We start from the raw sequence: 230,686 nt of genomic DNA, 5'->3' as shown, positions 1-230,686 counted from the left end.
GCCGCCGACGCCTGCAAGCCGAAGGAGCGCGACATGCCGATCTGCCCGTCGATGGTGGCGGCAGAGCGCGCCAGCGAGGCCGACACCCAGACCCTGCCGGTCGACGTGTGGTACTCGGTGCTGGTCCGCAACTTCAACCGCATGGCGATGGAGCCGCCCGACGAGCCGCGCGAGTGCAGCGGCCGGCCGATCGAGGTGACCTGGCCCGAGAACCTCAAGGAAGACCCGCGGGCCACCGCGCGCCCGCTCGACAAGCGCCGCCTCGGCGACGGCGACGTGACGTTCACGCAGGGCGAAGACGGGGCGCTGCTGGTGTGGGCGCGCATCCAGGACCTCGGCAACGGCGACGCGCTGGGGCCGGTGGCGCTGGTCCGGTGGGTCGAGCGCGGCCTCGAGGTCCGCGGGATCGGCAGCGTCCAGGCCCCCGCGCAGCGGGCCCGCCTGCGCCTGGAGCCGCTCGGCGAGGACTCGAAGGTGCTGGTGGTCGAGAGCGAGACCTGTCCCAAGGAGCAGGGCGCCGGCGCCAAGTGCTCGCGCGAGGCCCAGCTGCTGCCGCTGGTCGAGCAGCGCTTCGTCAGCGCGCCGATGATCGAGGACGGGGTCGACATCGGCCCGGCTCGCTTCGTCCTGTCCGACCACTTCGAGCTGACGCTCAAGGACGGGTGGATCCGCCGCTACGACCTGGTCCGCATGCTCAAGTTCGAGAAGGGCGTGCCGATCGTCGACGAGACGATCCGCAGCAAGGACTGCGACCCCAAGAACACCGCGACGCCCTGCGAGGAGCGCATCGACGCCGCCGAGAAGCGCCCGCTGGTGTTCAAAGACGGGGTGTTCATCGCGCCGCGCAGCGCCTGGACCCGCACGCGGCTCGAGAACACCACGCAGGTGCCCGCGGGCGATTAACGCGAGGCGGCGGCCCGACCGTCGGCGGGGATGTCCCGCGGGACAGGTCGGGCGCTCGATCGCCGGCAGTCTTCGCGTCCTTCTTGCCCGTCACGGGTGATGAGGGGCGCGACTTCTGGATCCGGAGGTCATGTCCTCTCGAACATGTCTCGAGGGACATGATTCGGTCTGTCACTCGGACCGACGGGCACGGGCGGGGACGACTGCGGCGCTGCGGGGACGTCGGTGTCCGGGGCGTGGTGCCGACGTCTCGATGCCCGTGATCGACAGCGACGGCAACGCGGCCGAGGAGATCGACGCTCGGACCGGGTGGAGACGACGCGCTCCGGCGAACTGGGGTTCGCCCTGCCGATCGAACGGGCGCTTCGGCGCGGGAGCAGATCTACCGCGAGAGGCCCGCGGCGGGCAGATGTCCGGGCGATCGCGGGCGCGCGACCACCTGACTCGATGGTCAGGCGATCGCGCGGGCCGGGTGCGAGCTGTCCTCGCGGACAGGTTCAGTCGGCGCCGCCGGCGCGCTCGACGGCGGAGCGGGTCGGGCGGTAGGTGTCCTTGCGGATCTGCAGGTCGATCGTGAGGACCTTGCCGGACTTGCGGACCACCGCGAACACCTCGTTGGCCTCGGCGAGCGAGCGCTGCTTGGTGTAGCGCAGCTGGTTGCGCTTGAAGGTGTTGCGGCGGTAGCTGACCGGCTCGTCGAACTTCTCGCGGTCGGGCACCTTGATGAGGGTGTAGCGATCGAGCTCCGTCTGGGCGAAGGCGTAGGCGCAGGCGGTGTCCTCGCACTCGTTGTCGAAGCTGACCCACAGCACCGGCATGCCGTTGTGCTCGGTGGTCGAGAGGACCTTGCCGGGGGTGTTCTTGCCGATGATGCGCTCGAGCGGGCGGTAGGCGCCGCGCTCGGTGATCTTGCGCTTGGTGACGTCGTAGCTCTGATTGACCGACGACTCGCGGTAGATCGAGATGAGCTTCTTGTTGGGGACCACGCGCAGGGTCTTGAGCTCGGAGTCCTTCTCTTTGATGCGTCCGAGCTCGCCGGGAGTGAGATCGAGCCGGCGAGCGCATGCGCTCACGGTCAGAGCCGTGAGGAGGAGCACCGCCAGGGGTCGACACCAGGCGAGCTTGCCTCGAAGGACGGAGTTCGAAGGCGCCCGCAGATTCATGTGCCGCTCCACCTGGCTCATGGGTACCATAGGCCTTACCTTCCCGCCCGACTCGAGTCAATCATGTCGAGCAGGCCGCCGCGCGCGCGGGAGCAACCACTGATGATCCGCGTCACGATCCGCCGCCAAGACTCCAGCCAGGACGAGGTTCACGAGTTCACGCTGCCGCAGATCACGGTCGGTCGCGTCGATCGCAACCACGTGGTGCTGCCGAACAACCGCGTGTCCAGCGTCCACGCCCGTGTGATCGAGAACGAAGAGGGCATCGTGCTGGTCGACAACAACTCGACCAACGGCACCTTCGTCAACGGCGAGATGGTGCGCGGCCCGGTGGTGCTCGCGCCGCACGACGCCGTCGACATCGGCGTGTTCACGCTCCACTTCGAGCGGGCCGAGGAGGGCCACGAGGTCCAGGAGTCGTACTCGGCGGGGCCCGACTTCGAGGACCCGCAGGCCTACGGCGAGGGCCAGGAGCCGGGCGAGTACGACGAGTTCCAGGGCGGGCCGGAGCCGATCGGCGAGCCGCCCGACCTGATGCTCGGCTCGGCCGAGCCGACCCCCGCCGACCCGATCGCGGCGCAGGACGTGCCCGTGCGCATGGTCGAGCAGGTCGGCCCGCCGGGCAGCGGATCGTTCCGGATCTCCCCCGACACCTCCGACGCGCCGGCCCGGCCCTACGGCGCGGATATGCGCCGCACCGCCGTCGCGCCGCGCCGCACCGAGCCCGATCCCGAACCGCCGCGCACGCTCGACGACGCGCTCGCGCTGGCGTTCCGCCAGACCTCGGAGGCGCTGCTCGGCGAGCCCCCGGGGCCGCAGGCGCGGGTCCGCGCGCTCGCGGCCGCGCGCGAGATCGTCGAGCGCACGCTGACGATGGCCGACCCCCGCCAGCGGCGGCAGTGGATCGACTGGTTGGCGCAGGAGGTCGCGGGCACCGGTCCGCTCGACGACATCCTCGCCGACGCCGCGGTGTCGGAGGTGCTGGTCTCCGGCGCGAGCCACATCGAGGTCCGGCGCGGCGAGCAGCGCTCGCGTCACCCGGCCCGCTTCTCGTGCGAGCAGGCGGTCGGCCTGGCGCTCGAGCGGCTGATCGGCACGCGCACGACCACGACGGCGCCGATCGTCGACGGCGTCACCGAGGCCGGCGTGGTCGTGCACGCCGTCGGGCGGCCGATCGCCGCCGCCGGGACGATCTTGGTGCTGAGCCGCGCGGCGGGCGACACGCTGTCGCTGACGCAGCTCGGCGAGCGCAAGACGCTGTCGCCCGCGGCCGCCGAGATGCTGGGCGCGGCGCTGCGGCAGCGCCTCAATTTCCTTGTGTGTTCATCGACCCGCGCCGACGCGGGCGCGCTGCTCGGGGCGATGGCGACGGAGCTGCCGGGCGACGTCCGGGTGGTCGTGGTCCACCGCGGCCCGGTGCCGGCGGCGCTGGCGAGCCGGGCGATCGTCCTCGACGCGGGGCGCGACGCCGCCGCGGCGGTGCGCAGCGCGGCGCGGATGCGACCCGACTTTCTGTTCGTACAGGACGTCGGCGGGGTCGAGGTCGCGGAGCTGTGCGCGACGGCGAGGCGCCCCGGCGGGGCGACGATCGCGGTGCTCGCGGCCGACAACGTCGAGGTCGGGCTCGAGCGGATGCAGGCGACGCTGGCGCTGACGTCGGCGGGCGCCGATCCGGCGCACCTGCGGGCCTACGTGGCGGGCTGCTTCGACGTGGTGGTGGCGCTGCGTCGCTCGCTGTCGGGGCGCGATATCGTCGCGCAGGTGGCGGAGTTGCGGCGCGGCGATCTCGTGGAGCTGTTCGCGCGCGGCGACGACGAGTCGCCGCTGCAGTCGACCGGTGTCACACCCACGCTGGTGTGACGCGCTCGCGCCCGTGCGGCGCGTGAGCGGCATCGAGCACGGCGAATCGTCGTGCTAGAGCTGCGGCGGTTTCTGCTAAGTTCGCCGCTGTGACAGGGCGCGAGGGAAGGGTGCCGTCGGCGGTCGTGTGGCCCGCGGCGCTGGTGTTGGCCGCGGCGGCGTTCGGCTGCCGGGCCGGTGACGAGTCGAAGCCGCCGTGCGAGGCCCAGCCGGGCGTACAGGCGCTGGTCCAGGTGTCCGACGTGGTCAACGTCGGCGAGGGCGGCGAGTCGTGGCCGACGACGCTGGTGGTCTACCAGCTGAAGGGCATCACCAGCCTCGATCAGCCGCTCGACCCCGACGCGATCGCGACCGAGGGCGAGAAGGTGTTCGGCGACGAGTACGTCGACAAGCGCGAGCTGGTCGCCTACCCGTCGACGGCCGACAAGCTGACGCGCGACAAGATGACCATCGCGCTCAAGCCGAACACCACGCACCTGGTGGTGGTGGCCCAGTTCCGCGAGAAGATCGGCTCGGCCTGGTACGCCTCGATGGCGGTGCCGCCGAACACCCGCGAGGACCAGTGCGCCGCGGTGGCCGAGGACGAGGAGCCGCGGCTGCCGTGCCTTTACGTCTCGCTCGAGCGCAGCGAGCTGACCGGCGGGGCGTTCGCGCCGTCGGGCTTCGAGCTGTCGACCTTCGAGACGGTGTGCGCGGCGCCGTCGACGGCCAAGAAGAAGCCGAAGAAGAAGAAAAAGAAGGCCGAGGTGCCGAAGGTGCCGAAGACGCCGCAGACGCCGAAGACCCCGACGACGCCGTCGACCCCGTCGACTCCGAGCGCCCCGTCGACCCCGAGCATGCCGTCGAAGCCGACGGCGCCGACCGCCCCGAAGCTGCCCGGACGCTAGGACTGGAGAGGATTTTGCGATGCTGAGCGGACGACCCGTGTGGAACGAGGGGATGCTGCTGTGCCCGCAGCACATGCAGCAGCAGGACCTGTATCACGAGCAGAACCTGGCGGCGCGGCTGGGGGTGATGACCGCGCTCTCCTGGGGCGTCGCGGCGATCTCGTTCGACGCCGGCGCGATCAAGGCGGGCCAGCTGGCGCTCACCGCCTTCCGCGGCGTCCTGCCCGACGGCACCGCCGTGATGTTCGAGGCGACCAGCCAGAGCCGCCCGGCGAGCCGCCCGATCGGCCCGGCCTTCCCGCCGAGCATGCGCTCGGTCGAGGTGTTCCTGGCGCTGCCGACCCTGCGCGAGGGCGTGGCCAACTACGCCGGCGCCGAGGTCACCGCGGGGCTGCAGCGCTACAAGACGGTCACGCGCAACGTGTTCGACCTGACGCTGGCCCGCAGCGAGCGCGAGCTGCAGTTCAGCGAGCCGAACCTGGTGCTGCTGTTCGGCAGCGAGCCGCGCGACGACTACGCCGCGATCAAGGTCGCGGAGATCGTGCGCGACGAGACCGGCGGCTTCCGCCTCAACGACGAGTACATCCCGCCGTGCCTGACGATCGGCGCCGCGCCGGCGCTGCTCGCCTCGCTGCAGGACCTGCTCAGCCTGTCGGTGACCAAGCGGCGCCGCCTCGCCGAGGAGCGGCGCACCCGCGACGGCGTGCGCATCGAGTTCAACGCCCAGGACATCACCCGCTACCTCTTCCTGCAGACCTTGAGCGGGGCGATCCCGGTGCTCAAGCACTTCAGCGAGGCGCCGGCGACGTCGCCGTGGCCGGTGTACGTCGAGCTGTCGCGGCTGTGCGGCGCGCTGATGACGTTCTCGTCGGAGGGCGACCCGGCCGAGCTGCCGGCGTTCCAGTACAACGACCTGCAGGGCGCGTTCGGCAAGCTGACGAACGAGATCAAGCGGCTCCTGGGCCTCGTGATCCAGGAGGCGTTCGTGACGGTGCCGCTGCGGGCCCGCCAGGACAACTCGTGGATCGGCGAGCTGCGCGACGATCGCCTGCAGCGCTGCACGCAGTGGGTGCTCGCGGTCGAGGCCGAGGGCGAGCAGCAGCAGGTCGCCAACGAGGTGCCCGAGCTGGCCAAGATCGCCAGCTGGAAGCGCATCCCGCTGGTCGTGAAGAACAACGTGCTCGGCGTGCCGCTGAAGACCGCCCACCGCCCGCCGCCGGAGATCCCGATCCGCCCGCGGCAGGTCTACTTCATGGTCACCACCGACGATCCCCACTGGCGCGAGATCCTCAACGAGCGGACCATCGCCATCTACATCAAGCCGCCCTACGACCCGCGGCGGGCCAAGGTCACGCTCATGGGGATCTTGGCGCGGGAGGACTAGCGCATGCACCGGATCTACGAGGTGACGCGGGTCTGCTTCGACCACGCGCTCCTGCTGAATCAGCCGGAGGGCGTCGCCGACGTGGCGACGCTCCACCGCAGCGCGGTCGACCAGGTCGAGAGCACCGAGGCCGCGGCGCGCAAGGCCGGGTTCGGGGCCGAGAACGCCCGGCTCATCAAGTACGCGCTGGTCGCCTTCATCGACGAGGTCGCCCAGGCCACCCCGGGTCCGGTCGCCGACTTCTGGGTCGACCACCTGCTGCAGCGCGACTACTTCAACGAGGTCCGGGCCGGCGAGAACTTCTTCGTCCACCTCGAGAAGCTGCTCGGCGCCCGCCGCGACGACGAGGACGCGCTCGACGTGCTGCAGGTGTACGCGACCTGCCTGTTCCTCGGCTTCCGCGGCAAGTACGTGGCGCGGTCGAACGAGCGCGGCTTCGACGAGTTGTGCCGCCGCGTCGGCGACAAGCTGAAGGACCGGCTCGCGCTCGAGGACGGGCTGCCGCCGCCGGCCGAGGCCGAGTGGAAGCGTCCGAGCCGCACCAGTAACCTCGCCGTCTGGATCGGCGCGATCGCGCTGCTGTTCTCGGTCGCGCTGCTGTGCGGCTACGAGAGCGAGCTGTCCGAGGACGCCGAGGCGCTGGCGGGTCGGCTGCAGGAGGGCGTGCCGTGAAGGGGATGATCTACGTCCTGACGTTCGCCGGCGCGGCGATCGCCGCCGTCGTCGCCGCGGTCCGCTACCTCCGGCTGCCGCAGGAGTACGTGTGGTGGACGGCGGCGCTGATGGCGGTCGTCGTCCTCATCGCCGGCATCGTCACCTTCATCAACTTCTTGCGGGCCAAGAAGGCGGCGGTCGACAAGGCCAACCCGAAGGCCAGCCAGGAGCAGCTCGACTTCGACAACCGGCTGCGCGACGTCGCGGCCACCATCAAGCACGTCGAGCGCCACCAGAAGTCGACGGCGCCGGCGCGGCCGCGCCTGGTCAGCGCCCGCGCCGACACGCCGTGGGTGGCGGTGCTCGGCCTGCAGGGCCAGGGCAAGACGCGCCTGCTCGGCGGGCCGCACCCGAAGCGCCTGCCGGAGTACGACCACAACGGCCCGGTCAAGGGCGCCGACGCCAGCGCGGCGCCGGAGGACCGTCCGCGGCTGTTCAGCGCCCCGGGCCAGGCGGTGTTCGTCGAGGTCCCGCACGCGCTCGCGCACCGCGAGGACCTGCGCAAGTCGTGGCTCGCGGAGCTCAAGCTGCTGAACAAGCGCAGCCAGCCGCTGCACGCGATCGTGCTGTGCGTCGCCGCCGACGACCTCGTCACCGCGGCCGACCCGATCGCCCGCGCCGGCGAGATCGGCGACCTGCTCGCCGCCGAGGTCTCGGACCTCGTGACGAACCTGCAGGTCCACGTGCCGGTGTTCCTGGTCGTCACCCGCCTCGACCGCCTGTCGGGCTTCGGCGACGTGCTCGCCGCGTTCGAGAACCTGAGCGCGCCGCTGGGCTTCGAGCTGCCCGACGGCCGCAGCGAGGAGCTCGCGGTCAAGGAGCTGCGCTCGCGCTTCGACGCGCTGGCCGGCTGGCTCGACCGCCGGGCCCTGCGCCTGCTCAGCCGCTTCCGCGAGCCCGACCCGCCGCGCCAGAGCCGGATCTACACCCTCGTGCAGCAGGTCGCCGGCATGCAGGAGCCGCTGGCCGCCGTCGCCCAGCGCGTGCTCGCGGCCCGCGGCGGCGACCCGGTGCGCCTGCGCGGCGTGTTCCTCACCAGCGCGATGCAGGACGGCGAGCCGGTCGTCGACGCGGTCCTCGAGAACCTGGCCAAAAAGACACGCGGCAACTTCACCCCGCCCGCGGCCGACCCGGCGCCGAGCAAGCGGATCTTCGCCGAGGAGCTGGTCGGCACCCACGTGCTGCGCGCCGGCGGCCTGGCCCGCCGGACCACCCGCGCGCTGCAGCGGTCGACGATCAAGCGGGTCGTCGTCGGCGCGTCGCTCGGCCTGGTCGGCCTCTACGTCGCGCTCGACTCGGCCGGCGCGGCCGGCCGCAACCGCGAGCTCAACCAGCAGACCGCCGACGCCAGCGCCGCGGCCGCGGCCGAGCTCGGCGGGCGTCGGCGCGTCCCGGTCGAGAGCGGCAAGATCGTGCCGCTGCGCGAGCTCCTGGCCCGCTGGGAGGACGAGAGCGGCGACGACCGCGACGACGTGCGCGAGTGGGGCCTGTTCCGCGACGAGGTCGTGCCGCCGCTGCGCACCTTCTACAAGAAGGCGATGTTCGCCGGCGTGACCTCGACCCTGCGCGACAAGGCCGAGGCCGAGCTGCGTGACTTCGCGGCCCGCTTCGAGTCGCCGGAGCTGATCCCCGACATCGAGGACCGGATCCGCAACCGGCTGTCGCTGCGGTTCTACCTGCTCGTCACCGGCGACAAGAAGAACTACGAGATGCAGCCGATCTCGCAGGAGTCGAAGTTCCTGCGCGAGACGCTGCGGATCCGCTGGTCCGGCAGCGCGCGCACGCAGACCGGCACCGCCGAGTACGCGGCGATCGAGCGCGCGGTCGACAAGTACATCGACCTCGCCCAGGACAGCGACTTCACCCTGCCGCGCGACGCGCCGCTCATCGAGCAGGTGCAGGAGATCCTCAAGCGCGAGGACTCGGTGCGCGCCGAGGTCGACAAGATCGTCGACGAGGTCAACGGCATCCAGGAGCTGTCGAAGATCAACCTGCGCACGCTGACCGGCCTGCCGGACCTCGAGAACGACGGCACCGAGGTGCGGGCGGCGTTCACGATCGAGGGCTGGGCCTACGTCAAGCGCGAGCTGGCGAGCGCGCTCGAGGCCGACTCGTGGGTGCTCGGGCTCGACCAGGCCCAGGCCAGCCAGCGCCAGCGCCGGCGCGGCGCCGAGATGCGGACCGAGTACTTCAAGATGTACACGGAGGAGTGGCGCCGCTTCATCCAGCGCACGCGGATCGCCCCGCCGACCAGCCTCGACGAGGGCAAGCGGCTGATGGGCGAGCTGGTCAAGGGCCCGCGCCTGCCGCTGTGGCGGGTGTTCGCGGAGCTCAAGCGCCACACCGAGATCACCGACGACTACGAGTACGGCGACAGCAAGTCGCTGCTGGCCCTGCTGAGCAAGGACAAGGACAAGAACACCGGCGGGCTCGTCAAGGCCGACGCGGTGCGCAAGGAGTTCGCGCGCCTGGTGCTCTTCGGCGTCGCCCCCGAGGGCAAGGAGGGCACCGCCGGGCTCGACCAGTACCACGGGCGGCTCAAGGAGCTGCGCGACGCGATCGGCAAGGCGCTCGAGAACAAGGAGGAGGAGAAGGCGCTGGTCGAGCAGCTGCGCGGCGCGATCGACTTCACCAAGTCGCTCGTGCAGGACGCCGAGCTCGACACCTGGACGGCGGGCACGACCAAGCTGCTGGTCACGCCGCTCGAGGAGCTGCTGCGCATGCTGGTCCGCGACCAGGGCACCGGCGCGGTGGCCGACTGGTGCGCGCGCATCGTCGACCCGATGTACGAGCGCTTCGACGGCCGCTACCCGTTCGCCGCCGACTCGCGCAGCGACGCGGCCGTGGCCGACTTCGAGGAGTTCTTCCACCCCGAGAACGGCTTCATCCGCAAGGCCCGCGAGGAGCTCCTGTCCGGCTACGTCGTGCTCGAGGGCAACACCGTCGAGCTGCGCGACCGCGGCCGCAACGACGGGCCCAAGCTCGACCCCGGCGTGATCCGCTTCCTCAACCGCGCCCAGGACATCGGCACGGTGTTCTTCCAAAATGAGGAGCTGCGCGTCGACTTCGAGCTCATCCTCGCCTGCAACCCGCAGGTCAGCAAGGTCGAGGTCACCGTCGAGGGCAAGAAGATCGAGTTCGCGTGCGGCAACGAGAAGCCGACGCTCATGCGCTGGCCCGGCAAGGAGGAGCACGGCGCGTCGCTCAAGGCCTACGGCCGCCAGACCAACAAGGTGCTCGCCATGTCCGGCGAGTGGGGCCTGTTCGAGCTGCTCGAGAAGCCGCCGTCGGCGGTGCCGGAGTTCAAGGGCGACGAGGTCGTCAACTTCCGCTTCGACATGACGTCGTACAACCTCGGCCAGCTCGACGTGCGCGTGCGGCCGCGCCGGGTCCGCGGCGGCACCGCGTTCTTCGGCCTGCCGAACGGCAGCAAGCAGTTCCTGTCGCTGGTCCGCGCCGCCGACGTGCTGCCGCCGAAGCGCCTGTTCACCAACATGACGCCCTGCGGAGGCAGCTGACCGTGGCGACGGTGCTCGAAGCGCTGCTCGAGGGCGTGCCCGAGAGCGACCGCCCCAGGGTCCGTCGCGGGCTCAAGACGGTGCTCGCCGGGCTGGCCCGCACGGCGGCCTGGCGCGCGCCGGAGCAGGTCGACGCGGTCCACGTCGACAGCATGATCGCCGAGCTCGACCGCCGACTGACCCGGCAGCTCGACCAGATCATCCACCACCCGAACGTGCAGGCGCTCGAGTCGGCGTGGCGCGGGCTGCGGTTCGTGGTCGACCACGTGCGCGAGGGCGACAACACGTTCATCGAGCTGGTGAGCGTGACGAAGCAGGAGCTGGCCGACGACTTCGCCGACGCGCCGGAGATCCCGCAGTCGGGCCTGTACCGCCTGGTGTACTCGAGCGCGTACGCGACGTTCGGCGGCAAGCCGTACGGGCTCATCTGCGCCGACTACGACTTCGGCCCGGGCGCCGAGGACCTCGGCCTGCTGCGCCAGTGCGCCGCGGTCGCGGCGATGTCCCACTCGCCGTTCATCGCCAACGCCGCGGCCGGCTTCTTCGGCCTCGAGTGTCTGGACCAGATGCCGCGCGTCCGCGACCTGCGGGCGATCCTCGGCGGCCCGCGCTACCGCCTGTGGCACGCCTTCCGCGACACCGAGGACGCGCGCTACGTCGGCCTGTGCCTGCCGCGGTTCCTGCTGCGCGTGCCGTACCGCGTCGACGGCGACCCGTTCATGCCGCTGCGCTACCGCGAGCGCGTCGAGGACGACCACGACCACTACTTGTGGGGCCGGGCCTCGTTCGCGTTCGCGGTGCGGGCGATCGACAGCTTCGCGCGCACGCGCTGGTGCGTGTACATCATCGGCTCGCGCGCCGGCGGGATGATCGAGGGGCTGACGCAGATCGGCTTCCCGTCGATGCCGGGCCTCGCGCCGCGCTGCCCGTTCGAGTGCCTGGTCACCAGCCGCATCGAGCACATGCTCAGCGAGGAGGGCTTCATCGCCCTCGTCTACGACCGCGCCTCCGGCGGGGCGATGATCCACTCGGCCTCGTCGACGCAGAAGCCGCGCAAGTACGCCGACACCGAGGAGGGCCGCGCGGCCCAGGCCTCGGAGCGGCTCGGCGCCCAGCTGCCGTACATGTTCCTGGTGTGCCGGCTGTCGCACTACATCAAGCGCGTGCAGAGCGAGCGCCTCGGCCAGTGGGACAGCCGTCAGACCCTGCAGAAGGAGCTGACCGACTGGCTGCGCGGCTTCGTGTCCGACGTCGAGAACCCGCACTGGGAGACGCGGGCGAGGAAGCCGCTGCGCAAGGCCTCGATCAAGGTCGAGTCGGTCGAGGGCCAGACCGGCTGGTACCGCTGTCAACTGCTGCTGCAGCCGCACCTCACGCACAACAGCGCCTCGTTCACGCTGTCGCTGCTCGGGCGGCTGGAGAAGAGCCAGGGTTCGCGCGAGTGAGCCGAGGGGAATAGGAGGGAGCCGTGGCGATCGCCGAGGTGTTCATCAAGGAGGCCGAGGCCCTGCTCGCGCCCATCTCCGCCGCCGAGCCCGGCGGCAAGAACCCCAGCACCGACGAGCGCTACCAGGAGCTGCGGGTCGAGGTCGACAAGGAGAACTCGCCGATCGGCGAGGCCGTCGTGTGGCCGCGCGTCGAGAGCCTGGGCCGCGAGATCCTCGGCAAGGTCGCCAAGGACCTCCTCGTCGCCGCCTACTTCGGCTTCGCCCTGCACAAGACCCGCGGGATCCACGGCCTCGCCGTCGCCGTCCTCGTCGTCGACGGCCTGTTCGACCGCTTCTGGGACACGATGTACCCGCCGGTCGCCCGCGCCAAGGGCCGCGGCACCGCGCTCAAGTGGCTGCTCGAGCACGCCGCCTCGGCGCTGCAGAGCTACACCCCGCAGGTGTCCGACCGCGCGGCGATCACCGCCCTCGTCACCGCCAGCAAGCAGCTCCGCGGCCGCGCCCGCGACAAGCTCGGCGACCACGTGCCCTCCTTCAAGGAGTGGAGCGACCTCCTCGACAGCATCCAGGCGACCCTGCCGCCCGAGCCCAAGGCCGAGCCGCAGCCCGAAGCGCCTTCGGGACAGGTCTCTCCGGACATGTCCTCGCAGACAGCCGCAGCGCCGCCCCCGGCCGCCGCTCCGGCTGCCGCAGCTGCGACGCCCGCCGCGCCGCCGCCGGTCGCCGCGCCCGAGCCGCCGCCGCCGCCCGCCAAGCCGACCCCGAAGGACATCGCCGGGCCGTGGCTCGCGCCGATCGCCGGCGCCAACCCGGCGGGCCGCGACCCGACCGAGTCGGGCGAGTACCAGGCGATCCTGGCCGAGATCGACAAGCTGCAGTCGCCGACCGGCGGGGCGATCGACTGGGCCGGGATCGTGCAGAACGCCGACACCGTGCTGAAGACGCAGGCGAAGGACCTGCGGGTGGCGTGCCACCAGGCGCTGGCGCGGTTCAAGACGCGGCGCATCGACGGCCTCGCGCTCGGCGTGGCGATCCTCGCCGAGGTCGCCGACGCGTTCTGGGACACCGCGTTCCCGCCGGCGGCCCGCCTGCGCGGCCGCGCGGGGGCGCTGCGCGGGGTGCTCGAGCAGATCGAGCCGGAGCTGGGGGCGTGGCAGCCGAAGCCGAACGAGCGCGCGGCGCTCGAGCAGCTCAAGGACAACACGACGCGCCTGCAGCAGGTGGTGCGGGCCCGCTACGCCGACCAGGCGCCCAACCTGCGCCCGCTGCTGCAGTCGATCGATCAGCTGCTGCTGACGATCCCCGCCCCCGAGCCGCCGAAGCCGGCCGCTCCGCCGCCGCCGCCGCCGCCGCCGAAGGTCGAGGCTCCGGCGCCGCCGCCCCAGGCGCCGCCGCCTCCGCCGCCGCCCCCGCAGGCGCCGCCACCTGTCTCTCAGGCCAGCCCGCCGAAGCCGGCCGTCACCATCGAGCCGCCCAAGGCCGTCGCCGCCGCGCCGACCGCCGACCTCGCCGCGGTCGACAAGTTCCTGCGCGGCACCGGCGAGGAGTTGGTCAAGCTGGGGCACGCGCTGCGCCGGGCCAAGACGAGCGACGCGCTGGCCTACCGCCTGCTGCGCTCGGGCCTGTGGATCTACATCGCCGCGCCGCCGCCGATCCGCCCCGACGGCAACACGGCGATCAACGGCCTGCCCGAGGGCGAACGCAACCGCCTCGAGGCGCTGATGAACGCGGGCAAGTGGCCCGAGCTGGTCGAGAACAGCGAGTCGCTGCTGCCGATGAATCGGTTCACGCTCGACCTGCACCGCTACAGCATCGAGGCGCTCAAGCACCTCGGCCCCGACCACGACGCGGCCCTGCGCGGCCTTCTGGCCGAGGTCGGCGCCCTGCTGACGCGCCTGCCGAAGATCTTCGAGCTCAAGGACAACTCGGGCGTGCCGATGTGCAGCGACGCGACCCGGGCGCTGCTCGAGCGCGAGGCGCTCGGCGGCGGCGGCGGTGGCGGCGGTGGCGGGGCTGCTCCGGCGGCCGGGGCCGGGGGTCCGGCGCAGATCGTGATCGCGGCGCCGGTGGCCAGCGGGATCGACGACGCCGCGATCGCGCAGATCAAGGGCCTGCTCCGCGGCAAGCGCGAGGAGGGCCTGCGCCTCGGCGCCGCGCGCGTGCAGTCGGCTGTGGGTGGTCGGTCTCGCTTCCTCCGCCGCGTCGAGCTGGCCGAGGCCTGCCTCGACGGCGGCGAGCTCGGCCTGGCTCGCTCGCTGTTCGCCGGGCTGGTCGGCGAGATCGACGGGCAACACCTCGAGGCGTGGGAGCCGGAGCTGGCGGCCCGCTGCCTCGAGGGCCACGTGCGCGCGGCGCCGAAGGCTCAGCCCGCCGAGAAGGCGCTCGTCGACGCGGCGCTGGCCCGCCTCGCCGGCCTCGACCCGGTCCGCGCGGCCGCGCTGGTGCCGAAGAGCTGAGTTGTTTCCGAGGGACATGTGAAATGTCCCTCGGGACAGCCGACGTGCCCCGGACCGGGGCGCCCCGCGGCCGACGGATCGCGGGGTCTGTCCTCGGGGACACGTAATCTGTCCATCGGGACAGACGTTGCCACGCGCCCGACAGGGACGCACAACTGACGGATCGCGGAGTCTGTCCTCGGGGACGCGTAAACCGTCCCGAGGGACAGCCGTTGTACTGACGCGGCCGAGGCAAGGACGCGCGGCTGACGGAGCGCGGAGTCTGTCCTCGGGGACACGTACACTCCCCCTGGGACACTCGTTGCACTGACGCGGCCGAGGCAGGGACGCGCGGCTGACGGAGCGTGAATCCTGTCCTCTGGGACATATTACATGGCCCCAGGGACAGCAGCAGCAGCTCGACCGCAGGCGGCGCCGCCGGTATTTCTCAACCGCCGGTCAGTCCGGCAGCGCGCGCTTGACCGCCTCGCCGAGGTGCGGCGACGCGGCCAGGGCGGCCCGACCCGCGGCGGTGAGGCGATTGTCGGCCAGCTCGAGCGTCGTCAATCGAGCCACGGCGCTGCTCTGCGCCAGCAGCTGGGCGGCCTTCGGCCCGAGCCCGCAGCCGGCCAGCGACAGCGTCGTCAGGCGCCCGATGTGCGGGCTCTGCAGCAGCGCGCGCAGGCCCGCGTCGCCCGGCTTGTTGTTGGCGAGGTCGAGCGCTTCGAGGCTGGCCAGGTGCGACGCCTTGGCCAGCGCCTTGGCCCCCGCGCTCGTGAGCCCGGAGCCGGCCAGCGACAGGCGCCGCAGCCCGGTCAGCTTCGGGTTGTCGGCGATGTTCTCGGCCGCGGCGTCGCCCAGCCCGGGCGCCTCGATCGTCAACACGCGCAGCCGCGGCGCGTCCAGCTCGGCGAGCGGCGCGACCCCGTTGCCGTCGTCCACCTCCTCGACCTCGAGCGACAGGCCGTGGGGCTGCAGCGCCTGCAGGCTGGCGACGAGCCCCGGCACCGCGCGCTCGCCCACGGCGCCCAGCCGCAGCTCCAGCCACCGCACCGGCTGGCCCGCCTGCGCCAGCTTCTTCAGCGCCGCGGGCCCCGTCACGCGCTGCACGGTCACCAGCGGCCCGGCGTCGGCCCACCGCTCGACCTCGTCCGGCCAGCGCTCCAGCTCCGCCTGCACGCGCGGCAGGGCGACCTGCGCCAGCGCCTTCGGGTCCCACCGCGCGAGCTCCTCACAGAGCGCGTCCCATAGCGCCTCGCTGGGGGTCTGCTGCAACAGGTCGGTCAGCGCGCCGAGGCGATCGTCCATGGCGCCGAGGATGGCACATCGGCCGGGACATGTCCCGGGGGACATGCCGGGTCGTCACAGGCGCAGCTCCCATGTCCGAGTTCGAGGGAAGCCGCCACGCCCTGTACCGCAACCCCGGCGCCTCGCCGCGCTCCTCGCGTGCGTCTGCTTGCGTGCGGCGAGCGCTCGCCCGCGGCGCGCGGCCGAACGCTCTCCGACATCCCGGGCAACCCTGACACGGACTGCCGGCGCTCCCCTGCGGTCTGCATTGCGGCACGGCGAGCACCCGCGAGCTGCTCGATCCCCGGTGCACGAAGAGCGCGCGCGGTACCTCGCCTCGAGCTGCCGTGAGCCCCGTTGCGGGTGCCTCGGAGACCGCCGAGGCCTCTGTCCCCCGGCGCCGGCGACGGAACTTCATCACCTGTCCCTCGGGCCAGGAAATCGCGTACGCGCGGCGCCGCGGCTTGACGCCGCACGCCCCGTTGTCGACGATGCGCCGATGCGAATGCGTTGGAGTCCGTGGGTCCTGGTGGGTGCGGTGACGTGGGCGGCCGGATGCGGCGATGACGGCAACGCCTCGGCGGGCTCGAGCACCGATGGCGGCCTCACGGACAACCCGACCGGGGTCCCCGGCAGCACGACCGCGCTGCCCCCGACCACCGGCACCTCCGAACCTGACACCGGCACGACCGACCCGGTCGACCCGCCGACCACCGGCACCTCGACCACGGCGACGGACCCGACCGCGACCACGGTCGACACCACGGGTGACCCCGCCTGCGGCGGTTGCCCCGACAACTTCATCTGCAAGTACGAGACCTGCATCCCCGACCTCGGTCCTTGCCTCACCCACGACGACTGCCCCGGCGACTCCTACTGCGACGCCGACGGCGTGTGCATCCCCTACGACGTCCCTCCCGCCGTCATCAACGACCCCGACTGCACCAAGCCCCCGATCCCCGAGGGCGTCACTCCCACCCTGCAATGCGAGTGGACGGGCACCGCCGCCGACGACCCGACCGTCGCCTCGAACCGCATCTACACCACCCCGTCGATCGCCGACCTCAACCTCGACAAGGACCCGGGCAAGCTCCAGCCCTCGATCATCGTCACCACCTTCCACAACGCCAACGACAGCCGCCTCGGCACCCTGCGCGTGTTCGACGGCCGCACATGCGAGGAGCAGATGCGCCTCGGCGGCGTCGACGAGCCCGACTTCACGAACCGCCCGGCCTACGCCGCCACCTGGGCGGTCGGCGACCTCGACGGCGATGTCCCGCAGGGCGGCCACCCCGAGCTCGTCAGCTACCACCTCAACTCCGACGACGACGGAGACGAGGTCCGGCTCTACGCCGTCCGCATCGACTCCACCGTCGATCCGCCGGTGCTCGAGCGCATGTGGTACGGCCGCGACTGCGACAACGACGACGCGGCGCTCTCCTTCAGCAGCGGCAGCACCCTCGCCAGCCCGCTGCTCATCGACCTCGACGACGACGACCGCCCGGAGATCCTCGTCGGCCGCCAGGTCTTCGACGCCGAGGGCTGCCTGCTCACCACCTGGCTGAAGAGCGAGGCCACCGGCATGGAGTACGCCGCCGACGTCGACCTCGACGGGCAGATGGATCTCGTGACCGCGCGTCGGGTCGCCGGCTGGGACGAGGTGACCACCGAGTGGGTCGACAAGCCGTGGTTTGTCGCCAACCCGCAGGTACAGCTCAACGGCTTCACCGGCGTCGCCGACGTGGGCCTCTACTCGAACATCCCCGGCGTCGATCCGGCGCAGCAGCCCGAGGTCGTCGTCCTGTCGGCGCCCGGCGACAAGGGCCAGATCCGCATCCAGTCGCTCGACGGCGCCGTCGTGTGGGGCCCGATCGAGACCTACAAGACCGGCCCCGTCGACGATCCCGACGAGGGCGGCCCGATCACGATCAGCGACTTCGACGGCGACGGCCAGGTCGAGTTCGCCTCCGCCGGCGCCGAGCAGTACGTCGTCTACGATCCCGACTGTCAGGCGTCGCTCATGGGCATGAGCCCGCCCGAGCGCCCCGGCGGCACCTGCGAACGCGCCCCCGAGCAGGCGGCCAAGGACCTGCCCGACGGCGTGCTGTGGGCCCAGCCCTCGGACGACCAGTCGTCCAGGACCACGGGTTCGTCGATCTTCGACTTCGACGGCGACGGCGACGCCGAGGCCGTCTACCGCGACGAGTGCTACCTCCGCGTCTACGACGGCAAGTCCGGCACCGTCCTCTTCAGCACCCCGGCCTCGAGCGCCACCGGCCTCGACTACCCGACGATCGCCGACGTCGACGGCGACTTCGCCACCGAGATCGTCGTCCCGCGCACCCCGGCCGGCGGCTGCCCGGCGACCGACCCGCTGTTCCCCGAGGGCGGCCCGTTCAAGGCCTCGACCGGCTTCGCCATCTACCGCGACCCGATGGACCGCTGGGCCAACTCTCGTCCGGTGTGGAACCAACACGTCTACTCCGTCACCCACGTCACCGACGACGCCCGCGTCCCCCCGTGCAGCGAATCAACAACAACTGGCAGACGCCGGGCCTCAACAACCTGCGTCAGAACAGCCAGGGCGACGTCGGCGCCCTGCAGATCGCCGACCTCACCGTCGAGCTCGCCGAGATCGGCGAGCTGTGCTCCTTCGGGGCCGGCGAGATCGAGCTGACCGCCGAGGTGTGCAACCGCGGCACCAACGCGGTCCAGGACGGCGTCACCGTCGCCTTCCTCGAGACCATGACCCTGGACCAGGACGTCAGCATGGCCACGGTCGTGTGCGAGGCCGCGACGACGATGCTGCTGCAGATCGGCCAGTGCGAGGTCGTGAAGTGCGTCGCCAACCTCGCCGGCACGGGCAACGTGTTCGTCGACGTCGACCCCGACGACAAGATCGCCGACTGCCACCCCGGCAACAACCTCGGCGCCGACGCCTTCCAGATCTGCCCGGGCTGACGCTCCGTCGCGGTCAGGACGGCCGAGCTCGACCCGGCGCGGAGACGGCGGGGCCGCGCGGGTCGGGCACGGTCACGCCGCGCGACGCGACGACGTGGCGCGGAGGGTGGGAGGGTGTTCGAGAGGGCATGCCCGATCTTCACCTGGCGGAAGAGACAGGCGCGGACGGCTTCACAGGCGCAGCGCCAGGGTGGCCTTCTGCGGCGACGCGAGCGCGGGGAAGCGGGCGCGCCCCGCCGCCTCCTCGACGCAGTTGCCCAGGTCCGAGCCGCGGGCCGGCTTGTGGGCGGTCGCGCTGGTGACCTTGCCGCTGGTGGCGACCTCGACGTCGACCTTGTAGGTGGTGCCGGGGATCCCCAGCTCCGAGCAGGCCTTCAGCGCCCCGGACAGCCCGGCCGCGGCGGCCTTGATCTCGGCGTCGCCGAGCGCGGCCAGCGGAGCCTTCGACGGGGTCGTCTTGGCGACCGCCGACTGCTTCGGCTCCTTCGGCTCCTTCGGCTCCTTCGATTTCTTGGCGACCTTGGCGGCCGGCTCGGGCTCGGGCGTCGTCGGGGGCGGGCTGTCTCCGGGGACAGGTCCCGCCGCCGGCGTCGGCTCGGGCGGGGTCTTCGGCGTCGCGGGCGGGGGCGGGGCCGGCTCGGCCGCGGGCGCGGCGGCCAGCGACGGGGCTGCCTGTTCGGGCATGTCCTGCGGGGCAGGTGGGCGCACGGCCAGGAACACCCCCAGGCCGACGATCGCGGCCAGGCCGACGGCCGCGAGCGCCGGGCCGAGGAGGCGGCGCGGCGGCGGGGCGGGGACCACCTCGAAGTGGATGTCGAACGCCCCGGCGGCGTCGATCGCCCGGATCGCCGCCGCCAGCTCGTCGGCCGTCTGGTAGCGGTCCTCGGGCTTCTTCTCGAGGCAGCGCAGGATCACCGCCTCCTGGCGCTCGCTGACCGGGTGATTCGGGTCGACCTCGCTCGGCCGCGGCGGCGGCTGCTGCATGTGCATGCCCAGCACCGCCATGAACGCCTTGGCGCGGAACGGCAGGCGGCCGGTGAACATGCGGAACATCAGCACGCCCATGGCGTAGATGTCGGAGCGGCCGTCGAGCGGCTGCTCCTGGGCCTGCTCGGGCGACATGTACTCGGGCGTGCCGAGCAGCACGCCGGTCTGGGTCATCTCGTCGCCGGCCTCGCTGATCACCTTGGCGATGCCGAAGTCGAGCACCTTGACCAGCTCCTGATCGCCCTGGCGGATGAGATAGATGTTGTCGGGCTTGAGGTCGCGGTGGACCACGCCGTGGGCGTGCGCGGCCGCCAGCGCGGCGCACACCTGCAGGATGATGTCGCGCGCGCGCTCCCACGGCAGCACGCGCTCGCGCTTGAGCACCGACTTGAGGTCCTCGCCCTCGAGGTACTCCATGACGAAGAACGGCGCGCCGTGGTCGGTCTTGCCGAAGTCGGTGATGTCGACGATGTTCGAGTGGCGGACCCGCGACGACGTCCGCGCCTCCTGCATGAAGCGGTCGGCGATCTCCGGCTTGTCCTGCAGGTGGGCGTTGAGGGTCTTGATGGCGACCTTGCGGCCGATGTCCATGTGCTCGGCGAGGTAGACCTCGCCCATGCCGCCCTTGCCGAGGCGGTGATGCACGCGGTAGCGGTCGGCGAGCACCTCGCCCTCGTGGATCGTCGCCGGCGCCGGCACGGGCGGGTGGCTGAAGCTCGAGGAGTTCGAGCCCGACATCCGCGTCGGCGTGTCGGTCGCCGGCGGCGGGGCTGCTTGCGGCGGCGGGGTCCGCTCGGCGACCTCGACGGGCATCGCGTCGGCGAGCTCGACGTCGGAGGGCGAGTCGACGGGCTCGACGGGGACCAGGGCCGCGAGGACGGAGGTCGGCGCGGGAGCGGGAGCGACGGAGGCCGGCGCGGCGATCGGAGCGTCGCTGGTCGGCGCGGGGGCGGGAGCGTCGGAGGCCGGCGCGGCGATCGAAGCGACGCTGGTCGGCGCGGGGATGGGAGCGACGGAGGCCGACGCGGCGAGCCGGCCGAGGCTCGTCGGCGCGGGCGCGTCAGCGACGGGCGGCGGCGCGGGGACGATGGGCTGCGTTGTCGGAGCAGCGAGGCCAGGAGTCGATCCAGGGATTGAACCGAGGGCCGGCGGCGCGGTCACCGTGCCGACGGGCTTCGCCGCGGGAGCGGCGGCGCCGGGAGGCGGTCCAATCATTGAACCGAGGGCTGGCGGCGCGGTCACCGGGCCGCCGGGCCTGGACACGGGCGGCGGCGCGGGCAGCTTGATCGCCGGTGGTGCGAAGGCTCCGACGGCGGGTGGCGGGGCCTTGGCGGCGGGCGTCTGGACGGCCGGCGGCGGCGCGGGGAACTTGAGGGCGGGCGGCGCGAAGGCCTGGGCGGTGGACGGCGGCGCGGGGACCCTGGCAGCAGGGCGCGGCGGGGCGACGGGCTCGGCCTGGCGCTCGACGTCGACGTCCGGCTGGGGCTGCTCCTCGGCACTCACGACCGCCACGATACCGCACGCCAGCCCGCGGTGGTCACGCTCCGCAGGCGGCGCGAATCTCGGCCCGGACTTCCTGCAGCAGCGCTCCGTACGCGTTGCCCCCCGGCACCACGTTGCACAGCGTGTCGATCGCGTAACGCTCCGGGGGCAGCGACTGGATGAAACCGCGCAGCTTGGGGGTCGTCTCGGTGCCGAACCCGTCGTCGTTCTCGGTCGGGTCCCAGGCGCAGGCCGGCTGGCCCATCTTGGGATCGCCGAGCAGGCCGACCATGTAGAGGTCGTCGATCCCGGTCGGCTTGATGTTGGTCAGCGAGCCGGTCCAGAAGCTCTCGAAGATCTCTTCGGAGCCGTCGTGGCCCTGGGCGTCGTTGTTGTCGTCGTCCTCGTCGGCCAGCATGATCACCGTGAGGAACGCGCTCGGGCGGTAAAAGCCCTGGTTGCAGCCGGTGTTGAGCGACGGGTCGAGCGCGCCCACCGTCGAGAACAGGGCGTCGATCGGCTTCTCGTCGGGGTGGCCGTCGGAGCCGATGTTGAACAGGCACTCGAGCGTCAGCGGCATGTCGAGGTCGGGCAGGGTCGCGTAGGGCAGGCCCTCGGTGAAGCTGCACGGGTCGCCGTTGTTGTCGGCGGTGACCAGCGCGCCCAGCTTCTGACACTCGACGGGGTTGTGCGGGTAGGCCTCGGTGGTGACCACGCCGAGGTGGACGCTGCAGGCCTGGCGCAGCTCGGGGACCATCTCGTTGCCGAACGTGGTGATGAAGTCGAGCAGGATCAGGGTCTTGAGCAGCATGCTCGGCGAGTTGTCGGCGACGAACAGGAGGTCGAGGTCCTTGCAGCGCCCGATCCCGCAGCCGCCGCCGGTGGTCTCCTCCTCGCCGGTCGACGTCGTGGTCGTCAGCGGCGACAGCGTCGTGTCGGAGGTCGTCGTGGTGGTCGTGGTCGACGTCGGCTCGACGGTGGTCGCGTCGCTCGCGGTGGTCGTCGTGGTCGGCGCCGTGGTGGTCGTCGTCGGGCTCGTCTGCGCCGAGGGACCGCCGCACACGCCGGCCTCGCAGCGCAGGCTCGGGCCGCAGTCGCTGTCGGCGGTGCAGGGCTGGCCGGACAGGAAACCGCCGGTGAAGCAGGCGCTGAGCGCGAGCGCCCAGGCGACGAATAGCGGGCGCGCCATCGCCTGGCAGTATCGACGAGGACGTGCCGGCGGTGCAACGTCCGCCGACCTGTCCCATAAGACACGAGCGTCACAAACTGCCATTTACGCGCGCGGAACTGCGCCTTGTGGCCGTGGGGGCCGGCGGCATATGATCGCGGCCCTTCATGGCGATGGCGACGCACGGGCGGCGATGGTTGTCCGCAGGGCTCGCGGCGGCGCTGGCCGTCCTTCCGGCGGTGCCCGAGGTCCGCGCTGCGGCGCCGGCCAAGGCCAGCGACGAGCTCAACGCGAAGATAAGCGCGCTCGCGCAGGAGGCGCAGACGCGCTTCGAGACGGCCGACTACGCCGGCGCGATCGAGCTGTGGACGCAGGCCTACGCGGCGCTGCCGAACGAGCCCGCGTACGACAAGCGGCGCAACGTGCTCGCCTACCAGATCGCCCAGGCCTGCGTCGAGGCGTACGAGCTCGACCCGCAGCTCGTGTACCTCCGCAAGGCCGAGCGGCTGTTCGACAACTACCTCCAGACGATCAGCGCCAAGGACAAGAACACCACCGCCAAGGTGCAGGGCACGCTCGGCGAGCTGCGCGAGAAGATCCGCGTCGCCGAGGCGCGCGAGGCGGCCGACAAGCAGGTCGCCGCCGAGACCGCGGAGGGGCGCGGCGAGGACGACGGCGACGCGCTCCTCGCCGCCCGGAAAGCCAGCGAGGCGCGCGAGGCCGAGGCCCGCGCGAACGCGGAGCGCGAGGCCCGGCGTGCGCGTCGCCTCACCATCGCCGGCGGCGCGCTCACCGGCGCCGGGGCGATCGCCCTCGGCGTGATGGCCTACGGCCTCGCCCGCGGAGCCCGCGTCGACCGCGACGGCGAGGCCGCCAAGGCCGACGGCGTCACCGACCCGGCCGTGTACAGCGACCTGCTCGACCAGGGCACCGCCGCCAACACCCTGGCGATCGCCACCGCGGTGGTCGGCGGCGTGCTGGTCGTCACCGGCATCGGCCTGATCGGCGCCGGCGCGGCCGGCCAGCAGCGGGCCCGCCGCGACCTCGGCCTGGCGCCGACCTGGCTGCGCGGCGGCGCCGGGCTCGTGCTTCAGGGCAGGTTCTGAAGGACATGTCGTAAAGAGCATGTCTTGAAGGACATGCCTTGGAGAGCAGGTCATCGGGGCCCGGTGGCCGAGACGCCTGCAGCGCGCCCCTCGCGGGCGGTCCGTGATGGGCGACCAGGCGCGCCCTGCACGTCCTCGCGGACGTGCGCGGCGCTCGGCGCGTCGGCAGCGGCGAGGCTCGCGTGGATCGGTGCGAGCGCCGGAGCCTGGCGGTGGAGCGCGGCGAGCACCCGTCGGTCCGCGGGGGCCGGCGCGGACGTCCTGCTCCGCCGCGGCGTATGACCCTAAAAACATGTCCCAATGGACATGTAGCGCCGTGGCGGAGCTGCCGGCTCACAGGCGACGGCGGGGGCGGCCGACGCGGCCGCTGGGCTGGGACACGCGGCGGGCCAGCTCTTCCATGAAGGAGTCGTCGGCGAGGTCGGGATCGCGCTCGCGCAGGTGGGCGAGGAAGGCCTCGATTTCGGGCTTGTCGCTGCCCTGCTGCAGCCCGCGCATCACCCCGAGCAGCATGCGTTCGCTGCGGAGGCGCTCCTCGTCGAGGCGGCGGCGCAGGAGGATCGCCCGGCCGAACAAGATCGACAGCACCAGCGCCACCGCGGCGAGCGCCCACGCCACGATCGCGCTGACCTGGAGGCCCTTGTGGAGCAGGGCGTCGAGGTGGGTCCAGAAGCCGACCTCGAACCGCCCGGCGCGCTCGCGGAAGCGCAGCTCCTGCAGGCCGTCGTGGCCGCCGATGATGATCTGGTGGGTCACCTCGCGCGCGACCAGGCCGAACGCCGGGGTCAGCTCGTCGGCGAGGACCCGGCGCAGGCTCGGCGCGACGTCGCGGGCGATGACCGTGCGCAGACCCGGCCCGAGCTCGTCCTCGAGGACCGCGCGCAGGGCCGGGCCGAGGTCGTGGCGCAGACCGCGACCGGCCGCCTGCATCAGGCCGTCGACCGTCGCCTGCGTGAGCGACTGCGCCAGCGCGCGCATGTCTTGACGTGTCTCCGGGGACAGGCCGACGTCCAGCACCCGCGCGACCGCGTGACGGGCGGCCTCGGCCGCGGCCGGACCGAGGTCGGACCGCAAGCTGCGCGCGGCGGCGGCCGAGACCGCCTCGACGTAGCGCGTCGAGGCGCGGCGCAGCTCGGCCTGGCGCGCGTCGTCGGTCACCGACTCGACGACGCCGTCGACCAGAGTCTTGCTGAGCTCGCGGGCCGCGTGCTGCACCTGCGGGTCGAGCATCAACCGCTCGATGCGGCGCTGCGACTCGGGGTCCTCGAAGAAGCCGACGCTCTCGTCGAGCGCGGCGGGGACGGTGCGGCGCGTGATGCTCTCGGCGCTGAGGCAGCCGCAGAGCACGAGGCCGAGGAGGAAGCCGAGGCGAGCGCGCATGCCCGGTTCATGCGCGAGGTGAACGACCGCGGTCCGTGAACCGCGACAGGACGGGCGCGCTGGCCGGGGGCGCGCGCGCTCGTCACGAGCGAGGGGGCGGGGCGAGGCCGCCGCTCACGGCTTGCCCTGCTTCTGCGGGTCTTTGCCGCGCCGGCGGACCTCCCGCGGATCGTCCGAGTCGTAGCCGAGATCGCGGTGGCCGTCCGGCTGGCTGTCGCGGTTGTGCTGCAGATGGCTCGGCCGAACCTCGTGCGGGTCGCCCCCCTGGTGGCCCTTCTCGCCGTCCTCGCGGGTGCGCGGCGTGTCGCTGGGGTTGACCTGGTTGAGGCCGGTGTTCGGGCCGCCCCGGTCGCGATCGGTGTCGTCATGGGAGGGTTTGAAGCGCTTGTTCGGGTCCATGCTCGAACCGTGACGTCGGCGGGTGGGGAGTCAAGGAGAGCGCCGGAGGCGAGCGGGCACCGACGAATCGCCGGTCTGGTGTTGCGCGCGCGCCGGGAGATCTGCCTGGCAGAGGCATGCATGGATGGCCTCGCCGTATAGAGGTTGTGATAGCGTTCGACCGATGGTTTCCACGCGTCGTTCGGTAGGGTGCATCTTCGCGGTCCTCGGGCTCTTCGGTTGCGGCGACGACGGCCGCGCCACGGCCTCGGCGACGGCCGGCCAGTCGGAGGGCACCGCGACGCCGGGCACCGCGACCGAGCCGACGAGCGGCACCGGCAGCGCGACGCAGGCGACGACCGAGGGCCCGGGCACCGCCTCGAACTCGGCCAGCGAGGCGACGACGACGAGCGCGCCGACGACCACGCAGGACGTGACGATCACCGGCACCACCGGCCCGACCACGAGCACCTCGACCGGCCCCGACCTCACCACTTCGACCGGCCCCGACACGACGACCACCGGCGACCCGTGCGGCGGCGGCAGCGGGCGCGGCGGCTTCGACTTCAGCTACCTGTGGGTCGCCAACACCTCGCAGGGAAGCATCTCGAAGGTCAACACGACCACGTCGATCGAGGAGGGCCGCTACTACGCCGACCCCAACCCGGCGGGGGCCGACTCGTCGCGCACGTCGGTCAACATCGACGGTCACTTCGTGGTGGTGTCGAACCGGGCCTCGTACAGCGTGACCAAGTTCGCGGCCGACAAGGGCGACTGCGTCGACAAGAACGGCGACGGCGTGATCACCACGTCGGCGAACAAGGACGACCTGCTGCCGTGGGGCAGCGACGAGTGCATGCTGTGGAACACGCCGGTGAGCCCGGCGCCGTTCGGCTACAACGGCGGCCCGCGCGGGACCGCGTGGGCCCCGGGCGAGTTCAACCCGGCGACGTGCAAGTACGACGACCAGAAGGTGTGGGTCGGCTGGCTCGACGCGCCGACGCACGCGATCATCGGCCGCTTCGACGGCGTCACCGGCGTGCAGGACGCGACCATCCCGCTCGACAATTGGACCAGCCAGATCTCCCCGTACGGCGCCGCTGCCGACGGCAACGGCTACGTGTGGTTCATCAACGTCTACCAGGAGCTGGTCCGCATCGACACCGAGACGCTCGAGGTCAAGCGCTACCCCGGCGAGGGCATCCAGTTCTACGGCATGACCGTCGACGGCAAGGGCAACGTGTGGTTCGGGCCGTACAACAACGGCAACGTGGCGATGTTCGACGCCCAGACCGAGACGTTCCACCAGGTCCCCAACTCCGCCGAGAACCACCGCGGCCTCGCGGTCGACGGCAACGGCATGGCGTGGGTCGCCGCCAACGCCGGCGGCACCCACGGCTGCGGCCTCAACCAGATCGACACGAACACGATGACGGCCGTCCAGTTCCACACCTTCGAGCAGTGCTCGACGCCGGTCGGGGTCAGCATCGACGTCGACGGCTTCGTGTGGATGGTCGACTACGGCGGCTGGGCCTATCGCATCGACCCCGAGACCTACGCCAAGCAGCAGGTGCTCATCGCCGGCGATCACTACACGTATTCCGACATGACCGGCGGCGGGCTGTTCAACGCCGTCATGCCGGGCTGAGCCACGCGACAGCGCGCGAGCCGGCCTGCGCGGCATGGCGCCTGAGCTCGCAAGCGCGTCCTGCCGCGGCCTCGGTCGATGACGCTCTTCGGGGTCTTCCGCCGACACCCTCGATTCCGTCGCGTCGGCGCTCTCGCAAGGGCGCCGCAATTTTTCCGGGGCCCGCGGTTACTCCGCCGGCATGAGCCTCTGCTTCACTCCTCGGCTGCGGTCGCTGGCGTTGACCGGCGCGTTCTTGCTGACAGCGTGTCCCACCGAGAGCCCCTTGTTCGAGGGGCCCGGGCCGACCACCGGCACCGCCGGCGAGGACTCGACGACCACCGGCATCGGCGGTGATTCGACCACGACCGCCGCCGACGACCCGACCGGGACCACGGACGAGCCGACGAGCACGGGTGACCCCACGACGGGCACGACGGGCACGACCGGGACCACCGGCGAGGACGAGGTCATCCCGGTGCCGCCGGTCTGCGACGATCCGGCAGTGACGACGTGCATGGACCCGGTCACGAAGTGCAAGCTCGACCCCGATCGCGACGGCTACGTCTGGGAGTGCGACAACGCGCCCGATCACTCCAACCCCGGGCAAGAGGACATCGACGGCGACGGCTTCGGCGACGTCGTCGACCTGTGCCCGGTGGTGGCGAGCGAGCAGAACACCGCCGACAGCGACCGCGACGGCGTGGGGGACGGCTGCGACGTGTGCTCGCGCTCCATCGGGATCTACAACAAGAACGTCGTGTCGGTGCCGTTCTACATGCGGGTGCGCGGCAACCCGTCGCAGCTGGACAGCGACCGCGACGGCGTCGGCGACAGCTGCGACAACTGCGTGCGCGTCGCCAACTGCCAGGGCTACGGCGACGGCCCGGGGCTGGCGCCGCACGTGGTCGGTCAGCCGACCGACGTGCAGGCGGCGGGCTGCCAGGACGACGCCGACGTCGACCTGGTCGGCGACGCCTGCGAGGGCATGCTCAGCGCCGGGGCTGCCGGTCCGGTCGGCTTCCTCGAGGGCGACGACTTCGATCAGGACGGCCTCGCCAACATCGTCGACGCCTGCCCGCGCCAGCCGGTCGAGCGGCGCGCCTGCGCGAGCGACGACGACTGCCCCGATGGCGCGAGCTGCACCGCGGCGCAGATCTGCAACCACGCTGATCACGACGGCGACGCCGTCGGCGACGCGTGCGACAACTGCCCCTGGACTGCGAACCCCGAGCAGCTCGACGAGGCCGCGAACGACGATCCCGACGGCGACTTCATCGGCGCGGCCTGCGAGCAGCACGAGGAGTGCGTCGAACGCGAAAATCCGCGGCCCCTCGCGTTCTACGACGTCAGCGCGGGCGGCTACTGCTGCGTGACCACGTACGATGGCCAGCCGCTGATCGATCCCGACGGGGAGCCGATCGACGTCGCCGACCTGCCGCCGCTGCCGCCCGGCGTGCTGGAGCTGCCGCCCGGCTGCGCGGAGGCGCTCGCCCACAGCGAGGACGGCAAGGCGCACAAGATGAAGGCCTGCCACGTCGAGGCGCCGACCGACCTCTGGCAGTACCTGTGCCTGATGCCGGCGTGGGACCAGGACCTCGACGCGGTGCCCGACGACTGCGACCTGTGCCAGCACGCGTACGACCCGAGCAACGCGATATACGTCGACGCCGACATGAAAGAGTGGCCCCAATACGGCAAGTACTGCAACGGCGATTACAGCTGGGAAAAACTCGACCCGGCGAACATGTGCCTGCCGTGAATCGAGCGCGTGGGCGATTGCTGGCAGTCGAGGACCGCGGGAGATGGCCCATCTTGTGTTCGAGACATGTCTTTGGCGACATGTCACATAAAACATATCCTTCGGGACATGCTCGAACCTCGAGGTGAAGCCACCCCAGGGCATGAGGTCGGGCGGGGCCGAGGCGAGCTCACGGTGTGTCGCCGGCGGTGCTGGAACCAACACGCTCGAGCTCGCCGTGGCGTGCCCTGCCGCATTTTTAAAAATAGCGTGCTCATCCGCGTTTCGCTCGCCTGTAGCGCGCAGGAGCCCCGTTTCGAGGGCCTCGCGCGCGGGGCGCAGGCGAGCCGCGGAGGGCGGGCTACCGGGGCAAATCGAGGGGCGAGTCGCGGCGTCCCTGCTGGGCCTTCGGAGGCGGTGGGTCATCGGCGAGGACAACCTGCGCTTCGTCCGTTCGCCTTGAACGCTGCAGGTCGGCGGATCGCAGCGGGCCCGCGGCGCGCCGGGGCCCCGCGGAGCCGCGTTCGGGTGCTGCGCGACCCAGTTGCCGACCCTGGGTTGGTGAATCAGGGTACGCGGACGGCCATCGGACGAGCGAAGCACACGTGAATCACGCGTGGCCGAACCCGGGTCCCAGACCGACGCGACCGCAGGGTTCGTGCAGCCGACAGTCCGTCTCGCCGTGGCATGAGGCCGAGGAGGAGCCCGCGGTAAGAGCGTGACGTACCGCGCGGGCAGGTTGCCTCGTCGGCGTGATCCGTTCTCTCCTTCAGATCACATACAGCTGGTTATTTGTCCGCCGACGACGAAAGGTCGCCATGAAGAACACGGTCCTGCTGTCCATCGCCGCCGCGCTCCCCGTCCTCGCCTCGTGTGACATCCCCCTGCCGGAGCAGTACTCCCTGGCGAGCTCGACCTCGCTGCCGGAGGGGATCGCCTACGACGAGCTGACCTACTCCTTCTTCGCCACCGCGATCAACGGCGGGGAGATCACCCGGATGTCCGGGCTCGGGCAGGAGGAAGTGTTCTACGCCTCGGCCGACCCGATGGTGTCGTTCAGCGGGGCCCACGTCGACGTGGCGCGGCGCCTGTTGTGGGTCTGTCAGGTCGACGTCAAGACCGATCCGATCCCGAACTCGAAGGTCGTCGCGTTCGACATCGACGAGGGGACGCTCGTGCGCACCATCGACCTCGGCGAACCGTCGTTCTGTAACGACCTGACGACGGACAAGGACGGGGTGGTCTACGCCACGGACTCGGTGCTGCCCAACATCTACCGGATCGCCGAGGACGACGAGTTCGAGGTGTTCGCCACCAGCCCGCAGTTCGCGCCCGGCGGCTCGATGGGGCTCAACGGGCTCGACATCGCGCCCGGCGGCGAGGACCTGCTGGTCGTCAAGACGATGCCGCCGGCGCTGTACCGGGTGTCCCTGAGCGACCCGTCGGACATTGCCGAGGTGACGTTCTCCGGCGACCCGTTCTCGATGCCCGGCGACCCGCGCTTCCCCGGCCCCGACGGGCTCGAGTTCCTCGGCGACGAGCTCTACGTGATCTACGACGGCGGCGTGCAGCAGCTGACGTTCTCCGGCGACGATCACACGCAAGCGGTGGTGCGCACGACGACCTCGGTGCCGACCGGCCTCACCAGCGCGACGGTGGCGGAGGGCCGCCTTTACATGATCGACAGCGAGGTCTTCCGGGTGCTCTACATGTTCCAGCCGCCGGAGCTGCCGTTCAAGATCCTCCACCTCGAGACGTCGCTGTTCGCCGCGATGTGAGGCCGGCGCCGCGACGCGCGAGCGCCTCGCGGCAGTCATTCAAAGGCCCCGGCTCTGGACGAGGCCTCGCTGATCGTCGCCTCTTCTTGGAGAGGCCGAAGGCGCGACGCTCGTGTGGACCGCGGCGCCGTCGCGCTCGACGCGGAACCCGTGGGCCGAGGCCGTGCTCGTCGATCTCGCGCAGGCCGTCGGCGCGCGAGGAGAAGTCGATGTCGAGGTTCGCTCGGATCGTCGATGTCGCGGCCCAGGCCATCTTGCCGAGGTCCGCCGCGTCGGTGGAGACCTGCACGATGTCGACGACCGGCGCTGCGTGCGACCCCGGGGCGCTCTCCGTCGCGGCGATCGCCGTGGGCGACGTAGCCGTCGCGGGTCCGCGTCTCCTGCGACGACGCGCCGGCGAGCCGACCGGAGCGCCGGGGTGCGCGTGAGCGGGCCGTCGGCCGTCGCGTCGTAGACGCTGGGCCCCACGTCCTCCGGCATGCGCCCACGCCCCTCGCAGGTGCGGGCGATGGCGCGCTCCGGGCCGCGCGGGGGCGCGCAGTCGCGGCCTGAAAAATTCTTTCATCCACCTCGTCCGCGGCGCGCCACTGGAGGCGTGAGGCGTCGCCCGGCCGACGCTCGCGGGGCGCGACATGAACTTATCGACATGAACTTACCGCCATGAACCTCGGGACATCCCGAGGATGCCCCCGCGACGCCGGTCGCGCGGCGCCCGGCGGTTCGTAGCAAGCCGCCCGGGCCACGATCTCCTGCTCCTGTCACTGTCGAACATCGCGCGCGGGCCGCCTGCGCGCGCGGAGGAACGCATGCACCGATCGCAGCACCGACTGATGCGCCGCACCTTTTTGAAGGCGCTGGGTCTCGGCATCGCCGCGCCGCTCGCGGCCCAGATGTCGCGCCTGGCGGTCGCCGCCCCCGGCGACCGGCCGAAGCGCCTCTTCATCTTCTACGTCCCGCACGGCATGCCGCCGGAGCACCTCCAGCCCTATGGCGAGGGCGACGCCTTCTTGCAGGGCTCGAACGTGCTGAGCCCGCTGCTCCCGTACCGCGACCGCGTCGCGGTCGTCCGCGGCCTGTCGATGAACGGCGGCATCTCGAACCACGTGGCGATCCGCGCGACCTTGACCGGCTTCGCCGAGGGCGAGGGCAGCGACTCGATCGACCGGCTGATCGCCGAAGGCATGGGCGTCACCCCGCACGTGCTCGGCGCGATCCCCTACGACAAGGGGGCCGGCTTCTACAGCGACTGTTACCTCGTCAAGCACGGCTCGTGGGTGCGGCCGATCGAGAGCCCGGTCGAGGCGGTGACGCAGCTGTTCCAGGGCGTCGGCCCGGCGCCGATGCCGATGCCCGGCGTCGACGAGAACAAGTTCCGCGCGGCCACGCTGGCGCTGACCGAGGGCGAGATCGAGGCGATGCAGGGCGTCGTGTCCGGGCTGACGCGCGAGGAGAGCAAGCTGGCGCTGCACCTCGACGCGGTCCGCAACCTCAAGGCCAAGGCCTCGGGCGAGGGGCCGCCGCCGCCGATGGTGAGCTGCGACGCCAAGCCGGCGTTGCCGGCCGTCGACGCGGTCGCCGGGCTCGACCCGCTCAACCAGAGCTTCTTCGGCAAGCTGCTCGACGCGCACCTCGAGGCCAGCGCGTACGCGTTCATGTGCGGCTCGGCGCGGGTGATCACGCTGCAGAACATGTGGGTCAACGCCGGCCTCAACTTCGGCTTCGAGGGCGGCCCGGGCATCGCCAAGGGCCACCACGACCCGGTGTCACACTCGTGGGACGCGGCCGGCCGGGCCGAGTTCGCGCAGTGCCAGAAGTGGTTCTTCGAGCGCCTGGCCGAGAAGTTCCTCAAGGTGCTCGACCAGCCCGACCCGCTCGACGTCGAGGACCCGACCCGCACCGTGCTCGACAACTCGCTGGTCTACGTGTGTAGCGAGGTGTCCGACGGCGCCAATCACAACTCCGATCATTCCGACGTGTGGATCGACGGCCAGCCGGTCAGCTCGAGCCTGCCGGCGATCCTGATCGGCGGCGGCGGCGGGTACCTGAAGACGCAGCAGGTGGTCCAGGTCGAGCGCAGCCACATCGACATGCTGGCGACCCTCGCCGACGCCATGGACGTCCCGCTCGGCTCGATCGGCGGTCAGTCGGTCTCTGCCATCCAGGAGCTCAAGGCATGACACGCATCCACCTCTCCTCCCGACACGCGTACCTCGCCTTCAGCCTGGCTCTCGGGACAGGTTGCACGAGCGGCAACGGCGGGTCCGGCACCGACACCGACGCCGCCGGCACCGACACCGGCGCCACCTCGGCCGGGGTCCCGACCACCACCGACGATCCGACCGGCGCCCCTGGCGACACCGACGCCGACCCGCCGCCGGTCAACCCGGCCGGGCGCTGCGAGCAGTCGCGGCTGGGCGCGCGGGTGCTGCGGCGCCTGACGCAGGTCGAGCTCGAGCATACGCTGCGCGACATCTTCCCCGGATCGAGGCCACCTGGTCCGGGGTGCAGCTGGGCATCGATCCGGCCTCGAAGCACGGGTTCACCAACGACGCGGCGACGCTCCTCATGGGCGATCAGACCGCGGCCGAGTGGCTGGCCACCGCCGAGGAGGTCGGCGACGCAGTCACCGCGCCCGCGGTGCTGCCGACGATCTTGCCGTGCGCGGCCCAGAGCCCCGACTCTGCCTGCGCCGCCGAGTTCATCGGCACCTACGGCCAGCGGCTGTTCCGCCGCCCGCTCACCGCCGACGAGCGGGCGCGCTACGAGGCGCACTTCGCCTCGATCGCCGCCGAGGTCGAGTTCCCGGTCGCGCTCAAGTGGACGCTGGTCGGCCTCATCCAGTCGCCGCACGCGGTGTACCGCAGCGAGCTCGGCGAGCCGGGCGACGGCGGCCACGCGCTGACGCAGCACGAGATCGCCACCGCCCTCGCGTACACCTACGGCGGCAGCACGCCGAGCCCGGAGCTGCTGGCGAAGGCCGAGCAGGGCGCGCTCGCCACCCCCGAGGCGCGCATGGCCGAGGCCAGCGCGCTGCTGTCGACCCCGCGCGGCAAGGACGTCCTGCACCTGTTCTTCCGCCAGTGGGCCAAGTACCCGCAGGTCGAGAGCAAGGTGAAGCTCGACGTCGCCGGCTTCGACGACATCCGCATGCGCATGATCGACGAGACGAAGCGCTTCGTCGACGAGGTGGTGTTCGCCCAGGACGGCGACGTCCGGGCCTTGCTGACCGCGCCGTACACGGTGCTCGACGCGACGCTGGCGCAGTTCTACGGCTTCGGTCAGGTCGCGGGCGACAGTGCGGTCGTCGAGCGTCCGGCCGACTGGGGCGTCGGCCTGCTGGCTCAGGGCTCGGTGCTCGCGGGGCAGGCCCACGCCGACAGCTCGTCGCCGACCAAGCGCGGCCTGCTCGTCTACGATCGGCTGCTGTGCGGCCCGCACATCCCGCCGCCGATGAACATCCCGGCGATCGATCCGCCGATGCCCGGCGCGCAGACCACCCGCGAGCGCTACGAGGTCGCGCACGCCGGCGATCCTGCGTGCCAGTCGTGCCATCAGTACTTCGATCCGATCGGCTTCGGCTTCGAGCACTTCGACGCCGCGGGCCGCTACCGCGCCGACGAGAACGGCCTGACGATCGACGCGACCGGCCAGGCCGTGGACAGCAAGCTCGTCCCGCTGATCACCTTCGACGGCCTCGGCGACATGTCGAGCAAGCTGGCCGAGCTGGCGCAGACCACCGACTGCGTCAGCGGTCTGCTGGCCAACTTCGCCTACGGCGTCGAGGAGAACTGCCTCGCCGAGGAGGCCCGCACCGCGCTGCAGGACGGCGAGCTCGGCCTGCGCGAGTTCTACGTCGAGCTCGCGGCGAGCGAGCACTTCGTCCGCCGCGCCGAGTGAGGCGGCGCGGTCCGGCAGCGGCGCGTCGGCCTGCGCGCGCCGTTGCCTGCCCGCGGTCCGCCGGATAGAAGAGGGCATGCGCGCCGCGCTTCGATCTCCGCTCGTCCTGCTCGCGGTCGCGCTGCTCGCCTGCCGCGGCGAGGGCGAGGTCCTGGCGCTGGACGGCGGCGAGCCGGCCGACGGCCGCTGCGGCCTCGTCGTCGTCGACGTCTCCGACGGGCTCACGGTCGCGCGCGCGCTCACCAGCGACTGGGAGACCGGCTCCTGCTACGAGCTCACCCTGACCCGCACCGGCGCCGCGCGGGCCGCCTGGTGGGTCCAGCTCGCCACCGACGCCGCCGTCGTCGACCGCTGGAATCACGCCGCGACCGACCTCGGCGGCGGCCTGTTCGAGTGGCGAGGGATCCGCGAGTCCAACAACATCGAGCTCGATCCGCAGGGCACCACCGTCGTGGGCACCTGCCTGGAGTGCTGACCCGCCGCGCCCTGGCTGGTCGGCGCTGCCGGGCCGGGATACAACTGGCGCCCTGTGGTCGCCATCCCTCTGGCCCTCGCGCTCGTCGTCGGTGAACCGGCGCCCGTGAGTCCGCCTGGCGGGGCCACCGAGGCCGCCACCTCGCCGCGGCGGATCGTCGTCGGCGTGATCGAGGGCGGCCGCATCGACGCCGTCGCCGTCGTCCAGGCCCTGCGCGGCCACCTCGCCGATCTCGACGTCGGCCCCGCGGTCGAGGCCCGGCCCGCCGCCGCGCTCGCGGAGCAGCTCGAGTGGGCCCGCGAGCGCCTCGCCGAGGGGGCCCAGGCGGTCGTGTGGGTCGAGGCCACGGGCGGGCAGGGCAGCGCCGTCTACCTCCTCCTCGGCGCGCCCGAGCGGCTCTACACGCGGCACCTCGACACACCCGACGAGCCGCGCGAGACGCGGGAGATCCTCGGCGTCGTCATCCGCGGTTTGGTCGCCTCGCTCGCGGCCAGCGAGGCGCCGGCCGACATGGAGGTGATCGCGGTGCCAGTGCCCGAGGCGGAGCCGCCGCCGCCGCCTCCGCCTCCGCCCGCCGCGCCGCCGAAGCCCCCGCCGGCGCCGCCCGTGCGCCTGCTGCTCGGCCTCGGCTACGTCGGCTCGAGCTACGCCGCCCAGCTCCCGTGGGCCAGCGGATTTGGCCTCGAGGTCGGCTTCCTCGGTCGCCGCGGCCTGATCGTCGCGGTGGGCGGCGCCGGCCTTTGCACCCCGTGCTCACCCCGGAGCTCGGCCAGCACAGCTTCGCCGACGCCCGCCTCCGCCTCGGCCGCGTCGGCTTCACCCTGCGCGTCGGCGTCCGCGTCCCGCTCGGGGCCCGCCGCCGCGTGTTCGTCGAGCCCGCGCTGGTCGGGCGCGGCGAGGCGGTCGTCTGGCGGCCGACCGAGGGCTCGCAGGCGCGCGGGGGCGGGGGCGTGCGCGTCGGCGTCGCGCCGACCGTCGGCTTCGGCGTGCAGCTCGGGCGCGGCTTCGCCCTCGTCCTCGCGGCCGGCCTCGACCTCTGGCTGCGCAACTTCGACCTCGTCGCCCGCACGCCCGTGGGCACGACCCCGCTGGTGCGCCCGCCGACCGTCGGCGCCACCGCCGGCCTGGGCTTCGTCTGGGTGCGCTAGGGCCGTCGTTCGCGCTTCACCTGTCGCGGTCGTCCGCGCGTGAGCGCGTGAGCGCCAGAGGCTCGGTTCGCCTGAGCGCGCCAGCCGGCCGCCGGCTTTTTTTCATCCGCCGGGCCGCCGCCGGGCCACCCTACCGGCGATTGCTCGCCAAGGCCCCCGCATCCGTGCTCGTGGCCGTCCCCGCCGACGCGCCGCCCGACGACCTCGCCGATCACGCCGAGGCTCGCGCGCTCGCGCGGGCGACCGCCGCCGGCGATCGCCAGGCCGCGACCCGTTTCGCCCGCCGGCTCTTGCCGGTCGCGCGTCGGGTCACGCGGGCGCTCCTCGGCGCCGGCACCGACGCCGACGATGTCTCGCAGTCCGCCCTCGTCGAGCTGCTCGAGTCGGCGCGCACCTACGCCGGCCAGGGCCCGCTCGAGGCGTGGGCGCGCCGGATCACCGTGCGCGTCACCATGCGCTGGCTCCGTCGCGGCCGCCGGCTCGCCGTCGTCGCCCACGACGAGGACGACCCCGGCAGCGAGCCCCCCGACCTCGGTGACGACCTCCGCGAGCACATCCCGCGCGCCGTCACCGACTACCTCGAGCTCCTCCCCGAGCCGCAGCGGATCGCCCTCGTCCTCCGCCACGCGCTCGACCACACCTTGCCCGAGATCGCCGAGCTGACCGGGGCGCCGGTGCCGACCGTCAAGTCGCGGGTCCTCAAGGCCGAAGAGACCCTCCGCAAGCTCATCCGCCGCGACCTCAACCTCGGCCGTCCGAACCCGTGACGGAGCCTCCGATGCACCACGACCCCGAAGCAATCGACGACACCCCCGAGGACCGACGCTGGCGCCGGCTGGTCGACGCGTCCCTCGGCGGCGACCCGCTCGCGGCCGACGACGCCGCCTTCCTCGCGGCCCACCGCGGCGACGGCCCTGCCACCCGGCGCGAGCGCGAGCTGCTCGACGCCCTCCGTCGCGGCGAGCCCGACGTGACCGACCCCGCCGCCGACGACGCGCTCGTCGCGGTCGCGGTCGACCGCTTCCTCGCCGGGAACACCGCCGCTCGCGGAGCGCCGCGCCCCGCGAGCGCCCGCCGCCCGGCCCTCGTCATCGGCATGGGCGTGGCCCTCGCCGCGGCCGCCGCCTGGCTGCTGCTGATTCGACCCTTCGGACATGTCTCTGAAGACACGTCGTCGCCGCTCGCCGCGGCTGACCCGCAGGACGGCCGCGCAGAATCCACACATGACCCCAAGGACAGCAGCGGCGATTCACCCGGCGTGAAGGACGGCCTGGCCGCGCGCCCGCCCGAGTCTGCGCCTGTCCCGAAGGACATCCCCGTCGAGCTCCGCCTGCTCCGCGGCGGCGCCGGCGACGAGGGCCCGCTCGCGCTCCAGCAGCCCCTGGGCGACGGCCCGCTGCGGCTCGCCGGGGCGGCCTGCGTCGGCGCGGCGGACCGCTTCACCGCCTGCGCCGAGGGCGAGGCCGAGCTGCGCGTGCGCGGGGCGGTCCTCGCCGTCGAGCGCGGCAGCGTGCAGGTCGAGGTCGCGCCGGCGGGTGTCGGCATCGTCTGGGTCGAGGTCGCCGGCGTGGCGATCGTCAGCGACGAGCCGGGCGCCCTGTTGATCGTCGCCGAGCCGCAGCGCTGGCGGGTGACCGCGGTCCGCGGCGCCCACCGCCTGCGCGAGGGTGACCGCGAGCGCTCGCTCGCCGCGGGCGAGACCGCCGACTCGCTCGCGCAGGTCGTCCCCGCCGACGCCGATCGCTCCGAGCGGGGCGCGCCCGTCAAGCCGCGCCCCGCCAGCGACCCCGGCGAGCTCATCGACGAGGCGCACGCCCTCCGCGGGGCCGGCAAGTACCGCGCGGCCGCCCGCATCTACCGCCGCCTGCTGCGCGAGCACGGCGACACCTCGCTCGCTCGCACCGCCCAGGTCGCGCTCGGCCAGCTCTCGCTCGGCCCGCTCGGCGATCCCCGCGGCGCCCTCTCGGCCTTCGACGGCTACCTCCGCGACGCGCCGCAGGGCGCCCTCGCCGAGGAGGCGCTCCACGGGCGCGTCGAGGCGCTCCACCGCCTCGGCCGCGACCCCGACGCCGCGCAGGCCGGCGCCGAGTTCCTGCGCCGCTTCCCCCGCAGCCGCTACGCCCAGGACGTCCGCCAGCGGCTCGACGGCGGCTGAGTCGACGGCGGAGCGCGACGCGACGGAGCCCCACCGCGACAGCCTGTCCTGAGGGACATGTTTTCACCCTTCGCGCTCGCAGTCCGCCAGCGAGCGCGACGGTCGCGCTCGCCTGTCCCGAAGGACATTGTATCGAGCATCGCGCGCGTCGCCCGCGGGCGAGCGCGATGGCGTCGGGTCGACGGCCGGGCGCGACGCGACGGCGGCAGAGTCGACGGCCCCGACAACCGTATCAGCAAGACCAGAGCGCCCGTCGACCTTCTGCGGCGCGACAGCGTCGATCGCCGACGCGGCGGCCCTGGGTCGGCCCGGGCTTTCGCGCTACCCTCGCCCGTCATGATGCCCCGCCGCGCCCGCGCGATCCTCTGGCTCGACGGCTCGGCCGCCTGCGCCGCCGGCGTCGTGGTGCTCGCGCTGCACGACGCGCTCGCGCGGCTCCATGCCTTCCCGCCCGCGCTCGTCCTCCTCATCGGCGCCGTGAACCTCGCCTATTCCTGCTACTCCGGCACGCTCGCCGTCCGCGCGTCCCGCGGGCGCACGCCCACCCGCCGCGCGATCGACATCCTCGTCGTCGCCAACCTCGCGTGGGTCGCCGCCTGCGCCGCGATCGTCGCCCTCACCGCGGACACTGCGAGCATCTTCGGCCTCGCGCACGTGGGGCTCGAGGGGCTGTTCGTCGGTATGCTCGCAGTGCTCGAATATCGCCGGGTGCGGCCATTCGCGCGCTCGCCCGAGCCCGCGTGACTCGTGGGAGTTCACGGACGAGCGTCGCGGTCCGCTCGGCCGCCGCGCCGTGGACGACGTCGAGGCAGCCGGGTGGATCCTCGCAGGTCGAGCAGGTGGATCGGAGCACCCTCGATCGTGCCCGAGTCGCGGTCGACGCAATCGTCGGCGTACACGTGCGAATGCGGCCGCGGCCGCGGCCGCGCGGAGACACGCCGTCAGCGTTCGACCACAGGAATCGCCCCGGTACCTCGCTCGTGGCCGCGGGGAGACACAGCGCATTGTCGCCCCGTGTCGACCGCAACCCCCGATTGCGCAGAGGGCGATGAATGCTCATTCTCGGCGTTTCGCCGGCTTGACTGGCCTGCGGCGGCTCCTCTAGCGTGCCCCGCCATGCAGCCTCGCTTTCGTTGCCATCGACCACTGCCGAGCGCCGCCTCGTCCTGCCCGTCCTGCCGCCAGGACGGTCGAGCCCTCGGCGGTGAGGACATTGCGGGCACCACGAATGGACATGTCCCGAAGACCAGCCGGGACACGCGCGACCACTCCGGCTCGCGGCGCTCCTTCCTCGTCGCGACCTGCCTGCTCGCCGGCGCGTGCGGCGGCAACGACGGCGACATCACCGCGAGCACCTCCGGCGACACCCACGCCTCCACCGAGACGGGGGCGGGGACCGAGCCCATCGACACCACCCCGACCACCGGCACCTCGACCGGCGACGAGCCGGCGCCGACCAGCACCACCGGGGACGAGCCGGTCCCCACCGACAAGCTCGTCCTCGACTGCAAGGAGAGCCCGGCTTCGCCGGCGCCGCTCGACATCCCGGCGAACACCCTGACGAAGCTCGACGCCGACACCACCGGCGTGCGCGGCGGCTCGCTCCTGTTCGTGCGCGACGGCCAGGTGGTCCTCGCCTCGCCGGGCGCCGAACCCGGCTCCGAGCCGATGGACACCCCCCGCAGCCCCGTCATGACCTTCGACCTCGCCACCCGCGCCTGGGCGACGACGCCGACCATGTTCACGCCGTCGATCGCCGGCGCGCTGCAGCCGGCGTTCGCGCCCGACGCCGCCTACCTGTTCACGAAGAAGTACGGGACGGTGACCACGCTCGAGAAGGTCGATCTGGCGACGCTCACGAGCGCCGCGATCGGCGACGAGGCGTGGAAGGCCGAGCAGACGCCGACGTGGACCGAGTACCGCGATTACGGCGATCCGTTCGCCTCGATCGCCGACACCAACCTCGTGTGGGACCCCGAGCACGCGCAGATGTTGATGCTCGGCGGCCAGGCGCCGGGCGCCCCCGACGGGAGCTTCGGCGACTGGACCTTCGATCCGCAGGCCAGCGTGTGGCAGGCCGCGCCGGGCGGCGCAGAGGTGGCTCGCACCCTCTTCGGCGATCTCACGGCGACCGCGAACGAGCTCCGGCTGGTCGTCGCGCGCGCGCGGGCGGCGTGGCACCGCGGCCTGTCGTCCAGCGATCTGGCCATGCGGATCGAGACCGAGGTGGTCCCGGCCTGGGAGGCGCTCGCGGGCGAGCTCGCGGAGCTGCAGTCGCGCGTGGCCGGGCTCGACGGCGAGTCGGGGCTCGACGACGAGACCCTCGCGATGGGCAAGGCCAGGATCGACGACGCAGTCGCGGCCTATGCGGCCGGCTCGACGCTCCTCGCCGACGCGCTCACCGGCGAGACGCTCACCGCGCTCGATCGCGTGGCGGTCAGCGTGCGCGAGGCCGCGTGGGCCGTCGCACCCGAGCCGCCGCCGCGCTCGGGCGCCGCGGTCGCGGTGCTGCCGGACTGCAGCGGCCTCGTCCTGTTCGGCGGGACCCACGGCGACTTCGGCACCGCCGATACCTGGATCTACGACTTCGCCTCGCGGCGCTACCGGCAGCTGTGGCCGGAGCACTCGCCGAGTCCGCGGCACGGCGCGCGCTTCGTCGGCCTCACGGGCGGCCGCGCCTTGCTGCTCGGCGGCGACACCTTCCGCGGCAACGTCTCGCCGCAGCAGCCGGACCAGAAGCTGCCGACCGAGGCGTGGCTGTTCGACGCGACGACGATGAAGTGGTCCTTCGTCGGCGGCGTGGTCGCCGAGGAGGAGGCGACCCTGATGCGCCTCGTCGGCGCGACGCACGTCGGCGGCGACACCGTGCTCGCGGTCGCCAACGGCAACTCGGAGTACCCGAGCCTGCAGCGCTCGAGCACGTGGGCCCTGCGCGTCGACCCGGCCACTCTCGACGCGGCCGCCACTGCCATGAAAGGCGTCGCTCCTGGCACCTCGCGCTCGCGCGCCGACGCGGCGCCCGGCTGGTCGCCCGCGTGGTACGACGAGGCCCCGCGCGATCCGGACGGCACCTTCGGCGCGTGGCTCGACGACCTGCCCGCGAACGAGTGGACCGCCCTGCCGACCGCCCTGCGCCCCAACACCGCGCGCTCATGGGGCAGCACGATCTTCGACGCGGCGAATCATCAGCTGCTGCACTGAACCGGCGGCCACCAGTCCGACCCGACCAACACGGTGCAGCACGTCCACCTCGAGACCGGCCGCTACAGCATCGGCCACGTCGCCGAGGCGCTGGCGATCGGCAACACCTTCAACGGGCGCCCCGACTGCAACAATCACACGTACAACGCGGTCGCCCTCGACCCGGTGTCGAAGCTCCTGATCGCGCCGCACCGGGCCGGCACGCACGTGTACGACCCCGCGCTGGGCGACTGGATCGACTTCGTGCCGACCCAGCCGTTCGGCTACGACCTCTACAACGTCAAGCTGACGTCGAGCCCGGTCGGCGTGGTGGCGTGGACGGGCGGCCAGACGGCCGGCACCTTCTTCGGCCGCTTCGTCGTCGACCAGCGCGCGTGGAGGCCCTGCCGCTCACCGGCGACCTGCCCGCAGTGACCGGCGCCGACGAGAGCTCGCTCGTCCACGACTCGAAGCGCGACCAGCTGCTCATGTTCGCCGCGACCGGCTACGAGGACGCCGGCGGGCAGGTGTGGTCGTACGACTTCGCGTCGCAGGCCGTCAGCGCGCTCGAGCCGACGAACCGCGCCTACATCGACGACAGCCCGTCGTCGCAGGCGCTGCACCGCGTGCGCGAGGCCGTCTACGTCGAGGCCCTGGACCTCGTGCTGTTCGTGCAGATGTGGGTCGACGGCCAGCAGGTCGGCTACGACGTGGCCAACAACGTGTGGGTCAAGACCAACATCGCCAGGCACCCGAGCGAGCAGTTCGGCAGCGTCGACTGCGGCATCACCATCGACCCCGAGCGCGAGCGGCTCTACGCGCTCTGCAACTACGCCGAGAACTTCGCCCTGCGAGCGACCTTCGCCGACATCACCACCACGCCGCTGTGATCGGCGCGCTCACCCGACTGATTTTTACTTTCGAAAGAGAAGCGACCATGACGATCGATCGACGAACCTTTCTCGAGTCCACGCTCGCGCTGTTCGGAGGCCTGGGCCTCGGCGCGTGCGGCGGCGGCGCGGGGGGCTCCGATGCCACCGACAGCGACGGCACGACCGGCAGCGGCGGCGCCTCCGACTCCACCGGCAGCACCCCGACCGACGGGACGGAGGGGACCACCGATTCCACCGGCGACGCGCCGACGACGACGGACACCGGCGGCATTGACGTGACGCCCGAGGACATCGTCACTGTGACCCTGACCGCGGGCACCTCCGGGGCGCTGTTGCCGTGGACGATCGGCCACTTCTTCGCCGAGGGCGACGTCCCGACCGGGACCCGCCTCTCCGCGGACGTCGACGAGTTCCAGGCGGTGGTGCGCAACCGCTGGCCTGACGGCTCGGTGAAGTTCGCGGTGCTCTCGGGCCGCTGCGAATTCACCGCAGGGACGCCGCGGGTCGTGCAGATCGGGCGCGTCCCGGAGGGCCCCGATCCGGCACCCGCGATCACCGAGGCGGAGCTGGTCGCGGCCGCGCCGGACCTCACCGTCGATCTGGGCGCGCTCGGCTCCGTCTCGTTGGCGTCCGCGCTGGGGAGCCCGGTCCAGCAGCTCCTGTCCGGACCGGTCGCGTCGGAGTGGCGCTATCGCCTCGACGTCGACGAGCAGCTGATCGTGTGGCTGTTCCTCCGCCTCTACGCGGGCGGCGCGGTCGAGGCGCTGGTCAGCGTCGAGAACGGCTGGCTCGACTACGCCGGGGCCATCAACAAGCTCGCCCGCGTCGTCGTGACCTCGAAGGGCCAGACTCTGTTCGACTCGAAGAGCGAGCTCGACATCAAACACCACACGCGGATCGTCTGCACCACGGGGCACAGCGGCAAGTTGTGGCAGGACGCCGATCCGCAGATCGTCGTCGCCCACGACACCGCGTACCTGCAACAGAGCGGGGCGGTCCCTGCTTTCCTGGCGGAGTCGACCAGCCAGGAGCTCCTCGACGGCCTCGCGGACAAGTACGTGCCGTACGCGCAGCACGACCTGCCGGGCAACGCGCTGGGCGGCGGCGGCGACAGCCCGTCGATCGGCTGGCTGCCGAAGTGGGACGCTGCCTACGCCGTCTCGGCCGCGCCGCGGGCGCTGCAAGCGGTGCTGGTCAATTCGTTCGCCGCAGGCGCGTGGAGCGTGCACATCCGCGACGCCGAGACGAACGCCCCGCCGACCTTCGCCGCGCACCCCGACCTCAAGCTGCCGCAGTCGTCGGGCGACATGTACGGCGGGCGCGCCTACTATTCGGGCCAGTACGGGACCGACTGGGACATCTCGCACGGCTGGCTGCCCGGGTATGTCGCGTATCTGGTCACGGGCGATTGGTGGCACCTCGAGGAGCTGCAATTCTTCGTCAAGTGGGTCCACTTCAGCTCCGATGTCCAGTCGCGCATGGGCGCCGCGGGCCTCATGGTGCGCAGCCTCCAGCCGCGCGGGACGGCCTGGCAGATCCGCAATCGTGGCATGGCCGCCGCGATCACCCCCGACGACGATCCGGAGCGCGCCGGGTATGCCGGTGCCGTGGGCGCCTCGTTCGTGTGGATGCGCGGCTACCACACGAACGCGCTCGGCCTCGTCATCGAGCCGGACCAGATGTACTGGGGCGACATCGGCGGCGAGCGGACGTGGATGAGCGACTACGTGGTCGGCTCGGTCGCGTGGGTGCTCGACCTGAAGGTCATCGACGCCAGCCAACAGGCGGACGCCGACGCGTTCATGCAGTGGATGGGCGAGGGCCTGGTCCAGCGCATGTCGGACGGCACGAACCTCGAGGGCTGGCACTGGGCCTATCAGGCCTATTCGCCGGTCTGCAGCGAGCTCCTCTGGCCCGAGAACCAGCAGCAAGACGCCTTCGACGCGAACTGGGGCGTCACGTTCGAGCGCTTCGCCGGCCGCCCCAACGGCCCCGACCTGGACGACGGAAACATCCACGCCACCAATTGGGACAGCCTCGGCTTCGAGGGCATGCCGGTGAAGGAGGCGTTCGGCGGCGACTACTTCGAATATGCGATGTGCGCGCTCGCCCAGTGCGTCAATCGCCAGGTCGAGGGCGCAGAGGCTGCGTTCGCGCGGATCGCCGGGGCCAACAACTTCGCCCAGTGCCGCGCGGCGCTGGCCGGAGACCCCCGCTGGGGGATCGCGCCGCGCTCGTTCGTCAAGCAGGCGTAGCTGCTTGAAGCGTGGCCCGTTCCCCGCGCGCGAGCGGGGAGCGCGAGCCATGGCTCTGCTGCGGCTCCATGCTCGCGTGCGCTCCTCCATGAAAGAGCTCCGTCTGCCGCGCCACCCCTCACGACGAACTCGCGGCCATGCTCCGGCTCTCGTGACGGCCCCCCGTCGCCGGTACGCTCGTGCAGTTCGCCACGCTCGCGCCGCCGAGGCTGCGCGGCTCGCCGGCCTGAGGACGGCCGTCCGCGCCGTGCCGTCCCACTTCTGGACGTGATGGTGTTCGCCAACTGAACCCGGTGCCGAGCGGTCCGGCTCTCGAGCGCGACCCAGCGGTTCGTCGCTCGTTCGGTACGCCGGCGTTCGAGCCCGTGCAAATTCCTGTCGCCGGCCTGTAGGGTCCTTCGCGGCCGCGGCACTGTAAGGACCGGAGCATGCGACCTATCCGGCACACCCTCGCTCGCGGCATGCCAGGCTGACGTTCGACACCGCTGTCGGCGTTCCGTGTGCTGCCCCGACACAGGAGTTCGGGCACGAGGTCACCCCCGCCCGCGCGGGGCGACGATCGCTCGCGCTCCGATTCGCCTCACCCGACCTTTTCGCCGTTTCTGCTCCCGGAAAATGGAGATGACGCGATGCCCAAAAAGAGAAAGAAGTTCGAAGAAGAGGAGATCGTCGCCGACCTCCTCCCCGTCATGAACGTCATGTTCCTGATGATCCCGCTCCTGCTCGCGGCGATGGAGTACGCGTCCTTTGCCTCCATCAACGTCTCGCCGCCCCGTTTCTCGGCCGCCAGCGCCGAGAAGAAGCCCGACGACGCGCCCAAGGAGAAGCCGCTGAACCTCAAGGTGTTGGTGTTGGAAGACGGTTTTTGATCTCCGCGGATGGCCAGCAGGAGGGCGCCGAGGCCGGCAAGGCGACGAACTCCAAAGAGCCGACGATCCCGCTGGCCAAACCGGGCACACCGCTCGACGACTACGCCCGCTTCGACTACGTCGCGCTCGAGCAGCGGGCGAAGAGCTACAAGGAGATGTTCCCGCACGAGGTCACGGTGACGGTCTCCGCGGAGGCGAATATCCCGATGCAGAGCCTCCTCTTCACGATGGACGCGCTCGCCGGCCGCGAGTGCAAGCTCGCCAGGGCGCTCAAGGGCGAGGCGGTGCCCGCGAACTGTTACTTCTGGCAACCGGTCGTGGAGGCCGGGGCCGGCTGAGGAGGCCGGATTTCTGCCAGTTCGACGAGGAGCGAGCAGGCCGGCGCGGACTGGCGGGCTACCGATAATGGGTGCCGTCATTCCAGTGAGCAGCGCCCGAGCACCGCGGCCGCGAGCCCGTCGAACGACGCGCCCAGCTGTGGGACGGTCAGCTCGGCGGTGAAGCTCTTCGCGCTCGCGGGCTCGCACGGGGCTCGCACGGAGCTCGCCGTCATCGCTGCTCCGACGGCGCGCGGGGTGCAGGGATCGCCGCCGCGGCCGACGCTCATGACCCACGGACCGGAGGCGAATTCGCACGCTGCACGGGTCGGCCGAGGGCCCTTCGAACCGGTCGGTGCTCGCCGAGGGTCGCGGCCTCCACGAGTTGTGCCGTGGCGTCGCGGTGAGGCGCGTGCGCCGGGCAGCCGGGCGGGAGAGACCGGAGCCCCGAGGCGGGTTCGGGGCTCGCACGAGCGACGTGTGCTTCGCGGGGACAAGGGAGGTTGCGCACCTGCGGCCGACGCATGAAATGGTCGCCGGTCGCCGATCCTGTGCGCATGCACTCCTCGACGACGCGCGCCCTCATCCTCGCTCTCCTCGTCCCGGTCGCGTGCGGCGACGACGCTGCCGACCCGACCGTCTCCGCGACGCAGGTGTCGACGGTGACCAATCAGCCGACCCTCGACACGACGACTTCGACGGGCGCGACGACCGACGCGACGACCGACCATCCGACGTCGGGGATGACCGGGACGTCGGCGTCGAGCAGCGGGCCGACGACCACGACCACGGACTCGACGACCACGACCGCGAGCACGGGCCCGCTGACCGACAGCGACAGCGACACCGCGGTCACCACCGACACCACCGGCGTGAACTGTGTGTGCCAGCCCGGCGAGACAGGGGCCTGCGACCCCGGCGGCCTCTTGACCTGCAAGGACGACTGCAGCGGCTTCGAGCCGGTACCCTGTCCCAACGGACAGTCGTGCGTCGGCGACCAGTGCACCTCGAAGCTGTGCAACCCCGGCCAGGTCGTGTGCGAGGGCCTCGACGCCGAGAAGACCTGCAACGCCCAGGGCGACGGCTTCGAGCCGCCGGTCGCGTGCGGCGCGACGCAGGAGTGCTCGCTCGGCGGCTGCACCGAGCTGTGCGAGCTCATCAAGAGCGACCCGAGCAGCGTCGGCTGCGTGTTCCGCGGCAACAAGATGCAGAACTTCGCCGAGGAGCCGACGGCGATCGCGGTCGGCAACGTGTCGAAGACCAAGACCGCGACGGTGTCGATGTACTTCTACTCCGGCGGCGCCGAGCAGATGGTCGCCGGCCCGGTCCAGGTCCCGCCCGGCCAGAGCGCGAAGTTCGACCTGACGATGCCGCCGCAGCCGGGCACCGGCAGCACCCTCCGCGTCGACTCGACCTTCAAGGTCGTCAGCGACGTGCCGGTGGTCGCCTACCAGCACTCGCCGATCGAGGCCGAGGCGCACAACGACTCGTCGATGCTGCTGCCCGACCACGCGCAGCAGAAGAACTACATCATCGCCGCGTTCACCCCGAGCCTCGGCGCCGGCGAGCCGGCCTACTTCAACGTGATCGGCGTCGAGGACGGCACCGTGGTGACGTGGACGCCGCCGGTGTCGACGCTGGCCGGCGGCGGGGTTCCTGCGGTCGCTGCCAACCAGACCGGGATGATCACCGTCGGCGACTACGACCTGCTGCAGGTCAGCGGCGGCGCGGGCGACGTGTCCGGCACGATCGTGACGCTGTCGAAGCCGGGCTGGGTGGTCGGCGCGGTCCAGTGCGTCAACATCCCGGCCAACGTGACCTACTGCGACCACATCGAGGAGCAGATGATCCCGATCGAGTACTGGGGCCTGAAGTACGTCGGCGCCCACGCGCCCCAGCGCGGCAGCGAAGACTTCTGGTGGCGCGTGTACGCCAGCGAGGACAACACGACGATCACCACCGAGCCGCTGCAGCCCGGCTTCCCGGTCACGCTCAACAAGGGCAAGTTCCATCAATTCAGCACGCAGTCGAGCTTCATCTTCACCGGCGACAAGCCGTTCATGCCGGTGCAATACCTCGAGGGCCAGGACGGCGGCGCCGGCACCGGCGATCCGGCGTCGTATCAAATGGTGCCGGTGGAGCAGTTCCTCGACCGCTACGTGTTCGTCACCGGCATCGGCTATAACCCCAATTTCGTGCAGGTCGTCCGCGACGTCGGCGCGCCCGACGTGCTCGTCGACGGGGTGGTGGTGTCCGGCTATTACACGGTCGGCGACTACGAGGTGGCCGACTGGAAGATCGGCGAGGGCACCCACCTGGCCGAGAGCGCGGCGCCGTTCGGTATCTACCAGGTCGGCTACACCGCGGTGACGTCCTACGCGTACCCCGGCGGGCTCCGCCTCAAGGTCATCAATCCGCAGTGAAGGGCCCCGCCGCGGCTCGTTGGACGGCGGCCCGCCCGCCGTCGAGCGAGTCGCTCGCGCTCAGGGCCGAATCGATGCGCATCCGCTATCCCGGCCCGAGGATCTCCACGAAGAGCGCGGTGATGTTGTCCCGCCCGCCGCGCCGCCGGGCGTGTCGCACTGCGGCGCGAGCGGCGGCCCGGATGTCGAGCCGGAACAGGTGGCGCAGGACCGTCGCGCGGTCGAAATACTCGTGGAGGCCATCGGAGCACAGCAGCAGCCGGTCTCCGCGCGCGAGGGGCACGGCGTAGATGTCGACCTCCAATTCGTCGGTCAGGCCGAGCGCCCGGGTGATGGGCGATCTGCGGCCGCGCGCGTGCTCCGGGATCGAGAGCCCTTGCTTGACCCGCAGATTGAGCAGCGTATGGTCTTCGGTCACCTGCCGGACCTCGGCGCCGCGCGCGTGATACACCCGCGAGTCTCCGACCTGTCCCACCACTGCGATTTCGCCGGCGACCAGGACGACCGAGGCGGTGGTGCACATCCCTGCATAGCGAGGCTCGGTCCTCGCCATTGTGCGCAGCGTACGCGACGCGTTCTGCATCGCCGAGCGGACGACGTCGCCGATCTGCAGGGCAGCCTCGTGACCCTCGGTCACGCCTCGCCCGATCATCGAGGCGCCGAGCGCCCGGGTCTCACGATAGATCCACTCCCACAGCACCGACACGGCCTCGCCGGCAGCAAGACCGCCGAAGGGCCTGCCGCCGACGCCGTCAGCGACGATGAACAGGCCGAGCCGACCGTCCGCCAGGAAGGCATCCTCGTTGAGGGCGCGTCGCCTTCCCGGGTCGGTCATGCCGCAATGCGCCGTGTGCGCGGGGGACCAGGTCGAACCGACCCACGCCGAAGCCTGCGGCCACCTGAGCGCCGGCTGCGCAGAGCCGGACACCGGCCCCGGCAGCGCCGGATCGTCGCCCTGGGGCAGCCCCTCGCCCGTGGGGAAGAGCGCGAGCTTTCGGCGGCGACGACTCATGAGGCTCCGGCCCGCGCATCCTCGCACAGCGCGTAGACGCTCACAAGGCTCGGGGTGACGGGTGCGCGCAGAATTGCACCGCTCGTTTTCGCGCACCGCATCGCCCTCGACGGCGTTGGAGCCCGCCCAGCCGAGGCGTCGCCCGAGCCCGATGGGCTGCGCGCGCCCTTCGAATCAGTCGAAGCGAGTGTCGAGGGTCAAGGCCAGCCGCGTGACGACGCCGCTCGCGGCGCCTCCGAGGTCCTCGACGGCGAGGTGCCAGGTGCCGCCGGCGCTCTCGTCGGTCGGCACGCCGACCTCGAACAGCTGCAGATCGATCACCGGCCCCTCGGAGACGGTGACGGGCGTGCTGGTGCCGAACGGATTGACGAGGTGAACGGCGACGCTGTTGGCCGCGTCCTGGACGATCTGCAGGTCGAGGTACGCGCCGGTCGGGACGGTAGCGATGCCGGAGGCGAGGATCGGGAGCAGCAACGTACCGCCGGCGACGAGCTGCGAATCGCCGGCAGGACCGGGAAAGCTGCGGCGCATCCAGCCCGGCCGGCAAGTCCCGTCGCCGTCGCCCTCGAGCTGGTCGAGGCAGAGCAGGCCGCTGCTCGGCACACAATCGGCGTGCGCGCTGCAAGCGTCGCCTTCGCCCGGGATCGCTACCTCCGACACGCAGGTGCCCGGCGCGAGCACGACGCCGCCCTCGCCCTCGAGCACGTCGAAGCACGTGTGCTCGTCGCCGCACTCGAGCGCGTCCACGCAGGGCCGACCCTCGATCGTCTGCTCCACTCCGCAGCGAGTGAATACGTCGGCCTCGACGGCGCCGGCGATCGTGAAGGTGTGCCAGAAGAACATGCGGCCGTGGCGGACGCCGGCGTAGTGCGCCGAATACAGCACGAGCACGCGATCGGTGCCGACATCGAGGACCGTGAGCTGCTCGACCCCGCCCTCGTCGGTGGCGCTCAGCGCCTCCTCGACGGTCGCGCTGGCGACCCCGATCTCCGCGCTCGCTCGCAACAGTTGCTCCTGCTCGGTCGCATCGAGCTCGGCGGCGCTGGTCACGAACTGTCGATCCATCAGCACGACCGCCGGCGCGAACAACAGCTCGTCGTACGACCCCGGCAACAGGCACACGTCGGCGAACAGGATCGTCTGCGCGCGAGCGATGCACGCCGGCAGCACGGTCTCGACGAACTGCGGATACTCGAGGCCGCAGATCGGGTCGTCCGGGGCGCTCGCGCAGTGCGCGTCATAGTCGTCGGCGACCGGCTCGGCGTCGCTGCACATGAACAGCAGGTCGAGGAGGAAGTTGCCCGCGGCGAGCTCGGGGTCGCTCTGCAGATCGGCGACGCAGGCCAAAATCGCCTGGTCGATGGCCTCGGGGCACTGCAGCGGCACGTCGGGATCGCCGGTGGTGCTCGTGGTGTCGGGAGTGTCGGTGGTGCTCGTGGGGGTGCCGGTCGTGGTGGTGATCGCTGGACCGGTGGTCGGCTCGCTCGTCGTGAGGTCGCCCGTCGTGAGGTCGCCCGTGCTGGTCGAGGTGCTCTCGGCCGGTTCGCCGCTGGTGTCGCTCGACGTCCCCGGCGTGTCGCCGGCGCTCGTCGTCGCCCCGGTACCGCCGGGCTCCGTGGGCCCGCAAGCCGCAGCGACGAGCAGAGTGAGCGGGACGAGACGGGACAGCGCAGCGAAGGTCGGCATGGCGGCCCCTTCTTACGCGATGCCGGCTGGCTCCGCACCTGCCGAATGTCGGCGGGCTGCAGCGAGCTCGACCTTCGCAGCCGACCCGCCCGGCGGGCGGCAGCAGGATCAAACATCGGCGCCGCCGTGGTCGACAGGTGGCTCCGCCGGCTGCGACGTCACGCCCACGTGCGACAGGGCCGCAAGCGGTCTCGCCTCTGGCGGACCGCTTGCCCAAAACCCTCAACCCCGCGCAGCCCTACTTCAGCTCGAACGTAGCGTGGACGATCGTGATGATGTCCTTCTCGAGCGACGACGTGTCGTTGTTGCCATCCCACGCGCCCTGCGTGGAGTTTGCCGGGTTGACGTTGATGACACCCATGTCGGCCGTGCGGAGAGCGCCGATCTCGGCGCCGCCGGCCGACGCGACGATGTTCTCGGCGCGGGTTCGGGCGTCGCGCGAGGCTTCGGCGAGCTGCTCGATCTTGACGTCGCCGAGCTTCGTGTAGAAGTACTCCGGCGCGTCGGAGCTGACCGTCACGCCCTGCTCGAGCAGCTCGGTGATCTCGCGCGACATCTTCTCCACCAGGGCGACGTCGTTGGAGCGGACCTTGATCTCCTGCAGCCCGTCGTAGCCCTTCAGCACCTGCTTCTCGACGCGGTTCTCGCCGGTGCCGTGGTACTCGGTCTCGTACGACGGATCGACGCTCGCCGAGGACAGCCAGATCTGGTCCTTCGGCACGCCGCCCTTGATCAGGAACTCCTCGGCGCGCTTGGCGTTGTCGTGCAGCGCGCGGTAGGCCTCGGTGCGGCTCGTGGCGCTGGCCTCGACGGTCGCGGTCCACTCGATGAAGTCCGAGACGATGCGCTTCTTGGCCGAGCCGGTGACCTGGATCGTGCGGATCTGCGGGCGCACGCGGACTCGTTCCCAGGTGCTGCTGGCGATGTACGTGGCGAGGACAAGCGCGACGCCGACGCCGAGGAGGCCGAAGGGTCGCAGATCGAGGGAGACGGAGTGCTTGCTCGGTTCCATGCTGACGGGGCCCTACGTGCGAGGTTCCGCGAAGATTCCACGCCGCCGATCTTTGAGGACATGTCCGAAGGATCCATCGCCGTGAGCTCGAACACGTCCCCTGCGGACCTCATGGCTGCGCGGGCGAGAGGGCGGCGAGGCGGCGCTCCAGGCGATCGAGCCGCGCCCGCAGCTCGTCGTTCTCGGCCTCGGCGGCGACGAGGCGGCGGTGCAGGCCCTGGATCGCGGCCAGCGACACGCCTGCGGCGTCGAGCGGGAAGATCATGCGATCGGTGTTCCACAGCCCGAACGCTGCCTTGAAGTCCTGCGCCATCGGGCCGAGGTGGCGGACCTCGTCGCCGTCGTGCTTGTAGCGCCAGGTGGTGATGTCGAGCGCGACCACGCGGCGCAGGACCTCGCCGGCATCGACGGGGCGCAGGTCGGTCTTGGCGTTGCGGTCGCTTATCGGGCAGTTGTCGCTGCAGAACTCCTCCCCGCGCGGGACCGGCACGCCGGCGCAACAGGTGAGGCCGTCGCAACATTGCTGGCCGGCGTTGCACGGCTCGGTCTGCTTCGAGCACGCGCCGCCGGTGCTGCTCGCGTCACCGCTGGTCGGGCCTGTCGTCGCGGTCGACGTCGCGGTCGCGCTGGTCGAGTCGGTGGTGGCCGTGGTCGCCGTCGCGGTGGCGCTGGTCGAGTCGGTGGTGGCCGCGGAGGATGTCGCGGCGGCGGTGGTCGAGATGCTCGCGCCCTGCGTGCCGGTGTCGCTGCCGCCGGTCATGCCGGTCGTCGAGCTCGTCGATGCGGAGGTGTTCTTGTCGCCCGGAGCGCAGCAAGCGACCAGGAGGACGACACAGATCGGGACACGTTGTTTGAACGACATCCCCCGAGGATGGAGCATCCTCGGGGGTGGAGCTACCTCGTCGCCCGCGGACATGCGCGGGCGAACGTCGTCACGCGGGCAGCGGATCGAAGGTGATGTCCCAGGCCTCGCCTTCCTCCTTGCCGAGGCCGATCTGGACCTTGCTCGGCTGCTGGCCGGCGGCGAAGGTCTCGAGCAGCTTGCGGCTGAGCACAGGCATGAGCGAGCCGCGGAGGATGTGATCGACGTTGCGGGCGCCGGTCTCGGCCTCGTTGCAGCGGGCGGCCATGGCGTCGTAGACCTCGGGCAGCACCACGGCCTCGATCTTGTGGCTGTCCCACAGGCGCTTGCGCAGGCCCTTGAGCTTGAGCTCGGTGATCTCGCGCAGCACCGGCGGCGGCAGCGGCTGGAACGGCACGATCGACATGCGGGCCAGCAGCGCCGGCTTGAAGTGCTTCGACAGGGTCGGCCGGATCGCCTCGACCAACTCCTCGGGCGAGCGCGCGGTCAGGCCGTTGTCGGTCAGCTTCATGATCGCGTCCGAGGCCAGGTTGCTGGTGAGGATCACGATCGTGTTCTTGAAGTCGATGAGGCGGCCCTCGCCGTCCGACAGCATGCCCTTGTCGAACACCTGGTAGAACAGGTTCATGACGTCGAGGTCGGCCTTCTCGCACTCGTCGAGGAGGACCACCGAGTAGGGCCGCTGACGGACCGCCTCGGTCAGCACGCCGCCCTCGCCGTAGCCGACGTAGCCCGGCGGCGAGCCGATCAGGCGCGACACCGTGTGCTTCTCCTGGAACTCCGACATGTTGATCGTCGTCATGAAGCGCTCGCCGCCGTAGAGCAGGTCGGCGAGGGCGGTGGCGGTCTCGGTCTTGCCGACGCCGCTGGTGCCGACGAACAGCAGCACGCCGATCGGGGTGCTCGGGTTGCGGATGCCGGCGTGGGCGATCCGCAGCGTCTCCGACACCACCTTGACCGCGTTGGGCTGGCCCTTGACGCGCTCGGTGAGGGTGTCCTCGAGGCGCAGCAGGCTCTCCATCGCGTCGCGCTTCATGTTGCCGACGGGGATGCCGGTCCAGTTGGAGACGACGCGGGCGATCGCGTCGCTGTCGACCTCGGCGTGGATGAGGCGCTCCTCGCCGCCGGCGGCGATGAGGACGGCATCGGCGGCGCGCTTGGCCTCGCGGAGCTCGTCGGTGGCGGCGTCGCCGGCGGCGCGCAGGGCCTCGCGGGCCTTCTCGACGGCGACGAGGGCCTCCTTCTCCTCTTTCCAGCGCCGGTCGAGCGCGGCCCGCTCGTCCTCGCCGGCGCGCAGCTTATCGCGCAGCTCGGCGAGGCGGGCCAGGTCGACGAGGTTGCCCTCGCGGTCCTCTCGCTCGAGCGCGCCGATCTCCCGCTTCAGCGCGGCGATCTCCTGATCCTGGCGCAGGATCGACTCGGGCTGCGAGGCTTGCTCGATCTTCACCCGCGTCGACGCGGTGTCGAGCAGGTCGACCGCCTTGTCGGGCAGCTGGCGGCCGGAGATGTAGCGGTGGCTGAGCTTGGCGGCGGCGATCAGCGCCTCGTCGCGGATCGTCACGGTGTGGGTGCGCTCGTAGGTGTCACGCAGGCCGCGGAGCATGACGAGGGCCTGCTCTTCGGACGGCTCGTCGACCTTGACCAGCTGGAAGCGGCGGGCGAACGCTGCGTCCTTTTCGAAGTACTTCTTGTACTCGGACCAGGTGGTGGCGGCGATCGTGCGCAGCTCGCCGCGGGCGAGCGCGGGCTTGAGGATGTTGGTGGCGTCGTTGTCCTTGTTGCCGACGATGGTGTGGGCCTCGTCGATGAACAGGACGATCGGCTTGGGCGAGGACTTGACCTCCTCGATGACGGCCTTGAGGCGCTTCTCGAACTCGCCGCGCACGCCGGCGCCGGCCTGCATGAGGCCCATGTCGAGCTCGAGCAGCTCGACGTCCTGCAGCGCGGTCGGGACGTCGCCCTCGACGATCGCGCGGGCGAGGCCCTCGACGAGCGCGGTCTTGCCGACGCCGGGCTCGCCGACGATGATCGGGTTGTTCTTGCGCCGGCGGATCAAGATCTCCACCAGCTGGCGGATCTCCTGGTGGCGACCGAAGACCGGGTCGATCTTGCCCTCGCGGGCCTTCTGCGTGTACGACGAGGTGAAGCGGCGCAGCGCCTGCTCGCCGGCGGCCACCGGGGTCGCAGCGGCTGCTCCGCCGCCGCCGGTGCCGCCCGCGGGCGCAGAGGCGGCGCGCACGGCCTCCTTCGAGCCGGCGGTGATGCCCTCGAGGTCCTTGCGCAGCGTCTCGAGGTCGACCGCGGCCAGCTCGGCCAGCGTCTCGGCGCTGTAGCGGTGGCCGCGGGCGCACCACTGCTGGATCAGGTGGCCGGTGCGGATCTCGGTGGCGCCGTACTGCAGCGAGGCGACGACCCACGCGTCCTCGAGCCACTGGAAGAGCGTCTCGGCGAACACGGGGCGGCCGGCGTTGCCGGTGCGCATGGTCTCGAGGACACGTTGCACGCGCGCGCAGCCGCGTCGCGTCCTGATTGAAGTGCGAGAGGATCTTCGCCGCGTCGGTGTCTTCGCCGTTCAAAATGGCGGCGAGCAGGTGCTCCGGGACGATCTCGTAGTAGCGGGAGCTGGCGGCGTGGGACACCGCGGCCTCGAGCATCGAGGTGCAGGTCGGGTTGAGCCTTCGAACGATCGCTTTCGGGTCGACGCGCATGCGGGGCTCTCGCGGGGAAAGGTGGGGATGGAGGGGGAGCGCTATAGTAGAAAGCCAGGCCGGCCAGGCGCGGAGACGAACTCACGCGCCAGGCCGTTTTATGTGCAACGAACGTGGATTACGCGCCGTCGCTGTTCGACCACGAGTCGACGAACTCGGCGCCCGTGGGGACGAAGATCCATGTGATGGTGTGGTAGACGATGCTCACCGTCTCGAGCGGCGGGGCCTTGGCCTCGGCCGGGTCGAGGGCGTTGGGCGAGAGGCGCTCGATCGAGTCGACGCGGCCGTTCTCCAGCTTGACGGTGAAGAACTGCTCGGTCGTGCCGTCGCCGTTCGGATTGGGGCGGAAGAACTTGAACTCGGCGTCGATTCTCTCGTTGCGGCACAGGGCCTTGGCGATCAGCGGCGAGCTCTTGTCGATGCGCTTCACGATCCGGATCGGGGCGTGCACGCGGCGACCGACGGCGGCGCGGCTGCCGTGCTCACGCGCGGTGCGGACGCTGTCTTGGAATTCGACGCACTCGATGGAGTTCTCGCGACCGAGCGAGGTCTGCGAGCTCTCGCCCTGGATGTCTTGGCCATTCGCTTTCAGGTACAGATGGACGGTCTCAGCCATGCGGGACACCATATCAAAGGCCCCGGGGCCGGCTACGGCGACAACCCCGGTATTTTCGCGCCTGCGCGGCCTTCAACGCGACTTTGGCTCGCAGAATCGCGCAGGTTCGAAATCGCGCCGGTGTCACTTTCGCGCGAGCTCGAGTCGACGTCCGGAGGCCCCTTATCTGCGCCCTTATCTGCGTTACGTCGGCGTCAGTGTGCGGTGATTTCGCGCGCGCGATCGCGGCGCTCGTCGCACGCTCTGGACGTCGGACGGCCGGCCGTTCTATGGTCCATGCCGCAGAGGTGCCGCTGTCTGGCGCACCGCGGGGACAGACGGGGCGAAGGAAACAGTAGTGTCCGCGAGGATGGTGCCTTCATGAGCAAGGGTAAAGAGGGATCGGTCGCGCCGAAGGAGCGCGTGAACATCACGTACAAGCCGGCCACGGACGGGGCAGCGGAGGACGTCGAGCTCCCGCTCAAGATCCTCATGCTGGGCGACTTCACCGGGCGGCAGGACGACAGGCCGGTCGAGGAGCGCGTGCCCATCAACGTCGACAAGGACAACTTCGACAAGGTGATGTCGGCGCAGAAGCTCCAGACCGAGATCAGCGTGAGCAACAAGCTGACCGACGGCGACCAGGGCGACCTCTCGCTGAACCTCAAGTTCGACACGCTGAAGGACTTCCGCCCCGAGGGGATCGTCGAGCAGGTGCCGGAGCTGAAGGAGCTGATGGAGCTGCGCAACGCGCTCACGGCCCTCAAGGGCCCGCTGGTCGGCGGCAACGTGCCGGAGTTCAAGAAGAAGCTGGTCGAGGCGCTGCGCGACCCGGACAAGCGCGCGCGGCTGATCAAGGAGCTGGGGATCGAGGACAAGCCGGGGTCGTGAGGCGCCCGCGCCGGAATCAGAAGGAGTTTTAGGACATGACGGACACGAATTCCCAGACAGCGTCGCAGCGGCAGACCGAGGTTCAGGACTCGCTACTCGACTCGCTGCTCTCCGAGACCAAGCTCGGCCCGACCGACGGCGAGGCCTACGAGCTGGTCCGCCGCGGCACCCGCAAGCTGATGGACGATCTCCTGCGCTCGACCGAGGTCGCGCCGAAGATCGACAAGGGGCTCATCGACGAGATGATCGCCGACATCGACCGCCGCCTCACCGCGCAGGTCAACCAGATCCTCCACCACCCGCAGGTCCGCCAGCTCGAGTCGTCCTGGCGCGGCCTCAAGTACCTGGTCGACCAGATCGACTTCCGCGAGAACGTCCGCCTCGAGATCGTCAACGCGACCAAGGAAGACCTCCGGGTCGACTTCGAGGACGCCCCCGACATCACCAAGTCGGGCCTCTACAACACGATCTACCGCAACAACTTCGGCGTGTTCGGCGGCAAGCCCTACGGGGTGATCTGCTCGACGTACGACTTCGGCACGGGCACCGAAGACATCCAGCTGCTCAAGCAGTTCGCGGCCGTCGGCGCCATGGCGCACGCGCCGTTCCTCGGCAACGCCTCGCCGAAGATGTTCGGCGTGCAGTCGTTCACCGACCTGCCCAAGCTCAAGGACCTGCAGGCGCTGTTCGAGGGCCCGCAGTACGCCAAGTGGAACAGCCTGCGCGAGACCGAGGACGCCCGCTACCTCGGCATGTGCGCGCCGCGCTTCATGCTGCGCGCGCCGTACGGCAAGCGCGAGAGCGAGCTGTCGGTCAAGCAGTTCGACTTCACCGAGGACGTGATCGACCAGCACGACGCGTACCTGTGGGGCCCGGCGTCGCTGGCGATGGCCGCCAAGATCGCCGACAGCTTCGCCAAGTACCGCTGGTGCCCGAACATCATCGGTCCCCAGGGCGGCGGCGCGGTCTACAACCTGCCGCTCCACCAGTACGAGCAGGGCGGCGAGCTGAAGAGCAAGATCCCGACCGAGACCTCGCTCGACGACCGCCGCGAGTACGAGCTCGCCGAGCAGGGCTTCATCGGCCTGGTGTTCCGCAAGGACTCCGACAACGCGGCGTTCTTCTCCGCCAACTCGATCCAGCGGCCCAAAGTGTTCGCCAAGACCGCCGAGGGGCTGGCCGCGCAGACCAACTACATGCTCGGGACGCGCCTCCCGTACATGTTCGTGATCACGCGCCTCGCCCACTACATGAAGGTCCTGCAGCGCGAGCAGATCGGCACGTGGAAGAGCCGCGCGGACCTCGATCGCGAGCTCAACAACTGGATCCGCCAGTACGTGTCGGACATGCCCGATCCGCCGGCCGCCACGCGCTCGCGCAAGCCGCTGCGCAAGGCCAAGGTGATCGTCGAGGAGGTCGAGGGGCAGGTCGGCTGGTTCCGCTGCAACCTGGCCATCGAGCCGCACCTCAAGTTCGAGGGCGCCGAGTTCACCCTGTCGCTCGTCGGCAAGCTGGACAAGTCCTAGCCAGGTGACAGTCACTTCGTCACATCGGGTCGGCACCGTCGTCGGCGGTCGCTACCAGCTGCGCGAGTCCCTCGGAGGCGGGGGAGTCGGGCAGGTGTTCCGCGCCTGGGACACCCAGGGTCAACGGGCCGTCGCGCTCAAGATCCTGGAACCCGGGCGCGCCGGCGACGACGCGCTCGACCGCTACGCCAAGTTGGTCGCGACAGCCGGTCGCGCCGGCCACTCCGGGCTCGTGCTGCCGCGCGGGCTCGGGTTGGCCTCGCGCAACCCGCCGATCGTGGTGATGGACTCTCTGACCGGCGACGACGTCGGCAAGCTGCGCGCGCCTCGGCCGGATGCCGTGGATGCGTGCGCTCGAGCTGTGCGGGCAGACGGCGGAGATCCTCCACGCGGTCTATTCGAGCACGCGGACGGCACACCGCGACATCAAGCCGAGCAACATCTTCGTCACGGACCGCGGCGAGGTCCGGATCCTCGACTACGCGACCGCCGAGCTGGAGATCGTCTCGAACGACAGCACGCGCGTCGACTCGGCGCTCGGCACCGTCGACTACCGCGCGCCCGAGCAGCTCGAGGGTCGGCCGACCGACGAGCGCACCGACGTGTTCGCGCTCGGAGTCGTGCTGTTCGAGCTGGTCAGCGGCCAGCTGCCGTTCCAGGGCCAGTCGTACTACGAGATCGCCCGCAAGATCATGGGCGAGCCGCCGCCGAAGTTCGCCGACGTGGCGCCCGACGCCGGCGTGCCGGTCGGCGTCGAGGGCCTCATCCGCCGCGCGCTCGGCAAGCAGCCCGAAGAGCGCTTCGCCGATCTCAAGGCGATGGCCGACGCGATCGCCCACGTGCGCCGCTTCCCGGGGATGACTCCCGGGGCGCCGGTGACCGCCGCGGGCACGATGATCGAGGTCCGCGGCCAGACGCCGCGGCCGTCGGGCACCGTCACCGAAGAAGAGGACGACGAGGACGACACGACCACGACGTTGATGTCGACCAAGCGTCCCGGCCGCAGCGGCGCCAACCTGCTGATGCAGCAGTCGCAGGTGCCGCAGCGGGCGACGCTGCCGCAGACGGACCGCACCGTGGTCGCGCCGAGCATGTCCCCGAGGACAGGCATCACCGGCCCCAACAACAACCTCTCGACGCTGCGGCCGGTGAGCGCGACGGTGGTCGACCCGCAGGCGCCGGGGCGCACGATCGTGGCGCCGACCACCGGGGCCGGGCGCACCGTCGTGGCGCCGACCACCGGAGCGGGCGGCGACGAGGCGCCGGTCGATCGCACGGTGGTGTTCCGCACCGACAGCCACCCGGCCGTCGGCGCCGGCGGCACCGTGGTGCTCGGGCAGGCCAAGCCGCCGCCGCCGAGCGAGTCGACGATGATCCTGCCCGACCCGTCGGGGCCGCGGGGCGAGTCGACGATGATCCTGCCCGACTCCAGCGGCATGCCGGCGCGGCAGGACACGACGATGATCCTGCCCGACCCGAACATCCCGCAGGGCGAGACGACCATGGCGCTGCCCGACGCGGCGTCGGCGGTGTCGTCGCGGGCGCGTCCGGCCGAGGCGACGATGGCCCTCGACGGCGCGACCGCGGCCGCCGTCGCCAAGAAGCCGGCCGAGTGGTCGCTGCAGAAGACGCTGATCATCGTCAACGTCGCCTGCGGCCTGCTGATCCTGGTCGGCCTGCTCGTGATGCTGCTGGCCAGCTGAGGAGGACTCCGTGGCCGACGGACCTGTCTTCAAGGTCATATCACCGGACGGCGACGAGCGCCGGGTCGCCTTCAAGGGCCCGGAGATGCAGCTCGGCAGCAGCGTCGACTCCAACCTCGTCCTCGGCGGCCACGGCGTGTCCGGCAAGCACTGCCGGATCTCCGCCAGGGCCGACAAGCTCATCGTCACCGACCGCGGCTCGCGCAACGGCACGTACATCAACTCGAAGCGCTGCGTCGAGCCGACCGAGTTCGGCCCCGGCGACCGCCTCAGCGTCGGCGCCTACGTGATCGAGATCGCCGACGACGACCGCGACCGGAAGATCGAGCAGAAGCTGAAGTTCGAGCCGGTCGCGCTGGCCCGCGGCGAGGACGAGCAGCGGGCGGCCGAGCAGCGCCGGCTGGCCCGCTACGCCCGCGAGTGGGTCGACCACGGGCGGGCGCGGCGGCTGCTGCTGCACGGCCGCGACCTGGCGCTGGCCGAGGGCTGGATGGCCGTGCCGGCGCAGCGGACCGAGGTCGAGGCGGAGCCGCTGCTGCGCGAGTTCGTCGGCGCGAGCATGCGGGCGCACATGATCCGCCGGGCGCTGCAGTTCACGACCGCGGGCGTGCTGCTCGGGGCGCTGGCGATCTTCCTGTTCCGCCGGCCCGAGGCGGCGCAGCCCGAGCCGCCGCCCGCGACCCCGACCGAGACCGACGATCAGGTGGTCGAGAGGACAGGTCCTTCGGGACAGACGGCGCGCGAGGAGTGGATCGAGCACCAGGTCAGCCCGGGCGAGTCGTTCGAAGACATCGCCCGCTACTACGAGGTGTCGCCGGTGCTGCTGCAGCAGTGGAACGGCGGGGTGACGACGCTGGTGCCGGACATGAAGCTCAAGGTGCGGACGACGCGTCCGCCGCGGCCGCCGCTGGTCCAGGAGTACTACACGGTCGGCGAGGGCGAGGACTGGCTGGCGGTGGCCAACCTGTACAGCACGAGCGTCGATAAGCTGCGCCAGTTCAACCCGAAGGCGCCCGACCGGCTGAAGGGCGGCGAGGAGCTGACGCTGTGGATCGACGCCGGTCAGTTCGGGGCCAAGACGCCGAACCCCGACGACCTGCCGATCTTCATCGTCCCCGAGGGCGCGAGCTCGGTCGGCGGTGTGACCAGCGGGACGCTGGTCAACCCGGTCCAGCTGCTGCCGTCGCCGCTCGCCGATGTCCGCTGCGCCTCGCACGCCTACGCGACCAACCACACGCTGTCGCAGCTGCTGCGCGGGATCGCCGAGTACCGCGCCCAGGGCTTCAACAACCAGGTCATGATCGCCGACCTCAGCCTCAAGGACGGCGGCGGCTACGGACGTCACAAGTCGCATCAGTCGGGCCGCGACGCCGACATCTGGCTGCAGGTGAAGCGCAAGCGCTACCTCGACGGTTGCAAGAACTGCAGCACGACGAGCTGCCGCCCCGAGCCCGAGGAGGTCGACTGGCGCACGACGTGGCGGTTCATCCGCGCGCTGCACTCGACCGGGGCGATCCAGGAGATCTTCCTGTCGCACTGGCTGCAGGAAGAGCTGCACAAGGCGGCGGTCGCCGAGGGCGAGTCGCCGGCCGAGCTGAAGAAGCTGATCCAGTGGCCGCGGCCGAAGGGCACGCCCGCGCTGGTGATGCACTCGGACGGGCACATCCATCACATCCACGTCCGCTTCAAGTGCGACCCGAACGACAACGCGTGTAGCAACGCGAAGTGAGCCGGCGCCCCGCCCGCGCAGCTCGGCCGCCGGGCGAGCCGCCGGAGTGGAAGCGACGATTCGCGCGCGCGTGGGCCCGCGCCCCGGTGCACGCGCGCGCGGGTGTTACGAGTCGCGCATGAGCGAGAGCAACGAGCGGACGGCGATCGTGACCGGGGCGTCGCGGGGGATCGGCGCGGTGGTGGCGGCGCGCCTGGCGGCCGACGGCTTCGCGGTGGTGGTCAACTACTCGCGCGACTCGACGCCGGCGGAGGCGCTGGCCCGCGAGCTCGAAGGGGCGGGCCGCCGCGCGCTGCCGCTGAAGGCCGACGTCGCCGACCCGGAGGCGGTGCGCTACCTGTTCGACGCGGCCGAGGCGACCTTCGGCGGGGTCGACGTGCTGGTCAACAACGCCGGGGTGATGACGATGACGAGCATCGCCGAGACCGACGACGCGACCTTCGAACGCCAGGTCGCGGTCAACCTGCGCGGCACCTTCAACACCCTGCGCGAGGCCAGCCGTCGCCTGCGCGCCGGCGGGCGCATCATCAACTTCTCGTCGAGCACCGTGGGCCTGCGTCAGCCGCTCTACGGCGTCTACGTCGCCACCAAGGCGGCCGTCGAGGCGCTCACCAGCGTGCTCGCCAAGGAGCTCCGCGACCGCTCGATCACGGTCAACGCGGTCGCCCCCGGGCCGACCGCCACCGACCTGTTTTTAAAGACAAGCCGCAGGCGATGATCGATCGCATGGTCGCCGCGACGCCGCTCGGGCGCCTCGGTCAGCCCGAGGACATCGCGGCGGTGGTGGCGTTCCTCGCCGGCCCCGACGGCGGGTGGGTCAACGGCCAGACGCTGCGCGCCAACGGCGGGCTGGTGTGACGAATGATGGCACCTGCGGGTGCCGTCATTCGTCGGGGAATGTGCGGGCCGGCTTACTTGCCGTCGCACAGCGGCTCGACCGGCTCGCCGGGGTAGAGCGTGCTCCACTCGTCGTCGCTGAAGTCGCGGCCGACGGTGCGGCAGGCGAGTGCGATCAGGAGGTCGTGCTTGAGCGGCCAGACGCGCAGCGCCCCGTCGGCGCCGCCGCTGACGAGCAGGCGGCCGCTGCCGTCGACGCGCATGGCGCTGACGGGCCCGGCGTGGCCGGTGAGGGGGATCGATCGGACCTCGCCGCCGCGGTCGAGGTCGTCGACGAGCCACAATCGCAAGGACTTGTCGGCGCTGGCGGACACCAGGAGCTCGCTGCCTGGCTCGAAGAACAGGGCGGTGATCGCGGTCTCGTGGCCCTTGAGCGGCTTGCTCCGCTCGGTGGTCTTCTTGAGGTCGGTCATGTTGATGACCCCGTCGTCGCTGCCGGTGGCCAGCCAGCGCTTGTCGGGGCTGAACGCGGCCGCGCGCACGCGCGAGTCGTGGGCGACCGCGGAGCGCTCGGGCAGCTCGGCGGTCTTGCCCTTGTCGACGGTGCGGAGGATCGCGCGGGCGTCGTCGCTGGTCGACACCAGGTAGTCGCCGCCGCCGCTGAAGGTCAGCGAGAGCACCGACTTCTCGTGCTGCACGACCTGCTGCTCGCCGCCGTTGCCGGTCATCGGCCACAGCGTGACGCGGTTGTCGGCCGCCGCGACCGCGAAGTACGGGCTGTTCGGGGCGACCGCCAGCGCGGTGACCGAGCGGCCGAGCGCGACGTTGCGGGCCGGGCTGTCCTCGGGGCCGTTGTCCTTCATCGACCAGGTGTTGATCGCGCCGGAGAAGTCGGCGCTGACCAGCCAGCGGTTGTCCGGGCTGAAGGCGACGTGGCTGATCAGGTCGTCGTGCTGGGCGCGCTCGATCGGCTTGGGCTCGCGCTCGCCGCCGCTGAGGCTGTAGACGAGCAGCTGGCGCTCGACGCCGACGGCCGCCCACAGGCCGTCGAGGCTGACGGCGAGGGCCTGCGGGGCCTGCTCGAAGGTCCGCTCGAGGATCCGCCGCGGGGTGCCGCGGTTGTCGAGGCGCCAGGCGCGGAGGGCCTTGTCCTGGCCGAGCGAGGCCATGCGGCCGCCGTCGCTGCTGAGGCCCAGGCCGGTGATCGGGCCGCGGTGATCGCTGAGCACCGCGAGCGCGCCGCCGGCGTCGGCGTTCTGCAGCGGCCACAGACGCAAGGTCCCGTCGGCCGAGGCGGAGAGGAGCGAGTTGCCGTCGTAGCTCGGCAGCACCGACTCGATGGTGTCGACGTGCTCGTCGAACACGACCACCGGCTGGGCCGAGGTGTGGCGCTGGGCGGCGTCCCACACGTAGATCTTGTGGTCCTGGGCGGCCACGGCGATCCGGCGCCCGGTGGGGTCGGCGGCCAGGGCCTTGGGCTCGGACTGCAGCCCGCGCAGGCCGACGCGCAGCGGCTCGCTGCCCTCGCGCATCATCTGATCGAGCTCGGTGACGATGAGCTGCTTGTCTGTCCCGAGGGACAGGACGGCGCGCGCGCCGGGGAGGAACGCCAGGTCGACGACGGCGCCGGTGTGGCTGGCGAGGGCGTCCTGCTGGGCGCGCGCGAGGGTGCGGACGCGCCAGCGCACGACCTGGCCGATGCTGTCGCCGACGACGACCTCGTCGCCCTCGCCGTTGACCGCGAACGCGGTGGCGTCGCCGCCGATGGCGAGGCTCAGCTGCTTGCCCTTCTTGCGCCCGTCCTGCAGGTCGGTGGCGACCGCAGTCTTGCCGCCGAACGAGTAGAGGCGGCTGCCGCCGTCGCGGAACACCAGCTGCTCGATGGCGCCGGTGTGCTGCCGCAGCTCGCCGAGCTTGGCGCCGGCGTCGGTGCCGCGCATGTCCCACACGGTGACGTTGCCGCGGCGGTCGCCGGTGGCGAAGAAGCGGCCGTCCTCGCTGAAGGTGATCGCGGTGACCGGGTCGCGGTGGCTCTCGAGCTGCTTGGTCAGCTTGGGCGCGGTGCGCTGCTGCAGGTCCCACAGATCGACGGTGCCCTTGCCTGTCCCTACGGCCAGCCAGCGACCCTCGGGCCCGAGCGCCGCGACCTTGCCGGCGCCGCTGCTCGAGGGCAGCGTCTTCGGCTGGGTGGCGCCGGTGCGGTCGTAGAGGATCACCGCGCCGGTGTCGTCGACGGTGACGACGTCGCGCTCGTCGCGGGCGACGTCGGCGTGGCGGATCGGCGCGTTGCCGCGGCCGATGACGCGGCTGCGCTGGCGCGAGAGGGCGATCCGCAGGGCCCGCTCGGCGTCCGACTGGCGCGCGCACGGGCCGTCGGCGGCGCTCACGGCCCGCGTGCCGGCGAGGATCGCCAGCTCGAGGTCGGTCTGCTCGGCTGCCTTTTGGGCCAGGAGGTTGGCGCGCTGCACCGCGGGGTTGTCGGGCGTGCACTGACCGGCGCCGGCCTCGCGCCCGGCGGCGGCGTCCTTGAGCACGAGGTCGTCGTGCAGCACGTGCGCCGCCACGTTGCCGCCGACCAGGGCGACGGTCAGCGCCCCGGCGCGCAGGCCGAGGTCGCGGATCCGGTGGCGACGATCGCCGCGGCTGGCGTAGATGAACTCGCGGTGCAGCTCGGACGGGCGCGGCCGCAGCTTGCGGTCGCTGGCGGCCCAGGTGAGGCCGCGCTTGAGCAGCGGGCCGTGCAGCAGCAGCCCCTCGGGCTTGCCGAGGTCGCGCCAGCGCCGGGCCAGCGGATCGATCTGGCTGCGGCAGGCCTCGTTCTCGTCGTTGACAGGGCCCGTCGGCTTGCCCTCGGGCTCGGGCGCGGCGGCCGCGGGCTCGGGCTCGGGCTGGCGCAGGTTGACGCGGATGCTGCTGTCCGGAAGGCCAGCTTCGGGCTCGGGCGCCGGCCGCGGGGCCTTGGGCGCGGGCCGGGCGGGCTCGGGGGCGGGCCTGGCCTTCGGGGCAGGTTCGGGCGCGGCCGCCTTGGCGGGCTTGGGCGCCTGCTTGACGGTGCGCTGGACGGTCGGGTCGTCGTCGGTCCGCGGCTGGACGCGCGCGGTGCCGCGGCTGCCGGCCGCACCTGCCTCTCCGACCAGGTAGATCTTGACCTTGCCGACCTCGACCTCGTCGCCGGCCTTGATCGGGGTCTTGGCGGCGATCCGCTTGCCGTTGACCTTGGTGCCGTTGCGCGAGCCGAGGTCCTCGACGAAGTGCTGGCCGCGCTCGTGGCTCAGGCGGGCGTGCTGCCGCGAGGCGCCGTCCTCGAAGTTGAGCTGGAGGTCGTGCTCGGGCTCGCGGCCGACGACGACCACGTCCTTGGCGAAGCGGAGCTCTTTGCGCGGCTGTCCCTCGCGTTCGACGGCGATATGAAGCATGAGCCGCCCGGAGGATATCACCGCGGGCCGGCCAGCCCGCGGGCGCGAATGCACGCACCTCGCGCGAGGCCGCCGTCCGCGCGATCGCGGGCCGCCCTGCGCGATGTTGCTCTGCTATGTTTCCGCGCGTGCGCCGGCCGGGCCCGAGGAGTTCGCGCGAGGTGGCGACGCTGCTGGCCGGGCGCTGTCGGGCGCTGCGCGAGGCGCTGCGGGTCGCCGTGGCCGCGCCGAACTCGCGGCTGCGCACGCTCGCGGACGAGTGGTCACTCGCGGCCTGCGGCGGCGAAGCGGAGTTCGCCGAGGCCATGGCGCAGACGATCGCGTACGGGCTGTGGACCGATCGCCTGGAGCACCCCGAGGCGGCGCCGGAGGTCGCGGGGGCGTGCGCGCGCCTGGGGGAGACGCCGGGTCCGCTGTTGCGCGCGCTGCGAGCGGCGGCGGAGCATCGCGCGGAGATCGGCGCGGCGCTGGGAGAGCTTGAGGCGACGATCGCGAGGCTCGACGCGGCGTCGCTCGCGGCGCTGCGCGAGGGCGAGGGGGCGTACTTCTACGAGGAGTTCCTGGCGGCTTACGACGGCCGGCTGCGCCGCGAGGCCGGGGCTTACTACACGCCGAAGGAAGTGGTGCACGCGCAAATCGTGGCAGTGCGCGAGCTGCTGACGCGCGAGCTCGGGGCGCCGCTCGGGTTCGCCGCGCCCGAGGTGGTGGTGATCGATCCGTCGTGCGGCACCGGCGTGTACCCGCTGGCGATCGTGGAAGATGCGCTGCGTCGCGTGCGAGGGACGGGCGGCGACGTGGCGGCGTGCGCGAGCCGGCTCGGGGAGAACCTCGTGGCCCACGAGGTGCTCGCGGGGCCGTTCGCGGCGGCGCACGCTCGCCTGTCGCGCGCGCTGCGGGCCGCAGGGGCGCGGCTGCCGGCTGCGGGAGTGCGGGTGATGCAGCGCGACACTCTGGCGCGCGCGGAGGGGGAGGACGTCGAGGCTGCACGCATTCGCGTGTGCATCGGCAACCCGCCGTACGACCGGCGCGAATTGACGGAGAGCGATCGCGGCGGGTGGATCCGCCACGGCGATCCAGAGCGCGGAGAGCGGCCGCTGCTGGCCGACTTCCTGCCCGACGCGGCGGTCGGCAAGCACGCCAAGAATCTTTATAACGCCTATGTCTATTTCTGGCGGTGGGCGCTGTGGTGGAGCTGCGAGCAGACAGGACCGGGGGTGGTCTGCCTGATCACGCCGTCGAGCTATCTGCGCGGGCCGGGCTTCGCGGCGATGCGACGACGCCTGCGCGCGGTGCTCGACGCGTTGTGGATCGTCGACCTCGGCGGCGATGCCCTCGGACCGCGCCGCTCCGCCAACGTCTTCAAAAATATTCGCACGCCGGTGTGTATCGCGGTGGGGGTGCGACGCGGGGAGGGTGATTTGTCGCGGCCGGCGGAGGTCTGGTACACGCGGCTGGCGGACGATGATAGTAGCGAGCAAGCTGCGCGCGCTGGGGGCGCTGCAATCATTGCAGGAGCTCGAGTGGGCGCGCGCGCCGAACGGGTGGGAGGCGCCGCTGGTGCCCGGGGTGTCGGGCGGCTACGGTGATTGGCCGCGGCTGGTGGACCTGTTCCCGTGGCAGCACGCGGGGGCGCAGTGGAAGCGGACGTGGCCGATCGGGGAGACGCCGAAGCTGCTGGAGCGCCGCTGGCGAGCGCTGCTGCAGGCGGACGATCGCGCGGCGGCGTTCCGCGAGACGGAGGCGTGGACGATCGCGCGGCCAGGGGCCGATCTGCTCGCGGGGACGCCGTTGCCCCCGCTGGCGTCGTTGACCGCGGATGCGCCGAGGCCTCCCATCGCGCGGATCGCCTGGCGCTCGCTCGACAGGCGGTGGTGCCTGGCGGACGGGCGCCTCGGCGACCGCCTGCGGCCGGCGCTATGGCGGGCGCACGGGCCGTCGCAAGTCTATTTGACGACGCTGCTGTCGAGCGGGCTGTCGCGCGGTCCGGCGGTGATGGCGTGCGCGGAGGTGCCCGACCTGCACCACTTCCGTGGATCGTTCGGCGACAAGGGGGTGATCCCGCTGTGGCGCGACCGTGCGGCGACGCAGGCCAACGTGACGCGTGGAATTACAAGTGTCCTGGAGGACATGTTCTCGCGGACAGTGACGGCGGAGGAGCTGTTCGCGTACGTGTACGGCTGCCTGGGGCATCCGGGGTACGTGGAGTCGCTGCGCGAGGAACTGGCAGAGCCGGGGCCGCGGGTGCCGCTCACGCGCGACGAGCGATTGTTCAGGCGCTGCGCGGCGGTCGGGGCGAAGCTGCTGGGGCTGCACACGTATCGCGTGCGTTCGAGAGAAGGGTCGGCGCGCTGCGTGGCGCCGGTGCGGGCGATGCCGGAGAAATTCTCGTACGTGGACGAGGTGCTCACGGTCGGCGACGGAATATTCGCGCCGGTGTCCGCGGAGGTGTGGGGCTACGAGGTGTCCGGACTGAAAGTGGTGCAGTCGTGGCTGGCCGGGAGGATGCTGCAGCGAAGCGGTCGCACGTCGTCGCCGCTCGACGCGCTGCGACCCGGGGCGTGGTCCGAGGTGCTGACGCAGGAGCTGCTCGAGCTGCTGTGGGTGCTCGAGCGCTCGCTGGTGCTGCACCGCGCGCAGGCGCTGCTGTTGGCGGAGATCGTCGGGGGAGAGCTAGTATCGGGGAACGCGCTGCCGGCACCGAGCGAAGAGGAACGACTCGAGCCGCGGGCGGCGAGCCGGTGACGAGCTCGCGCAGCAGCGCCCGGACGTGAGGGTCAGAGCGGGGCGGTCTGCTGAAAACAATAGAGGTGGAAGAGTTGTGAGCAGGCCGCGGGGTTGTTGGCCGGGGCGTCGCTCCACGTCATGTTCGTGGGTCCGGCGACGCCGAGGCGGCCCAGGGTCCCGTCGATCGAGGAGGTCCAACTGTCGCAGTGATCGGCGCCGATGCGGGTGCCGTTGCGGAAGGTGTTGGACCAGACCGGAGCGGGGATGTCCAGCATGTTACCGGCCTCGTCGACGCCGATCCCGGTGGTGAGCGGCAAGGTGGTCAATTCGCCCCACCCATGGGCGACGACGGCGCCGGTGGTCAGCTTGTAGTAGCCCGAATACAAGGTGTCGAAGCGACCGCCGGTGGCGGGGTCGGACCGGGCGTCGCTCAGCCATGCGGCCCACTGGACGTCCGGCGGGAGGTCGATGAACTGCGCGGCCTCGGCACACTTGGCGTCGGCACCGTCGAGGCCGCCGAGAGCGCCGGTGAAGGTCGTCGCGGTGGCGAAGACGATCCGTGGGGCGAGGCATTCGTTGGAGCAGTCGTCGTCGTCGAAGAGGTTGCCGTCGTCGCACTCCTCCGCGCCGTTGCGGATCATGTCGCCACAGCGGGGGCCAGGGCCGCTGCAATCGTCGCTGCAGTAACCATAGGCGCCGTTCAAAGCGCCGTCGTCGCACTGTTCGTTGCCGGCCCAGAGCTCGCCGTCGCCGCAGGTCGCAGGCACGCAGCCGGCGAGGCAGGCGTCGTCGTCGTCCGCGTTGCCGTCGTCGCATGATTCGCCGGGATCCTCGACGCCGTCGCCGCACACGGGCAGCTCGGTGCAGTCGGCCTGGCAGCCGTCGTCGTCGGCGGTGTTGCCGTCGTCGCACTGCTCGCCCGGATCGATCTGGCCGTTGCCGCACGGCGGCGAGGGGGTGACGGTGCAGTCGTCCTCGCAGCCGTCGTCAGGGGTGCGATTGCCGTCGTCGCACGCTTCGCCGGGATCGAGCTGGCCGTCGCCGCACTCGGGGGCGCTCGAGGTGCCGCCGGAGGTGGTGTCCTGCGGGGCCTCGCTGTCCGTCGCGGGGGTCGAGCCGGTCGGATGATAAAAACAGGCGCCGACGACGAGGAGCAGGGGAGGAGTCTGGACTCGCGGGAGCGCATGCTGGGGTGGAGCTTCAGTTCTGAATGCAGTAGAGGTGGTGCATGGTGGTGCAATCGGCGGCGGTCTGGGAGTCCGTCCAGGTCGAGTCGGTGGCGCTCGTGCTGCCGACCCTGCCCGTGCCGCCGAGGGCGTCCCAAACGCTGCAGTGCGCGTCCAGCGAGAGGATGGAGCCGTCGGGCGCGGTGTTGGTCCAGGCCAGCGCGTCGGGTGCCACGAGCGTGCCCGATTCGTCGCGGTTGATGGGGTTCAGCAGCGTCCCCGAAGCCAAGCCCGACCAATTGCGAGCGACCAGGACCGGCTTCGGCCCGGGGAGGATGTACCAACCGACAAACTTGGTGTCCAGGCGCGCGGCGACGCCCTGGCCGTCGTCGCTGAGCCAGGCAACCCAATCTCCCGCCGGGAAGTCGAGCGTCAGGACGCCGCACCGAGCGTCGGCTCCGTTGAGCTGATTCATGTCGCCCTTGTAGGTTTGCGAGGTGACGAAGATGTAGCGGAAAGAAACGTTCTTGCAGGCGTTGCACAGATCGTCGCCGCCGGGGGTGCCGTCGTCGCACTCTTCCTCCGGGGCCTGGACCTGGTTGTCGCCGCAGCGCGGGCCCGGTTCGCACTCGGTGGTACAGCCGTCGTAGGCGCTGTCGTCGTTGGCTCGGCCGTCGTCGCAGAGCTCGACGTCTGCGTGCACGAGGCCGTCACCGCAGGTCGCGGCCGCGCAGGAGGACAGGCAGTCGTCGGTGTCGGCGAGGTTGCCGTCGTCGCAGGTCTCGACGCCGAGATGCACGACCCCGTCGCCGCACACTGCATGCTTGCAGACATCGCGGCAGGCGTCGCTGTCGTCGGTATTGCCGTCGTCGCACTCCTCGCCGTCGTCCAGCGTGCCGTTGCCGCACAGTTCGACCGGCGTGAAGCCGCAGTCGGCCTCGCAGCCGTCACCGTCGACGAGGTTGCCGTCGTCACATTGCTCGCCCGGCTCGAGCACGCCGTTGCCGCAGGCCTGGGCACCGTCGCTGGTGGTCGGGATGGTGCTCGAGGCAGCGTCCGTGCCGGTCGAGGTGTCCGGCTGGCTTACGCTGCCGTGGGGGTTGTAAAAGCAGCCAGAAGCGGCGAAGAGAGCGAGGAGCGTGGCGGTGCGGTGCGTCATCGGTTCCCTGGGCTGCGAAGAGGCGCCGCTGTTCTCTCGAGGTCTGGGCCCCGTGGTCGCGGTCTCACGGGCATCCACGTGCTCCTGGCTCGGGAAGAGGTGAGGCGAACGACGGTACAGCATCGGTTCCGGTGCGAGCAAGGCGCGACCGCGCCCGGCTGCAGACGTGGGGAGATGGGCGCGAGAGAACCGCGGAGGTCAGTTCTGTACGCAGTAGAGGTGGTGCGCTGAATCGCAGTCGGACAACGCCCCTGCGTTCCGTCGCGCTCGGGTCGCCCACGCTGCCCGTCCCGGAACTCGAATCCCAGAGGTTGCAGTGTGAGGCCGTGTCGGCCGCGAGAGCCTCGCCATCGGCTCCGGTGTTGGTCCAGGCCATTTGTCGCGGCTCACGGCTGCTTCTATAACTCCCAGGGCACCCCGAGCCAGCCGGACACGACGACAAGCAGACAGCCAGGGCGCGAACGAGCATTGGACCACGAAGCTCGGGCGATTGTAGCTCTGGCTCGCCGAGAGCCGTCGCGGGGATCAGTTCTGGACGCAATAGAGGTGGTGCAAAGATTGCAGTCAGCCGAGGATTGGGTGTTCGTCCAGGTCGCGTCGCTGGCGTTCGCGTTGCCGATGTTGCCCGTGCCCAGGTTCGAGTCCCAATTGCTGCAATGGGCAGGCACGTCGACCGAGATCGACTTGCCGTCGATCTTGGTGTTGGTCCAGGCCGTCGCGTCCGCCGCGACCGGACCGCCCGCCTCGTCCCGATTAATAGGGCTCTGCAGGGCGCCCGACGTGAGGCCCGCCCAATCTCGGGCGACCAGGATCGGCTGCGGGCCGGGTAGAACGTACCACCCGACGAAGGTCGTATCCATGCGGAACGCTGGCGATTGCAGGTCATCGCTGAGCCACGCAACCCAATTCGCTGCTGGTAGGTCGGCCGCCGCGACGTCGCAACGAGAGTCCGCGCCCATGAGCTTGTTGACGTCGCCCTTATACGTCTGCGAGGTGACGAAGACGTAGCGGAAGGGGACGTTCTTACAAGCGTTGCACAGGTCGTCGCCGTCGGGGGTGCCGTCGTCGCACTCCTCCTCGGGGGCCTGAACCGTTTCGTCGCCGCAGCGGGGGCCGAACTGGCACTGGGTGGTGCAGCCGTCGTAGGCGGTATCGTCGTTGTCGCCACCGTTGTCGCAGACCTCGACGCCGTCGTGGAGTTGGCCGTCGCCGCAAGTCGCGTTCTTGCAGGAGGAGAGGCAGTCGTCGGTGTCGTCGTCGTTGCCGTCGTCGCACTCTTCGGTACCAGCGATGATGGCGCCGTCGCCGCAGACCGCGTTCTTGCAGGTGTTGGTGCAGGCGTCGGTGTCGTCGTCGTTGCCGTCGTCGCACTCCTCGCCGTCGTCGACCACGCCGTTGCCGCAATTCTCGCCGGGCGTGAGGGTGCAGTCGGGCTCGCAGTCGTCGCCTGGGTCGGCGTTGCCGTCGTCGCACTGCTCGCCGGGCTCGAGCACTCCGTTGCCGCAGGCGGGCTTCTCTCCGGTCGTCGCGGTCGTGGTCGAGATAGTGCTCGACGTCGTGCTTTCGGTCGTGCTTCCGGTCAAATAACCGGTGCTGCCCTTCGGATTTTAGAAGCAGCCGTGGGCGGCGATGACAGCGAGCAGGACCGGGAGGCGAGAATGCATGGCGGCCGGACTTGAGTCAGGTGCTGTCCTGGATTGGCGACCGGGACGACGCACTGGTGTGCGAATCTAGCCGCCGTGGGCGTTTTATCGGTCTCCACGGCCGCCTTGGCTCCGCAAGGCCGCCGTGCTTCGCGTAGTTCGAGGCTCAGGGCGGGGGGCATTTTGGAAGCAGTAGAGGTGGAAGGAGTTGGAGCAGGCGGTGGGATTGTCGGCAGCATCGTCGTCCGTCCATGTCGCATCGGTTGCAGACACGTCGCCAAAACGACCCTTTGTGCTGAACATGGGCGAAGTCCAATTGTTGCAGTTAGCGGTACCAGCGCTCTCGCCTGACGATGACGTGTTGGACCAGGCCAAGAGCGGCTCCTCCACAGGATTGCCGTTCTCGTCGATGTCGATCGGGAGTGCTAGCGGAGGAGCGACAAGGGCGCTCCATCCGTGGGCAAGGATTTGGGCGTTAGCAAGCTTGTAGTAGCCAGCATAGTCAGTTTCCATGCGCCCGGCCGAGGAGGGCGAATCAGTTCCGTCGCTGAGCCATGCGGTCCAGCTCAGATTCGTCGGCAAGGAGGAGTTGCTGGCAGTTTGCTTGCATTTCGCGTCAGCCCCTACGAGCCCGCCAAGGTTGCCCGTAAAGCCCGCTGCCGTGACAAAAACCAACCGCGGGGCGATGCAGGTGTTGGAGCACTCGTCGTCATCCATCTGGTTGGCGTCGTCGCACTCTTCCGGGCCGTTGCGCGTGCCGTCACCGCAGCGCTCGCCGGGACCGCTGCACTCGCTGTTGCACTGGCCATACATGCCGTTCATCGGCCCGTCGTCACACATCTCCTGGTCCGCCCAGAGGATGCCGTCGCCGCACTTGGCCATCACGCAGGTGGAGAGGCAGCCGTCGTCGTCCATTTCGTTGCCATCGTCACACTGCTCACCGGGGTCTTGCATGCCGTCGCCGCACACCGGCGTGTTGGTGCAGTTGCTCTCGCAGCCGTCGCCGCTCATCTTGTTGCCGTCGTCGCACTGCTCGCCAGGATCGAGCTTGCCGTCTCCGCACTCCACCGTGACCGGGAGCCGGCAGTTGCCCTCGCAGCCGTCGCCGTCGTCGTTGTTGCCGTCGTCGCAGTCCTCGCCCTCGTCCTTCGTGCCGTTGCCGCACAGTTCGCCGGGGGTGGTCGTGCAGTTGGGCTCGCAGCCGTCGCCGGGATCCTTGTTGCCGTCGTCGCACTGCTCGCCGGGCTCGAGCTTGCCGTTGCCGCACTCGGCCTCGACGTCGGTCGTGGCCGGCGACGTCGCGGTGGTCTCGGTCGGGTCGGTCGTGTCGGTGGTGGTCTCGGTGAGACTGCCTGTCCCGGTCTCGATCTGGGTGAGATCTTTCAGGCAGCCGGCAGGAAGCAGGACGAGGACGACGAGCGAGGAGCGGGCGAGCATGGCGGTGCGCTTGTGGACATGGTCGACGGTGACGCCTCGGAGCGCAAGGGTGCGGGGTGGGGCCGAGGTAGATCTCGCAGAACGCCGATCTCGACGACGCGAAATCCCCGGCGAGGTGGTGCGATCCGTGCCGCCAGCGCCCCGGCGCGCGCGCAGCGGAGGTCGAGCCGCAAAGCGATGCGACGGCGCCGCCCAAGGTCCGCTCGGCGCAACATTTTTGAGTCCATGGCGGCGGAGCTCGGTGCGCCGCGTACAGGGTCAGGGAGGCTCGTGTGTCGCGGCTGCAAGGCGGGCCCGTACCACCGTTGCGAGCTCGAAGGCCTGCGCGCTCGAGCGGCCGCGCCAGGGTCCGGGCGATGCCCGGTGGCGCTGTCGGGAGGCGGACGCTGCGCGAGAACCGGATGCGCGGGGGCGAGCCTGGCCGTTGAAGCAGGTGGGGCGATCGGGCGCGCAGCGCTTCGGCGCTTCGCTTGGCCCGCGGGCCGGTGGGGCTTATACTCGCGGCCCGGTCGGGGAACGAGGGCGCATGCTGATCGTGCAAGGTGTCGCGCTGGCGATGGCGATGGTGACGGCGGACGCGCCTGCGGCGTCGGCTTCGTCGAAGGAACAGCGGGTCGCAGCGGCGTACCAGCAGTTCGAGAAGCAGCGGCACGTCGAGGCGGCGCTCGAGTTCGAGGCGCTGTGGCGCGACTTCAAGGAGCCGCGGTTCCTGTTCAACGCGGCGGTCACCCGCTACACGGCCCGCCACTACGCGCACGCGGTGGCGTACCTCAACGAGTACCTGGCGCTGGCCGAGGTGAAGGGGGCGGACCGCGACGAGGCGAAGGCGCAGCTCGAGGTCGCGCGACGCGAGGTGTCGAGCGTGCAGGTCCGCGTGCAGCCAGGCGGGGTGGCGGGCGCACCGACGGTGACGGCGCGGTGGGTCAGCGAGCTGGCGTCGGACCTGCGGCCGCAGCTGCCGGTGCCGGTGGCGCCCAGCGGGGCGGCGCAGAGCGGGGTGATCCAGCTCGACCCGGGGACGTGGGTGGTCCGCGCCGAGGCGCTAGGGGCCGAACCCGCAGAGGTGCAGATCAAGGTGGCCGCCGGCGCGCCGGTGACGGCCGAGCTGGCGCTCAAACCCCTGCCCCCGAAGACAGGTCCCGAAGACCAGGCGAAGCCGCCGGCCGAGAAACCGTTCGACGGGCGCAAGATCGGCCTGGCGACGATCGGCGTCGGCGCCGGGGTGACGATCATCGGCGCGGTGGTGACGGGGGTGGCGCAGGGCAAGGAGTTCGGACCGGCGCTCAAGGCAGATCCGGCCACGTGCGCGACCTGGCCCGACCTGCAGAGCTGCTCGGCCGAGGTGCGCGCGGGCGCGACGCTGCGTGGCGCAGGCGCCGGAGTGCTCGGCGCGGGCGTGGGCCTCATCGGCAGCGGGGCGGTCTGGTACGCGCGCACCGAGCGGGCGCGGAAGATCGCGTGGTACGTCGAGACGGGCGTCGGCGCGGCCGCGGTGGTCGGCGGGATCGTCGGGCTGGTCCTCGGCGCGAACAGCTTCAACGAGGTCAACGCGACGGCGCCCGCGACCTGGACCGAGCTGCAAGGCGGCGTGAAAGGGCCGGCGACGACGTTCGCGGTGTCCTCGGCGGTGGCCGGGCTCGGCGCCGGGCTGGTGGCCGGCGCAGGCCTCGGGCTCGGGCTGTCGCGCGGGCGCTCGTCGCAGTACGCGAAGGCGCTGCAGATCGGCGGCGGGCCGGGCCGCGGAGCGCTCGGGCTGACGCTCAGCGGACGCTTCTAAAAGGCCGAGGAGGGCGCGGGGCGACGTGTCCTCCGGGACATGTCGTGGGGCGCTCGTCGCTGGAGGCGAATGCGACGGGGCGCGGGCGACGTGTCCTCGGGGACATGTCGTGAGTCGCTCGTCGCCGGAGGCGAAGGCGACGGGGGGCGGGGCGACGTCCTCGGAGACATGTCGTGGGGCGCTCGTCGCCGGAGGCGGAGGCGACGTGGGGCGGGGCGACGTCGCGGGGAGGCGCGGCGCTCGTGCCTTCGAGGACGTCGCGAATCCGGGCCGCCGGCCGCTCGCGGGAGCTGCCCGTATGGCCATGTGCCCATGGACATGCTCGAGGAGCCATGTCCCTTGGAGCATGCTCGATCGGGCAGGGCCTATTTAAGACCCTTGGCCTGGCAGGTGTGGCGGTCGCTGGCGTCGAGCTTGCAGACCAGCGGGGCGTCGCAGGGGCAGTCCTGGCAGCAGGTCTGGCTGCTCTCGCCGCGGGCGGGCTCGCACACGCCGTTGCCGCAGGTCTTGGGGCCCTGGGGCTTCTCGACCTTGGGGGTGACGGGGGCGCCCTTGAGGCGGGAGCAGCGGCCGTCGGCGGTGCGGAACTGGCCCGCAGGACAGGCGTCGGCGGGGGCCTCGACGGGCGGGAGGACCGGGGCCTCGACGGCGGGGCCGCGCTTCTTGAGCTCGCCGCAGTCCTCGGGGCTGTGGTGGGCCGCGGTGTTCTCCTTGCCCTCGCAGCGGCCGTTGCCGGGCCACGGCTTCTTGCACCACGCGTCGGGCGAGTCGTCGCTCAGCTCGGCGTGCAACTGGTCGAGGTGCTTCTCGAGGTCCTCGAAGTCGGCCTCGGTCAGCTGCTCGAACTTGGCCCAGCGCACGCGGCGGTTGCAGTCGAGGACGAAGGTGACGGGCAGGTTGCCGCGGAACAGCTGGCGCGCCTGCTCGCCCTCCAGCACCTTGACGAACTTCTCGTCGTAGCTGCGGTCGGCCAGCTTGACGGCGGCGGGCGGCATGACGTCGGCGAAGTCCTGGTAGGACTTGCGCGGGTCGGTGTTGTCCTTGAGCTGGACGGGGACGAACTTGACCGCGTCGCTCCACGTCTCGGCCTTGCGGGCGAACATGGCCTTGAAGTCAGGCATCTCCGCCTTGCACGGGCCGCACCAGGTCGCCCACAGGTTGACGACGTGGACCGCCTGCGACGGCAGCACCTCCTGCGCGCCGAAGCGGACCTCGACCGCGGGCTTGGTGGTGTCGCGGATGGCCTCGAGCTTGACCAGCATGGCCGGGGAGATCTGGGTCCCGAACTTGCCGACGTAGCCGCTGCGCGGCTGGTCCTGCGGCGGCGCGACCTCCTCGGGGTCGACGATCAGCGCGGTCTTGCTGTCGAGCACCCGCGTGGTGTCGACGCAGCCCTGCTTCTCGCGCTGCAGCACGCGCGCGAGCTGGCGCCGCACGTCGCTCTCCTTGAGCCAGATCAGCATGGCGAGGCCGCAGGCCAGCGTCGTCAGCATGACGTTGACCACCGCCCAGCGGACGTACAGCCGGGCCTTGGCCCGCGCGGGGTCCGTGTCCTTGAGGTCGAGGCGCGTCGGCTCGGACATGGTCTTTCGGTCAGGTCTTGGGCGCGTTGACCGGCTGGTTGACCGGCATGTTGACCGGCATGTTGACCGGCTGCGGGGCGGCCGGCGGCGGGCTCGCCAGGGCCTCCTGGCAGCACGGGCAGGCCTGCAGCTTGCTCTGCAGCACGTCGCGGGTCTTGCCGAGGCGGAGCACGAGCATGACGGCGACCAGCAGGCTGACGCCGGCGATGAAGGTCGTCAGGATGGCGACCAGCTTGTAGGCGAGCAGGGGCGGCGTCGGGGCGCTGGACATGGCGGGTCTCAGCCGGCGGACTCGTCGAGGATGGTCTTGGGCGGCTTGTACTCGGTGCCGTCGCAGGGGATCGGGACGACCAGGACGACGCGGTTGATGGCGTTGAACAGCTCGGTCCAGTCGCGCGAGCTCTGGTCCTTGAGGTCGATCGCGCCGTCGAGCAGGCTCTGCATGCGCTTCTGGTTGGTGTCGTCCCACGCGACCACCGGCGACGGGGTCTTCTCGCCCGGCTTGTCCTGGACGTCGAGGTAGCTCTTCTTGAACCGCTCGGGGTTCAGCGGCTTGGCGTCGCGCATGGCGAACGGCTGGATCGGGATCTGCTTGCGCTCGGTCTCGGCCAGGCCCTCGTTGACGACCTCGCCGATGATCTGCGTGACCATGTCCATGCGCCGCACGGCGAGGTCGTGGTTCTCCTGGCGGTCGCCGTCGGGCGAGGCGCGGCCGATCACGAACACCTGCTTGGCCCGCGTCAGCTGCTCCTTGAAGCGGCGGATCTGCTGCTTGTAGTGCTCGCGCACCGTCTTGGTCGGCCAGTTGGCGCCCTTCTTCGGCAGGCCGGTCGGGTAGTGGACCGAGAAGCGGCCGGGGAAGGCGGCGAGGATCAGGTCGAACTGCGGGTCGTCGATCGCCAGCTGCTCCCAGTCCGACGGGGTGCACGAGCGGGTCGAGACCAGGTCGCCGAGGCTCTTGTCGCGGCTGGCGCACTTGTTCTGCAGGTTGCGCACCGCCTTGGCCAGCTCCTCGTTGCGGGCGCACTCGAGGGGCGCGCGCTCGAGCTTGCCCGGGTCCTGGCAGCGCATCTGGTGGCACACGAGCGGCATCTCGCAGTCGCAGTCGCGGCAGCTGTCGCCCTCGCCGCAGATCGCCAGGTCGTCGATCGGGGCGCACTTGTCACCCATGCAGTACTGCCCCGGCGGGCACTTGGCGGAGCCCTCGGGCGTGCTGGCGTCGCAGTCGGCCGCGGGCGCGACCTGGGCGGTCTTGCCGGCCTCGCCGGCGGCCTGGGCGAGCAGCGGGTCCTCGGTGCGGAAGAGCGCCACGTAGGCGATCAGCAGCACCATGAGGGCCATGAAGCCGGTCAGCACCAGCAGGAGCTTGGTCGTCGTGTCGAACTCGGAGGCCATGAGTGCCGGCTCGGATCAGGGCGCCTTCACCATGCCGCGGACGATGTTGATGATCGCGCGGGCGGTGTAGTCGGACTGCAGGTGGTTGACGGTGTCGAGGCGCGGCGCGCCGTTCTCGATCGGGAAGACGTAGCCGGTCGGGACCTTGTAGTCCTGCTCGACGGCGAACTTCTGGTGCGCGGTGATCCGCGTCGGCCCGTCCTTGTCGTTGTTGATGCACTGAAACAGCTCGTTGTCGGCGTCGTCCGGGTCGATCTCGAGGCCGATGTCGACGGCCTTGCTGGCGACGCGCACGGGGCTGAACAGCGGGCCGCCGTTCGGGTCAGGGTCGGCCTGCAGCGCGAACAGGGCGGCGATCATGTCGAAGCCGGCGCCGGGGCGCAGCTTCTCGACGCACTCGGCGGCCTTGGCCGCGAGGCAGGCGCCGCCGTTGAAGGCGTCGGGGTGGTGCTTGGGGTAGCCGGCCGGGAAGGCGTCGGTGTCGCAGGCGGCGCGCGGGGTGTGGAACACGTAGACCCGCGTCGGCACGTCGAGCTCCTTGCTGCGGATCGCCCGGCCGACGTTGCGGAACTCGTTCGAGCAGTGCGGGCAGCTGAGGTCGAGGAACAGGGCGATGCCGACCTTGGGCTCGGCGGCGCCGGTGACGATCGCGGTGGTCGGCAGGGCGGTGGTCGGCGCGGCGCAGCCGGTGTTGGCGTCGACGAACCGGCGCGTGGTCTGGAAGCCGACCGACTGCACGCCGAGGCCGACGACGAACACGACGCCGGCGACGAACAGGGCGTCGAGGAGGTCGGCCTGGCGCCGGGTGGTCAGCCGCTTCCACAGGCCGCGCGGGGCGCCGTGGACGGCGAACAGGGAGCACATCAGCAGCAGGGCGCTGATGACGTAGAGCGAGAGGCAGTAGGGGCAGGGGGCCTTGAGGACGAGGAAGGCGTAGCTGCCGTAGACGGCGCTGACGGCGATGTCGAACAGCGCCAGGCCGAGCAGCAGCGGACGGGCCGCGCCGCGCAGGAAGTCGGAGCGCAGGAACAGGCCGCCGGCGATCACCGCGACGACGAGGTAGAAGGCCGAGCCCCACAGCGAGATCGGCAGGCCGAGCAGGGTCGACCAGCTGCTCTGCAGCGCGTCCTCGCACGACATGCCCCCGATCGCACACGCGCCCTTGGTCGAGGCGCACGGCGTGAAGGTCATGCGGAACTTCAGCACCGTGAGGTACGCGCCGACGCCGATGCCGAGCAGGCTGAGCAGCAGCGCCGCGCCGGCGCCGAAGCGGGCGATGCCCGGGGGCTTGTCTTGAGCTGTCGTGGAGGACATGTCCCGAAGACCTCTAGGGAGTGGGGGTCGACAGCGGCAGCTTCTCGAAGGTCGCCTTGCCGTTGTTGTAGGTGTACGCGAAGGCGCCGCCGCGCGGGCTGGAGTCGAACGGGAACTGCTCGAACAGGCTGCGCACGCACGACCGCACCGAGGCGTTGCTCGAGATGACCTTGATCTTGTGCGGCGGCATGCCCGACTTGCGGACCTCGATGGTGAACTTCAGCTTGGCGGTGCTCTGGCCGGCGCCGTCGAGGCAGTTCTGGAAGAACTTGTGCTGGTCGCGCAGCTCCTTCTCGGCGCTGCGGTAGGCGAAGTCGGGGTCGGGCACGCCGGTGCCCGCGGGCGGCGGAGCGGCGGGCTCGGGCGGCTTGGTGTCGGCGACGGGCGGGGGCTCGATCTTGGTCGGCTCGGGCGGGGCCTCGACCTTGGTGTCGGCGACCGGCGGCGGGGTCTCGACCTTGCTGTCCGGAAGGACAGGCGGTGCCTCGACCTTGGTGTCCTCGGGGACAGGCGGTGCCTCGACCTTGGTCGGCTCGACGGGCGGCGGGTTGCTGTCCGCAGGGACAGGTGGCGGCTCGACGGGCGGCGGGTTGACGACGGGCGGCGGCTCCTCGACCTTGGCGGGCTCGGGCTCGGGCAGGTCGTCGCCGGCGGCGGCGGCGGCGGCCGCGGCGACGGCGTCGTTGGGGCCGGGCGCCGGGGCGGCCAGCCACGAGGCGAGGCCGAACATCAGCGCGAGCGACAGCAAGGTGCCGCCGCGGGCGACGATGTCCTTGCCGGTGATCGGGCGCGGCGCGTCGGTGTCGAACTGCTGCGAGCGCGAGATCTCGTCGCGCACCACCGGATCGCTCGAGTGAGTGGCAGACTCGGCGTCGTCGAGCGTCGGCGTGCCGAGCGGCGTGGCGCCGGGCCGCGGGGTGCCGCCTTGCGGCGTGGGGTTCGGCGCGACGGTGCCGATCGGCGTGGTCCCGGGCCGCGAGCGCTCGGGGATCGCCATCAAGAACGGCTGGCTCATGTGCCGCACGATCGGCGCGCCGACCACGGCCTCGAACGACTCGAGCAGCGCCTGGCCGAACTCGTCGGCGCTCTGGTAGCGCTTGTCCGGGTCCTTCTCGAGGGTCTTGAGCAGGACGTCGTCGGCGATCTTCGGGATGTTGCGCTCGGGCGCGCGCTTGCTCGGGGCCTCGGGCGCGGTGTGCTTCTGGTGGTAGAGCAGGTCGAGGACGTTCTTGCTCGAGAACGGCGGGGTGCCGGTGATGAGCTTGTAGAGCGTCGCGCCCACCGCGTAGATGTCGGAGCGGGCGTCGGGCGTCGCGTTGGTGGCGATCAGCTCCGGCGCCATGTACTCCGGCGTGCCGAGCAAGACACCGTCCTGCGTCAGCTCCTGGCCGCTGTTGGTGTCCTTGGCGATGCCGAAGTCGATGAGCTTGATGTGATCGGGATTGCGGTCGAGGGTGACGCGGAAGCAGTTCTGCGGCTTGATGTCGCGGTGGTAGGTGCCCTTGGCGTGAGCCGAGCTGAGGCCGCTGCAGATCTGGATCGCCATGTTGGCGAGGCGCGGCCACGGCAGCGGGCCCTCGCGCTGGAGCATGTGATCGAGGTCCTCGCCCTCGAGGTACTCCATCACGATGTACACCTGCCCCGACGGGGTCTGGCCGACGTCGTAGGCGCGCACGACGTGGTTGCTCGAGATGTCCATCATGGCCCGCGCCTCGGCGAGGCAGCGCTGCTGCATGTCGGCCTTGCCCGACAGGCGCGGGTCGAGCAGCTTGATCGCCAGCTTGCCGCCGGTGCGGGCGTGTGTGCCGCGGTACACCGTCGACATGCCACCTGACCCAAGGGGCTGCTCGAGCTTGTAGCGGCTGTCGATCACCGAGCCGGGGCCGATCGGCGCCGGCGGTTGCTTGGCGGGGGCCGGCCTCGCCGCCGCTGCGCCGCTGCCGGTCGACGAGACGCCGGGCCGCGTGTTGCCGGTGGGCGCGGCGGTGCCGGGCCGCGTGTTGCCGGTGGGCGCGGCGGTGCCGGGCCGCGTCGGGGTGACGCCGGGCAGTGAACCGGTTCCAGGCCGGGTGGGCGTGCGCGCCGGGGGCGGCTTGCCGGGGGCGGGCTTGGCCGGGGCCGCGGCGGTGCCCGGTAGCGAGGCCGACTGCTTGCTGGGCGCCCTCATCTCGCCGGTGCTGGAAGGGGCGGCGGGACGTGGCCGCGGCGCCGGTTTCGCAGGCGGCCTGGGATCGTTGGGCGGCATATCAGGGGTCTCATCTTACAGGACACTGAGGCGCGACGGCGACAACGCGGCGATTACTTGTGTGCGCCGCGCCGGCAAGATGTCCGAAGGGCCATGCCGCGCGGCGCGATCACGCCCGCGTGGCGGCTCGCGAGGGCGGGCGCGATCGCGCGATACGATCTGTCTCTTCGGACATGTCAACGCTGGTCCCGGCGATCTGCCGCACAACGGGAGGGGACGCGCGGGAACTGGTGGGGGCCGGCCCGAGGGCCGGTCCGCGCGCGGGTCCAGGCGCGCGCCGACGGCTCGCGCGGGCCGAAGCGCTTGCGGCGAGATCCCGGCGGCGCCGCGAGGTCGGCGCGGCTGCGGGTGCGCGGGCGGCGTCCCGGGTGGATGTCCCGGAGGTCAGGTGCAGACGCTCGTCACGGCCGAGCGCCGGCGACGATCGCATCCAGCTGCGCTCGTTCGGCGACCTGCACCTGGCCCGCGAGCGGCCAGGTCTGGACGATCTTCGCCACGTCGAGGCCGAGAGCGTCGATCGCTCGCGCGAGCCCCAGCGCCGCCGGCCGCGCGCGCGGCACCTCGCCCGTGACAGGGAACCAGCCAGGTCGCCCTCGACCCGCAGGCGTTCGCGCGGGAAGTAATAGACGAGGTACGAGTCGGTGTGCTCGGTGTACGCGCCGATGTCGTGCAGCTCGAGCGCGCGGCCCGAGGCATCGCTGAAGACGTGCCTGCCGTCGACGACGAGGAACTTCGGCGCGCGCGGCTCGCGGGCCAGGGCGTCGGGCGCGAGCGCGTGGGGCCGGCGCGCGAGGTCCTCGATCAGAGGCACGTTGCCGGCGGTGGTGACGATGGTGGCGCCGGCGTGGATCAGCGGACGCAGGCCTCCGCTGTAGTGCGGGTGGTGATGTCCGAAGACGGCATAGCGGATTTCCTTGTCGGGCGCGTGGGCACGCACTGCCGCGAGGAGATCCTCTCCGGCGGCGCTGCGCAGCGGGGCGTCGAGCACGACGACGAAGTCGTCGAACACCGCGAAGGCGGCGCGCGTGTCCTCGAGCGGGAGCTCGACGAGGAAGAGGGCCGGCGAGAGGGCGACGATTTTGGCGGGCGGGCGCGGTGCGGGCGAGGGATCGGTGCCGGCGAGGGGCAACCAGTGCGTCTCGGCCTCGGCGGGCGCGAGGTCTTCGTGGCTGACGCGCTCGACGAGCTCGAGGGGGAGGTCGCGGGTGTCGGCGGCGTCGTCGTGCAGCCAGCGCTCGGTCCGCCGCGCGGGCAGCAGCACGCCGGCGAACTCGCGGTAGTCGGCGTAGCGCACCGACTCGGCGACGTCGCCGAGCTGCGGGTGAGCGACGAGCCGCTCCCAGCGCGCGAGCCGGTGGTCGTCGCGGCGCAGCCATCACGAGGCGCTACCGCTCGCGTCGGCGTAGGCTTAGGCGAGGACGTCGTGGGCGACGCCGGTCGCAGCGGAACATGTCTTTGGGGACATGTCGCCGATGAGCGGGGTGGTGGGGAGACCCTCGCGGCGAGGGCGAGGGTCTGTCTCGAAGGACATCCGAGATGTCCCGTAGGTCAGCCGGGGATCGGGTCCTCGTCGTCGGGGATCAGGCAGGCCGAGAGCTCGAAGAACATGAACACGAGCGCCTTCTCCTGCGGCGACAGGCCCTGGGTCTCGCAGCCGGTGGGGAACGGCTCGCCGATGTTGTCGCCGGACGAGACGTGGATGTCGCTGTCGACCACGCGGCCGCACTGCTGCTCGGCGGGCACGCCGACCGGGGCGTTGAAGGTGAAGTACTGGACCGTGTTCTCGGGCGAGTCGGTGTAGACCCACCGCGTCGAGGTCATGTCGTTGACCGAGTCGACGGTGTACTGGGCCTCCTTGATCTCCATCTCCCCGTGGACCTCGGAGCCGCCGACGTGCAGCATCCAGTCGGCCAGGGCCATGCCCTTGGGGAAGCTGGTGTCGATCTTGCCGGTGACGGGGTTGGGCAGGTCGGGCTCGCTGACGAAGTCGGCGGTGCTCGGCCACGGATCGGGGCCGTCCTCGATCCAGATGTTGTGCCAGTGAGACAGGAAGATGCGCCCGCCGAGGCCGGCGTAGTCGACCAGGTTCTGGCGCATGGCGTTCGACTTGGCGCCGCCGTTCTGCCCGCCCTCGCAGGCCATCAGGACCATGTCGTATTTCTTGTAGGTGTCGAGGCTGCCCCACAGGGTGCTGGCGCCGCTGAAGTCGGCGCCGCCGTTGAGGTCGTTGCTGTACTGGTCGGCCCCGCCGTCGCCCTCGAACAGGTTGACGCGGCCGCTGCCGTCCTCGGGGGTGAACTCGCCGTCCTCGATGCCGATCTTGCGCAGCAGGCACTCGAGCGGGTCGGCGCCGCCGGTGACCATGGCGATCTTCGGGATGTGACCCTCGCTCTGGTTCTTGGGCAGGCGGGTGAGGTCGTAGGGGGCGAGGTTGTCGGCGCAGGCGACGACCTCGGGCAGCACGACCTCGCGGCGCCACTTGCCCACGCTGACGACCAGCGGGATGTTCTGCCCCGAGGGCACGCCGGTGAGGGTGAACTCGCCCTTGGTGTCGGTGAGGGTGGCGACGATCGGGTCGCCCGGCAGCGCGCCGCCGCAGGTGTCGCAAGCGACGCCCTCGGCGACCGGATCGAGCGGCCCGGACGGCACGTAGACGGTGATGTTGTAGAGCGGCAAGGTGCCCTCGGGCGCGTACACGATGCCCGAGAGGGTGGTCTTGTCCTTGTTGCCGTCGCACGGATCGATCTGGCACTCGAGGCCGATGCACGGCGGCGCGGTCGTGCTGGTGTCGGTGTCGGTGGCCGTCGGGTCGGTGGTGGTCGTCGTCGAGGTCGGCGTGCCGGTGGTGCTCGTCGCGGTGGTGCCGGTCGGCTCGTCGGTGGTGCCGGTGTCGGTGGTGCCGGTCGTGGTGCCGGTGCCGGTGGTCGGGTCGACGGTGATGCCGGTCGGGGCGGTCGAGGTCGGGGTGGTGTCGGTGCCGCTGCTCTGAGACGAGTCGCCGCAGGCGACGGTCAAGAAGGTTGAAGCGAGGCAGGCGAAGGCGATGCGCTCGGCGCGTTGAGCCATGGGACTCTCCTATGCGGCGATGCTACGCGATCGCCGGTGGCCTTGGCCTCGGGCTTTCGTGTAGAACCTCGGAGGATGCGAGCGAGCGCGACGATCGTGGCGATGCTGTGCGGGTGCGCCCGCGCGCAGGGGACTGCGGTCGTCGTACCACCGCGTCAGCCCCACCTTCGCTGGCGCCGCTGAGCGAGCGCGGCGACGTCGAGATCGGGCTCGGCGCGGTGACGGCCGCGGTGTCGGGCGCGCTGGTCGGCGTGGGCACCTACGAGGCGCTGCGCGCGGTCCGGGTGCGATCGATCTGCACGGGGCAGACCGCCGACCCTCAGCTCGACCCGACGATCGTCTGCACCGGTCCGCTCGGCGGCGACCCGTTCGTCGCGGCGGTCGTGTCGAGCTCGCTGTCGTTCGCGTTCGCGGTGCCGATCGCGGTCGCCAGCGGGTTCCTGCTGCGCCGCGGGATCGTCACTCGCCGCGCGTGGAAGGCGGCGCAGCCGGCGGGCAAGATGTCTGTTCGGCCATGGTCGAACGGACAGACCCAGTTCGGGCTGACGTTCGGCCTGGCGTTCTGAGTCACGACGAGGTGGCGAGGTCGCGGCGCGGAGGCGACGAGTTCGGCCGGGCGTTCCGGGCCGCGTCACGGCGGCGCGCGACGGCGTGATGGCGACGACGAGCGACGTCGCGGTCGCGCGCTTCGTCGCGGGTGCGATGATGGACGTGGTCGCGGGCGCGAGGTCGTCAGGGCGCGGAGGCCGGGACGACGGCCAGGGGCGGGGCGTCGGGGGCCTCGGTCGCGGGCTTGGCGGGCTCGGCCGGGACTGCGTCGGCGGGCACCGTGGGGTCGGGCTGCGGGGCCTCGCGGGCGAGGAGCGGGTCGCCGCCGGGCTCGGGCGTGGGCGCGCCGCCGTCGAAGTCGAACATCAACGCGTCGGCGAGGGCCATGCCCATGCGGGTGTAGCCGCGGCGGTTGAGGTGGAGGTGGTCGGACATCGCCATGGCGGGCTGAGCCGCGGCCCAGTAGGCCATCGAGCCCTCGCCGCCCATGAACTGCACGGTGTCCCAGAAGGCGCAGCCGGCCTCGCTGGCGAGCTCGCGCTGGGCGGCGACGATGTCGGCGACGCGCGGGCGCGGGCCGAGCGAGTTGTCGGGGCGCTTGAGCGGGAAGTCGCCGGGGCCGACGAGCACGCAGCTGGTTTCGGGCGAGGCGCGGCGCAGGCGGGCGAGGACCTCGCGCAGGTTGTTCTTGTAGACGCCGATCGGCTGGTCGTCGTCGACCGACTCGTTGCTGCCGTAGGCGAGGATGACGAGGTCGGGGTCGCGCCGCTTGTAGTTGTCGGCCCACACGAACTCGTCCCACTTGAGGTGGTTCGAGGCCCGCGTGCCGCCGATGCCGAGAGTGTCGACGACCACGCCCTTGGCCTCGTTCTCGACGGTGACCCCGAACAGGCGCACCTCGCCGTCGCCGACCGGGCGGATCTCGATCGACTCGGGCGGGCCGGGGCGCTCGAAGCTGTGGTACCCGGGGCCCGGCTGCTTGGCCTTGGTGTCGACGGTGAACGCCTTCTTGCCGGCGAACAGCACCTGGAACTTGCCGCCGCCGGGCTGACGCAAGAAATAGAGGTCGTAGCGGCTGAGCGCGGGCGGCTCGGCCTTGCGATCGAGCGGCGGATTAAAGGAGATCCGCGTCACGTCGCGCTTCTTGCTGGCGGAGGCGCTGGCGCCCAGAAGGCCGAAGAAGCCGTCATCCCGCGCCTCCGAGCGCTGGGCGTGCTCGACCTTCCAGCCGCGCGAGCTGTCGAGGGTGCAGCCGAAAGGTCGGGTGTACTTGCTCGGCTTGGCCAGCGGATAGAAGCCGAGGCCGCCGTCGCCGAAGCGCTTCTGCAGGTAGGCGCGCAGGTAGGTCGGGTAGATGTCGGCGGCGGTGTGCGAGGCGCCGTACACCAGCACGCGGACCTTGCCGTCCTCGTCGAGGCCCTGGTCGAGGCGGCGCAGGGCCTCGTGGAAGTGCCGCAGCGGGTCGTCGGCGCCGCGCTGGAGCAGGATGAACTGGCCGAGGGCGTTGCCGTTGATCGCCGGAGCGACGCCCGTGCCGGCCGGCCCGGTGCCCTCGCTGCCCGGCAGCGCGTCGAGGTTGCCGGGGCCCGCGCCCGGCATCATCGCGGCCTGGAGCTCGGTGCCGGCTGCGACGGGGATCACGGGGAAGGGTTGACCGGCGCTGTCCTCGAGCAAGGCCGCTCGCTCGCCGAGGATCGCTCGCTGGGCCCACAACCGGGCGTCCCGCGCGGCGTCGGTGAGGACGGGGGTCGGCCCCGGCGGGGGTACTTGCACCTGCACCGGCTCGGGCGCGCCGCCGGAGGGAGGCGCGGAATCGGGGGGCGGGACGGCCTGTGCTTGTTGCGCAGGCCCGGGCGTGACGCATCCGGGGCCGCAGGCGAGGCCCAGAGATGCGACGACGGCTGCCGTTACGAGCCGCATGTTCACCGGCCTCACCCGGGAACATTGGCCGCTCGGGCGGAGGGAGTCAATTTGCCGGAAACGGGCGCCCCGGGGAGGCTAGGAGGGTTCTGCGCGAAACCGCGCGGGCCGTCCGGTCGCATTTTCCGCGGTCGGCGCCAGGCTCTTGGGCCAGGTCGAGGACAGGTCGAGGACAGGTCGAGGACAGGTCAAGGGGCAGGTCGAGGGCAGCGAGACCGCCTCAAGCGGTCGTGCACGCTGCTGCACAGCCGTCGGCGCCTGCCCGTCGTGTCGAGAATTTGTTGCGCTCGGACCTGGTCCACGGTTAAAGGCACGAGGGACCATGTCGGCGAAGCATCACAAACCGGGGAGGCGGCCGTGACGAACCGGTCGGTCCGCTGGTTTGAAGCGTGCGCCGCGTTCGTCGAGTTCCTCTGTGCTGTCTGTCGTTGTCTGGTGACGGGTCCGCGTTACCTGGTCGAAACGTTGCGCGTGATGGACCTGCTGATCCGGCGCTGCCTGATCCCGGTGGGTCTGGCGGTGGCGCCGGTGGGCGCCGTGATCTCGCTGCAGGGCGCGGGGCTGTTCCGCATGTTCGGCGCGGAGAGCCTGCTGTCGTCGCTGCTGGCGACCGCGATCTTCCGCGAGTACAGCCCGGCGCTGGCGTCGGTGATGGTGGCGGCGCAGGCGGGCTCGTCGATCGCGGCGCGCATCGGGACGATGAAGGTGCGCGGGCAGATCGACGCGCTGGCGGTGATGTCGGTCGACCCGATCCGCTACGTCGTGGTCCCGGGCCTCATCGCCTGCATCATCGTGACGCCGCTGCTCAGCGTGCTGACGACGCTGCTCGGGCTGGTCAGCGGGTGGTTCTTCGCGGTGCCGGTGATGGGCGTCGACCACGGGTCGTTCCTCGCCAACCTGTACGCGCAGGTGTCGCTCGTCGACCTGTGGGTGGGCATGGGCAAGTGCATGGCCTTCGGGACAGCCGTGGGCCTCATCGCCGGCTTCCTCGGGCTGCGCACCAGCGGCGGGGCGACGGGGGTGGGCAAGGCGGCCAACGACACCGTGACCCTGACGATCGTGCTGATCCTGGTCGCGGACTACTTCGTCAGCATGCTGCTGCTGAGGCTGGGGGTGTAGGCGTGGAGTTCCTGCACTTCGTCCGTCGCGCGCTCGTGGCCCAGTTCAGCGGCCTGCCGCCGCGCGACGAGTTCGTGCGCCACGCCCTCGACGCGGGGGTCGGCAGCTTGCCGCTGCTCACGCTGCTGACCGTGTTCGCCGGGATGAACCTGTCGGTGCAGGCCTACGGCACGTTCGTCCGCTTCGGCGGGCAGGACCTGCTCGGGCTGTTCTGCGGGGTCGGGGGATCCGCGAGCTGTACCCGGTGATGGCGGCGGTGATCTGCGGGGCCCGCATCGGCGCGACGCTGGCGGCCAGCCTGGCCAACATGCAGATCAGCGAGCAGGTCGAGGCGCTCGAGGTGATGGCGGTCGACCCGATGCGCCTGCTGGTCGCGCCGCGGCTGTGGGCGGTGACGCTGATGCTGCCGCTGCTGTGCGGCTACGCCGACGTGGTCGGCCTGGCGGCCAGCTACTACGCGGCGACCGAGCAGATGGGGGTCAACGGCGGGACCTTCATGGAACAGGTCCGCGACATCGTCCACCTCGGCGACCTGGCCGCGGGGGTGTTCAAGGGCATGGTGTTCGGCTGGCTGGTGGCGATCGTGTCCTGCTACCACGGCTACCGCGCGCTCAAGCGCGACGGCGCGGAGGGCGTCGGCGTGGCGACCAACCGCGCGATCGTCCACTCGGCGGTGCTGTGCATCGTCCTCAACATGTTCATGTCGGCGCTGCTGTACGTGAGGTGATCATGGCCGAGCAACAACCAGCGATCACGCTCGAGAGGGTCTGCAAGTCGTTCGGCCCCAACCACGTGCTGCGTGACGTGTCGCTGACGCTGCCGGCCGGCAAGATCCTGGTGATGCTCGGGCCGTCGGGCACGGGCAAGTCGGTGCTGCTGCGCTGCCTGGTCGGATTGATGAAGCCGGACTCGGGCCGGATCTTCATCGAGGGCCAGGACATCACGGCGCTCGACGAGCGCCGCTCGGCCGACCGCGAGCAGCTGTTCGCGCTGCGCCGCAAGTTCGGGATGCTGTTCCAGGACGGGGCGCTGTTCGACGACATGTGCGTCGGCGACAACGTGGCGTTCCCGCTGCGCCAGCACGAGAAGATGTCGGAGCGGGAGATCGCGGACCGGGTCGCCCAGTACCTCGAGGCGGTCGGCCTGAAGGGCGTGCAGCGCAAGATGCCGGCGGAGCTGAGCGGCGGGATGCGCAAGCGAGTGGCGTTCGCGCGGGCGATCGCGCTGCGGCCGAAGATCGTGCTGTGCGACGAGCCGTCCTCCGGCCTCGACCCGGTGATGTCGGCGACGCTCGACGAGCTCATCCTCGAGCTCCACCGCAAGTTCGCCATCACGTTCGTGGTCATCAGCCACGACACGGCCGAGGCGCGCAACATCGCCGACTACATCGGGCTGCTTTATAAGGGTGAGCTGCAAGAGTACGGGCCGAAGGAGCAGGTGCTCCGCTCGAGCCGGCGGCACATCAATCAGTTCTTCGACCGATCCACGGACGGGCCGATCAAGGTCCTGTGAGGTGAAGCCATGAACACGCGCTACCTAACCCTCGCCATCTTCGTCATGGGGACCCTGGCCGCGCTCGGCGGGCTCGCGTGGAAGCTCGGCGCGTTACCCAAGGCGGGTCACCACTACCGCCTCCACCTCGACGACGCCGGCGGCCTGGTCGAGGGCAACGCGGTCCGCATCGCGGGGGTGCAGATCGGGCAGATCCAGAAGATCGGGATCGACGGCAACCGAGCGCTGCTCGAGCTGCGTATCAACCCGGAGGTGCCGATCTTCGCGGAGACGTGCGCGTCACCGCAGATGAAGGGCCTGCTCGGCGAGAAGTTTCTGCAGCTGCGCCAGCCCGAGGCCGGGACGCCGCTGCCCGCGGGCTCGGAGATCCCGTGCGTCGACCCGAGCGTCGACATCGGCGAGGCGCTCAACGCGATGAACGGGGTGGTCGACGGCGACGAGGCGCTCTACGGGCACGTGGTCCGCATCGTCAAGCGCGTCGACACACTTACAAAGGCGCTGGACGAGGGCGGGCTGCCCAGCGAGCGGCTCGATCGCATGCTCGGTGATGTCGAGTCGATGCTGACGACCGGCAAGGAGATGCTGGCGGAGAATCGCGAGGACCTGCGCGCGATCGTGAAGGCGACCCGGGCTCACCTCGAGAACCCGAAGCTCGGGCGCATGATCGACAACGGCGACGCGGTGCTCGCGGACCTTCGGCGCGAAGTGCCGGGGCTCATCGCCAAGGGCGAGAAACTGTTCGTCGACGGCGATCGGGCCCTGGCCAAGGTCGAGAAGCTGATCGACGCGGTCGAACCCGGCAAGGTCGAGTCGATGATGGGCGACGGCAGCGCGGCGCTGAAGAACCTGCGCAAGCTCAGCGAGGAGTTCCAGGGCGTGGGCAAGGCGATGATGCCGATGCTCAAGGATCTGGCGACGATCGCCCACCGGGCGGCAGCCATCAACGAGTCGGTCATCCGCCAATTCTTCCAGGTCGATGGCTTCCGCGTGCGCCTGGCGGTGCCGTTCGGGGTGCGCAAGAAGCTGGAGCAGCTCGAGGAGTAGCGGGGCCGCGGCCGGCGTGCTCGCGCCGCGCGGGCCCGGGCACGCGTGGGGATGTCCCGAAGGACAGCTCGCTGGCAGCGGGTCTGTGGCCGTGCTGACCCGCGATGATGCGATTCAGTTCGCGGCAGATCTGCCCGGCGTTGTGATTCGACGAGGGGTCCTGTTCCCCGCATGGATCGCGCGCCGGTCTCGGAGATGCCCGATCGTACATGTCCTCGCGGACATGTACGATCGAGGGCGTCAGCGCGGGCGCAGGCCGGTGCAGGCGGGGCCGGGGCCGAGGCGGCCGAGGGCGCCTTCGACCTCGTCGGCGAGCTGCTCCTTGCCGGGGTAGCGCTCGAGGTAGAGGGCGTAGGCGCAGCGGGCCTCGTCGGTGCGGGAGGCGGCCTTGAGGAGGCGGGCGAGGTCGAGCAGGGCGGCGCGGGCCGGCGGGCTGTCGGGGTGGGCGGTGACGAGGAAGTCGAGGACGCGGATGGCGGCGTCGCGGCGGCCGGCGGCCAGCAGGGCGTCGGCCTGGCGGGCGAGGTCGGACGGGCTGGCCTTCGGGTCAGGTGCGTCGTCCTCGGCGGGGGCGACGGCCAGCGGGGTGCGGGCGCCGCCCTTGGCGATCCACGTGGCCACGCCGGTGCGCAGCTCGGCCTCGGTGCGGGTGCCGGCGACGATGATGACGACCCGGCCCTGGGCGATCTCGACGGTGCCGCCGGCCGTGTCGACGCGCAGCAGCTCGGGGCCCGCGTGCGCGGCGACGGTGACGTCGTAGCGGCCGTCGCCGAGCTCGATCTGCCACGCGTCGCGCACCCCGGCGGGCGGGCCCTCCTCGGCGACCACGCGCACGGCGGCGGCCAGGGCCGGAGCGGCGACGTGGGCGGCCTCACTGCTGTTCGTTGCGACAGGTTCCAAGCACCTGTCCTGGAGGACATGAACGAAGGGCGGGCCCAGACCAGCGCGACGGCGGCGGCGACGGCCAAGCCGACGCCCGCCCACAGGCGGCGACGGTCGCGGCGGCGGGCCTGGAAGCCGGCGAACACCGCGTCGGAGCTGACCTTGAGGACAGGCGCGGGCGCGGACCGGGCGGCCTGGACCAGGCGCAGCAGCTCGGGCGAACGGACGGCGGGCTCGCTGAGGTCGGGAGGGCGAATCTCGGGGGTCATTCGTCCCTCCAGGGGATCCCCAGCGCCGCGCAGAGCAGCTGCTCGGCGCGACGGGTGCGGTAAGAGACAGTGCTGATCGGGACGCCGAGAGCGGCCGACGCCTCGTGCAAATTCATGCCCTCGATCGCGCGGGCGACGAAGGACTCGCGCAGCTTGTCAGGCAACTCACCGAGCGCGCGATAGAGGCGCTCGCGCTGCTGGGTGGCCTCGAAGTCGGCCTCGGGGGTGGCCACGGGGTCTTCACCCGTGCCGGCCGAGGCGATGTCCTCGCGGCGACGGCGGCGGCGCTGCGAGTCCCACCAGTTGCGCACGCGGTTGGCGGCGATGGTGTAGAGCCAAGTGCCGAGCTGGGCGTCGCCGCGGAAGCGACCGATCGCGGAGAAGGCCGAGATGAAGACCTCCTGGACCAGGTCGTCGACCGACGACGCGTCGCCGGTCATGCGGAACACCTGGCGGGCGACGCGATCCTTGTAGGCCTCGAAGATGGCGGCCTGGGCGGCCCTGTCGCCGTCCTGCGCGGCCGCAAGGACGGCAGCGCTCTCCACGTCCCTGACTGCGGCCCGCGACGTCATGGCCGGCCAGAGTGTAGCGGAGGTGAGCACGCAGCTATAGACCGTGTCGGTCGCCGCGAATCCAAGGCCGCTCAGCCGAAGACGACGCCGATGACGAGGCCGAGCATCCACTGGGCCGGGCCGCGCCGGATCCGCGCCCCGTGACCGGGCACCGGCCGCGACGGCAGGACGAGATCGACCCCGGTGCGAGCGCCGAGGAACAGGCGCCGACCGCGGTATTGCACCGTCACGCCGATCTCCGTCGCCGACATCCAGTGAGCATCGATGCGCTCGCGCTCGCGGGCACGCGACCGCAGCGCGTGAGCGAGGACATGTCCTCCGAGCCAGATCCGCCGATCCAGGAGCGACGCGCCGGCGGCCAGTCCGCCGCCGAAGCGGAGGTGGAACAGAGACACGTCCTCGGGCGCCGCGCCCCCGAGGCCGAGGCTCGCGATCGGTTGCAGGTGTTCACGCAACAGCCAGGCGCCGCCCATCACGTCGACGCCGCCCTCGACCAGGCCGGGGCCGGCCTCGAGGCGCGGGCCGAGGCCGAGCCAACCTTGATAAGGAGGGCGCGGCGCGGGCGCGGGGGATGTCGCAGGTTTGCCCCCACGCGGGGGGGCGGGGCCTCATCCATGAGGAGCGCGAGGCTGGCGGCGAGTTCGCGGCTGCGGTCTTCGCGGGTGTCGCTCGAGAGGCTCAACCGGTGCGTGCGCGAGGCGCCGTCGGGGCCGCGGAGACGCACGTCGAGCTCGCGCTCGCCGGCGCCGGCGCGGACGTCGATCGTCCAGGCGTCGAGCTCGTCGCCGACGCGGGCGCGCAGGCCGGCCTCGGTGAGGCGCGGATCGACGGCGGTGGTGTGCAGCTCGAGCGGGGCCGCGGCGAGCGCGAGCCAGGCGACGACCGCGAGCTGAGGCGCGAGGGCCACGGGCCGCAGGAGTGCCAAAAATCGCGGCGTTTGACCAGCGACGCGGCAGTCGGCGGCCGCGTGCGACGGGGCTGCGAGAGGGCGAGGCGGGTGTCACCGATGCGGATGACAGGGGTCGCAGGACGCGAGGCGGCGATCACCGGCGCGGATGACAGGGTTCGCAGGAGCGTCGACGCGGCGATCGGTGTATGCGACGCCTCGATGACACGGCGGTCATCGGCGCGTGGGCGGCGGCGTTCGTCGCTGTCGCGGGCGCCGAAGACACGGGCCCACGAAGGCGGCGACGCGATGCCGGCGACACTTCGGACGACATGGACGCGGCTCTCGCCCGGCGAGCCGGAACGTGACGGTGCTGCGGCCGTGGACAGCGGCGAGCGCTCGCGGCACGCTCACGCCGTGCCCGTCGACCGCGACCGCTGGAACGCCTGCCGCTTCGATCCCGCTGCGAACGCGGGGCACTACGAGAGCTACTTTCAGCGGGCCAACCATCCGACGCGGCCGCTGGCGTGGTGGATCCGCTACACCGTGTTCTGTCCCAAAGGACAGCCAGAGCGAGCGGTCGGCGAGCTGTGGGCGATCTGGTTCGACGGCGAGCGCGGGGTCGTCGCCGCGGCCAAGCAGGTCGTGCCGTGGGAGCGCTGCGCGTTCGCCCGCGATCGCCTGGACGTGCGCGTCGGCGAGGCCACGCTCGATGACCGCGGGCTGCGTGGGGCGGCCGTCGGGGCCGCGCACGCGTTCGCGTGGGAGCTGACCTACGAGAGCCCCGAGCCGCCGCTGCTGTTGCTGCCGGCCAACCTCTACGCCGGCGGGTTCCCCAAGGCCAAGTCGCTGGTGGGTTCGCCGAACGCGGCGTTCACCGGCACGATCACGGTCGACGGCGAGGCGCACGCGATCGACGGGTGGGTCGGCAGCCAGTCGCACAACTGGGGCGCGCGCCACACCGACCGCTACGCGTGGGGCCAGGTCGCCGGCTTCGACGGCGCGCCGGACAGCTTCCTCGAGTGCGCGACGGCGCGGCTGAAGTTCGGGCCGCTGTGGACGCCGCCGATGACGCTGCTGGTGCTGCGCCACGAGGGCGAGCAGTTCGCCCTCAACTCGCTGTGGCAGGCGGTGCGGGCCCGCGGCGAGGTGGCGATCGGCGGGCCCGAGTTCGAGTGGCGGCTGGCGTCGCAGACGCGCGAGGTCGCCGTGGAGGCGCGGATCTGGGCCCCGCGCGCGGCCTTCGTCGGGCTCGCGTACGGCAACCCGCCCGGCGGGGTCAAGACCTGCCTCAACAGCAAGATCGCCCGCTGCGAGCTGCGGCTGCGCCGGCCGGGGCAGCAGGCGATCGAGCTGCGCAGCGATCGCGCCGCCTTCGAGGTGCTGACCGACGAGGCCGGCCACGGCGTGCCCGTCGTGGCCTGAGGGCCATGTCCCGAAGGGCATGTCCTTCAGAGCATGCGCGAACGGGCATGCTCGGAGAGCATGCCCGAGAGGTCAGCCGCTCACTGCGCGCGGGCGGCGGCGCGGCGGGCCAGGACCTCGTCCATCTTGGCCGGGTTGAAGATGTTGGCCCGCTTGTGGTGGTTGGCGTGCATGTAGAGGCCGAACCAGATGCGGTTGCCGAGCCAGTAGAGGCCGTGGTCGAGGTTGACGGGCTTGTAGTCGCCGGTCGGCGAGTGGGCGTTGTGGGTGGCCCAGTTGAAGTGGGCGACGTGGACCCAGCCGACGGCCTGGGCCGGCAGGAACAGGAACACGAACGCCTCGGGGCCGAGCAGCAGCCAGAACGCGAGGTTGAGCGGGATCATCACCGAGAAGCTGAGCACGCTGCGCAGCTGCTCGCGGCGGCGCATCTCGGGGGTGTCGCCGAACTGGTCGTAGGCCTGGTTCTGCAGCTGCTTCTCGACGTTGACGAGCATCGTCCGGGCGAGGAAGCGCCAGAAGTTCGGCATCACGTGGTGCGGGTCACGCTCCGGGTCGTCGGAGTAGCGGTGATGACGCTGGTGGATGATCTCCCACGAGGCGTAGCGGGTGATCACCAGGACGCCGGCGATCTCGCCGATCAGGCGGTTGATCGCCCGCGGGAAGTTGCCGTGGCAGCAGTTGTGGATGAAGACGTTGAGCAGGATGTGGACGTAGATGACGACCGGCAGCAGGGCCAGGTACCACCACTGCCACTGGACCAGCGGCCCCTGCCCGGTGGCGAGGATCCAGGCGTCGAGGGCGAGGAAGGCCAGCAGGTACGCGCCGTCGTACAGAAAGTAAAACCACGGGTTCCTGCGGTACTGGACCGAGGGCTGCGCGGTGAGCCACGTGGACAGGTTGGTGGCGATGCCGGTGTGAGCGGTCACGGTGCGGACGGGCGCGGACGGGCGCGGGGGCAGGGATATCACGCGCGCCGGGGCGCGTCGAGATTGTCCCCACGCGCGCGGAGATTGAGGCCGTCCGGCGCGCGCAGTATGGTGCCGCGGCGATGGTCTCTCAGGGCGAAGCCGCCGGTGCGAAGCCGGCTGCGCACGAGCGCGAGCGCGAGCGCGAGACCTGGCTCGTGCGCCATCCGGCCGAGTGGCGGCAGGTCGGGATCGTCGGCGCGTACCTGGGCCTGATGGGCCTGATGTACTTCGTGCCGGCCTGGCGCCACCCGCTGCCGTTCGCGCTGACGTGCCTGCTGAGCTTCCTCAACGCGGTCGTGATCCACAATCACATGCACCGCGGGATCTTCCACTCGCAGCGGCTCAACCTGATCTGGCGCGGTGTGCTCAGCTTCGGCGCGCTCTACCCGGCCTCGGCCAACGTGCCGGCGCACAACCTGGTGCACCACCACTTCGCCGACGACGGCCAGCCCGACTGGGCCGACCCGTCGCACGTGGCGTTCCGCTGGCACCTGCTCAACCTGATCCACTTCCCCAACATCGCCGGGCCCAACACGTTCGCCGGGGTCGGCCGCTGGGCCCAGGTGACGAAGCAGCAGGGGTTTACGCGCCAGTACATGACCGAGCTCGTGGTCGCCTTCGGGCTGACCGGGGCGGCGCTGCTGTACGACTTCTGGGGGGCGCTGCTGTTCATCGCCCTGCCGCAGCTGTACGGCGCGCGCTGCATCCTGCGCATCAACCTGATCCAGCACGACGCGACCGACCCGTCGAGCGAGTACAACCACTCGCGCAACTTCGTCGGCCGGTGGTTCAACTGGATCATGTGCAACAACGGCTACCACACGATCCACCACAACCGCGCCGGGCTGCACTGGACCGAGCTGGCCGAGGCCCACCGCCGTGAAGTGGCGCCGCGCATCGAGCCGCGGCTCGACGAGCCGAGCATGGTGCTGTACCTGCTGCGCACGTTCGTGCTGCCGCGGCGGCGGCCCGTGATGCGCGCGCGCGACGGCGGCGATGCGGAGCGAGCGGCGCGGGCCGAGCGGCGCGCGGCGGCCGAGCAGCAGGCGGCGCGCGAGCAGTCGGGGCCGGAAGGGGCGGCGGCGTGACCGGCTTCCCGGCCCTGCTGGCGTACGCGGCGCTGGCGATCTTCTGGCTCAACACGCTGCTGATCGCGGCGGCGGCCTGGGGCGAGTGCGCCCGGCTGGTGCGGCGCTGGGGGGCGCGGGCGCGGGCCGGCGTGGTGGTCGAAGGGACAGGTCCCGAGGGACAGGCGGCGATCCACCGGGTGCGCCAGGTCGGGCGCTCGAAGGGAGACGCGGCGATCTGGTTCCACGACCGCGCGTACGAGGCCGAGGTGCTCGGCGGGGTGGTGGCGGTCGGGTCCGAGCGGGTCGGGCTGGCCGGCGGGACGGTGTGGGTCGGGCGGGCGCGTCAGCGGGCGGCGGCGGCCTGCGCCGGCGCGGAGGCGTTCGCGGCCGCGCGGGCCCCGGCGATCCGCGCGGCCGGGTGGGCGCGCGCGGTCGAGGTGTCCATCGGGACAGGTGATCGGGTGTGGCTGTCCCAAGGGCCAGGTGGTCCGCTGATCGCCGAATTCGACCCGCGAGAATGGCGACGCAAGGTGATCGCGCTGACGGCCGGGCTGGTGGTCGGGCTGCCGGCGATCGCGGCGGCCTGCACCGCGCTGTGCCTGTGGCCGCCGGTGTTCGGGACGGTGAGCAAGCTGGGCGCGTTCGCGACGCTGGTGGTGTTCAACTTGTTCCAGCTGTTCGGCAAGCTGCACCATGAGGCCGTGCAGCCGCCGGCGACGCTGGCGTTGCGCGGGGTCTGGCGCGCGCCTGCCTGAGGCCCGGGCGCGGGTCCGCCACGAGCGTGGCTCGGCGGTCACGGCCCTGGTGCAGGGCGACGGGCGTCGAGTAGAGTGCGGCCGATGTCCTTCGCGCGGTCGCAGGTCCTGATGGTCGTCCTCGCCTCCTCGGGGTGCTTCTCGCCGTCCGGGATCGACGGCAGCGCGACGAGCAGCGAGACGAGCGCCGCGACGACAGGGACGACGCAGTCGGAGACGACGACGAGCGCGACGAGCACCAGCGACGCGCCGACGACCGAGCCGGCCAGCACGGTGACGTCGATCGGCGCGACGGAGACGACGACCACGTCGACGACCGAGCCGGTGACGTCGACCGAGCCGGTGACGACGACGATCGACCCGACCCCTGGCACGACGACGACCGACGATACCGGCGTGGCAGTGTGCGGAGACGGGACGATCGATCCGCCGGTGGAGGAGTGCGACGACGGCAACCTGAGCGACGGCGACGGCTGCAGCGCCCTGTGCACCGCGGAGATGCCCGACAAGAAGAAGCGGTTCGTGTTCCTCACCAGCGCGTCGTACTCGGGCATGGAGGTCGGCTCGCTCGACCTCGCCGACGACGCCTGCAACACGCTGGCGAAGGCGTCGCAGGTCGCGACGGTCAAGGATCGCACGTACAGGGCGTGGCTGTCGGACGGTCGGACGAACGCGATCGATCGCATCGGCAGCTACACCGGCGAGTACGTGATGGTCGGCGGCACGCCGGTGGCGACCAATTCGACGGCCTTCGAGACCGGCGCGCTGAAGGGCATGATCAACGTGACCGAGCAGGGCATACCGATCGCGTGGCTCATGGAGCCGTGCGCCACCAGCAACGACGGCGTGTGGACCGGCACCCAGGTCGACGGCATGACCGGCGCAGAGACCTGCGGCGACTGGCAGACCGACGTGGTGCAGGGGTTGATGGGCTCGTTCGGGGCGAACGACGGCAACTGGACGGCCTGCACGCCGCGGATCTGCACGAGCAAGTTCCGGCTGTACTGCATCGAAGTCGAGTGACCGCGCGGGTGTCGTTGCGCGAGCGCGGAGAGGACGGCGGCGTGCTCGTCGAGCGAGCCGCTGCCCGACGCGAGCACGGTGTGATCCGCGGCGCGCGAGGGGCGAAATCGCACTGAACACTTGCCGATCTTGGCGCGCGTTCGCGCGCGGCTAGCCTGTGCGGCAATGCGCATCGGCCGAGCCGTGGGCTCCGGACAGGATTTCTGGGCGGTTCTGCCGGGCTACGGGCTGGTGCTGTGGGTGCTGGCGGCGGTCGTGTGCGCGCTGTTGCCGCTGCCGCGCTGGCTGGTCGACCTGCTGCTGACGCTGAGCTTCGCGGGCTCGGTGACCGCGCTGGTGGCCGGTGTGACGGCGCGGCGCAGCGCGAGCTGCTGGGGTTCCCGCGGCTCGTCCTGCTGATGACGCTGACGCGGATGGCGCTCAACGTGACGACGACGCGCCTGATCCTGGCCGACGCCGACGCGGGCGAGGTGATCGCGGCGTTCTCGACGCTGGTGATCCAGGGCGACCTGCTGGTCGGGGCGGTGGTGTTCGCGATCGTGACGGTGGTGCAGTTCGTGGTGGTGGCCCGCGGCGGCGAGCGCATCGCCGAGGTCGCGGCCCGCTTCGCGCTCGACGGCCTGCCCGGGCACCAGGCGGCGATCGAGGCCGACCTGCGGGCAGGGGCGATCTCGGCGGCCGAGGCGTCGCGGCTGCGGGCCCGCCTGCGTGAGCGCTCGAACTTCTACGGGGCGATGGACGGCGCGGCGAAGTTCATCCGCGGCGACGCGATCCTCGGCCTCGTGCTCACGAGCATCAACATCGTCGGCGGGGTGGCGGTGGGGCTGCGCGACGGGCTCGGCCTGTCGACGGCGCTCGAGCTGTACGGGCGGCTGGCGATCGGCGACGGGCTGCTGGCGCAGGTGCCTGCGCTGCTGGTCGGGCTGGCGGGGGCGCTGCTGGTGGCGCGGGTCGACCGCGAGGAGCCGGCGCCGCGCCGCGCGGCGTGGTGGTCCCCGGGGCTGCTGGCGGCCCCGGCGGGGCTTCTGGCCGGGCTGGCGCTGGCGCCGGGGATGCCGACGGCCGCGTTCGGGCTCACTGCGGCCGGGCTGGGGGCGCTGGCGTGGTGGACGCGGCGACGGCGAGGGCCGGTCCGGCGGATCGTGGTCTGTCTCCCGGGACATGACGAAAAGGACATGCAGGCGCTGCGCCGGCCGCTGGCCGAGCTGCGGCGGCGCTGCAGCGGGGCGCTCGGCGTGGAGGTGCCGCCGATCGTGGTGACGGCGGGACCGAGCTTCACGGTGCGGCTCGGCGAGCGAGTGCTGAGCGCGCCGGAGGATTTAGGTGGGGCGGCGGGGAGCGACGTGACTGTTCGAGCAGGTCAGCGGTCGGGAGAGGGCGCGGGCGAGGCGGAGCGGGGGAGTGACCTGACTGTTCGGGCAGGTCAGCGATCGGGGAGGGAGAGGCGGGGAGCCTGGCGGAGCAGGGGATTGACCTGACTGTTCGGGCAGGCCAGAGGTCGGGAGAAGCAGCGGCGGGCGAGGCAGGAGTTCGGCGGAGCGGGGAGTGACCTGTCTATTCGGTCATGTCAGCGGTCGGGCGGGGCGGGGAGTTCGGCGGAGCGGGGGATCGGTCTGGCTTTGTGGACAGGTCATGGGGACGCGGAAGGAGCGGCAGGCGAGGCGGGGCAGATGAACCGGGGCGAGACGGAGGGTCGATCGGGGGCGGCGCCCGGCGAGTCGGAGCATGCTCGAATAGACAGGGTCGATAGGGCAGGTCCGATGGGGCATGACCGTGAGGACAGGATCGTCACGGCGGTGTTTCGGGCGGTGATGCGCGGGGCGGACGCGCTGGTCGACCTGGACACGATCGCGGCGGCGCTGGAGGCCCACCACGCGCGCGAGCCGGCGGTCACCCGCGAGGTGGTGGCGGCGGTGGGGCCGGCGGCGCTGCTCGAGCTGACGCGCGGGCTGCTGCGCGAGCGGGTGCCGCTGCCGCAGTTCGCGGCGCTGCTCGACGCGGTCGCGTCGGAGCCGCTGCTGCGCCAGGCGGGCGAGCGGAGCCGCTGGCTGGCGGCGCTGCGCGAGCGGTTGGCGCCGCACTGGGTGCACGAGGTGGTGGCGGCGCATGCCCGCGTGGGGGCGGTGACATGGACGCGGCCGGTGAGCGACGCGGAGGCGGCGCTGCTGTCGCGAGCGGTGAGCGGCGAGCGCGGGCTGCGGCTGGGGCTCGACGCCCGCTCGCGGCAGACGTGGCGCCGGCGCGTGCTGCAGAACGATGTTGCCGGCGGGCGAAACGAGGACGGGCCGCCGCCGATCGTGGTCTGTTCACCGCGGGCGCGGCCGGTGTTCGCGCTGCTGCTGGCCCGCGGAACGCCGCACGTGACGGTGCTGAGCACGGTGGAGCTGCAAGAGGCAGAGCTGCCGGTGCCCGGAGATCCAGACGGACCTCCGGCGCGGTGGTTCGAGGCGCCCGTGCAGCACGCGGGCGGCGCCTCACGCGGCCGGACGTTGCCGGGCGAGCGCGACACGGCGTAGCTTTCGCGGCCTATGGGCGAGAAGGCGACCCTCTACTGGGATTACATCAAGCTCGAGGAGCTGCTGTCGCTGCAGACGGGCGTCGAACCCGACGAGGCGGAGCTCGAGAACGACGAGGTGATGTTCATCACCATCCACCAGATCGACGAGCTGTGGTTCAAGCTGGCGATCCGGGAGCTGGTGCGCGTGCGGGATTGTTCGCGCAGGAGAAGGTGCGCGAGCAGTCGCTGTCCGACGCGGTCCGCGGCATCCGCCGCACGGCCTTGTTGTTCGACCAGGTGGCGCATCACTTCCGGCTGATGGAGACGATGACGACCCGCGACTATCTCGGCTTCCGCGACAAGTTGAGCCCGGCGAGCGGGTTCCAGTCGGCGCAGCTGCGGGAGATCGAGATCATCATGGGCCTGAAGGTGGACGACCGGATCCCGCTCGGCCACGACAACAGCTATCTGCGGGCGCTCCGCTACCCCGACGGGCGGCCGTCGCCGGCGTCGAAGCGGGTCGAGGCGCGGCTCAAGGACGTGCCGACGCTGCTCGAGTCGATCAACGAGTGGCTGCACCGCACGCCGATCCAGGGCTCGACGCCGGAGCAGGAGGGCGACACGGAGAACGTGCGCCGGTTCGTCGAGAACTACCTCAAGGCGCAGGCGATCGAGGCCGAGGAGGCGATGATTTTGGTGCGCGACTCGGCGCCCGGCGAGGCCGACCGGCGGCGGATCGAGGAGCGCTACAAGCAAGAGCGGGTCAAGGCGCGCGAGTTCCTGCTGGCGGAGGAGGTGCCAGAGGAGGATCGCCTGCGGGTGGCGCGGGTGCGGGCGGCGCTGCTGTTCATCGAGAGCTACCGCGAGCTGCCGCTGCTGGCCTGGCCGCGCGAGGTGCTCGACGGGCTGGTGGAGCTCGAGCAGGCGTTCGTGATCTTCCGGCAGCGGCACGCGCGGATGGTCGAGCGGGTGATCGGCCGCCGCACCGGCACGGGCGGCTCGGCGGGCGTCGACTACCTCGAGCAGACGGCGCTGCGTTACCGGGTGTTCCGCGAGCTGTGGGCGGTGCGCACGCTGATGATCCGCAAGACGGCCCTGCCGCCGCTGCGCGGGCCCGACGTGTACGGCTTCGTGGCCAAGGAGTAGAGGCGATGCGCGGGCCGAAAGTCATCGTCGTCGGCGGCGGTACGATGGGCTCGGCGACCGCGTGGGCGCTGGCCGCCCGCGGGGCCGAGGTCACGGTGCTCGAGCGCTTCTCGCACGTGCACGAGCTCGGCAGCCACTCCGGCTACACCCGCATCATCCGCGAGTCGTACCACGAGGGGCAGGCTACGTGCCGCTGGTCCGCCGCGCCGACGCGCTGTGGCAGGCGCTCGGCGAGAAGGCCGGCGAGGCGCTGCTGGTGCGCACCGGGATGGTCGAGTTCGGGCCGGAGGACGACCCCGACTACCAGGACGCGATCGCGGCCTGCGTGTCGGCGGAGGTCGAGCACGAATTGATGGGCGCGGCCGCGGCCCGCGAGCGCTTCCCGATCGCGGTGCCCGACGGGTGGACGGCCTGCTTCACACCGTCGGGTGGGTACCTGCGCGTTGGGCCATGTCTCGAAGCGCTAAAACGAGAGGCCATGTCCCTCGGGACAGATTGGCGGACGGGCGTGCGCGTCCGCGAGGTCGCGCTCGGCGAGCGGCCGCGGGTGCTGCTCGAGGAGGGGACGCTGCTGCCGGCCGACCACGTGGTGGTGACGGCGGGGGCGTACCTGCCGGGGCTGTTGCCGGGGTTCATGCCGGGCAAGCTGAAGGTGCTGCGGCGGGTGCTGGCGTGGACGCGGCCCGAGCCGCGGGAGCTCGAGCGCCTGGCGGCGATGCCGGTGTGGGCCTCGTTCGGGCCGGGGGGCTTCGTGTACGGGTTCCCGTACGGGCACGAGGGGGTGACCGGCTTCAAGGTGGCGTGCCACGTGCCGCCGCCGGAGGTCGGGGCGGCCGAGGCGCCGGTCGACCCCGAGCGGGTCGACCGCGCGATCCACCCGGCCGATCTCGCGCCGCTCGACGCGTTCCTCGCCGAGTACCTGCCGGCGGGGCGGGGCGAGTTCGTCCACGCGGCGGTGTGCCTCTACACCTGCACGCCGTCGACCGACTTCGTGATCGACCATGTCCCCGGGGACAGGCGCGTGTGGGTGGCCGGCGGGTTCTCGGGGCACGGCTTCAAGTTCGCGCCGGCGATCGGCGAGCTGGTGGCGGACGCGGTGATCACGGGTTCGGCGCCCGAGGCCCTGCGAGCGTTCGCGCGCGCGCGCCACGCGGGGTGATCGGCCCGCGCCGGGCGCGGACAAATCCGCGCCGGTGGCCGCGCGAGCCGCTCAAGCGCGCAGATGCGCGTCCGCGCCCGTTGCTGGCCTGCGGGGCTTTTGCCAGCATCGCGGGGCCAATGTCCGACCCAGCGTTCAGCGGGATCCCCGAGGCTCTGGCGACGGCCGTGCGTGCGGTCGACGTGCCGCACGATCTCCGGACCCTCTTCGAGCGGCTGGCCGTGCCGCTCGCGCTCGAGGTCGAGGCGCCGGCCGAGGACGCGCCTCCGCTGGCGCTGCAACTGTTGCGGCTCGCGAGCCACGGGGCGTCGTTGCGGCTGGTCGGGGCCCGCATGAGCGCGGCCGGATCGAAGGTGCGCTTCATCCATGGCATGAAGGACCTGGTCCTCGGGACAGCCGAGCTGGCCGAAGGGATCCCCGCGCTCGCCCGACGGGTCGCGCAGAGCCTGCTCGAGGCCGACGAGGCCGCCGGGGCGCTCGAGCGCTTCGCGCGCGAGTCGCCGCGGCAGGAGGCGCTGCGGCGGCTGACCCGGGCGATGCTCGAGACGGGCAGCATCGACCGGCTGCGCACGATCCTGCTGATCGGGATGACCTCGGGGCTGGCCCTGGGGTTCAGCCGGGCGGCGCTGTTCGTGTACGACGAGGACGGGCGGGCGCTGGTCGGAGAGTCGGCGATCGGGCCGGCCGACGCGGGCGAGGCGGCGCGGGCGACGTCGGGCCTGTCGCTCGAGCAGCGGATCGCGGAGGTCGAGACGACGGAGCCGCGCTACGAGAATTCGTGCGCACGATCGCGGTCGACGTGACGACCGACCCGGGCGACGAGATCGGGCAGGCGCTGGCGGCGAGCGGGCCGCTGCTCTTCTCCCGCGAGCGGCCGATGAACCCGGCGCTGGCGGCCCTGGAGCCGCCGGGCGAGTTCCTGGTCGCGGCGTTCCGCCTGCGCGACAAGGTGCTCGGGATCGTGGTCGCCGACGACCCGTACGGGCGCGCGCCGATCGACCCGCAGGCGCGCGAGTTCATCGGCTTCCTGCTCGACACCGCGGCGCTGGCGTCGGAGAACCTGCGGCTGCGCGAGAGCGTGGAGACGCTGGCCCGCCACGACGAGCTGACGGGGCTGTTCAACCGCCGCGAGTTCGAGACGCGCATGGCCGACGAGCAGTCGCGGGCCCAGCGGCTCGGCTCGCAGTGCGCGCTGCTGCTGTTCGACGTCGACCACCTGCAGCGGGTCAACCTGGCCCGCGGGCACAAGGCCGGCGACGAGCTGCTGCAGCAGGTCGGGGTCATGCTGCGCTCGACGCTGCGCTCGCACGACATCGTCGCCCGCCTCACCGGCGACGCGTTCGCGGTGCTGGTGACCGACACGACCCACGAGCAGGTGCTGGCGATCGCCCGCCGCGTCGGCACGCTGGGCCTCGGCATGGGCGTCTCGCTCAGCGCCGGCGGGTCGCTGTGGCCGCGCGACAACCACGAGATGTCGGTGCTGTTCTCCGAGGCCGAGGCGGCGCTGATCGACGCCAAGCGCGGCGGCCGGGGCCGGGCGGTGATCGAGGGCGACGAGGCGCCGATGCTGTTCGAGCCGCCGGACGACGGCGAGCCGCTGGATTGAGGACGTTCTAATCAATCATCCAGGGATATGTCCGATGGGACATGTCGCGGTGCGAGGCGGAGAACTCGGCGCGGGGCGCCTGGGCGCGATGCGAGGGCGGATGAGGGGGCGGCGGGCATGGCTGCCGCAGGACGGGTCGGGCGAGCGCGGCGCGAGGCGGCTAAATTCTTGGCGCGATGCGAGCGTGCGAGCGGTAGCTCTGTACAAGACGTGTCACGAGGGACAGGTCGAGGCGAGCGCGGCGCGGTGCGGCCGGACGAGGCCCGGGCGCGACGCGAGCGCGGCGCGGAGCATTGGCGGACGGGACATGTCACGAGGGACATGTCGAAGCGAGCGCGGCGCATGCCGGCGCGACGCGAGCGCGGCGCAGGGTACTGGCGGATGGGACATGTCACGAGGGACATGTCGAAGCGAGCGCGGCGCAGGCCGGCGCGACGCGAGCGCGGCGCGGGGCCGGGCGATCGGGCAGCCCGTGGCGGAGCGTAGCGAGCGCGGCGCTTCCGATTCTGGTCGTTCGGACATGTCACGAGAGACATGTCGAAGCGGGCCCGGCGGAGGCCCGGCGCGGAGCGAGCGCGGCGCGGGTCGAGCCGTCTGCGGCGAGGCGGACGGGCGACGCAGCGGATGGCCGATCGGACAGGTGAATCCGGCGCCCGCGGCGATGTCGTCGCCTTCATCGCGCCGCGGGAGAGCACGGCCGACGCGTCGTCCGTCGCCGTACTGGCCGCCCGCGGCGATGTCGTCGCCTTCATCGCGCCGCGGGAGAGCACGGCCGACGCGTCGTCCGTCGCCGTACTGGCCGCCCGCGGCGATGTCGTCGCCTTCATCGCGCCGCTGGAGAGCACGGCCGATGCGTCGTCCGTCGCCGTACTGGGCGCCCGCGGCGATGTCGTCGCCTTCATCGCGCCACGGGAGAGCGTCCGTCGCCGTACTCGCCGGCCGCGAGCAGCGGCCCGCGGGCGGGGCAAAACCCTGGCGCGAAGCGAGCGCGGCGCGGTGCGGGCGGCCGGCGAGGACGTGTCCTTCGGGACATGCGCCGGGAGGCATGTCCTCAGGCGCAGCCGCTCAGGCGTCGTGGCACTTCTTGTACTTCTTGCCGCTGCCGCACGGGCAGGGGTCGTTGCGGCCGATCTTCGGGGCGGTGCGGACGTAGGGCGCGGGGCCGTGGTCGTGGTCGCAGTCGGGCCCGTGGACGTGGCCGTGATCGTGATCGTGGTCGTGGTCGTGGTCGCAGTCGGGGCCGTGGACGTGCTCGTGGCCGGGCATGCGGGGGACTATGCGCGAGCGGACCGGCGGGCGGCAAGGCGCGTCGGCGCGGCCGGCGAGCGTCCGCCCGCGTGTGGTCTGCGGCATAGGCCGACGGGGAGCGGCGATCCGAAAGCCCGGGTGATGACCCCGGCGCGGTCAGCGACAGAGGGTTTTGACGTCGAGCCAGCCGTCGGCGTCGGGGGCGACCAGCGGGGTCCCGACCCTGCCGCGGTCAGCGGCCGAGCGTTTTGACGTCGAGCCAGCCGTTGGCGTGGGCCGCGATCACCACGGTTCCGTCCCAGCCGGTCCCGTAGATCGCGCGGTCGATCGTGCGGCGCTGGAAGATCTCGGTGACCTTGTCTTGATAGGCGCCGCGGAAGCCGACCATCGCCTGCGTGGGGGCGCGGCGGCCGCGGACGCCGTACTCCGGATGCACGAGGTGCTCCAGCGCGACGATGTGCGGGTGGCCGTACTTGCGGGCGGTCCAGGGGATGTTCCGCTCGTACGGGCCCATCGAGATCACGGCCACGCGCGGGCTCATCAGGGCCATCTGGTAGTGAATGGTGGCGTTCTTACTGCCGTGGTGGCCGACCTGGTAGATGTCGACGTCGAGCAGCTCCGGGTGCTTCTCGTAGCGGTCGGCCAGCCGGCTGAGGCCGATGAGCTCGAGGTCGCCGGTGAACAGCGCCGAGGCCTCGCCGTAGTCGACGCGGACGACCACGCTGTGGTTGTTGGGGTTGTCCCCGTAGGTGTCGACGTCGTGGGTGACGGTGCCCCACAGGGCGGTCAGCTTGGGGTCGGTGGGCGCGCGGGCGCAGCTGCCGATCGAGTCGACGATCGGATTGTGGAGGCCCTCGGCGGGCACGTCGCCGGCGCCGATGGCGAGGTACTGCACGTTCTTGTCGGGGTGGTCGCGCAGCCACGCGTGCACGGCCATCTGCTGGGTCGCGCCCGGGTCCTCGGTGCCGTCGTTGTGGCTGTGCGGGGCGTCGGCGCCGTTGTCGACCACGTTCTTGACGGTGTAGCGCCCCAGCACGCCGAGGGCGCCGCGGTTGTGGTCGATGTGCGGGTGGGTGATGAGCAGCAGGTCGAGGGTGCGATTGAGATCGGCGCGGCGGGCGAAGAAGGCGTCGAGGTAGGCGTAGAGCGCGGCCTCGCCGTCGTAGAGCTCGTTCTTCTCGCCGCCGGTGTCGATCAGCGCCGCGCCGCACGGGAACTCGAGCAGGGTCGCGTCGCCCTGGCCGATGTCGATAAAGTGCAGCGTCATCGCGTCGGCCGGGTCGGTGCCGGGCGGGCGCGTGGTCGGGTCGCGGTCGCGGGCGATCGGCGGCAGCGTCAAGCTCGGGTCCGGCTTGACCTCGATCGGCGGGGCGTCGTCGTGCGCACCGCAGGCGCACACGAGCACGGCGAGGGCGAGCACGGCGAGTCGCACGCGCCGGATGATAGCAGCGCGGCGCAGGCCACGAGGTCGTGGGCTGCGCCGCGTCGGGAGGGTGTGTTGGCCCGATGGGCTCGGGGTCCAGACGGCCAGGGAGCGTCCGGTGGTGCTTGAGGACAGGTCACGCGACCTGTCGAAAGAGACACGTCAGACGTGATCGCCGCTCGGAGGGCGACTCGTTCCAGGTGCGCCCATCACGCACTCCGAGCGGAGGCGCGCGCCAAAAGGCCCGCGCGGTGGGGTCCAGAAGGCCCAGAGGGCCTCTGTCAGGCAGCCTCCGGTCGATCGAGCGGCGAGGGCTCGGAAGTGCCGGCCGAGGGCTGCTCGGTCGGCGCCTGCGGCGCTCGCGCGGTCGTGACCGGACCGCGCTCCTTCTTCGCGAGGCGGCGGATCATCCGCCGGAGCGACTTGGCGATCGCGTGCCCGGTGGGCAACACGACGGCGACCGTGTCGCCGTGCTCCTTCTGGATGATGACCGTGTGCTGGCCGATGACGAGGCGGATGGTGTCCTCCCCGGTCTGGCCGAACAGCTGCAGCGAGGCGTCCAGGACGGGCGACCAGCTGTCGACGCCGCGGAATCCCCGAGGGTGGTTGGGTGAGTCGATCGTGACGGCGACGACGCCCGGGGCGGCCGCCAGGTGTTCGATGTTGGCAAAGAGGCTCATGGCTGTGTCTCCTGCGTCGAGCCGCGCTGGGCTGCGGGCGCCGCGCTCGACGTTCGGTCAACCATGGTCCGTCTTGGGGGACGGTGCCACCGGCGCCCTGCGGGCATGCATCACACTGAAGGTTTGTTGAGGGATGGCCGGACATCGTTCCAGGCCACCCCTACACCCCGTACAGCCTACCTTCCCCGGTTCGCCAGGGGGGCCCCAGGGGGTGGGGGCAAAAGACACCGACCCGAGTGGAGCATGCTCACCGAGCTCAAGCGGATGCGAGACTACGCACGATCTCGAGGGCCTCGGCCACGTGCTTCTTGGGCCGGACCTGCGACGAGAACACGTGCCGCACCACGCCGCCGCGGTCGATGATGAAGGTGACGCGGCCGTCGATGAGGCCGAGCGTCTTCTTCACGCCGTAGTTGGCCCGCACCGCCCCGCCGCGATCGCTGAGCAGGCGAAACGGCAGGTTGTGCTTGGCCGCGAAGGCCTTGTGCGCCTCGACGCCGTCGCTGCTGATGCCCACGACCTCGGCGCCGGCGTCGGCGAACACGGTGTAGCTGTCGCGGAAGCTGCAGGCCTCGACGGTGCAGCCGGGCGTGTCGTCCTTCGGATAGAAGTAGAGGACCACGCAGCGCTCCTTGAGGAGATCGGCGAGGGCGACGGTGCGGCCGTCCTGGTCCTGCAGGCTGAAGTCGGGGGCGACTTCGCCGACGGCGAGCTGGGTGCTGCGACTCATGCGCCCGCGAGTGTACCGCCGGCCGCGCAGCCCCGGAAGGGCCTGTGAACGGCGCGAATTTTCTCGTATCAGTGAGAGCCATGCGCTGGGTTCGCCTGTCGCCGCTGTACTTCGTCGCCTCGACGGCGATGCTGGTGTGGCCGCTCTACCCGCTGCTGGGCGACCACATCGAGCCGCGCGTGCTCGGCGTGCCGTGGTCGCTGACGTACGTGCTGCTCGTCATCCTCGCCAACACGGCGGTGCTGGTGGGGCTGTACCTGAGCCGGGCCGTCGACGCCGTCGAGGCCGAGGACGAACCCCGTGGCTGAGATGGGCGCGGTCGCGCCGTACGCGGTGTTCGCCTACCTGGCCGCCTCGCTGGCGGTCGGCCTGTACGCCGGCCGGCGCGGCTCGGGCGGCGCCGACGACTTCGTCACCGGCGAGCGCTCGTTCGGCCCGGTGCTGATGTACTTCGTCATGGGCGCGATGATCTTCAGCGCCTACGCGCTGCTCGGGACGCCGCAGCGGGTCGTCAGCAAGGGCTCCGACGCGTTCTACATGCTGGCCTACGGGGCCGCGGCGTTCGTGCCGGTGTTCTACTTCGGGGCCCGCGTGCGCCGCATGGGCGCCCGCCTCGGCCTGGTGACGCAGGCGGAGCTGATCGGGGCCCGCTACGACAGCCGCAGGATCACCACGGTGATGGGCGCGGCGTCGCTGCTGGCGTTCATCCCGTACCTGGCGATCCAGTTCAAGGGCGCGGGCATCGTCATGCACCACGCGCTCGGCTGGTCGCCGCTCGTCGGCGCGGCGGTGGTCTACGCGGTGGTGGCCGTGTACGTGATGTTCGGCGGCATGCGCGGGGTCGGCTGGACCAATGTGCTGCAGGGCGTGGCCATGCTGACGGTGGTGTGGTGGCTCGGCCTGGCGATCCCGGGCCAGCTGTTCGGCGGGATCGCGCCGATGTTCGACCGCGTGATCGCCGAGCGCCCGGAGTACCTGACGCTGCCCGGGCCGGCGCCGGGGACGTCGTCGTTCCAGTACACGGCCGAGATCGTGATGTCGACGCTCGGCTTCGCGATGTGGCCGCAGGTGTTCATGAAGTGCTTCACGGCCCGCAGCGCGCGGGCGGTGCAGTACTCGGCGGTGACCTACCCGAGCTTCCTCGTGTTCCTGATCCCGCTGCTGTTCCTCGGCTACGCGGCGCTGCTGCTGCCCGGGCGCCGCGCGACGAGGGCGTGCTGCTGTGGCTCGTCGGCCGGCCGGAGGTCGGCGGGCCGTGGGTGTTCGCGGCGTTCTGCACCGCGGTGCTGGCGGCGTCGATGTCGACCGGCGACTCGCTGCTGCACGGCGGCGCGTCGATCTTCGTCCGCGACGTGCTGGTGTCCGGGCTCGGCCTGCCGCTGTCGGAGCAGGCGCAGACGCGGCTGATGCGGATGGGCGTGGTCGTGCTGTTCGCGCTCGGCCTGGGGATGCTGGTCGTCGCCAGCAAGGTGTCGATCGTCGACCTGCTGCTGCTGGCCTACGCGGTGCCGGTGCAGTTCCTGCCGCCGGTGATCTTCGGCCTGTACTGGCGGCGGGCCAACCGCGTGGCCGCCGAGGCCGGCCTGTTCGTCGGCCTCGGGGTCGCGTTCGCGCTGTTCCTGGCCAAGATCCTGGCGCCGGGGCTGTACGCGTGGTGTAACCCGCTCGACCTGCAGATCGGCGCGGTCGGGCTGGTGCTCAACGCGGTCGCGATGTTCGTGCTGTCGCTGACGACCCCGCCCATGGCACAGTCCCACCTGCAACGCTTCGAGTTCCGCAGCCCATGATGTCCCGCGCGCTCCTCGTCGTCCCCCTGTGTCTGGCCGCCTGTGAGGCCACGAGCCGCCGCTTCGCCGCGCTCGACGCCCCGCCGCCCGCGCCGGTGGCCGTCGGCGAGGCCCGGCCGCTGGCGGAGCTGAAGAAGGTGACCGAGCTGTCCGAGGCCGAGAAGGCCAAGCAGGACAAGGAGATGCCGGAGTGCGGGCGCGGCAGCGGCGCGACATCCACGGCGAGTGCGTGCCGATCGGGCTGTGGGAGACCGAGCACGTGCAGCGGGTCCAGATCCCCGGCGGCGTGTTCGTGATGGGCAACGTGCCCGACCACTTCGACTCGTCGCCGTCGCGCGAGCTGCCGGCGGTCCGCTGGTCGGGCAACCCGCCGCGCCACGAGGCGGTGCGCAGCTTCTGGATCGACCTGCACGAGGTCACCCGCGGGGCCTACGCGGCGTGCGTGACCGCCGGCGCCTGCGCGGCCGCGACCTGTCCCGAAGGCCAGGCCGACCCGACGAAGGACCTCGCGCCGGAGGTCGTCGCCTCGCTGCCGCAGACCTGCGTCACCCACCAGCAGGCCGCGGCGTACTGCCGCCACGCCGGGGCCCGCCTGCCCAGCGAGGCCGAGTGGGAGTACGCGGCCCGCGGCCCCGACGCCCGCGTGTACCCGTGGGGCAACCAGATCAAGGACGACATCCCGCAGGGCCTCTATCCCGCAGGACATGTCCGCCTGGACAGCTCGTACTTCGGCGTGCGCGGGCTGGGCAGCGACGGGCTCGAGTGGGTCGCGGACACGTACGACGCCGACGCGGCGCTGCGCCCGTTCGTCGGCGAGGCGTTCCGCGCCGCCGACGGGCCGCTCGCGGTGGCCCGCGGGATCTTCGAACAGTCGGCGTTCTGCGGCGAAGACGCGGCCTGCAAGCCGCCCGCGGGCGAGCCGGTCCGCCACGTGTACAAGTACGGCAGCGTCGGCCAGCGCCGCGCCGCCCGCGAGTCCCGTCCGCCGAAGTTCCCGGGCGTCGAGCTCGAGGGCTGGGACGTCGTCGGCGCCGACACCCGCCTCGGCTTCCGCTGCGCCGCCGACCTGCGCGCCGAGGACAAGCCGCTGCAGGTGCCGGCCTCGGTGGCGCCGATCCCGATCGTCCGCTCCGAGGGCACGCTCGAGCTGTTCGGCGGGGTGGTCGAGGCGGTCAACCAGGAGGAGGCCCGCCGCTTCTGCGCCGCGCTGCGCGTGCCGTACGGGAGCGAGGCGCTGACGGGGTTCCGCCTGCCGACGCTGCTGGAGATCCAGCAACTGACGGACGTGTTCCGCGGTCCGGGGCCGTTCTGGGCCGAAGACGGGGCGGCGGTCCAGATCGACGACACGACGCCGCCGGCCCCCGACGCGCCGTGGCGCGAGCTGATGGTCGGCGGCGAGACGGCCCTGGCGGCCCGCTGCGTGCGCACGGTGCAGTGAGCGGCAGGTCGCTCCCGGTCGCCGGGCGGCCGGGGTGACGGACGAAGCCGCTCGAGCGCGAGACCGGGCGGAGCGGTTCCTCCGCGCGAACGTGCGGGAGCGCATCGATCACGGCGGCTACGGCGACGTCGCGGAGTACCTGTACGTCGCGAGCCTGGCCGGTCTCCCGGGCTCGCCGGCGGAGCTGCTCGCGCGCGCGCCGAGCTACGCCCGGCCGTGAATCGGCTGGCTTCACGAGCATGTCCTGAAGAACATGGCGCATCGGCCATGACCCTCGGGACATGTCCCATCAGCCGGTGTACTCGACGAACAGCGCGGTGATGTTGTCGCGGCCGCCGTTGATGTTGGCGTGGCGGACGGCGTCGCGGGCGGCGGTGGCGAGGTCGGCCGAGAACAGGCGGGCGAGGAGGCCCGTCTCGTCGAGGTACTCGTGCAGGCCGTCGCTGCACAGCAGCAGCTTGTCGCCGGGGGCCAGCTCGAGCTGGCGGACGTCGACCTCGACGAACTCGCGGTGGCCGACCGCGCGGGTGATCACGTGCTTGAGGTGCGACAGCTTGGCCGCCTCCGGCGTCATCGTGCCCTGGCGGATCTGGACGTTCACCAGCGTGTGGTCGTCGGTCAGCTGCACGTGCTCGCCGGCGTGCCACAGGTACACCCGCGAGTCGCCGACCCACGCCACGGTGGCGACGTGGCCGGCGACCAGCACCACCGAGGCGGTCGTCGACATGCCCCTTCGGTCAGGGTCCATCTCGCCCATGGTGTGGACCATGTAGCAGGCGCTCTGGATGGCCCCGCGGACCAGGGCCGCGAGGCGCTGGCGGGCCGCCTGATCGAGCTCGCCGCCGTGGCGGGCGATCTCGATGTCGGTCGCGTCGCCCTTGACGAAGTCGACGATGAACTCGACGGTCTCCTGGCTGGCGATCTCGCCGCGGGCCCGGCCGCCGACGCCGTCGCAGACGATGAAGAGGCCGAGCTGGGCGTCGGCGAGGAAGGCGTCCTCGTTGCGGCTGCGCACCCGGCCGACGTCGGTGTAGCCGTAGTGCCGCGTCCCCATGCGGCGGCGACCTTAGCACGGGCCGGTGGGAACGCGCCCACGCTTGTTGTACCCTGGCGACGATCGACCTGGAGCGCCCATGACCGTGCGTGGAAGCAGCCGAATCTCGCCCTCTCCAGCCTCACGCTCGTCGGTTGCCTCGACCCGACCGCCGGCGGGGACGACGCCTCCGCGACCGCCGCGACCATGAGCCCCGGGACCACCGATTCGCCGGGCACCGCGGCGCCGACGAGCGAGCCGCCGACCTCGACCTCGATCACCGGGACCTCGACCTCGCCGACGTCGACCGGCGAGCCGACGACCACCGACGGCACCACCGGCGACCCGCCGCCCGAGCCGCCCGACCTGTGGTGCCCGGGCGGCCCGCAGGGCGGCTGCGAGGCGCAGCCCGACGCGCCGCTCGAGGCCGGCGCGGCGGTGCTGTCGATCGTCCCCAACTGCTGGGAGAGGTGGGTCGACGTCGACATGGACAACGAGTGGAAGCCGGCCGACGACATGCTGCTCGACTGCGGCTGCGACCAGAAGTGCCCCGGCGACCCCGGCTACACCAAGCCCGACGACGGTGAGGGCGACGGCGAGCTGCAGGCGCTGTTCATGGCCGGCTTCGGCCACGACCGCCCGGCCTACGGGGTGCGCGACGCGTCGCACGGGCTGGTCGGCGGCGACGACGGGCTGTGGGCGCGGGCGGTGGCGTTCCGCCAGGGCGAGTCGACGCTGGCGATCGTGGCGATCGACACCGTCGGCTACTTCAACAACGACGTCGAGGCCATCCGCGAGCTGCTGCCGGCGCAGGACATCGACCTCGACTACCTGATCGTGCACGCGACGCACAACCACGAGGGCCCCGACACGATGGGCCTGTGGGGCGAGGACCTGTTCACCTCGGGCTACACGCCGGAGTACCGCCAGCAGGTCCGCGACACCATCGTCGAGGCGATCGTCGGCGCGTTCAAGGACATGCGCGAGGTCGGGTCGATGCGGGTCGGCGAGGTCGACGTGTCGACCTACCACCCGAAGGGCATGGGCAACCTGCTCCGCGATTCGCGCGACCCGTGGATCGCCGACGAGACCATCTCGGCGGCCCACCTGAGCGACACCGAGGGCGTGCCGATCGCCACGCTCGTCAACTACGGGTGTCACCCGGAGACGCTGGCCGACGACAACTACCTGGTGACCTCCGACTTCGTCCACGCGCTGCGCCGCACCGTCGAGACCGGCTCGGAGTGGCAGACGGCGGCGGGCAAGCCGGGCCTCGGCGGGCCGGCGATCTACATCAACGGGGCCGTCGGCGGGATGATGACGACGCTCGGGGTCAACGTCGAGAACCCCGACGGCGAGACCTACCAGGCGGCGAGCTTCGAGAAGGCCGACTCGGTCGGGCAGATGCTCGGCGAGATGGCGCTCGACGCGGTGGCGATGGGCGAGGAGATCACGGGGCCGGCGCTGCGCTTCGCGGCCAAGCGGTTCCGCGCCGGGGTCCGCAACACCAACTTCAAGCTGATGTTCGACCTGCAGGTGTTAGAGCGCGAGGTGTTTGGCGCGGACATGCCGGGCAAGGAGGAGATCGAGACCGAGATGGCGCTGGTCGAGCTCGGGCCGATCCAGATGCTGACGGTGCCCGGCGAGCTGCTGCCGGAGCTGGCGATCGGCGGCTACGACGGCTCGCACATCAACGCCGACGGGGTGCCGCTCCTCAAGCCCGACAACGTCAACCCGCCCGACCTCCGCGCGGCGCCATCGGGCCCGTACATCGAGGACCGCATGGGCCTGACGTACCGCTGGATCGTCGGCCTCGGCAACGACGAGCTCGGCTACATCATCCCCGAGTACGACTTCCAGCTGGCCGAGACGATGCCGTGGATCAACGAGGCCGAGGGCAACCACTACGAGGAGACCAACTCCCTCGGGCCCGACATGGCCGCGCTCGTCGACCAGTTCGCCGACCTGCTGATCCACTGGTCGAAGTCGTGAGCGCGAGCTCGCGACGCATCAGTCGCGGGCCAGCGCGACGAGGACGCCGTCGTCGCCGAAGCCGATGATGTCGAGCCGGCCGTCGCCGTCGACGTCGGCGAGGGCGCGGACGTGGACGCCGACGCGCCAGCCCTGGGCGTAGCCGAACTGCTCGAGCGCCCGCTCCGGCTGGCGGAAGCCGGTCTTCTTCGAGGTGGCGACGATCACCCCGGTCTGGCCGAAGCCGACGATGTCGTCGCGCGCGTCGCCGTCGATGTCGCCGAGGTGGCGCGGGTGACGGTCGACCCGCCAGCCCTGGTTGAAGCCGAAGTTGTTGAGGACCAGCTCGGGCTCGCCGTACGCGCCGCTGCGGCCGTTCGCCAGCAGGGTGCCGTAGTCGCCGAAGCCGACGATGTCGGGGCGGTCGTTGCCGCTCACCTCGCCGAGCAGGCGGAGGTGCTTGTCGGCGCGCCAGCCGTGGTCGTAGCCGAATTCGGCCAGCCACATCGCCGGCGCGGTGAAGCGGCCCTCGGTGGCGCGGGCGACGAACACGCCGTCGTCGCCGAAGCCGACGAGGTCGGCGCGGCCGTCGTCGTCGACGTCGCGGACGAGGCGCGGGGTGCGATCGACGCGCCAGCCCTGCTCGTAGCCGAGGTCCTCGAGCCACGATTCGCGCGGGCTGAGGTTGGAGCCGGTCGACGTGGCGACGTAGACGCCGCCGTTGCCGAAGCCGACGACGTCGGGGAGGTCGTCGGCGTCGACGTCGGCGAGGAAGCGCGGGTGACGATCGACGCGCCAGCCGCGGGTGATCGTGAAGTCGTCGAGCCACAGCTTGGGCGGCTGGAACTCGCTGCCGGTCGACAGCGACACGAACACGCCGCCGTTGCCGAAGCCGACGACGTCGGCCATGCCGTCGGCGTTCATGTCGACGAGGAAGCGCGGGTGCTTGTCGATGCGCCAGCCGTTGCTGTACGAGTAATTGTCGACCCACGTCGCCGGCGCGCCGAAGCCCTCGCCGGTGGACAGGGCGACGACGACGCCCTGCTCGCCGAAGCCGACGATGTCGGCCAGGTCGTCGCCGTCGACGTCGCCCAGGAGGCGCGGGTGCCTGTCGACGCGCCAGCCGTCGGCGACGCCGAAGCCCTCGGACCACGCCTCGGGCGCGGCGAAGCCGGCGGCGCGGGCCTCGGGCGCGGCGGTGAGCGGCAGCATCAGGCCGGCGAGCGCGCCGGCCACGGTCAACTTCCTCATGGTCGAACCTCCTGGGGCGGCGAGCGAGGATGTCCGAAGGGACAGGTCGACGATCGCGCGGGGGGACGCCGCTTTGTGGGGCCGGCTCGCGGCGACGCAAGCGGCGGGCCTGCGAGGCGCGGCCGCGGAGTTCGAGGTCGCCGCCCGGGCCGGGTCGGGCGCGCGCGCCGGGGTCGGCGAGGCGGGCTCGCGCGTAGCCCAGGGGCGTTGCTCAGGGCGCTCCGCAGGATCTGGCGATCGGGCCGGGGGCGGCCGACGGCAGCGTGCTCGCGGGACGCTCTCGTCGCGGGCGCTCGCTCGAGTCGCGGGGCCGGCGCGAGGCGAGCGGACGCGGGCGTACGGGCCCCGGCGGTCGTGGTAGGGTCCGCCCATGGTGCGTCCTGAAGACGCGGACGAGCTCGGCCCCGAAGGGGGCGGCGCGGCCGCGTCATGCTGCACCGTTTCAGCGGGTGAGAGTCCCGCCCGGGTAAGCGCCGGAGCGCCCGGAAGCAGACCCCAGGTCCGAGGAGAGATCCTCGAGGCCCGAGCGGGGTGTCGAAAGCCTGTCCCTTGCGACAGGGAGCGGAGCTGCGGGCCGCAACGCGTAGTGAACGCCGAGCAAGCCTCGTCAGATCATCAGCCGAAAGGTGTTCGGGAGGGCCGAGCCCGTCATGTCAGGGCGAAGGCGACGGACAGCGTGTCGGTTCCGGAATGTGCGCTGGACCTCCCCGGGGTAGTGGCGGCGGCACGTAGTGAAGGAACGGTGCGGAACAGGAGAGACCCTCCCTGGCGACCTACGTCGGGTAAAGCGGCCGGTATAAGCGCAGAGCGTGAAATCCTGTCGTGCCAGGAGGGAGTCCGAGGGGGTCGTAGTACCTGCGAAGCGGCGGACAACGCCGTGGAGGGAAGGACCCCTGCTTCGGTCGCGCTTGACGCTGAGGGTAAGTGCGAGGGCATGGCCTGCGGGCCCAACGACCCCAAAGAGAAAGTACGAGAACTTCAGCGCAAGCTTGGGGAGTGTGCCAAGTCGAGCAAGACACGGCGCTTCCACGCGCTGTACGACCGGATCCACAGGGATGACGTCCTGTGGGAAGCGTGGAAGTGTGTGCGGAGGAACCGCGGGGCGGCCGGCGTCGATGGGGTGACCATCGAGGCGATCGAGCAGACGGGGGTCACGAAGTGGCTCGGCGAGCTCGCGGCCGACCTGCGTGAGGGACGCTACCGACCGCAGCCGGTGCGGCGGCAGTACATCCCGAAGGCGGACGGGGGGCAGCGACCGCTCGGGATCCCGACGGTACGGGATCGAGTGGTGCAGGCGGCGACGAAGATCGTGCTGGAACCGATCTTCGAGGCGGACTTCCTGGCGTGCAGCCACGGCTTCCGTCCGGAGAGGAGCGCGCAGCAGGCCATGGAGGTCGTCCGCGAGGCCGGCAACCAGAGCCACGTCTTCATCGTCGACGCGGACATCCGGGGCTTCTTCGACAACATCGACCAGAATATCTTGATCGAGTTGGTGAAGGAGCGTGTGTCGGATCGGCGGGTGCTGAAGCTGATCCGTCAGTGGCTCGAAGCAGGTGTGATGGAGGACTGGAAGACCCGCGAGACGATCGCGGGGACGCCCCAGGGCGGCGTGATCTCGCCGCTGCTGGCCAACATCTATCTGCACGCCTTCGACCGCGCGTGGGAGGCCGAGGGCTCGCACCTCGGGCTGCTCGTGCGCTACGCCGACGACTTCGTGCTCATGTGTCGCAGGGAGTCCACGGCGAAGGCGGCGCTGCAGAAGGCGCGAGAGATCCTCGCGCGACTGCGGCTCGAGCTGCACCCGGACAAGACGCGCCTGGTGGACATGCGGTACGGCCGTGGGAGCTTCGACTTCCTCGGCTGCACCTTCCGCAAGCGGCGCAGCATCCAGCGCCTACCGAAGTACCACTTCATGCAGCGGTGGCCCTCGCCGCGCGCCATGAAGCGTGTCCGCGAGAAAGTCCACGCGCTGACCTCCGTGCAGCGCAACCGGGCCAAGGACGTGAAGGAGATCATGGCGTCCCTCAACCCGGTGCTGCGCGGGTGGGGCAACTACTTCAAGACCGGTAACGCCGACAAGAAATTCACCCAGGTCGACCACTACGTGCGCGAGAGTCGTGCGCTGGCTGTGGCGACGCGGTGGACAGCGGTCGCGTTTCTGGCCGAACAAGTGGCCCGCAGAACGCCTCTACGAGATGGGCCTCCACAGGCTCCGCACGACCGTGCGCTACCCGGCGCATGCCACTCCTCCAAGACCGTCGGTAAGCCGTGTGCGGGAAAACCGCACGCACGGTTTGACAGGGGGTCCTGGGCAACCTCGGGGCGGTGCACCGCCCAGAAAGTCATAGGATCTACCAATGCGCGGCGCCTCGCTGTTCAGCTCGTTCGTGTTCGTCTCGTCGCTCGCCCTCGGCTCGTGCGGACCGCCGCCGGCCCCGGGCTACTGCGCCGGCCCGGTGTGCGGCTGCAGCGGCGGCGACAACTGCGTGCTCGACTGCCCGGCCGCCGGCTGCGACGCCGAGTGCCACGACGTGAGCAACTGCGACGCCGGCTGCGGCGACATGTGCAACCTGTCGTGTCACAACAACTCCAACTGCGACCTCGAGTGCGGCGACGCCTGTGCGGTCGATTGCGAGTCGGTGAGCAACTGCGACGTCGCCTGCGGGGCCGACTGCGCGGTCGACTGCCGCAACCTGTCGAACTGCGAGGTCACGATGATCAGCGGCGAGGCCTCGTGCGAGGGCGTCGGCAACTGCCAGATCCGCTGCGCCCTGCCCGACGGCAACTCCGAGCCGGCCTCCGACTGCGGCGACGGGCGCTACAGCTGCCCGGTCGGGTCGTGCTGAATCCCCGCCGCGGAACGCCGGTTCTGCGGAGTCGCGCGATTGCGCGGTCAGGGCCGACCTGGGACACTCGGTTCATGTCGCAGACTTCGCGGGCCCTCACCGTGACCTTCGCCGCGGCCGCCGTGGCCGGCGCGTGCAACTTCCTGTCCTCCGGGGCAGGTCAAACGACGACCAACATCGCCGACGTGGCCGGCGTGATCGCTTGCCCGGCGCTGTCGAGCGGCGGCGACGCGCTCGGGGTCAAGTACACGGCCAAGGCCGAGCTCAACGCCAAGGTCGGGGCCTTCGTGCAGGCGGCCAAGGACCTGCACCGGCTGGCGATGAAGTGGGAGGCCGAGGTCACCTCGGCTTGCCGCAAGATCGGCGGCGACATCGGCGTGAACCCGGCGGCGATGCAGGCGAACCAGAACGCCACGGCCCCGCAGGCCGCGTGCGGGGCGGTCGCGGCCAAGGTGCAGGGGCTGCTCAAGGGCGGGGTGAAGATCGAGGCGAGCTACACGCCGCCGAAGTGCGACGTCGACGCGTCGGCGCGGGCCCGCTGCGACGGCCGCTGCAAGGTGGACGTCGACCCCGGCGAGATCGTGGCCCAGTGCACGCCGGCCAAGCTGTCGGGCCGCTGCCAGGGCACGTGCAAGGGCCAGTGCGACGGCCGCTGCTCGGGCCAGTGCAACGGCAACTGCGCGGTCAAGGACGCCCAGGGCCGCTGCGCCGGCAAGTGCGAGGGCACCTGCACCGGCCAGTGCGACGCGACGTGCCACGCGTCGTGCCAGGGCACCTGGCAGGCGCCCAAGTGCGAGGGCCACGTGACGCCGCCGAAGGTCGACGCCGACTGCAAGGCGAGCTGCGAGGCGAGCGTGAAGTTCTCGGCACAGTGTACGAAGCCGAAGCTCGAGGTCAAGTCGTCGAGCGAGGCGCAGGCGCTCGGCAAGCTGGTGACGTCGCTGTCGGCCAACCTGCCGGTGCTGATCGCGGCGCAGGTCAAGCTGGGGCGGGACATCGCCGGCGAGGTGCAGACGCTGGTCCGCCTCGGCGGCGAGCTGCGCGGCAAGCTTCAGGGCGCGGGTGAGCAGGCGATCGCGTGCGTGACGGCGGCGGCGTCGGCGGTGGCGACGGCGTCGGTCAGCGTCAACGTGTCGTTCAAGGCCAGCGCGTCGGTGTCGGGGGCGGTCGGCGCGAGCGGGAGAGCCGGCTGAGCGGTGTCCTCCGCGTGGCACTGGCTCGGGTTGTTCGCGGCCGGCGGCTGCGGGGTGTGCCTGCGGTTCGCGCTGGCGCTGAAGGTCGACCGCTGGGCCGCGACGTCGCTGCCCCACGTCGGCACGCTGGTGGTGAACTTGATCGGCTGCCTGGCGATCGGGGTGCTGGCGCCGCTGATGCCGCAGGGACCGCCGCGCACGATCGCGTTGGCGGGGCTGCTCGGCGGCTTCACGACGTACAGCGCGTTCGCGCTGCTGACGGTCGAGCTGGCCGGCGAGGCCCGCTGGGCGCCGCTGGCGTGGCAGCTCGGGCTGCACGTCGGCGGCGGGGCGCTGATGGTGGCGATCGGCTCGCGCCTGGGCCGGCTGCTGGCGGCGGCTTGAGCGGGGAGGTTGGAAGGGACATGTCCCGGAGGACATGTATTTCCGCTCCCGCATCGAGCTCTGCTCGCAGAGGCTGGCGCCTGACAGTGCTGGCGTTGGGCGCGTGGTTGAGCGCCGCGGCGAGCACGGCAGGGTGCTACACGATGAGCGTCAACCCGCCGCGAGACTCCGAGTCCAAGCGCGCCTTGCGGGTGCTGAAGCGGCACCTGCGAGCGAGACTGCCCGGCGCCAAGTTCTATCTCAAGCAGCTCCGCCTATCGGCACCCGGCTGGACGGTGTTCGCGGGCGAGGACCGGGAGGTCCGCCACGGCGGCCTGCGGTACTGGGTCGTGCGGGCCGACGCGAGGGTGGTGACCGGGGAGCCGCTCGTGGAGCTGTCCCACGCTTATCGCAGCCTCGAGGCCGCGGGACCCGATCCTTCGGCGAGCCCGGAGGACCTGGCGTGGATCGCGGTCGCGCTGCTGTCGCGAGACACGGAGCTGCTCGATCCGCGCGACTATCTGCAAATCCGCGCGCTGTACGAAGGCGACGAGCTCGCGCCCCCAAGCTCGTGCGACAGGGCGGCGCGGCGACCTTGGTGTTCTGGGTCAACGTGGGCCGCGGGTGGAGCCCGAGCCGCTACGAGCTGAAGATCTCCGCCGACTACGAGGTGACCGTGTCCGTGACCTCGCCGCAGCTGCGCCAAAGAGAATGAGCTGAGCGCACCGCCTGTCATGGCGCCTCGCGACGAGATGGAGGGGCGGGTCGTCGAGACCCGCCCTCTCTGTCTCTCGGGTCAGCTTTGCGCGGCGCGGGTCGATGACGGCCGGAGAACGATCCGCGCGGCCACGTCCGACCCAAGCCGCTGTTAGGGCGAATTCGCTCGTGGTCGCGTTGGCCATCGGAGAGGCATTCTGGGCTTGAAATAATTTTGTACGACGTATAGTATACGACGCGCTGAAAAGACGGCGAGGGCCGTCGAGTTTCCCTTCCGAGGAGATGTCCGTGCAGATCACTGGCTGTGCCGTGTCGCTGACCGTCGACGATGTCGCGGCGTCGAGCGCCTTCTTTATTAAACATCTGGGGTTTCGTGAGGCGATGGCGGCGGACGGGTTCGCGTCGCTGCAGCGCGAGGATGCCGGGATGCACGTGGTGCTGCTGCGCCGCGGCATCGAGGTGCTGCCGCCGGAGCTCCGCGAGCAGCGGGCGGCCGGGGTGATCGTCGCCTTCGTGGTCAAGGACCTCGAGGGCGAGGAGCGGCGGCTGCGGGCCGAGGGGGTGCCGATCACCCTGCCGCTGCGCGAGGAGCCGTGGGGCGAGCGGCTGTTCATGATCACCGATCCCAACGGGGTGGTGATCGAGCTGGTCGAGTGGGCCGCGGCGTCGGCCGCATGAGCCTCACCGCGGCGGGCGGGCCTGGTAGACCGGCGCGCCCCTGCGGTAGGTGGTGAGCGGGCGCAAGGTCGCGAGGTCACCTGTCCGAACGGACAGGGGGTTGCGGTCGAGGATCACGAGGTCGGCGACGCGGCCGACGGTGAGCTCGCCCTTGCGCTCGCCGTCGAACACCTGGTGGGCGCCGCTGCTGGTGAGGCCGCGGAGGCCGTCGAACACGGGGATCCGCTGGTTCGGGCCGAGGACCTTGTCGCTGCGGGTGGTGCGGTTCACCGCGCTGGCGAGGAGCCGCATCGGGTCGGCAGGGAGCGCGGGGGTGTCGGTCTGCAGCGTGAACAGCAGGCCGCGCGCCAGCGCCGACTGGGCCGGGTCGAGCCGCGCGGCGCGGGCCGGACCGAGGACGGTGTCGCGGTACCAGTCGCCCCAGTAGTACAGCTGGGCGCTGGCGAACGACGGGAGCATCTTGAGCTCGCGCATGCGGTCGAGCTGGTCCTCGCGTACGGTCTGGGCGCGCAGCAGCACCGGCCGGCGATCGTCGACGCGGCGGCGCTCGATGACCCGCTCCCACGCGTCGAGGTACTGTTCGGCCGCGGCGTCGCCGTCGGCGTGCGCGAGCACCTGCCAGCCCTGGTCGACCGCGAGCTCGAGGATCTGCTCGACCTCGGTGGCGGCCATGAGGGCGACGCCCCGCCAGCCGCGAGGCTTGCCGGCCGGCGGGGTGGTGTACGGCGCGCCGAGCCAGGCCGAGCGCGACTGCAGGCCGCCGTCGAGCACGAGCTCGATGCCGCCGAGCTTGAGGCCGCGCTCCCAGGCGCCGAAGCGCTGGCCGACGAGGCGCTCGGCGTCGGCCATGCTGGCGACCACCGGATAGGCGACGACGTCGACCTCGTGCTTGTTGGCCCGGGCGAGCCGGCGCAAGGCCTCGAGCTCGGCGTCGTCGACGGCCCCGTCCTGCACCGTGGTGAAGCCGCGGCGCGCGTACTGCCGCTCGGCCTGGAGGAGCCGCGTCGCCAACTCGTCGTCGCTCGGCCGCGGCAGCGCGCGCGTGAGGATGAAGACGGCGCTGTCGGCGAGCACGCCGCTCGGCTCGCGCGACCGCGGCTGGCGACCGATCTGTCCGCCGGCCGGGTCGGGGGTGTCGGCGTCGATGCCGAGCAGGCGCAGCGCCGGCGTGTTGACGACCGCGATCGCGCCGGAGCTGTGATAGACGGCGATCGGGTGCATGGTCGAGACGTCGTCGAGGTCGGCGCGCGTGGGCTGCCGCGCCTCGCGGAGCCGTGAATCGTCGTAGTTCCAGCCGACCACCCATTGCCCGCCGGCGAGCTTGCGCCGCTTGATGTCGGCGCGCAGGGCCCGGCGCATGTCAGCGATCGTGCGGACCGTGCCGAGCGGCGGGGGCCGCTGGACCTGCTCGCTGCGCAGGGCGACGGCGCCGAGGTGACCGTGACCGTCGATGAAGCCGGGCAGCAAGGCCTTGCCGGCGAGGTCGATCTTCTCGGTGCTGCCGTCGGCAGTACAATGTCGGCCTGCGCGCCGACGGCGACGATCTCACCGTCACGAATGGCGAGCGCCTCGGCGACGATCGGGTTGCCGGCAGCGTCGACGCGCATGGTGATCACCGGGCCGCCGTAAAAGACTCGGTCGGGGGCGGTGGTCGGCTCGGCCGGTCGGGTCGGCGGCTGCGGCGAGCTGGTCGGCGGCCGCGTGGCGGGCGAGGTCGAGGCGGTCGGCTCTTCAGGGGTGCTCGCCGGGCGCGCCGGCTTGCCCTTGCTCGGCCGCGCCGGCTTGCCCGCGGTCGGCCGCCCGGGACCCGGCTGGGGCGCGCTGCCGGAGGAATAGCTGTAGCTGCACGACAGCAGCGCGACTGTGATTGCGGTGATCGGGACGAGGCGATGCATCGACCGGGCCTCCGATCGATCGATAGCACCGGGGCGGTGGACGTCGAGACGGGCGAACGGCCGCGGCGGGGCCGACTGGCATGATTCGTGAGGTGCGCCGAATGTCGGGCGAGCGAGCTCGTGCGACGAGTCGGCCCGACTGGCATGATTCGTCGCGTCAATGCCGTGAAGCGAGCTCGTTCGGCCGAGCCGCCGGTTCGACCTGTCGATGCCCGGGCTCACCAGCCGGCCGGCAGGCGGAAGGCGTTCGTCATCCACGAGGTGCGGTCGCCCTCGAAGCTCAGCTCGGTGGTGGCGGTCATGATGGCCATGTGCGAGCCGTCGGGGCTGGTGAACACGAGGCCGCGGTCGAGGTCGTATTCCAGACGTAGGGCCGGCGGCGCACGCCCGGCTCGAGCTGCAGGGGGGCCTGACCGTCGCGGACGAGGTCGAGCTTGAAGGCGGCGCCCTTGCCCTCGTGGGCGCGCTCGCGGTCGCCGCCGAGGACCTCGAGGGTGGCGGTCGCGGTCTGTCCGGAGGGCAGGGCGATCGCGTAGGCCTTGGCGCCCGGGCGCGGCGCGGCGACCCCCTGCGGCTCGGTCGGCGCGAGCAGGTGGCCGACCTCGATGCCGTGCGCCTGCAGCAGGGCCGTGCGCCTGGGCGCCAGCGCGGCCCGCAGGTCCGGCGGGTCGCACGGCTCGGCGTCGGGGCTCTTGGGGCGCACCTCGACGTAGCCGTCGGGCACGAGGACGTCGCTGTCGGTGTCGACGACGAACAGCCGCGCCGCGCCCTCGCAGGTGGCGGCGCCCGGACCGGCGTCGAAGGTCTCGAAGGCGAAGTAGCGGCCGTCGCGCGACCAACCCCAGACCGTGAGGTGATCGATCTGCTGGCGCGGATCGCCCGGCTGCTCGAAGGCGGCCCCGAGGTCGCCGGCTTCGGGCGCTCGGCCGCGGGCGCGGGCGCCTCCTCGCGCGCGGCCTCCGGACCCGGCGCCGGCGGGCCGTTCGGGGCGGTGCAGGCGCTGGCGAGCAGGAGGACGCAGGCGAGGCGGGGCAGCATGGGCAGGGTTTACCCGCTGCGGAGAGCGGGCGCCAATTTCGAGGTTGGGTGTCCCGAGAGACAGGTGTGGGGCGCGTGACCGGGCGGGCGGGCCGTGGCGCGGATGCATTTTTAAAATGTCCGATCGGACATGTGAGACGGCGTGCGCGGGGATGCGGTCCGGCGCGCAGACGTGAGGGACCGAGGGCGCTTGTTCGACGACCTCGGCTGCGTGGACGACAGAGGAAGCCGAGCTCGCTCGGCCGTCGGTCGGTGCGAGACGGTCGCGGACTCGAGCCGTCTGCTTTGGCTGCGAGTCGTTGGGCGAGGCGGCGGAGGGTCTTTGCTCGCCTCGTCGTGCGCGACCACCGTCGCCGTGGCGAGGACGTGCCGGACTTCGGCCACTGTCACACGGTCTTCTTGCCAGCCTTCCCGGTGGGGGGTTTCTTGGCGGTCTTCGCGGCGGTCGTCTTCGCGGCGGGGGGTCGTTACAGCCGATTCTTGGTGGTGTTGGCCGGGGGCTTCTCGGAGGACGACGCGGTATTCGCCGTCGTTCGGCTGCCGTCGCGGTGCAGCAGCAGCACCACGCTGGCGCCGAGCCACTTGTAGAGTCCGGCCGCCTCCTCCGGCAGCAGTCCGACGTCGACCAAGTGGGCCTCGATCTTGGCCGTCGACGTGTTCAACGGGACGCTCGCGCGGCGCAGGCGGTCGTAATAGCTCCGACCGGTCGCGGCCCCGGTTTGCCAGTACCACACGAAGGCGTAACGGGCCCCCATGGTGAGATAGGCCGTGAGCGAGTCCATGGGCTTCAGCGTGCAGTCGTTGGCGTCCTCGAAGGCCGTCCGGGCCTGCTTCGGTGACTCGTTGGCACGGTGGAGCCACCAGCCGATGCCCTCGGGGGTCATGGAGTCGAGAACCGCGCGCGCGGCGAAGTTGCCGCGCACGCCGCTCGGCCGCGGATGCCATGCGAAATTCCGGATCGACGGGATCGCCAGGCGGCCGCCGTTTTCTCCCTTGCTCTGGTCGGGGTTGTGCTGGTCCTGCTCGAACATCCACGTGAACTCGACGCCGCCGAGGGTCTCCGCGAAGACGTCGAGCTCCGGAGGCAGCGGGAGACCGGCCCGCTCCTCGGCGGTGAGCGGGGGAGCGAACGCGGCGTCGATGAGCGATACGTCAGGTCGGGCCGAGAAGCGCGAATGTAGGCTCGGAGGAGCTGGGCGAGCGGGAGCTGCATGTTCGAGGCGTAGCAGGAGGGTGTGTCGGCATCCAGGGCCCGGGCCGGCCCTGCCTGCTGCAGCGAACCATCCATGCGAGCGAGCCGAGCCCGTTGTGTTCGTGATCGCTGAACATGAATACAGGACAGGGACTCGGCAACGAGGTCGTCCGGCGCCGACAACCCCCGAAGGACTTCCGAGCGGCAGTACTAGCGCGGGGCGAAGAGGTTCGCTCGCGGTGAGCGAGCCGAAGCGGGCTCGCGGACGCCGATCGCAGCGAGCGTGCGAGGCGCTCGCGGCGAGCGAAGTGTACTCGCGCGGGCCGGTGATCTCGTCAGCCTCGCTGGTGGCGCGAGCGGCTGACGCTGAGCAGGATGCCGATGCCGAGCATCATCGCCAGGGCGTTGGAGCCGCCGACGCTGAAGAAGGGGATCGTGATGCCGGTGACGGGGAGGAGCTGGAGGACCATGCCCACGTTGATGCAGACGTGGAAGAAGAACAGCGACGAGACGCCGACGCACAGCAGGGCGCCGAAGCGGTCGCGGGCCTGGGAGGCGAGGCCGAGGCCCCACAGGACCAGGGCGGCGAACATGATCAGGACCATGGCGGCGCCGAGGAAGCCCCACTCCTCGGCGTAGACGGCGAACGGGAAGTCGGTGTCGCCGTAGGGCAGGAAGTCGAGGGTGTTCTGGGTGCCCTGGCGGACGCCGCGGCCGAAGAAGCCGCCGTTGCCGACGCCGATCATGGCCTGGATGGTCTGGTAGCCCTCGTTGTCGGCGTAGGCCTCGGGGTTCAGCCACACGTCGATGCGCGAGCGCTGGTACTTGTGCATGAAGAAGGCCCAGCCGAGCATGAACAGGGTGACGCCCGTGGTCATCAGGGCGAGGATGCTCTTGAGGCTGAGCTCGGTGAGCGCGAGGATCGTCAGCGCGACCAGGCTGCAGATGATGCCGGTGCTCAGGTCGGGCTGGTTGACGATCAGCGCGACCGGCACGAGGAACATGATGAACGGGACGATGAGGTGCCGGACCTTGCGCGGCGCCTTGCTCGGCCGGTCGCTGAGGTAGCGCGCGAGCGCGGCGATCAGCAGGATCTTCATCAGCTCCGAGGGCTGGAACTGGTAGTCGCCGAGCTCGAGCCAGCGGCGGGCGTCGTTGCGCATGACGCCGATCAGCGGCACCAGCCCGAGCAGGCCGAGGCCGCCGAGATAGGCGGCGTAGGCCATGCGGTGCAGGACGCGGTAGTCGAGCGAGGCGACGATCACGGCGGCGATCGTGCCGAGGCCGAGCCAGCGCATCTGGACCTGGATCTTGCCGCTCCAGTCGCCGGTGCCGGCGCTGTTGAGGTTGATCAGCGCGAGCGCGATGATGCCGGCGACCAGGGTGACGATCACCCAGTCGATGTTCTGCACGATCCGCCGGAGCAGCGAGCGCGGGCGACCGATCGACGTCACGGCAGGACCTCCCGGGCGAGCAGGGCGGGCGCGATGAAACGGCGGCGACCGATCGACGTCACGGCGAGACCTCCTGGGCGAGCAGGGCGGGCGCGATGAACCGGCGGCGACGGCCTGTCACGGCAGGACCTCCTTCGCGGCGGGCTTCTTCTTGGCGGCGTGCTTCTTGCTCGCCGGCTTGTCGGCCTTCTTCTTGCCGCCGGGGCGGCTCGGGCCCGCGGGCGGGCTGGTCTTGGCGACATGTCCGGAAGGACCTGTCTCTTCGGACTTGGGCGGCGGGGGGCCGAGCGGGCGGTCGCCGGGCAGGCGGGCGCCGGTGAGGGCGACGGTGCGATCGGGCGCGGGGCCGCTGTCGCCGAGGACCTCTTGCTTGTCGCGCCGGCCGGGCAGCGGCGGGGGGACGCCGCCGGGGCGGCGCGGCTGGGGGTCTCGGAGCGGCTGCCGAGGTAGCTCTCGATGACCTTCATGACGATCGGCGCGGCCGCGTCGGCACCGACGCCGCCGTGCTCGACGAAGGCGACGACGACGATCTTGGGCGCGTCGGCGGGGGCGTAGGCGGCGAACCAGGCGTGGTCCTGGGTGAAGTCGAAGCCGGGGATCGGGCCGGGCTTGGGGTTCTTGTTCTTCTTGTCGAGGGCGCCGACCTGGGCGGTGCCGGTCTTGCCGGCGACGACGACGCTGCCGAGCCGCTCGCTGTAGGCGGTGCCGAGCTCGTTGTTGACGACGCCGGTGAGGCCGGCGTGGATCCGGTCGCGGTCGGCGGGCAGGACCGGCTCGAGGTCGCGGCGCACCTGCGGCTTGTTCTGCAGCACGAGCCGGCGGTCGGGGGTCTCGATGCGGTCGACGATGTACGGGGTCATGACGCGGCCGCCGTTGGCGATCGCGGCGTACAGCACGGCGACCTGCAGGACGGTGGCGGTCACGTTGCCCTGGCCGATCGCGCTGTTGAGGCGGACGCCGCGCTGGTAGGTGCCCTCGCGCGCCTCGAAGGCCTCGGTCGGGATGCGGCCCTTGGCCTCGCTGTTGATGCCGATGCCGGTGCGCTCGCCGAGGCCGAGCCGGCGCGCGAACAGCTCCATGCGCTCGAGGCTGAGGACCGTGTCGATCGCCAGGGTGTAGAAGTAGACGTTGCACGACTGCACGATCGCCTGCTCGAGGTTGACCGGGCCGTGCTTGTGCGTGCACTTGAATCGACGGCCGCCGTAGTTGACGTAGCCGTCGCAGGTGATCGTCTTCTCGGGGTCGAAGGTCGGGTCGTCGAGCGCGGCCAGGGCCGACACGACCTTGTAGGTCGAGCCGGGGAAGTAGTGCTCCTGGACGGTGCGGTCGATGAAGGGCTTGAGCAGGCTCTCGGACCACGCCTTGTACTGGTCGCGGCCGATCGGCTGCTGCCAGCGGTTGGGGTCGATCGCCGGGACGCTGAGCATGGCGACGATCCGGCCGGTGTCGGGCTCGATGGCGACGAGCGCCCCGGCGGGCTTGTCGGCGAACGCCTCGGCGGCGACGCGCTGCAGGTCGAGGTCGAGGGTGAGGTAGACGTCCTGGCCGGGGATCGGGTCCTCGTCCGGCGGCAGCGCGGCGAGGGCGTCGCGCGGCGGATCCTTGACCGGGTGGTGGTGGACGTCGACGACGCGCGAGCGCTTGCCGGGGCGGCCGCGCAGGTAGTTCTCCCACTGCCGCTCCATGCCGGTCTTGCCGACGCGGTCGCCGGGGCGGTACGAGCCGGCGGAGTTGGCGAGGCCCTCGGGGGTGATCTCGCCGACGTAGCCGGTGACGAAGGCGGTGAGCTCGCCGGCGGGGTAGAAGCGGCGCGCGGACTCGCGGATCTCGAGCCAGTCGCCGAGGGCGTCCTTGCGGGTCTGGATCCGCGCGAACTCCTGCCAGGTCAGGTTGCCGCGCACGGCGAACGGATAGATGCCCTCGTCGCGGTCGCGCCGGCGCACGATCGCGGCGGTGAACTGCTCGCGGTCGGCGGCGTCGACGAAGTCGACCAGGTCGGCGAGCGCGTCGATCTGGGCGTCGGACAGCGGCACGCGCGAGCCGGTCTGCGAGCGCGCGCCCGGGTCGTCGGTCTCGACGACGACGCGCGGGCGGGCGGTGACGTAGAGGGTGTAGGCCGGGCGATTGCTGGCCAGCGGCCGGCCCTGGGCGTCGAAGATCCGCCCGCGCAGCGCCGGGGCCTCGATGGTGTCGATGAAGTTGCGCTCGGCCCGGCGCACGTAGTGCTCGCCCTCGAGCACCTGCAGCTGGCACAGGCGCCCGAGCAGGACCATCAGCGCGAGCAGGACCACGAGCACCATCGCCTGCAGCCGGGGCCGCAGGGCGCGCAGGTCGTCGGGCTCGCGTAAGCTGGTCATGAGGTCATGTCCATTGGTTCATGTCCAATCGGACGGGTCCGACTCCTCGAGCGGCGGGCCGGCGTTGCGGGTCTGCAGCGGCGAGCGGCGGGCCGGGCGCGGGCGGCGGCCGAAGGCGCGGTCCCAGGCGCCGAGGGCCAGCTCGGCGAGGACGTACACGCCGGGGGCGGCGAGCACGGTGGCGAGCGCGTGCCAGCGGGCCTGCAGCAGGCCGGCGAGCAGGGCCTCGGTCTCGACGCCGAGGCGGCGGCGGGCGCCGAAGAGGAGGGCGAAGGTGACGAGGTCAATCAGGGCGGCGGCCACCCCGGCCGCGAGGGCGCGCGCGATCGGGCCCTCGACGGCGAGCCGCCGGCTCGACCACACGAGGGCGCAGCACGACAGGCCGTAGGCCAGCGACAGCAGGCCGATGGGTGTCCCCTGGGCCATGTCCTCGAGGTAACCGAGGGTGACCGCGACCGCGAGGCCGCTCGGCAGCGACAGCTCGCGCCCGAACACGACGTGGGCGACGAGGGCGGCCGAGGTGGCCGGCAGCATGACGGTGAGCCCGAACGTCTGCCCGAGGGCGCCGACGGCGGCCAGGAGCAGCCAGCCGAGGGCGATGTAGATCAGGGGACGCATGGACCGTGGGTCGCGGGGCCTCGTCTGCCCGAAGAGACATGTCCTTGAGGACATGTTTGGCGCGGGCGGGCGGTGGGGGTCGGGGCTGACATGGACTTCGGGACAGGTGAGCTACTGCAGCGGTCCGAGGCCGTAGGCGGCGGCGGGGGACTTGTTGGGGTTCTCGGGGTCGGGGGCGGGGGCGCTGGCGAGCACCACCCACACCATGTCGAGGCGGTCGAAGCGGACGGCGGGCACGACGTGGACGCGCTGCTGGGCGCCGACGACGTCGTCGACGCGGATGACCTGGCCGACCGGCTGGCCGCGGGGGAACAGCTCGTCGACGCCGGAGGTCTGGACCAGGTCGCCGACGTTGACGCCGAGGTCGGCGGCGACGTGGACGACGCAGCGGTCCTCGCCGATGCCCTCGAGGATGCCGGGCGCGCGGGTGCTGGCGATCTCCACCGCCACCTTGCTGCGCGGGTCGGTGATCAGCATGACCTCGCTGTGGTCGTCGGCGGCGCGGTCGACGCGACCGACCACGCCGGCGTCGGCGATCACGGCCATGCCGGGGCGGACCACGCGGTCGCCGCGGTCGAGCCGCAGCTTGACGACGCGGAAGAACGGCGACTGCTCGACCCCCGCGACCTCGGCGGCGATCATGTCCTCGGCGACCTTGTCGCGCATCTGCAGCGAACGCCGCAGCTCGCGGTTCTCTTCCTCCACCTGCTGCAGGCCGCGCAGGTCGAGCCGGAGCTTGCGGTTCTCGGCGGCCAGCGCCTCGTTGTCGTCCTGCAGGCGGGCCTGCAGCAGCCAGCGCTCGAAGAATCGGCCGGCGTTGCCGGCGGCGTAGCTGATCCCGGCCTCGAGCGGGGCGCCGACCTTGACGACCATGCGGTCGAAGCCGCCCAGGGCGCGCGGGTCCTGCAGGCTCGAGCGCAGCAGGAGCGCCGGGATCCCGAGCAGGATCGCGACCAGGACCGCGTTCTTGGCGCTGCGGAGGCCGGCCATCCTCCGGGGCTCCTTACTGGAGCGCGACCTCGCGGAGGAGGTCGAGCTCGTCGAGGACCGCGCCGGTGCCGAGGACGACCGCGAACTCGGGCTCGTCGCACACGAAGCACGGCAGGCCTGTCTCGTCGGACAGGAGGACGTCGAGGTTGCGCAGCTGCGAGCCGCCGCCGGTGAGGACGATGCCCTTGTCGACGATGTCGGCGCACAGCTCGGGCGGGGCGGCCTCGAGCACCAGGCGCACGGCCTCGACGATCGCCGCGACCGGCTCGCTCACGGCCTCGCGGATCTCCTCGCTGTCGACGACGATGGTCTTGGGGATCCCGCCGACCAGGTCGCGGCCCTTGACCTCCATCGTCATGAAGTTGCGGGTCGGGGCGGCGGTGCCGATCTGGATCTTGATGCGCTCCGCGGTGCGCTCGCCGATCAAGAGGTTGTACTTGCGCTTGACGTGCTGGACGATCGCCTCGTCGATCTTGTCGCCGCCGACGCGGATGCTCTTGCAGGCGACGATCCCGGCGAGGGAGATCACCGCGACCTCGGCCGTGCCGCCGCCGATGTCGACCACCATGTTGCCGCCCGGCTCGGTGATCGGCAGGCCGGCGCCGATCGCCGCGGCCATCGGCTCCTCGATGAGGAAGACCTCGCGCGCCCCGGCCGCCAGGGCCGAGTCCTTGACCGCCCGCTTCTCGACCTCGGTGATGCCCGAGGGCACGCAGATGACGATCCGCGGCTTGACCAGGGTCTGGCGGTTGTGGGCCCGGTTGATGAAGTGCCGCATCATCGCCTCGGTGACCTCGAAGTCGGCGATGACGCCGTCCTTCATCGGTCGGATGGCGGTGATGCTGCCGGGCGTGCGCCCCAGCATCTCCTTGGCCTCCTTGCCGACGGCGACGACCCGCTTGGTGCTGCCCTTCTTCTGCACGGCGACCACGCTGGGCTCGTGGGCGACGATCCCCCTGCCCTTGACGTACGTCAGGGTGGTGGCGGTCCCGAGGTCGATGGCCATGTCGTTGGAGAACAGGCCGTATACCCAGTCAAAGAGCATGCTGCGCGCGGCGTTCGGGTGTACCCGCCGAAGCAGTCGACGGCAAGTCAGCGGCGTTGTGCGGGAGGCTTGCGGCTTTTCTCACAATAGGCGGCCGCTCGCCGGCTTCGGGCCCAGGAGCGCGGAGCGCCGGCTCCGCGGCGGCCAACGCGGCACCAGGCCGGCGTATTCCGCGGGCCCGCAGGCGGCCCGGAGTTTCCCGGGGGCCGTCTTACCGCTAGCTTCGCCGGGACATGACGGACGAGACGGACGCGGCCCCCCGCGGCACCACGATGAAGACCATCGGCGCATGGCTCCTGCTCGGGATGCTGGCGCTCGCCTTCGGGCTCAGCTTCGGCCTGCCGAGCGACGCGATCACCTGCGGGCTCGAGCCGCTGGCCAAGACCTACGGCTCCAACGTGGTGGACGAGGACTTCCAGTACGAGTTCCGCGCCATCTCGCTGACCACCCGGATCCCCGAGGACCCGAAGATGCAGGAGATGCTCGGTCTGCGTGAGGAGGTGCTCGACGCGATCGTGGAGCGCCGCGTGCTCGGCGAGCTGGGCCGCCGCATGGGCCTGGTGGCCGACCTCCGCGACGCCGAAGATCTCACGGCCGACGGCCACATGATCGTGCTCGGCAAGACGTGGGACTGGCTGGCCGGTCAGGCTTTCAACTACGCCGCGTTCGAGCGCAACTGGCTGCCGCGCTTCGGCGTCGGCGAGCGCCGCTACCTCGAGTACCAGCGCGAAGAGGTGCTGGCCCGCACGGTGCGCGACGTGCTGGCGAGCGTGATCACGGTGTCCGAGGCCGAGGTCCGGAGCGCCTACGACCAGCGGCAGAACCAGCTGTCGCTGCGCTACGCCCGCTTCGAGGCCGGGCGCTTCGCCGACCTGGTCGACTCGTCGCGCGCGGACCTCGACAAGTACGTGGCCGAGCACAAGGACGAGCTGGTCAAGCAGTTCGAGTCGCAGGGCACGCGCTTCCTCAAGCTGCCGAAGCAGATCCGGCTGCGCTTCATCGAAGTCGAGAAGCCGCAGCCGCCGGCGGTCGACGCCGACAAGGCGACGCAGGAGAAGTACGCGGCCGACCTGGCGGCGACGCGGGCGAAGATCGACGCGGCGCTGGCCAAGCTGCAGGCGGGCGAGGACTTCCGCGCGGTGGCGCGGGCGACCTCCGAGGACGCCGACACGGCCGCCGCGGCGGCGACTACGGGTGGGTGACGCTCGAGGGCACCGGCACCGGGCTCGATCCGGCGGTCGACGAGGCGGCGCGCAAGCTCGAGGTCGGCGCGCGCTCCGACGTGGTCGAGAGCGACGAGGCGTTCTACATCGTCAAGGTCGAGGGCCAGCGCGAGGGCGACGTGCCGCAGGACGAGGCGATCCTCGACCTCGCCGAGGAGGCGCTGATGCGCGAGCGCGGCAAGGCGCTGGCGAAGCAGGCCGCGGCCGAGGCGCTGCAGGCGCTCAAGGACGGGTCGACGATGCAGCAGCTGTTCCGCTCGCCCGACGCGCTCGGCGGGCCGGCGGCCGGCGGCATCGACCAGCTCGAGATCCCCACCGACCCGCCCAAGGCGCCGAAGCCGGGCGACGACAAGCCCGAGCTGCGCGTCACCGGCCTGTTCAGCAAGGAGAAGCCGATCCCCGGCCTCGGCGTGAACCCCGAGATCACCAAGGCCGCGTGGGCCGCCGACCCGAAGGCCGAGTTCATCGACCAGGTGTTCGAGACGCCCGACGGCTTCATCCTCGCGTCCGTCGAGCGCAAGGAGACGGCGACGGACGAGGGCTTCGCGGCCGCCCGCGCGGGGCTGTACCGCGAGCTGTCCGAGGCCAAGGCGGCCAAGGTCACGGCCCGCTACGCCTATCACACGTGCCTCGGCGACAAGGCCCGCGGCGACATCGTCCCCTACGCCGACCGCGTGTCGCGGATGATGACCTACGACACCAAGGAGGCCTTCGACGAGAAGGGCAACCGGGTGCTGCGGCCGTACGTGATGTGCGACCGCGTCGGCAACCGCGGCGGCATGCTCAACCTGGCGGCCCTGACGGGCGGCGGCGGCCGCTAGCTGGCTGAAGGGACAGGTCGCAACGGCCATGGCGTCGGCGACCGGTCGTGACGGACAGGCGAGCGGCCTCGGCCTCCGCCTCGAGCTGGCCCAGGGGCCAGGCGGCCCGCGGGTCCGGCTGCACGCCGGCCCGGCCGACCTGGCGCCGGGGCTGCGCCTGGCGGTCCTGGTGGCCGAGCCGGTCGGCGAGGACCGGCCGCGCTCCACCGCGGCGCTGCGCGAGGGCTCCTGGCGCGCGCTCGAGGCCCGCCTCGAGGTGAGCGCGGAGGCGCTCGAGGGCGCGGCGCGGGCGCTGTGCGGGGGGACGATCGGGACCTGGCCCATCGGTCAGGTGATGGTCGACGCGGCCGGCGAGTCGGTGGTGCTGACGCTGACCGGGCCGCGCGACGACGGCTGGCCGGCGCTGGCGCAGATCGAGCTCGGCGTGGCGGTGGAGGACGGAGAGGTCGCGGTGCGCGCCCGCCGGGTGTGGGCGACGGGGCCGCTGGCGCCGTCGGCCGCGGCAGTGTGGCTGGCGGCGGCGCGCGGGCTCGCGCGCGGGCGCGAGGGGGCGGTGCGGCTGGACGGGGCGACGCTGCGGGTGAGGCCCGAGTGGCTGGTGCGGCGGGCGTTCCGCGCGGACGGGGCGGTCCCGCCGCGCACGCGCGGGCTGCAGGTGGCGCGGGTGCGCGGCGAGGGCCGCGGGCTGCGGATCGTGCTCGCGGACGTGACGCATGGGACAGGTCCCGAAGGGCATGCGCGAGAGGGCATGTCGGAACAGACAGGCCCGAAGGGGCATGTTTTCGAGGACATGTCCGATGGGCCCGAGGACCCGCTGGCCGAGCTGCGAGCGGCGCTGCGGGCCGGCGACCGCGCGGCGGCGCTGACCGCCCTGAGCTACGCGCCGGCGCCGACGCACCCGGGGCGCGCCGGCTGACGCGGGCGCTGGCGCAGGTGCAGGCCGAGCTGCTGCGCTTCCGCGACCGCGCGGGGGCGGCCGCGGCGGTGCGCGCGTGGCTGGCGGCGGCGCCCGACGACCCGGAGGCGTGGTGGCGGGTCGTCGTGGCGCAGGCGCGGGCGGGCGAGCCGGAGGGGGTGGTCCGCGGGCTGGCGGCGCTGGAGCGGGTGCCCGGCCCGCCAGCGGTGCGGCAGCGCCGGCGGGTGGCGCGGGCGCTGGTCGAGGCGGAGCAGCTCGGCGCCGGGGGGCGGGCTCGGGCTGTCCTCGAGGACATGTCCTGGAGCGGAGGACCGGCGGCGCAGGCGGAGGGCTGGCGAGCGCTGGCGATCGCGCGGGCCGGCGATCCGCAGGCGGCGGGCGAGCAGGTCGAGGCGGCGGTGAGCGCGGCGCTGGCCGCGGAGGCGCAGTGCGAGCGGGCCTGGGGCGAGGCGGCGGAGCTGCACGCGCGGGTGGCGGCGGCAGGTCGCCGCTGCGGACGCGACGTCGCGGAGGCCGAGCGGGCGGCTGGCGAGATCGTGGAGGCGGCGCTGCGACTGGCGCGCGAGGAGCGGCTGACGCGGCTGGGCGAGGCGATCACGGCGCAGATCGGGCGCGCCGATCGCAGGCGCGTACGCACGGAGCTGCAGGCGCGCGCGGCTCGCTCGCTCGACGCGGGGGCGATGCTGGCGCTGGCGCAGATGGTCGAAGAGACAGGTGATGGCTCGCGGGCGCGAGCGCTGCGGCAGGTGGCGGGCTTCCTGCTGCCGGGGTGCCGGGTGGAGGCTGAAGGGGCGAGGCGGCTCGCGGGCGCGCCGGAGCGCGGCGACGAAGCTCCGCAGGCCGACGACGGCGAGATCGCGGGGGCGGAGCGGGCGAGCGCGAGCGCGGTGTCGCCGGGGCAAGACGAGGGCGACGGCGTCAGGGTCGAGCGGGAGGGGTCGGGCGCGGTGTCGCCGGGGCAGGACGACGGCGACGGCGTCAGGGTCGAGCGGGCGGCGTCGGGCGCGAGCGAGGCTGCGGACGAGCGGCGAGCGGTTCACCGCGAGGCCGAGGCGTGGGGCGTGGGCGAGGAGGGCGGCGAGCCGCGCGAGGCGATTCGTGGCTGCTTGCGCGCGCTCGTGACCGCGACCGCGGGGATCCGCGCGGCCCGCGAGCTGACGCTGGTGGATCTGTCGGAGGCGCTGCGGGTGCAGGCGATCGTCGAGCCGGAGGTCGCATGGTTGCGCGCGGCCACGGGGCTGCGGCTACCGGTCCGCGTCGGCCGCGGCGGGCCCGAGGGGGGCGTGGCGATCCGCAACGAGCGCGAGCCGGCGCTCGTGGTCTACCCGGCGATCGAGCGCCAGGCCGCGCGCGAGCGGCGGTTCCGCCTCGCGCTGGCGGCGGAGCTGGTCCGCGGCGGCCTGGCGATCGTGCTCGACCCTGCCGGGGCGTCGCTCCACGAATTGCTGGCCGCGCTGGCGTGGCTGGGCGAACCGTCGCAGCCGCCGACGTTGCCCGGGGCGCAGACGATCGTGCGGCTCTGGCAAAAGCGCGGGGTGACGCCGGAGCAGTTCACGCCGGAGCTGCGGGCGCGGCTTGGCACGCAACTGGACGGTTGGCGGACCGACACGGCGAGCGTGACGCGGCTGGCGACGCTGCTGCGCGGCGACCACTGCGTGGCGGCGGCTCGCCTGTCGGGGGCGTTCGACGGGGCGCTGCTGGCGATCGGCCGCGACGCGCGGCTGCCGGCGCCGGTCGACGAGGCGAGCGCGCGCCAGGTGTGCGCGACCGACGAGGCGCAGCGGCTGTTCCGCGGCGCGGGGCTGTTCTTCGCGGCGGGGGATGAACATGTCTGAAGAGACAGATTGCTTCATGACCACGGCGCGCCTGCAGATCCGCCGGTTCCGCGAGGAGGACGCGGCGATCCTGGCGGCGTACCGCGCGGACCCGGAGGTGGCGCGCTATCAGGGCTGGACGGAATTCGACGAGGCCGGGGCGCGGGAGTTCATCGCCGGGCTGCGCGCGGGCCGGCCGGGGGTGCCGGGCGTGTGGTATCAATTCGCGTTGGCGCTGCTGTCCGAAGGGACATTGATCGGGGACGTCGGCCTGCGCCTGATCGCGGGCGAGCCGACCACCGCCGACATCGGTTACACGCTGATGACGCGCCAGCAAGGCCGCGGCCTGGCCAGCGAGGCGGTCCGCGCGGTCTGCGATTACGCGTCCTCGCAGCTGGGAGTGCGGCGAATCCAGGCGACGGTCGACGACCGCAACACGCGCTCGCTGGCGCTGGTGCGGCGATTGGGGTGGCGAGAGGAGGCGGCGGTCGAGACGATCTGGCGCGGGGAGCACTGCGTCGATCGCATCTTCGTGCTGTCGCGCGAATGAGCGAGAGCGGCGCGCCAGTGGTATGCACTTCAGGACATGTGCATGAGAGCATGTCCTGAAGGGCATCAGAGGAGGCGCTACTCGAAGTAGTACCACCACAGCGGGACGGCGTCGCCCTCGCTCATGGTGTAGTAGCCGGAGGCGTCGGGGGCGACGGCGAGGGTCTCGCCCTGGGCCTCGAGGGCGAGGGGGATCGTGCAAGGCTCGCCGGCGAAGGCGTCGGCGACGCTGGCGCCGGGCGGGCGCAGCCACAGGAACGCCTGAAAATAGGTGCGGACGGCGATGAAGTCGCCGGCGGGCGAGATGTCGCCGCCGGTGGCGACGATCGCCGGGAACTGGATCGGCGCGACCTCCTCGAGGGTGTACGGGCCGCCCGCGGCGACCGGGCCGGGGAGGCGGAAGATCCGGGTGGGATCGCCCTTGGCCACGATCACGAGGTCGCCGGTCTGCGGGTCGATCATCAGGGTCTCGGCGTTGTGCGGCTCGTCGGGGTAGACCAGCTCGATCGCCTCGACGCCCTCGACGGTGACCGTCGCGCCGCCGGCGGCCGCGGCGTCGGGCTCGGGGACGCGGTAGACGGTGATCCAGGGCCGCACCTCGGGGTTGTCGCCGATGTCGCCGAAGTACAACCATTCGCCCGCGGTTGGACCTGGCCCGGAGGACATGTCCTCCCAGTCGATCGCCAGCGCGTCCTCGACCTCGAAGGTGCCGAGGCGCGCGCCGCCTTCGTCGACCGCGAAGAAGCGCGCGCCGTCGCCGGAGTCGTTGTGCAGCCAGAACACGCCGGGCTGGCTGCGGCTGGCGACGAGGCCGGAGGTCTCGTGGATCTGGTCGTCGGCGACGATGGCGAGCTGCGCCGGCGCTGCGACCTGAGGGCAGCGCGCGAGGCCGCCGGTGGTGGTGTCGTCGGTGGTCGAGGACGAGGTGGTGAGGTCGCCGGTGGTCGTGGTGCTGGTGCCGCCGTCGCTGTCGCCGGTGGTGAGCGGCGCGCCGGTGGTGACGGGTCCGGTGGTGGTAATTGTGGTGGAGGTGGTGCCGACCGAGGTCGTGGTGGTCGCGTCGCCGGTGGTGCTGCTCGCAGACGTATCGGCGGGGCCGGCGTCGTTGCAGGCGAGCACGAGGGACGCAGCGGCGAGGACGATGCGAGGTGGAGCCACGGGGTGCGAAGATAACATCGGCGGTCCGCGTCCTCGCGACGGGGCCGTCACACGCGAGTCGGCGGCCCTGCGAGAGTCCGCGGACGTCCATGTCCCGCGGTGCGCGAGGCGTGGTCGTGACTGTGCTGGATCGGGGCGTCGCTTATGAAAGGACGGTGCGCCCCCTCGTGCCCCGGTCGATGTCGCTGCAGCGCCGTGGCATCGCGCGGGCGGGTGCGCCGGATCGACTCGGGAACGGCATGAGGAGGGCGGCGATCGCGGCGTACAGGCGCGCCGGCGACGACGAGAGCGAGGCGTCCGCGGCGGCGGTGGTCCAGGGCTCCTGGGGCGTGAGCGTTCGTCGACGGGTTGCGCGGCGCTGCGTCCTCCGCGCTGAGGTGGCGAGTCTCCACCTTTCCTGGGCAGGGGCGCGCGGGGTGGGGTGGTCGGTCACCAGGCGGGCGCGGACTTTCGCGGGGTTGGCCGCGGCGCGCGACTTGGAAGAGGGAGGGCATGCATGCCTTCGTCGCCAGCGCGCACACGTTCGTCGGCCGCCGTAAACACAATGAGGACTCGTATCTGCTCGACCCGGTGGAGGGCGTGTTCGCGGTCGCCGACGGCATGGGCGGCTACGCGGGCGGTGAAGTGGCGAGCCGGTTGGCGGTCGAATCGCTGGCGGAATTTTTTCAGCACGTGGCGGCCGACACCGAGGCGACCTGGCCTTACGGGCTGGACCCGTCGCTGAGCCTGGCGGAGAACCGGGTCGACGCGGCGATCCGCCTGGCGAACCGGCGGGTCTGCGCGGGCCGCCAGGGCTCGCTGCGCGACATGGGATCGACGATCGCCCTGGTGTCGCTGCTGGGGAGCTCGGCGATCGTGGCCCACCTCGGCGACAGCCGGGTGTACCGCCTGCGCGAAGAGACAGGCGGCCCGGCGCTCGTGCAGCTGACGCGCGATCACTCGCTGTACGAGCAGCTGCGCGAGGGCGGGGTCGCGCTGCCGCCGCTGGCGGAGTTCGGCTACGCGAACGTGATCACGCGGGCGCTGGGGCCCCACGAGGAGGAGCGGCCGGAGATGCACCGCGTCGAGCTGCGCGCCGGCGATCGCCTGCTGCTGTGCACCGACGGGCTGACCGGGCCGCTCGCGCCGGAGGCGATCGCCACGCTGCTGGCGGCCGGGCCGGTCGAGGAGGTGTGCGAGCGGTTGGTCCACGAGGCGTTCCTGGCCGGGTCGCGCGACAACATCACGGCGATCGTGATCGCGATGACCGAGTGACGAGGTGTTCGCGCGAACGGAGACGAGCCGACGCGCTCGAGCGGGGGCGGGCGCTGCTCCGGCCGTCTGCCGCTCGGCTCGCGCCGAGCGGCGGCAGTCGCTCGGCTCGCGGTATGTCTGATCGAGCGTGTCCGATGGGATATGTCCGATCGGGCATGTTCATGAGGACATGTCCTATTCGTCGCTGCTGCCGTCGGGCACGAGGCCGTGCTTGCGCAGGAGGGTGCGCAGGTGCTTGCGATCGACCCCGGCGGTGCGGGCGGCGGCGGAGATGTTGCCGTCGCTGCGGGCCAGGAGGTCGCGCAGGTAGCTGCGTTCGAAGGTGTGCAGCAGGCGCTGCTTGGCCTCGGCGTAGGGCAGGTCGGCGCGGACGCTCAGCTCGTCCTGGGCCTGGCTGTCCCCGGGGACATCCAGGCGCAGGTCGGCGAAGCGGCGGGCGGCGGGGGAGAGGGCGAGGGCGCGATCGAGGGCGTTGCGCAGCTCGCGGACGTTGCCCGGCCAGTCGTGGGCGGCGAGGCGGGCGAGGCCGGGGCCGTCGATGTCGCCGGCCTCGAAGCCGCGCGCGGCCAGCAGGGCGCGGGCGGTGACGGCGAGGTCCTCGCGACGGGCGCGCAGCGGCGGGAGGGCGACGCGGAGGACGCTGAGGCGATAATAAAGGTCGGGGCGAAACGCGCCCGCGGCCACCGCGGCGGCGAGCTCGCGCTGGCTGGCGGCGACGACCCGGACGTCGACCGCGACCTCGTCGTCGCCGCCGACGGGACGCACGGTGCGGGCCTCGAGCGCCCGCAACAGGCGCGATTGCAGGGCCAGCGGCAAGCTGTCGAGCTCGTCGAGGAAGAGGGTGCCGCCGTGGGCGCGGGCGAAGGCGCCCCGGCGGGCCTGCATCGCCCCGGTGAAGGCACCCTTGACGTGGCCGAACAGCTCGCTCTCGACGAGCGACTCGGGCAGGGCGCCGCAGTCGAGGGCGACGAAGGGGGCGCGGGCGCGGCCGCTGGCGCCGTGGATCGCCCGCGCCGCGACCTCCTTGCCGGTGCCGGTCTCGCCCTCGAGGAGGATCGACACGTCGCTGGCGGCGGCCAGCTCGAGCACGGCGAACACCTCGCGCATGACGAGGCTCTCGCCGACCAGGTCGCCGAAGCGGCGGCTGCGGCTGGGCTCGATCGCCAGCGCCGCCGGCTCCGGCTGGATCCGCAGGGTCGTGTGGCCGAGCCGCAGGACGGCCCCGGCCGGCACGCTGAGCTGGCCGACGGCGGCGCCCTGGTAGAGGGTGCCGTTCTTGCTGCCGAGGTCGGCGAGTACGAACTGTCCTTCGGGACCTGTCTCGATGCGCAGGTGCCTGCGCGACACCCGGGGGTCGCGCAGCACGAGGTCGCAGGCCGGGTCGGTGCCGACGACGATCGGGGCGCCGGCGATCGCGGCGGCGCGGCCCATGTCCGGGCCCTCGACGACGACCACCTGACAGCGCGCGGGGCGAGCGTCGGCGGCCGGGAAGTCGGGGTGGCCGAGGGCGACGGTGGCGACGGTCGAGCTCACCGCGGCAGCATAGCGGCCCCCGGCGGGAAAGCGCGGCCGGCGGACGAGGAGACAGGGCGCGCGACATCGCGTAATCTGGCCCCTCGTGAGCGAACCGCTCCCCGCGACCCTCGGGCCGTATCGCGTCGTGCGCCGGATCGGCCGCGGCGGGATGGCGGAGGTGCTGCTCGGGCTGCGCTACGGGGCGAGCGGGTTCGAGAAGCAGGTGGCGCTCAAGCTGCTGCGCCCGGAGCACCGCGGCCGCGCGGAGATCGAGCGCCTGCTGATCGCGGAGGCGAAGATGGGGGCGCGCTTCAGCCACCCGGGCCTGGTGCACGTCCACGATCTCGGGCTGCACTTCGGGGCCTACTTCGTGGTCATGGACTACGTCGACGGCGCCGACCTGGCGGCCCTGCTGGCCCGCCGGCCGCTGCCGCTGGGGCTGGCGCTGTGGCTGGCCGAGCAGGTGGCGCACGCGCTGGCCTACGTCCACGCGCTGACCGACGAGCTCGGTCGGCCGCTGGGGCTCGTGCACCGCGACGTGAGCCCGGGCAACATCCTGGTCTCGAGGACAGGTGACATCAAGCTGGCCGACTTCGGGATCGCCAAGGCGACGGCGCTGCGTGACATCACCTGGGGGCGAATGGTGAAGGGCAAGTTCGCGTACATGTCGCCCGAGCAGGTCGCCGGCGAGGCCGTCACCGCGGCCTCGGACCAGTTCGCGCTGGGGGTGACGCTCCATGAGCTGCTGCTGGGCCGGCGACCGTTCGACGGGCCCGGGCCGCTGGCGACGATGGAGAACATCCGCCGCATGCCGCTGCCCGAGGACCCCGAGCTCATGGCATTGCCGAGCCCGCTGCCCGAACTGCTCCGCCGCAGCATGGCCAAGCAACCTGCCGAGCGGTTCGTCGACCTCACCGAGCTGTCCCTGTGCTTGCATGCGGCGCGCCGCGGACTGCCACCCGTAAATCCCGGCGATGTCGGCAGTTGGGTGCGTGACGCTCTAGTGGCTCCCGATTCTCCCGAAGCGGCGCCCGGCGGGCCCCCGACGCTGGGCCTCGATACGCAGGGCTGATTTGCCGCGGCGATCCCCGGGGTCACGCGACCCGGGAGTTGCGACCGGGGCACGTCGTCGCCCCGATCTGACAATCGATTGACGACTCGTTGCTGTGACGTCGATCGCATTCGACGCAGCGAGTGGCCGCCCATCGTGCGCTGCATTGGATTAGGGTCCATGCATATGCGAAAACCAAGAGTCATCGTCGTCGGCGCCGGTCCTGCGGGAGGCGCCTGTTCTCTGTCGCTCGCGCGCACGGGCGCCTTCGAGGTGCTCGTGCTCGACAAGTCGCAGTACCCGCGCGTCAAGGTGTGCGGCAGCGGGCTGTCGCCGCACGCGCTCGACGTGCTGGTCAAGCTGGGTCTGCGCGAGCGGTTCGCGCCGCAGCACGGGGTGATCGACACGATGCTGGTGCGCGGGCCGGAGGGCGGCGAGCAGAGCCTGCACGCGGGGATCGAGGCGTGGGTGGTGCCGCGCGTCGAACTCGACCACGGCATCGTGCGCGCGGCGGTGGAGCACGGCGCCGAGCTGCGCGAGGGCACCAAGGTGCTCGAGCTGCTGCGCGACCCGGCCGGCCAGGTCCGCGGGGTCAAGGCCGAGAGCGGCGACATCGAGGCGGACCTGGTGATCTGCGCCGACGGCTCGCCGTCGCGGTTCTCGCGCGACGAGCTGCCGAAGACGACGATCCGCACGATCATGGGCTGGTGGCGCGGGACGCCCTACAATGGTCGCACTGCGCACATGGTGTGGGACCGCCGGCTGTCCGGCTATTACGCGTGGATGTTCCCCGAACCCGGCGAGGTGGTGAACATCGGCCTGACGATCCCGGAGAACGCGCCCGAGGCCGGCCGCCTCAAGGCGCTGTTCCAGGAGCTGCTCGACGAACACTGGGGCGACGGCCTCCGCGACGCCGAGCAGGTCGGCAAGTGGATGGGTCACCCGGCAGTGATCACGAACCGCGTCGGGCCGGTCGCCGAGGCGCACGCGATGTGGGTCGGGGAGGCGGCGCGCCTGGTCTCGCCGGGCACGGTCGAGGGCATCGGCTTCGCGCTCGAGAGCGGCTGCATCGCGGCCGACGTGGTCTCGCGCCACTTCCAGAGCGAGCGCGGACTGTCGATGCTGGCGACCGCGAGCTACCGGGCGCGCCTGGCGGCGTCGATGCTGCCGAAGTTCTGGGCCGGCGAGGCGCTCGCGCGCGGCGTGCAGGTCCCGCAAGTCCGGCGAATGGCCGACCGCCTGGTCCACAGCCCGATCGGCGCGTGGCTCGATCGCACGATCTCGACGGTGCTGGGCGACAACCGGCGCGAGGTCGCCGCGCGCCAGGCCGCTGACGCGGAGCGACCCAACAGCGACGCCCGCGGGGCCGTTGGCTCGCGGGCGTCGAGTCATTAAAGTTAAAGGGCGACGCCCGCGAGCCGGGGGCTCGCGGGCGTCGGTGATGCACGGGGACGTTCAGGGGGGACGAAGTCACCCGTGCGGGTGGAAAAAATCTCGGCCTCAATCGGACTTCGCGACCGCGAAGGTGCGCAGCACCTCGCGGTGGAGCCGGTTGCTCTCGATCCGGTCGCGGACCTCGGTGGTCGCGGCCGCGACCGCGGGGAGGATGAGGCCGAAGAGGGCGATAAAAGCGAGTGCGTCCATGGCAGGGCTCCTTACTTGACTCTTCGACTAGCGAAGCATGTGCCAGGTTTCGCTACTGGCAACGTTCTGAATTACACGGGTTGTGACGAGCGGCAGGAGAGGTGGCTACTCGAGTTGCTGGCGACCGAATCGGCGGTAGCCAGGGGAGCGGAGAACCACAATCCGAAGAAGCTCGCCGCGCCGCCCGCTGCGCCGTGCGAAGCGCTTCTGCCGGGTCGGCGCGGGTCGCAGCGACGGCGCCGGCGACCCGTCGCGAATGTAAGCAGGCGTACGAACCAGTCCACCCCTCGCTTCGACGTCGTCGCACTCCGACACGCGACGGGCGAGGCGATCACGCGCCGTCGTCGCGCGGCGCCGCCGGCGTCGTCGACGAGCTCGCGCGCTCAGCCGCGGACCCGGGCTGCGGCTACGAGCCGCGACTGTCGCAAGCCGGTCCGCCGGAGGCGGTGCGGTCAAGGAGATCGGCGGCCCGCGCCGTCGAGGCGAACTGCGCCGACGGCAAGTGGTCGGCCCGAGCCCGCGAAGGTCGACGACCCCGAGGTATCCCCGGCCGCCTCGTCCGCCATGGCGGGCTCGATCACCGGCGCGGTGCCGAGGGTCTCTCCGACGCGGGCTGTTCGCCCGGAGCGCGGCTGGAGATGCCTCGTGGATCCACGTCGGCGGCCGCCTGAAGACCGGCGAGGCCGAGCGGCCCCTGGCGCCAGTCGGCCCGGAAAACTCGTCCACGCAGCGGTTGCCGGGGGCCCGGGCGAACCCTGGAGAAATTCGCGCGCGGCGGGCTTGTGATAAAAGGCAGGAATGCTCTCCCGTCTGCATACCTCCTTGCTTTCCTCGTTGATCCTCGTCGGGGCCGCGTGCGGCGACGACGGCAACACCTCCGCGTCGGACACGACGACGGGCACGACGGACCAGCCGACGTCGACCGAACCGACGTCGACGACGACGACGACGGACAACCCGACGACGACGACGACGACGGACGAGACGACGACCACCACCACGGGGGAGCCGGAGACCACCACTCCGACGACGAGCACGACCACGGGGGTGATGCCGGGCGACTGCGCGGCGCCGGCCGACGACGCCGACGAGGACGGCGACACGATCGCCAACAAGGACGACAACTGTCGCTGCGACGCCAACCCGAATCAGCTCGACTTCGACGGCAACAGCGTCGGCAACGTGTGTGACGCGCCGCTGACCTTCACCATCGCCGACGGCGCCCCGCCCGAGTTCAACAAGCTCGACTCGACCGCGAGCGCCAAGATGGGCATCGGCTGCGAGTTCCCGGTCAGCCTGGTGGCGACGGGCGGCGACGTGCAGGTCACGCTCGACGACGAGGGCACCGCCAAGGTCTTCGCGGCCTCGCTCAACTTCGCCGACACCCCCGAGCTGACGTGCGAGATCCCGCTCATCCTCACGGTCAAGCTGGTCATCCAGCAGCTCGTGATCACCGGCGTCGATCCGTTCGCGGTCGGCTTCCCGTTCACGGTCTCCGACCACAACGCCGGCACGCTCACCGGCATGATGGACATGGTCCACAACATCCTCGTCAACGGCATCCTCAACATCACCGAGTCGTCGAACGAGGCGCTGGCGATGCCGGGCGAGTCGCCGCTGGAGGACGTGCCGGGCTCGTTCCCGGCCGGCACCATCAACGTCGCCAACGCGGGCGAGCAGATCACGCTCGACTTCGCCAGCGACGACCACATCGTCTTCCAGCAGACGACCATGGGCGGGCTCGAGATCACGTTGACCGGCCTCACCGGCAAGATTCGCCTGCGCCAGTGAGTCGTCCCGCTGCGCGGGCCGGCGGGGACCGTCAGGCCACGCGCGTGACGTGTTAGGCTGCGGTCCCCCATGGCCCAGCCGCCGCGCCCCGCGCTCGAGCTCCAGCCGCCCGTGAGCGCGGTCGAGAGCGCCCCCGAACAGAAGATAAGGCCCGTCGAGCGTCTGCGGCGGGTCTTCTCGTACACGCGCCCGTACACCGGCCGGCTCGTCGCCGCGCTGGTGTGCCTCGTGATCGCCTCCGGGCTCGGGCTCGTGTACCCGTACTACTTCGGCGCGCTGGCCGAGGCTGCGTTCACCAACGCGGCCGCGGCCGACACCGACGCGGCGTACCGCGAGCTCGGCGACAACACCGTGCTGCTGCTGGTGGTGTTCCTGGCGCAGGCGGTGTTCGTGTTCTTCCGCCACTACTTGATGACCTGGCTCGGCGAGCGGGTCGTCGCGGACCTGCGGATCGCGCTCTACCGCCACCTGGCGGTCATGCCGCAGAGCTTCTTCCACCGCACGCGCTCCGGCGAGCTGCTGTCGCGCCTGTCCGACGACGTCACGCGCCTGCAGAGCACCGTCGGCCAGGACCTCAGCATCTTCCTGCGCAACGTGCTGACGCTGGTCGGCGGGATCGCGGTGCTCTTTTGGATGAACTGGAAGCTGACCGCGGCGATGCTGGCGGTGGTGCCGGCGCTGATGATCGCCGCCAACTACTGGAGTCGCATCATCCGCGAGCTCAGCCGCAAGGCCCAGGACGAGCTGGCGACCGCGAGCGGGGCGCTGCAGGAGGGCCTGGCGGCGATCGAGACGGTGCAGGCGTTCACGCGCGAGGACTACGAGGTGCGGCGCTACGGCGGCGCGATCGAGAACACCTTCGGGCTGTTCATCAAGCGGGCGATCGCTCGCAGCTGGTTCGCGGCGGTGATCAGCTTCTTCGCCTTCGCCGCGATCGCGGGGCTGTTCTGGCTCGGCGGCAGCATGGTCATCGAGGGCGAGATCACGGCCGCCGAGCTGACCAGCTTCATCTTCTACACGCTGATGGTGGCCGGCTCGGTCGGCGCGCTGGCCGAGCTGCTCGGCGGGCTGCAGTCGACCTTCGGGGCGACGGCGCGGATCTTCGAGATCCTCGACACCCCGCCCGACATCGCCGATCCGCCGGCGCCGGTGGCGAACCCCGCGGTGGCCGGCGAGATCCGCTTCGTCGGCGTGTCCTTCACCTACGGCGACCGCGACGTCGCCGTGGTCCGCGACATCGACCTGCACATTCGGCCAGGTGAGGTGTGCGCCCTGGTCGGCTCGTCGGGCTCGGGCAAGACGACGCTGGGCCGGCTGGTGCTGCGCTTCTGGGACCCGTCGGCGGGGGCGATCCTGCTCGACGGCCACGACCTGCGGGCGCTGCGGCTGGAGGACCTGCGCGGGTCGATGGCGATGGTCTCGCAGGACCCGGTGCTGTTCAGCGGGACTGTCCGCGACAACATCCGCTACGGGCGGCTCGACGCCACTGACGCGGAGATCGAGGCGGCGGCGCGGGCGGCCAACGCCGACGGGTTCATCCGCGAGTTCCCGCAGGGCTACGACACGGTGGTCGGCGAGCGCGGGGTGAAGCTGTCCGGCGGTCAGCGGCAGCGGGTGTCGATCGCGCGCGCTGCTGCGCGACCCCAAGGTGCTGATCCTTGACGAGGCGACCTCGGCGCTCGACGCCGAGAGCGAGCACCTGGTCCAGGGCGCGCTCGAGGTGCTGCAGCGCGGGCGCACGACTTTGGTCATCGCCCACCGGCTCAGCACGATCCGCGACGCCGACCGGATCGTCGTCCTCGACCACGGGCGGATCGCCGAGACCGGGCGTCACGGCGAGCTCCTGGCGCGGGGCGGGGTCTACGCAAGGTTGGTCGCCCGCCAGGCCGCCGCCGCCGCGGACAGCCCCGGCGAGGTCCCGGGCGGGCCGTAGCGCCTGGCCGGAGCCCTGTGCTACACCTCGCGGCCGCCATGGAAGACAGCCAGAAACCGGACCTGATGGACAAGATCGTGTCGCTCTGCAAGCGACGGGGCTTCGTGTTCCAGAGCTCCGAGATCTACGGCGGGCTGCGCTCCGCCTACGACTACGGCCCGATGGGCGCGGAGCTGAAGCGCAACCTGATGAGCGAGTGGTGGCGCTTCATGGTCCACAGCCGCGAGGACGTGGTCGGCATCGACGCGTCGATCATCATGCGGCCGGAGGTGTGGCAGTCGAGCGGCCACCTCGCCAACTTCTCGGACCCGCTGGTCGACTGCAAGGTCTGCGGCGAGCGCTTCCGGGCCGACAAGGCCCCGCGCAAGGCCGAAGGCGAGGACGCGCCGATCACCCTCGGCGACAAGGGCCGGGCCAAGGCGGCGCAGGAGAAGCTGACCGAGGCCGGGGTCAAGCTGCAGCGCGACGGCACCACGCTGAACGGGGCCAAGGCCGGGGCGGCCGGCTACGTGTGCCCGAACTGCGGCTCGCCGTTCCTGAGCGACGAGCGCCGCTTCAACCTGATGTTCCGCACCAGCCTCGGCCCGGTCGACCCGATCGGCGACGTCGTCGACATCGTGCGCAAGGCGATGGCCGAGGGCGCCGACGACAAGGCGCTGCGCGCGAAGGTCGAGGGCGCGCTGGCGGCGTCGTCGGTGTACCTGCGGCCCGAGACGGCGCAGGCGATGTTCGTGCAGTTCCTGAACGTGCAGCAGAGCCTGTCGCTCAAGGTCCCGTTCGGCATCGCCCAGATGGGCAAGAGCTTCCGCAACGAGGTCACCGCCGAGCACTTCATCTTCCGCTCCTGCGAGTTCGAGCAGATGGAGTGCGAGTACTTCGTGCCGCCCGGCGAGGGCCCGAAGTACCTCGATTACTGGATGAACGAGCGCATGAAGTGGTGGAGGTCGATCGGCATCAAGGTCGACAACCTGCGCTTCCGCAAGCACGACGACGACGAGCTCGCCCACTACTCGGACGGCTGCTACGACGTCGAGTACAAGTTCCCGTGGGGCTGGGACGAGCTCGAGGGCATCGCCAGCCGCACCGACTTCGACCTCAAGGCCCACGCCGCCGGCTCGGGCAAGAAGCTGACCTACTTCGACCCCGAGGCCGTCGACCCCGAGACCGGCAAGCCCGGCCGCCACTACGTGCCGCACGTGGTCGAGCCGGCCGCCGGGGCCACGCGCGGGGTCCTGGCCGCGCTGTGCGACGCCTACGACGAGGAGCCCGCCGACGCCGAGGGCAAGGGCGCGCGCACGGTGCTGCGCCTGCACCCGCGCCTGTCGCCGATCAAGGTCGGCGTGCTGCCGCTGGTCAAGAAGGACGGGATGCCCGAGGTGGCGCGCAAGGTGGTCGAGGCGTTCTTCGGCGCCGGCGTCAACGCCAAGTACGACGAGCAGCACGCGATCGGCCGCCGCTACGCCCGCCACGACGAGGTCGGCACGCCCTACTGCCTCACGGTCGACACGCAGACGCTGCAAGACGAGACGGTCACGATCCGCTACCGCGACGACCGCCGCCAGGAGCGCATCAAGATCGCCGACGCGGTCGACACGGTCCGCAAGGCCCTGACGGAGACGACATGAACACGCCCCGCATCGTCCACTGCAAGAAGCTCGACCAGGACCTGCCGGCCCTGCCGTTCAAGCCGTTCCCCAACGAGTTCGGCCAGCTGCTCTACGACAACATCAGCCTCCAGGCGTGGCAGATGTGGATCCGCGAGTCGCCGAAGTTCATCAACACGTACCGCCTCGACCTGCAGTCGAAGGAGGGCCGCGACTTCCTCGAGAAGCAGATGCGGATCTTCTTCGGCTTCGAGCAAGGCGACCTGGCCGACACGGCCTTCGTGCCGCGCGAGGGCTGAAGGGCCGCGCGCTTGCGCGCGGCGAGGTCGCGGAGGCGCGCGTTCGCGGCGTCGCGTCCGCGGCGTCGCGAGGGTACCCTGGGCGCGATGGCCTTCACCCGCAGCGACGACGGCGACAAGAGCGTCCTCTCTCTCAGGCAGCCTCGATGGGCACTCGGTCGAGGCGTTCAGGGCGCTGGCGGACGCGCTGGTCGCCGAGGGGCGGCGTCACGTCGTCCTCGACATGACCGAGCTGACGAACATCGAGACTCCGGGCGTGGCCGCGGTCGTCGCGCTTCACAAGCACACCCGCGAGATCGGCGGCGAGGTGCGGATCGTCGGAATCAACGCTCAGCCGCTGGCGATCTTCAAGCTGCTGCGCTTCGACAAGGTGTTCGACCTGTGACGCCTCGCTCGCCCGTCCAAGCGATTGCGGCGGTTCGACGAGCCGTGTGACCCGGGACGGGCGGCTCGTTCGCCGCCGTTCGTGAGTGAGAGGCGAGCGCGGTCGCTCGCTCGCTGCAACGTCGCCCGCGCCGGGTGAGGATTCGGCAGAGTCCGCTGATTCGGTAGAGGTTGGCGCAGGCGAGCCGGGGAGCGATCGCCGGCGATCGCGTTGCTGCGCCGGCGGTGCGCCGTAGCGTTGCCGCGTGATGATCCGAAGCTCGATCGTCGGCGCAATGCTCGTACTGTCGCCCGCCTGCGCCGAGCAGACGCAGGACACCGATTCACCGGCCGGGGTGGACACGACCGGCTTGATCGACACGACCGGCGGCGAGACCGAGGGTGCGGCGGTGCTGTCGCCCGCGGGGTTCGGCCGGCGACTGTCGCAGGCGGCCTGCGCCAAGGTGTTCGACTGCTGCTCGCCCGTCGATCGGCGGCGGCTGTTCCTGACGTTCCCGCACGAGGCGGTCGCCGACGCGGACGATTGCGAGGAGTTCTACGGGCCTCGGTTGGTCGAGTTCGAGCGCGGCGTCGCGGGCTCGGCGCTGGCCGGGCGGTCCGAGTGGGACGGGGAGGCGGCTGCGGCCTGCGTCGAGCGGCTGAATGCGATGAGCTGCCAGGAGTACGCGGCGCAGAGCCGGCCGGCGGACGCGGGGTTGATCGATTGCCGGGTGCTGACGGGGAAGGTGTCGCCCGCGGGTAAGTGCCGCGACGACGGCGAGTGCATCCGCGGCTTCTGTCGCGGCGCGTCGCAATGGCAGGACGGCTCCTGCGCGATGCTGCCGGCGGTCGGCGAGCCATGCCCCGACAATCGCTGCCAGGAGGGACGCGCTGCGACTGGTCGGGCGAGAAGCCGCTGTGCGTGGCGCCGAGCGCCGACGGCGAGCCGTGCGTGTCGGCCGAAGAGTGCCGATCGAACGGCTGCAGCGCCCCGGTGTTCGGCTCCGGGGTGTGCGGCGAGCCGCGCGTGTGCGACGGCGATTCAGAGGACGACGAGGACGTGATCGCGGCCTGCGCTCAGGACAGGGGCGAGCGACGGGTCCAGTGCAAGCTCGCCAGCGAGGGCCCCTGGTCCTGCGATTGTCTGAAAAAGGACACAGTCGAGACGCACTGCTCGCCAGGGCTGACGGACCCGAACGCTGACGTGTGCAATCGCCTCAATTGCTGCCCGTGAGCACCGGCGCTCGCTCCAGCAGGCATCGCGCGCGGCGGGGCTGCGGCGGCCAGAAGTCGCCGGCGGCCACGAGAGGAGAACGGCGGCGGTCCACGCCAGGCGCGTGTCTGCTGATCGACGACCGTTCGTAGACCAGCGTGTGCCTGCACGCCGAGGTGCGAGGTGGTAGGAGGCCGTCCATTTCCTCGGGCTATTTCGCAAGTCTGGAATCGCCGGCCGTGCGGCAAATCATGAGCCGGAGGCTGCGCCGGCTCGAGCCATCGAGGGCTCGCCTTTTATAAAGGAGGACAATGCGCCGCGTTTATCGTCCTATCTTTGCATTACGCGCCGGGTCCGCGCCGACGTCCCACATTTCCCGAATATCGGCGCAAGACGGCGTGCGCTCGTCCAGGACGACGGCTCGGCTCCGCTTGCAGGGCTGGATCTTCGCACTCGTGGGTTGTCAGGCTGGCTCGGACGGTATGTCTGCCCCGGCCTCACCGACCGCCGCGAGCACGAGCGGCCGGACCTGCGAGAGCGCCGAGCGGGCGGTCAAGCTCGGGCGGTTGATCGATCCACTGGACGGCGGCGTGCTCGCGCCCGCGATCGTGATCGTGCGCGAGGGTCGGATCGTCGCAGTCGAGACCGACGAGGCGAAAATACCGTGCGGCGCGCAGATCATCGACTGGTCCGCCTACAGCGGCGTCCCCGGGCTCGTCGACGCGCACACACCCTGTCTTATCAGACCGACGACGAGCCCGGCAGCGAGCCTTGGTCGCGGCGATGGTGGCTCGTCCAGGAGGAGCCGGCGGTGGTGGACGCGCTGGCGCGCCGGGCGGCGGAGAAGACGGTCAAGCTCGGCGTGACGACTGTGATCGACAAGGGGGCTGGCCCCGGGTCGCCCATCGTCGCCCGGATGCGCGACGACAGCGCTGCGGGGAGGCTCGTCGGTCCGCGGATCTACACCGCCGGGAGAGGCATCAGCGGGCCGGTGCCCTCGATCGCGCACATCCAGGCGGAGATCCAGCAGAACGTGGCGGAGGGCGCCGATCTGATCAAGGTGTATGCCGACACCTGCAGCGATGACACGCTCACTTGCACGGCGAGCTTCACCCTCGAGGAGCTCACGGCCGCGGTCGACGAGGCGCACCTGCTCGGCAAGCCGATCGCCGTCCACGCGTATCACGCGGACACCGCGAGGCTGGTGATCATGGCCGGCCCGGACGCGATGGAGCACCCCGAGGGCCTCGACACGATCGACTTCATGGACATGATCGCCCTGGGGATCACCTACGTCCCGACGATCGATCACAACCGCTATTACCGGGACAACCTCGGTTACTTCGAGTACGACCTCGAGATGAGGGCAGAGTTCGACGCATACATCGCGCTGAACCTCGCCACCACCAACCTGGCCCACCTCGCCGGGGTCGAACTGCGATGGGCTCGGACGCGGTGTTCTCCGGGTTCGGCGAGAACACGCGCGAGCTCGAGTGGTTCATCGAGGCCGGGATGACCCCGCTCGAGGCGCTGCGCGCGGCGACGATCCGGGGCGCGGCGAGCATCGGCGTCGAAGACCAGGTCGGGCGGGTGGCGGTCGGCTACTTCGCCGACATCGTCGCGGTCGACGGCGACCCGCTGACCGACATCCGCGTGCTGCTCCACGCGGTCCGCGGCGTCATGAAGGGCGGCGAGCTCGTCTCGCCCTGAACGACGACCTGTCCTGGAGGTCAGGTCTTCTCGGGCGCGAGCAGGGCGCCGAGCAGGGGCCGCAGATCGGTCTGCGTCACCTCGGCCAGGTGATCGGCGGCGATCTGCGCCTGCGCGTCGCCCTTGTCCTGCGCCAGTTTAAAATGGCGCGCATGCTGGCGATCTCGAGCTCGAAGCCGAACACCATGTCGAGGAAGCGCTCGAAGTTCCGCTGCTCGCGGGTGAGGCGATAGTCGGAGTCCTTCGGCTCGTGCAACTCGGCGAGGCGGAACAGGATGTCGGCGACGCGCTCGCGGTCGGTGAGCGGGCGGGCGAGCGCGTGGACGTGGACGGTGACGTAGTTCCACCCGGGGTAATGTTCGGTCGGGTAGATCGACGGGCTGATGTAATGATTGGGGCCGTGGAACAGCGCGTAGACGCGGGGGTCGGCGCGCAGCGCGGCGCCGTGGGGGTTGTTGCCGTCGAAGTGCCCGAGCAGGACGCCGTGGGGCTCGCGCGTGTCGTCGAGGACGAGCGGCACCTGCGTCACCGTCGGCCACGGCGCGCCGGCGGAGATCAGGGTGGCGAGCGGGAAGGCCCGCATCACCGCGTGCAGCTTGGCGCGGTCGGTCGACTGGAACGGCGCGAGCGGGTACACGAAGGACCGCTCAGGGGCAGTTCATCGAGGTGACCATCTCGCCGGTGACCGGCACGCCGTCGTCGGGCACGTCCTCGAAGGAGACCGGGATCGACTGGCAGAATCCGCTGCCGCAGTTCTCCTGGCGGGCGACGTGGGCGTGCGGGCCGGTCGACCAGCCGGTCGAGCCGGTCAGGCCGACGACGCCGCCGCGCGGGACGACCTGGCCCATGCTGACCTGGACCGCGCTCAAATGCGCGTACACCGAGCCGGTGCCGTCATTGTGCAGCAGGGTCACGAAATTGGTGTAAGGGTTGCATTCCTGACCGCCGCCGTTGTAGCAGGGGTCGCCCGGCATGGTCTCGGCGTACAGCTTCGAGACCGTGCCGTCGGCGATCGCCACCAGCGGGGTGCCCGAGGCCAGCGAGAAGTCGAACGCGTAGGCCGAGTTGCCCATGTGGCTGAAGTCGCCGTTGTTGCCCTGGGTGATCGTGGTGCTGGTGCCGCACTGCAGCGGCAGGAAGAAGCCGTCCTCGTCGGGCGGGGGCTGCTCCGGGATGCACTCGACGAAGGTGCCGAACACGTAGCCCTCGGGCCACGGGCCCGCGATCTGGTACCAGGTGTCCGCGCCGTCGATGTTCTCGCCCTGCACGATCGCCAGGACGTCGTGGACCGTGCCGTTCTCCACCGTGCCGACCACCGCCATGGCCGTCGACGGGGTGGGGCGGACGTTGAGCACGTCGTTCGGCGTGACGATGCGGATCTGCGGGCACGGGTCGAGCGGCTCGCCGGTGGTGCCCGTGGTGGTCTCGGGGTCGCCGGTGGTGTCGGGGCCGGTCGGGCCGATGCCGGTGGTGGTGGAGAGCTCGCCCGGATCGGTGGTGCCGGTGGTGCCGGTGGTGGTCGTCGGGTCGGGCAGGCCGGTGGTGGTGGTCGTGTCGGTCTCGCCCTCGCTGGTGTCGCTGTCGCCGCCGGTGAGGGTGATGAAGGGCGAGCTCGCCGAGTCGGTCGCCTGCGGCTCTCCTCCGCCGGCGCAGGCGGTGCTGAAGACGACGAGCGCGAGCCACGGGCGCGGACGACGGTGCATCCTTCGGGGGTACTCGAAAGCGCGCACGAATTCAAGCCTCGCGGGCGCGCTCGCAGACGTCCGCGCGAAGGTCTGTCCTTCAGGGCATGACGCATCGGGCATGCTCATTGGAGCATGTCTGGATGGGCATGTCCGAACGGGAAGGCGCGCGCTCAGTCGTTCGGCGGCTCGAACGACAGCTGGGCCCGGCGCAGCTCGTCGCGCACGCCGGGGTAGGCGGGGGCGGGGGCCATGGCGATGACGTGGAAGGCGCGCAGGCCGACGACGTAGAGGGCGTAGTCGATCTCGAACGCGCCCTGGGCCCCGGCGACGCTGGCGTGGAGGAGCTGGCCGCTCGCGTGGGCGCCGGCGAGCGGCTCGTCGGGCTGGAAGTTGGCGGTCGGCCAGCTGCTGCGCATGCGCTCGGGCATCTGCTGCATCAGCGCGGCGGGCGTGGTCTCCTCGCCGAGGGGCTCCAGCACGACGGTGAGGTGGGCGTCGACGTCGGGCCGCAAGATCCACCGGTCGCTGTCGGGGTTCTGCTGCGCCAGCATCTCCGGCGAGGCGGTGATCCAGCGCTCGTTCGGGGCGGTGATGGCATAAGGCGCGGCGTTGCCGACCACGCGGCCCGCGCCCTGCGGCAGGGCGGCGCTGGCGGGCAGGACGAACGACTCGATCGCGGCGCGCAGCTCGGGCTCGACCGCGGCGAAGTTGAGCGCGCCGGTGAAGCCGATCAGCTGATAGGCCGAGCCGTAGGCGGTGACGAGGCCGGCGAGGTAGTCGATGTTCTGTCCGTCGACGGTGGCGCGCATGCGCAGCAGCTTGCCGGTGTCGGGGTAGCCGGGCAGCGGAGCGGCGTCGAGCAGCTCGAAGCTGGTGGCGGCGCCGCGCATGTTGCCGACGACGGTGTCGACGAAGGGGGCCAGCGGGACCATGGTGTCGGGCACGCGCTCGGCGATGACGAGGATGTGAGCGTCGAGGTCGGGGCGGATGAGCCAGCGATCGGCGAGCGGGTTGTCGCGCCGCGCGGCCTCGCCGGTGCGCAGGTACCAGCGGTCGGACGGGGCGCGCAGGCGGTAGTCCACGAGCTCGCCGACGACGTCGCCCGCGGGCTCGCCGGCCAGCTCGCCGCGAGCGCTCAGCACGGCGCGAGCGAGCGGGTTCTGGCCGGACAGGACGATGTAGAGGCCGAGGCCCTCGAGGGCGAGGTAGAGGCCGAACAGGACCGCTGCGACGCCGATCCGCAGCTTGCGCGGGTGGCCGAGGAGGAGCAGCAGGAAGGCGACGCTGACGCCGAGCTGCATGCCCGCGGCCAACCACTCGCCGGCGAGCACGCGGATCAATGTGAATAGCACGAGGCCGAGGGCGACGCGGATGACGCTGAGCCGCACGGCGCCGGCGCTGCCGCTCAGGAGGCTGACGCCGAGGGCGATGTCGATGAGCGCCGTGACGGGGAAGCTCGGGGTCAGCAGCAGATCGGGCTTGCCCGACGCCGGCATCATGAAGGTCTCGAGCAGGACCAGGGCGGCGTTGACGATCATCAACGCACCGGCGACCCGGTGGCCGGTGGACGCCTTGAGCCCGAGAGCGACCTCGTCGAATTCGGTGCCGGGAGGGTTCACGATCGCCAGCGTATCCGCCGGCCGCGAGGCCGACAAGCGCGGACCTGCGCGCGCGAGCGAACGCGAGACCGAGCGGTGACGATCGGACGAACTGCGCTGCGCCCGAGGTGACGGGGTGCTCGGGCTCCGCGAAAATCACAGGACTCGCCGCGATCGCCGGCGGCCGAGCAGGGGGAGCAAGGCGAGGCCGGGCGCGCCGCCGGTCGGATCGCCGCGGCAGCCGCAGCCATCTTCGAACGCGTGAAATACCCGAAGCGGGCGACGCGGTCTCACGTGATCGGCCCGGGCCCATGACCACGACCACCCCCCGGCCGCTCGCCCTTCCCCCTCACGCTTGATATCCACCGCAACCCCGACCCGCGTTCGTTCGTGAGCTCGGCCCGCGAGTGAAGGCCCGTGGCGGTTCGTGCTCCGATTGTCGCGGCGACACCTCCCGCCGCTACGTTCACGACCTCATCAGCAGCCAGCGGGAAATCGTGAATCAGGTGATCTCGCAGTTCGGTGGCCGGGGGCGACGATGGTGATCGTTCGCCGGATCGGTCTCCCGCTCTGGGCGGTCCGAACGGTCCGAACCGAGGTGAGGAGGGCCGCGTGACGGCCGCTCGTCGGCACGACGCGAAGGCCCGCCGGGTGAACCCCGGCGGGCCTTCTCGCGTCGCTACGCGACACGCTTGACCGCGCGGCCGCTCACCGCCAGCGGTAGCAGACAGGCGTGTTCGTCGGTGCCGTACGGAACGACGCGTCTCCAATAGGCGCGACGGCGTTGTAGTCGCGCCGCGGACGCGTGTCGACAGCTGGGCCAGGAAACGCGAATCGTCCGCAGCGCTACGCCTCCGCGAGCCGGATAGCGACCTTGATCGCGCTCCCCTCGATGGTTTGGACGAAGGCCGCCCTGTGACCGCCGGCGATGCCGTCCTGGTCGTCGAACCTCGCCTTGTACGTGCAGCTATCGAAGTTGACGACGTCGAGCCCGCCCTGCGGGCTGCCCTCGTTGTAGCGGAGTGTGTTGTAGCTGTTGTTGTCGCAGTTCGGCGCGTTCAGATCGTCGGAGCTGGCGCCGTTGTTGAGATCGATCATCTGCACGACGGCATTGTTGTAATAAAACTTGGCCAGATTGCCGTTGTACTGGATGCCGACCACGATCTGCTGTCCGGGGTTGAGGTTGATGACGCCCGGGTCGCTGGCGCCCTTGAGCCGGATCTTCACCGGCAGGACGTTGTAGTTCTGGTTGAACACGATGTACTGGTTGATCGAGCTACGGGAGAAAGTCGGATCACTCATGTGGATACTCCTATCGCGAATAGATGGTCGCACGGTCGGGGGCTCCAAGGCAAACGCCTATTAGTGCTAAGTGGCGGGGGGCGCCGTCCACAGGCTCGGCTTCGCCGTGATTGCACCGCTCCATTATCCCGTGGCGCGCGACCGATCGTCCCTCGGCATCGCGGCTCAGTACGAGCACGTGCAGCGGCATCGTGTCGTCGTAATCCTGGTCGTCCTATTCCTCGAACCATGTTCGATCGGTGTTCGCATGCCGCTCAAGACACGCGCCGGACGCCGGCCGACAAGCGACGGCGAGGGAATGCAGCGAGACCGGCGAGGGAATGCAGCGAGACCGGCGAGGGAATGCAGCGAGACCGGCGAGGGAATGCAGCGAGAACTCGCGCGATGCGAAGGCCCGCCGGGTGAAACTCGGCGGGCCTTTTCGCGCGCTGCGCGGCCCGCTTGACCGCGCGGCCGCTCACTGCCAGCGGCAGCAGGCGGGCGTGTTCGTCGGTGCCGTACGGGACGACGTGCGCGGCGCCCTCGACCACCGCCGGCGGCGTCGAGCCAGTCGGCGACGAGGTTATCGAGGACGTGCTGCAACCAGGGCGGCGGCGCAGGCGGGGAGCCGCCGCGCGCTCCTCGATCTGCGGCATCGCGTAAGACTCGCAGGCGATCGACAGGCGCCCGGCGGCGATCCGTTCGGCGGCGTCGCAGATCGACGCGCTCGCTTCGGCGTCGAACTCCCACGCGGCGATCTTCCGGCAATCGACCTGCGCCTCTTGAGCGAGCACGGCCTCCATCACCTCGCACTCGGGCATTTCGAGCTCGAAGAGCAGCACCGGGCGCACCGGGTCTGCCGTCCCAAGCTCGCGCTGCAGCACGCGGGGCACCGACAGCCCGCGCGCCATCTGCCCGGCGCCGCTGTCACTGCTCGAGATCGCCGATGTTGCAGGGCGTGCCGGGGAGGATGTCGTGGCGGACGAAGGCGTCATCGTCGTGGAGGAGGAGGTGACTCTCCCCGTGGAAGTGGACGCCGACGACGAGGTCGGGGTCGCCGTCGCCGGCCTTGATCACACGACGGCCGACGATGGGATGCATGCGAAGATCCCTGCGAACAGGAGCGAGCGACGCGGCACGGCGACCTCCGCGGTCATTGTAGAGGGGGTCTCCAAGCCGGATGGCGCCTCGCGGTCGCCAGGCAGATCGCTCCAGCGCCGACTGCTACCGAGGCCTACCTCGAGGCTGGACGCACCGATGCCCCGACAAGAGGCTGCGGAGCGTCGGAAACATCGGCTCGACGGGCGAGGGCCGCGGCGCGAGGACTGGAGCGTCACGAGAGCGGGTGTGGGCGAAAGACGCGAGGGCGTTTCCGCGCATGTCGCGCAGGGAAGCTGGTGGCAAGCTGGCGGGGTCGAAGCGAGGAGTCGGCGGCGCGGCCGCTTGACGCCCTACTACATGTGTAGTACTACGGCTGTCGTTCATGAGCGAGTCACACCAACTCAGCGATCTGCAGCTCGGCCTGCTGCGGATCTTGTGGGACCGCGGCGAGGCGACCGCGACCGATGTCCACACGGCCTTGCTCGAGCAGGATCGCGAGCTGGCGCCGACCACGGTGTCGACGATGCTGTCGCGGCTCGAGAAGAAGGGCACCGTGACGCATCGCGTCGAGGGGCGGCAGTTCATCTACCGCGCGCTCGTCACCGAGGAAGAGGTCCGGCGCTCGATGCTGTCGCGGGTCACCGATTACTTCTTCGGCGGCGACGTGTCGGCGCTCGTCAGCCATCTGGTCGAGGACAGGGACGTCGATCCGGACGACGTCGCGCGGCTCAAGCAGCTCCTGGCCCAGAGATCCGGCGACGCGGAGGACGACGACGATGTTTGATCCGGCGGTGCACACGGTGGTGAGCTGGCTGGGCACGTACTTCGTGCACAGCTCGGTGCTGATCGGCGGCACGTGGGCGTTCACTCGCTTCCTCCCGCTCGACTCGCTGACCCGCAGCTTGCTGTGGAAGATGTCGCTGGTCGGCGGGCTGTTCACGGCGACGCTGCAGACGGGGCTCGGGGTCGAGCCGCTGCTCGGCAGCGTGCACGTCGAGGCCGGCTCGCTGGCGCCGGGCGAGCCGCCGCTGGCGCCGGACACCGCGATCGCGCCGCCGCCTCCGCAGGTGGTCGAGGTCGCGGCGCCGGTGATGATGCCGGAGCTGCACGGGTGCGTCGGCTGCGAGCCGCAGGTGGTGATGATCTCCGACGCGGGCGTGACCGCGGTGTTCGCCGCGCCGGCGAACGTGCGGATCGATCACGCGGCGTTCGTGACGTCGGCGGCGATGATCGAGCCGGCGATGTCGGGCGCGCCGACGTCGGCGCCGCCGATGATGGCGCCGATGGTGCCGTCCGCCCCGCCGCTGGCCCCCGGGGCGCCGCCGGCCGGCGAGTCGCAGGCCGGGTGGACCGCGTGGCTCTTCGCCGGGCTGTTCGGGCTCGGCGCGGCGGCCTCGCTCGGCCGGCTCGGGGTGACCGCGATGCGGCTGCGTCGCGGCCTCCGCGGGCGCACGCCGCTGCGCCAGGGTCCGTTGCGCGAGCGGCTGCTGCGGCTGATGGCGCACGTACGTGTCCCTCAGGACAGTGTCCGTTTGACCATGTCCGAACGGGTAGGTTCGCCGATGGCCCTGGCGAGCCGCGAGATCGTGGTGCCGGCGCGGGCGCACGGGCTGGCGCCGCGTCAGCAAGAGGCGATGCTGGCCCACGAGCTGGCCCACGTGCTGCGCCGCGATCCGGCCTGGCAGGTGCTGGCGTCGGTGCTCGAGGCGGCGCTGTTCTTCCAGCCGCTCAACCGGGTGGCCCGCCGCGGGATGCAAGAGGCGGCCGAGGAGCTGTGCGACGACTGGGCGGTCCGCCACACCGGGTCGGGGCTGCACCTGGCGCGCTGCCTGACGGAGGTGGCGCAGTGGCCGGGCGGCTCGGACATGGCCGGGAAGTTCGCCAGCCCGATGGCGGGCAAGAGCTCGCTGCTGGTGCGTCGGGTCGAGCGCCTGCTCGACGCCCGCGAGCGCGAGCGCGGCCGCTGGGCCCGGCGCTGGCGCGGGCTGCTGGGCGCGGCGCTGCTGGCGATGGTCGGTCTCGGCGCGCCGGGGCTGTCGCTGTCGATCGCGCGCGCCGAGGTGCCCGAGCCGCCGGTGCCGCCCGATCCGGAGCTGATGCCCGAGCCCGTGTTCGCGTCGGCGACGCCCGAGCCGGCGACGGTGCTCGGGGTGGCCCCGCCGACGGCGCCGACGACGGCGCTGGGCGCCTGGACGACGCCCCCGGGCGCCTGGACGACGCCCCCGGGCGCCTGGACGACACCGCCGGCGCCGACGATGCTGGGCGTCGCACCGACGCCGCCGACGCCGCCCGAGGCGGTCGCCGATCCGCGGACGGCGAAGCAGCGCCGGGCGCAGCGCCAGGCGGAGCGGCACGAGCGGAAGGCGACCGAGCTGCGCGAGCAGGGGCGGCCGGGCTCGTCGGTCCAGGTGTTCGTGCCGCAGGTGAACTACGTGGTGCCGTCGCCGAGCCTGCGCGTGCCGGGGCCGCCGCACGCGGTGGGCCCGGTGCCGCCGACGCCGCCGACGCCGCCGATGCCGCCGTCGCCGCCCGCGTTCCGCATCGCGGTGGAGCACGACCATGACGACGACGACGACGACAGCTGTTCGGACGAGCACGGCGGGTCGCACCGGCGCGTGGTCGTGGTGCCGCGGGTGTCGGAGAAGCTGGTGCGCGAGGGCGGGAAGCTGGCGGTCCAGGCCAAGGTGATCGACGCCAGGCAGCTCCGAGACCTCGAGCGCGCGGCGGCGGCGATCGCCAAGCAGGCGAGCAAGCTCGACGCGGCCAAGATCGAGGAGCTCAAGCGCCGCGCCGAGGCGCTGGCCCGCCGCGCGCCCGAGCTGAGCCCGCAGCAGCTGGCCGAGCTGGCCGGGCGGGCCGAGAAGATCGCGGCCGAGGTCGAGCGCAAGGTCGAACATCTCGACCTCGCCGGCCTCACCGACGCGCTGGAGCACCTCGACGTCGACAACATCGCCGACGAGGTCGAGCGCGAGGTGTCCCGCTCGCTGCGGGCCTCCGCCGACGAGCGCGGGCGGGCCCAGGCCGAGCAGCAGCGCGAGCAGCGTCGCCTCGAGCGCGAGCACAGGCGGGTCGTGGAGGACGCGCGGCAGATCCAGCGCGAGGCCCAGCGCGAGGCGCAGAGCGAGGCCCGCCGGGCCGAGCGCGAGCGCCTGCAGATCGAGGCGGAGGGCCGCCGGACGCAGGCGGAGGGCCGCCGCGCTGAGGCCGAGGCCCGCCGCGCGGGCGAGGAGGCCAAGCGGGTGCAGAAGGCCCGCGCCCGCGCGGGCGAGGCGGTCCGCCGCGAGGTCGAGCGAGCGCTGCGCGACGGGGTGATCGACGCCGAGGAGCAGCGCCGCATCGAAGCGGCGACCCGCAAGGCCGGCGAGTAGGCCGCGGAGGTGTGGTCCGAGGGACAGGCTCCTTCGGACAGGTCCGGAAGGACATGTGCTAGAGGGCATGCTCTCGGGCGCATGTCCTTCGGGTCATTCTGCGCCGGGCGACGGTCGCCGAGTTCTGCGGCAAGGAGGGCGACTCGAGCGGTCCCGGGTAGCCGTCGCTATTCCGGTGTGACTTCGGGCGGAGCCTGGCGAGCACGGGAAGGGGAACGCCCGCGGCGATGCCGGGCGCGTCTAATCGCATGACCATGAGGACATGCTCGAAACGCAATGTTCATATCGACATGTAGAAAAAGACATGTCTTTTGAAAAGTTCAGAGGCCGAGCTCGATCTGGGCGAACAGGGCGCGCCAGCGCTCTGGCTCGCCGTCCGGGCCGCTCATCCTCCACACCGCCTGTTGCGAGACGTCGCGCTTGTCTTCGAAGATGCGCGGGCGGGCGATGACGCGGGTGTGGCCCGGATCGACGCGGACGACCTGGAGGTCGTACTGGCGGAACACCGCGATCGCGTTCGGGTTGTCGAGGTTGACGTAGGCGATCCCGCCGGTTTGCCGGCGGGCGGTGATCCGGCCCTGGGCGGCGTTCGCAAACTCGAGCTCGTAGCCGAGCGCCGGCAGGGCTTTGCTCGCGGCGGCGAAGGTCTTCTCGTACCCGGCTGCGAAGGTGCGGGTGCCCAGCGACTGCAGATCGGCCTCGGTGAGCAGGACGCCCTGGCGCATGCAGCCGCGCTCGATCTGGGCGAACAGGGCGCGCCAGTGCTCGTACTCACCGTCCCGGCCGCTCATCTGCCACACCGCCTGGCGCGACACGTCGCGCTCGCCCTCGTAGAGGTGCGGGTGGGCGACGACGCGGGTGTGGCCGGCATCGACGCGGACGAGCCGGAGGTCGTACTGGCGGAACAGCGGGGCCGCGAACGTGCCGGCGAGGCCGATGCCGGCGGTCGCGCCGGCTTGTCGGCGGGTGGTGGTGATCCGGCCCTGGGCGGCGCTCACGAACTGGGGCTGGTAGCCGAGCGCCGGCAGGGCGTCGAGGGCGGCGGCGAAGGTCTTCTCGTAGCCGGCGGCGAAGGTGCGGGTGCCGAACGACTGCTGCTCGACCTCGGTGATCTGGCTGCGGATGCAGCCGACGAGCAGCACGGCGAGGAGAAGCGGCGCGAGGCGCCAGCGGAGCGACCACTGCGGCACGCGGCGAGGGTCGCACGGGCGTGCGGCGGCGAGAAGCTCGGGCGCCCCCGGGCGCTTCGGCTCAGTCGCTTAGCGACGGCTACCCGGGCGCTCGCGTTCAGCCGCCGCCGACCGCTGCGGACAGGTTGTGCATCAGCTTGGCGAGCACGCGCTTCGTCTCGGACTGGATGATTGCCTCGGGGACGGCGACGTTGGGCATCGTGCGCGTCCTGAAGGTGACCGTCGAGCCGCCGGCGCCGGTGTCCTCGACGACCCACTCGTTCCAGTACTCGACGAAGTGCTCCGAGGCGATGAGCGTCTCTTTCCAGCCGTGGGCGGTGGGGCAGCGGCGGGTCTCGAGCTCGAAAGGCGAGAGCATGCCGCGGGTCTTGAGCTTGACGCGCTCGCAGCTGCCGTCGGGGGTGGCCTTGGCCGACACCGTGAAGGGCGAGAGGCCGTGCGAGCGCTCGGCGCTGCCGAGGACCTCGCGCACGGCGGCGGGCGCGGCGGCGAGGGTCACGCTGGCGACGACCTCGCCCTTGGCGGTGATCTTGGTGGAGATCTTCGGCGCCTCGGCGGCGGCGTCGGCGGTCGAGGCCGCCACGATCGCGGCCGCGGCGACGGCGGACAGCGCCCAGCGAGTGCTACCGGCGGAGAGGGTCACGCGAGCGGCGGTCATCGAGCCCAAACTATAGCGCCGAATGTTTATTTCGGTCGCAGGCCCTGTGGCCGAGATCGAGGGCGGGCGGATCTGCGCGGCCGGCGAACGCGGCTTTCGGGCCTCCAGGCCCCCTGGGGGCGAGCGAACTCAGGCGCGCGGCGCTGCAGCAGTCTGCTCCTGGATTCGAGGACGAGGGGAACCGGGGGCTTCACAGGTCGGATGCGAGTCCGCGGGCGATCTCAGGCGGGGTCGGTCAAGCGGCGACGAAGGGCGCGAAGCTGGTGCCGGCGCCACGCGTAAGCCACGCCGGCCGCGGCGTACCAGCGGTCGGCCTCGTCGAGGTCGCGTAGAGCCCGAGTCTGCCATTCGCGGTCGGGAGGTCCGAGGATCGCGAGCTCGGCGTGGGCCACGCGGGCGCGCGCGAGCTGCTGGTCGCTGACGACGCTGCTGGTGGTGGCGGCGACCGCGACGAAGTCGTCGATCGCGGCCTGCAAGGCCGTGCGGGCGGCGGCGAGGTCGCCGCGGCCGCGCAGGTGGAGGCCGAGCAACAGGAGGACGCCGGCCCGGCGCTCGCGCACCCACCAGGTGTCGCCGGCGAGGTCGCTCAGGAGGACGCCGCGCAGGCGGACGATCGCGTCGTCGTGGGCGCCGCGGACGAGGTCGAGGTGGGCGCGCACGACGATGTCCTCGACCAGAGTGGAGCGCGGGTCGACGAGGCCGAGGGCGCGGATCCGCAGGGCCGTGGCGGCGTCCTCGTCCCCGGCCTCGTCGGCGTGATGGGCGAGGTGGGCGAGGCAGCGGATGCGCGCCGGCGAGGCGCCGGGCGAGAAGCGCTCGAGCGCGTCGCAGCCGGGCCGCAGGAGGGCGTGCGCGACCCGGGGATCGAGGGTGTAGACGCTGACGAGCACGCGCAGCTCGATGGTCCGCGCGTGGGCCGGGCCGAGCTCGCGCTCGAGGATCGCCAGCGCCTCGCGCAGGGCGGCTTCGCGGGGCTCGGGGTCCTCGACGAGCATGGCGAGGTTGGTCAACGTGTACGCGACCTCGGCCCGCGCCGGCCCGGGCGCGGCGCGCTGGACCCGGAGCGCCTCGTCGAGCAAGCGGCGGGCCCGCTCGTGATCGCCGGCGGAGCGGGCCAGCACCGCGGAGTTGTTGAGCAGGAGGCCGCGCAAGGGATCGTGCGGCGGCAGGCGGGCGACCAGCGCCTCGGCCATGGGCAGCTCGGACAGCCCGCGCTCGGTGCCGCCGGCCTGGCGCCCGCGCACGAACACCAGCAGGGCGGCGGCCTCGGCGGCGATCTCGTCGGCGCCGGCGCGCACGGCCGTGAGCTGGGCGAGCTGCAGGCGGGCGGCGGCGTCGTCGGCGTCGTCGTGCAGGCGCAGCTCGCCGCGGCGCAGCAGCGCCTCGGCGAGGGTCGGCGCGTGGCCGATCGCCTCGGCCTCGGCCACGAGCTCGTCGGCCAGCGCGAGCGCGGCGGGGGTGCGGGCGACGCGATCGAGCGCGGCGACCTTGACCAGACCATCACGCACGGCGCTCACGCGCACGGCGGCCTCGGGGTCGGCGGGCGGCGCGACTGCGGCGTCGAGGGCGGCGACGTCGCCACAGCGCGCCAAGGACGGCAGGCCGCCGACCAGCTCGAGCGCGTGCAGCGAGACCGCGGGGTCGCGCTCGCCGAGCAAGGTGGCCGCCTCGGCCAGGGCGGCCTTGCGCTGGGCGAGGCAGGCCATGCGGCGGTCGAACAAATGATCGGACTGCTCGCCGCGGCGGTGGGTGAGGCAGGCCTCGTGGTGCTGCGCGGTCCAGGCGGTGGCGTAGGCGTCGAGCGAGGCGGCGACGCGCGGCCACACCTCGACGGCGAACGCCGGGCCGGCGGCGCTGAAGTTGTCGGCGGCGGCCCGCCGCTGCGGCGAGTCCCAGGCGGCGGCGATCGCCGCGGCGCCGCCGCTGCACAGATCGAGGCTGGCCTCGTGGGCCTTGAAGGCGAAGAAGCTGGCGGCCGCGCCGAGGCCGGCGAACGCCAGCAAGACGCGCTGGCGCCGGATCCACCGCTGCAGCCGCTCGGCGAGGGTGTAGCTGTGGGCCGAGACCAGGCGGCCGGCCTGGAAGCGGCGCAGGTCCTCGGCGAAGCCGGCGGCGCTGGGGTAGCGCAGCTCGGGGCGGGCGGCGGTGGCCCGGTGGGCGATCGCGGCCAGCTCGCGCGGCACGCCCGGGACCTGTTCGCGCAGGTCTTCGAGGTCGGCCGCCATCACCCGGGCCGCCAGCGCCGGGCCGCTCGCCTCGGCGTACGGCGGGTGACCGGCGAGCACGTGATAGAGGAGGGCGCCGAGGGCGTAGACGTCGCTGCGGGCGTCGACCGACTCGCCGCGGGCCTGCTCCGGCGGCATGTAGCGCAGCGTGCCGACGATCGCCCCGACCTCGGTGAGGTCCTCGTCGATGCGGCTGCGCTCGCCCGAGCGCACGGTCTGATCGACCTCGGCGTCGCTGCCGGGCCGCGCGAGGTCCTTGGCCAGGCCCCAGTCGATCACCACGGTCTCGCCGAACCGGCCGATCAGCACGTTGGCCGGCTTGAGGTCGCGATGGATGACCCGCTGGTCGTGCGCGTAGGCGATCGCGTCGGCCACCGCGATCACGTGCTCGACCAGGCGCAGGCGCTCGCCGAGGTCGCGGGCTTGCTGGATCTTGGCGTCGAGGCTCGCGCCGTCGACCAGCTTCATGCAGTAGAACGGCTCGCCGGTGGAGCGCCGGCCGAGGTCGTACAGCGGGACGATGCTCGGGTGCTGCAGGCGGGCGGTGATCGTCGCCTCGCGGGCGAACCGGCGCTGGGCGTCGGGGCTGTCGCGCAGGAGCTCCTTGATCGCGACCACGCGGCCGAGCCGACGGTCGTGGGCGCGCCGGACCACGCCGAGGCCGCCGGTCGCGAACACCTCGCCGAACACGTAGCGGGTCTCGCCGGTCGACGGCGCCTCGGTCGGCGGCCACAGCGAGCGGCGGCGACGGCGAGGCGGCGTCTCGAGCGTGGCGACGAGGGTCGGGTCCTGGCCGCCGACGGCCGCGGAGCCCGGCCGGTCGTCCTCGCCTGCGGTCCTGCGCAAGCTGTCCCCGAGGACAGCTGCTGCGAATAACCGGTCGGTCGGCTCCACCGGCGTTCCATGCACGCCGAACGTCATGAACACACCCCTGTCGACGTGCAAGGCGCGCCCGCGCCCGAGCGATAATCTGACAGCGTTCTCGGGCCCGCAGCGGCGCGCAGCGGGGCGCCTCACAGCGCGACTTGCAGCTGCAGGCGGACCAGGTCGCCGGCCAGATCGGCGGCGCCGCGGTCCCAGGTGCGGAAGTAGTCGAGCTGCAGCTTCAAGTTGTGGCCGGCGAAGTAATAATTGAGGCCGCCGCCGAGCTCGTTGCGGTCGGGCATCGAGGTGAGGCCGAGTCCGCGGATCCCGCTGGTGCGCAGGGCCGGCTCGAGGCCGGTGCGCGGGATGAGGAAGGCCGCCTGGGTCATCCAGCCGTGGCCGTTGCGCGCCGCTTCGACGGGCAGCGGGGCGCCCATGTCGTCGACCGCGTGGCCGGGGTTGCGCCGGCCCTCGCGCCACAGGAACGCGGCCTCGAGGCTGAAGCCGGCCCACTTGAACATCATGTCGGTGGTGAGGTTGTGATAGTTGGTGGTGCCGCCGTCGGCCGGCGGGCTGCCGAGCACGCCGCGGTTGTTGCGGGCGCGGTCGTTGAAGGCGTAGGCGAAGCCGAGGCTGAGCCTCGGCCTTCGCAGGCGGGTCTGGTCGCTGGCCTCGTAGTCGTCGAACAGGCCGAACGGCAGGAAGTCGACGCGCGCGGTGTACATCAGGCCCGGGTCGCTGAAGCGGTTCTGGTCGCGGCCGTCGCCCATGAAGACGCCCGCGTAGTAGCGCAGCTTGCCGAGGCCGCCGATGTCCTCGGAGCGGACGTCGAGGCCGATGTCGCGGTCGACGTTGAACTCGGCGTTGGCCAGCGAGCGGTCGATGAGCAGCGGGTTGATGTCGGCGATGTTGCGCTCGCGGGTGTACATGACCCGGTACAGGCCGATCCGCAGGTTGGCGTCGCGCAGGCGGTCGAACACCACGTAGTTGTCGAGCAGCGGACCGCTCCGCGCGACGCCGTCGACGAAGTTGAGCTCGCGCGGGGCCACGGCCAGCTGCACGAAGTACTTGATCGACTTGCTGAAGACGTTGCCGGAGAACACCAGGCGCAGGCGGCGGATCTCGAACGCGTGGTCGTAGGCCGCCCCGGCCTGGCGCCGGCCGCTGTACATGAAGCCGGTGCGCAGGCTGAGCGACAGGCTGTAGCGGCCGTCCTTGCTCTTGACCTCGAGGCCCTTGCCCGGGGTGAACTTGAGCGGCCCGTCGCCCACGGTCGCCGGCGCGAGCAGCAGGTGCTCGCGCGCCGGCGGGTAGAAGCGCTCGGGGTCGGCGGGCGGTGAGGCGGGCGGCGGCGGGGGCGCGAGCGAGGCGAACAGGAGCAGTTGGAGCATGGCGCGCGGGGCGAGAGGTAGCCCAGGACCGGCCGGGGCGGCCAGCGGGGCGAGATTCAGTATGCTGGAAAAGTTCTACTATGGTAAACCCCTGCCAGCCATGACCCTGTCTCGCCGCCGCTTCGCCGCCTGCCTCCCCGCTCTCGCCGTCGCCGCCGCGTGCCGGCCGCCGAGCGAGAACACCGGGGCGCTGCGGCTCGGTTACTTCCCCAACATCACCCACGCGACGGCGCTGGTCGGGGTCGAGCGCGGGCTGTTCCGCGAGGCGCTGGCGGCCCAGGGCACGGCGCTGGAGACGTTCACGTTCAACGCCGGGCCAGCGGCGATCGAGGCGCTGCTGTCGGGGGCGCTCGACGCCACGTACGTCGGGCCCAACCCGGCCATCAACGCCTACGTCAAGTCGAAGGGCGAGGTCAAGGTGATCGCCGGAGCGGCCACGGGCGGGGCGTTCTTCGTGGTCCGCCCGGAGGTCGGCGGGCCCGACGATCTGCGCGGCAAGAAGGTCAGCGCCCCGCAGCTCGGCGGCACCCAGGACGTGGCCCTTCGGACATGGCTCATCGGCCAGGGCTTCAAGGTCGACGAGTTCGGCGGCGGCGACGTCAGCGTCACCCCGCAGGAGAACGCACAGACGCTCGAGAGCTTCCAGTCGGGCGAGATCGCCGGGGCCTGGGTGCCCGAGCCGTGGGCGACCCGGCTGATCCTGGAGGGCGGCGGCAAGGTCCTCGTCGACGAGCGCGACCTGTGGCCGGACCGCCGCTACACCACGACGGTGCTGCTGGCCCGCAAGGGCCAGATCGAGGCCCGCAGGCCGACGCTGCTGGCGCTGCTGCGCGGCCACGCGGCCGCGAACAAGTGGATCGCCGAGCACGCGGGCGAGGCCAGGGAGGTCGCCAACGCGGCGATCAAGAAGGTCACCGGGAAAGCCCTGGCCCCGGCGACGATCGACCGCGCCTGGCAAAACCTCGAGTTCACGTCCGACCCGGTGCCGTCGGCGTTGATCCGCAACGCCGAGGACGCGCAGAAGCTCGGCTTCGTCAAGCTCCAGGGCGCCGACCTGCAGCAGCTGTTCGCGCCTCAGTTGCTCGCCGAGGCCGAGAAGCGCTGAAAGGGTGGTTTCGTCGAGCGTTGCGGCGGGCCTCGCGCCGGTGCTGGACGTCCTCACCATGGTGCGTCCAAGCGTCCTTTTGCTCGTGTCGTCGCTCGTCGTCGCCTGCGGCCCGTCGCAGGCCTACAAGGTGATCGACGTGCCCTACTGCGAGGTCCCGGAGGGCCATGCGCGGCGGCTTCGCCGAGCAGGTCCGCTGGATCTACAAGTCCGGCGACAGCTTCGGCGAGGGGCCGCTCTCGGGCGAGCGGAAGGGCCTCGGCCTCGGGGTCCTCGACTCGGCGCCCAGCGACGAGATGGTGCTGGCGCTCCTGTCCTGCCCGGTGGGCGAGGCCGCCGACCCGACGCCCATGCAGAACGGCGGCAAGGAGCTGACCGCGAGCAAGGTGCCCGAGGTGTGCCGCGGCCAGCAGACGCTCTACCACGGCACGCTCAAGACGGTCGACGATCCGAAGGCGAAGGAGCGCGGCTACGCGGGGGTGTTCCACTTCCCGGAGGTCCCGTTGACGTGCCAGACGGGCACGCTGAAGCGCACGACCAGCGCCGAGATCGAGCCGCGCCCGAAGTGATTCGCGCGAGCGTGCGCCGAGCTGCTCGCGAGCTCGGCGCCCTGCGCAGGTCGTATTGGTCGTCGCCGGTTTCGGGGATCACCATGACGGCGAGGTCGTGCGCGCGTCAGCGTCGCGACCCGCGGCGTCGTGACGGCGCGCGTGGTCTGGCGTCGACCGGCAGGACCATCCAAAGGCGCTCAGCCTGGTGGCCCGCCGCGCGGCAGGTGGACGCGGAAGGTCGAGCCGCGGCCGGGGGCGCTGTCGACGTCGACGGTGCCGCCGTGGGCCCGGACCAATTGCAATACCACGTGGAGGCCGAGGCCGACGCCGGGGATGGTGTCGCGCGACAGGCCCACGCGCGAGAAGGGCTCGAAGATCCGCCGCACCTCGGCCTCGCTCATGCCGATGCCGTGATCGCGGACGGCGACGGCGGCGAGGTCGTCGGCGGCGGTCACGGCGATCTCGACCGCGCCGCCTTGCGGCGAGTATTTGACGGCGTTGCTGATCAGGTTGACGACGATCTGGATCACGCGCAGCGGATCGCAGCGGACGGGCACCGGCTCGGCCGGCAGCTCGAGGGCGAGCTGGTGGTGCGGATAGCCGTCGAACAGCGCGGCCGACTCGCGCACGAGCTCGCGCAGGTCGGCGTCGACGGGCCGCAGCTCGAGCTTGCCGGCCTCGATGCGGGCGATGTCGAGGAAGTCGCCGACCATGCGCTCGAGGTGGCTGGTCTGTCGCTCGACGATGCCGAGGGTGCGGCGGGTGCGGTCGGCCGAGTCGGGGTCGCGGGCCTGCGTGGCGAGGGCCAGGCGCAGGGCGGCGAGCGGGTTCTTGAGGTCGTGGGCGACGCCGCCGAGGAAGGTCATCTGCGCGGCGCGCTGGGCGGCGAGCGCGTCGGCCATGGCGTTGAAGCGGCCAGCGATCTCCCGCAGCTCGTGGGGGCCGACCTCGTCGGCGCGGGCGTCGCGACGGCCGCGGGCGAACACCTCCATGGTCGCGGCCAGGCCGATCAGCGGCTGGAACGCGCGCGCCCGCAGCCACCAGGCCAGCAGCGCGGCCGCGCCGAGCAAGAAGGCGCCGCAGCCGAGGCCGATGCGGTTGGCGAGCCTGTCCCAGTGGTCAGCCCGCTCGCGGGCGACCAGCGACTGGGCGACGTTGACGGCGACGAACCGATCGGTGGCGTCGAGCGCCGCGCCGCGCAGGCGCGTCAGCTCGAACGGCGCGACGAGGTGGTCGCGGGAGGCGTCGAGGTACTGGTCGATCCGGTCGGCGGCCTCGAGGAGGGTGGCGGCCTCCTGCGAGGTGAGGACGTGATGCCCGGCCTCCTGCAGCAGCTCGCGCAGGTCGCCGCGGAGATGGCGGGCGGTCAGGTCGTCAGGGCCGACGTGGGCCAGCAGGTCGAGGGTGAGCTCGATCTCCCGCGTGAGCCGCACGCTCTCGACCGAGGCCGCGAGGCTGTCATTGGTCTGATGAATGTAGCTGGTGAGCAGCACCAGCGCCGCGGTCACCGCCAGCGCCACGCCGAGCAGCACGAGGGTGACGACCCACGAGAGCGTGCGCAGGCGAATGCCCCGGCCGGTCGACATGGCAAGCTCGTGAGTGACGCACGCGCCGGCCGGGCGCCGCGCACGGCCGCAGGCGGGGGGCGAGGGCCGCGCGCGGGCTGTCGTGACTCGAGGTCGCCGCTGGCGCGGGCCGCGGCGGGCGAGCGCCGGGGGTCGCGTCATGGTGGCCGCCCGGACGCGCAAAATTCTCAGGTCGATGAGGACATGACCTCGGGGACATGTCCTAAAACCTCTGCGTGGGCGGTGGTCTGTGACCGCCAGTGTCGGCCGGCACGACGCGCTCCGCAGTCAGGCCGCACGTCGGGTTCGTGATCGAGCCGGCAGCGGTCGCCCGCACGGCGACGCGCGGTGATGTTAGGCTGGCCGCCAGGATTTTGCATGACGAAGCGCCTCACGCACAAGATTCCGGGCGAGTTCGGCGAGCCGTTCCTGCGCTGGCTGGGCGCCACGACCGAGGCGGCGTGGAGCCGCTGCGCGGAGCCGACGCTCGCGGACTTCGAGCGGAACGGCGCGGGCGGCTGCGACTGGCGCCGCGGGACGCGATGGACGGGGGGCTGTCCGACGCGGAGCTGGCGGAGATCGAGCAGCGCTACGACGTCCGCTTCCCGGCCGAGCATCGCCTGTTCCTGCAGGTGCTGCACGCGACCGAGCCGCGGATGTTCTGCGCGGGGTTCGACGACGACGACCGCCTGGTCGCGGACGAAGCACCCGGCTTCTACCACTGGCAGCGCGACGAGACGGCGATCCGCGCAGTGTTCGCACAGCTCGTCGACGGGCTGGTGTTCGACGTCGAGCATCATGTGCTGTGGCCGGACAGCTGGGGCCCGCGGCCCAGCGATGCGGACGAGCGCCGCGCCCGCGTGGCGGCGCTGGTGGCCGGCGCGCCCCGGCTCTTGCCGATCTACGGCCACCGCTACGTGCTCGCCGAGGGCCCGACGCTGGTGCTGTCGGTGTGGCAGAGCGACATCATCGTCTACGGCCGGGACCTCCGCGATTATCTCCTGCACGAGCTGGTCGACGTCGAGTACGAGCGGCCCGCGATCGTCGACACCGCCGCGATTCCGTTCTGGGGCGAGCTGATCGGCTGATACGAGGCGACGAGTTCACAGCTCGCGGGTATGCCGTTCCGGGTGGATGCGCGGCGGCTGCGGCGTAAATCCACCGGTCTGAAGGGACATGTCCCGTGGTACATGTCGATCTGCGCGCGGCGTCCGTCGCGGCTGGCGGGCGAGCGGCGGCCCGGGCTTCGCAGGGCCCGCCGGGGGCGAGGCGGGCGGCGGAGATCGACCCCTCGCGCTTCGGACCTCGCGGCGGCGCCGCTGGAGCGCGAGCTGACGGGCCCTACAGGATTCGCCGCTGAAAGGTCGCCGCGAATGGCCCGACCGTGGGCGAGTCGTCGCGCGCGTGGTTGCCGGTGTCGGGGGTTGGCCCACGCTTGCGGATCGAGGAGTCCACACATGCGCCCATTGACCTCGTTCATCGCCGCGCTCTCGCTATTCTCGCTGCTGGGGCCGCTCGCCTGCTTCTCCTCGTCGTCCGGCGAGGAAGGGGCGGCGATGGCGGCGCTGGAGCCGCTGGCCGGCAGCGGCGTGCGGGGGACCGTGCAGTTCACCCGGGTCACCCCCAATCGCCTGCGGGTGCGGGCGCAGATCCAGGGTCTCACGCCCGGACTGCATGGTTTCCACATTCGTGAGTTCGGCGACTGCTCGGCGGCCGACGGCAGCAGCGCCGGGCCGCACTTCAACCCCGAGCACAAGATGCACGGCGGGCCGGACGGGCCCGAGCACCACCTCGGTGACCTCGGCAACATCGAGGCCGACGCCGGGGGGCGGGCCGCGATCGCCATGACCACCGACATCATCACCCTCGACACCGGCCCGCGCGGGGTCATGGGCCGCTCGGTGGTCGTGCACGCCGACCCGGACGATCTGATGACCGACCCGGCCGGCAACTCCGGGGCGCGGCTGGCGTGTGGGGTCATTCGCGCGCTGTCGGGCGACACCAAGCCGATCCTTCCATAGCCGCAAGGTCGACCCGCGAGCCGCTCGTCCGCGCCGGCACGCGGTCGTGACAATTGGCTTCCACGCTCGCAAGGTCGAGGCCCGGCCCGGCGGGCCGCGCTGGCACATGGTCGTGACAATCGCGCGCGAAAATTGCCGCGCCTCCGCCAGGCTGATGCACCCGGTTGATACGCTCGGTGCATGGCGTTTCGGCGGAGCGGGCGCGCGGGCATCTTCCTCGGTGGATACGTCTTCTCGGCGGCCTGTCACGTGCCGATGCCGGCGGAGCTCGCCAACGCCGGCGAGGTGCCGTGCGGCAACGGCGAGCCGCGCGCGTGGGTGATGGCCCCCGATTACGAGGGCGTGAGCGCGCGCCTCGAGGCGGCCGGCTTCACTGTCGGTCCGCTGCCGCTCGACCGCTCGCCGTGGGGCCTCGACGGCCTGATCGTGCTCGGCTCGGGCGCCAGCGAGCTGCCCGAATACGCCGAGTACATGCAGAGCTACGCCGACGACCTGTACTTCTTCGTCGACGAGGCCAACGTGGTGCTCGAGCTGGCGCAGTCGGCCGCCGCCGAGGCGGTGCCGCCGTTCTTGCCGACGACGCACACGGCGCGGCGCGGCGCGGCCAAGCTGGTCAAGCTGGAGGTGCTGGACCCCGATCACCCGCTGCTCGCGGGCATCGAGATCGACGGCGGCCGGCTGGCGTGGCGCGGCGAGCTCGGGCGCGACGCGTTCGTCGAGCAGGGCGGCTTCGAGGTGGTGCTGGCGGGCGCGGGCGACGGGTCGAACGGGGCGCTGCTCGAGGGCGCGTACGGCCAGGGGCGGATCGTGCTGGCGAGCCTGCCGCTCGACGCGCCGATGGGCTCGGACCTGCAGCAGGAGGCGTTCATCACCAACTTCTTCGCCAACCTCGCCGCCCACGTCGAGGGCGTGTGCGTGCGCCAGACGACGCCGATCAAGCCGACCCCGCCGCCGCAGTCGCTGCCGTTCACCGCCGGCTCGACGCTGTTCGCGGTGCTGCCCGACACCCAGGTCTACTCGCTGCGCTACCCCGGAGTGTTCGACGCCCAGACGTCGTGGATCGCCCGCAACGCCGGGGCGCTGAACATCGCCTACGCGTTCCACCTCGGCGACATCGTCAACAACAACACCGAGCTCGAGTGGCGGCGCGCCAGCGGCTCGATGAGCCTGCTCGACGGGATCGTGCCGTACGGGATCGTGCCCGGCAACCACGACTACGGCCCGTCCGGCGACGCCTCGACCCGCGACACGAAGATGAACGACTACTTCGACTTCGACGACGCGGCGCTGAACCCGAGCTTCGGCGGGGCCTACGAGAAGGGCAAGCTCGACAACACCTATCATTTGTTCTCCGCCGGCGGCCACGATTGGATCGCGGTCATGCTCGAGTGGGGCCCGCGCGACGCGGTGATCGACTGGGCCAATTCGGTGATGGAGCAGCACCCGGATCGGCTCGGCATCTTCATCACCCACGCGTACCTCAACAACAACGACCGCCGCTACGACCACAAGGACACCTCGTTCCCGCAGGACTTCAACCCGCACGAGTACGACACGCCCGGCGGGGTCAACGACGGCGAGGAGCTGTGGCAGAAGCTGATCCGCCGCCACCGCTTCGTGCTCACCCTCAACGGCCACGTGCTCGGCGACGGCACCGGCTACCTCGAGAGCATCACCGACCGCGGCAACGTGGTGCACCAGATGCTGGCCAACTATCAGATGCGCGAGCTCGGCGGTGAGGGCTACCTGCGCCTGCTCGAGCTGCTGCCCGACGGCAAGACCGTGCACGTGCGCAGCTACTCGCCGCTGTTCGACCGCTACCTGCTCGGCAGCGATCAGCAGTTCACGATCGAGCTCGACGTCGAGTGATCGCGCGTGTGGGCCCGCGACTGCCGGCGCGAGCGGAGGCAGGCCCCGGGCTTACCCACGCGGCCGCGGACCGGCTTCGGGCGCAACCGCCCGCGATTTTTGTCTACGCTGCGCGGGCATGCGCACGCTCCGCTCCTCACTGCTTCGACGCTGACGCTGACGGCCGCACCGGCGCTCGCGGCCGAGAACCTGACGATCGTCGAGACCCTGATCGACCGGCCCACCGTGGTGACGCTCGGCGTGCAGGTGCTGATCGGCGACGACGACGACCGCGACGCGGCGATCGAGCTGCGCTATCGGGCGATGGGCGAGGCCGCGTGGCAGGTCGGCGCGCCGCTCTACCGCGTGCGCCCGGAGGTGGTGAACCTGCAGGTGCCGCAGCAGTTCGCCGGCAGCGTGTTCGACCTGCGGCCCGACACGACCTACGAGCTCGAGCTGCACGCGGTCGACCCCGACGGCCTCGACGAGACGTGGACGGTGACCGCGACGACGCGGCCGGTGCCGGGCGACCCGGCCGCGCCCAAGGTGATCCAGGTCGGCGACGCCGGCGAGCTCGGCGACGCGCTCGGGGCGGCCCAGCCCGGCGACGTGATCGAGCTGGCCGACGGGACCTATGGTGGCACCTGGTCGATCGAGAGCAGCGGCACCGCCGAGGACCCGATCGTCGTCCGCGGCGCCAGCACGGGCGGCACGATCCTCGACGGCGAGGGCGCGGGCGGCAACGTCATCGAGGTCTACGGCAGCCACGTCCACATCGAGCGCTTGACGATCCGCAACGCCAACCGGGCGATCCGCTTCCAGACCGCCGGCGCCGAGGGCAACGTGGTCCGCCGCGTCCGCGTCGAGGACGTGAACCTCGGCATCGGCGCGCGCGAGGACCAGCTCGACTTTTACATCTGCGACAACACCCTGGTCGGGCCGCTGGCGTGGCCCAACGTCTATTCGGACGACGGGGGCGTGAACGCCAACGTCGACGGCATCGTCGTCCAGGGCTTCGGCCACGTCGTGTGCCACAACGAGATGGTCGGGTGGGGCGACGCGATCAAGACGGCGCAGGACGGGGCGCGGGCGATCGACATCTACGGCAACATCACCCGCTCGGCCTACGACAACGCGATCGAGCTCGACGGCTCGACCGGCAACACGCGAGCGATGCGCAACCTGCTGCTCAACTCGTACGCGCCGCTCAGCTTCCAGCCGATCTTCGGCGGGCCGGCCTACGCGCTGCGCAACGTGGTCGTCAACGTCAAGGACGAGCAGACCAAGCTGCACGCCAACAGCGACACCGGCGAGACCGTCGGCGCGGTCATCCTCCACAACACCTTCGTCAGCCCGAGCCGCGCCAACCAGGTCCAGACCACCGACACCGCGCACGACTTCCGCCTGGTGAACAACCTGTACGTCACCCGCGCCGAGCCCGAGGGCGGGCAGACGGTGCTGTTCGGCGCGCCGACGGCCAACGCCGAGATCGACTACAACGGCTACTGGCCCGACGGCCAGTTCGAGTTCGAGGGGGTCGGCGATTACCCCGACTTCGCGGCGATGCAGGCCGCGGGGGTGTTCGAGGCCCACGGCACGCTGCTCGGCGAGGACATCTTCGCCAGCGGATACGTCGCGCCCGCCAGCTACATGCCGGTGGTCGAGGCGGTCGACGTGAGCCTGTCCCAAAGTTCACTCGCGGTCGACGCCGGCGCGCCGCTGACCGGCTTCGGCGGGTTCCTCGGCGCGGCCCCGGACCTCGGCGCGCTCGAGGCCGGGTGCGAGGCGCCGCATTACGGCCCGCGCCCCGAGAACGTCGACGAGTCCGCGCCCCTGCCGGCCTGCGGCGATTCGGGCGGGGAGACGAGCGACGGGGAGACGTCGGACGGGGAGACGTCGGACGGCCCGGGCACCAGCGGCGGTCCGACCAGCGACGGTCCGACGAGCGGTAGCGATCCCACCGACGGTCCCGACCCATCGGGCGGCGACTCGGGTCCGACCACGACCGCGACCTCCGGTGACGGCCCGACCGGCGGGGGACTGACGGGCGCCTCGGCCAGCGACGGTTCGAGCGATTCCGGCGCGACGGCCGGATCGGACGGCATGAACGAGGGTTGTGGCTGCCGCGCGACCTCGCGCCCGCCGGCGGCGATGCTGCTGGTCCTGCTCGCATTCGCCCGTCGCCGCCGCCGATGAGCGGACATGCATGAGCTCGCCATGTTCGGTATCGTCCCCGGCACCATGTCCGAGACGTACTACAAGATCATCGACGGTAAGAAGTTCGACAAGCAGATGCTCGACATCGCCGAGCGCACCACCGCCGGCAAGGGTGATGGCCGGATCTCCCTCACCGACGCCAAGGAGCTGATCGGCGCCGTCACCGACGGCGGCCGCTACACCGAGGTCGAGAAGGACACGATGGCGTACATCCGTGAGAACTACAAGTTCACGGAGGAGGCCGATTCGTGGTTCCGCGAGGAGATCCGCCGCTTCGCCGCGACCCGGGCCTGATTCCCCCGTAGGCCCGGTCCGCGCAGTGGATCGACGATGACGCGGGCGCCGGACCCCGGCCCGCGTCATCGTTTTAATGGGGTGGGTGCGGCGCTCGTGACAGTCAAGGTGTTCGCCGACGTCGGGCCGACTGTCATGAGCGAGGGACGGCCGCGCGCTGGGCGGCGAGGCGGCGACGATAGAGGCTGTACCACAGCACGATCGCGCGGTCGGAGGGGACGAAGCGGCAGGCGTGCAGCGGCAGGCCGGAGCGGGCCGCGGCGCGCTGCTGGGCGAGGTCGTCGGGCTGGACCAGGCGCAGCTCGCTCCACACGGCCAGTCGCGCCAAGAGACCGCCGATCACCGGCACGTCGAGGTGGTAGCGGAACAGCAGCGCGGTGCGAGTGACGTCGATCGGGGCCATCGCCACCAGCAAGCGGCCGCCGCGGAACTCGCCGAAGATCAGCGCGGGGAAGTGACAGTTCAAGGTGATGCCGAGGCCGCTGCGGCCGTCCCACGGGCGCTCGTCGTCGCGCCGCAGGGTGCCGCCGCTGTAGATCGTGTCGCCGTCGAGGCGCGCCTCGTACGGATCGAGGCGGTGACCGAGGCCCGGCGTGACGCGGCGATGGGCGAACGGAGTGTGGTGAATGTCGAGGTTGCTCTCGATGGCGAGAGTCAGCGGGACGTCCCACTCGAGCGCGCCGGTGGCGGTGCGCCAGCCCTCGCGGTCGGGCATGCCGTCGGGCCAGAACGGCTCGGGGTAGACGTCGCGCGGGGCGCCCCACCACAGCCAGACGAAGCCGTGGGCCTCGCGGACCGGCCAGGTGCGGGCGGCGAGCTCGGCGGGGATCCGGAAGGCCCGGCCCTCGCAAGGCGCGGCGACGCAGCGGCCGTCGGGGGCGAAGCGGAAGCCGTGGTAGGGGCACTGCAGGGCGCCGTCGACGACGCGGCCGGCGGCCAGGTCGGCGCCGCGGTGCGGGCAGGCGGCGTCGACTGCGGCGATCCGGCCGTCGGCACCGCGGAACAGCGCGAGGTCGCGGCCGAAGCGGCGCAGCGCGAGCGGGCGGGCTCGCGGCACCGCGCGGGCGCGAGCGACGGCGTACCAGGTGTCCTCGATGGTCTCGGCGTGGTCGCGGCGGATCTGGGTCAGAGGTTCGTGGCGCATCGTCGTCGGCTCCGCGCGGGCCGGCTATCCTGTGCGGGGCTCCGCGCGCCGATCAGCGTGGCGCAGCGAGCCCGGGGCCGCATTCATGCACCGCGCCAGAACGACTGACCGAGCGCGCCACCCGGCGACCGAGCCGACCATGGGCTCGCACTTCCCGGCGCGCTTGCTGGCGTTCGCGGAGAGCGTGGGCCTGGTGAACGACGAGCTGCTGGCGCGCGCGGGGCTCGACGCGGCGGCGCTCGCCGACCCCGAGGGCGCGTGCCGCTGCTCGGGGTGTACGCGCTGATCGAGGCGGTGTGCGAGCGGCTCGGCGACGCGGCCAGCCTGCGCTTCGTCGCCGCCTTCGACGCGGGCGACCTCGACGCGCTCGGCTTCCTGCTGCAGACCTGCCCCGACCTCGGCGCGGCGCTGGAGCGCTTCGTCGCGTTCCAGCAGCTGTACACCGACGGCGAGCGCTTGAAGCGGTGCAGGTCGGCGACGACGCGGTGGCGCTGCGCTACCACCCGCTCGGGCCGCCCCGCCGCGCACGCGTGGATGGCCGAGGTCACCTTCCTCGATTTCCTCGTCAACGGGCCGCGCTGGCTCGGCCGCGCGCTGGCGGTGAAGGCGGTCCGACTGCGACGCGGACCGCCCGAGGACGCGGCGCTGCGGCGCGCGCTCGGGCCGGTCGAGTTCGGGGCGCTGTGCGACGAGCTGGTGCTGCCGCGGGCCGAGCTGACGCTGCGCATGCCGGGCGCGGACGCGGCGATGCACGCGTTCTTCGAGCGGTTCGTGCGCGGGCAGCTGTCGCGGCTGCCTGCCGATGGCTCGCTGCGCGCGCGGGTGCGGCTGCAGGTGATACGACGATTGCACCGCGGGGCGCCGACGCTGCGCGAGCTGGCGGAGGCGCTCGGGCTGGCGCCGCGCACCCTGCAGCGCAAGCTGCAAGCGGAGGGCGAGACGCTGGCGGGGCTGGTCGAGGCGGTGCGACGCGAGCGCGCGGCGGAGCTGCTGGCGGGCCCGCAGGCGCTGTCCGAGGTGTCGTACCTGCTCGGCTTCTCGGCCCCGAGCGCGTTCTTCCGGGCGTTCCGCCGCTGGACCGGCGAGACGCCGGAGGGCTACCGCGCGCGCCTGCGCGGGCAGTGAGATGTCCTGAGGGACAGGTCTTTTCGGGGCCGGCGACGGGGCCACGGCTCCGGACTACACACCGGCGAGGGAGATCCAGTAGTACCGCTTGGGTGGCCGCGTCGGGTCGAGCACCCGCGTGGCCTCGAGCACGCCGCCGTTCCGTTCGATGACCCGGATCGACGCGACGTTCGTGTCGTCGCAGGTGAGCAGCACCTGAGACAGGCCGATGCGACGGGCGACCGGCAGGGCGCTCCGCAGCATCTCCGTGGCGACGCCCCGCCCCCGGTAGCCGGGACGCGTGTCATACCCGATGTGCCCGCCCGACACGCGCAGGTTGTCGGTCAGCACATGGTGGATCCCGATGCGTCCGACGTAGACGCCGTCCATCACGCCCCAGAGCTCGGTCTTGGGTACCGCGCCGGGCAGCGGGTGCGTGCGCTTCTCATGCTGCGCGCGCACGAAGCCCGCGAAATCGGCCGCGACGACGTCCGGGTCGACGGCGCCGTACCAGGGGAGCCCCTCGGCACGGAACTCGCGGAGCCCTGCGAGCACGCTCTCCGCGTGGGCGACGTCCGGCGTCACCAGGGACACGATGGGAGGCACGGACGCACTGTACCAGAGCATGGGCGCAGTCATCGATCGAACCCCGGTAAAGATCGCGTGCTTCTCCAGGCAGGCTCCGAGCTCGGCGGGAGCGCACCTCGCTCGCGTCCGAGCCTCCGGCGCTCCCACGAGCCGACGCCGCGCGCAGCAGCGAGCAGCGCCAGGATTCCGAGCAGCTTGACGAGCCAGCTGGGGTGGAAGATCGCCAGCCCGAACGCGAGATTGAACGCGAACTGGGCGACGCCCGCGCCGCGTCCGAACAGCCTCTCGTACGCGAGGTCCCAGGACTCGACCTCCTGCACGAGTGCCCACTTCGACTCCAGAGCTTGTAGCGGCACAGGAGCGGGTGGCGGCAGACCGCGCGGCTTCACAAGCGGCATCGGCTCGTCCGCAGGTGCCTCGACGGCCGACCTCTCGAGATCCTCCGAGAGATCCGTTCGTGGGCCCGCGAGCGCTTGCATCCGCCGGCGCGCGAGATATTTCCGGGTGTATCGCTCCACCAGCCCGGCCCAGACCCACCAGAAGGCCATCCATCCGAGCGACTGTTGCCACCACACCAGGGCGAAGAGATCGAAAAAGGTGAAGAAGACGGCGGCGCCGGCCCAGAAGACGAGTGAGATCGGCGTCAGCGATGCGTGATACCAGAATCGATTCGTCGGCAAGAAGCCCCACCGCTGCGACGGCAGGGGCCTGTACGGCGCGATGTCTTGCGAATCCAAGGCCTCCTTACTCGATGATTTTGCGCGTACTTCAGCGTAACCGAAGGCAGTCCCTGCAGGCCATCGTTACGCGACAAGAGCGAGCGGCAGCACCCTTCCGGCTGGCTCCGCGTGACGGCCAACGGGCTCGGCGCGGCCGAGCGAGCAGCCGGGTGTGACGCTTCCGAGGCGGGGTGCTCGCCGCCGAGGTAAGGTCAGTTGTAGATGAACGCGTCGTCGCCGTCGGTGACCGTGATGACGAGGATCGTGTCGGCCTTGACGGCCGGGTCGAGGGCCGCGTAGGCGGTCAGCAGGCTCTCTTTGTGCATCGGGCCGTAGGCGACGACGCTCAGGATCTGCTTGACCCACGCGTCCTCGGGGGCCACGTTGGCGCTGCTGAGCTGGATGTCGCCGAGCTTGCTGTACATCGTGTCGGCCTGGGCGACCGTCCACGGCGCGTCTTGGGAAACCCGACCGCCCGCACCACGCTGACGCCGATCTTGAGGCCGTCGATCTCGGCCAGGAAGTCGGTCTTCTTGCCCATCGGGTTGGTGTAGACGATCGTCGCCTCGGTCTTGAGCAGCGCCGCCGTCTCGCAGCGCGCGAGCACCTCGTAGGCGACGATCTCCGAGTACAGCGAGCCGGGGTTGAGGTTGCCCTCGTCGTAGAGCTGCTGACCGCCCGCGGTCAACAGGTCGTAGTCGTAGCCGACCACGCCGAAGTCGATCGCGCCGGTGAACACGAACGGCGCCGGCGATTCGAGCTCCATGAGATCGATGAGACCGCAATCGCCCGAGAGCACGCCGAGCTCGCCGGGCTCGCCGGTGGTGGTGTCGCCGGTGGTCGTATCGCCGGTGGTGGTCGAGGTGCCGGTGGTGGTGTCGCCGGTGGTCGTGGTGTCGTCGCCGGTCGAGGTCGACGAAGTCGTCGTGGTCGTGGTCGAGAGGTCGCCGGTGGTGAGGTCGCCGGTCGTCGTCTCGGTGGTCGGGCCGACGCCGGTGTCGGTGAGCTCGCCGGTGGTGGTCGAGGTCGAGGTCGGCTCGTCCGAGGTCGCGGTCGCGGTCGCGGTCGAGGTCGTCGGCGACGACGTCGAGGTCGTGTCGACGGTGGTGGTCGAGGTCGAGTCGTCGGTGCTGGCGGACTCGGTGGTCGCGGTCCCGCCGTCGCCGCCGCAGGCCAGCAGCAGCGCCAGGAGCGACGAGGGGCGAGCGAGCAGGCGGGCGAGCGCGGGCGCGGGCATCGGCGGCGACAGTAGCAGGAGCGCGCGGTGCGGGCGCGGGCGCGCGGGGCTGTGCGATCTCGCACCAGCGGGTCGCCGGGGGCGGCGCGAACCGGCGAACGAATCGCCCGGCTCGGGCATACCTGGCAGCGAGGATGCCCGAGGTCCCCGACGAAGAGCTCGTGGTCGCGCTGCGCGACGGGGAGCTGGCGGCCTTCGACCGGCTCTACGTGCGCTACGAGCGGCGCCTCTACGGCTACATCCGCCGGATCGTCGGCGAGTCCGCAGTCGCCGACGACCTGTTCCAGGACGTCTTTTTGAAGGTGCTGCGCGATCGCAGCTACGACCCCGAGCGCGGGCGGTTCGCGCCGTGGCTGTTCGCGGTGGCCCGCAACGCCTGTCTCATGGCCCAGCGCAGCGAACGCAGCCACGCCTCGCTGCGCGAGCGGGCCCAGGTGCAGCTGCGGCCGGCCGAGGCGGCGCCGCCGGACGTGCGGGTCGGCGAGGCCGCGCGCGTGCAGGCGGCCATGGCGGCGCTGCCCGAGGCGCAGCGTCAGCTCATCCTGCTCAAGCAGCTCGGCGAGCTCAGCTACCGCGAGATCGCCGGGCTCATGGGGGTCGCCGAGGGGACCATCAAATCGCGGCTGCACGCCGCCACCCAGGCGTTTCGCCGCCTGCTGACGGAGGAGGCTCCGCCGATGAAATGTGAAGAGTGCGACGCGTCGCTGATCGATTACGCCTACGACGAATTGGCCCCCGAGCCGCGCCGCGCGGTGACGCGGCACCTGGCCGAATGCGCCGGTTGTGCGGTGGCCTACTGCCGCCTGCGCGCCGACCTCGACGGTGCGCTGCAGGCCGCCCACGAGGCGCCGCCGCCGGCCGTGCGCGAGCGGCTGCGGGCCGCCGTCGAACGCGAGTTCCGCCCGAGCTGGTGGCGCCGCGGGCTGGCGCTGGTGCAGCGGCCGGTGCCCGCGTACGCGGTGGTCGCGGCGCTGGTGCTGCCCGCCGCGCTGTGGCTGGTGCGCGAGTCGGGGCGCGACGACGTGGCGACCTCGACGTCCCCGCGGGTGCGCGGCTACGACGCCGCCGCGCCGCCGCTGATCCACCGGCCGATCCTGTGACGAGCGAGAGGCCTCGCGACGCATCCGGCCCGAACCGCGACGAGCGTCGATCGATACACCGACGAATCCGCCGGAACCTCCGACGAGCGACGATAGGCCCTTGCCACGAATCACCGGCCGATCTTCCGACGAGCGACGATCGGCCCGCTCACGACGAATCCACGCACCTGACCCCGGAGACATCTCATGGAAATGAAGAAAATGCGCAGACCGCTCTCGCTGTTGACCCTGGCCCTGTTCGCCTGCGATCCGGCGACCGACGACGCGGCGGCGCCCGAGGAGGCGCCCGTCGAGGGACCGGCGCTGGCCGAGGGCCGGCGCCGACGCCGACGAAGGGGCAGGCGAGGCCGCGGACGGAGGCGATGCCTGACGCCGAGAAGGCGTTCGCCAGGGCCCGTCAGCTGATCGCCGAGCACTACGTCGACGCGGCGATCGACCCCGGCACGCTCTACACCGGCGCGGTCGAGGGCATGCTGGCGCGGCTCGGGCCGCCGACGACCTACCCGATCAACGAGCTGATGGCGCCGCGCGAGCTGGCCGAGCTGCTGCACGGCACCGGCGGGACGATCGTCGGGGTCGGCGTGATGATCGAGCAGGTCGCCGGGGTGCTGGTGATCCGCGAGGTCATCGCCGGCGGGCCGGCGGCCGCTGCGGGGCTGCAACGCGGCGACCGGATCCTCGAGATCGACGGGGTCAAGATCAAGGGCAAGCCGATGGTCGAGATCGTCGACCAGATCCGCGGCCCCGCCGGCACGGCCATCGACGTGTTCGTCCAGCGCGACACCGACGAGTGGCACGAGAAGTTGGTGCGCCAGACCGTGGCGATCCAGAACGTCGAGTCGAAGCTGATCGGCGACAAGGTCGGCTACCTGCGTCTGCGCGGGTTCGCCGAGACGACGCCGGCCGAGTTCGACGCGGCCGTGGCGGCGCTGCAGACCCAGGGCGCCGAGGCGCTGGTGCTCGACCTGCGGGCGTGCCCGGGCGGCGTGCTCGACGCGGCGATCAAGGTCACCGGCTCGCTGCTGCGCGACGGTCAGGTGATCGTGACGACCACCGGGCGCGACGAGCCGGGCAAGACGGCCGCGGCCAAGGGCGACGGGCGCTGGAAGGACCTGCCGCTGGCGGCGCTCATCGGGCCGGAGACCGCCTCGGGCGCGGAGATCCTGGCCGACGCGCTGGCGACCCACAAGCGCGCGACGCTGATCGGGGCGCCGACCTTCGGCAAGGGCACGATCGAGAGCATCCACGAGCTCGGCAACGGCTGGGCGATCAAGCTCAGCACCGGCCGCTTCGTCGGCGCCGGCGGCGAGCCGCTGCCCGGCCGCGGGGTCAAGCCGCACCTGCCGGTGCCGCTGGTCGCCGACGCCCCGCTCGACCCGGTCGACGCGGTGCCCTCGGAGGCCGACGCGGCCCTGGCGGTGGCGAAGACCTGGCTCGAAGACCAGGCGAAGTAGTCATGGCGCTCGACCCGGTCGACGCGGTGCCCTCGGAGGCCGACGCGGCCGGGCGGTGGCGAAGACCTGGCTCGAAGACCAGGCGAAGTGAACACGGCGCTCGACCCCGAGGCCGCACCGCCCCCGCAACGGGGGACGGAGCAGCCCGCGACTGGGCCGGGCCCGTGGTGGCGGATCAGCGGGCGGCGTAGATGACGCCCTCGCCGGGGTCGATCAGGTAGGCGCAGCGGGCCGAGCCGACGTTGCAGCCGAGGCTGCGCGGCATCCAGCAGACGTTGTTGCCGTCGCGGCAGCCGTAGTCGCCGGTCTGGGTGCCGCAGTAGCCGAAGCCGTCCTCGTAGTCGTGGAACATGCCGAGGCCGCGGTAGCTGTCGCAGCCGTGGGTGCAGACGTTGTTGACGGTCGGGTCGACGTAGCCGAAGCTGTCGCGGTAGCTCCAGCCGCTCGAGGTGTTGATGCTGGTGAACGGGACGGCGTCGTTGCGGTGCGTCACCATCCACTGCTTGCCGAGCGAGATGCCGTTCTCGATGAGCTTCAAATAGATGATGATGCGCTCCTTGTAATTGGCGTTGGCGCCCTGCAGCGTCTGGGCCGAGGCCCAGCCGTTTGCGATGTCGCCGACGGTGCCGAAGTTGCTAAACGTCGGGGTGCTCCACTGCGCGGGCTTGCGGATGTAAATCATCACGGTCCAGCCGCCGCCGTCGGTGGTCATCTCGCAGAACACGTTGAACGGCTGCTTGGGGCCGCCGCCGTCGACGTCGATCTGGTAGACGCCGTCCGTGGCGGCCGGCATGGCCTGCTTGATCGCCAGGCACGAGGTCGCCTCGATCGTGCAGGTCGCGCTGCAGCCGTCGCCGTCGCTCGCGTTGCCGTCGTCGCACTGCTCCTGGCCGGCGCGGACGTGGCCGTCGCCGCACTTGGCGGCCTTGCAGGTGTTGATGCAGGCGTCGGTCTGGACCATGTTGCCGTCGTCGCACTCCTCGACGCCGGCCTGGGTCTGGCCGTCGCCGCACTTGGCGGTGGCGCAGTTGTTGAGGCAGGCGTCGGTCTGGACCTGGTTGCCGTCGTCGCACGCCTCGCCCGGGCCGAGGATGCCGTCGCCGCAGGCGGCCGGCTTGCACACGTTGGTGCAGTCGTCGTTGTCGTTGGTGTTGCCGTCGTCGCAGCCCTCGCCGGGACCGACCTCGCCGTCACCGCAGACGTTGTCGGTGCAGTCGGCCTTGCAGGCCTTGTCGTCGCCGTTGTCGGGGCCGTCGTCGCACTGCTCCATGGCCTCGAACACGAGGCCGTCGCCGCACACGGCGTCCTTGCACTGCGTGGTGCAGGCGGCGCTGTCGCTGTTGGCCGGGCCGGCGTCGCACTGCTCGTCCAGGCTGGCCTGCTCGAAGCCGTCGCCGCACTTCGGCGCGGCGCACTGGTCGGTGCAGCCGTCGTCCTGGTCGCCGTCGGCGCCGTCGTCGCAGAACTCGCCCGGATCGATCACCTCGTTGCCGCAGCCCTCGAGCTCGCACAGGTCGCTGCAGCCGTCGCCGATCTCGAGGTTGCCGTCGTCGCAGCCCTCGCCGGGGCCCTTGTCGCCGTCGCCGCAGACGTTGGTCTGACAGTCGGCGGTGCAGGCCTGGCCGGCGCCGTTGTTGCCGCCCTCGTCACTAGGTCTCGGCGCCGCCCTCGGTGTTCCACAGCTTGCCGTCGCCGCAGGTCGCGGCGGCGCAGACGTCGGTGCAGGCGCCGTTGTCGGAGTTGCCCGCCCCGGCGTCGCAGGTCTCGCCGGCGTCCGCCTGGACGATGCCGTCGCCGCACTCCGGCAGGGTGCAATTCGCGGTGCAGGCGTCAGTGTCGTCGGCGTTGCCGTCGTCGCACTGCTCGGTCGGGGCGACCTCGCCGTCGCCGCATGTCTCGAGCTTGCAGGCGTTGTTGCACGCGTCGTCGTCGACCTGGTTGCCGTCGTCGCAGCCCTCGCCGGGGCCGACGAATCCGTCGCCGCAGACGTTGGCCTTGCAAGTGCCGGTGCAGGCCTCGCCGGGGCCGTTGTTGACGCCGTTGTCGCAGGCCTCGTCGGGGCCGACCTCGCCGTCGCCGCAGACGTTCGGCAGGCAGTCGTCACGACAGGCGTTGCCGGGGCCGTTGGCGTCGCCGTCGTCGCAGGCCTCGCCCGGGTCGAGCACGCCGTCGCCGCAGACCGGGTTGGGGCCGCCGGTGGTGGGCTGGGTGGTGGTGGGCGCGTCGGTGGTGGGCGCGTCGGTGGTGGGCTGGCCGGTGGTGGTGGCGAGGGCGGTCGTGCCGGTCGTGGTCCCGGCGCCGGTCTCGGTGTCGACCGCCGTGCCGCCGCCCGGGCAGGCAGAGAGGCCGAGTACGAGCGTCCACGCGGCCGGAGTGCTGTTCCATCGGTTCAAAGGCATCAGGAAGGATTCGCACCAGGTATGGGGTCTGTAAACCACGCATTGTCGCGCGCGGCCCCCCGGTCGGCCCGGACGCGAGCCGCCGGCCCGTCTGCGCGCGTCACTCGCCGACCCACCAGGAAGCGGTGCGGCGAGGCGGCGCGGGCCTGGGGACGCGGGCCGAGCGGGCCGTCCGAGGCCCCGCTCCGCATCAGCGGAGGAGAGGCCGGTGGCACGATGGCCCTCGCGCGAGAGGTCGCGTGCTCGGCCCGAACATGGCGATCTCGCAGCGGCACGCTCGAGGTCGTCGTCCGCGGAGGGTCGGTGATTCCGCTGCCTCTTCTTCCGTACGTCCTGGCGGAGCCAGGTCGCGGCGCAGGGTCCGGGAGCTGTCTCGAAGACCAGGCGAGGCTGGCTCATGAGACATGTCGCTGCGCGCCGCCGCCGACTCGTTCCGTGGGGGGCTCGCGGCGATCGTGGCGCATGGTTCGGGAGCTGTCTCGAAGACCAGGCGAGGCTGGCTCATGAGACATGTCGCTGCGCGCCGCCGCCGACTCGTTCCGTGGTGGGCTCGCGGCGATCGTGGCGCAGGGTCGCGGAGGATCTTGGGCTGTCTCGAAGAACAGGTGAGGATGGCTCATGCGACATGTTGTTGTGCGCCGTCGCCGACTCAGTCCGCGGCGTGCTCGCGCGTGAGCGCGTGGAGCTCGGGGCGGGCGCGGACGACGTCGCCGACGAGCAGCGGCATCTCGCTCTCGGCGCGGGCGCGGTCGATCGCCTCGCGGGCGCGGGGGACGTCGCCGGCCGCGGCGGCGAGCGACGCGAGGTCGAGCCAGAGCAGCCAGCGCTCCTTCGCTTGCGGCGTGTCGGGGGCGAGCGCGGCGGCGAGGCCGAGGGCGCGCTCGAGGTCGGCGCGGGCGTGGTCCGGTTCACCCGCGTGGAGGTACGCGCGGGCGCGCCAGGTCAGCAGGTCGCAGGCGCGGGCGCGGCGGGCGGGGGCTGGGTCGGGCTCGTCAGCGCTTCGGCGTCGAAGCTGGCGAGGACGGCGAGCAGCGCGTCCCGGGCCCGCGGATCGGCGAGGTGATTGACGGCGGTGTTGCGCCACAGCGCGTGGCTTTCGGCGAGGAAGCGCTCCGGGTCGAGCTCCCGCAGGACAGGCGCGAGCAGCTCGGGGCGGGCGCGCAGCGCGGTCAGCAGCGTCGGCTCGACGGGCCCGGGCGCGGCGAACAAGGGGCCGAGCAGGGCGCGGGCCTCGGCGACGCGACCGACCTGCAGCAGCGCGTGGGCCCGCCACACCTGCTCGGGCGGCGCGAGCGGGCCGAGCTGATCGAAGCGCGCCAGCGCCTCGACCGGGTCGCCGCGGACGAGCGCGCGCGTGAGGCTCGCGCGCGTCGGGTCGGCCGGCGGCGCGCCCAGGGCCGCGAAGCCGCGCAGGGTCACGCCGTGGACCTCGGCGGTCAGCCACGACCGGTCCACGTGGTCGCTGCGCAGGACCAGGCGATGGCGGCCCGCAGGCGGGAGCTCGTCGGTCAGCGGCTCGCGCAGGGTGCGGGAGGTGCCGTCGGGCAGGGTCAGCTCGCAGGCGATCTCGCCGAGCGCCGGGATCACCGACACGCGCATGGTCAGGCGGGTGGCGACGGCGGTGCTGCGCGGCGCGAGCGGGGGCTGCTGGAAGTCGCCGAGGCGCCGCTCGCCCAGGCCGCACATGAACACCCGCGCGACCTCGACGCCGCCGCGGCTGGTGCCGGAGTGTGCGCGCCGAGCCAGACCGTCGGCGTGCCGGTCGGCGCGTCGGCCTCGGGGACCAGGGCGATCTCGAGGCCGCTGCCCCACTCGGTCTCGGCGACGGTGAGGTCGGCGGCGAGCTCGATCATCTCGCCCTGCCACGCGACCGGCAGCGAGGCCAGCGCGCCCGCGGTGTCGGCGGCGAGCGCCAGGCTGCGCGCGCCGGGGCGGTGGCGCAGGCCGAGCGGCTCGTCGATCGTCCACGCGGGCGCGAGCGGGCGGTCGAAGTCGAGGTCGACGCGCTCGCGGCCGACAGCGACCAGCGGGGCCCAGCGCTGCGCGAGCGCCCGGCGGACGTCGTCGGCGAGGGCGGGCAGGCGCGCGAGCGCGGCCAGAGTCTGCTGCGCGCCCTCGTAGTCGCCGAGGCGGAGCTGGGTCCGCATCGCGCCCTGCAGCGCGTCGGCGGCCAGCTCGGGGGCCTCGCTGGCGCTGCGGAACAGGGCCTGGGCCTCGCGCTCGCGGCCGGAGCGCTCGCGCAGCACCGCGGCCGTGTAATAGGCGGTGGCGCGCGAGGTGGGCCGCGAGGCGCGGCGGCCGAGGTCGGCGAACTCGCGGGCGGCGTCGTCGAGCAGGCCGAGGCCCTGCAGCGTCTGGGCGTGGCGCCACGTGCGGTTCCAGGCCGGGTCGTCGAGCTCCGGCGCGGCCGCAGGGGCCGGCGGGGTCGGGACCGGCGCGAGCGCCTCGTCGCCGGCGCCGACGACCCACAGGCGGGTGCCGCCGTCGGGCTCGGCGAGGTTGGCGATCAGCTCGTCGGCGGCGTCGTCGTCGAGCTGCGCGAACGCGAGGACCTGCAGCTCGCCGAGCAGCACCGGGGTGAAGCGGCCGTCGTCCTCTTGCAGGTACAACAGGGTGTGCGTGCGGCCGCCTCGCGCGAACTCGAGGGCGATGTCGTCGCGGCCGTCGCCGTTGGCGTCGCCGACCTTCGGCGGCCACGAGTCGAAGCGGACGGCGCCGGCCGGCAGCGGGTGGACGAGCTGGTCGCGCCGGACCAGGCGATCGCCCTCCAGGGCGTAGATGTAGACGCCCGCGGGGTCGCCGTGGGGCCGGTCGGGCGGGAACACCAGCGCGCTGGCGTCGACGTGGGTGTTGTGGGCGACCAGCAGGGGCGCGCCGGCGGGCCCGCGCAGCGGCGTGAGGCCGAGGACCATGCCGAGCTTGTCGCGGGCGACGGTCCGCAGGGTCCGCGTCGCCGGGTCGAGCCGGAGCAAGCGGACGTCGTAGGCGCGCCAGCCGGTGAAGCTGGCGGCGAGCTCGAGGGAGCCGTCGCCGTCGAGGTCGACCGGCGCGAGCCCGCTGGGGCTCGACTCGAGCGTGTCGGCCTCCGAGTAGACGACGCGGCGCTCCCACTGGCCGTCGTCCCGCGGGGTCAGCGAGAGCAGCTCGCGGCCGGCGCTGGTGCCGACGTACAGCTCGCGCACGCCGTCGCCGTCGAGGTCGGCGGCGGCCATGGCGGTCGGGACCTCCTCGTCCCAGGTGAGCAGGGGCGTGAGGGCGTCCGGGTCGGCGCGGTAGAGGGTGACCGGCAGGCCGCTCTCGTAGCCGCGGCCGACGGCGAACAGCGGCTCGCCCGGGGCGACCTGCAGCGTGCGGGTCCCGGCGGCGGCCGGCAGGGCGCGCAGCGGCGGCAGGCCGGGGGCGCGGGCGGCGATGTGGACCGCCCGCGGGTCGTCGCGCGAGGGAAGCACCACCACGCGGTCGGCCTCGACGTGGACGCGCTCGACGTCGCGGTACGCGGTCGCGCCGGCGCCGACGAGGGCCTCGGCGAGGGCGCGCACGCTGGCAGGGCCGCCTTCGGCCAGCTCGGCGCGGGCGGCCGCGAAGTCGCGCCGGCCGAAGGCGACGTCGCGCCGCAGGTCCGCGAGCTCCGGCGCGGCGCCGGGGTGCTCGCGGTCGAGCTGGCGGAACAGGCTGGCGAGGGCGTCCCAGTCGAGCCGGGCGCGGAACAGCTGCGCCAGGCCGACCAGGGCCGCGAGCTGCTGGTCGGGCGCCGCGGCGCGCACGTAGGCCGAGGCGAAGGCGGTGCGCGCGGCGTCGCTGTCGCCGTCGTCGCGCCGGCGCGCCGCCTCGTGCAGCCACGCGCGCGCGAGCGCCGGGGTGCCGTCGTGGCGCGGGTCGGCGACGAACGCCTCGAACGCCCGCGCCGCCGCGCCCGGGTCGCCGGCGTCGCGCGCCTCGGCGATCCGCGCCTCGGTGGCCGCCAGCGACTTTTCGGCGGCCCGCTCGACCTGGGCCCGCAACCACTGCTCGCGCAGCTCGACGGCCAGCAGGACGAACAGCATCGACGCGAGCGCGCTGGCGAGGGCGAGCCCGGCGACGCGGAGGCGCTGCCGTCGCGCGGCGAGCGGGTCGCTGGCGAGGCGGTCGAGCAGCTCGCCCATCGACGGGAAGCGGTCCTCCGGCCGGCGCGCCAGGCCGCGCCGCAGCACCGCCGCCAGCCACGGCGGCACGCGCTCGCCCGGGTCGCGCAGGTCGCCGGCGAGGACGGCCCGGTGCAGCTCGGCCACGGTCTCGCCGGCGAACGGCCGCGCGCCGCACAGCGCCTCGTAGAGCGCGGCGCAAGCTGAACTGGTCGGAGCGCGGGTCGGCGAGGCGGTCGGCGAACTGCTCGGGCGACATGTACGCCGGCGTGCCGAGGAGCACGCCGGCGGCGGTCAGCCGCACCTGCGGGTCGCGCTTGTCGGGCGCGAGCGCGGGCTCGTCGTCCTCGTCGCCCCAGGTGACCAGGCCGAAGTCGACCACGCGCGCGCGGCCGTCGTCGCCGACGAGCACGTTCTCGGGCTTGAAGTCGCGGTGGACCAGCCCCTGCGCGTGCGCGGCGGCGAGGCCACGACCTGCCTGAACGAACATGTCCAAAAGTTCTCGTTGCGACCCGGCGGCGGCGCGCCAGCGGGTCGTCCACGCGCGCAGGGTGCGGCCGGCGACGTACTCCATGGCGATGAAGATCCGCCCGGCCGAGGCGCTGACCTCGAAGATCTGGACCACGTTGGGGTGCGACAGCTGGGCCAGCGCCTTGGCCTCGTGGAGGATCCGCCCGTGCGCGCTGCTGCCCCGGGAGTCGGTGCGGACGCGCTTGATGGCGACGCGGCGGTCGAGCTGCTCGTCGTAGGCGACGTAGACGACGCCCATGCCGCCCTGGCCGAGCACGCGCAGCAGGCGGTAGCGGCCGAGGCGATCGCCGGGCGCGTCGGGCTCGGCGACGGGGGAGCGCTCCTCCGGGGTGTGCCGGGCGAGGTCGTCGTACGTCGCCTCGAGGGTGGCCTCCGGGTTCGACGCAGGCGGCGGCGGGCCGAGCCCGGCCCCGCTCTGCTCGACGGTGGTCGCGGCCGCCCTGGCGCTCGCCGCCCGTGTCTCGGAGCCCGACACGTCGCCAGTATGCCAGCCTCGGTCTTGGTTCTCAGAGGGCATCGCACTACTCCATCACGGGTTCGGACCTGATCGCGGCCTCAGCCGCGCCGCGATCGCACTGGCACATTGGCCGGTCGTGGGCAGACGAGGCCGCTGTGCCGCGCATGATGGCGCGTCACGACGATCGCTGCGGTGTCACTCGTCCGGGCAGCGGCGCCTGTCCGCTGCGGTGGCTGTCACTCTCGGGGCAGCGCCGCGGCGCGGCGCTGCGTGTAGGTCACACCTCGTCGGGAGGCCGGCTGTCGAGGTCGGCGCGGGCCTTGGCGCCGAGGCGCGACAGGCCGATGTTGTGATCGAGGAGCACCTTGCAGGGCACCGCGACCTCGCCCTCGGCGGTCTTGAGGACCACGCACACGCCGAAGTAGCGGATGACCACGCCCTCGACGTCGCCGACGCGGAGGGTGTCGCCGGGGCGGGCCAGGCGGCTGAGGAAGTGGCCGGCGACGAGGTTGTGGAACGAATGGCGCGAGCCGAGCGCGAACGCCAGGGCGATCGCGGCGGCCGTGATCGCGGCGAGGACGATCAGCAGGGTCTCGATCAGCGAGGTCTCGAGGCCGGCCTGATCGCCGGCGACGATCACCGCCACCGTCATCACGCCGTAGTAGGCGAGGTTGCCGAGCAGCTCGGGGCGGTCGACGTCGCCGCGGCGCTGGCCGAAGCCGATCGCGGCGCGCCGGACCACCCCGGCCACGCCGGCGCCGACGCACAGCACCAGGCCGGCGGCGGCCAGGCGCGGCAAGAAGGCGATCAGCGCGGCGGCGCCGGCGGACAGCGCCTCGAGGCCGAGGATGTCGGCCGCGGCGGCGCCGGTGGCGAGCAGGCCGGCGGCCCACACGAGCCCGCCGACGAGGTGGGCCACGCCCTTGCGGACCCCGATCGCGTAGAGCAGGCGGGCCGCGCCGGCGCGCTCGGCCAGCGCGTCGAGCCCGGACTTCTCGATGGCCCAGCGCGCCATGCGGCTGGCGATCGCCGAGGCGACGAGTCCGCCGACCACGACCGCGACAAACAGCGCGGCCGTCGGCAACAGCCTGCTGACCTCTTGTGCAAGATCATTGAACATCACTCGTCCTCCTCGTCGTGTGGATCGTCGGTGGTCTCGGCGGTCAGCAGCGAGCCGGCGATGTTGCCCGTCTCGACCGCGACCGACGCGAGCAGGGCGACCGCGCTGGGCGGGCGCACTGCCTCGACCGCCGCGACCTGATCGATCTCGTGTTTGACGCGGTCGCCGAAGTCGGCCGCGAGCGACACGAGCTCCTCGCGCAGCACCTCGAAGACGCCGTGGATCCAGTCCGACTCAAGCAAGTCCGGTGTCGCCACGTCGACCTCCTCGCTTCGCGTACTCGCGCTGAAATCGGTCCTCGCCCGCGTGAGCCGCATCTTCGCCGCCGACTCGCCGATCTCGAGCACATCGGCGATCTCCTTGAGCGGCAGCTCCTCGACGAAGCGCAGCACCATGATCTCGCGGTAGGGGTAGGCCAGCTCGCCGAGGACCCGCTTGAGCAGGTCGCGCTCGCCGAGCTGGCCCGTCATCGACTCGCCGCTGAGCGTCATCGGCAGGCCGCTCTCCTCCTCGTAGCGGGCCCGCGTCCGCGAGTCGCGGCGGTGATTGAAGGCCAGGCGGCGGGCGATCACGCGGAGCCAGCCGCGGAAGCGGGCCCCGTCGTCGCAGTCCTCGATCGCCAAGAAGGCGCGGACGAACGCGTCCTGGGCCACGTCCTCGGCGTCGCTCTGGTTGCCGAGCAGGTGCGTCAGCAGGCGGACCAGCCACTGCTGATGGCGATCGACGAGGGTCTCGAACGCGAGCTGACCGGGGAGGCCGCGCTGGGCCGCCGCTCGCACCAGCGAGGCGTCGTCGGGCTCGATCGTCATGAATTCGCCCTGGGGTCCGTCGGCGGCCCCGATTTCGCCCTGCGAGCGCGGCATGTCAAGCGCTCCACCAGCCTTCGCGGCGGCCGCGCGGCGCGGCGTGGGCCTCGTGCAGCGCGTCGCCGGGGCTCGCCGAGATCGTGACGGCCGCGGCGGCGTGGCCCGACACGGGTTCGTTCGTCTCCACGGCGAGCGCGGCGCCCGGGCGGCGAGGCGCGGCAGATCGGTCGTGGCGCGCGAGCTCTCGCACGGGCGCCGGGAGGCCGACGTCGCGAAAGACAGGGGCTCCGGGCCCCGGCGCGGGGTCGAGGTCAAGCGCCCTCGTGGGGCCGGCCGCGGCGCCGGAGGGCAGCGGCGTGAGGTGCAGCGACATGCTGGGGTCTCCGCATTCGAATCGGGCGAGAGAGGGCGCGGGCCGACGAGCCGCGCCCCGCAGGACGGCTTCATGACGGGGTCATCGCGGTTCGCGTCGGGCGTCGGCCCTGCCTGCGCGGGTGGCATGATTGCTCCTCGGCGACAGGGGCGGGCGGCGCTGTAAATATTGGTGTCTCATGGGTCGGCTCTCCATTGTCGGCAGCGGCGCGTCGCGGGCGGCCGCGAGGGCGTGGCTGCCCGCGCGCCCTCGCGGCCGCGGCGGGCGATCGTTCAACATTTCTCTCGGCGAAATGAGAGTGTCAGCAGATGGGCCGGCCGGGGCCGACCTCATATTCGCCAAAACATGGACTCACTTGCGCGCCACCACGTCGGCGCTGAAGATCCCCTTGCCGCTGGGGCTCGCCGGGGCCGGATCTTTCTCGAGGGTGATCAGCACCTTGAACGCGAAGCTGGGCGAGCTCGCCTCGAGCTGGCCGCGGCGGTCGCCCTCGTCGTAGGCCAGGGCGCCGGCTCGCACGGCCGGCAGATCGCCGGTCACGAGCCATACGACGAAGGATGTGGCCTCGGTGTCGAGGCGGGACGGCGGCGCCAGGTTGGTGACGTCGAGCGTCACGGCGTAGGTGCCGGTCTTGTTCTTCTTGGCCACGATCTTGGCGTCGGAGCCGAGCGCGGGCGCGTGCGTGGGCGCCTGGACGGTGGTGGCGCAGGCGGAGGTCGAGAGGAGGACAGCGGTGAAGAGGGATACGAGGACGCGTGTCATGATTGGAAGTCAGTCGTCGAAGGGTCTGCCGTACTCACACGGGCCGGGTCGTTCGGGTCACACGAAAAATCGAGGTCGAGGCGAGGCCGGGTCGTGTGGCAACGCTCGCCCCGAGGCCGTGTCCGACCCGCCGTGGAGGGGCTGACCTATACACACGGCTCGAGGCACGGGGGTCACAAGAAAAATTCGCGGCGGCATGTGGGCGGGCGTGGGCGGGCGCCCGCCCATGCTTCGGGGGGCTCGGCGGAGGCTCGGCGCAGCTTTTTGCGGCGGGGACGGCTCGGCGGGAAGAGGAGGTCCGTGGACCCCCGGCGGCCTCGCAGCTCTTGCGGGGAGCGGGGTCGGTAGCGAAGAAGAGGTGACGCTGGCGCGCAGGTCGATGCGCCGCCGCAGCTTGTGCGGGGAGGACGGCGGGTGCGGACCGGCGCCGTGCTCGGGAGTGCTCGCGAGGATTCCCCCAGACTCGCTGAGCCGCTCGCCGTCGATAGCCGCGTCACGACGGGGTCATACGATCGATCTGGGGTAGCGTGAGGGGACGCCTTTTCCATGAAGTGAGGAGCACCGAGACCGGCTTGCGACGCGCCGCTGCGACCTCCGAGCGCCTGCCGGCCCTGCGCGGCACCGCCGAGGCCCTGCTGGAAGCGCTGCGGCGGCGCTGGCCCGAGGCGCTCCCGCTGCCGTTTTTCCTGCGTCTCCATGAGGACGAGCGACGCGCTCAGCTGTCGTCGCTCGTGCTCAGATGATCGAGGAGGTCGTCGACGGACGCGAACTGGACGGTCTCGACGTCGTCGTCCTTCTCGTCGACGATGACTTCGACGACTTCTAGATCCTCGTCGAGCTGCGCGCGGATCCAGCTGTCGGGGAACTGCTTCGGCGCGGCGAAGGACAGCAGGACGGCGTCGGGGAGGACGACCACGGAGCGGAGCGCCAGATCGTCGCGCAGGTCGGTGGTCTCGATCACCGCCTCGTCGCCGACCGCCTCCTCGATGTCCCCGGCGATCGCGTCGACGATCTGCCGCCATTGCGCCGTCGTGATCGTCAGGATCCGTCGGACACCGGCGAGGAGGGCGCCCGCGTCCAGATCCGGCCGCTCCTCGAGCTCGGGGTCGACGTTGACCATGACGTCGGCCCCGGCGGCAGGCAGGTGCGCCGCGCCGACGACGATCCCGTCGGTCGCGTACGGCGTTGACAATAGCCCGCTCCTGGCGAGCTCGTCGCGCAATCGATCGATCTGCTGCATTGTCGTCATGCCTCGTCGCCGCCGGATGAACTTCCGAATCGTCCGATGCGCTGTGCGCGATGTCGAGCCGGGCGTCCGAGCAAGCGGCGCGAGTGTAGCCGAGCGGCCGTCGTCCGCAGGACCCGGAAAGGCCGCGCGGGGCCGGGCGCGAGGGCCGCGAGGCGCGCGTCGGCAATTCATGAAAAACACGCCGGAGCTCGCCGCCTTGCCATACGGCGAGCTCCGGCGTCGGGCGCCAGCGAGGGATGTCTCGCGTATCCCTCGTCGACAGCTTGTGATGAGCACGCCGAAGTTTGCCGTTCACAAGATCGACGGCGCGCTCCGGCGTCGTATGCGCCTAGCGATGACTCGGCCAGCAGCTGGGGGACGAGCCCGCCGCCTTTTCAGGTCGACGGCGAGCTCTGATTCGTGGGCCGCGAGGGATGCCTCGCGGTCACGGGTCGGTCGGTGTTCCGGAGCTCGCCGAGGCTCGCCGTCGCGGGCGAGTCGCGGCGATGGTCGGCTCGCGGTTCACTCGGTGAGCAGCTTGTACTCGATGCGGCGATTGATGGCGCGGCCCTTCGAGGTCGTGTTGTCGGCGATCGGCTCGTCGGGGCCGGCGCCGCGGGTCTGCAGGCGCTCGGGCGAGATACCGGCGCCGACCAGGTAGTCGCGGACGGACTCGGCGCGCCGGCGCGACAGGTCGACGTTGACCTCGCGCGAGCCGGTGTTGTCGGTGTGGCCGACGATCTCGACGCGCAGGTCCGGGAAGTCCTTGAGCACCTTGACCGTGCCGTCCATCGTCTTCTTCGAAGTCGGCTTGATGGTCGCCTTGCCGAGGTCGAAGTAGATGCCCTTGATGACGCCGGTGAAGCGAGTGACGGCCGCGGGCAGCTCGTCGGGGCAGCCGTCGGTGTCCTCGAAGCCGTTGCGGTTCTCCGGCTTGTCGACGCACTTGTCGTCGGGGTCGAGGATCTTGTCGCCGTCGCTGTCGCGCACGGGGCAGCCGTCGGGCGCGACGCCGGGCTCTTCGGGGCACTTGTCGTCGGCGTCGAGGAAGCCGTCGCGGTCGCGGTCGGGCGGCGGGCAGCCGTCGGGTTCGATGCCGGGGACCGTCGGACACTGGTCCTTCAGAATCGAACACCTTGTCGCCGTCGGAGTCGCGGTCGGGGCAGCCGTTGGGCAGGTCGCCGGGCTCGTCCGGACACTGGTCGTCCTTGTTGGGCACGCCGTCGTGGTCGCGGTCCGGGTCCTCCTTCGGGGCCGGCGCGGGCTTCTTGCGCCCGAGCGTGAGCGAGGCGCCGGCGAGGACCTCGAGGTGGCTGGTGCCGTCGGTCTGCTGGGCCGCCTGGGCGGCGATCAAGTGGCGGGCGTCGAGGCGCAGCGTGAACATGCGCGTGACGTGGAACTTCACGCCGATGCCGTAGTGGCCGATCGGGTCGATGTCGTTACCGGCGACCCCGGGCTTCGAGCGCAGGCCCATGAGGCCGTAACCGCCGAGGATGAACGGGACCACCCGGAAGAACGGCAACTGCAAGATGCCGTGGCCGCGGAAGGCGTAGAGCAGGGCGCTCCCGCCGGGGTCGTAGGTGACCGGCAGTGCCGCGCCCTCGAGCTCGAGGCCGAGGAAGCTCAGCGGGAAGTAGGCCACCCGCAAGCCGCCCTCGAACGACGGCCGGCGCAGCGGCTCCTGAGGAGCGGTCGCTGGGTCGTAGAAATCGTGGTAGCGGGCGAATACCGCCGTGCCGAGGAAGATGCCGATCTCGGCGGTGTTGCGCTCGGGGTGGTACCGCCGGATGCCGGACTCTTCGCTCGCCGTCTTCTTACTCTTCTCGGCGGCGCTGGCCTCGGTCCATGGAGCTCCGGCCACCGCGAGCGCGACCAGGAGCGTGTTCCTGCGTAGTGTCTTCAATGCCATTCTCCTTGGGATCAAACTGGGTCACGAGAAAACCACACTGGCGGACTCGACCGCAGGCGCGGCGGTCGAGTCACGTTCGTTCCGGGCGGCGGGCGCCCGCGCGCGATCAGAGCACGAAGCCGAAGATCGGGCACACCGCCAGGCCGCACTCGCCGAGCAGGCCGCATTCCCCCAGGACGTTGTTGACCGTGTTGAGCACGGTGGGCAGGCTGACCTGGCACTGGAGCCCGCAGAAGACCGCGTTGCCGCCGTTCTCCGCGCAGCCCAGCAGGCACAGACAGTCGACGTCCTGGTTGCACTCGATCCAGGCGTCGCAGCAGTTGGCCTTGAGGCACACGTCGCAGCCGCTGTCTCCCGGCCCCGGCTCGCACAGGCCGGCCGTGTCGGAGTCGCTGTCGCTGACGGTGCCCATGGAGTCGGTGCCGTTGCTGTCGCTGACGGTGCCCATGGAGTCGGTGCCGTTGCTGTCGCTGACGGTACCCATGGAGTCGGTGCCGAGGGTGCCGTTGCTGTCGCTGACGGTACCCATGGAGTCGGTGCCGAGGGTGCCGTTGCTGTCGCTGACGGTGCCCATGGAGTCGGTGCCGACGGTGCCGTTGCTGTCGCTGACGGTGCCCATGGAGTCGGTGCCGTTGCTGTCGCTGACGGTGCCGACGGAGTCGGTGCCGACGGAGTCGGTGCCGACGGAGTCGGTGCCGTCGCTGTCGCTGACGGTGCCGACGGAGTCAGTGTTGGAATTGCTGGCCGGACCGTTGGAGTCGGTGACCGAATCCGAGCCGTCGGAGTCGGTCGCCGAGACCTGCCCCTCGGTGGGCGCGGTGGCCTGCGAGTCCGAGTTTGAATCGGAGCCGCTCTGGCTGTCCGTGGCCGTGGCCGAAGCCGAGGCCGACACGCTGGCGCTGGCGCTGGCGCTGGCGCTGGCCGTGTCCGTGGCGGACGCGGGGCCGGCCGAGGCCGAGTCCGATGCGGTGTCGGTGGCCGTGTCGATCAATTGGTCGCTATTGCAGGCGTACCCGCCGAACGTCAGCGCAGTCGCCAGCGCGAAGAAGCGTAATTCATTGCGTCGCATGTCCATACCTCGATCCTCCCATGCGCCGCCCGCTGGCGGCGCTCTCACTATTCTCGCGGGTCGAACCTCTCATGGCCCATATCCTCGGTCAAGCGCCAATCCCAAGACCGTCTTCGCCCCGGTCCGCAGTTGTGCGGCTCGCCACAAGCGGCGGAGATTCCCGGGATTCGCGGCGATCGAACGCATTCACTGCGTAACGGCAGGGTGCGCATCAGCGACCCTCTCCGACCCCGCGGCGCAAGATGCGGCGCTTGCTGATAGAGCTCCCCGCGAGACCTTCGGTAGGGGGCTCTGCCAGTGTTCACGCGGCGGCATACATTCCGGCCGCGAATTGTTTCTCGCTAACACTGTTATCATTGCGGCACCGAGAGATGAACCGGCCGTCGGGTGAATGGGCAGAGCGGACTCGACAATACATCGCGCCGAACAGGTATTCGGCGCAATCCCATGCGGCGAACAAAGGCTAGACAATCATTGTATTGGCTACTGCATGGACACGTCCGCGCGGCGGTTCGACGGCGTGTCCGTGTCCGCCGGGCTGCGGACCCTTGTGCGGACGGGCGACCGTTGCCCGCAATGAGACCGAACGCCGGCGACTGGCGCTGGTGTTGAATTGTCCGACACCACCCGCGCGGCGGCCATCTGCAGGCGGTCGGAAAGATGAATCGAAGTTCGCCGTCGGCAACAGCATATTGCCATGGAAACGATGTTCCATTGCGAGCGAGAACGTGTTCCATCCGCGCGCCCCGGCGCGGCGGCGGGTGAAATTCGTCTGCTCCACAATTAATGTGGAGATTCGCGGCCCGGTCCGACGCTGGCTTGATCGGTTGGAGCGCGTCTTGTAAGACTCCGGAGCGCCGCCGGACGAAGTCGCCGTGGATTCACCTCACCGCCCGATTCCCGGCGCCTGGGATCATTTCTCCGAGCTCGACCTGCACCGACTCGATTTGGCGGCGCGGATCCTGGCGCGCAAAGCCGCGCCCTGTCGGTCGCGCGACCTGCTGGTCCAGGCCGGAGAGGAGATGGCGCGCTCGGCCGAAGAGGCCAGCGTGCTGACGGCCATCGCCGTGCTCATCCGCCTCAGCGCGGCGGCGGTGGCCTCGGCGGACGCGTCCGCCGAGGCCACCATCCGGGAGCACGCGGCGCGGCTGCTCGAGGCGCTCGACGACCCCGACGACGCCGCGCTGGTCCGCGGCTGGCTGCGCCACGTGCCGTGGCAGCGGGTCGGGATCACCACGCTGCGCCGCATCCGTCGCGCGCTGCGGCGCGGGCTGTCGGCCGGGCCGCCGCGGGTGAGCGTGTCCGAGAGCGACGGGTGGAGCGACCTGCTGGACGCGCTGGCGCGTACGCTCGCGGTGGAGCGAGATAAAGAGGTATGGATCGACGCGGGCGAGGGCGACGCCGACCCGGACACGCTGCGGCGGCGGGCCGAGACGACGCGGGCGCTGCTGGTCGAGGGCGCGGCGATGGCCGGCCTCGGCGGCCGCGGCCCGACGCGCAGCACCGTGAGCTCGCAGTCGGGACAGACGGTGCGGGTGTCGACGCGAATCGTCTCGGTCCAGCCGGGTGAGACGATCGGCCGCTTCACGGTGCTCGATCGCCTTGGAAGCGGCGCGATGGGGGCTGTCTATTCAGCTTACGACCCGAAGCTCGACCGCAAGATCGCGCTCAAGCTATTGCACACGCGCAGCCAGGACAATTCGTCCCGCGGCAACACCCGCCTGCTGCGAGAGGCCCAGGCGATGGCCCGCCTGTCCCACCCGAACGTGGTCGTGGTCCACGACGTCGGCACGCACCGCCAGGACGTGTTCCTGGCGATGGAATTCATCCGCGGCAAGACGCTGCAGGCCTGGTCCGAGGAGCGCCCCCGCAGCTGGCAAGAAGTGGTGGCGACGTACCGCCAGGCCGGCGCCGGGCTGGCGGCCGCCCACGCGGCCGGGCTGGTCCACCGCGACTTCAAACCCGCCAACGCGATGGTCGGCGAGGACGGGCGCGTGCGCGTGCTCGACTTCGGCCTGTGTGCCACCACGACCGCCCGCATCGAGCCCAACCTGCGCGCCGGCTCGGGCGCCGAATTGCCGCTGTGGGTCGGGCGCGAGTTCGTGGGCACGCCGGCGTACATGTCGCCGGAACAGTTCCGCGCCGAGGTCGTCGGCGCCGCCTCCGATCAATTCAGCTTTTGCGTGGCGCTCTACGAGGCGCTGTACGGCCAGCGCCCGTTCGCCGGCGAGACGACGCAGAGCATCGCGCTGTCGGTCGGGTACGGCGAATGCGGGCACCGCCGGCGGGCACCCACGTGCCGGCCTGGCTGCTCGCGGTGATCGCCCGCGGCCTGCGGCCCGAGCCCGAGTCGCGCTGGCCGTCGATGGAAGATCTGCTGCGAGCGCTCGACCGCAGCCGCTCGCGCGTGCGACCGACGCTGGCCGCGGCCACGCTGGCGGCCGTGCTGGCGGGCGCGGGCGGCTACCTGGCGGCCAGGCCGGCGCCGGTCGACGAGACCTGCAATGGTTCGGGGCAGGAGATCGCGGCGATCTGGGGCGCGCGCGAGCGCGAGGAGATCGATCGCCGCTTCGCGGGCCTGGGCCCGTATCACTCGACCGAGCTGTGGCCGCCGATCGCCGCCGCGCTCGACGCCTACGCCGGAGGCTGGATGACCGCACATAAAAATGCGTGCCTGGCCCACCGGCGCGGTGAGAATTCGGAGGCGCTGCTCGATCAAAGAATGGTGTGCCTGGCCCAGCGCAAGGCTGGTCTGGGCGAGGCGATCGCGGTGCTGCGCGCGGCCGACGGCGAGGTCGCGGCGCGCGGGCTCGAGATCATCCGCGGCCTGCAGCCGGTCGACGATTGCGCCGACCTGCGCGCGCTGGCCAATGAGGCGCCGCTGCCCGAAGACCCGGAGCTGCGGGCGGCGCTGGCCGACCAGCGCGCGCGGCTCGAGCGGGTCGGCGCGCTCGACCGCGCCGGTCGCGAGATCGCGGCGATCGAGCTGGCCGAGGAGGTGCTGGCCGCGGCCCACGCCCTGCGTCGCGGCCGGCCCTGGCCGAGGCGCTGCTCGCCCGCGCCCGGCTGACGATTCACATGAACAGCCGCTGGGCCGACGACGAGGCGCTGCTGACTCGCGCCTACCTGACGGCCTTCGGGGCGAAGGTCGACGAGACCGCGCTCGAGGCGTTGGCGCTGCGGATCCACCGGCGCAGCCGCGAGCTCGGGCAGGCCGAGCAGACGCGCGAGGACATCGCCCTCGCCCGCGAATACGCGGCGCGTCTGCAGGGACCGGCGCGCCTGTCGGGCCAGGTGCTCAACAGCATGGGCTCGGCGCTGCTCGCCATCGGCGACCTGCACCAGGCCGAGGTCACGCTGCGCGAGGCGCTGGCGGTGCGGATGGCGGCCCTGGGCCCGCGCCACGTCGACGTCGGCTTCACGCTGGGCAACCTGGCGCTGGTGGTCTCCGGCACGGCGGAGCGCGAGACGCTGGTGCTGCGGGCGCTCGAGATCTTCGAAACCGAGCTCGGGCCGGCCCACCCGCACAGCGCGGTGATCCGCATCGTCGCCAGCGTGTCGCTCACCGATCCGCGCATGGCCGCCGAGGTGCTCGAGCGCGGCTGCTCGGTGCTCGAGCGGTTCGCCGCCGACCGCGTGGCCCAGCGCGCGATGTGCCTGGCCCACCTCGGCCAGCGCCACGAAGAGGCGGGCGAGCTGGCGGCGGCCCGCTCGGCCTGGCGCGAGGCCGCGGCGCTGGCGCGACGACTGACGCCCGACGACACCGCGCTGACGCGCCCGGAGATCGCGCTGATCCGCGGCTACGCGGCGCTGCGCCTGGGCCCGGTCGGCGACGAGATCGCCGAACTGCGGGCCGCCTTTGCGCCGTCGGGCGCGAGCGGCGAATGGTGGCTCGCGGTCCAGCAGGCCGAGCTTCACCTGTGCCTCGGCCTCAACCTCGCCGCGCAGGGCGAGCTCGACGAGGCGCGCCAGCACCTCACGGACGCGGTCGCCGGGCTGGCGTCGGTCACCGTCGCCGCGCAGGCGCGCGACGTGTCGCTGCCGCGGCTGCTGGCGCGGGCCCGCGTCGAGCTGGCGAGCGTGCTGCTGGCCGGCCAGGGCGCGGTGGACCGCCAGCGGGCGCTCGCCGAGCTCGACGCGGCCGAGCAGTGGTTTCGCGGGGCCGGCGACGCGTTCGCCTGGCGCGTCGCGGCGATCGAGGGCCTCCGCGCGAAGACCCGCGGTCGCTGAACGGCGAATCATCGCTCAATGTGCGAGTGGTGGTTGCACGTGGATTCATCACAGCGCATAGGCTCATCACATTGTGCTTGACGGAGACGGGCGCTGGGGTTTAGTGTCCGCGACGTCGGGGGCGGCGAGGTCTTTATGCGGGTACGGGGTGTTTGCGGCACAATCGCGGGTGTAGGTCTCTTGGCGAGCGGATGCGTGGAGGCGCTCGCCGACGACGAATGGGGGGACGAGGCGATCGAGGCGCGCGACGGCGGCTCGACGACCTGCCCGGTGTGGCGCTGCGGGTTCAACTCGGCGGAGGTCAACGGCCGGGCCATCCGCGAGCTCAACCTCGACGGGCTCGCCAACGCCGAGGGCGTGCGGATCGTCGGCTTCGTCCCGCCGGCGCTGGGGCTGCTCAGCCTGCAAGAATCCGAGCTCGGGGTCGAAAAGGGCGCGCTCGTGGCCCGCTCGGCGCAGGGGACCACGCTGCGCGGAGCCCAGCTGATCGGCGCGACGATCCTGGTCCAGTCGCCGGGCTCGCTGCTGCCGCTGCCGATCACGGTGCTGGGGCACCAGAAGATCGATTCGTGGGCGGAGGGCGCGCCGCAGGTTTCCACCTATGCGCTCGTGTACCCCGACCTCAACGCGCTCATCGGTGTGCGCAATGTGTGTACCGGCGACCTGCTCGACGTCCTCACCAGCGCGGTCACGGTGATCGGCGGCGAGACCTACGACCTCGCGACGAAGACGATCCAACCGGACAAGCCCCGCTGGTTGACGCTCGCCTGCGCCGGCTCGGCGGCGGCGAAGCTGCAGTTGATGAACTACGGCCCGCAGTCCGACTTCGACGGCGCCGGCCACCCCGCCAGCCTGGCGCAGCGCCAGGCGACGCTGCGCATGATCACCGCCGATTACTGCGGCACCGGCCACAGCTACACGCAGAACGGCACGCCCCTCCACTGGGAGAACGCGGCCGGCACGGTGGTGAGCGCCGGCGAGCTCGGCGCGATGGAGGCGGTGTGGTCGGCCGGCGGCGCGCTCTGCCTCGAAGCCCAGCGCCTCGCCAGCGCCGAGGTGGCCTGCGACCTGCCGGCCTGCGACGCGTTCTCGCTGGCAGAAGGCGAGTGGGTCACGTACGTACCGGGCGCGTGAGGCGTTCTCGTCGGAGCGGCACGCCGACCCGAGCCGCGATTTCAGGGTGACTTCGACGAAGCGCTGTCACTTGATGTCGTGATTCCGGGTTCGATGGCGTGGCGAGCAGCCCCCGCGCCCGCTCTCCAGGAGGCGACGCGGGCTCGCGTGTGTGCAGCGGCCACCTGTGCGACGATGCGGGCCATGTCTTCGCGTCCTCGTGCCATCCCGCTGCTGGCCTCGCTCGTGTGTCTGTCCGCGTGTGGCGACGACAGCGGCAGGGGGAGTACACCAGCGCCTCGGGCATCAACTCGCTCGGGCCCATCACGTCGGATACGGGCTCGGCCGGGACGGGTCCCTCCTCGGCCGGCACCGAGCCCTCGTCGGCCGGCAGCGGCGGCGAGACCGAAGGCGGTCCGACCTCGACCGTCACGAGCGACGGCAGCGCCGGCACCACGCCCGGCGACCCGACCTCGGGCGGGGCGCCGAAGCTCGATGTCGGCACGGTCGAGACCAGCGGCCCGCCTCCCGACGATACCGGGGAGATCTGCCGCTCCATCTCCGAGGAGGCCAAGCAGACCTACGAGCCGGTCGACATCGTGTTCGCGGTCGACACCTCGGGCAGCATGGTCGACGAGGCCGCGCAGGTGCAGGCCAACATCAACAGCTTCAGCCAGCAGATCATCGACAGCGGCATCGACGTCCACGTGGTGATGCTGGCCGCCGACCCGTTCCTCATCCTGCCGGGCATCTGCGTGCCGGCGCCGCTCGGCTCGGGGATGTGCCCGGCCGACACCAAGCTGCCGAACTACTTCCATTACTCGCAGCCGACCCCGCCGGGGCCGATCGAGAGCGTCGACGGGGCGCGCAAGCTCGTCGAGCTGTTCCCGGTGTACAAGCCGCACCTGCGCCCGGGCGTGCGCAAATACATCGTCATCGTCACCGACGACGACTCGCGCAACGCCGAGGAGAGCTCCGGCGACGCCGGCAAGTATCACAACAACCCGAATGGTTTCATCGCGGATTATACCGCGATCGATCCGATGATGTCGGACGGCATGGGGAATCGAACCTGGCGAATGTCCGGCATCTACGCCTACTCCGCGTGCCCGAACTCGGCCCAGGTCGGCCAGGTGTGGCAGCAGATCGTCAATACCACGGGCGGCGTGAGCGGCGATATTTGCAACTGCAGCTTCGGCAACCCGGCGTGTACGCCGACCTTCCAGGGGGTGTTCGACGAGCTGGCGACGAAGATCATCCAGGGCAGCCAGCCGCTCGCGTGCCAGTGGCAGATCCCCGAGCCCCCATGGGCGAGACGCTCGACCCCGATTACGTCAACGTCGAGTTCATCGACCAGAACGTCGGCGTCCCCGAGACCCTCTACCACGTGGACGGCGCGAACGACTGCGATCCCCTGCTCGGCGGCTGGTATTATGATGACAACGCCGCGCCGAAGAACATCATCCTCTGCCCGGTGAGCTGCGACAAGGTCTCGGCGGCCCCCCAGGGCAGCAAGATCAACCTGCTGTTCGGGTGCAAGACGGAGGTGATTCCGGGCTGACCGGCCAGTCTTGGTGCTCGCCGTCGCCCTGACCGTGCGCCGGTACCCTCCGAGCAGGGCCGGTTGACCTGCGCGCCCGCCCACATTCTGGACGCACGGCCCGCCGCACCACGACGCGCAAATCCTCATCGCGCCATCGCGGCCGATCCCTGAGGCGGCTCTGCTCGCTGGCCCGATCACCGACGACGTCATCGTGCGCACCGTGAAGCTGCCACGTAGCGCTCTGAAGTCGCGGACTTGGGATCCGAGCCGTACCGCGCTCGAGCTCGAGCTCGGTGATGGTCGGCGATGGACTGTCCACAGCCGTCCCTGCGCCGCCGTCTCCGCCGATCGGGAACTCACCGGAGTATGCTTCGAGGCGCGGCAGGAACACCGAGATGCGCCAGCGCGGCGCCGCATGTCCGGCCAGTTCCGCTACCTCGACGGTCAGCCGGTCACGGTCCCAGTGCGCCGCAGCTTGCCCGAAGCCGCGCCGTAAAATCATCGGCGCTGAAAGCGGGCGATCGGTCTCGGCCTCCCTCTGCCGGTCTCCTCGCGCTTCTTTTGACGGCATGGCCGATTCAGATCATCTCCGCGGGTCGGCGAGCGTGACGGAGCGGAAGACGTTGGCGGCGAGACGCTGCTGAGCGTCCTCGTGCTGGCGCGCGGAGCCTGTCAAACAACGTCCCGGCGGAGCGGGGCGTTCTCGAGCTTCGCGCGAGGTCGACGGCGGCGCTCGAGTCTCGATAAGCTCCGCGGATGCGACCGGTGCCGCTTCTCCTCATGCTGATCGTCGGCGGCTGCGAGGCGCGGCCGCCCGCCGCGAGTCCGTCGACCGGACGCGATGTGGGATCTGCTTCGCCCGGGGGGACGACGGTCGTCGCGCCGAAGGAGCCCGCGCCGCCGCCCGCGCCGCCGGATGGGTCCTCGCCGCTCGGGCCCGAGTTCCCCATCGTCAAGATGTGGACGCAGACGACCTTCGCGCACGACCACGGGGACATGACCACGCTGGAGCGGGTCGCGGTCGCGGGCGAGCCGTGTCCGCCCGAGGACGTGCTGCAGCGCGTCGTCGCTCACTGGGGCGGCTGGACGCCCGCGGGCGGGCGCAGCGACGAGGACGTGCTGCGGACGACGCGGGCGTTCATCGAGGCCTGGGACGGGCGCCTGGGCGCGAAGCAGCTGACGGGGGACGAGCCGCCGGACGACCTCGCGTCGTACCTGGGGCGGGGCGGCCGGGCGGGGCGGGGCGTCGCGCCCGGGGAGCCGCCGCTGGTGTATCACCCGCCGCGCTACGAGCTGCGGGGGGAGGGCGGCGTGCGGCTGGTCGTCGCGTCGTACTTCGTGGAGGGGCACATCTCGCAGCGCGGGCGGCACTGGACGTACCGGGTGTGGGCGCTCCGGGTCGAGGACGGCGCGCGCCACCCGATCGGCCCGGACTCGGCGCTGCCGCGGCCGCGCGCGTTCTCCGAGGGGGACTGACGCGGGACGAACGCGAGGCGCCCGCGGGTCCTTCGACTTCCACCACGTCAGCGTCCGCTGGTTGATGCCGGCCTTCGCCGCGTAAGCCCTGCACGACAGGCCGCTCGACTTCCACGCGTCCACGTGGGCCCGCCAGCGCTCTTGCGTCGTCATAGGCCCCACTTCCTGCGCCAGAGCTCCACCCGCTCGCGGATCGTCCTCGGCCTGAAGTCGAGCCGCACCGTATCGCCGATCTCGGTGACATCAAGCCAGAACGAATCCGAGACCAGCAGCGTGAACCTGCCGCGCCTCGGCATCTCCGGCCCCACGATCAGCGCCCCGCGCTCGTCCAAGTTCTCGTCGTCGTCCATCCTCGAACCTCCGAGGCGCTTGGTAGCTCCTCGGGGCCGAGCCCGTCACGACGTGGTTCGTCGTACGCTTACGAACGACGCGCACCAGGCCTGATGCATCATGCCGGTGACGGCCTGGTAGGCCTCGACGTCGGGCCCCCGGTTGTTGCCGCCGACCTCATGCACGCCCCGGGCAGCTTCGATCAGCGCGAGCGCCGTTATGGCGAGCCCGAGCGTGTTGGGGAGTTCGCGCTCGGGCCCGAGCAACGCCTGCCACGTGCGCGGCCCGACGACGCCGTCCGGCTTCCAATGCCTACTCTTCTGAAATGCGACCACCGCGTCATGCGTCGCTCTGGCGAATACGTCGCTCGTACTGGTGATATGATTTTTCGCCGCCAGGGCCGCCTTCAATCGGAGGACGTGCGCTCCCGTGGAGCCGATCTTCAGTTCTGGATCTTGCATGGGCCCATCCATCGTTCTCGCGAGGAGAGTGCGAAATCGATCAATGAACACACTGAGGCACGCAGGCGACCACGTCAAGGCCGCCCGCATGGCATTGGGTGCTGCCTTGAATGTCGTCCTAAATACGTTCTTGCCGGTGTTCCCGCGTCCGGCGGCGAGCCGATGCCGCGCAGTTCGTCAGACGCTTCGGCGCAGCAGGCAAACGCCCAGGTAGCGCCACGGCATGGTCGCGGTAGAGGCATCCATGTTCGTGTTGGGGGCTTCGAACGAAGCCGCGTGAGCCCCCTCGCTCCGCGTGAGGCGCCCTGGTGGCCTTCAGGGTCCGGCGCCGAGCCGCCCGCGCGAGCGGCTCGGTGCGCGCGGTCAGGCTCACTCGGCGGGCGTGGCGGGCTCGGGGCTGGCGGGCGGGGCGGCTGCGGGCGGGTTTGCGGCCGCTGCCGTCCCGCGGACGCACGGGTTCTTCGGGCTCAGGCCTTCCTCGTCGCTCTCGACCTCGATCTGGCGGCGCTGCTGGACCGCGCGGAGGACGATGCGGGCGCTCAGCAGGTCGGGCTGGGCGGCCAGGGCTTCGCGGGCGCAGCGTTCGGCGTCGAGGAACCATTCCTTGGTGAGGTACAGCGACGCCATGCTGCCGAGGCTGGGGCCGTAGTCGGGGGCCTGGACGAGGGCCTTGCGGTAGGACTGCTCGGCCGTCTTGAGGTCGCCGGTGGTCTGGGCGATCCGTCCGAGCATGTCCCACGAGGGGGCGCTCGCCGGGTCGCGCAGGTGGGCCCGCTCGAACCGGCCGCGCGCGTCTTCGGTGCTGCCGCGCTGCAGCAGCAAGAAGGCGTCGCGCCACAGCTCGCGGGCCATCTCGCGGGCCCGGGCGTCGCCGCTGGCGCCGCGCTGCGGGGCCTCGAAGCCGGCCACCTCGGCCAGCACGCGCGCGCGCTGGCGAGTCTCGGCGGCGGCGAGGGCGTCGAGCTCGGCCCGCAGGCGCTCGAGCTCGGGGCCGCGCGAGGCTGTCTCTTTGGTCAGGGCCTTGAGGTCAGCCTCGACCACCGGGCGGGCGGCGGTCGCGGCGGTGAGCTCGGCGGTGAGCTCGCCGTGGCGCTGGACCAGTCCGGTGAGGCGGGCGCCGAGGCCGGGCAGCTCGGCGGCGACGGCGACGAAGTTGGTGAGGTCGGCCGGCTCGTTGTCGCGGCCGCGCGGGCTGAAGCGGGCCATCTCGGCGATCACGCCGCGGGCGGCCTGGACGTCGTCGGCGAGGCCGACGAGGTCGACGTCGAGGCCGCGCGCCTGGGCCCGCAGGCGCTCGACCGCGTGGGCGCCCTCGGCCTTGGCCAGCGACTGCTCGAGCGCCTCGCGGGTGCGGCTGGCGTCGGCGAGCTGCTCCTCGACCCCGGACTTCTCGCCCTCGAGGCCCTTGTAGCGGTCGAGGGCCCACTGCGCGCCGAACCAGCCGGCCACGCCGACGCCGACGAGCAGCAGCAGCAGCAGCGCGACGCGGCGGGCGCGGCGGCGGCGGCGCTGGCTTCGAACCATGTCGCGTTGGACAGGCGCATCGGTTCGAGCAGGCGGTCGTGGGCCAGCTCGTACCAGCGGGTCCCGAGGCGCTCCTCGGCGCGGACGATCCGCTCCTGCTCGAGGCGGTCGACCAGCTTGTTGTTCAGGCCGCCGGTGTGGCGCTTGCCGCGGATCACCGCGCTGCGCTCGCCCTCGGGGGTGAGCAGCTTGTCGCCGATGAAGCGGCGGATCTTCGCCTCCGCGCCCCAGCCGGCGCGGGCGCGGGCGATGCCGGCGTCGAGGTAGCGGACGAGGGCCTCGTCCGGGTCGCGCGGCTTGGCCATCGCGCCGCTGCGGCCGCCGCGGCGCCACTTCTCGTCGCACGCGAGCTGCAGCTGCATCGGTTCGATGAACTCGCTGGGGACCAGCGCCAGCTTGCCGAAGGTGCGCACGCGCCGGTGGCCGAGGTCGGTCGCCAGCTTCTCGGCGTCGGGCTGCGAGAACATCCCGCCGGCGGCGTGGGTCATGACCTCGATCGCGGCCGGACGGCGCAGCGGGTCGAGGCGGAAGCGGACGCGCAGGAGGTCGGGGAGGAGCGGCGCGTAGCGCTCGAGCTCGGCCAGCTGCTCCTCGCGGATCGCCAGGCAGACCCGCACCGGCCGCTCCTCGACCCCGCGCTCGGGCTTGGCGAGGCACTCGACCAGCTCGCGCAGGAACGCCTCGCGCTGCTCCCACTGGGTGGTGTGGGTGGCGAACAGGTCCTCGAATTGGTCGATGATCAGGGCGAGCGGGCGCTCGGGCCGCGGGTCCTGCATCGCCTCGAGGTACGAGGTGATGGTGTGCTTGACGACGCCGTCGAGGTCGCCGTGGTGCCAGTGCATCAGCACGTTGGCGCTGTAGACGTTGCGCAGGTGGATGGGGTTGGTGCCCGGGGGCAAAAGGCCGCCGGGGCGCGCGATCGGCATGACCATGAAGCCGGCGCGCTCGAGCTCGGGCACCAGGCCGGCGGCCAGCAGCGAGGTCTTGCCGGCGCCGGTCGGGCCGTAGAGCACGGTGAGGCGGTTGGCGACCACCAGGGCCGCGAGGTCGCGGCGCTCGCCGGCGCGGCCGTGGAAGCGGTCGCGCTCGCCGGCCTCGTAGGGGCGGGGTCCGGGGAAGGGGCTCTGCGGGCCTGATTTGGGTGCGGACATGGACCTCCGGGGCGCTATTCGTGGTCGCGGAGCCAGCGCTCGCGCAGCTCCTGCAGGAACTCGTGCGGGGTCCCCCAGTACAGCTTGATGCGCTGCTCGGCGAAGTGACGCTCGAGGTAGCGGATCGCGGCGTCGTTGCCCTCGGGGCGGACGTGGACGGACAGCGTGCCGTCCTGCAGGCCGCCGTAGTAGGCGCCGCCGAGGCTGCGGGCGAGGGCGCGGAAGTTGGCGTCGGTCAGCGGCTGGCCGATGAACAGCAGCGGGCCGCCGCGCAGCGCCCGGTGCACCGACGGCGGCACGGTGTTCGGGTGGCGCGCGGTGGCGACGAACAGGTCGTAGTGGTCGGTCTCGGTCAGCGCCAGCGACTGCGGGAAGGCGGCCTGGCCGAGCAGGTGGAACACGAACGGCTCGTCGGTCGAGGGCTGGTAGTGCGGGTCGGCCTCGAACGGGGTCGGCATCGCGGCCGAGCGCAGGGTCTCGTGCCAGCGGCAGAAGTCGAGCCGCGGCCTCCGCGGCGTGCGGCGGTCGTCGCGGCGGATCTGCGCGGCGCGCAGGGCTTGCGCGAGCAGGTCGTCGTAGCCGGTGGTGATGTACGTCGTGAACGGCAGCTCCGCGAGCAGCTGCAGCACGTCGCCGCCGGGCTCGGCCGCGGTCGGGTCGGCCAGCGCCTTGGCCAGCTCCTCGCGCAGCCACCGGGGGCCCTTCTCGAGCTCGAGGTACTGGGCCACGCGCGGCAGGTTCCAGCGGTCCTCGAGCGGGTACTGATACTCGTCGGCCCACCGCATCGCCAGGTCGCCCGGCAGCGGCAGCCGACCGAGGGCGACGCCGGGCCCGAGGAAGGGCGTACACTCGCCTCGCTCGATCCGCGACAGAAGCTGGCTCCATTCGGCGTCGGTCAACTGCGAGGGCATGCTTCGGCTCCCGCGCCAACGGTACACGGACGCTCGCGGCGCCGCGAGTTTCCTGCCGCCCCCAAGCCTCGGCCCGCGTCGCCCGCCGGAGGCCCCTCCGCCGCGGCCGGGCGGCGGGACGTTCGTGCTACGGTTGCCCCGTGCAGCGTGAGTCGGGAGATCCGCCGCGAACGGGGGCCGCTGGACCCCCATCGGCGTCGGACCTGTCTCAAAATACAGTTGCGTTGCGGCGCTTCGCCGACGCGGTGACGCACCTGCTCTGGACCCACGGCGGCGCCGGAGACCTCGAATTCGTCAACACCGCCTGGTTCCGCTACGCCGGCGTGCCCGAGCAGTTACCCCCGGTCGAGGTCATGGCCCGGGTGATCCACCCGGACGACCTGCAAGCGCTGGCGGCCCGCCACGCCGAGGCCCTCGGCAGGGGAGAACCTTATGAGTGCGAGCTCCGGGTCAGGCGCCGCGACGGCGACCTCCGGTGGCACCGCGCCCGCGTCGAGCCGGTCCGCGTCGCGGCCGGGCCGGTCGAGCGGTGGGTCGGCACCGCGACCGACATCCACGCGATGCGCCCGCGCGTCGGCCCGAGCCGGGAGCTGGCGTCGGCGCTGGCGGCGTTCCACGGCGACGACGAGGTGCGGGCGCAGCTCGACGCGCTGTTCGAGGGCGCGTCGGTCGGGCTGGCGCTGCTGGACCGCGAGCTGCGCTACGTGCGGGTCAACCGGGCGCTGGCGGAGCTCAACGGGGCGTCGCCGGAGTCGCACCTGGGCCGCACGCCGGCCGAGATCTCGCCGGCCCTGGCGGCGACGATGCCGCTGCTGGCCGAGGTGCTGCGCACCGGGGTGCCCTACGCCACCGACCACTTCAGCCTGGACGGCGAGCGCTCGTGGTACGTGTGCTTCTACCCGGTGCGCACGCGCGGGTCGGTCACCGGCGTGGCGGCGACGGTGCTCGAGCTGACCGAGCGCGTGCGGGCCGAGCAGGGCTACGAGCTGGTCAACCGCGCCACCAACGAGGCGCTGCGCGACTGGGACGTGAGGACCGGCGAGACGCGCTGGAACGCGGCCATCTCGACCCGCTTCGGCTACCGCGCCGACGAGGTCGAGGACGACATGAACTGGTGGATGGCGCGGATCCACGTCGACGACCGCGAGCGGGTCGCGGTCGGGGTCGAGCGCGCGATCAAGGACGGCGCCGAGCGCTGGGTCGAGGAGTACCGGTTCGCCCGCAGCGACGGCAAATTCGTCCGCGTGCTCGACCGCGGCTGGATCGCCCGCGACCTCGGCGGGCGACCCACGCGCATGGTCGCGTCGATGTTCGACGTCAGCGAGCACCGGCGCGCCGAGACCGAGCTGACGGCGATCCTCGACGGCGCGCAGATCGGCTTCGCGGTGTTCGACCGCGAGCTCCGCTACCGCCGGATCAACCGCGCGCTGGCGGCGATCAACGACCTGCCGGTCGAGGTCCACCTCGGCCAGCGGCTGTCCGAGGTGGTGCCGTGGGTGGCGCCGCTGATCGAGCCGATGCTCGAGCGGGTCCGCGACCGCGGCGAGACGATAAGCGACGTCGAGGTGTCGGTGATGCTGCCGCAGCGGCAAGGGCTGCCGGGGCACTTCCTCGTCAGTTATTACCCGTGGGTGCTCGAGGGCAACATCGAGGGCATCGTCGAGACGGTGCTCGACATCACCGAGCGCAAGCGGGCCGAGGAGGCGATGGCGCTCCTGGCCGAGGCCGGGCGCGTGCTGGCCGAGTCGCTCGACGGCGACGCGACCCTGGCGCGGGTGGTCGACCTGGTGGTGCCGAGCTTCGGCGACTGGTGCGTGATCCACCTGCGCCGCGACGACGGCTCGTTCGCGGTCCCCGCGGTGGCCCACATCGACCCGGCCATGCAGACGCGCCTGCGCGCCTACGTGGCCGCGCAGGGCCGCCTGCCGCTCGACCGCGACGGCGAGCACACCTACGCGCGGGTGATGGCGAGCGGGCGCTCGCTGTTCGTGCCCGAGAGCGACGCGATCCTGGCCGGCATCGCCCGCGACTCGGAGCACTTCGAGGCCCTCGCGGCGCTGGCGGTCCGCTCGTCGGCGATCGTGCCGCTGCCGGTCCAGGGGGCGATCCTCGGCACCCTCTCGGTCGGCACGTGGAAGGGCTCGGGGCGGCTCTACGACAACCACGACCTCGCGCTGGCCGAGGAGCTCGGGCGCCGGATCGCCCTCGCCCTCGACAACGCCCGCCTGCTCGAGCTGTCCCGCCGCGAGCGCGCCCGCGTCGACGCGGCCAACCGGGCCAAGGACGAGTTCCTCGCGGTCGTGTCGCACGAGCTGCGCACGCCGCTGCAGGCGATCCTCGGCTGGTCGCGGGTGCTGCGGCGGACCGGCCTGAGCGAGGAGCAGCGGCAGAAGGCGATCGACGCCATCGACCGCAACGCGTCGGCGCAGGCGGGGCTCATCAAGGACCTGCTCGACACCACGCGCATCATCACGGGCAAGCTGCAGCTGCGGGTCGGTCCGGCCGAGCTGGTCCAGATCGCCGAGGCCGCGCTCGACATCGTCCGCCCGGCCGCCGAGGCGAAGGGGGTGCGCCTCGCGTTCTGGCCCGAGCCGCCGGTGATCCCGCTGGTCTGCGACGCCGAGCGCGTGCAGCAGATCCTGTGGAACCTGCTGAGCAACGCGGTCAAGTTCAGCGAGCGCGGGGGCAAGGTCGACGTGACGCTCGAGCTGACCGGGCGCAACCTCGTGGTGATCACCGTCAAGGACACCGGCCGTGGGATCGGGGCCGAGTTCCTGCCGCACATCTTCGACAAGTTCCGCCAGGAGGACTCGGGCACCACGCGCCAGCACGGCGGGCTCGGGCTCGGCCTGGCGATCGTGCGCCACCTGGTCGAGGGCCACGGCGGGACGATCACCGCCCACAGCGACGGGGTCGGCCAGGGCGCCGAATTCGTGGTGCGCCTGCCGACGCGCGCCAGCCAGGCCGGCCGCGTCAGCGCGGTGGCCTCCGGCGCCGCCGCGGGCCCGGCCGTGGGCGAGGCCGTCCCGCGCGAGGCCGACCTGCGCGGGCTCAAGATCCTCATCGTCGACGACGAACGCGACGCGCGCGAGCTGGTCGCCGCGTTCCTCCAGCCGACCGGCGCCGTGGTGCTGACCGCCGAGAACGGCGAGCAGGCGCTGACCCTGGTCACGCAGCAGCGGCCCGACGTGATCGTGTCCGACATCGCCATGCCCGGCGAAGACGGCTACGACTGGATGCGCCGCCTGCGTCAGCGCCCGGTCGGCGACGGCGGGCGCACGCCGGCGCTGGCGCTGACCGCCTACGCGCGGCTCGAGGACCGCACGCGGGCGCTGCTCGCCGGCTATCAGAAGCACCTCGGCAAGCCGTGCGAGCCGTTCGACCTGGTCACCGCGATCTGCGAGCTCGCCGGCCGCGACGGGCGCTGATTGTCTTGAAGATGACGAATGGGCGCTCGCCGGAGCATCCGGCGGTGATCGCATTCGCGGACGGCGAGCGGCTCGCACGGCTTGCGCGCGAGCCGTCGCCGCGACCGGCGTCGACGCCTCGGCTCACTCGTCGAGGCGGTGGAACATCAGGCGGTAGTAGTATTCGGGGACGTCGAACACCTGGCAGAAGCCGCCCAGGCCGTCGGCGGCCTCGCTGTAGTGCTTGCGAGCGGTGCTGGCGCCGACGCGGTACGGCGCCGACTCGCCGAGCACCGCGGTGTGCGAAGCGAACACCACGGCATGGTCATCGCCGTGCGTGAACTCGACGGCGATCGGCTCCTCCATGTTGTCGCAGTCGATCGTCGTCATGCACACGCCGTCCTGCCGGGTCATGCTCAGCGGGGCGAAGAACGAGTCGGCGTTCGGCGGCGTCAAGTCCTCGGCCTGGACGCCGCCGAGCAGCAGGGCGCCGTCGGGGGCGGGCAGGCGGAGGGTGAACCACTCGCTCTGGCCGAACGACTGGACCAGGCGGTAGTCGAGCGCGAGCGGGTCGCCGACCGCGAACTGCGTCAGCGGCTCGTCGAGCTCGAGGCGGATCTGTACGGCCTGCTCGCCGCAGGTCAGCGCGATCTCGGCGCCGTCCGGGTCCGCCTCGATCGCGCTCACCTCGCATTCACCGGCGAAGCCGTCGCTCGCGAGCGGGGGGTCGAAGAGGAAGGTCGCCGATTCCGAGGTCGGGTCGCCGGGCTCGGCGCAGGCCGGCGGCGGATCGTCGGGGCTGGTCTCGCTCTCGACGGTGGTGCCCGCGTCGGCGGTGGTGGTCTCGTCGGTGGTCGCGCCGTCGGTCTCACCGCCGTCGGTCTCACCACCGTCGGAGGCGGTGTATTGCCCGAGGTTGCCCTTGGGCCCGGGGCAGCCGAATGCGAGCAGGGCGGGGAGGATGACGAGGATGCGGGGGAGGGTCTGCATGGTAGTGTTATTTCCTGTAGGTCTCGGGGTCGAGTCATTGAAATGATGGGAGTCGTTCGCGCGGCGCGAGGCTTCGCGGGGCCGCCGGGGCGTCGACCCGGCGGTCCGCGGAGGCGCGGGCGGAGTTCAGCGCGCAGCCGGGCGCGTCGCCGCCGTGACCGGTGGGCCCACGCCCGGGCGCGACGTCGCGACCCGCGGGGCGGTCGGGGCGAGGAGGCCGGGGCCATCGCGCGGGGCGGCGGGGAGGGACATGTGCGGGTGATTTCCCGGCGGGGAGCGAATTCCGTGAGGCCCGTCGCGAAAATTGTCGGCGGGCCGGGGCCGGCGGCGCGCTAGTCTCCCGGCCGTGGGACCCCTCGTCCTCGCGCTCGTCGCCGCGCTGCCTGCGCAGAACGTGGAAGTGGCCTGGCGCGGCGATCCGCGCTGCCCTCAACATGGCTTTCAGGACAGCTTGGCGCGCTACCTCGCCGGCGCCACCGAGTCGCGGCCGGTCCGCGTGACCGTCGACGTGCGCCGCGAGGGCGAGGGCCGCTGGTCGGCGACGCTCGACCTCGAGGCGGCGGAGGGCCGCAGCAAGCGGACCCTCCGCGGCCGCTCGTGCGCGGAGATCGGCGACGCGGCGGCGTTCGTGACCGCGGTGGTGGTCGACCCCGGCGTGCTCACGCGCCCGGCCGAGGGGGCGATCGTGCCGGCGCCGAGCGCCGCGCCGGCGGGAACACCTGCTCCCGAGGACATGCCCCCCGAGCCATCACCGGCCGAGGCCGGGGCGGGCGACCTGTCCCCCGGGGCAGCCGAATCCGGTATTTCGAACATGTCCCCGAGGACAGGCGAAGAGGGCGCAGATACGAGTCACATGTCCTCCGGGGCAGGCGGTTCCGCCCCGCCGGACGAGCCGGCGCCGGAGCCCGCGGCGGGCACGACCGTGCTGCCGGGCCCTCTCAAGGAGGATGTATCTTCCGACATGTCCCCGAAGCCAGCCGCTCGCGTGGCCCGACCGCGGGGCTTCGTGCGCGTCACCGGCGGGCTCGAGGCGCTGGGGATGCCGCGCGTGGGGCCGGCGGTCGGGCTCGCGGGCGGGCTCTCGGGGCGGCGCTGGCGGGTCGAGGTGACGGGGCTGTACCGGGCGCCGACGACCGAGTACACGCAGAGCGATCCGCAGGCGGGGGCGCGGGTGCGGCTGTGGGCCGTGGGCGCGCGCGGCTGCGGCGTGCTGCGGGCGCGGCAGGTCGAGTTCCCGCTGTGCGGCGGGCTCGAGGGCGGGCAGGCTCTCGGCGAGGGAGTCGGGTTCGCGGGCGGGCGGGCCGACCGGATCGCGTGGCTGGCGGCGGTGTTCGGGCCGGCGGTCGCGTGGGCGCCGCGGCCCTGGCTGGCGCTGTGGTTCGGCGCGGACCTCGGCGTGCCGTTGCTCGGCGGGACCTTCAGCGCGGCGGGGCTCGGGCGCATGTTCACGATCGCGCCGGTGTCGCTGCGGGCGGCCCTGGGGCTCGAATTCCGGTTCGGGCGCGGCGGGGCCGGCTGAGCTCACGGATCGGCGGCGAGCCGGGAAACCACAACGAGTCGCCGTGAAGCCGAGCGCCGCCCACGAACCCAGCCCCCGACCGAGGTCGACGCCGACGCTCGAGCAGGTCTACCGCGACCACGCGGACTTCGTGTGGCGCTTGCTCCGCAACTTCGGGGTCGAGGGGGCCGGCCGCGACGACGCGTTCCACGAGGTCTTCCTGGTGGTGCACCGGCGGCTCGCCGACTACGACGGGCGCGCCAGCCTGCCGTCGTGGCTGTTCGGGATCACCCGCAACGTGGTGCTGCACCACCGGCGCAGCCACGCCCGTCACCTGCGCCGCCTGACGGTCGCGCCCGAGCCGAGCGGCGGGCCGGCGCCCGACGAGGTGATCGCCGCGATCGAGGCGCGGGCGCTCGTCGATCGCTTCCTCGCCACCCTGTCCGAGGAGCACCGCCTGGTGTTCATGCTCGCCGAGCTCGAGGGCCTCAAGGTGCCCGAGATCGCCGAGCAGCTCGGCGTCAATCTCAACACCCTCTATTCCCGTCTCAACAGCGCGCGCAGGCGATTCGCCAGCTTCGTCGCCGGAGGTCGCGATGGATCCGCAGAGTCTCAATGAGCAGAAGTGCCGCGACATCGTCGCCGCCTATCGCAGCGAGCGCATGCCCGCCGACGCGCGCGGCCGCGTGGGCCCGCTTGCAGGCGGCGATCGGCGAGGAAACCGGGGCGCCGCCGGTGCGCGTCTCGACGCGCCGGCGCGACCTGATGTGGGGCGCGGTGCTGGTGGCGGCCGCGGTGTTGCTGCTGGTCGTGGGCGCGCGGGCGCGGCTGCTCCAGCGGGACGCCGGCGACGCGGGCAGTCAGGCGGCGCACGAGGCGGCGGCGACCGACACGAGCGCGGAGGCGACGCAGGTCCGCGGCGGGGCGCCGGTGGTGCGCGAGGGCGCGTCGTCGGCGGTTCCCGAGGCGGCGCCGACCGTCCCGCCGCAAGAGCAGCGGCCGCGGCAGTCGGGGGCGCGCGTGGCAGATGTCCCGAAGGACATGCCGGCGCTGGACGCCGAGCTGACGCTGCTGCGAGCCGCTCGCGCGGCCCTCGGCCGCAAGGACCCGGGCGCGGCGTTGACTTCCCTCGAGCAGCACGCCCGTGAGTTCCCGAACGGCCATCTGGTCGAAGAGCGCATGCTGCTGACCGCGCAGGCGCAGTGCGAGCTCGGCCGACGCGCCGAAGCCCGCGCGGCCGCGGCGGAGCTGGTGCGAGCATTTCCTGATTCGCCGCACGCGCGCACGGTCGCGGGCCTGTGCGCGGAGTGAAGCCGCAGAGAGAAGGCGGCGCTGGGGGGACCGCGCTGGTGCGAGCGCTCCCCGACTCAGCGCATGCGCGCACGGTCGCGGGCCCGTGCGCCGAATGAAGCGGCAGAGAGATTGAAGACAGCGGCCACGATCGCCGGGCCCTTACGCGCTGTGGTGGGCCGGCGGCGAAACGACGAGGGCACGCGCCGCGGTGGGCGGCGCGTGCCGATGTGATGGGTTCGCCCGCGAGGGCGTTTCTTCTTTTAATTGCCCTGGACCGACTGGCTGATCAGGCGCACCAGCAGCTTGTTGAGCAGCTCGACCTGGTAGTCGCCGATGGTCGGCTCGAGGTGTTCGCCGCCGATCCCGCTGTGGCTGGTGAGGAACACGTAAGTGCCGCCGGTGGCGATGTCGACGAAGCGGAGGAAGAACTCGGTGCTCTTGTCGATACCGGAGGAGGCGACCGGGATGATGCGCACGCCGGCGGCCGCGGCGTCGCTGACGCTCTCGTGGATCATCGAGAGGTCCGGGGCGCTGTCGTGCGGCGGCGCGTCGAGGACCAGGAACGCCAGGCGCGACACCGCCGAGGGGCTCCAGTCGTGGCCGTGGATCGTCGAATCGAGCGCCTCGCTGACAGCCTCGGGGAAGTCGCCGCCGCCGTCGTAGCTCTGCGCGGCGAGGTCGGCCAGGGCGGTATCGATGTCCTCGGTGAACGGGAACTCGCGCACCAGGTACTCGTCGCCGTGGTCGCGGTAGAAGTTGACGCTGAGGCGGATCTTGAACGACTGGCCGATGTTGTCGCGGATCTCCGCGATCACGTCGGCGAGCTCGATCTGCAGGTACTCGAGCTCGTCGCCCATCGAGCCGGTGGTGTCGATCATGAACAGGAGATCGAGGACCTTCGCCGGCGCCGCGGCGGCGTCGAGGCTGGCGATCGCGGGATCACCGGCGAACGGCTGGGCGTCGGCGATCGAGACGGTCGATTCACCCGAGGTCACCTGAATGGTGAACGGACCCTCGGCCGGCGCGCCGAGCAGGCCGTTGAACAGCTCGGCCCGGCCGCGTACGTCGGTGCGGGCGCTCCACACCGTCTGCTGGTCGCCGGCCAGCAGCACGACGTCGGCGTCGACCACCGGGACCTGATCGGCGACCGCGACGACGGCGAAGCGCTGGCTGGTATAGAGCTTCCACAGCTTCTCCATCGAGGACCACATCTCGTCGCCGAGCAGGCCGATCCAGAAGTCCCAATGGTCGAGGTCCCGCCACTCGCCCGCCGTCAGCTGGCCGGGATCGATCGGCTCCTCGCCGCCGGTGTCGCCGTCACTGTCGCCGCCGGCGCCCGAGGTGCCGGCGCCGGTCGGATCGGCACCCGAATCGCCGGCGCTCGAGGCAGCACCGGTGTCGCCAGGAGCATCGGTGCCGGCGCCGCCCGAATCGCCCGGGTCCCCGCTGTCGCCCGGCTCGCCGCCGCTGCCACCATCCGTGCCACCGCCCGAATTCGGCGAGCTCGCATTGGTGGCGCTACCACTGTAATCGCCGCCCGAATCGTCGCCACAGCCGACGGCCAGAGTCATGAGCGGAAGAGCGAGGAGTGCCAGACGCAGGGGACTACAGGCGCGGGAAGTCATAGGTTCCCCGAGCTCTTCAAGAGGCGTGCCACGGGCCGGATGCAGCCAAACTGGGGCGGAGAGGCGTTCCGGCGGGCGAGCCCGCGCACCCGCACGACACCGCCGTCATGGTCGCCTCGCGGATCATGCCGCCCTCGGGCGCTCGGGTCCGCGTCCGCGAGCGGGAGGCTCATCTGTCTCAGGACGAGCTGGATCGGCCGACTTTGGAGACAATGGTGGCACCCGGGAGATCTTTGTGGGCACTGCGGCCTGTCGGAGAATGATCGGTGCCATGCCCGGCACGCATGATGATGGGAGGTCGCATGCGAGACCGAGAAGCCCTCGACCCAGCGCGTCGAACCGCCGCCGTGAAGTCGCGGGCATCGGGTACCTCCGCGACGCCGCGAGTGGTTGTCGGAGGAGAACGAGATCTGCGGCCACGAGTCGTGACCCCTCCGTCGCACGACGTCCACCGGCGGCGAGCTGTCTTCGACGTAGCGAGTCGCGTTGGCCTGCGGCGCTGCGGAGCGCTCGCCCGCTGTAGCGGTCCCTGGGCGCCTCCTGCTGCGCGCGCGAAAGCGAGCGGGCGACGCGCGGGCGCGGGTTTGTTAGCATCCCGGGCGCTCATGAGCGCCTCGACGACCCCCGCCTCCGACCTGCAGACCCTCGACGCCGCCGCGGTGAACGCCAGGCTGCCTTCGTTCACGGCCGACGAGCTCGAGGCGCTGATCCGGCGGGCCAACAAGGAGTACTGGGACCACCACGCGCCGACGCTGCCGGATACGCTGTACGACCAGTTGGTCGAGCGGCTGAAGCGGGTGCGGCCCGACGCGGCGGTGCTCGACGAGATGGGGCCGCAGTCGGCCGAGGCGCCGGCGATGGACGCGGAGGAGGCGTTGCAGCTGGCGCCCGAGCAGCGGTTCGGAGCGGCGGTCCGCCACCAGCGGCCGATGCTGTCGCTGGAGAAGTGCTACAACGAGACCGATCTGCAGAGCTGGGCCGGCAAGTTCAGCGGCGACATCCTGGTGATGCCGAAGATGGACGGCGTGGCCTGCAGCCTGCGCTACGACAAGAAGGGCAAGCTGGTGATGGCGGCCACCCGCGGCTCGGGCACCGAGGGCGAGGACATCACGATGAACGCGCTCGAGGTGAAGGACATCCCGCGCACGGTCGCGTCGGACGGGGTCGAGCTCGAGGTCCGCGGCGAGCTTTACATGAAGCTCAGCGACTTCGCCAAGTTCAAGGGCGACTTCGCCAACCCGCGCAACCTGACGGCCGGGTCGATCAAGCAGAAGGAGCGCAAGAACACCCGCAACGCGCACCTGAGCTTCTTCGCCTACGACATCATCGGCCCCGAATTCGACAGCGAGCGCGACAAGTTCGAGCTGCTCAAGAAGCTCGGGCTCGGCGGCATCGACCACGAGTTCGTCGACCGCGCCGGGCTGCAGGCCAGCTACGACCGCTGGGCCCGCAACCGGCCGGAGCTCGACTACGAGATCGACGGGGTCGTCTACCGCACCGGCTCGGTCAAGGAGCAGCGGCGCCTCGGGCTCACGGGCCATCACCCGCGCTACGCGATCGCCTACAAGTTCCAGGGCGACTCGGGCGTGACCGACCTGCTCGACATCCTCTGGTCGGTCAGCCGCACCGGGGTGATCACGCCGGTGGCCCTGCTCGAGCCGGTCGAGCTCAGCGGCGCGCGGATCGGCCGCGCCAGCCTGCACAACCTCAACATCTTCGAATCGCTCGGCCTGACCCACAACTGCCGCGTCGAGGTGACCCGCCGCGGCGGCGTGATCCCCAACGTCGAGCGCGTGGTCGAGTCGGGCCCGGCGTCGCGCCCGTTCGACCTGCCGACGCAGTGCCCCGCGTGCGGCGGGCCGATCGAGCGCCGCAAGAAGCGCGACGGCGAGAACCTGTGGTGCGCCGAGCCGAAGAAGTGCGTGCAGGCCCGCCTCGGCGAGCTCGAGCACTTCGCCAAGGTGGTCGACCTGCAGGGCTTCGGCCCGAAGGTGATCGGCGCGGCGGTCGACGCCGAGCTGCTCAGCACGCCGGCCGATTACTACCGCCTGCGCGCGGTCGACCTGCAGGAGCTCGAGCGCCTGGGCGAGAAGAGCGCGCAGAACCTGATCGACCAGATCGAGGCGCACCGCGAGCTGCCGCTGGCGGTGTTCCTGCAAGCGCTGGGGATCGAGCACCTCGGCAAGCAGAACGCGCTGCTGCTGGCCGGCGAGTTCCGCACGCTCGAGCGGATCCGGGAGCTCACCCAGGCCGACCTCACCGCGGTCCGCGGGATCAAGGACGCGATCGCCGACGCCATCGTCCACGGCCTGGCGGCCCGCGCGGAGCTGATCGACGCGCTGCTCGAGTTCGTGACGGTGCTGCCCGGCGAGGCCGCCCCGGCCCCGGTCGAGGGCGCGGCGCTGTCCGGCAAGAGCTTCGTGTTCACCGGCACGCTCGAGGCGTTCACCCGCGAGGTCGCCCAGGCCCGCGTGCAAGCCCTCGGCGGCGAGGTGCCGTCCGGCGTGACGAAGGCGCTGTCCTTCCTGGTGGTCGGCGCCGGACGCGGCGCCAAGTCGAGCAAGCAGAAGAAGGCCGAAGAGCTGATCGCCGCCGGCGCCCCGCTCAAGATCCTCAGCGAAGAGGAGTTCCTGGCGATGGTCGGCTCGCTCGAGTGAGCCTGGCTCGAGGGGCATGTTCGAAGGGGCATGCCCCTTCGGGCATGTGCTAAAAAGCATGTCCTCTGGTGCAGGAGAGGCGCGGACGCGAGACGACCGTCGAGCTCAGTCGCGGCGTCGCGGACGACCGGGTCGAGCGAGGGCGCCCCGGAGCGCGTGAGGTGTGAGGGATCGGCATCGGGCTCGGTCGCGGGCATCTCGGACGACCCGGTCGAGCGAGTCCGTCTCGGACGGCGTGAGGTGTGAGGCCGGCATCAGGCGCTGTCGCTATGCCCGGCGCGAGAGGCGAGGCGGGCGGGCCCATCGGCCGATGTCGCTGTCTCGTGAGAGTTCCACGACGCGACCGAGCGCCGGAGCGCCGTGAGCCTGGCGAGCCGTCGCGCCCGGCCGGGGGTCCGCGCCGGCGGTCGCTCGGCCGCGCGAGCGCGCTCGAGTAGAATGCAGAGGATGAGCGAGGACGCGGACGACAAGGAGCGGCGGATCGTCGAAGCGCGGCGCAAGCTGATGGAGCGCTGGGAGCAGCGGATGCGCGACACGCCCGCGCTGTCCGACGCGCGCCCGCAGGGCTCGGGCCCGCCGAACCGCCACGGGATGCCGAAGCTGCCGGTCGGCCAGACCGTGACGAAGAAGTGGCCGGTGCTCGACCTCGGACGCAAGCCGATCGTCCCGAAGGACAAGTGGGAGCTGAAGATCGACGGCGCGGTCGAGCAGCCGATCACGCTCGACTGGGCGGCCTTCATGGCGCTGCCGCAGACCACGGACACCAGCGACTTCCACTGCGTGACGTCGTGGTCCAAGATGGACATGCAATGGGTCGGCGTGCGCTTCGCCGACCTGATGGCGCTGGTGCACCCGACCCCGGCGGCGGTCCACGTGATGTGCCACGGCTACGACGGCTACACGACCAACGTGGCGCTCGAAGAGGCGCTCAAGCCCGACGTGCTGCTGGCCCACACGGTCGACGGCCACGACCTGCCCATCGAACACGGCGGGCCGGTCCGAATGATCACACCGCAGCTGTACGCGTGGAAAGGCTCGAAGTGGATAAGCCGCATCGAGCTGCTGACGCGCGAAAAGCTCGGGTTCTGGGAGATGAACGGTTATTCGAGCACGGCCCACCCCTGGCGGGATGACCGCTATGGGCGGATCAGAGGGCTTTGACGGGGTTTTGGCGTGATTGCCGCATCACGCCGCTGCGACGGGTTTTGGAGGCCTGTGTCAGATTTGTGCCAACCGTGATGATCCCGCACCGCGCCTTGACCAGCGCCTGCGTCGCTCGCTCCATGCTGTCGCCCGTGTCGTGGAGGTAGGCCTCGACGGTCGTAGCGAGCTGGCGGTGGCCGATGTTATCGCCGGGCACGATCCGCGCGAATTCGCCGACATGTTTCACCGACAGACTTCGTCGACGCGTTCCCGGCGGCGGGCTCGTCCGTACGGTCGGCCACGAGCTCGCGCTCTGCATCGACGCGCCCCGGCTCCGGCGTCGCAATCATGGCAGATGTCCGAAGGGACATCGTACGGATCGCGGGCCGTACGCGCGCGGGCAGCTGCGGCCCCGCCGCCGCCGCGCTCGCAGGCGCCGCTCCGGCTCAGCCTGCTCGCAGGCGCGACTGCGGCGAGGCGCCGAACGACGCGAAGGAATCGCGGTACACAACCCCCATGAATGCGCGAGTCGAGTAGATTGTCGCGGCGACGCGATGGAAGGTCACGGTGGCCGCTGGCGGCATCGCGTGCGACCTGGCGGCGACATCAGGTAATGACGGGAGTGCGTCCGCATCGGACGGACGCCGCCGGGGTGCGACGCGCGGGCGCCTCGAGCGGTGGAACCCCTCGCCGTGCCCAGGGCTCGTGAAGCATGGACAGTTCCTCTCCTTCGTTGAAGTGGTCGATCGGCGCAGCGCGGCTCGCTGCGATGCTCGTGCTCGGTGCGCCCGGCTGCGGCGGCGCCGGTGACGTCGTCGTCGGTGATCTGCAGCCGCTGATGCTGCAGGCCAGCAAGCGCTTTCCGGTCGGCGCCACCTTCTACCTGCCGAACCCGACGCGGGGCCGGTGGACGCTGGTCGCCGCGCCGGACGGCAACGACAACGAGGTCGTCGCCGGCAGCGACGGCTTCTCGCGCTTCACGCCGCTGGTGGTCGGCGACTACGAGTTTGCGATCGAGGGCGCCGAGGAGCGCCGCAGCCTGACCGCGGTCGACGCCGTCCCGTACGAGCACTTCAGTATTATCAGACCACCTCGCTCGCGCGCGTCGACGGCGAGCTGTGGGTCGCGCATCTCTTCGATCCGCACGTCAGCCGCGTCGACCCCGCCAGCGGCGAGGTCCTCGGCACGCTGCAGACCGGCCCGTGGCCGGTGGCGATCGCCCACAGCGCGGCCCACGGCGTGGTGCTGGTGGCCCACAAGGCGGGTGACACCGTCGGCTTCATCGACGTCGCGGCGGGTCGCCTGGTCGACGCGCTGTGGGTGGGCGACGAGCCCGCCGATGTCGTCGTCTCGGCCGACGGCGCGACGGCCTACGTATCGCTGGCGACCGAGGGCGCGGTGGTGGTGATCGACGTGGCCCGGCGCGAGGTCGTCGGGCGCATCGAGACCAACAAGAACCCGACGTCGCTGGCGCTCAGCGCCGACGGTGCGACGCTCTACGCGGCCAGCTACCGCTCGGCGGTGAGCGACCGGCTGCAGTTCGCGCCCGACGAGCGCAACGACCTCGAGGACATCGCGGTGATCGACACCGGGGCGCTCGAGGTGCGGTCGCACATCGCCGCGGTCGGCTCGGTGATCGGCGGGCTGCTGCTGACCGACGAGCGCCTGTACGTCGCCACCACCCGCGTCGCGCTCGCCGAGCTGTCGGGCATGGAGGGCATGACGGCCTTCCGCCACTCGGTCGTGGCCTACGACACCGCCAGCCTCGAGGAGGTCGTGGCGGTCGACGTCGGTCGCCAGGACAGCGCCGCCGGCCTGGCGGTGCGGCCGTTCGGCATGGCGCTCGCGGGCGGCACGCTGTGGACGGCCTTCGAGGGCTCCGACCTGGTCGTCGGCCTCGATCCGCAGACGCTGGCCGAGACGGCGCGGTTCGTCGCCGCGGGCCGCCCGCGGGCGATCCTCGCCGACGACGAGCGCCTGTTCGTCCACGGCGCGCAGGGCTATCGCGTCACCGTCGCCGGGGTCGACGGCTCGGCCGCGGGGGTGGTCGCGCTGCAGGGCGACCCGCGCGCTCCGGGCCTGGCGGCCGGACAGGCGCTCTACACCGGCGTCGGCGCGCGCGGCGGCCTCAATCACAGCTGCGCCGATTGCCACGTCGACGGCCTCACCGACGGCAACGTGTGGTCGGCAGGCGGCTTCTCCGAGTCGTCGAGCCGGCCGATGTTCTGGCTCGAGGGCACGGCGCCGATCGGCTGGGAGGGCGACGCCTTCGACCTCTTCTCCTATCTCTACGGCAGCCCCGGGCCGACGATCGGGCTCATCGTCGACACGGCCTCGCACCAGGCCTTCTACGACTACCTCGCCGGGCTCATCCCGCCGCCGCCGGCCAACGGCGTCACCGAGCGCGACGGCAGCCTGACCGAGGCCGGCCGCCGCGGCGAGGCGCTGTTCCGCGGCGCGGCCAATTGCGCGAGCTGCCACGCCGGCCCGCTGACGACCGGGGGTCTGCGGCTGCCCGGCGGCGGGACCGAGAGCGATCATCCGATCGTCGTGCCGAGCCTGGTCGGCGCGTATCGCCACGGGCACTGGCTGGTCAACGGCGCGGCCTGGACCCTCGCGGAGGCGGTCGACGCCATGTTGCCGCTGTCCGGCGCGACGCTGACGGACGCGGAGAAGACGGACCTGGTCCGCTACCTCGGCGAGCTGACCGCGCGCGAGTTCTTCGTGCTGGCGTCGGTGCCCGCGGCCGGCGCGAATGGGGTGGGCAGCGAGGGCCCGCTGCGGCTGACGCTGTCGCACCCGGTGTTCGACGACCCCGACAACCTGGCGAAGATCGGGCTGCGCCGCGAGGTGGGGCCGAGGTGCCGGCGACGGTCGAGGTCGACGGCCGCCACGTCACGATCACGCCCGACGCGGCGCTCGAACACGGCGCCACCTACGAGCTCGTGGTCGCGGCCGGCTTCGAGGCGTTCAACGAGCGCAGCTTCGCCGACGACGCGGCGATCCGCTTCACCGTCGCGCAGGCCCCCGGGTTGCGGCTCGAGGGCGACTACGTGGTCACGGTCGATCACCCCAACCTCGACATGGTCGAAAAGCGCTATGACCCGGACGTCATCATCCCGGTCAAGGTGGCGATGACGGCCACGCCGACCGGCGCCGGCGCCCGGCTCCACGCGGTCGTCACCGACACGCTGACGGCCGAGATCGACGTGACCGTCGCGGGTGACACGTCCTTCTGGCCGCCGTTCCCGTTCCCGGTCGGTCCGGGATTTCTCAACCGCAGCTTCCCGAGCGAGCTCGTGCTGGTCGACGAGGACGGCGACGGGATCGCCGACGGCGGCGAGAGCACCATGTTCTTCCGCAGCCCCGGGCTCGAGGCCACCGACGTGCGCTGGGTCCTGGCCCGCGACGACGGCGCGCCGGCCGGGTGCGAGGGGATGGAAGGGACGAACGCGGTGATGCTGACCATGGACGACATGGGCGCGCCGGTGGTCGACTGGACCGCCGACGTCACCGCGCTCGGGTACTACGTCACCGACCCCGACGCGACCACGCCCGTGGGCCCCGGGCCGGTCACCGGCGGGACGACCTACTGGGCGCTGTCCACCGAGAGCTTCCCGACCGGCTTCGGCGGCCCGGTGAGCTACGGGGTCGTGCCCGCCGGCGCCGTCGACGTCAGCGAGGACAGCCAGGCCCCGACGGGCGGGGCGCCGCTGCCCGCGGGGGCGTGCGTCAAGTT

General features: G+C 71.8%; 192 protein-coding genes and 10 pseudogenes (2 of these 202 cut by a window edge). 113 read left to right on the top strand and 89 right to left on the bottom strand.

Annotation, left to right across the window (positions count from 1 at the left end; translation table 11 throughout):
* Positions 1-903, top strand: the 3' portion of a protein-coding gene (locus tag OV079_RS27265; RefSeq protein WP_267771855.1) for a hypothetical protein. The gene continues 48 nt to the left of window position 1, outside the view; the window shows 903 of its 951 coding nt (coding positions 49-951); its start codon lies beyond the left edge, outside the window; the stop codon is at positions 901-903.
* Positions 904-1,400: 497 nt separating this feature from the next.
* On the opposite strand, the gene OV079_RS27260 is transcribed toward OV079_RS27265, so the two are convergent.
* Positions 1,401-1,976 carry a hypothetical protein gene (locus OV079_RS27260; RefSeq protein WP_267710392.1) on the bottom strand — a complete coding sequence of 192 codons (576 nt, stop codon included), beginning with the start codon at positions 1,974-1,976 and terminating at the stop codon, positions 1,401-1,403.
* 192 nt (positions 1,977-2,168) lie between these two features.
* Between OV079_RS27260 and OV079_RS27255 the strand changes: the two genes are divergently transcribed.
* The 7 genes from OV079_RS27255 to tssA all read left to right on the top strand — a co-directional run bounded on the left by OV079_RS27255 (position 2,169) and on the right by tssA (position 14,333).
* Positions 2,169-3,926 (top strand): FHA domain-containing protein, encoded by a 1,758-nt coding sequence (locus OV079_RS27255; RefSeq protein ID WP_267771854.1) that lies wholly within the window; start codon positions 2,169-2,171, stop codon positions 3,924-3,926.
* An 89-nt stretch (positions 3,927-4,015) separates the two neighbouring features.
* Complete coding sequence (gene tssJ, locus OV079_RS27250) at positions 4,016-4,813, top strand: type VI secretion system lipoprotein TssJ (protein ID WP_267771853.1); 798 nt, start codon at positions 4,016-4,018, stop codon at positions 4,811-4,813.
* Between the two features lie 19 nt (positions 4,814-4,832).
* Positions 4,833-6,197 carry a type VI secretion system baseplate subunit TssK gene (tssK, locus tag OV079_RS27245; protein WP_267710389.1) on the top strand — a complete coding sequence of 455 codons (1,365 nt, stop codon included), beginning with the start codon at positions 4,833-4,835 and terminating at the stop codon, positions 6,195-6,197.
* Positions 6,198-6,200: 3 nt separating this feature from the next.
* A complete protein-coding gene (locus tag OV079_RS27240; RefSeq protein ID WP_267771852.1) occupies positions 6,201-6,869 on the top strand; it encodes a DotU family type IV/VI secretion system protein in 669 nt (222 codons plus the stop codon).
* Between the two features lie 5 nt (positions 6,870-6,874).
* Complete coding sequence (locus OV079_RS27235) at positions 6,875-10,429, top strand: type VI secretion protein IcmF/TssM N-terminal domain-containing protein (RefSeq protein ID WP_267778649.1); 3,555 nt, start codon at positions 6,875-6,877, stop codon at positions 10,427-10,429.
* Between the two features lie 2 nt (positions 10,430-10,431).
* Entirely contained in the window at positions 10,432-11,874 is a 1,443-nt protein-coding gene (gene tssC / locus OV079_RS27230; protein ID WP_267771851.1) for a type VI secretion system contractile sheath large subunit, read from the top strand.
* 23 nt (positions 11,875-11,897) lie between these two features.
* On the top strand, positions 11,898-14,333 hold the full coding sequence (gene tssA / locus OV079_RS27225) for a type VI secretion system protein TssA (protein WP_267771850.1): 2,436 nt from the start codon (positions 11,898-11,900) through the stop codon (positions 14,331-14,333).
* A 438-nt stretch (positions 14,334-14,771) separates the two neighbouring features.
* Here tssA and OV079_RS27220 read toward each other — a convergent pair whose 3' ends face one another.
* Positions 14,772-15,620 (bottom strand): leucine-rich repeat domain-containing protein, encoded by an 849-nt coding sequence (locus OV079_RS27220; protein WP_267771849.1) that lies wholly within the window; start codon positions 15,618-15,620, stop codon positions 14,772-14,774.
* 517 nt (positions 15,621-16,137) lie between these two features.
* On the opposite strand from OV079_RS27220, the gene OV079_RS27215 reads away from it, so the two are divergent.
* The gene (locus tag OV079_RS27215) at positions 16,138-18,276 is read left to right on the top strand and encodes an FG-GAP-like repeat-containing protein (RefSeq protein ID WP_267771848.1); all 2,139 of its coding nucleotides are present in this window, start codon (positions 16,138-16,140) and stop codon (positions 18,274-18,276) included.
* Between the two features lie 455 nt (positions 18,277-18,731).
* Here the strand turns inward: OV079_RS27215 and OV079_RS27210 are convergent, their stop codons facing one another.
* Both OV079_RS27210 and OV079_RS27205 read right to left on the bottom strand, forming a co-directional pair.
* Entirely contained in the window at positions 18,732-21,050 is a 2,319-nt protein-coding gene (locus tag OV079_RS27210; RefSeq protein ID WP_267771847.1) for a serine/threonine-protein kinase, read from the bottom strand.
* A 34-nt stretch (positions 21,051-21,084) separates the two neighbouring features.
* Positions 21,085-22,218 (bottom strand): hypothetical protein, encoded by a 1,134-nt coding sequence (locus tag OV079_RS27205; RefSeq protein WP_267771846.1) that lies wholly within the window; start codon positions 22,216-22,218, stop codon positions 21,085-21,087.
* Between the two features lie 146 nt (positions 22,219-22,364).
* Between OV079_RS27205 and OV079_RS27200 the strand changes: the two genes are divergently transcribed.
* Complete coding sequence (locus OV079_RS27200) at positions 22,365-23,303, top strand: hypothetical protein (RefSeq protein ID WP_267771845.1); 939 nt, start codon at positions 22,365-22,367, stop codon at positions 23,301-23,303.
* 333 nt (positions 23,304-23,636) lie between these two features.
* On the opposite strand, the gene OV079_RS27195 is transcribed toward OV079_RS27200, so the two are convergent.
* Positions 23,637-24,683, bottom strand: a complete 1,047-nt coding sequence (locus tag OV079_RS27195; RefSeq protein ID WP_267771844.1) for a hypothetical protein — start codon at positions 24,681-24,683, stop codon at positions 23,637-23,639.
* Positions 24,684-24,797: 114 nt separating this feature from the next.
* Entirely contained in the window at positions 24,798-25,082 is a 285-nt protein-coding gene (locus OV079_RS27190; protein WP_267771843.1) for a hypothetical protein, read from the bottom strand.
* A 163-nt stretch (positions 25,083-25,245) separates the two neighbouring features.
* On the opposite strand from OV079_RS27190, the gene OV079_RS27185 reads away from it, so the two are divergent.
* From OV079_RS27185 to OV079_RS27110, 16 genes are all read left to right on the top strand, one after another.
* The gene (locus OV079_RS27185; protein WP_267771842.1) at positions 25,246-26,709 is read left to right on the top strand and encodes a Vgb family protein; all 1,464 of its coding nucleotides are present in this window, start codon (positions 25,246-25,248) and stop codon (positions 26,707-26,709) included.
* A gap of 181 nt (positions 26,710-26,890) precedes the next feature.
* Complete coding sequence (locus OV079_RS27180) at positions 26,891-28,450, top strand: thrombospondin type 3 repeat-containing protein (RefSeq protein WP_267771841.1); 1,560 nt, start codon at positions 26,891-26,893, stop codon at positions 28,448-28,450.
* A 797-nt stretch (positions 28,451-29,247) separates the two neighbouring features.
* Complete coding sequence (locus OV079_RS27175; RefSeq protein WP_267771840.1) at positions 29,248-30,207, top strand: SMP-30/gluconolactonase/LRE family protein; 960 nt, start codon at positions 29,248-29,250, stop codon at positions 30,205-30,207.
* Positions 30,208-31,013: 806 nt separating this feature from the next.
* Positions 31,014-32,384, top strand: coding sequence for a DUF1552 domain-containing protein (locus tag OV079_RS27170; protein ID WP_267771839.1), 1,371 nt, complete (start codon positions 31,014-31,016; stop codon positions 32,382-32,384).
* A gap of 325 nt (positions 32,385-32,709) precedes the next feature.
* Entirely contained in the window at positions 32,710-34,104 is a 1,395-nt protein-coding gene (locus tag OV079_RS27165; protein ID WP_267771838.1) for a DUF1592 domain-containing protein, read from the top strand.
* Positions 34,105-34,180: 76 nt separating this feature from the next.
* Complete coding sequence (locus tag OV079_RS27160) at positions 34,181-34,579, top strand: hypothetical protein (protein ID WP_267771836.1); 399 nt, start codon at positions 34,181-34,183, stop codon at positions 34,577-34,579.
* 749 nt (positions 34,580-35,328) lie between these two features.
* Complete coding sequence (locus OV079_RS27155) at positions 35,329-35,727, top strand: hypothetical protein (protein ID WP_267771835.1); 399 nt, start codon at positions 35,329-35,331, stop codon at positions 35,725-35,727.
* Positions 35,728-35,891: 164 nt separating this feature from the next.
* Positions 35,892-36,494, top strand: coding sequence for an RNA polymerase sigma factor (locus OV079_RS27150; protein ID WP_267771834.1), 603 nt, complete (start codon positions 35,892-35,894; stop codon positions 36,492-36,494).
* Positions 36,491-37,882 (top strand): outer membrane protein assembly factor BamD, encoded by a 1,392-nt coding sequence (locus OV079_RS27145; RefSeq protein ID WP_267771833.1) that lies wholly within the window; start codon positions 36,491-36,493, stop codon positions 37,880-37,882. The genes OV079_RS27150 and OV079_RS27145 overlap by 4 nt, the downstream gene beginning before the upstream one ends.
* 336 nt (positions 37,883-38,218) lie before the next feature.
* On the top strand, positions 38,219-38,626 hold the full coding sequence (locus OV079_RS27140; RefSeq protein ID WP_267771832.1) for a hypothetical protein: 408 nt from the start codon (positions 38,219-38,221) through the stop codon (positions 38,624-38,626).
* Positions 38,627-38,998: 372 nt separating this feature from the next.
* Positions 38,999-41,083 carry a Kelch repeat-containing protein gene (locus tag OV079_RS27135; RefSeq protein WP_267771831.1) on the top strand — a complete coding sequence of 695 codons (2,085 nt, stop codon included), beginning with the start codon at positions 38,999-39,001 and terminating at the stop codon, positions 41,081-41,083.
* Between the two features lie 33 nt (positions 41,084-41,116).
* Positions 41,117-41,497, top strand: coding sequence for a hypothetical protein (locus tag OV079_RS27130; protein WP_267771830.1), 381 nt, complete (start codon positions 41,117-41,119; stop codon positions 41,495-41,497).
* On the top strand, positions 41,458-41,952 hold the full coding sequence (locus OV079_RS27125) for a hypothetical protein (RefSeq protein ID WP_267771829.1): 495 nt from the start codon (positions 41,458-41,460) through the stop codon (positions 41,950-41,952). Before OV079_RS27130 ends, OV079_RS27125 begins: the two co-directional genes overlap by 40 nt.
* A gap of 47 nt (positions 41,953-41,999) precedes the next feature.
* A complete protein-coding gene (locus OV079_RS27120; RefSeq protein WP_267771828.1) occupies positions 42,000-44,210 on the top strand; it encodes a hypothetical protein in 2,211 nt (736 codons plus the stop codon).
* 629 nt (positions 44,211-44,839) lie between these two features.
* Positions 44,840-45,079: a hypothetical protein gene (locus OV079_RS27115; protein WP_267771827.1), complete on the top strand. Its 240-nt coding sequence runs from the start codon at positions 44,840-44,842 to the stop codon at positions 45,077-45,079.
* Entirely contained in the window at positions 45,076-45,417 is a 342-nt protein-coding gene (locus tag OV079_RS27110) for a hypothetical protein (RefSeq protein WP_267771826.1), read from the top strand. Before OV079_RS27115 ends, OV079_RS27110 begins: the two co-directional genes overlap by 4 nt.
* Before the next feature lie 77 nt (positions 45,418-45,494).
* Here OV079_RS27110 and OV079_RS27105 read toward each other — a convergent pair whose 3' ends face one another.
* Positions 45,495-45,686 (bottom strand): hypothetical protein, encoded by a 192-nt coding sequence (locus OV079_RS27105; protein ID WP_267771825.1) that lies wholly within the window; start codon positions 45,684-45,686, stop codon positions 45,495-45,497.
* 267 nt (positions 45,687-45,953) lie between these two features.
* Between OV079_RS27105 and OV079_RS27100 the strand changes: the two genes are divergently transcribed.
* Entirely contained in the window at positions 45,954-47,819 is a 1,866-nt protein-coding gene (locus OV079_RS27100) for an IgGFc-binding protein (RefSeq protein WP_267771824.1), read from the top strand.
* Between the two features lie 85 nt (positions 47,820-47,904).
* On the opposite strand, the gene OV079_RS27095 is transcribed toward OV079_RS27100, so the two are convergent.
* From OV079_RS27095 to tssD, 6 genes are all read right to left on the bottom strand, one after another.
* On the bottom strand, positions 47,905-48,831 hold the full coding sequence (locus OV079_RS27095; RefSeq protein ID WP_267771823.1) for a PP2C family protein-serine/threonine phosphatase: 927 nt from the start codon (positions 48,829-48,831) through the stop codon (positions 47,905-47,907).
* Positions 48,832-49,005: 174 nt separating this feature from the next.
* Positions 49,006-50,517: a hypothetical protein gene (locus OV079_RS27090; protein ID WP_267771822.1), complete on the bottom strand. Its 1,512-nt coding sequence runs from the start codon at positions 50,515-50,517 to the stop codon at positions 49,006-49,008.
* A gap of 238 nt (positions 50,518-50,755) precedes the next feature.
* Complete coding sequence (locus OV079_RS27085; RefSeq protein WP_267771821.1) at positions 50,756-51,529, bottom strand: SIMPL domain-containing protein; 774 nt, start codon at positions 51,527-51,529, stop codon at positions 50,756-50,758.
* Between the two features lie 109 nt (positions 51,530-51,638).
* On the bottom strand, positions 51,639-52,391 hold the full coding sequence (locus tag OV079_RS27080) for a tail fiber domain-containing protein (protein WP_267771820.1): 753 nt from the start codon (positions 52,389-52,391) through the stop codon (positions 51,639-51,641).
* 70 nt (positions 52,392-52,461) lie between these two features.
* Complete coding sequence (gene tssH / locus OV079_RS27075; RefSeq protein ID WP_276602813.1) at positions 52,462-54,873, bottom strand: type VI secretion system ATPase TssH; 2,412 nt, start codon at positions 54,871-54,873, stop codon at positions 52,462-52,464.
* A 344-nt stretch (positions 54,874-55,217) separates the two neighbouring features.
* Complete coding sequence (tssD, locus tag OV079_RS27070; protein WP_267771819.1) at positions 55,218-55,715, bottom strand: type VI secretion system tube protein TssD; 498 nt, start codon at positions 55,713-55,715, stop codon at positions 55,218-55,220.
* A 360-nt stretch (positions 55,716-56,075) separates the two neighbouring features.
* Here tssD and tssB point away from each other — a divergent pair, with 360 nt between their 5' ends.
* From tssB to OV079_RS27045, 5 genes and pseudogenes are all read left to right on the top strand, one after another.
* Positions 56,076-56,585, top strand: a complete 510-nt coding sequence (gene tssB / locus OV079_RS27065; protein WP_267771818.1) for a type VI secretion system contractile sheath small subunit — start codon at positions 56,076-56,078, stop codon at positions 56,583-56,585.
* Between the two features lie 35 nt (positions 56,586-56,620).
* Positions 56,621-58,111 carry a type VI secretion system contractile sheath large subunit gene (gene tssC, locus OV079_RS27060; RefSeq protein ID WP_267771817.1) on the top strand — a complete coding sequence of 497 codons (1,491 nt, stop codon included), beginning with the start codon at positions 56,621-56,623 and terminating at the stop codon, positions 58,109-58,111.
* Between the two features lie 344 nt (positions 58,112-58,455).
* Positions 58,456-59,814, top strand: a complete 1,359-nt coding sequence (locus OV079_RS27055) for a serine/threonine protein kinase (protein WP_267771816.1) — start codon at positions 58,456-58,458, stop codon at positions 59,812-59,814.
* A gap of 10 nt (positions 59,815-59,824) precedes the next feature.
* Positions 59,825-61,543, top strand: a complete 1,719-nt coding sequence (locus tag OV079_RS27050; protein ID WP_267771815.1) for a penicillin-insensitive murein endopeptidase — start codon at positions 59,825-59,827, stop codon at positions 61,541-61,543.
* Between the two features lie 118 nt (positions 61,544-61,661).
* Positions 61,662-62,401, top strand: a pseudogene (locus OV079_RS27045) (SDR family oxidoreductase).
* 53 nt (positions 62,402-62,454) lie between these two features.
* On the opposite strand, the gene OV079_RS27035 reads toward OV079_RS27045, so the two are convergent.
* Positions 62,455-65,796 (bottom strand): FHA domain-containing protein, encoded by a 3,342-nt coding sequence (locus OV079_RS27035; RefSeq protein ID WP_267771812.1) that lies wholly within the window; start codon positions 65,794-65,796, stop codon positions 62,455-62,457.
* Positions 65,797-65,924: 128 nt separating this feature from the next.
* Here OV079_RS27035 and OV079_RS56255 point away from each other — a divergent pair, with 128 nt between their 5' ends.
* On the top strand, positions 65,925-67,382 hold the full coding sequence (locus tag OV079_RS56255; RefSeq protein ID WP_267771811.1) for a DNA methyltransferase family protein: 1,458 nt from the start codon (positions 65,925-65,927) through the stop codon (positions 67,380-67,382).
* A complete protein-coding gene (locus OV079_RS27025; RefSeq protein ID WP_267778648.1) occupies positions 67,354-68,538 on the top strand; it encodes a type ISP restriction/modification enzyme in 1,185 nt (394 codons plus the stop codon). The genes OV079_RS56255 and OV079_RS27025 overlap by 29 nt, the downstream gene beginning before the upstream one ends.
* Before the next feature lie 32 nt (positions 68,539-68,570).
* Here the strand turns inward: OV079_RS27025 and OV079_RS27020 are convergent, their stop codons facing one another.
* The 5 genes and pseudogenes from OV079_RS27020 to OV079_RS27000 all read right to left on the bottom strand — a co-directional run bounded on the left by OV079_RS27020 (position 68,571) and on the right by OV079_RS27000 (position 73,925).
* On the bottom strand, positions 68,571-69,371 hold the full coding sequence (locus tag OV079_RS27020) for a hypothetical protein (RefSeq protein WP_267771810.1): 801 nt from the start codon (positions 69,369-69,371) through the stop codon (positions 68,571-68,573).
* 48 nt (positions 69,372-69,419) lie between these two features.
* Positions 69,420-69,677, bottom strand: a pseudogene (locus OV079_RS58635) (DUF4215 domain-containing protein); the annotation flags it as partial.
* Positions 69,678-69,720: 43 nt separating this feature from the next.
* Complete coding sequence (locus tag OV079_RS27010) at positions 69,721-70,845, bottom strand: DUF4215 domain-containing protein (protein WP_267771808.1); 1,125 nt, start codon at positions 70,843-70,845, stop codon at positions 69,721-69,723.
* Between the two features lie 398 nt (positions 70,846-71,243).
* Positions 71,244-72,428, bottom strand: a complete 1,185-nt coding sequence (locus OV079_RS27005; RefSeq protein ID WP_267771807.1) for a DUF4215 domain-containing protein — start codon at positions 72,426-72,428, stop codon at positions 71,244-71,246.
* A gap of 165 nt (positions 72,429-72,593) precedes the next feature.
* Positions 72,594-73,925 (bottom strand): DUF4215 domain-containing protein, encoded by a 1,332-nt coding sequence (locus OV079_RS27000; RefSeq protein WP_267771805.1) that lies wholly within the window; start codon positions 73,923-73,925, stop codon positions 72,594-72,596.
* A gap of 526 nt (positions 73,926-74,451) precedes the next feature.
* Here OV079_RS27000 and OV079_RS26995 point away from each other — a divergent pair.
* Positions 74,452-75,702: a hypothetical protein gene (locus OV079_RS26995; protein WP_267771804.1), complete on the top strand. Its 1,251-nt coding sequence runs from the start codon at positions 74,452-74,454 to the stop codon at positions 75,700-75,702.
* 365 nt (positions 75,703-76,067) lie between these two features.
* Here OV079_RS26995 and OV079_RS26990 read toward each other — a convergent pair whose 3' ends face one another.
* The 8 genes from OV079_RS26990 to OV079_RS26955 all read right to left on the bottom strand — a co-directional run bounded on the left by OV079_RS26990 (position 76,068) and on the right by OV079_RS26955 (position 85,305).
* Positions 76,068-77,285: a TlpA family protein disulfide reductase gene (locus tag OV079_RS26990; protein ID WP_267771803.1), complete on the bottom strand. Its 1,218-nt coding sequence runs from the start codon at positions 77,283-77,285 to the stop codon at positions 76,068-76,070.
* Between the two features lie 10 nt (positions 77,286-77,295).
* On the bottom strand, positions 77,296-77,556 hold the full coding sequence (locus tag OV079_RS26985; protein ID WP_267771802.1) for a hypothetical protein: 261 nt from the start codon (positions 77,554-77,556) through the stop codon (positions 77,296-77,298).
* An 8-nt stretch (positions 77,557-77,564) separates the two neighbouring features.
* On the bottom strand, positions 77,565-78,680 hold the full coding sequence (locus OV079_RS26980; protein ID WP_267771801.1) for a hypothetical protein: 1,116 nt from the start codon (positions 78,678-78,680) through the stop codon (positions 77,565-77,567).
* A 15-nt stretch (positions 78,681-78,695) separates the two neighbouring features.
* The gene (locus OV079_RS26975) at positions 78,696-79,994 is read right to left on the bottom strand and encodes a vitamin K epoxide reductase family protein (RefSeq protein ID WP_267771799.1); all 1,299 of its coding nucleotides are present in this window, start codon (positions 79,992-79,994) and stop codon (positions 78,696-78,698) included.
* Positions 79,995-80,007: 13 nt separating this feature from the next.
* Positions 80,008-82,161, bottom strand: a complete 2,154-nt coding sequence (locus OV079_RS26970) for a protein kinase domain-containing protein (protein ID WP_267771798.1) — start codon at positions 82,159-82,161, stop codon at positions 80,008-80,010.
* A gap of 187 nt (positions 82,162-82,348) precedes the next feature.
* Complete coding sequence (locus OV079_RS26965; protein ID WP_267771797.1) at positions 82,349-83,533, bottom strand: MBL fold metallo-hydrolase; 1,185 nt, start codon at positions 83,531-83,533, stop codon at positions 82,349-82,351.
* A gap of 114 nt (positions 83,534-83,647) precedes the next feature.
* Positions 83,648-83,770 carry a hypothetical protein gene (locus OV079_RS26960; protein WP_267771796.1) on the bottom strand — a complete coding sequence of 41 codons (123 nt, stop codon included), beginning with the start codon at positions 83,768-83,770 and terminating at the stop codon, positions 83,648-83,650.
* Positions 83,771-83,787: 17 nt separating this feature from the next.
* Complete coding sequence (locus OV079_RS26955; protein ID WP_267771795.1) at positions 83,788-85,305, bottom strand: carboxypeptidase regulatory-like domain-containing protein; 1,518 nt, start codon at positions 85,303-85,305, stop codon at positions 83,788-83,790.
* 113 nt (positions 85,306-85,418) lie between these two features.
* Here OV079_RS26955 and OV079_RS26950 point away from each other — a divergent pair, with 113 nt between their 5' ends.
* Positions 85,419-85,871 carry a hypothetical protein gene (locus tag OV079_RS26950; protein ID WP_267771794.1) on the top strand — a complete coding sequence of 151 codons (453 nt, stop codon included), beginning with the start codon at positions 85,419-85,421 and terminating at the stop codon, positions 85,869-85,871.
* 166 nt (positions 85,872-86,037) lie between these two features.
* Here OV079_RS26950 and OV079_RS26945 read toward each other — a convergent pair whose 3' ends face one another.
* Positions 86,038-87,627 (bottom strand): GDSL-type esterase/lipase family protein, encoded by a 1,590-nt coding sequence (locus OV079_RS26945; RefSeq protein WP_267771793.1) that lies wholly within the window; start codon positions 87,625-87,627, stop codon positions 86,038-86,040.
* A gap of 504 nt (positions 87,628-88,131) precedes the next feature.
* On the opposite strand from OV079_RS26945, the gene OV079_RS26940 reads away from it, so the two are divergent.
* From OV079_RS26940 to OV079_RS26920, 5 genes are read left to right on the top strand one after another with little or no spacing between them, the layout of a single operon-like run.
* Complete coding sequence (locus OV079_RS26940) at positions 88,132-88,893, top strand: MlaE family ABC transporter permease (protein ID WP_267771792.1); 762 nt, start codon at positions 88,132-88,134, stop codon at positions 88,891-88,893.
* 2 nt (positions 88,894-88,895) lie between these two features.
* On the top strand, positions 88,896-89,141 hold the full coding sequence (locus OV079_RS26935; RefSeq protein ID WP_267771791.1) for an ABC transporter permease: 246 nt from the start codon (positions 88,896-88,898) through the stop codon (positions 89,139-89,141).
* Positions 89,141-89,620 (top strand): MlaE family ABC transporter permease, encoded by a 480-nt coding sequence (locus OV079_RS26930; protein WP_267771790.1) that lies wholly within the window; start codon positions 89,141-89,143, stop codon positions 89,618-89,620. Before OV079_RS26935 ends, OV079_RS26930 begins: the two co-directional genes overlap by 1 nt.
* A gap of 2 nt (positions 89,621-89,622) precedes the next feature.
* The gene (locus tag OV079_RS26925; protein WP_267771789.1) at positions 89,623-90,405 is read left to right on the top strand and encodes an ABC transporter ATP-binding protein; all 783 of its coding nucleotides are present in this window, start codon (positions 89,623-89,625) and stop codon (positions 90,403-90,405) included.
* Positions 90,406-90,414: 9 nt separating this feature from the next.
* Positions 90,415-91,449, top strand: coding sequence for an MlaD family protein (locus OV079_RS26920; protein ID WP_267771788.1), 1,035 nt, complete (start codon positions 90,415-90,417; stop codon positions 91,447-91,449).
* Between the two features lie 240 nt (positions 91,450-91,689).
* Here OV079_RS26920 and OV079_RS26915 read toward each other — a convergent pair whose 3' ends face one another.
* The 4 genes from OV079_RS26915 to OV079_RS26900 form a co-directional block, all read right to left on the bottom strand.
* A complete protein-coding gene (locus OV079_RS26915; RefSeq protein ID WP_267771787.1) occupies positions 91,690-92,349 on the bottom strand; it encodes a tetratricopeptide repeat protein in 660 nt (219 codons plus the stop codon).
* A gap of 247 nt (positions 92,350-92,596) precedes the next feature.
* The gene (locus OV079_RS26910; protein ID WP_267771786.1) at positions 92,597-93,145 is read right to left on the bottom strand and encodes an RNA polymerase sigma factor; all 549 of its coding nucleotides are present in this window, start codon (positions 93,143-93,145) and stop codon (positions 92,597-92,599) included.
* A 98-nt stretch (positions 93,146-93,243) separates the two neighbouring features.
* Positions 93,244-93,648 (bottom strand): hypothetical protein, encoded by a 405-nt coding sequence (locus tag OV079_RS26905; protein WP_267771785.1) that lies wholly within the window; start codon positions 93,646-93,648, stop codon positions 93,244-93,246.
* Positions 93,645-94,079 (bottom strand): hypothetical protein, encoded by a 435-nt coding sequence (locus tag OV079_RS26900; protein ID WP_267771784.1) that lies wholly within the window; start codon positions 94,077-94,079, stop codon positions 93,645-93,647. The genes OV079_RS26905 and OV079_RS26900 overlap by 4 nt, the downstream gene beginning before the upstream one ends.
* Positions 94,080-94,475: 396 nt before the next feature.
* Here OV079_RS26900 and OV079_RS26895 point away from each other — a divergent pair, with 396 nt between their 5' ends.
* A complete protein-coding gene (locus tag OV079_RS26895; RefSeq protein WP_267771783.1) occupies positions 94,476-95,483 on the top strand; it encodes a hypothetical protein in 1,008 nt (335 codons plus the stop codon).
* Between the two features lie 80 nt (positions 95,484-95,563).
* Here OV079_RS26895 and OV079_RS26890 read toward each other — a convergent pair whose 3' ends face one another.
* The gene (locus tag OV079_RS26890) at positions 95,564-96,409 is read right to left on the bottom strand and encodes a fatty acid desaturase family protein (RefSeq protein WP_267771782.1); all 846 of its coding nucleotides are present in this window, start codon (positions 96,407-96,409) and stop codon (positions 95,564-95,566) included.
* 122 nt (positions 96,410-96,531) lie between these two features.
* On the opposite strand from OV079_RS26890, the gene OV079_RS26885 reads away from it, so the two are divergent.
* Both OV079_RS26885 and OV079_RS26880 read left to right on the top strand, forming a co-directional pair.
* Entirely contained in the window at positions 96,532-97,539 is a 1,008-nt protein-coding gene (locus OV079_RS26885) for a fatty acid desaturase family protein (protein WP_267771781.1), read from the top strand.
* Positions 97,536-98,276 (top strand): hypothetical protein, encoded by a 741-nt coding sequence (locus OV079_RS26880; protein ID WP_267771780.1) that lies wholly within the window; start codon positions 97,536-97,538, stop codon positions 98,274-98,276. Before OV079_RS26885 ends, OV079_RS26880 begins: the two co-directional genes overlap by 4 nt.
* Before the next feature lie 38 nt (positions 98,277-98,314).
* Here OV079_RS26880 and OV079_RS56250 read toward each other — a convergent pair whose 3' ends face one another.
* Positions 98,315-98,650: a hypothetical protein gene (locus OV079_RS56250; protein WP_267771779.1), complete on the bottom strand. Its 336-nt coding sequence runs from the start codon at positions 98,648-98,650 to the stop codon at positions 98,315-98,317.
* 22 nt (positions 98,651-98,672) lie between these two features.
* On the opposite strand from OV079_RS56250, the gene OV079_RS26870 reads away from it, so the two are divergent.
* The 8 genes and pseudogenes from OV079_RS26870 to OV079_RS26830 all read left to right on the top strand — a co-directional run bounded on the left by OV079_RS26870 (position 98,673) and on the right by OV079_RS26830 (position 105,707).
* Positions 98,673-99,299 (top strand): DUF4215 domain-containing protein, encoded by a 627-nt coding sequence (locus tag OV079_RS26870; protein WP_267771778.1) that lies wholly within the window; start codon positions 98,673-98,675, stop codon positions 99,297-99,299.
* Between the two features lie 183 nt (positions 99,300-99,482).
* Entirely contained in the window at positions 99,483-99,698 is a 216-nt protein-coding gene (locus OV079_RS26865; protein WP_267771777.1) for a hypothetical protein, read from the top strand.
* Positions 99,698-100,777, top strand: coding sequence for an FHIPEP family type III secretion protein (locus OV079_RS26860; RefSeq protein ID WP_267771776.1), 1,080 nt, complete (start codon positions 99,698-99,700; stop codon positions 100,775-100,777). Before OV079_RS26865 ends, OV079_RS26860 begins: the two co-directional genes overlap by 1 nt.
* A 192-nt stretch (positions 100,778-100,969) precedes the next feature.
* Entirely contained in the window at positions 100,970-101,815 is an 846-nt protein-coding gene (locus tag OV079_RS26855) for an FHIPEP family type III secretion protein (protein ID WP_267771775.1), read from the top strand.
* Between the two features lie 12 nt (positions 101,816-101,827).
* Positions 101,828-102,942: pseudogene (locus tag OV079_RS26845) on the top strand (tryptophan 2,3-dioxygenase family protein).
* A 5-nt stretch (positions 102,943-102,947) separates the two neighbouring features.
* A pseudogene (gene solA / locus OV079_RS26840) lies at positions 102,948-104,101 on the top strand (N-methyl-L-tryptophan oxidase).
* A 119-nt stretch (positions 104,102-104,220) separates the two neighbouring features.
* The gene (locus OV079_RS26835; protein WP_267771771.1) at positions 104,221-104,904 is read left to right on the top strand and encodes a hypothetical protein; all 684 of its coding nucleotides are present in this window, start codon (positions 104,221-104,223) and stop codon (positions 104,902-104,904) included.
* A complete protein-coding gene (locus tag OV079_RS26830) occupies positions 104,880-105,707 on the top strand; it encodes a GGDEF domain-containing protein (protein ID WP_267771770.1) in 828 nt (275 codons plus the stop codon). The genes OV079_RS26835 and OV079_RS26830 overlap by 25 nt, the downstream gene beginning before the upstream one ends.
* A gap of 1,065 nt (positions 105,708-106,772) precedes the next feature.
* On the opposite strand, the gene OV079_RS26825 is transcribed toward OV079_RS26830, so the two are convergent.
* From OV079_RS26825 to OV079_RS26810, 4 genes are all read right to left on the bottom strand, one after another.
* A complete protein-coding gene (locus OV079_RS26825; RefSeq protein ID WP_267771769.1) occupies positions 106,773-106,973 on the bottom strand; it encodes an SEC-C metal-binding domain-containing protein in 201 nt (66 codons plus the stop codon).
* Between the two features lie 214 nt (positions 106,974-107,187).
* On the bottom strand, positions 107,188-108,387 hold the full coding sequence (locus tag OV079_RS26820) for a ComEC/Rec2 family competence protein (protein WP_267771768.1): 1,200 nt from the start codon (positions 108,385-108,387) through the stop codon (positions 107,188-107,190).
* Between the two features lie 272 nt (positions 108,388-108,659).
* A complete protein-coding gene (locus tag OV079_RS26815; RefSeq protein ID WP_267710242.1) occupies positions 108,660-109,058 on the bottom strand; it encodes a hypothetical protein in 399 nt (132 codons plus the stop codon).
* Positions 109,059-109,314: 256 nt separating this feature from the next.
* Positions 109,315-109,788, bottom strand: a complete 474-nt coding sequence (locus OV079_RS26810; RefSeq protein WP_267771767.1) for a peroxiredoxin — start codon at positions 109,786-109,788, stop codon at positions 109,315-109,317.
* Positions 109,789-109,868: 80 nt separating this feature from the next.
* On the opposite strand from OV079_RS26810, the gene OV079_RS26805 reads away from it, so the two are divergent.
* From OV079_RS26805 to OV079_RS26780, 6 genes are all read left to right on the top strand, one after another.
* The gene (locus OV079_RS26805; protein ID WP_267771766.1) at positions 109,869-110,096 is read left to right on the top strand and encodes a hypothetical protein; all 228 of its coding nucleotides are present in this window, start codon (positions 109,869-109,871) and stop codon (positions 110,094-110,096) included.
* A 1-nt stretch (position 110,097) separates the two neighbouring features.
* Complete coding sequence (locus OV079_RS26800; RefSeq protein WP_267778647.1) at positions 110,098-111,195, top strand: sodium:solute symporter family protein; 1,098 nt, start codon at positions 110,098-110,100, stop codon at positions 111,193-111,195.
* The gene (locus OV079_RS26795) at positions 111,087-111,575 is read left to right on the top strand and encodes a sodium:solute symporter family transporter (protein ID WP_267771765.1); all 489 of its coding nucleotides are present in this window, start codon (positions 111,087-111,089) and stop codon (positions 111,573-111,575) included. The genes OV079_RS26800 and OV079_RS26795 overlap by 109 nt, the downstream gene beginning before the upstream one ends.
* A complete protein-coding gene (locus OV079_RS26790; RefSeq protein ID WP_267771764.1) occupies positions 111,572-111,871 on the top strand; it encodes a hypothetical protein in 300 nt (99 codons plus the stop codon). The genes OV079_RS26795 and OV079_RS26790 overlap by 4 nt, the downstream gene beginning before the upstream one ends.
* Positions 111,805-113,013 carry a formylglycine-generating enzyme family protein gene (locus OV079_RS26785; protein ID WP_267771763.1) on the top strand — a complete coding sequence of 403 codons (1,209 nt, stop codon included), beginning with the start codon at positions 111,805-111,807 and terminating at the stop codon, positions 113,011-113,013. The genes OV079_RS26790 and OV079_RS26785 overlap by 67 nt, the downstream gene beginning before the upstream one ends.
* A gap of 91 nt (positions 113,014-113,104) precedes the next feature.
* On the top strand, positions 113,105-113,233 hold the full coding sequence (locus OV079_RS26780) for a hypothetical protein (RefSeq protein ID WP_267771762.1): 129 nt from the start codon (positions 113,105-113,107) through the stop codon (positions 113,231-113,233).
* Positions 113,234-113,302: 69 nt separating this feature from the next.
* On the opposite strand, the gene OV079_RS26775 is transcribed toward OV079_RS26780, so the two are convergent.
* Positions 113,303-114,067, bottom strand: a complete 765-nt coding sequence (locus OV079_RS26775; protein WP_267771761.1) for a PP2C family protein-serine/threonine phosphatase — start codon at positions 114,065-114,067, stop codon at positions 113,303-113,305.
* Between the two features lie 186 nt (positions 114,068-114,253).
* Between OV079_RS26775 and OV079_RS26770 the strand changes: the two genes are divergently transcribed.
* Positions 114,254-116,038: a hypothetical protein gene (locus tag OV079_RS26770; RefSeq protein ID WP_267771760.1), complete on the top strand. Its 1,785-nt coding sequence runs from the start codon at positions 114,254-114,256 to the stop codon at positions 116,036-116,038.
* Between the two features lie 18 nt (positions 116,039-116,056).
* Here the strand turns inward: OV079_RS26770 and OV079_RS26765 are convergent, their stop codons facing one another.
* Entirely contained in the window at positions 116,057-117,268 is a 1,212-nt protein-coding gene (locus OV079_RS26765) for an FG-GAP repeat domain-containing protein (RefSeq protein ID WP_267771759.1), read from the bottom strand.
* Between the two features lie 370 nt (positions 117,269-117,638).
* Here OV079_RS26765 and ltrA point away from each other — a divergent pair.
* The 6 genes and pseudogenes from ltrA to OV079_RS26740 all read left to right on the top strand — a co-directional run.
* A pseudogene (ltrA, locus tag OV079_RS58630) lies at positions 117,639-119,402 on the top strand (group II intron reverse transcriptase/maturase); the annotation flags it as partial.
* Positions 119,403-119,625: 223 nt separating this feature from the next.
* Entirely contained in the window at positions 119,626-120,114 is a 489-nt protein-coding gene (locus OV079_RS26760; protein WP_267771758.1) for a hypothetical protein, read from the top strand.
* Between the two features lie 74 nt (positions 120,115-120,188).
* On the top strand, positions 120,189-121,307 hold the full coding sequence (locus OV079_RS26755; RefSeq protein ID WP_267771757.1) for a hypothetical protein: 1,119 nt from the start codon (positions 120,189-120,191) through the stop codon (positions 121,305-121,307).
* Between the two features lie 3 nt (positions 121,308-121,310).
* Positions 121,311-121,691, top strand: coding sequence for a fluoride efflux transporter FluC (locus tag OV079_RS26750; protein WP_267771756.1), 381 nt, complete (start codon positions 121,311-121,313; stop codon positions 121,689-121,691).
* 86 nt (positions 121,692-121,777) lie between these two features.
* Complete coding sequence (locus OV079_RS26745; protein ID WP_267771755.1) at positions 121,778-122,320, top strand: hypothetical protein; 543 nt, start codon at positions 121,778-121,780, stop codon at positions 122,318-122,320.
* A gap of 349 nt (positions 122,321-122,669) precedes the next feature.
* Positions 122,670-123,065 (top strand): VOC family protein, encoded by a 396-nt coding sequence (locus OV079_RS26740; protein WP_276602809.1) that lies wholly within the window; start codon positions 122,670-122,672, stop codon positions 123,063-123,065.
* A 3-nt stretch (positions 123,066-123,068) separates the two neighbouring features.
* Here the strand turns inward: OV079_RS26740 and OV079_RS26735 are convergent, their stop codons facing one another.
* On the bottom strand, positions 123,069-124,553 hold the full coding sequence (locus OV079_RS26735) for an amidohydrolase (protein ID WP_267778646.1): 1,485 nt from the start codon (positions 124,551-124,553) through the stop codon (positions 123,069-123,071).
* Between the two features lie 159 nt (positions 124,554-124,712).
* Between OV079_RS26735 and OV079_RS26730 the strand changes: the two genes are divergently transcribed.
* On the top strand, positions 124,713-124,901 hold the full coding sequence (locus OV079_RS26730) for a hypothetical protein (protein ID WP_267771753.1): 189 nt from the start codon (positions 124,713-124,715) through the stop codon (positions 124,899-124,901).
* Between the two features lie 357 nt (positions 124,902-125,258).
* Here OV079_RS26730 and OV079_RS26725 read toward each other — a convergent pair whose 3' ends face one another.
* From OV079_RS26725 to OV079_RS26695, 7 genes are all read right to left on the bottom strand, one after another.
* Positions 125,259-126,107 carry a hypothetical protein gene (locus OV079_RS26725; protein WP_267771752.1) on the bottom strand — a complete coding sequence of 283 codons (849 nt, stop codon included), beginning with the start codon at positions 126,105-126,107 and terminating at the stop codon, positions 125,259-125,261.
* A 358-nt stretch (positions 126,108-126,465) separates the two neighbouring features.
* Positions 126,466-127,029 carry a hypothetical protein gene (locus tag OV079_RS26720; RefSeq protein WP_267771751.1) on the bottom strand — a complete coding sequence of 188 codons (564 nt, stop codon included), beginning with the start codon at positions 127,027-127,029 and terminating at the stop codon, positions 126,466-126,468.
* A gap of 496 nt (positions 127,030-127,525) precedes the next feature.
* On the bottom strand, positions 127,526-128,644 hold the full coding sequence (gene rodA, locus OV079_RS26715; protein ID WP_267771750.1) for a rod shape-determining protein RodA: 1,119 nt from the start codon (positions 128,642-128,644) through the stop codon (positions 127,526-127,528).
* A complete protein-coding gene (gene mrdA, locus OV079_RS26710; RefSeq protein WP_267771749.1) occupies positions 128,641-131,001 on the bottom strand; it encodes a penicillin-binding protein 2 in 2,361 nt (786 codons plus the stop codon). The genes rodA and mrdA overlap by 4 nt, the downstream gene beginning before the upstream one ends.
* Before the next feature lie 18 nt (positions 131,002-131,019).
* Positions 131,020-131,619, bottom strand: coding sequence for a hypothetical protein (locus tag OV079_RS26705; protein WP_267771747.1), 600 nt, complete (start codon positions 131,617-131,619; stop codon positions 131,020-131,022).
* Between the two features lie 111 nt (positions 131,620-131,730).
* Complete coding sequence (gene mreC / locus OV079_RS26700) at positions 131,731-132,609, bottom strand: rod shape-determining protein MreC (RefSeq protein WP_267771746.1); 879 nt, start codon at positions 132,607-132,609, stop codon at positions 131,731-131,733.
* 13 nt (positions 132,610-132,622) lie between these two features.
* Positions 132,623-133,654 carry a rod shape-determining protein gene (locus OV079_RS26695; RefSeq protein WP_267710220.1) on the bottom strand — a complete coding sequence of 344 codons (1,032 nt, stop codon included), beginning with the start codon at positions 133,652-133,654 and terminating at the stop codon, positions 132,623-132,625.
* Positions 133,655-133,887: 233 nt separating this feature from the next.
* Here OV079_RS26695 and OV079_RS26690 point away from each other — a divergent pair, with 233 nt between their 5' ends.
* Genes OV079_RS26690 through OV079_RS26670 form a run of 5 tightly spaced genes read left to right on the top strand, consistent with a single transcriptional unit; the run spans position 133,888 to position 138,978 of the window.
* The gene (locus tag OV079_RS26690; protein WP_267771745.1) at positions 133,888-134,856 is read left to right on the top strand and encodes a peptidylprolyl isomerase; all 969 of its coding nucleotides are present in this window, start codon (positions 133,888-133,890) and stop codon (positions 134,854-134,856) included.
* Entirely contained in the window at positions 134,853-135,698 is an 846-nt protein-coding gene (locus OV079_RS26685; protein ID WP_267771744.1) for a peptidylprolyl isomerase, read from the top strand. The genes OV079_RS26690 and OV079_RS26685 overlap by 4 nt, the downstream gene beginning before the upstream one ends.
* Positions 135,699-135,726: 28 nt before the next feature.
* On the top strand, positions 135,727-136,614 hold the full coding sequence (locus OV079_RS26680) for a serine/threonine-protein kinase (RefSeq protein WP_267771743.1): 888 nt from the start codon (positions 135,727-135,729) through the stop codon (positions 136,612-136,614).
* Between the two features lie 17 nt (positions 136,615-136,631).
* Positions 136,632-138,449: a hypothetical protein gene (locus OV079_RS26675; protein WP_267771742.1), complete on the top strand. Its 1,818-nt coding sequence runs from the start codon at positions 136,632-136,634 to the stop codon at positions 138,447-138,449.
* Positions 138,442-138,978 carry a GNAT family N-acetyltransferase gene (locus tag OV079_RS26670; RefSeq protein WP_267771740.1) on the top strand — a complete coding sequence of 179 codons (537 nt, stop codon included), beginning with the start codon at positions 138,442-138,444 and terminating at the stop codon, positions 138,976-138,978. Before OV079_RS26675 ends, OV079_RS26670 begins: the two co-directional genes overlap by 8 nt.
* Before the next feature lie 77 nt (positions 138,979-139,055).
* Here OV079_RS26670 and OV079_RS26665 read toward each other — a convergent pair whose 3' ends face one another.
* Positions 139,056-140,135: a hypothetical protein gene (locus tag OV079_RS26665; protein WP_267771738.1), complete on the bottom strand. Its 1,080-nt coding sequence runs from the start codon at positions 140,133-140,135 to the stop codon at positions 139,056-139,058.
* A 492-nt stretch (positions 140,136-140,627) separates the two neighbouring features.
* Between OV079_RS26665 and OV079_RS26660 the strand changes: the two genes are divergently transcribed.
* The gene (locus tag OV079_RS26660) at positions 140,628-141,389 is read left to right on the top strand and encodes a PP2C family protein-serine/threonine phosphatase (protein ID WP_267771737.1); all 762 of its coding nucleotides are present in this window, start codon (positions 140,628-140,630) and stop codon (positions 141,387-141,389) included.
* A gap of 174 nt (positions 141,390-141,563) precedes the next feature.
* Here OV079_RS26660 and OV079_RS26655 read toward each other — a convergent pair whose 3' ends face one another.
* A complete protein-coding gene (locus OV079_RS26655; protein ID WP_267771736.1) occupies positions 141,564-142,922 on the bottom strand; it encodes a sigma 54-interacting transcriptional regulator in 1,359 nt (452 codons plus the stop codon).
* 85 nt (positions 142,923-143,007) lie between these two features.
* Between OV079_RS26655 and OV079_RS26650 the strand changes: the two genes are divergently transcribed.
* On the top strand, positions 143,008-143,976 hold the full coding sequence (locus OV079_RS26650; protein ID WP_267771735.1) for a serine/threonine-protein kinase: 969 nt from the start codon (positions 143,008-143,010) through the stop codon (positions 143,974-143,976).
* 159 nt (positions 143,977-144,135) lie between these two features.
* Entirely contained in the window at positions 144,136-145,350 is a 1,215-nt protein-coding gene (locus OV079_RS26645) for an NAD(P)/FAD-dependent oxidoreductase (protein ID WP_338088938.1), read from the top strand.
* Positions 145,351-145,455: 105 nt separating this feature from the next.
* Here the strand turns inward: OV079_RS26645 and OV079_RS26640 are convergent, their stop codons facing one another.
* Positions 145,456-145,599: a hypothetical protein gene (locus OV079_RS26640; RefSeq protein ID WP_267771733.1), complete on the bottom strand. Its 144-nt coding sequence runs from the start codon at positions 145,597-145,599 to the stop codon at positions 145,456-145,458.
* Between the two features lie 834 nt (positions 145,600-146,433).
* Between OV079_RS26640 and OV079_RS26635 the strand changes: the two genes are divergently transcribed.
* The 10 genes from OV079_RS26635 to OV079_RS26590 all read left to right on the top strand — a co-directional run bounded on the left by OV079_RS26635 (position 146,434) and on the right by OV079_RS26590 (position 154,512).
* A complete protein-coding gene (locus tag OV079_RS26635; RefSeq protein ID WP_267771732.1) occupies positions 146,434-147,390 on the top strand; it encodes a hypothetical protein in 957 nt (318 codons plus the stop codon).
* Positions 147,391-147,459: 69 nt separating this feature from the next.
* Positions 147,460-149,052, top strand: a complete 1,593-nt coding sequence (locus OV079_RS26630) for an ABC transporter ATP-binding protein (protein ID WP_267771731.1) — start codon at positions 147,460-147,462, stop codon at positions 149,050-149,052.
* Positions 149,039-149,323: a hypothetical protein gene (locus OV079_RS26625; protein ID WP_267771730.1), complete on the top strand. Its 285-nt coding sequence runs from the start codon at positions 149,039-149,041 to the stop codon at positions 149,321-149,323. The genes OV079_RS26630 and OV079_RS26625 overlap by 14 nt, the downstream gene beginning before the upstream one ends.
* Before the next feature lie 38 nt (positions 149,324-149,361).
* Complete coding sequence (locus OV079_RS26620) at positions 149,362-150,948, top strand: glycine--tRNA ligase (RefSeq protein ID WP_267771729.1); 1,587 nt, start codon at positions 149,362-149,364, stop codon at positions 150,946-150,948.
* Complete coding sequence (locus tag OV079_RS26615; protein WP_267771728.1) at positions 150,945-151,226, top strand: oxidative damage protection protein; 282 nt, start codon at positions 150,945-150,947, stop codon at positions 151,224-151,226. Before OV079_RS26620 ends, OV079_RS26615 begins: the two co-directional genes overlap by 4 nt.
* 175 nt (positions 151,227-151,401) lie before the next feature.
* On the top strand, positions 151,402-151,611 hold the full coding sequence (locus OV079_RS26610; protein ID WP_420829541.1) for an STAS domain-containing protein: 210 nt from the start codon (positions 151,402-151,404) through the stop codon (positions 151,609-151,611).
* 837 nt (positions 151,612-152,448) lie between these two features.
* Positions 152,449-152,823 carry a hypothetical protein gene (locus OV079_RS26605; protein WP_267771727.1) on the top strand — a complete coding sequence of 125 codons (375 nt, stop codon included), beginning with the start codon at positions 152,449-152,451 and terminating at the stop codon, positions 152,821-152,823.
* A 461-nt stretch (positions 152,824-153,284) separates the two neighbouring features.
* Positions 153,285-153,668 carry a hypothetical protein gene (locus OV079_RS26600; RefSeq protein ID WP_267771726.1) on the top strand — a complete coding sequence of 128 codons (384 nt, stop codon included), beginning with the start codon at positions 153,285-153,287 and terminating at the stop codon, positions 153,666-153,668.
* The gene (locus OV079_RS26595) at positions 153,614-154,318 is read left to right on the top strand and encodes an amidohydrolase family protein (protein ID WP_267771725.1); all 705 of its coding nucleotides are present in this window, start codon (positions 153,614-153,616) and stop codon (positions 154,316-154,318) included. Before OV079_RS26600 ends, OV079_RS26595 begins: the two co-directional genes overlap by 55 nt.
* Positions 154,243-154,512, top strand: coding sequence for an amidohydrolase family protein (locus tag OV079_RS26590; protein WP_267771724.1), 270 nt, complete (start codon positions 154,243-154,245; stop codon positions 154,510-154,512). The genes OV079_RS26595 and OV079_RS26590 overlap by 76 nt, the downstream gene beginning before the upstream one ends.
* A 76-nt stretch (positions 154,513-154,588) precedes the next feature.
* Here the strand turns inward: OV079_RS26590 and OV079_RS26585 are convergent, their stop codons facing one another.
* The 7 genes from OV079_RS26585 to OV079_RS26560 form a co-directional block, all read right to left on the bottom strand.
* Positions 154,589-155,149 carry an FMN-binding negative transcriptional regulator gene (locus tag OV079_RS26585; protein ID WP_267771723.1) on the bottom strand — a complete coding sequence of 187 codons (561 nt, stop codon included), beginning with the start codon at positions 155,147-155,149 and terminating at the stop codon, positions 154,589-154,591.
* A gap of 10 nt (positions 155,150-155,159) precedes the next feature.
* On the bottom strand, positions 155,160-156,215 hold the full coding sequence (locus OV079_RS26580; protein WP_267771722.1) for a peptidoglycan DD-metalloendopeptidase family protein: 1,056 nt from the start codon (positions 156,213-156,215) through the stop codon (positions 155,160-155,162).
* A 152-nt stretch (positions 156,216-156,367) separates the two neighbouring features.
* Positions 156,368-157,816: a hypothetical protein gene (locus OV079_RS26575; RefSeq protein ID WP_267771721.1), complete on the bottom strand. Its 1,449-nt coding sequence runs from the start codon at positions 157,814-157,816 to the stop codon at positions 156,368-156,370.
* Positions 157,817-157,951: 135 nt separating this feature from the next.
* Positions 157,952-158,089: an MYXO-CTERM sorting domain-containing protein gene (locus OV079_RS58625; RefSeq protein WP_420829426.1), complete on the bottom strand. Its 138-nt coding sequence runs from the start codon at positions 158,087-158,089 to the stop codon at positions 157,952-157,954.
* Between the two features lie 552 nt (positions 158,090-158,641).
* The gene (locus tag OV079_RS26570) at positions 158,642-159,097 is read right to left on the bottom strand and encodes a hypothetical protein (RefSeq protein WP_267771720.1); all 456 of its coding nucleotides are present in this window, start codon (positions 159,095-159,097) and stop codon (positions 158,642-158,644) included.
* Between the two features lie 254 nt (positions 159,098-159,351).
* A complete protein-coding gene (locus tag OV079_RS26565) occupies positions 159,352-159,987 on the bottom strand; it encodes a hypothetical protein (protein WP_267771719.1) in 636 nt (211 codons plus the stop codon).
* A 16-nt stretch (positions 159,988-160,003) separates the two neighbouring features.
* The gene (locus OV079_RS26560; protein ID WP_267771718.1) at positions 160,004-160,177 is read right to left on the bottom strand and encodes a hypothetical protein; all 174 of its coding nucleotides are present in this window, start codon (positions 160,175-160,177) and stop codon (positions 160,004-160,006) included.
* A 382-nt stretch (positions 160,178-160,559) separates the two neighbouring features.
* On the opposite strand from OV079_RS26560, the gene OV079_RS26555 reads away from it, so the two are divergent.
* Together OV079_RS26555 and OV079_RS26550 are read left to right on the top strand one after the other, a co-directional pair.
* Positions 160,560-160,961, top strand: a complete 402-nt coding sequence (locus OV079_RS26555) for a BlaI/MecI/CopY family transcriptional regulator (protein WP_267771717.1) — start codon at positions 160,560-160,562, stop codon at positions 160,959-160,961.
* A complete protein-coding gene (locus OV079_RS26550; protein ID WP_267771716.1) occupies positions 160,954-163,545 on the top strand; it encodes a M56 family metallopeptidase in 2,592 nt (863 codons plus the stop codon). The genes OV079_RS26555 and OV079_RS26550 overlap by 8 nt, the downstream gene beginning before the upstream one ends.
* 320 nt (positions 163,546-163,865) lie before the next feature.
* Here the strand turns inward: OV079_RS26550 and OV079_RS26545 are convergent, their stop codons facing one another.
* From OV079_RS26545 to OV079_RS26530, 4 genes are all read right to left on the bottom strand, one after another.
* A complete protein-coding gene (locus OV079_RS26545; RefSeq protein ID WP_267771715.1) occupies positions 163,866-164,735 on the bottom strand; it encodes a hypothetical protein in 870 nt (289 codons plus the stop codon).
* Between the two features lie 97 nt (positions 164,736-164,832).
* Entirely contained in the window at positions 164,833-165,393 is a 561-nt protein-coding gene (locus OV079_RS26540; protein ID WP_267771714.1) for an SRPBCC family protein, read from the bottom strand.
* 221 nt (positions 165,394-165,614) lie between these two features.
* Positions 165,615-168,464: a serine/threonine-protein kinase gene (locus tag OV079_RS26535; RefSeq protein WP_267771712.1), complete on the bottom strand. Its 2,850-nt coding sequence runs from the start codon at positions 168,462-168,464 to the stop codon at positions 165,615-165,617.
* Positions 168,465-168,631: 167 nt separating this feature from the next.
* The gene (locus OV079_RS26530) at positions 168,632-169,873 is read right to left on the bottom strand and encodes a porin family protein (RefSeq protein ID WP_267771710.1); all 1,242 of its coding nucleotides are present in this window, start codon (positions 169,871-169,873) and stop codon (positions 168,632-168,634) included.
* Positions 169,874-169,973: 100 nt separating this feature from the next.
* Between OV079_RS26530 and OV079_RS26525 the strand changes: the two genes are divergently transcribed.
* Together OV079_RS26525 and OV079_RS26520 are read left to right on the top strand one after the other, a co-directional pair.
* Entirely contained in the window at positions 169,974-170,978 is a 1,005-nt protein-coding gene (locus OV079_RS26525; RefSeq protein WP_267771709.1) for an ABC transporter substrate-binding protein, read from the top strand.
* 167 nt (positions 170,979-171,145) lie between these two features.
* Positions 171,146-171,547 carry a hypothetical protein gene (locus OV079_RS26520; RefSeq protein ID WP_267771708.1) on the top strand — a complete coding sequence of 134 codons (402 nt, stop codon included), beginning with the start codon at positions 171,146-171,148 and terminating at the stop codon, positions 171,545-171,547.
* A 179-nt stretch (positions 171,548-171,726) separates the two neighbouring features.
* On the opposite strand, the gene OV079_RS26515 is transcribed toward OV079_RS26520, so the two are convergent.
* The gene (locus OV079_RS26515; protein ID WP_267771707.1) at positions 171,727-173,115 is read right to left on the bottom strand and encodes a sensor histidine kinase; all 1,389 of its coding nucleotides are present in this window, start codon (positions 173,113-173,115) and stop codon (positions 171,727-171,729) included.
* A 521-nt stretch (positions 173,116-173,636) separates the two neighbouring features.
* On the opposite strand from OV079_RS26515, the gene OV079_RS26510 reads away from it, so the two are divergent.
* The 5 genes from OV079_RS26510 to OV079_RS26490 all read left to right on the top strand — a co-directional run bounded on the left by OV079_RS26510 (position 173,637) and on the right by OV079_RS26490 (position 179,474).
* The gene (locus tag OV079_RS26510; protein ID WP_267771706.1) at positions 173,637-174,182 is read left to right on the top strand and encodes a hypothetical protein; all 546 of its coding nucleotides are present in this window, start codon (positions 173,637-173,639) and stop codon (positions 174,180-174,182) included.
* Between the two features lie 369 nt (positions 174,183-174,551).
* Positions 174,552-175,115 carry a superoxide dismutase family protein gene (locus OV079_RS26505; protein ID WP_267771705.1) on the top strand — a complete coding sequence of 188 codons (564 nt, stop codon included), beginning with the start codon at positions 174,552-174,554 and terminating at the stop codon, positions 175,113-175,115.
* A gap of 180 nt (positions 175,116-175,295) precedes the next feature.
* Positions 175,296-176,984 carry a metallophosphoesterase gene (locus OV079_RS26500; protein WP_267771704.1) on the top strand — a complete coding sequence of 563 codons (1,689 nt, stop codon included), beginning with the start codon at positions 175,296-175,298 and terminating at the stop codon, positions 176,982-176,984.
* 99 nt (positions 176,985-177,083) lie between these two features.
* Positions 177,084-179,159, top strand: a complete 2,076-nt coding sequence (locus tag OV079_RS26495) for an MYXO-CTERM sorting domain-containing protein (protein WP_267771703.1) — start codon at positions 177,084-177,086, stop codon at positions 179,157-179,159.
* Between the two features lie 21 nt (positions 179,160-179,180).
* The gene (locus OV079_RS26490; protein WP_267771702.1) at positions 179,181-179,474 is read left to right on the top strand and encodes a hypothetical protein; all 294 of its coding nucleotides are present in this window, start codon (positions 179,181-179,183) and stop codon (positions 179,472-179,474) included.
* Positions 179,475-179,607: 133 nt separating this feature from the next.
* Here the strand turns inward: OV079_RS26490 and OV079_RS26485 are convergent, their stop codons facing one another.
* On the bottom strand, positions 179,608-180,618 hold the full coding sequence (locus tag OV079_RS26485) for a Rieske 2Fe-2S domain-containing protein (protein ID WP_267771701.1): 1,011 nt from the start codon (positions 180,616-180,618) through the stop codon (positions 179,608-179,610).
* Between the two features lie 139 nt (positions 180,619-180,757).
* Between OV079_RS26485 and OV079_RS26480 the strand changes: the two genes are divergently transcribed.
* A complete protein-coding gene (locus tag OV079_RS26480; protein WP_267771700.1) occupies positions 180,758-180,904 on the top strand; it encodes a hypothetical protein in 147 nt (48 codons plus the stop codon).
* Positions 180,877-181,743 carry a helix-turn-helix domain-containing protein gene (locus OV079_RS26475; protein WP_267771699.1) on the top strand — a complete coding sequence of 289 codons (867 nt, stop codon included), beginning with the start codon at positions 180,877-180,879 and terminating at the stop codon, positions 181,741-181,743. The genes OV079_RS26480 and OV079_RS26475 overlap by 28 nt, the downstream gene beginning before the upstream one ends.
* Before the next feature lie 54 nt (positions 181,744-181,797).
* On the opposite strand, the gene OV079_RS26470 is transcribed toward OV079_RS26475, so the two are convergent.
* The 4 genes from OV079_RS26470 to OV079_RS26455 all read right to left on the bottom strand — a co-directional run bounded on the left by OV079_RS26470 (position 181,798) and on the right by OV079_RS26455 (position 184,266).
* Positions 181,798-182,316, bottom strand: a complete 519-nt coding sequence (locus OV079_RS26470; protein ID WP_267771698.1) for a GNAT family N-acetyltransferase — start codon at positions 182,314-182,316, stop codon at positions 181,798-181,800.
* Positions 182,317-182,357: 41 nt separating this feature from the next.
* Complete coding sequence (locus OV079_RS26465; protein WP_267771697.1) at positions 182,358-183,047, bottom strand: hypothetical protein; 690 nt, start codon at positions 183,045-183,047, stop codon at positions 182,358-182,360.
* 194 nt (positions 183,048-183,241) lie between these two features.
* On the bottom strand, positions 183,242-183,412 hold the full coding sequence (locus tag OV079_RS26460; protein WP_267771696.1) for a hypothetical protein: 171 nt from the start codon (positions 183,410-183,412) through the stop codon (positions 183,242-183,244).
* The gene (locus tag OV079_RS26455; protein ID WP_267771695.1) at positions 183,376-184,266 is read right to left on the bottom strand and encodes a hypothetical protein; all 891 of its coding nucleotides are present in this window, start codon (positions 184,264-184,266) and stop codon (positions 183,376-183,378) included. The genes OV079_RS26460 and OV079_RS26455 overlap by 37 nt, the downstream gene beginning before the upstream one ends.
* Before the next feature lie 134 nt (positions 184,267-184,400).
* Between OV079_RS26455 and OV079_RS26450 the strand changes: the two genes are divergently transcribed.
* Entirely contained in the window at positions 184,401-185,366 is a 966-nt protein-coding gene (locus tag OV079_RS26450) for a sigma-70 family RNA polymerase sigma factor (RefSeq protein ID WP_267771694.1), read from the top strand.
* Between the two features lie 362 nt (positions 185,367-185,728).
* Positions 185,729-186,820 (top strand): S41 family peptidase, encoded by a 1,092-nt coding sequence (locus OV079_RS26445; protein ID WP_267771693.1) that lies wholly within the window; start codon positions 185,729-185,731, stop codon positions 186,818-186,820.
* Between the two features lie 175 nt (positions 186,821-186,995).
* Here the strand turns inward: OV079_RS26445 and OV079_RS26440 are convergent, their stop codons facing one another.
* The 12 genes and pseudogenes from OV079_RS26440 to OV079_RS26390 all read right to left on the bottom strand — a co-directional run bounded on the left by OV079_RS26440 (position 186,996) and on the right by OV079_RS26390 (position 199,607).
* The gene (locus OV079_RS26440) at positions 186,996-188,303 is read right to left on the bottom strand and encodes a DUF4215 domain-containing protein (protein ID WP_267771692.1); all 1,308 of its coding nucleotides are present in this window, start codon (positions 188,301-188,303) and stop codon (positions 186,996-186,998) included.
* Positions 188,304-188,330: 27 nt separating this feature from the next.
* Positions 188,331-188,399 (bottom strand): annotated as a pseudogene (locus OV079_RS58620) (hypothetical protein); the annotation flags it as partial.
* Positions 188,400-188,469: 70 nt separating this feature from the next.
* Positions 188,470-189,219: a DUF4215 domain-containing protein gene (locus tag OV079_RS26435; RefSeq protein ID WP_267771691.1), complete on the bottom strand. Its 750-nt coding sequence runs from the start codon at positions 189,217-189,219 to the stop codon at positions 188,470-188,472.
* Between the two features lie 942 nt (positions 189,220-190,161).
* A complete protein-coding gene (locus OV079_RS26430; RefSeq protein ID WP_267771690.1) occupies positions 190,162-190,905 on the bottom strand; it encodes a hypothetical protein in 744 nt (247 codons plus the stop codon).
* The gene (locus OV079_RS26425; protein ID WP_267771689.1) at positions 190,821-193,487 is read right to left on the bottom strand and encodes a hypothetical protein; all 2,667 of its coding nucleotides are present in this window, start codon (positions 193,485-193,487) and stop codon (positions 190,821-190,823) included. The genes OV079_RS26430 and OV079_RS26425 overlap by 85 nt, the downstream gene beginning before the upstream one ends.
* 112 nt (positions 193,488-193,599) lie before the next feature.
* A pseudogene (locus OV079_RS58615) lies at positions 193,600-194,109 on the bottom strand (serine/threonine-protein kinase); the annotation flags it as partial.
* 496 nt (positions 194,110-194,605) lie between these two features.
* Positions 194,606-195,448: a mechanosensitive ion channel domain-containing protein gene (locus tag OV079_RS26415; RefSeq protein ID WP_267771687.1), complete on the bottom strand. Its 843-nt coding sequence runs from the start codon at positions 195,446-195,448 to the stop codon at positions 194,606-194,608.
* The gene (locus OV079_RS26410) at positions 195,448-196,311 is read right to left on the bottom strand and encodes an RNA polymerase sigma factor (RefSeq protein WP_267771686.1); all 864 of its coding nucleotides are present in this window, start codon (positions 196,309-196,311) and stop codon (positions 195,448-195,450) included. Before OV079_RS26410 ends, OV079_RS26415 begins: the two co-directional genes overlap by 1 nt.
* A gap of 1 nt (position 196,312) precedes the next feature.
* On the bottom strand, positions 196,313-196,441 hold the full coding sequence (locus OV079_RS26405; protein ID WP_267771685.1) for a hypothetical protein: 129 nt from the start codon (positions 196,439-196,441) through the stop codon (positions 196,313-196,315).
* Positions 196,442-196,978: 537 nt separating this feature from the next.
* Positions 196,979-197,389: a hypothetical protein gene (locus OV079_RS26400; RefSeq protein ID WP_267771684.1), complete on the bottom strand. Its 411-nt coding sequence runs from the start codon at positions 197,387-197,389 to the stop codon at positions 196,979-196,981.
* Positions 197,390-198,104: 715 nt separating this feature from the next.
* Positions 198,105-198,581 carry a hypothetical protein gene (locus tag OV079_RS26395; RefSeq protein ID WP_267771683.1) on the bottom strand — a complete coding sequence of 159 codons (477 nt, stop codon included), beginning with the start codon at positions 198,579-198,581 and terminating at the stop codon, positions 198,105-198,107.
* A gap of 558 nt (positions 198,582-199,139) precedes the next feature.
* The gene (locus OV079_RS26390) at positions 199,140-199,607 is read right to left on the bottom strand and encodes an OmpA family protein (RefSeq protein ID WP_267771682.1); all 468 of its coding nucleotides are present in this window, start codon (positions 199,605-199,607) and stop codon (positions 199,140-199,142) included.
* A gap of 235 nt (positions 199,608-199,842) precedes the next feature.
* Between OV079_RS26390 and OV079_RS26385 the strand changes: the two genes are divergently transcribed.
* Entirely contained in the window at positions 199,843-200,511 is a 669-nt protein-coding gene (locus OV079_RS26385; protein WP_267771681.1) for a hypothetical protein, read from the top strand.
* 121 nt (positions 200,512-200,632) lie between these two features.
* Here the strand turns inward: OV079_RS26385 and OV079_RS26380 are convergent, their stop codons facing one another.
* The gene (locus OV079_RS26380) at positions 200,633-201,595 is read right to left on the bottom strand and encodes a hypothetical protein (protein WP_267771680.1); all 963 of its coding nucleotides are present in this window, start codon (positions 201,593-201,595) and stop codon (positions 200,633-200,635) included.
* 875 nt (positions 201,596-202,470) lie between these two features.
* On the opposite strand from OV079_RS26380, the gene OV079_RS56245 reads away from it, so the two are divergent.
* The 6 genes from OV079_RS56245 to OV079_RS26350 all read left to right on the top strand — a co-directional run bounded on the left by OV079_RS56245 (position 202,471) and on the right by OV079_RS26350 (position 209,957).
* A complete protein-coding gene (locus OV079_RS56245; protein WP_267771679.1) occupies positions 202,471-203,916 on the top strand; it encodes a protein kinase domain-containing protein in 1,446 nt (481 codons plus the stop codon).
* Positions 203,865-204,665 carry a serine/threonine-protein kinase gene (locus OV079_RS26370; RefSeq protein ID WP_267771678.1) on the top strand — a complete coding sequence of 267 codons (801 nt, stop codon included), beginning with the start codon at positions 203,865-203,867 and terminating at the stop codon, positions 204,663-204,665. Before OV079_RS56245 ends, OV079_RS26370 begins: the two co-directional genes overlap by 52 nt.
* Before the next feature lie 8 nt (positions 204,666-204,673).
* Entirely contained in the window at positions 204,674-205,825 is a 1,152-nt protein-coding gene (locus OV079_RS26365) for a tetratricopeptide repeat protein (RefSeq protein ID WP_267771677.1), read from the top strand.
* Between the two features lie 195 nt (positions 205,826-206,020).
* Positions 206,021-206,959 (top strand): ADYC domain-containing protein, encoded by a 939-nt coding sequence (locus tag OV079_RS26360; RefSeq protein WP_267771676.1) that lies wholly within the window; start codon positions 206,021-206,023, stop codon positions 206,957-206,959.
* Between the two features lie 227 nt (positions 206,960-207,186).
* On the top strand, positions 207,187-208,416 hold the full coding sequence (locus tag OV079_RS26355) for a vWA domain-containing protein (RefSeq protein ID WP_267771675.1): 1,230 nt from the start codon (positions 207,187-207,189) through the stop codon (positions 208,414-208,416).
* Positions 208,417-209,246: 830 nt separating this feature from the next.
* Positions 209,247-209,957 carry a hypothetical protein gene (locus OV079_RS26350; protein WP_267771673.1) on the top strand — a complete coding sequence of 237 codons (711 nt, stop codon included), beginning with the start codon at positions 209,247-209,249 and terminating at the stop codon, positions 209,955-209,957.
* Between the two features lie 48 nt (positions 209,958-210,005).
* Here the strand turns inward: OV079_RS26350 and tnpA are convergent.
* From tnpA to OV079_RS26330, 5 genes and pseudogenes are all read right to left on the bottom strand, one after another.
* Positions 210,006-210,110: pseudogene (gene tnpA / locus OV079_RS58610) on the bottom strand (IS66 family insertion sequence element accessory protein TnpA); the annotation flags it as partial.
* On the bottom strand, positions 210,107-210,307 hold the full coding sequence (locus OV079_RS26345; protein WP_267771672.1) for a hypothetical protein: 201 nt from the start codon (positions 210,305-210,307) through the stop codon (positions 210,107-210,109). The gene OV079_RS26345 and the pseudogene tnpA, both read right to left, overlap by 4 nt.
* A 45-nt stretch (positions 210,308-210,352) precedes the next feature.
* Positions 210,353-210,748 carry a peptidoglycan-binding domain-containing protein gene (locus OV079_RS26340; RefSeq protein ID WP_267771671.1) on the bottom strand — a complete coding sequence of 132 codons (396 nt, stop codon included), beginning with the start codon at positions 210,746-210,748 and terminating at the stop codon, positions 210,353-210,355.
* Between the two features lie 1,214 nt (positions 210,749-211,962).
* On the bottom strand, positions 211,963-213,423 hold the full coding sequence (locus tag OV079_RS26335) for an nSTAND1 domain-containing NTPase (protein ID WP_267771670.1): 1,461 nt from the start codon (positions 213,421-213,423) through the stop codon (positions 211,963-211,965).
* A 14-nt stretch (positions 213,424-213,437) separates the two neighbouring features.
* Complete coding sequence (locus OV079_RS26330; protein WP_267771669.1) at positions 213,438-214,334, bottom strand: SIR2 family protein; 897 nt, start codon at positions 214,332-214,334, stop codon at positions 213,438-213,440.
* 140 nt (positions 214,335-214,474) lie between these two features.
* Here OV079_RS26330 and OV079_RS26325 point away from each other — a divergent pair, with 140 nt between their 5' ends.
* A complete protein-coding gene (locus tag OV079_RS26325) occupies positions 214,475-217,762 on the top strand; it encodes a hybrid sensor histidine kinase/response regulator (protein WP_267771668.1) in 3,288 nt (1,095 codons plus the stop codon).
* 123 nt (positions 217,763-217,885) lie between these two features.
* On the opposite strand, the gene OV079_RS26320 is transcribed toward OV079_RS26325, so the two are convergent.
* Positions 217,886-218,731 carry a hypothetical protein gene (locus tag OV079_RS26320; RefSeq protein ID WP_267771667.1) on the bottom strand — a complete coding sequence of 282 codons (846 nt, stop codon included), beginning with the start codon at positions 218,729-218,731 and terminating at the stop codon, positions 217,886-217,888.
* 346 nt (positions 218,732-219,077) lie between these two features.
* Here OV079_RS26320 and OV079_RS26315 point away from each other — a divergent pair, with 346 nt between their 5' ends.
* The 3 genes from OV079_RS26315 (at position 219,078) to OV079_RS26305 (ending at position 221,540) form a co-directional block, all read left to right on the top strand.
* On the top strand, positions 219,078-220,250 hold the full coding sequence (locus OV079_RS26315; protein ID WP_267771666.1) for a hypothetical protein: 1,173 nt from the start codon (positions 219,078-219,080) through the stop codon (positions 220,248-220,250).
* Positions 220,251-220,293: 43 nt separating this feature from the next.
* Positions 220,294-220,848 (top strand): RNA polymerase sigma factor, encoded by a 555-nt coding sequence (locus OV079_RS26310; RefSeq protein WP_267771665.1) that lies wholly within the window; start codon positions 220,294-220,296, stop codon positions 220,846-220,848.
* 77 nt (positions 220,849-220,925) lie between these two features.
* Positions 220,926-221,540, top strand: coding sequence for a tetratricopeptide repeat protein (locus OV079_RS26305; RefSeq protein WP_267771664.1), 615 nt, complete (start codon positions 220,926-220,928; stop codon positions 221,538-221,540).
* A gap of 242 nt (positions 221,541-221,782) precedes the next feature.
* On the opposite strand, the gene OV079_RS26300 is transcribed toward OV079_RS26305, so the two are convergent.
* The gene (locus OV079_RS26300) at positions 221,783-223,093 is read right to left on the bottom strand and encodes a VWA domain-containing protein (RefSeq protein ID WP_267771663.1); all 1,311 of its coding nucleotides are present in this window, start codon (positions 223,091-223,093) and stop codon (positions 221,783-221,785) included.
* A 659-nt stretch (positions 223,094-223,752) separates the two neighbouring features.
* Between OV079_RS26300 and ligA the strand changes: the two genes are divergently transcribed.
* Positions 223,753-225,804, top strand: a complete 2,052-nt coding sequence (gene ligA / locus OV079_RS26295) for an NAD-dependent DNA ligase LigA (protein WP_267771662.1) — start codon at positions 223,753-223,755, stop codon at positions 225,802-225,804.
* Between the two features lie 447 nt (positions 225,805-226,251).
* Positions 226,252-226,965: a molybdopterin-dependent oxidoreductase gene (locus OV079_RS26290; RefSeq protein WP_267771660.1), complete on the top strand. Its 714-nt coding sequence runs from the start codon at positions 226,252-226,254 to the stop codon at positions 226,963-226,965.
* Here OV079_RS26290 and OV079_RS26285 read toward each other — a convergent pair.
* Positions 226,952-227,194, bottom strand: a complete 243-nt coding sequence (locus OV079_RS26285) for a hypothetical protein (protein WP_267771659.1) — start codon at positions 227,192-227,194, stop codon at positions 226,952-226,954. The two genes, OV079_RS26290 and OV079_RS26285, sit on opposite strands and share 14 nt — an antisense overlap.
* Positions 227,195-228,657: 1,463 nt before the next feature.
* Here OV079_RS26285 and OV079_RS58605 point away from each other — a divergent pair.
* From OV079_RS58605 to OV079_RS26275, 3 genes and pseudogenes are all read left to right on the top strand, one after another.
* A pseudogene (locus OV079_RS58605) lies at positions 228,658-229,632 on the top strand (hypothetical protein); the annotation flags it as partial.
* 176 nt (positions 229,633-229,808) lie between these two features.
* Positions 229,809-229,901, top strand: a pseudogene (locus OV079_RS58600) (Ig-like domain-containing domain); the annotation flags it as partial.
* Between the two features lie 129 nt (positions 229,902-230,030).
* Positions 230,031-230,686 carry the 5' portion of a hypothetical protein gene (locus OV079_RS26275; protein ID WP_267771657.1) on the top strand. It continues 55 nt past the right edge of the window, so only the first 656 of its 711 coding nucleotides appear in the window; its start codon is at positions 230,031-230,033; the stop codon falls past the right edge of the window.

It is taken from the genome of Nannocystis pusilla (assembly GCF_026626665.1).
GTDB classification, from domain to species: Bacteria; Myxococcota_A; Polyangia; order Nannocystales; family Nannocystaceae; genus Nannocystis; species Nannocystis pusilla.
The sequence above is the reverse complement of the archived record's forward strand: the minus strand, read 5'-3'. Positions and strand labels throughout refer to the sequence as shown.

Bases quoted from the DNA above. Each gene is read 5' to 3' on its own strand.
- OV079_RS27255 (WP_267771854.1), top strand. From the start codon at position 2,169: ATGATCCGCGTCACGATCCGCCGCCAAGACTCCAGCCAGGACGAGGTT.
- tssK (WP_267710389.1), top strand. From the start codon at position 4,833: ATGCTGAGCGGACGACCCGTGTGGAACGAGGGGATGCTGCTGTGCCCG.
- OV079_RS27240 (WP_267771852.1), top strand. From the start codon at position 6,201: ATGCACCGGATCTACGAGGTGACGCGGGTCTGCTTCGACCACGCGCTC.
- OV079_RS27235 (WP_267778649.1), top strand. From the start codon at position 6,875: ATGATCTACGTCCTGACGTTCGCCGGCGCGGCGATCGCCGCCGTCGTC.
- OV079_RS27220 (WP_267771849.1), bottom strand. From the start codon at position 15,620: ATGGACGATCGCCTCGGCGCGCTGACCGACCTGTTGCAGCAGACCCCC.
- OV079_RS27205 (WP_267771846.1), bottom strand. From the start codon at position 22,218: ATGGCGCGCCCGCTATTCGTCGCCTGGGCGCTCGCGCTCAGCGCCTGC.
- OV079_RS27200 (WP_267771845.1), top strand. From the start codon at position 22,365: ATGGCGATGGCGACGCACGGGCGGCGATGGTTGTCCGCAGGGCTCGCG.
- OV079_RS27195 (WP_267771844.1), bottom strand. From the start codon at position 24,683: ATGCGCGCTCGCCTCGGCTTCCTCCTCGGCCTCGTGCTCTGCGGCTGC.
- OV079_RS27190 (WP_267771843.1), bottom strand. From the start codon at position 25,082: ATGGACCCGAACAAGCGCTTCAAACCCTCCCATGACGACACCGATCGC.
- OV079_RS27185 (WP_267771842.1), top strand. From the start codon at position 25,246: ATGGTTTCCACGCGTCGTTCGGTAGGGTGCATCTTCGCGGTCCTCGGG.
- OV079_RS27180 (WP_267771841.1), top strand. From the start codon at position 26,891: ATGAGCCTCTGCTTCACTCCTCGGCTGCGGTCGCTGGCGTTGACCGGC.
- OV079_RS27175 (WP_267771840.1), top strand. From the start codon at position 29,248: ATGAAGAACACGGTCCTGCTGTCCATCGCCGCCGCGCTCCCCGTCCTC.
- OV079_RS27170 (WP_267771839.1), top strand. From the start codon at position 31,014: ATGCACCGATCGCAGCACCGACTGATGCGCCGCACCTTTTTGAAGGCG.
- OV079_RS27160 (WP_267771836.1), top strand. From the start codon at position 34,181: ATGCGCGCCGCGCTTCGATCTCCGCTCGTCCTGCTCGCGGTCGCGCTG.
- OV079_RS27140 (WP_267771832.1), top strand. From the start codon at position 38,219: ATGATGCCCCGCCGCGCCCGCGCGATCCTCTGGCTCGACGGCTCGGCC.
- OV079_RS27135 (WP_267771831.1), top strand. From the start codon at position 38,999: ATGCAGCCTCGCTTTCGTTGCCATCGACCACTGCCGAGCGCCGCCTCG.
- OV079_RS27120 (WP_267771828.1), top strand. From the start codon at position 42,000: ATGACGATCGATCGACGAACCTTTCTCGAGTCCACGCTCGCGCTGTTC.
- OV079_RS27115 (WP_267771827.1), top strand. From the start codon at position 44,840: ATGCCCAAAAAGAGAAAGAAGTTCGAAGAAGAGGAGATCGTCGCCGAC.
- OV079_RS27105 (WP_267771825.1), bottom strand. From the start codon at position 45,686: ATGAGCGTCGGCCGCGGCGGCGATCCCTGCACCCCGCGCGCCGTCGGA.
- OV079_RS27100 (WP_267771824.1), top strand. From the start codon at position 45,954: ATGCACTCCTCGACGACGCGCGCCCTCATCCTCGCTCTCCTCGTCCCG.
- OV079_RS27095 (WP_267771823.1), bottom strand. From the start codon at position 48,831: ATGAGTCGTCGCCGCCGAAAGCTCGCGCTCTTCCCCACGGGCGAGGGG.
- OV079_RS27090 (WP_267771822.1), bottom strand. From the start codon at position 50,517: ATGCCGACCTTCGCTGCGCTGTCCCGTCTCGTCCCGCTCACTCTGCTC.
- OV079_RS27085 (WP_267771821.1), bottom strand. From the start codon at position 51,529: ATGGAACCGAGCAAGCACTCCGTCTCCCTCGATCTGCGACCCTTCGGC.
- OV079_RS27080 (WP_267771820.1), bottom strand. From the start codon at position 52,391: ATGTCGTTCAAACAACGTGTCCCGATCTGTGTCGTCCTCCTGGTCGCT.
- tssH (WP_276602813.1), bottom strand. From the start codon at position 54,873: ATGCGCACCGGCAACGCCGGCCGCCCCGTGTTCGCCGAGACGCTCTTC.
- tssD (WP_267771819.1), bottom strand. From the start codon at position 55,715: ATGGCTGAGACCGTCCATCTGTACCTGAAAGCGAATGGCCAAGACATC.
- tssB (WP_267771818.1), top strand. From the start codon at position 56,076: ATGAGCAAGGGTAAAGAGGGATCGGTCGCGCCGAAGGAGCGCGTGAAC.
- tssC (WP_267771817.1), top strand. From the start codon at position 56,621: ATGACGGACACGAATTCCCAGACAGCGTCGCAGCGGCAGACCGAGGTT.
- OV079_RS27055 (WP_267771816.1), top strand. From the start codon at position 58,456: ATGCGTGCGCTCGAGCTGTGCGGGCAGACGGCGGAGATCCTCCACGCG.
- OV079_RS27035 (WP_267771812.1), bottom strand. From the start codon at position 65,796: ATGCTTCATATCGCCGTCGAACGCGAGGGACAGCCGCGCAAAGAGCTC.
- OV079_RS27010 (WP_267771808.1), bottom strand. From the start codon at position 70,845: ATGACGCACCGCACCGCCACGCTCCTCGCTCTCTTCGCCGCTTCTGGC.
- OV079_RS27000 (WP_267771805.1), bottom strand. From the start codon at position 73,925: ATGCTCGCCCGCTCCTCGCTCGTCGTCCTCGTCCTGCTTCCTGCCGGC.
- OV079_RS26995 (WP_267771804.1), top strand. From the start codon at position 74,452: ATGCTGATCGTGCAAGGTGTCGCGCTGGCGATGGCGATGGTGACGGCG.
- OV079_RS26990 (WP_267771803.1), bottom strand. From the start codon at position 77,285: ATGTCCGAGCCGACGCGCCTCGACCTCAAGGACACGGACCCCGCGCGG.
- OV079_RS26985 (WP_267771802.1), bottom strand. From the start codon at position 77,556: ATGTCCAGCGCCCCGACGCCGCCCCTGCTCGCCTACAAGCTGGTCGCC.
- OV079_RS26980 (WP_267771801.1), bottom strand. From the start codon at position 78,680: ATGGCCTCCGAGTTCGACACGACGACCAAGCTCCTGCTGGTGCTGACC.
- OV079_RS26975 (WP_267771799.1), bottom strand. From the start codon at position 79,994: ATGTCCTCCACGACAGCTCAAGACAAGCCCCCGGGCATCGCCCGCTTC.
- OV079_RS26970 (WP_267771798.1), bottom strand. From the start codon at position 82,161: ATGAGGGCGCCCAGCAAGCAGTCGGCCTCGCTACCGGGCACCGCCGCG.
- OV079_RS26960 (WP_267771796.1), bottom strand. From the start codon at position 83,770: ATGTCCTTCGAGACAGACCCTCGCCCTCGCCGCGAGGGTCTCCCCACC.
- OV079_RS26955 (WP_267771795.1), bottom strand. From the start codon at position 85,305: ATGGCTCAACGCGCCGAGCGCATCGCCTTCGCCTGCCTCGCTTCAACC.
- OV079_RS26930 (WP_267771790.1), top strand. From the start codon at position 89,141: ATGGCGGCGGTGATCTGCGGGGCCCGCATCGGCGCGACGCTGGCGGCC.
- OV079_RS26925 (WP_267771789.1), top strand. From the start codon at position 89,623: ATGGCCGAGCAACAACCAGCGATCACGCTCGAGAGGGTCTGCAAGTCG.
- OV079_RS26920 (WP_267771788.1), top strand. From the start codon at position 90,415: ATGAACACGCGCTACCTAACCCTCGCCATCTTCGTCATGGGGACCCTG.
- OV079_RS26885 (WP_267771781.1), top strand. From the start codon at position 96,532: ATGGTCTCTCAGGGCGAAGCCGCCGGTGCGAAGCCGGCTGCGCACGAG.
- OV079_RS26860 (WP_267771776.1), top strand. From the start codon at position 99,698: ATGACGCTGACGCGGATGGCGCTCAACGTGACGACGACGCGCCTGATC.
- OV079_RS26855 (WP_267771775.1), top strand. From the start codon at position 100,970: ATGAACCGGGGCGAGACGGAGGGTCGATCGGGGGCGGCGCCCGGCGAG.
- OV079_RS26835 (WP_267771771.1), top strand. From the start codon at position 104,221: ATGTCCGACCCAGCGTTCAGCGGGATCCCCGAGGCTCTGGCGACGGCC.
- OV079_RS26825 (WP_267771769.1), bottom strand. From the start codon at position 106,973: ATGCCCGGCCACGAGCACGTCCACGGCCCCGACTGCGACCACGACCAC.
- OV079_RS26815 (WP_267710242.1), bottom strand. From the start codon at position 109,058: ATGAGCCTCTTTGCCAACATCGAACACCTGGCGGCCGCCCCGGGCGTC.
- OV079_RS26810 (WP_267771767.1), bottom strand. From the start codon at position 109,788: ATGAGTCGCAGCACCCAGCTCGCCGTCGGCGAAGTCGCCCCCGACTTC.
- OV079_RS26805 (WP_267771766.1), top strand. From the start codon at position 109,869: ATGCGCTGGGTTCGCCTGTCGCCGCTGTACTTCGTCGCCTCGACGGCG.
- OV079_RS26800 (WP_267778647.1), top strand. From the start codon at position 110,098: ATGGGCGCGGTCGCGCCGTACGCGGTGTTCGCCTACCTGGCCGCCTCG.
- OV079_RS26795 (WP_267771765.1), top strand. From the start codon at position 111,087: ATGTCGACCGGCGACTCGCTGCTGCACGGCGGCGCGTCGATCTTCGTC.
- OV079_RS26790 (WP_267771764.1), top strand. From the start codon at position 111,572: ATGATGTCCCGCGCGCTCCTCGTCGTCCCCCTGTGTCTGGCCGCCTGT.
- OV079_RS26775 (WP_267771761.1), bottom strand. From the start codon at position 114,067: ATGGGGACGCGGCACTACGGCTACACCGACGTCGGCCGGGTGCGCAGC.
- OV079_RS26770 (WP_267771760.1), top strand. From the start codon at position 114,254: ATGAGCCCCGGGACCACCGATTCGCCGGGCACCGCGGCGCCGACGAGC.
- OV079_RS26765 (WP_267771759.1), bottom strand. From the start codon at position 117,268: ATGAGGAAGTTGACCGTGGCCGGCGCGCTCGCCGGCCTGATGCTGCCG.
- OV079_RS26760 (WP_267771758.1), top strand. From the start codon at position 119,626: ATGCGCGGCGCCTCGCTGTTCAGCTCGTTCGTGTTCGTCTCGTCGCTC.
- OV079_RS26755 (WP_267771757.1), top strand. From the start codon at position 120,189: ATGTCGCAGACTTCGCGGGCCCTCACCGTGACCTTCGCCGCGGCCGCC.
- OV079_RS26740 (WP_276602809.1), top strand. From the start codon at position 122,670: ATGTCCGTGCAGATCACTGGCTGTGCCGTGTCGCTGACCGTCGACGAT.
- OV079_RS26725 (WP_267771752.1), bottom strand. From the start codon at position 126,107: ATGCATCCGCGCCACGGCCCGCCCGCCCGGTCACGCGCCCCACACCTG.
- OV079_RS26720 (WP_267771751.1), bottom strand. From the start codon at position 127,029: ATGTTCGAGCAGGACCAGCACAACCCCGACCAGAGCAAGGGAGAAAAC.
- mrdA (WP_267771749.1), bottom strand. From the start codon at position 131,001: ATGACCAGCTTACGCGAGCCCGACGACCTGCGCGCCCTGCGGCCCCGG.
- OV079_RS26705 (WP_267771747.1), bottom strand. From the start codon at position 131,619: ATGCGTCCCCTGATCTACATCGCCCTCGGCTGGCTGCTCCTGGCCGCC.
- mreC (WP_267771746.1), bottom strand. From the start codon at position 132,609: ATGGCCGGCCTCCGCAGCGCCAAGAACGCGGTCCTGGTCGCGATCCTG.
- OV079_RS26695 (WP_267710220.1), bottom strand. From the start codon at position 133,654: ATGCTCTTTGACTGGGTATACGGCCTGTTCTCCAACGACATGGCCATC.
- OV079_RS26690 (WP_267771745.1), top strand. From the start codon at position 133,888: ATGACGGACGAGACGGACGCGGCCCCCCGCGGCACCACGATGAAGACC.
- OV079_RS26680 (WP_267771743.1), top strand. From the start codon at position 135,727: ATGGCGTCGGCGACCGGTCGTGACGGACAGGCGAGCGGCCTCGGCCTC.
- OV079_RS26670 (WP_267771740.1), top strand. From the start codon at position 138,442: ATGTCTGAAGAGACAGATTGCTTCATGACCACGGCGCGCCTGCAGATC.
- OV079_RS26660 (WP_267771737.1), top strand. From the start codon at position 140,628: ATGCATGCCTTCGTCGCCAGCGCGCACACGTTCGTCGGCCGCCGTAAA.
- OV079_RS26645 (WP_338088938.1), top strand. From the start codon at position 144,136: ATGCATATGCGAAAACCAAGAGTCATCGTCGTCGGCGCCGGTCCTGCG.
- OV079_RS26640 (WP_267771733.1), bottom strand. From the start codon at position 145,599: ATGGACGCACTCGCTTTTATCGCCCTCTTCGGCCTCATCCTCCCCGCG.
- OV079_RS26630 (WP_267771731.1), top strand. From the start codon at position 147,460: ATGGCCCAGCCGCCGCGCCCCGCGCTCGAGCTCCAGCCGCCCGTGAGC.
- OV079_RS26620 (WP_267771729.1), top strand. From the start codon at position 149,362: ATGGAAGACAGCCAGAAACCGGACCTGATGGACAAGATCGTGTCGCTC.
- OV079_RS26615 (WP_267771728.1), top strand. From the start codon at position 150,945: ATGAACACGCCCCGCATCGTCCACTGCAAGAAGCTCGACCAGGACCTG.
- OV079_RS26605 (WP_267771727.1), top strand. From the start codon at position 152,449: ATGCCCCGACAATCGCTGCCAGGAGGGACGCGCTGCGACTGGTCGGGC.
- OV079_RS26600 (WP_267771726.1), top strand. From the start codon at position 153,285: ATGTCTGCCCCGGCCTCACCGACCGCCGCGAGCACGAGCGGCCGGACC.
- OV079_RS26590 (WP_267771724.1), top strand. From the start codon at position 154,243: ATGGGCTCGGACGCGGTGTTCTCCGGGTTCGGCGAGAACACGCGCGAG.
- OV079_RS26580 (WP_267771722.1), bottom strand. From the start codon at position 156,215: ATGCACCGTCGTCCGCGCCCGTGGCTCGCGCTCGTCGTCTTCAGCACC.
- OV079_RS26570 (WP_267771720.1), bottom strand. From the start codon at position 159,097: ATGAGTGATCCGACTTTCTCCCGTAGCTCGATCAACCAGTACATCGTG.
- OV079_RS26565 (WP_267771719.1), bottom strand. From the start codon at position 159,987: ATGGCGCGCGGGCTGTCGGTGCCCCGCGTGCTGCAGCGCGAGCTTGGG.
- OV079_RS26560 (WP_267771718.1), bottom strand. From the start codon at position 160,177: ATGCATCCCATCGTCGGCCGTCGTGTGATCAAGGCCGGCGACGGCGAC.
- OV079_RS26555 (WP_267771717.1), top strand. From the start codon at position 160,560: ATGAGCGAGTCACACCAACTCAGCGATCTGCAGCTCGGCCTGCTGCGG.
- OV079_RS26550 (WP_267771716.1), top strand. From the start codon at position 160,954: ATGTTTGATCCGGCGGTGCACACGGTGGTGAGCTGGCTGGGCACGTAC.
- OV079_RS26540 (WP_267771714.1), bottom strand. From the start codon at position 165,393: ATGACCGCCGCTCGCGTGACCCTCTCCGCCGGTAGCACTCGCTGGGCG.
- OV079_RS26530 (WP_267771710.1), bottom strand. From the start codon at position 169,873: ATGCTCCAACTGCTCCTGTTCGCCTCGCTCGCGCCCCCGCCGCCGCCC.
- OV079_RS26525 (WP_267771709.1), top strand. From the start codon at position 169,974: ATGACCCTGTCTCGCCGCCGCTTCGCCGCCTGCCTCCCCGCTCTCGCC.
- OV079_RS26520 (WP_267771708.1), top strand. From the start codon at position 171,146: ATGCGCGGCGGCTTCGCCGAGCAGGTCCGCTGGATCTACAAGTCCGGC.
- OV079_RS26515 (WP_267771707.1), bottom strand. From the start codon at position 173,115: ATGTCGACCGGCCGGGGCATTCGCCTGCGCACGCTCTCGTGGGTCGTC.
- OV079_RS26510 (WP_267771706.1), top strand. From the start codon at position 173,637: ATGGACGGGGGGCTGTCCGACGCGGAGCTGGCGGAGATCGAGCAGCGC.
- OV079_RS26505 (WP_267771705.1), top strand. From the start codon at position 174,552: ATGCGCCCATTGACCTCGTTCATCGCCGCGCTCTCGCTATTCTCGCTG.
- OV079_RS26500 (WP_267771704.1), top strand. From the start codon at position 175,296: ATGGCGTTTCGGCGGAGCGGGCGCGCGGGCATCTTCCTCGGTGGATAC.
- OV079_RS26490 (WP_267771702.1), top strand. From the start codon at position 179,181: ATGTTCGGTATCGTCCCCGGCACCATGTCCGAGACGTACTACAAGATC.
- OV079_RS26485 (WP_267771701.1), bottom strand. From the start codon at position 180,618: ATGCGCCACGAACCTCTGACCCAGATCCGCCGCGACCACGCCGAGACC.
- OV079_RS26480 (WP_267771700.1), top strand. From the start codon at position 180,758: ATGGGCTCGCACTTCCCGGCGCGCTTGCTGGCGTTCGCGGAGAGCGTG.
- OV079_RS26455 (WP_267771695.1), bottom strand. From the start codon at position 184,266: ATGCCCGCGCCCGCGCTCGCCCGCCTGCTCGCTCGCCCCTCGTCGCTC.
- OV079_RS26450 (WP_267771694.1), top strand. From the start codon at position 184,401: ATGCCCGAGGTCCCCGACGAAGAGCTCGTGGTCGCGCTGCGCGACGGG.
- OV079_RS26445 (WP_267771693.1), top strand. From the start codon at position 185,729: ATGCCTGACGCCGAGAAGGCGTTCGCCAGGGCCCGTCAGCTGATCGCC.
- OV079_RS26435 (WP_267771691.1), bottom strand. From the start codon at position 189,219: ATGCCTTTGAACCGATGGAACAGCACTCCGGCCGCGTGGACGCTCGTA.
- OV079_RS26430 (WP_267771690.1), bottom strand. From the start codon at position 190,905: ATGTGCGGCCTGGGCGAGCGGCGCCTCGGCGACTTCCAGCAGCCCCCG.
- OV079_RS26415 (WP_267771687.1), bottom strand. From the start codon at position 195,448: ATGTTCAATGATCTTGCACAAGAGGTCAGCAGGCTGTTGCCGACGGCC.
- OV079_RS26410 (WP_267771686.1), bottom strand. From the start codon at position 196,311: ATGCCGCGCTCGCAGGGCGAAATCGGGGCCGCCGACGGACCCCAGGGC.
- OV079_RS26400 (WP_267771684.1), bottom strand. From the start codon at position 197,389: ATGACACGCGTCCTCGTATCCCTCTTCACCGCTGTCCTCCTCTCGACC.
- OV079_RS26380 (WP_267771680.1), bottom strand. From the start codon at position 201,595: ATGCGACGCAATGAATTACGCTTCTTCGCGCTGGCGACTGCGCTGACG.
- OV079_RS26370 (WP_267771678.1), top strand. From the start codon at position 203,865: ATGCGGGCACCGCCGGCGGGCACCCACGTGCCGGCCTGGCTGCTCGCG.
- OV079_RS26365 (WP_267771677.1), top strand. From the start codon at position 204,674: ATGAACAGCCGCTGGGCCGACGACGAGGCGCTGCTGACTCGCGCCTAC.
- OV079_RS26345 (WP_267771672.1), bottom strand. From the start codon at position 210,307: ATGGACGACGACGAGAACTTGGACGAGCGCGGGGCGCTGATCGTGGGG.
- OV079_RS26340 (WP_267771671.1), bottom strand. From the start codon at position 210,748: ATGCAAGATCCAGAACTGAAGATCGGCTCCACGGGAGCGCACGTCCTC.
- OV079_RS26335 (WP_267771670.1), bottom strand. From the start codon at position 213,423: ATGTCCGCACCCAAATCAGGCCCGCAGAGCCCCTTCCCCGGACCCCGC.
- OV079_RS26330 (WP_267771669.1), bottom strand. From the start codon at position 214,334: ATGCCCTCGCAGTTGACCGACGCCGAATGGAGCCAGCTTCTGTCGCGG.
- OV079_RS26320 (WP_267771667.1), bottom strand. From the start codon at position 218,731: ATGCAGACCCTCCCCCGCATCCTCGTCATCCTCCCCGCCCTGCTCGCA.
- OV079_RS26300 (WP_267771663.1), bottom strand. From the start codon at position 223,093: ATGACTCTGGCCGTCGGCTGTGGCGACGATTCGGGCGGCGATTACAGT.
- ligA (WP_267771662.1), top strand. From the start codon at position 223,753: ATGAGCGCCTCGACGACCCCCGCCTCCGACCTGCAGACCCTCGACGCC.
- OV079_RS26290 (WP_267771660.1), top strand. From the start codon at position 226,252: ATGAGCGAGGACGCGGACGACAAGGAGCGGCGGATCGTCGAAGCGCGG.